This is a genomic window from Escherichia sp. 10290 (assembly GCF_030295155.1).
Classification (GTDB): Bacteria; Pseudomonadota; Gammaproteobacteria; order Enterobacterales; family Enterobacteriaceae; genus Escherichia; species Escherichia coli_F.
The window spans coordinates 4,425,384-4,656,069 of sequence record NZ_AP025741.1 but is presented as its reverse complement, the minus strand read 5'-3'; the positions used below and the strand labels follow the sequence as shown (position 1 = coordinate 4,656,069).

The window sequence follows — 230,686 nt, the reverse complement described above, 5'->3', positions numbered from 1 at the left end:
GCTGAAAAAAACACAATGCGTTCTTTATTTTCTGAAGAACTCAGCTTGGATATTTATAAGCATGATATTCATTTTGATCAGAAGGCTTTTCAATCAGGGATGCTGAAAATACAGTTCCCAAATGATAATGAAAAGCTTAGCGTATATTTAAAAAATAAAATCCCCTTTGAAAATATCACAATCGATTTATCTGCGCTGGAAAAAGAAGCCCTGGCATCTCTAAAATATTGTAACTTTAAAAAAGTGACATTCACTGGTGCTATATCTTACGAAAATCTTAATGGTTCAGTATTTGGAAATTGTTTTTTTGAGGACTGTATTTTTGAGAATGTGTCACTTGTTAGCTCCAGGTATCGAGTAAAACCAAATAATGAAATACCTATTTACGGCGTGTTTAAAGAGTGTTTTCTGTATCGATGTGAAATAAAAAATTTTAACATAGATACATCAAAAATATACTCTGTAAATCAAGATCCCAATGTGGGTAAGCCAGTTGGTGCATATCTGTTTATGCAGTCATTTGTAGATGAGTGTACTCTTCAGGATGGAGTGTGTAAAAATGCAAGTGTTATTGCAAGCAGTTTGTTATGTTGTAAAATAGCAAAGCTTAATGGTGCTGAAATGGATTTCATAGGGACTTCGTTTTATCACAAATATAAATGTGAATTAAAATATGATAATCATTTTTATAATTGTGATTTTAGCTCCTCTGATATGACATACAAGCGAAATGGAATTCGCAAAGATTTACTGGATTTTGATCCCAGAGAGTATTTCAAAAAGGATGGAGGTAAACTTAATCTGGATAAACACATTTCAAACCTTATCTACGTTAATCTTTTCCCTAATATGAGTGGCGGTCGTTATATAAATGATAAATACGTTGCTGATGATATAGATAAATATTTAAAACTTAGTAATTGCAATTTACTTAAAACTTGTTTGGGCGAGTCAATCAATGGAATTAAATTGGATGATTGTGCTATTGATCATTTAACCACTTGGTTAAGTGGTAATCTTGCTGCGAATAGCCAAATTAGAATTCCTGTTTATATGGACATGAAAGGAGCTATAGCTGAAAATGGCATTTCAGATTTCATGAAAAATTTAATGGAAATTAATTCATGGGTAGAAGAATTTAATAATTATGGCAAGGATGCGGAAAGTCATTACCAAAAGGAACTATTATATTTACAATCTTTGTTGGTCAAGCTGGGGCGCTTCAATCTTGATGATGAAGGAAAAAAATATCAACTTAATGGTGAAGCTATCCAGTATATTATATTAAAAGTTTTGTACAATATAGAAAAAGATATAGCCAATGAAATAGATATTGATAAAGTGAATTTCATGCATAAGCTCTATACTGGATTCTTTTGGCAAAGACCTTACGATCAACGTAACTATTTAAAAATAAATCGTTCTGCTATTTCAAACAGCAAAACATTTCACTTCCACTTTGATTTTAATGATTTGCGAAATATTTACAAAGAATATAATAAAAATCATAAAGATGATAGTTTTGATAAAATGCAAAAGATTTTTTTAGCATTGAATGAATTTAAGGAAAGAACGAAAATAAATTATAGGGATTATAGAAAAGTATCAAAATATGTAGATGATAAAGTCGATTTATTCTCTGGCATTGAGCAATACTTACGGTGGGTAATTGAGAAAAATAATGACTATAATAAGGAAAATTATGGCGATATAAAAGACAAATATGCCAAACTTATTGTCGAAAGAAATGATTTAGTCGATACTAAGGATCAATTGATTAAAGAGGATTTTTACTTAAATAATAAAGACAATAAAGATAAAAAAGATGCGGAAAGAATTAATGAGATTAAGGGGATAATAAAGGTGATAGATGGAAAAATACCAAATATAAGTAAAGAGATTCTACATCTTAAGGATGAAACAGAGAGATTGGAGAAAGAGTATCAACAAGAAAATACACTTAATGATGTAGTTCAAAATATCAGGAGTTGGCTAAAAGAAAATGAAAATATGGTGAAAGCTATTAAGAAAATTGATACTGAATAACATGGCGAATAAATAAACGGATCAAGTCGTTCCTGTGACAATGAGGTTATACGAAAAGACGCTTACTCATCAGAAATTTGGTATGCTTTAATTAAACCAGTGTCGCTGATGTGTAAGCGTTGACGTTGGGAGGCGATTAAATGGTTATACCACTCCTACGCCTTTTCCAGACGGCGTATAAGAGTGCAACATGTTGAGTTTTCCGAGCGAATGGTGCATTTTACTAACCGAGCCATTTGAAACAACCAACGCAATAAAAAAGACTGGAATAATAAGCCTGTATTTATTATTCATCGCAATCGCACTCTACGGTTTTATCCTGCAGAAATGAGACTACTTCCAGCGGTTGTGGATTATCCCTGGGCGATAGTCATAGTCTGGTGTCAGGATTCACAAATGACCTGTTACCTGACATGGATATAAACACAACATAGAGTGCGGTAGTTAATCTGAATCATCTATTTTTCGGCTACACAGCACAAAACAACATTATTGATTCTTTATAAGAGAGAATCTCTCCATTATTTTTATATAAATCATTATTAAGAAAATCCAGAAGCTCTTGCCTTACACTATAAATATTGACTTTTTGGTCAACCAACGACAGTAATATATCCTTGATACCTTTTAATTTCATATTTCTATCAGATATTGTATTAAAAGTGAAGATGATATTACGTTTATTACAACTGGAGAACCAATATTTTAGAGTATTATTCGTCCACTTTGTTGGTGTCTTAATTAGTTGCGCTGTTGTTGTTTTTACATTGTTAAATGTAGAACCGCTAAAATTTGTCCCGACGCACGAAATGAAATTCATCTCTGAATTGTCAAAATTGCAATTCTTTATCTCACACATATCAAGGTTAACATCATGAAATGTCGAATATTTCATGTTTGCATGTGAAAATAAACATGCAATAAACGTTATATATTGCAACCTGGCATTACAAAAAGATTTATTTTTAAAATCAAAACAAAAGGTTTTTTTTATTTTGAAATTGTTATTATATATGCAATGTAAAGAAATCATGTTTTTTATTAACTGATAACACCATTGTGATGATTCTGGTAATTCATAGGGATGTAAATGGATGTTTTCATCGAATATAACCTGTGAGTTATGGTTGTTTATTGAAGATATATGGAAGCTATCATTTGTTAAAGCTATGGTTGTGCTAAAATTATGGTGGTGATCAGCGCTCATGAAATCAAATGTAACAATGTCGTTGTTTTCTTTCTTTTCTTTGTGATATGCGTTTAAAAAAGAAATATTTTCGATCTGTTCATCAGTTAATGTCAATGGCATTTCGTCATCAAAGAAAGCGTAATCGGCATTTGGGACTGGAATATTTTCAATTGAGCATAGTTTTAATAAAAAAATATGAAAACAATGGAACTTATTTTTGTCAATAAGAGAACTTAATCTCTGTTGTATCTTCTGTAGTTGTCCTTTGGGAAGTAAATGCTGTAAATTTGAAAAAGAGCCATCTAAAACATATTTGTATGTAAAAAGGTCCTCTCTCTGACCAGTTATCAAAAAATCGTCAGGTATTTTAGAAAAACGATTGATATGACATAAATATTCCATTTGCTCCATGTCTATATACTTATGGGGAACTGCATAGTTTGGTGGAGTGCCAATAAGATTTTCCATAAATCACCTTGGTAACATATTATAAAATCTATTTATTCTAACATTGACAATATAACCAGCTATAAAAAATCGCTCATTTTCAGATATTGCGGTTTACCTGAGGGATGATTCGTTATGCCTAAAAATTGGGAATCCAGGGTAAACACCCTGGATTAAATCGGGGGAAATGAGCTATTTTTTATAGTCTTCACTAGTAATATAAGTAACACTTGTTGCTAACCTGGCTAGCGGTAGTGTTAATTAACAATCTAGATGTCGTTATTTTTAAACACCCTAATATTGCACACCGGAGGATTTATGGTTGCTAAATTAAGATCAGATGTTCTTATAAATGCTAATCCCTTTTCAGAGGTGAAAAATGAGAAGCATAAGCATAACGGATATTCTGACAAGGTTACTTTAGATATTAATAATAAGAAATACGATGTAAATTTTAAGGATATTGAAAATATTCTGGATGGTAATGGGGCATTATTTAAAAAACGTACACTGTGGGAGTTTATTCTCGATCTTTTTCCCGGATCGCATATTAAACAAGTTAAAAGCTTAATTTACGAATTTGTGACAAAAAATGATAATAAAGCGGAGATGTTCAAGAATATTAAATCTCTGGCCAAAGTAGAAGAACAATGGCGATTTAGTACTACTACAGATTTTACCACAAATGAAAATAATGAAGTGGTTGTGTGTAGATCTTTTAATCTCTACACGGGGGAGAGTGTAAATGAGGCCGATAAGCATCAAGTTTTTTCTGAAAGATTCACTCTTGATAACTATCTTGATGATTTACATTTTGATAATTCTCCCATGAAGAGATTAAAGTTTTCTGATAATGCTGTAAAACTTACGACGCTTATTAAAAATAAAATTCCTGTTTTTGATACAACTATCAATTTAACTTCGTTGCCTAAAGATGTATTAAATTCATTAAAATATTGTAGTTTTAAAAATGTAACTTTTTCAGGAAATATAGAAACTCCGACCCTTGAAGGCCCAGTTTTTGAAAATTGTTATTTCGAAGATTGTAAGTTCAACAACATACATTTTTATGATCCTAATGAAAAAACTGCAGAGTCAGGAAATGAAAAATCAATAATAGGTATGTTTAAAGGTTGTTTTATTTCTAAATGCGAAATAAATCATTATAGTTGTGAGACGTCTCAAGTCTACACTGTTAAACAACCCGTCAATATCCAAGAAAAATTAGGGGCTTATCTCTTTATGCAGTCTTTTGTTCAAGACTGTACAATTCAGGGAGGTAGTTGTCCTGGATCGAGTATACTTCTGAGTCATTTTTATAACTGTGATATCACAGGACTTGAAGCTCCTGGAATGAAATTTTTGGCAAACTCATTCAACAAGTCTAATAATAATTACATCAGGGGGAGGGATCATGGGCTAGTATTTAATAATTGTACTTTGAACTATATTAAAATAAACAGTGGTCTTGGTGAAGCTGGTTCAGGTAAATATATGTTTAACCCCATTGAGTATTTTTCTGAATGCATTGAAAGAAGATCGAGAACTCTTAAGTTAGATGATAATTTTATTAAATGTGCAGACAATATTAATAAAGGTATTAACTCTTCATATAGCAATGAAAATACAGAGAATAATAACGTTTTCTTTAAAAATAGTCGTTTGCGCGGGGCGGAACTGGGCTATTGTTACAGAGAGGACAGACTCGAAGGCTGTTCTATCGATTCTGCTACAATTTATTCACAAGGTAGTCTTACCGATAAAAAATACATTTATATGAATATAGACGGAGCTATAAGTAAAGAACAAATACCAAATTTCATAAGTCAGGCAGATGCTCTATATAAAGACATAGTGGAACTTAGAAAATCCTTGCCAAATACTCGGCTAATATATGAAAAAGCATTTGCAGAATTACAGTCGTTTTTGTCCGCACTCTATAATGAAAAAGGATCGTTTAAAGAGGAATTTTCTTTTGATATTGAAAAAGTTAATTTTTTTATTTTCAAAGATATGCATGGTAGGGCACAACATATCATTAACAATATGATAGGAAGTGACAGAATTAACTTTGTTGAATCTGTCATAAAAGAAATAATTTCGCAGTCAAATGCACAAGAAGATCCTAAATATTCAGAAGGATTTATCCGAAAAGAAAGGCAAGAGTCTCATAACCAATTTGATAGAAATTTAAATTTTAAATTTAAAGATCTTGTCCCCCTATTTGACGATGTTGATATAGACAACATTAAAGCGCTAAAAAATCAACTAGAAAAAATAAAATCTTTTAAAGAATTTTACGACTCAGCACTCAATAATTTTGCTTTCGATTTTCAAAATCTAGCAGGTATATTTAAAATTAACAAGGAAAGTTTAATCCAATATTATCAGGTAGTAAAAGAGTCCAATGAGGGTTACGAGGACATATTGCAAAAAATTAACGAATTAACAAATGATCATAATAAAATTGTGAAAGAGAAAGCACAACTAGTTAGTGAAAACAAAGATAATTTGACGCGTAATGATATACAAAGAAAATTAAATAACTTTAAGATTGATATTGATAAAATAGATGATGAAATACGAACTTACCAGGATATTGTTCAAAATTATAGTCGGGAGAAAAAATATAAAAAGTATAAAAAACTCAGTGAAATAATCTTGAATATTATTACATGGTTCGATAAATATCCCGATATTGTGAAAAATATAACCCAGGCTTAGCTAAGCAGAGAGTGATTGACTGGACGAATAACGACATAAATTTTTGAAAGGGAAACATACGCTTACTCATCAGACACTTGGTAGTCTTTATCTCAAACCAGCGTGACTGATGTGTAAGCGTTAAAGTTCGGAGCAATTAACGCGCTATATCCCAGCCGCGAGCCTTCCAGAGCGCAGGCAGTTGCGCCAGCTCGGTAAAGGTGGTGACTTTCGGGTGAACGATCGGCTTATTGTGCGGGTCAGCGCAGAAGTAAAACACTTCCATACCGGCATCTATCCCTGACTGCGCACCGGCGCTGGAGTCATCGACCAGAATGCAGTTTTCAACGTTCACATTCATCGCTTTTGCCGCATGGAACATTAATGCCGGATCGGGCTTCCAACGCTGGATATCGTAGCCGCTGAACAGTTTTTCCGGGAAGTAGTGCAGCATATTGAGCTTACCAAGCGAATGCTGCATTTTGCTCACCGGGCCATTAGAAACCACGCACATCGGCACGTTAACGCTCGCCAGCAATTCGTTCGCTCCCGCGATGACCTCTAGTTCGCTATCAAACAGGCGGGTGACTTCTGCGCGGTAAACGTGCTCTGCATCGGCCTGGACCATCGTCACGTCCTGCTCTTTACTGATGATATCGATGATTTCATAGAGTTTTACGCCTTTAAAACGGGTAAAAATCTCTTCCAGGTCTACGTTAATGCCAAATTCCCTGAACATCGTGACATAGGCGCGAGAGCAAATGACCTCGCTATCGACCAGCGTACCATCGCAGTCGAAAAATACCGCTTCTATCTGGGACATGTCTTTCCTTTATCATTAGTTTAACGTTTTCGTCATGCAAATTTGCACAACGCAATCGTTGCCGTATAAGCAAATACAATGAAAAAAAGTTAACTTCAGCCGTCCATATTGTCTCATTTTGGTATACGATAGCGACGGATTTTCCCTCCTTAGTTCGGAAATAGATAATGAGTCAACAACACACAACCCAGGCTTCTGGTCAGGGGATGCTGGAACGCGTGTTTAAACTGCGCGAACATGGCACGACGGCTCGGACCGAAGTGATCGCCGGTTTTACCACCTTCCTGACGATGGTTTACATCGTTTTTGTTAACCCGCAAATTCTTGGCGTTGCTGGCATGGACACCAGCGCCGTCTTCGTCACCACTTGTCTGATTGCTGCATTTGGCAGCATTCTGATGGGACTGTTTGCTAATCTGCCAGTTGCACTGGCACCAGCAATGGGCCTGAACGCATTCTTCGCTTTTGTGGTTGTACAGGCGATGGGCTTGCCGTGGCAGGTCGGGATGGGCGCAATCTTCTGGGGCGCGATGGGTCTATTGTTACTGACAGTTTTCCGCATTCGCTACTGGATGATTGCTAATATTCCGGTAAGTCTGCGTGTGGGCATCACCAGCGGTATCGGCCTGTTCATTGGCATGATGGGGCTGAAAAACGCGGGCGTGATTGTCGCGAATCCCGAAACGCTGGTGAGCATCGGTAACCTGACTTCTCACAGCGTGCTGCTGGGTATCCTCGGCTTCTTCATCATCGCTATTCTGGCCTCGCGCAATATTCACGCGGCGGTGCTGGTTTCTATTGTGGTGACGACGCTGCTGGGCTGGATGCTGGGTGATGTGCACTACAACGGCATCGTGTCTGCGCCACCGAGCGTAATGACAGTAGTGGGTCATGTCGATTTAGCCGGTTCGTTTAATCTCGGTTTGGCAGGGGTGATTTTCTCTTTCATGCTGGTCAACCTGTTTGACTCCTCCGGTACGCTGATTGGCGTGACCGATAAAGCAGGGCTGGCGGATGAGAAAGGTAAATTCCCGCGCATGAAGCAGGCGCTGTATGTCGACAGTATCTCTTCCGTGACAGGTTCGTTTATCGGTACTTCTTCTGTTACAGCGTATATTGAGTCCTCTTCCGGCGTTTCTGTTGGTGGTCGCACCGGTCTGACGGCAGTTGTTGTCGGCTTGCTGTTCCTGCTGGTTATCTTCCTGTCGCCGCTGGCGGGGATGGTGCCTGGCTACGCTGCAGCTGGTGCGTTGATCTACGTTGGTGTGCTGATGACCTCAAGTCTTGCTCGCGTGAATTGGCAGGATCTTACCGAATCCGTTCCAGCGTTTATTACCGCCGTGATGATGCCGTTCAGCTTCTCGATTACCGAAGGTATCGCACTGGGCTTTATCTCCTACTGCGTGATGAAAATCGGCACCGGACGTCTGCGCGATCTTAGCCCGTGTGTGGTTGTGGTGGCGCTGCTGTTTATCCTGAAGATTGTGTTTATCGACGCTCACTAAAATCGATAGCGCGTTAAAAACCCGCCATGCATGATTGCTGGCGGGTTTTTTATTTAGATCTTAACTCGCTGAATAAACTCACCAAATGCGGTTAATTGCCCGGTCAGGTGGTCAAGCGTACCCTGATCAATCACTTCTCCGGTTTGCGGATCAACTTTGTTCTGAATCACGCCGCCCATAAATTCAGGCTTGTTCATCACCATTGCATCGAGAAAAACCAGAATCTGGCGCAGATGATACTGACAGCGCGCGCCGCCAATCACGCCCATTGAGCTGGTCTGAATCAACACCGGTTTACCAGCCAGAGGTTGATCCGGCAGGCGGGAAAGCCAGTCGATGGCATTTTTCAGCCCGCCCGGTACCGAGTAGTTATATTCCGGCGTGACGATCACCACACCGTCAGCCTGACGGATCTGCTCCGCCATAGCTTCTACCGTTGCGGGAAAACCTTCTTCCTGCTGTACATCAGCGTCATACAGGGGAATGTCGGCAATGGAAGGTAATGCATTGATTTCCATGCTAGCAGGAGCAATTTTCGGCAGGGTACGTGCAACCATGCCATTAAATGAGCCTTTGCGCAGGCTTCCCAGTAACGTAACCACCTTCAATTTTTCAGACATGATGACTCCTGTGGTTGTCTATCAATTTGGCGAAAAAGACTTCATGGTAGAGAGTTGGGCAAAACGCATCATCCTGCTGGTAGGATTGTTGGCGCGGCTGTGAATATCCGGCAGGCTTTTCCAGCCGCGTTTGCCATCTAACTCCCAGACACTGAGCTTTTCAATTGTGGGCGTGACCGCCACGGACCACACCAGCACGTCCTCCGCGTCGCATAACGCTTCTACATGATTTACATGAGCACATTTCAGGCGTCCGGCAATGGGCAGCAGCTGCAGATCGCGCGGATCGTCATTCAAAACATCACCGGTTAGTTTTAGCACGCTTCGGCGCAACGTGATGAGTTGCGCCCGCGCTTCGTTAGGATCGTTTTGTTTACTGATCCATAGCGATTCATTGCTGGAAAAGGTGTGGTTATCGAGCGCGTGTGGGCTATGAAACCCGCGCGTCGCACGCTGCAGTTCCATATCGAGGCCACATTCACCTTCGGTTGTTAGCGCCACGCCAACCATATTCCCGGCATAGGAAATAGAAAACGAGGGCAAATTTTTATCACTGAAAACCGGTTTTCCTTTCGGCAGGGTGACGATTTCCGGTAATTCGCCGATGCCATACAGCATGAACATCAGTTCTGCGAGTAAACCTCTGGACGCCAGGAAACGGCTTTGACGATGAGGGGGAATATTTCGGGCTTCTTGATGACACTGGGAGGAGAGACGAACAGAAATCAGATGTCCTTCCGTTAAAATCCCTCGGGCAAAGTGAGTCGCCATTTTTCGCTCCATGCTTAATGGTCCATTATGAATACAAGAGTAATCATTTACTGGAATGATGGACAGACTAAAGCAGCTAAAAGTTCGATTCAGACAATCTTATTACAACTATTTTACATTTTATTGTGAAATAGGGTTGCGTTTCATACGATTCGGTTATGCCATCGACGCGTAAAGATTTTTAATGGTTTCCCGTAACCAGACGATCTTCGGATTATGGCTGTTCCGTTTATGCCACAGTAGGGTAAAAGGGACTTCCAACTTTTTTTGCTGGCTTTCGTCAAACGGGAGAGGTAGAGCAACTAACGGCAGTTGGTGGAGTTGATTGTAGTACTGACAGTAGCGTGGTGCGGTCGCCAGTAGCAGATTGTCGGGCTGCGCTGCCATAAACAGTGACTGCTCGAATTCCGGCAAACTCATAGCAATCGTGCGTTCGCGCCCCAGCTCCTGTAACACATTGTCCAGCGCCCAGGTATCGCTCTGTTCCCAGCAAATGCTGATATGTGGGTAACGTAAAAAGGTATCCAGATCCCACGCTTCATGCAGTGCTGGATGATCTTTGCGCAACCAGACGCAGGGCACATCACTAAACAGTACTTCATAATCAATGGCTAATGGCAGCGAACTTAGCAGCTCCCGCGAACGGGGATGGCTTTCGCGACCGGAAAAACCAATATCCACTTCGCCACGGGTAATCGCATCCAGTGAATCATAATCCCAGTTGCGCAATTTGATCGTCGCCTGGGGGTAACGCTGGTAGATCTGCTTAGTCAGCGTATTGAACATGATCATCATCAGCGGCGATTCCGCCGCCAGTTCAAACTTAAGACCGCGCGGCGTTTGGTGGTGCGGTTTATCCAGCAGCAGGTTGCTCATTTGCATCCATTCCGCCAGATTTTGCTCCATGCTGACCATTAGCGGTGTGGGCGACAGGCCCAGCGGTGAGTTCATAAAGAGCGGGTCGTCAAACCACGCTCTTAACTTTGCCAGAGACTTACTCACCGCTGAAGGCGTCACGTTCATCCGCTTAGCCGCTTTGGTCACGCTGCGTTCCTGCATCAGCAGTTGCAGGCAGAGCAGTAAATTGAGATCAAGCGTGGTGATGGATTTCTTCATGAGCGGCAACGGGGCGTCCAGGCGCGACGAACATAATCAGCAACAGGCTCACTATGCTACAGGCAATCAGAATCCCGATCAGCATATTCCATGCGCCGATACCAACCACCGCTGCCAGCCAAATCCACAGTGACGAACCGCAAACTTGCGCAATACCTAAGGTCGAGCTGGCAACACCCGCGCGTAATGAAAACGGCCCTAACGCCTGACTCATCGCTACGCCAAAACCTACCGAGAAACCGGCGCAAATCAGCGTGATACCAAACAGAGAAACCGCATGGGAAGGTGAAACGGCAAGAGTGATACCTGCCGCCAGAAATAACACCTGTGAGGTAATCATCAACGTACGTGGCTTAAAGATCCCCAGTGCAAATGGCGTGGAGAATGAAACGGTCATGCTGACCCCTGCGGTCAACGCCATTATGGTGGCGTATTCTCCGCGCTCAAAACCCATGATTTCCATCAGCAATACCGGCGACGTATTCACGAAGGTGAGGATCACCGAAACGCTGAGGGTGGTGATAACAACACGGCTGAGGAAAAACCGGTTAAGCAGCGACTCGCTATTTTCTCGTGGTTTGTCAGAAGCTGCGGGGGCGGCAGGGCGCGTTTCTTTTAAAATAAACAAAGACAACATCAGTACTGCGATGCCCATCGTTGCCATCGTCCAGAACAGACTCTGCCACGGGAATTTAAGCATAATCAGGTGTCCGAGCACTGGCGCTAACACCGGAATGATGCAGGTAATACCGTTGAGTAACGACAGCACTTTTGCCCGACGTCGATCGTCCAGTGTGTCACGTAAAATGGCGAACGCCACCACGTAACAACAGCCTGCGCCCAGCCCCTGTAGAAATCGTCCTGCAAGAAATAACGTGCTGGTTTCAGCCAGTGAACAAAACACCGAGGCAATAATAAATAGCGCCGCGCCGGGTATGGCGACAGGCTTTCTCCCTGAACGATCGGCCACTTTACCGGCAAATAACATCGCTGCTGCCATACCTGCCAGATAAACGGAGAACGCAATATGCAACTGCGCTTCGCTGGCATTGAGATCGGCGGCGATGCGCGGTAAACCAACGAGGTACATATCAATCCCTGCGGGATAAAGTAAAACCAGGGCAAAACTACAAATCAAAAAGCGGGACATGGGCTAAAGCGTCCTGATAGTAAGGTGACGCAAAGCATACGTGGTGAAGGAGAATCAGGCGAGTTGCCATTTGGACATAAGTGATTTCCTGACAGGCAAGAAGCCAGCTATTTCGCTGGCTTCTTAAACGGATTAGCCAAATTTAGGTAACACATTAAAGACGTTACCGAACCAGCATAAAATTACGGTTATACCAAAGAGAATGACAATCGCCGGAATAAGATTGCCGCCCCAGACCGTGAACATCTGATTGGGAAATTTCTTGCGAGCTTTGATTGCCAGCACCGCGGGGATAATGACTGCCCAGATGGTGGCGCATAGTCCGGCACCGCCGATCCCGTAAATAAAGCCGTTTGGGAAGACGAGATATAACAAAGCAGGTGGCAGGAAGGTTAACAGCACGGTTTTGAAACGCCCGCCGTGGGAGTTATCAATCTTAAACAGATCCGCCAGATAATCGAACAACCCCAGTGTGACACCAAAGAACGAACTGGCGACAGCTAAGTTAGAGAACACCAGCAGGCAAAACTCGATAATGCCGTGCTGTTTGGTGCCGAGGAACGATTTCACCAGCGAATCAACGTTGCCGCCTGAGGAGATAATCGCCTTAAAGCTTTCTCGCGGAATATTCCCCATCGTGCAATAGAGCCAGAAGAGATAAATCACCAGCGCCAGCAGCGAACCAAAAACCACACTTTTGATTAGCTTATCTTTGCGTTTGCCATAGCAAATAATCAGGCTGGGAATATTGCCGTGGAAACCAAATGACGCCAGACACACCGGCAAAGCCATAAAGATATACGGGAAATAAGACGTTCCCGCAGTGGTGCTGGTGGCATCGCGCAGAATGGAGTAATCGACCTGGAAGAAGAAAGAACCAAACACGATCACAAAGGAGATAATCTTCAACCCGAGGAACAACGAGGTAATACGGCTGGCGGCTAACGAGCTTATCCACAATACGCTGGCAACGAAAATGGCTGTGCAGATCCCGACAATACGTGGATTAGCGTGATAACCCAAATTCATTGATATCGTTTCACTAATGATCGCACCATTAGCAGAGATATAGGCATAAGTGAGGATATAGAGAACGAAGGCAACGGTAATACCGCTGATAATGTTCCAGGTGTTACCGATTAAATCTTTGGTGATGGTGTTAAAACTGGAGCCGACGGGATAATTTAAATTTGCTTCTAATAATAATAACCCGGAATGAAGCATTGAAAACCAGGCAATGATAAGGATAAAGGCACCCCAGAAAAACCAGGCACCGGCAAGATCAACAGGTAAAGCAAACATACCTCCACCGATTACTGTACCTGCTATAACCATAACACCCCAAAATGCAGAGTGCTTTTTTTCAGCTTGATCAGTCATGATGCCACCTTTAGAGGAAGGCTATTTTTGTTATTGAAGATGTAGGGAGTTAGAGTGGCTAACATCCTTATAGCCACTCTGAATGTATTAATTAAACTTCTTTCAGTTTTGCGGTGAAGTGACGCAATACTTTTGGCTCATAGGTAAAGGTTAAACCTTTAATATTCGCCGCGTTCTCTTTCACATGTTTGAAGGCTTCAATAATGAAGTCCATATGTGTTTGAGTATATGTTGCGCGCGGAATGGTTAAACGCAGCAGTTCAGCCGGGCATGGCAGTTGTTTACCGGTTTTCGGATCGCGGCCTAACAGGAAAGAGCCAATTTCTACCGCACGGATACCGGCGACTTTATACAGCTCGCAGGCCAGCGCCTGTGCCGGGAACTGATCTGCCGGGATATGCGGCAACAGTTTACCTGCATCAACGAATGCCGCGTGACCGCCCGCCTGCTGGCAGACAACGCCAATCTCTTCCAGACCATCAACCAGATACTGTACCTGCGCGATACGATAAGCCAGCCAGTCCAGATTCATGCCGTCATACAGACCTACCGCCAGACGCTCCATCGCACCGCCTTCCAGGCCGCCATATGTCGGGAAGCCTTCCTGTACCACGCAAAGGGTTCTGCATTCGGTATACACATCAAAGAAGCTGTCGTCTTTCATGCACAGCAAGCCGCCCATCGGCACCATTGCATCTTTCTTGGCGGACATCGCCAGCATATCGGCATATTTGTAGGTTTCGCGGGTGATCTGCTCGATGGTCCAGTCTTTGTATTCTGCTTCACGCTGCTTGATGAAATAGGCGTTTTCGGCAAAGCGTGCGGAGTCCATGACCACCGGAATATCGTATTTCTTCGCGATGCTGTACATCGCTTTTAAGTTTGCCAGTGAAACCGGCTGACCACCTGCGGAGTTACTGGTGATGGTTGCAACGATATACGGCACGTTATTCGGGCCAACTTCTTCAATACCGCGTTCTAATCCCTCAAGGTCAAAGTTGCCTTTAAAGTCGTAACGCACGCCCGTATCGAAGGCTTCTTTGATATAGACGTTACGCACGGTACAGCCGTTGATCTGGCTATGGCCCTGCGTGGTATCAAAGAAATAGTTAGAGAACGCCACCATTTTGCTGCGATCCAGGCCCTTTTCCTGCTCGCGTTTTTTAATCAGAACAGGAATATAGATTTGCTCTGCACCACGGCCCTGGTGAGTCGGAATAGTGTATTGATAACCAAAGATATTTTTCACTGACTCGGCTAACGCATAGTAGCTGCGGCTGCCGCTGTAAGCTTCATCGCCGCGCATCATCGCGGCCTGCATACTCTGCGTCACCGCCCCGGTGCCGCTGTCGGTCAGTAAATCGATAAACACATCTTCGCTATCCAGCAGGAACGGGTTCATACCGGATTTAATAATTGCCTCTTCACGGTAAGCGCGAGTCGTACGTTTTACTGGCTCAATAACACGAATGCGGAATGGTTCAGGGAGATGTTTAAAGTTTTCCATTACATAATCCTTCATTTATTTTAATTACAGTGATCCCTGTGAATATGATATTTGCAATATCTATTAATTCGCCAGTTATATATGCCAAGACCATCATTTACTAAAACAAGTAAATAAATGAGAGACAGCCTTTGCAAAAGGCAAAATTAAGATATAGCAAACAAATAGATCACATTGAATCTAATCGGTTTGGCTCTGGTGATGGCTACAGAAGGGCAAATCAAGGGCGGTGATCGACAATTTTATTGTCGATATTAAACCATTTTGAGGTCACACATATATGTAAGATATTCATAATGCACTTATCCTCGAAAGACACGCCGCTACATTATTACACTCAGAATTTTTGTCTATTCTGAAATTGTTTAAATGTGAATCGAATCACAATCGTTCGGAAAGCAATATTAAATGCTTTTTTAAAGATTATAAATTACGTAAGAATTTTAATGTTTAAAAAAGGCTTGAGGAATAACAGGAATACTAACAATAAAGCGAAGCCGCGTCTGACAGTCAGAATGCGGCTTCGATACAGAAGCTGGAAAATCGAGCTAACTCGTTAATCTATCAGCGATACGTTGCCTTGAAAACATGGCTATGGGCACATTCAAGGACACAAAAACCATTTTGTTCACAATGGCTGGTGGAACCACGGTTAAAACCATCACTCTATGAGGGCTTAGGGAAGTTCAGCTTTTATTGCAGATGTTCCCATAATGGCAATAGCTTTTGTCAATGAATCGAGCCTCCTGAATAACTGAGCGGGCGATTTTATGCAGCGCGCATAGCTCCTTGATATGAGGCGATAAGCATAGTTTTTGCGTACTGACTTGCGCTATAGTCCCCACGTTGCGGCAAAACCGCAACCGGAATTGGCGTTCCGAATTATCACGAGTGTCGGTAGCGATGTTTGCAGTGCTACTGGCGCGGCCTGCGCTCGCCCCTTCAATGGTGGCTCAGGCAGGGGCTTCGAAAGAAGCGCCGGGTCGTGATAACCGGTACGCCAACCCTGTCTGGGTCACCACCAGTGAGCCAGGCATCTCCGGTGGTGGCGTTAACCTGCTTATCACGAAGCGGAGCGTTGCGTATGTGTCCTGTCCCTGAATTTCCCATTGCACCAGCCTCCGCCGGAGGTATCTATGAAAATCACCGTAGAACAACCCTCAGCCAGAGAACTAGTCGATCGCTCGCGAGTCCTGGTGCATGTGATGCTCGAGCATCCTGACGATATCGGCCCGAATTATGCGTTGCTTCTCATCCTCGCCGACCAGCTACAACTATTAAGGGATGCTTTTGAAGAGGATGAGGTCAGACGGCTTAGAGATGAGAAATTACCTCAGTAATTCTTACTGCGACCACAGCATCAGGGACAGATGTTGTGGTTGATTCCCCCACCTGCTTTTCCCTGGCTGGCTCCCCCATATTCTCTGAGGTGAATTCCATGAGCACAGCAATGGCGCGGGTTGAAAGGGCATCCCCCATCTTTCGCTGTTAAAGGTGAATAATGTGGGGGGAGTCGAGTACCTGTCAGTGTATCCCCCACATATTCCGGGTTCCACCATCATTCCCCCGTATCCGGGAGCCGGATCTGTTCTCCATCGAGCACAATCAGTTGCTCGCGCAGCAGCTTCTCCAGCCAGCGCGAAAATTTCTTCTCGACGTTAATTCCCTTTGCGCGTAGATCGTCGCGCAAGAGCGCGCGGGTACAAGGCTTATTCTGGCTGATGCGTTGGTTAATACAGCGCCATAACGCCGTATGGTTGCGGGTGATATGAGGAACGTCGGGTGGTATGCCACTACTCAGTAAGTCATCGTCAGGTTGCCTAGGCTCGTCATTCAGCACCATTGAGGTCACTGGTTCGCCATCGCTATCGGTATAGATAACGACTTCCTCAAGATCGTAGGCGGTGACCTCCGGCATCTCCGCATCTTTCATCTTTGTACAACTCAGGGTGATAGCGTTGCGACGTCCCTCGCGCCTGACGTTAAACTCGGCATCCAGCGCAGCCTGAAAAGCACTTGAACCGCGTGCGCCCCGTTCCTGATCCTTACCCGAATGATGAACGATCATCATCGCTGCGCGCGTATGATACCGAATGGCGTCGCAACCCTAGATAAATGCGCCCATATCCCGCGCGGTGTTTTCATCTGAATTACCAAAACAGCGGGCCAGCGTATCGAGGATGATCAGCCGTACCGGCATTCCGGTCATGTTCTGAATGTCCTTTGCCGCCAGGATCACCTGCTCGATGCTTCCTGGAGCGGCTGGAAAGATCGGGCAGTCGACGCGAAACAGGTTATCGAGCGCCATCTCGTCATTAACGCTGAGTTCCCAGGCGCGGATCCGCCGCGATACACCGGTTCCTCCTTCTCCGGCGATAAACAGCACTGCTCCTTGATTGACTCGCCTTCCACCCCATGACGTACCGCTTGCAATATGGCACGCCAGCGATACTGCCAGAAAGGATTTAAAACAGCCGCCGGGGCCGTAAATACTGCACAGCGTCCCGGCGGGAATAAGTCCTTTCACCAGATAATCCTGACTGGTGTTAAACCCTTCCGAGCCCCGGCGCAGCGGAAGGGTGGTGGTGAGAGTACGGTCTGATGCTGTCATAGCTTACGACCTGAGATTTGCAGGAAGCTGCTGGTTGAACACAATCCGGGAAATGGATTCACCGTAGTGACGGTAAAATTCATCCCAGTCGCTCAATGTGGTGTCTGCAGGGAGAACCACACAGCCCTTCACTACCTCGGCAGCGGCGGTTGCATTCAGCAACCCGGTATTTTTCTCCTGACTGCAATCATTATCGCCAGCCAGGATAAGGTGGCATTCAGGCCACTGCGCCCGGAAAGCGATGGCCACATTTTTCAGGTTGTGCGCCGACAGGGCTGCAACGACTGGAAAATGATGAAGGCATGAGACCGCAAGCGCGGTTGGACACAGTGTGCTGTGCTGAACGATACCGGTGCGCCGGAGAATGCGCGGATGAGGTATGACGGGGTACGGTGATGCACGAATGCAGCCGCCTGCTCAGGCAGGTATATCCCCACAGGTAAAATGACCTGTCCTCCGGTATCGGTTCGGTAGTGCTGGTTTCTCCTCCTGGTAAGTGAATTACTGACATCTGTTTGAGTGTCAGCCTGTTTGTTGCAGTGGATTTGCAGGCAGTAGCTGGGTTGAAGCTGATCTGCGCGCTGGCGTCACTTTCACTCGCTTACGCTCTTAAAAGTGACGCCGCGTTTTGCACGTTCAGCAGGAAGTACGGACGCAAAGCCTTCGGCAATGCCGTCCGACTTCTCTACAGCGTTCTGTCTGTCGCTACGTTTGCAACAGGGTAGCGATATAGGGTGTGGTCACCTGTATCGAGACAGGAGGTCAGTTTCAGACCACGCTTCGTTCCCTGGTTGACCGGGGGGCTGACCGCCAAAGGCGCTTCTTACAGGTCACAGTTCGTCTTAGAACAGGAAGCTTTTAGGGGTACAGCTATGAGTTGGGGATAGGGTAGATCTGGGGAAGGGGGGAAAGCTGTGAGAAATTGTTTTTAGGATTTGAAAAATTAATTTTTCTGGAAAACCCATGATTAATTTAGGCCAAGCGTATAATGTAATACGCTTAGAAAAACTTATTCCAAGTTGTTCTGGGCATACTCAACAAAAATTCTGGTGCATATAGAAGTGCAGCAGAAATTATTTGTCTTTTTGTTTTTGTAATTTATGGATATTATCAGGCCCATATTTAATAACCATGCTTTTATAAAACGATGGCTCTATGTTTTTAGCGAATGCAAGTAGCCCAACTAATTTATTGTATTCGTCAGCAGGTAACTTTCCATTTATAAAATGATGGATCATGGCAGAGATTTTTCTTTTCCTTTCTCTACCTATAGATAATTTATTATCGTTTGTTAGAGTTATACCAGTAACGTGACGGTTATGCCCTTTTGAAGAAAATACTGTTTTCTCATGATTGATTCTAATCTTACCTAAAGAATATTTTGGTAGTATGTTTTCAAGCATGTCAGGTATATCAAACAAAACATCTTTATTATTTGTTGAAAAGGTTAAGTCATCAGCATAACGAGTATAGTTAACGCCAATTTTAGAGCATATTTTTTGAACCTCAATATCCCAAAAGTACATCACAAAATTTGATATTAAAGGTGAACTTGGTGCTCCAATGCTTAATCTTAAATTACTATTTCTCTTGGATTTGAAGAATAATATATTCTCAAGTATTACTTTATCATCTGCAGTTAAATCAATATTTGCAAGTCGTAACTTTGAGAAAAATAGACGTGGTGTTATGCTAGGGAAAAAATTCTCAAAATCCATCTTCAACAAGTATTTAGTATGAAGATGAATTTGAGCATTGGTCTTAATGCTACTACCCTTTTTATATGCAAATGCGCATTCATGAACGGGTAATTTATCGGATAAATACTCAGTAATTGCACGTTGTATAAATTTTAGCTCTTTCGATGGATGTGCAATAGTTCTCTTCTTGTCTGAGTTTCTTTTTGCGATTCTATATATTTTATAGCGATAAGGTGCCGTCAATGAAAAAGAAATGATTTCACTTTTCTTGGTTAATAGTAAGTCTGAAATATGCTGTAATATGTCCATTATTTTATCTCCTCAGCCATTTCTTTTTTTGCTATTATTTGACGTAGCGCTGTAATTCTTCGTTTTGATAATGGATCGGTTAATGTTACAAAAGATTGTCTAAACTTCATTGTCAATTGTGGATTATCTATGAGTTTATTTTCTTTAGTTTTACCAAATTTTACCCATTTGCGTTCTTTTAATGGAAAGTAATATTTGTTTGAGCTATATGATAAAACGTCTATAAAACCAACTTTCTGAAGTAAATAAATTGATCTGTTAATAATTTTTGTCGAGATATTAATCCCTGATGAATTTAGGGCTAGTTCTATTTCACTAAGTTGTATTGGGAAGCAAAGAGATATAATTTCAGTAATTAGAAGTGCTATATGCCCAGAATTATCCTTACTGAATTGTTCTGTTTTTGGGATTGATGAAAGTTTTTCTTTTATATTTACACATAAATCATCAAGAAAATCATCATCGTATTTTAAAACTTCAGGATCTGGCCAAGGATAGATTACAACAGAGGATGAAACTTTCTTCTTAATATACTCAAGTGGGCCTAAATAAATGAATGAGTCCTCACCGGATACTTCTTCCTCTGAAGCAACAATCAGTATTTTTTAAATAGTTCTGATTTGTTGCAAAATATACCTAGCTCAACTAATGATCCTGGACTTTCTAAAAAAATGATAATAAGAGATGAAATACTGGCTATATCATCTTCAAACACTAGAAGGTCCGGATAGGCATTCTCTTTAAAATAATCCTTGAATGTCTCAGCTAGAATGAAATGTTCGTGAAGTTCAGGGGCATGTTTTGCTGTGTAAGTAAGTAGTCTATCCCTAAAACTGGGTGGAATTGGTGCACGTACATCGACTTTGCCACCACATACGAAAAGGAGACGATGAGATATATCAACATTGAAGTTACTTATGTCTAACAATTCAAATTGTTTTTTAATAGTTTCTTCAAACATTGATTTAAACGTTATGTGTTTTTGATTTGTCTTCCGTTGATGAAAAAAACGAGCAATGTAGCTTTGCTCGTTTTTTACTCTTTACTAGAGGAGGCGCTAGAAAGTACTCAATAAGTTAGTGTCTGGCGAAACGCTCGACAAGGCTATAAATCAAAGCCTAACGCTAAAGAGTGGTGTTATTATGGTTGAGAAGTGCATCTTTTTCAACCGGTTAGATAGTATATTCTAATCAGTAACTACTATTGTTATATTTTTTATATTATTCAGTCGGTTACATTGTAAGCCTTCCCGAATTGTCCAATGATAACCTTCCTTCCAGTCTCAATCTGCGCATCAACAAAATCCGCCCAGGACTGAAGCATCTCCCGGCGCTGATTCAGGTACTCCGCGCGGTTGTAGACACCGCGAACGCCGCCGATCTTATGCGCGAGGCATTTCTCCACCCAGTCGGAGTTGTAGCCTTGCTCATGGAGCAATGTGCTGGCAGTACGTCGGAAGTCATGAATAACAAAATCCCTGACGTTCAGATCCAACGTACGCACCGCACAGTTCAGCGTTGTTTTGGAGATCGGGCGTCGGTGGTCGTTTCGGCTGGGGAAGACGTATGGAGAATCTCCGGCCAGAAATTTTAACTCTTCGAACATCGCCAGCGCCTGCTTTGACAGCGGAACAATATGCGGGTTATCCATCTTCATTCTTTCGCCGGGGATACGCCATTCCAGCGCGTTGAAGTTAACTTCACTCCATGTCGCTTCAATCATCTCCGATTTACGCACCATGCAGATGATCAGCAGGTGCAAAGCCAGCTTGTGGCGTCGGTTCATATTAGAGGTGTAGATCCCCCGTAACAGGATGCCGATCTCTTCTGCTGTTAGCGCCACGTCACGGCTTGTTGCTTGTGCGATATAACGGGCCTCGATAGCGGCTGCCGGGTTGTTGAAGATGATTCCCCTGGAAATCGCATAGGCCAGCATACGTTTAAGCACGTTGCGCGTCAGTAGCGCGACGTGATCCGAACCTCGTTGTTTGATGCGGTCGAGCACGACCTGAATGTGAGCAGTTGTGAGTTCTTCGAGTTCCAGCTTCCCGATGATGGGAATGATGTCCTTCTCGATAATGCGAGTGATGTTGCGCGGATCGCGGTTACTTTTTTCAACGATATCGGTCAGCCAGCGTTGGCGAATGTTTTGACTGTCGTTGGGTCTTTCTGTTTAAGCTTTTCTTCCTGCTTTTTCTGCGCGGGATTGATGCCATGAGCAACCATTGAGCGACACTTTTCACGCCAAAGCCGTGCTTCTGCAAGTGAGAAAGCCGGGTATTCGCCCAGCGTGATCTTTTGCGATTTGTTGTCAAAGCGGTAGCGGAAACGCCAGATTTTTCGTCCGGTGGGAAGAACTTCAATCACCAACCCGTCATGATCGGCAAGTTGCCAGGGGCGGTTTCTGGGAGTAAGTGTGCGTATTTTGGTATCTGAAAGTGCCATATCTCACCTCTACAGTGTGTCCATGAGCATCCTTTCTAATAGATTGTTTAATATTGGATTATTAACGCCTTCTTTTTCACTGTGTCCATGAGAAGGCAGATTTGAGCGTTTTTTATACCTTTTTTTGTGTCCATTTGATGTGATTTTTAGCTCAAAAAATAAACAATAGCACACGGGGGATTTAAAGATGGGCACAATTCAGGACACAAAAATCGCGGATGAACCCGCACGACTATGGACGAGTATGGAAAGTAAAAACCCGCATTAACAGGCAGTTAATGCGGGTTAGTGAACGTTCACGGACGAGGATGGACTAAAACTTACTTACCAATACAGAAGCTGGAGAAAATCCGCCCCAGTAGGTCGTCTGAAGTAAATTCCCCGGTGATCTCGCTTAAGTTCTGCTGCGCCAGGCGCAACTCTTCCGCCAGCAGTTCACCCGCCCAGGCACCTAACAGTTGCGCTTTACCCTGTTGCAGGTGCTCTGCCGCCTGTTCCAGCGCCTGTAAGTGACGACGACGCGCCAGGAAGCCGCCTTCCATATTAGTGTCAAAGCCCATGCTCTGTTTGAGATGGTTACGCAGCACATCCACGCCTTCACCAGTCCTTGCCGAGAGACGAATTAACGCGTGACCGTTCACTTCACTCATCCCCAGCGTTTCGCCGGTGATATCGGCTTTATTGCGCACCACAGTGATCGGCAGTTTCGCTGGCAGACGGGCGATAAATTCCGGCCAGATCTCTGCTGGATCAACAGCGTCTGTCGTAGTGCCATCAACCATAAACAGCACGCGGTCAGCCTGTTCGATTTCCTGCCATGCGCGCTCGATACCAATACGTTCCACTTCGTCGCTGGCTTCGCGTAGCCCGGCGGTATCGATGATATGCAACGGCATTCCGTCAATGTGGATATGCTCACGCAGCACGTCACGCGTGGTTCCGGCGATATCAGTCACGATTGCCGCTTCACGGCCCGCCAGCGCGTTTAACAGGCTCGATTTACCGGCGTTTGGACGCCCGGCAATCACTACTTTCATCCCTTCGCGTAACAAGCTGCCCTGACGAGCCTCGGCGCGTACTGCGTCGAGATCGGCAATCACGTCATTGAGCTGGGCTTCAATTTTGCCGTCGGAGAGGAAATCGATCTCTTCATCGGGGAAATCAATTGCCGCTTCGACGTAAATGCGCAAGTGGGTGAGGGCTTCCACCAGATGGTTAACCCGTGCGGAGAACGCGCCTTGCAGCGAGTTTAGCGCTGAGCGCGCCGCCTGTTCCGAGCTGGCGTCGATAAGGTCTGCAATCGCTTCGGCCTGGGCTAAATCGAGTTTATCGTTCAGAAATGCGCGTTCGGAAAACTCACCAGGACGGGCAATCCGCAGGCCGGGAATAGTCAGAATGCGTTTTAACAGCAGGTCGAGGATCACCGGACCGCCATGACCTTGCAGTTCCAGCACATCTTCGCCGGTGAACGAGTTCGGGCCAGGGAACCATAGCGCAATCCCCTGATCGAGCACGCTGCCATCGGCGTCTTTAAACGGAAGATAATCGGCGTAGCGTGGCTTAGGCAGTTTACCCAGCACGGTTTCGGCAACCTCACGGGCTTTGAGGCCGGAGATGCGCAGGATGCCAACGCCGCCACGTCCCGGAGGCGTGGCCTGGGCTACGATAGTGTCATTATCGCTCATGATGTTCCTGTTGCTTTGTGTGGCGGATGCGCGGTGCTTATCCACCCTACGAAAAGAAAAAAGGCGGTCAACTGACCGCCCTTATTTTAGCGAAAACTCACCGAATCAGGATTTTTTCTTCTCGCGGCTATGCAGGCCACGTTTCTCCAGACCACGGTAAATCAGCTGCTGCTGGATAATGGTAACCAGGTTGCTGACGATATAGTACAGCACCAGACCTGACGGGAACCACAGGAAGAACACGGTGAAGATGACCGGCATAAAGGTCATGATCTTCTGCTGCATCGGGTCGGTCACTGTGGTTGGCGACATCTTCTGAATGAAGAACATCGTTACGCCCATCAGGATCGGCAGGATGTAGTACGGGTCCTGTGCTGACAGGTCGTGGATCCACAGTGCAAACGGTGCCTGACGCAGTTCAACGGAACCCATCAGCATGTAGTACAACGCCAGGAAGATTGGCATCTGGATCAGCAGCGGGAAGCAGCCGCCCAGCGGGTTAACCTTCTCAGCTTTGTACAGCGCCATCATTTCCTGGCTGATACGCTGTTTGTCATCGCCCAGACGCTCACGCATTGCCTGAATCTTCGGCTGCAGCATACGCATCTTCGCCATGGAGGTGTACTGCGCTTTGGTCAGCGGGTACATGATGCCACGAACGATAAAGGTGATGATGATAATGGAGAAGCCCCAGTTACCCACAAAGCTATGGATCCATTTCAGCAGTTTGAACAGCGGCTGAGAGATGAACCACAACCAACCGTAATCAACGGTCAGATCCAGGTGCGGAGCAACTGCTGCCATTTTGTCCTGGATTTCCGGGCCAACCCACAGGGTGCTGTTCATTGCGCCAGCCTGACCAGGCTGAACCAGTACCGGCTGAGATTTATAGCCGATAGCGGCGATGCCGTTACCCAGATTAGCGGTGTAGAAGTTGTTGGTACCGTCGTTATGCGGGATCCACGCAGTCGCGAAATACTGTTGCAGCATCGCCACCCAACCACCTTTCGAAGAGATGTTCAGGTTTTCGTTATCGGCAATGGTATCGAACTTATATTTCTCGTACTTCTCGTCAGGCGTGGAGTACGCCGCGCCACGGAAGGTGTGCAGTGCGAAGTTGCTGCTTCCGGTGTCGAGATGCGGTGGCAGTGTAATGGATTGCTTCAACTGACCAAAGGTGGAGATCTCCAGCGGTTTCTCGCCAGCGTTCTGCACGTTGTAGTTGACGTTGACAGCGTAATCACCACGTTTCAGGACAAACGTTTTGGTAAACGTGTTGCCTGCCGCGTCGGTATACGTCATCGGCACCTGCAGTTCGTTTTGACCTTCAGCCAGCACATAAGCGTCTTTTTCAACGTTATACAGCGGACGCGGGCCGTTAGCCGGGTTATCCGGGCCATCACGACCGGTCAGACCGCTCTGTGCCTGATAAATAAACTGCGGTGAAGTTTCCAGCAGCTGGAACGGCTGGGTAGAGTTCAGCTCTTTCGGGTAAGCAGGCAGCAGAGCTTGCTCAACATCACCACCACGGGTGTTGATGGTCAGATCAAGCACGTCGGTCTTAACCGAGATCAGTTTCCCCTGGCCACTGGCCGGTACGCCCTGGTCGGCGGCGCTACCCGCTGCGGTGGTCGTTGTCTGCGTGGTCTGTTGGGCCTGAGGTTGCGGGTTTGTATCCTGCTCCCAGGCTTGCCAGATCATGAAAGACACGAACAGCAAAGCGATGACTAAAAGATTGCGTTGCGAATCCATCGTTAGTGTTCTCTGGTATCAAATGGTCCGGGCGGGACGGGATCGTCACCACCAGGGTGTAAAGGGTGGCATTTTAATACGCGTTTCACCGTCAACCAACTGCCTTTTATCACTCCAAACCTGCGCAATGCCTCAATTCCGTAGCTTGAACAGGTTGGAGTGAAACGACAATGCGGCCCGAGTAGCGGACTAATCAGGCGTTGATAGACCCGAATGAGGGCTATCAGGACCCGCGAGCCAGGCGACAGTGGCGGCGCCATAATTTTTCCAACGCTTCCGAGAGAGCACGGTTATCGAGGTCGGCAACCCCTTTTTTCGCCACCACCACGAAATCCATAGCCGGGAGTTCATGTTGGCGCAGACGGAAGCTTTCACGCGTCAGACGTTTAATCCGATTGCGTTCATGGGCGCGTCGAACGTTTTTCTTGGCGACTGTAAGACCGATACGGGGATGCCCCAGCGAATTCAGGCGGCCGAGAATGGTAATTTGCGGCGTGCCAGCCCGTTGTGGCTGCTGGAAGACGAATGTGAATTGACTGGGAGTTAACAAGCGTAACTCCCTGGGAAATGCGAGCTTAACCACTCAGGGGTTAGCTTTATTACTTAGAAACGGTCAGACGAGCGCGGCCTTTAGCACGACGACGTGCCAGAACCTGACGACCATTTTTAGTAGCCATACGAGCACGGAAGCCGTGAGAACGGTTGCGCTTCAGTACAGACGGTTGAAAAGTGCGTTTCATGGCGATTTCTACCTAAACTTGAATAAATTCAATGGCTTTATTGGATATCCGCCGAAAAATGAAACGATGGACACCGAAGCCATGGGTGATTAAAGAGGCCGGATTGTAATAATTGTACACTCCGGAGTCAATTCTCTTTCCTTATTTACCGCGCTTTTCCGCACCTTTTCGCAGGGAAAACGTACGGCCTCACACCAGTGAAAACCAGCATGGCGCGCCGGGTGGAGGATTATACGGGCTGACGGGTAAAGCGCAAGGATCGTCCTGGATCTTTATTAGATCGATTAAGCCAATTTTTGTCTATGGTCATTAAATTTTCCAATATGCGGCGTAAATCGTGCCCGCCTCGCGGCAGGATCGTTTACACTTAGCGAGTTCTGGATCATCCTGTGGATAAATCGGGAAAATCTGTGAGAAACAGAAGATCTCTTGCGCAGTTTAGGCTATGATCCGCGGTCCCGATCGTTTAGCAGGATCTTGATCGGGCATATAACCGCAGACAGCGGTTCGTGCGTCACCCTCAAGCAGGGTCTTTTCGACGTACGTCAACAATCATGAATGTTTCAGCCTTAGTCATTATCGACTTTTGTTCGAGTGGAGTCCGCCGTGTCACTTTCGCTTTGGCAGCAGTGTCTTGCCCGATTGCAGGATGAGTTACCAGCCACAGAATTCAGTATGTGGATACGCCCATTGCAGGCGGAACTGAGCGATAACACGCTGGCCCTGTACGCGCCAAACCGTTTTGTCCTCGATTGGGTACGGGACAAGTACCTTAATAATATCAATGGACTGCTAACCAGTTTCTGCGGAGCGGATGCCCCACAGCTGCGTTTTGAAGTCGGCACCAAACCGGTGACACAAACGCCACAAGCGGCAGTGACGAGCAACGTCGCGGCCCCAGCACAGGTGGCGCATGCGCAGCCGCAACGTGTTGCGCCTTCTACGCGTTCCGGTTGGGATAACGTCCCGGCTCCGGCAGAACCGACCTATCGTTCTAACGTAAACGTCAAACACACGTTTGATAACTTCGTTGAAGGTAAATCTAACCAACTGGCGCGCGCGGCGGCTCGTCAGGTGGCTGATAACCCTGGCGGTGCCTATAACCCGTTGTTCCTTTATGGCGGCACGGGTCTGGGTAAAACTCACCTGCTGCATGCGGTGGGTAACGGCATTATGGCGCGTAAGCCGAATGCCAAAGTGGTTTATATGCACTCCGAGCGCTTTGTTCAGGACATGGTTAAAGCCCTGCAAAACAACGCGATCGAAGAGTTTAAACGCTACTACCGTTCCGTAGATGCACTACTGATCGACGATATTCAGTTTTTTGCTAATAAAGAACGATCTCAGGAAGAGTTTTTCCACACCTTCAACGCCCTGCTGGAAGGTAACCAGCAGATCATTCTCACCTCGGATCGCTATCCGAAAGAGATCAACGGCGTTGAGGATCGTCTGAAATCCCGCTTCGGTTGGGGACTGACTGTGGCGATCGAACCGCCAGAGTTAGAAACCCGCGTGGCGATCCTGATGAAAAAGGCCGACGAAAACGACATTCGTTTGCCGGGCGAAGTGGCGTTCTTTATCGCCAAGCGTCTACGCTCTAACGTACGTGAGCTGGAAGGGGCGTTGAACCGCGTCATTGCTAACGCCAACTTTACCGGACGGGCGATCACCATCGACTTCGTGCGTGAGGCGCTGCGCGACTTGCTGGCATTGCAGGAAAAACTGGTCACCATCGACAATATTCAGAAGACGGTGGCAGAGTACTACAAGATCAAAGTTGCGGATCTCCTTTCCAAGCGTCGATCCCGCTCGGTGGCGCGTCCGCGCCAGATGGCGATGGCGCTGGCGAAAGAGTTGACTAACCACAGTCTGCCGGAGATTGGCGATGCGTTTGGTGGTCGTGACCACACAACGGTGCTTCATGCTTGCCGGAAGATCGAGCAGTTGCGTGAAGAGAGCCACGATATCAAAGAAGATTTTTCAAATTTAATCAGAACATTGTCATCGTAAACCTATGAAATTTACCGTAGAACGTGAGCATTTATTAAAACCGCTACAACAGGTGAGCGGTCCGTTAGGTGGTCGTCCTACGCTACCGATTCTCGGTAATCTGCTGTTACAGGTTGCTGACGGTACGTTGTCGCTGACCGGTACCGATCTCGAGATGGAAATGGTGGCACGTGTTGCGCTGGTTCAGCCGCACGAACCAGGGGCGACGACCGTTCCGGCGCGCAAATTCTTTGATATCTGCCGTGGTCTGCCTGAAGGCGCGGAAATTGCCGTGCAACTGGAAGGTGAGCGGATGCTGGTGCGTTCCGGGCGTAGCCGTTTTTCGCTTTCCACCCTGCCAGCAGCAGATTTCCCGAACCTCGATGACTGGCAGAGCGAAGTCGAATTTACCCTGCCGCAGGCGACGATGAAGCGTCTGATTGAAGCGACTCAGTTTTCGATGGCGCATCAGGATGTTCGCTATTACTTAAACGGTATGCTGTTCGAAACCGAAGGTGAAGAACTGCGTACCGTGGCGACCGACGGTCACCGTCTGGCGGTCTGTTCAATGCCAATTGGTCAGTCTTTGCCAAGCCATTCGGTGATCGTGCCGCGTAAAGGTGTGATTGAACTGATGCGTATGCTCGACGGCGGCGACAATCCGCTGCGCGTGCAAATTGGCAGCAACAACATTCGCGCCCACGTCGGCGACTTTATCTTCACTTCCAAACTGGTGGATGGTCGCTTCCCGGATTACCGCCGTGTTCTGCCGAAGAATCCGGACAAACATCTGGAAGCAGGCTGCGATCTGCTCAAGCAAGCGTTTGCCCGTGCGGCTATCCTCTCCAACGAGAAATTCCGCGGCGTGCGTCTGTATGTCAGCGAAAATCAGCTGAAAATCACCGCCAATAACCCGGAACAGGAAGAAGCGGAAGAGATCCTCGACGTTACCTATAGCGGTGCGGAGATGGAAATTGGCTTCAACGTCAGCTATGTACTGGATGTTCTGAACGCGCTGAAATGCGAAAACGTGCGCATGATGCTGACCGATTCGGTTTCCAGTGTGCAGATTGAAGATGCCGCATCACAGTCGGCTGCCTATGTTGTCATGCCAATGAGACTGTAATGTCCCTCACCCGCTTGTTGATCCGCGATTTCCGCAACATTGAAACCGCGGATCTCGCTTTATCTCCCGGCTTTAACTTTCTGGTTGGTGCCAACGGCAGTGGCAAAACCAGCGTGCTGGAAGCCATCTATACGCTCGGCCACGGTCGGGCGTTTCGCAGTTTGCAGATTGGTCGTGTTATTCGCCACGAGCAGGAGGCGTTTATTCTCCATGGGCGTTTACAGGGCGAAGAGCGCGAGACGGCGATTGGCCTAACCAAAGATAAACAGGGCGACAGCAAAGTCCGCATCGATGGTACTGACGGGCATAAGGTCGCCGAGCTGGCGCATCTGATGCCGATGCAACTGATAACGCCAGAAGGGTTTACTTTACTCAACGGCGGCCCCAAATACAGAAGAGCCTTCCTCGACTGGGGATGCTTTCACAACGAACCCGGATTTTTCACCGCCTGGAGCAATCTCAAGCGATTACTCAAGCAGCGCAATGCGGCACTGCGCCAGGTGACTCGTTATGAACAGCTACGCCCGTGGGACAAAGAACTGATCCCGCTGGCAGAACAAATCAGTACCTGGCGCGCCGAGTACAGCGCCGGTATCGCCGCTGATATGGCCGATACCTGTAAGCAATTTCTCCCGGAGTTTACTCTGACTTTCTCTTTTCAGCGCGGCTGGGAGAAAGAGACAGAATATGCTGAGGTGCTGGAACGTAATTTTGAACGCGATCGCCAGTTAACCTACACCGCGCATGGCCCGCATAAGGCGGACTTACGCATTCGCGCCGACGGTGCGCCGGTGGAAGATACCTTATCGCGTGGGCAGCTTAAGCTGTTGATGTGCGCCTTACGTCTGGCGCAAGGAGAGTTCCTCACCCGTGAAAGCGGGCGGCGGTGTCTCTACCTGATAGATGATTTTGCCTCTGAGCTTGATGATGAACGTCGCGGACTGCTTGCCAGCCGCTTAAAAGCGACGCAATCACAGGTCTTTGTCAGCGCGATCAGTGCTGAACACGTAATAGACATGTCGGACGAAAATTCGAAGATGTTTACCGTGGAAAAGGGTAAAATAACGGATTAACCCAAGAATAAATGAGCGAGAAACGTTGATGTCGAATTCTTATGACTCCTCCAGTATCAAAGTCCTGAAAGGGCTGGATGCGGTGCGTAAGCGCCCGGGTATGTATATCGGCGACACGGATGACGGCACCGGTCTGCACCACATGGTATTCGAGGTGGTAGATAACGCTATCGACGAAGCGCTCGCGGGTCACTGTAAAGAAATTATCGTCACCATTCACGCCGATAACTCTGTCTCTGTACAGGATGACGGGCGCGGCATTCCGACCGGTATTCACCCGGAAGAGGGCGTATCGGCGGCGGAAGTGATCATGACCGTCCTGCACGCAGGCGGTAAATTTGACGATAACTCCTATAAAGTGTCCGGCGGTCTGCACGGCGTTGGTGTTTCGGTAGTAAACGCCCTGTCGCAAAAACTGGAGCTGGTTATCCAGCGCGAGGGTAAAATTCACCGTCAGATCTACGAACACGGTGTACCGCAGGCTCCGCTGGCGGTTACCGGCGAGACTGAAAAAACCGGCACCATGGTGCGTTTCTGGCCAAGCCTCGAAACCTTCACCAATGTGACCGAATTCGAATATGACATTCTGGCGAAACGCCTGCGTGAGTTGTCGTTCCTCAACTCTGGCGTTTCCATTCGTCTGCGCGACAAGCGCGACGGCAAAGAAGACCACTTCCACTATGAAGGCGGTATCAAGGCGTTCGTTGAATATCTGAACAAAAACAAAACGCCGATCCACCCGAATATCTTCTACTTCTCCACCGAAAAAGACGGTATCGGCGTTGAAGTTGCATTGCAGTGGAATGATGGCTTCCAGGAAAACATCTACTGCTTTACCAACAACATTCCGCAGCGTGATGGCGGTACTCACCTGGCAGGCTTCCGTGCGGCGATGACCCGTACTCTGAACGCCTACATGGATAAAGAAGGCTACAGCAAAAAAGCCAAAGTCAGCGCCACCGGTGACGATGCGCGTGAAGGCCTGATTGCCGTCGTTTCCGTAAAAGTGCCGGACCCGAAATTCTCCTCTCAGACCAAAGACAAACTGGTTTCTTCTGAGGTGAAATCGGCGGTTGAACAGCAGATGAACGAACTCCTGGCAGAATACCTGCTGGAAAACCCAACCGACGCGAAAATCGTAGTCGGCAAAATTATCGATGCTGCTCGTGCCCGTGAAGCTGCGCGTCGCGCTCGTGAAATGACCCGTCGTAAAGGTGCGCTGGATTTAGCGGGCCTGCCGGGTAAACTGGCGGACTGTCAGGAACGCGACCCGGCGCTCTCTGAACTGTACCTTGTGGAAGGGGACTCCGCGGGCGGCTCTGCGAAGCAGGGGCGTAACCGCAAGAACCAGGCGATTCTGCCGCTGAAGGGTAAAATCCTCAACGTCGAGAAAGCGCGCTTCGATAAGATGCTCTCTTCCCAGGAAGTGGCGACGCTGATCACCGCGCTTGGTTGTGGTATCGGTCGTGACGAGTACAACCCGGACAAACTGCGTTATCACAGCATCATCATCATGACCGATGCGGACGTCGACGGCTCGCACATTCGTACGCTGCTGTTGACCTTCTTCTATCGTCAGATGCCGGAAATCGTTGAACGCGGTCACGTCTACATCGCTCAGCCGCCGCTGTACAAAGTGAAGAAAGGCAAGCAGGAACAGTACATTAAAGACGACGAAGCGATGGATCAGTACCAGATCTCTATCGCGCTGGATGGCGCAACGCTGCACACCAACGCCAGTGCACCGGCATTGGCTGGCGAAGCGTTAGAGAAACTGGTGTCTGAGTACAACGCTACGCAGAAAATGATCAACCGAATGGAGCGTCGTTATCCGAAAGCAATGCTGAAAGAGCTTATCTATCAGCCGACGCTGACGGAAGCCGACCTCTCTGATGAGCAGACCGTTACCCGTTGGGTGAACGCCCTGGTCAGCGAACTGAACGACAAAGAACAGCACGGCAGCCAGTGGAAGTTTGATGTCCACACCAATGCTGATCAAAACCTGTTTGAACCGATTGTTCGCGTGCGTACCCACGGTGTGGATACTGACTATCCGCTGGATCACGAGTTTATCACCGGTGGCGAATATCGTCGTATCTGCACGCTGGGTGAGAAACTGCGTGGCCTTCTGGAAGAAGATGCGTTTATCGAACGTGGCGAGCGTCGTCAGCCGGTAGCCAGCTTCGAGCAGGCGCTGGACTGGCTGGTGAAAGAGTCCCGTCGCGGCCTCTCCATCCAGCGTTATAAAGGTCTGGGCGAGATGAACCCGGAACAGCTGTGGGAAACTACCATGGACCCGGAAAGCCGTCGTATGCTGCGCGTTACCGTTAAAGATGCAATTGCTGCCGATCAGCTGTTCACCACGCTGATGGGCGACGCCGTTGAACCGCGTCGTGCGTTTATCGAAGAGAATGCCCTGAAAGCGGCGAATATCGATATTTAATGGCGTTAACAATGCGAGCGTGCATGATGCGCTACGCTTATCAGGCCTTGTATTATCCCTCCTGTGCAGAGAAAATCGGCCAGTTTTCTCTGCCTGCAGTCCGCATGCCGTATCGGGCCTTAGGTTTTCAACCTGTTGCGTAGATTTATGCAGCGGACTGCCTTTCTCCCAAAGTGATAAACCGGACAGTATCATGGACCGGTTTTCCCGGTAATCCGTATTTGCAAGGTTGGTTTCACGATGGAACATGAACTTCATTATATCGGTATCGACACCGCTAAAGAGAAACTGGATGTCGATGTATTGCGTCCTGATGGTCGTCATCGCACCAAAAAATTCGCTAACACCACTAAAGGGCACGATGAGCTGGTGAGCTGGCTGAAGGGTCACAAGATTGACCATGCGCATATCTGCATCGAAGCGACCGGCACCTATATGGAACCTGTCGCAGAGTGCCTTTACGATGCTGGCTACATAGTGTCAGTCATTAATCCTGCGTTGGGTAAAGCTTTCGCTCAGAGTGAAGGACTGCGTAACAAGACTGATACCGTGGATGCGCGCATGCTGGCAGAGTTCTGTCGTCAGAAGCGCCCTGCAGCCTGGGAAGCGCCTCACCCGCTTGAACGCGCGTTGCGTGCCCTGGTCGTACGCCACCAGGCGCTGACAGATATGCACACGCAGGAACTGAACCGCACTGAAACGGCGCGGGAAGTCCAGAGACCGAGCATTGATGCTCACCTTCTGTGGCTTGAAGCAGAGCTGAAGCGTCTTGAGAAGCAGATAAAAGACCTGACAGACGATGATCCGGATATGAAACACCGCAGGAAACTGCTGGAAAGTATCCCGGGTATCGGAGAGAAAACATCTGCGGTATTACTGGCTTATATAGGTCTGAAGGACCGCTTCGCCCATGCCAGACAGTTCGCCGCTTTTGCGGGTCTGACACCACGGCGTTATGAATCAGGCAGTAGTGTGAGAGGGGCAAGCCGGTTGAGTAAAGCCGGACATGTGTCGCTTCGCAGGGCGTTGTATATGCCTGCAATGGTAGCCACCAGTAAGACTGAGTGGGGACGGGCGTTCCGCGACCGTCTGGCGGCTAATGGCAAGAAAGGAAAGGTGATTCTCGGCGCGATGATGCGCAAGCTGGCACAGGTGGCGTATGGCGTGCTGAAGTCAGGGGTCCCGTTCGATGCGTCACGGCATAATCCGGTAGCTGCGTAAAAATCGCGGAAGGGATGAAAAAAACAGCGCCTGACGGCGCTGTGTCTGGCATGCCTGCAATCTGGGAAACCGGGGTAGAAAAAAACTTGCAGGCCATAACAGTATCTACGAGACTCCTGCAATATTTTGAATTTGCATGATTTTGTAGGCCGGATCAGACGTTAACGCCGCATCCGGCTAGAAGCTATAAGAAAAGGGCGGAGATCATCTCCGCCCTTTTTATTTCTGCAATCCGTAATTATCATTCCGCAGATCTATACTTTTTGAGTCAACACGTAACGCTTTACAGGTGATTATCATGGGGCTTTTTGATGATGTTGTCGGCGCCTTTCTGAAAGGCGATGCGGGGAAATATCAGGCTATTTTGAGTTGGGTTGAGGAGCAGGGTGGCATTCAGGTGCTGTTGGAAAAACTGCAAAGTGGCGGCTTAGGTGCCATTCTCTCAACCTGGTTGAGTAATCAACAGGGCAATCAGCCGGTGAGCGGCGAGCAACTGGAGTCGGCGCTCGGCACAAATGCGGTGTCCGATCTCGGGCAAAAACTGGGTGTAGATACCAGTACGGCTTCCAGCTTGCTGGCAGAGCAACTGCCAAAGATTATTGATGCTCTCTCACCGCAGGGTGAAGTGTCTTCGCAAGCCAATAACGATTTGCTTTCCGCAGGCATGGAACTGCTGAAAGGGAAACTCTTCCGCTAAGCAAAAGGGGAGCATGCAACGCGCGTTGCATCCCCCTTTTCCCTCGGGTGTTGTACTGATTTTTGAGCGGAATCGCGTTAGCATGGGTCAGGAACCAATCTACCTGGGGAACTCATGGCTATCAAACTCATTGCTATCGATATGGATGGCACCCTTCTGCTGCCCGATCACACCATTTCACCCGCTGTTAAAAACGCGATTGCCGCAGCTCGCGCCCGTGGCGTGAATGTCGTGCTAACGACAGGTCGCCCTTATGCAGGCGTTCACAACTACCTGAAAGAGCTGCATATGGAACAGCCGGGCGACTACTGCATTACTTATAACGGCGCGTTGGTACAGAAGGCCGCCGATGGTAGCACCGTGGCGCAAACCGCTCTGAGCTATGAAGACTACCGTTTCCTGGAAAAACTCTCTCGCGAAGTCGGTTCTCATTTCCACGCCCTGGACCGCACCACGCTGTACACCGCCAACCGTGATATCAGCTACTACACGGTGCATGAATCTTTCGTTGCCACTATTCCGCTGGTGTTCTGCGAAGCGGAGAAAATGGACCCCAATACTCAGTTCCTGAAAGTGATGATGATTGATGAACCCGCCATCCTCGACCAGGCCATTGTGCGTATTCCGCAGGAAGTGAAAGAAAAATACACTGTGCTGAAAAGTGCGCCGTACTTCCTCGAAATCCTCGATAAACGCGTTAACAAAGGTACGGGTGTGAAATCACTGGCCGACGTGTTAGGCATTAAGCCGGAAGAAGTCATGGCGATTGGCGATCAGGAAAACGACATCGCAATGATTGAATACGCAGGTGTTGGTGTGGCAATGGATAACGCTATTCCTTCGGTGAAAGAAGTGGCGAACTTTGTCACCAAATCCAACCTGGAAGATGGCGTGGCGTTTGCTATTGAGAAGTATGTGCTGAATTAATCAGTGGGCGGGCAAACTGCATAAATGCGTTTGCCCGCAGCGATTAACAATTTCTGGTCGTGCATAAAATCAGGAACTGGAGTGGTGACGTTACTATATCCAGCGTAAGAGTGACTGGTAGCAGCGCATTAGCGAGGCCGCGCGGAACGCCATCAGTTGCTTTGTACTTATAAAATCCCACCGTAAAGGGTTGATGGAAAACCATCACGTTTGAGTAATCCGCTTTTTTATTTTTCAGGTGGATAGAGCCTTTCAGGCCGTCAAGTACCCAGGTACAACGCTGGGTATTACAAATAAAACCATATTGTGTCGCCAGTGCTTTATCTTCCTCATTATCCCAGTCGTAATAGAGCGTTATTGAACCAGAAAAATTAGTATCACTGCTGCTTAAAATAAATTTCGCGTTATCGGAAACGGTGATTCTTTCGCCATGAATTGCCGGATCGTTCAGCATTTTAACCACCTCGCCGCCGCCCGTGGTCAACAGATAGTCCAACGATTCACCAACAAAAACATAGCCTTTCGTACCGTTACTATCCTCTGCCAGCGATAACCCCTTAATCGAGTCTGACCGCCATTGCTCGGCATGTGGCGGACTTGCGGTATTGAAAAGCAGTCCTGCGGTTAGACAACCGGTCAACGCAAATGCCAAAGAACACAAACCGGTAGCCTTAAAAAATCCCTTAAAATTCAACTTCATGACTAATCCTTTAAACGAGTAGCTAAGCCGTTGAAAGCATACTCTTCTTTCCCTCCTGTTTAGCGCCTGATATCCCTTTTCAGATTTCTGCCCGACGCATGTCATTTTTTATGCATTGTTCTTTTTGTGATCTAAATTGTAGTACAACAATATAACTTTGTACTACATTACGCATACAGCAAACGCGAACGTCATCACGCTGGTACTACAAAATTGCCGCGTTATGCATCGATCGGGGTAAAGTAGAGAAGTACATACAGAGCACAAGGACTCTCCATGACTCTCAATAAAACCGATCGCATCGTCATTACGCTGGGTAAACAGATCGTTCACGGCAAATACGTGCCAGGCTCGCCGCTTCCGGCCGAAGCGGAACTTTGTGAGGAGTTTGCAACCTCGCGCAACATCATCCGTGAGGTGTTTCGTTCGCTGATGGCGAAGCGGCTGATTGAAATGAAACGTTATCGCGGGGCGTTTGTGGCACCGCGTAACCAGTGGAATTACCTCGACACTGACGTACTGCAATGGGTGCTGGAAAACGACTACGACCCACGGCTTATCAGTGCAATGAGCGAAGTGCGAAATCTGGTGGAACCGGCGATTGCCCGTTGGGCGGCAGAGCGCGCGACTTCCAGCGATCTGGCGCAGATTGAATCAGCGCTGAACGAGATGATCGCCAACAATCAGGACCGCGAAGCGTTTAACGAAGCGGATATTCGCTATCACGAGGCGGTACTGCAATCAGTGCATAACCCGGTGTTACAGCAACTTAGCATTGCGATTAGTTCATTACAGCGGGCAGTTTTTGAACGAACCTGGATGGGCGATGAGGCCAACATGCCGCAAACGCTCCAGGAACATAAGGCGCTGTTTGATGCGATACGGCATCAGGACGGCGATGCGGCAGAGCAGGCGGCGCTTACCATGATCGCCAGCTCGACACGAAGGTTAAAGGAAATCACATGACAGCTCGCTACATCGCAATTGACTGGGGATCGACCAACCTGCGCGCCTGGCTTTATCAGGGCGACAACTGCCTGGACAGCAGGCAATCAGAAGCAGGCGTTACGCGTCTGAACGGAAAATCTCCGGCTGCGGTGTTAGCAGAAGTGACGACCGACTGGCGTGAAGAGAATACGCCAGTGGTGATGGCAGGAATGGTTGGCAGCAATGTCGGCTGGAAAGTTGCGCCGTATTTATCTGTTCCTGCCCGTTTTTCGTCTATTGGCGAACAATTAACGTCTGTTGGCGACAATATCTGGATTATTCCCGGATTATGCGTTTCTCATGATGATAACCACAATGTGATGCGCGGCGAAGAAACACAATTGATCGGTGCGCGTGCTCTGGCTCCTTCCTCTCTTTATGTCATGCCCGGTACGCATTGCAAATGGGTGCAGGCCGATAGCCAGCAAATCAACGATTTTCGCACCGTAATGACCGGTGAGTTACATCATTTACTGTTAAATCACTCATTGATTGGCGCAGGTTTACCGCCGCAGGAAAACTCTGCCGATGCCTTCGCGGCTGGCCTTGAGCGCGGCCTTAATGCGCCCGCAATATTGCCGCAGCTTTTTGAAGTTCGTGCCTCGCATGTGCTGGGAACACTTCCCCGTGAACAGGTCAGCGAATTTCTCTCTGGATTGTTGATTGGCGCAGAGGTCGCCAGTATGCGCGACTACGTGGTCCATCAACACGCCATCACCCTTGTCGCCGGAACATCGCTGACTGCACGCTACCAGCAAGCCTTTCAGGCGATGGGTTGCGGCGTGACGGCGGTGGCGGGCGACACGGCATTTCAGGCTGGTATAAGGAGCATCGCTCATGCAGTGGCAAACTAAACTCCCGCTGATCGCCATTTTGCGCGGCATTACGCCCGACGAGGCGCTGGCGCATGTTGGCGCGGTGATTGACGCTGGGTTCGACGCGGTTGAAATCCCTCTGAATTCCCCACAATGGGAACAAAGCATTCCCGCCATCGTTGATGCGTATGGCGACAAGGCGTTGATTGGCGCAGGTACGGTACTGAAACCTGAACAGGTCGATGCGCTCGCCAGGATGGGCTGCCAGCTCATCGTTACGCCCAATATCCATAGTGAAGTGATCCGCCGCGCGGTGGGCTATGGCATGACCGTTTGCCCCGGCTGCGCGACGGCGACAGAAGCCTTTACCGCGATCGACGCGGGCGCGCAGGCGCTGAAAATATTCCCGTCATCGGCTTTTGGGCCGCAATACATCAAAGCGTTAAAAGCGGTATTACCGCAGGACATCCCGGTCTTTGCCGTAGGCGGTGTGACGCCAGAAAACCTGGCGCAGTGGATAGACGCAGGTTGTGCAGGGGCGGGCTTAGGCAGCGATCTCTATCGCGCCGGGCAATCAGTAGAACGCACCGCGCAGCAGGCAGCAGCATTTGTTAAGGCGTATCGAGAGGCAGTGCAATGAAAATCACCAACATTACTACGTATCGTTTACCTCCCCGCTGGATGTTCCTGAAAATTGAAACTGATGAAGGCGTGGTCGGTTGGGGCGAGCCCGTGATCGAAGGCCGCGCCCGCACGGTGGAAGCGGCAGTTCACGAGCTGGGTGACTATTTGATTGGTCAGGATCCATCGCGCATCAATGACTTATGGCAAGTGATGTATCGCGCCGGATTTTATCGTGGCGGTCCGATTCTGATGAGCGCCATCGCCGGGATCGACCAGGCGTTATGGGATATCAAAGGTAAAGTGCTGAATGCGCCGGTCTGGCAATTGATGGGTGGCCTGGTTCGCGACAAAATTAAAGCCTACAGTTGGGTCGGTGGCGATCGTCCGGCGGATGTTATCGACGGCATTAAAACGCTACGCGAAATCGGCTTCGATACCTTCAAACTGAACGGTTGTGAAGAACTGGGATTGATTGATAACTCCCGCGCGGTAGATGCGGCGGTCAACACCGTGGCACAAATTCGTGAAGCTTTTGGCAATCAGATTGAGTTTGGTCTTGATTTCCACGGTCGCGTCAGCGCGCCGATGGCGAAAGTGTTGATTAAAGAACTGGAACCGTATCGCCCGCTGTTTATTGAAGAACCGGTGCTGGCGGAACAAGCCGAATACTACCCGAAACTGGCGGCACAAACGCATATTCCACTGGCGGCGGGTGAGCGCATGTTCTCACGTTTCGATTTTAAACGTGTGCTGGAGGCGGGCGGTATTTCGATTCTGCAACCGGATCTCTCCCACGCAGGCGGTATTACCGAATGCTACAAAATTGCCGGAATGGCGGAAGCCTATGACGTGACCCTTGCGCCGCACTGTCCGCTCGGCCCGATTGCACTGGCGGCTTGCCTGCATATCGACTTTGTTTCCTATAACGCGGTACTTCAGGAACAAAGTATGGGCATTCATTACAACAAAGGCGCGGAGTTACTCGACTTTGTGAAAAATAAAGAAGACTTCAGCATGGTCGGCGGCTTCTTTAAACCATTAACGAAACCGGGCTTAGGCGTGGAAATCGACGAAGCCAAAGTCATTGAGTTCAGTAAAAATGCCCCGGACTGGCGTAATCCGCTCTGGCGTCATGAAGATAACAGCGTAGCAGAGTGGTAATTCCTGCCACGTAAGCCCCTCATCGGGCACTAAAACAGCAATACAAAAATATAACCCTCTGTACATTACAGGGCATGGTGAGCGGCTTCGCTATGCCCAAAATCTGGAGAAAGCTCGCTATGGATATTCCCGTTAATGCAGCAAAACCGGGGCGTCGGCGTTATCTGACGCTGGTGATGATCTTTATTACGGTGGTCATTTGTTATGTTGACCGCGCTAACCTGGCCGTGGCTTCCGCCCATATTCAGGAAGAGTTCGGCATTACCAAAGCGCAAATGGGCTATGTATTTTCGGCCTTCGCCTGGCTTTATACCTTATGTCAGATCCCCGGCGGTTGGTTTTTAGATCGCGTAGGTTCTCGCGTGACTTATTTTATTGCGATATTTGGCTGGTCAGTGGCGACGTTATTCCAGGGCTTTGCCACGGGCTTAATGTCATTAATTGGTCTGCGTGCGATAACCGGTATTTTCGAAGCGCCCGCGTTCCCGACCAATAACCGGATGGTGACCAGCTGGTTCCCGGAACATGAACGCGCTTCTGCCGTGGGTTTTTATACGTCTGGTCAGTTTGTCGGTCTGGCGTTTCTGACTCCGCTGCTGATCTGGATTCAGGAAATGTTGAGCTGGCACTGGGTGTTCATTGTCACCGGCGGTATCGGCATTATCTGGTCGCTGATTTGGTTTAAGGTTTATCAGCCGCCGCGCCTGACCAAAGGCATTAGCAAAGCTGAACTGGATTACATTCGTGACGGCGGCGGTCTGGTGGATGGCGATGCGCCAGTGAAAAAAGAGGCGCGTCAGCCGCTAACCGCCAAAGACTGGAAACTGGTGTTCCATCGTAAACTGATCGGCGTCTATCTTGGGCAATTTGCGGTGGCTTCTACACTGTGGTTCTTCTTAACCTGGTTCCCGAACTATTTAACTCAAGAAAAAGGAATCACGGCGCTGAAAGCGGGCTTTATGACCACGGTGCCATTCCTTGCGGCGTTTGTTGGCGTCCTGCTCTCAGGCTGGGTCGCGGATCTGCTGGTACGTAAGGGCTTTTCACTGGGCTTTGCGCGTAAAACGCCGATTATCTGCGGTTTGCTGATCTCCACCTGCATTATGGGTGCTAACTACACCAACGATCCGATGATGATTATGTGCCTGATGGCGCTGGCATTCTTCGGCAACGGTTTTGCTTCGATTACCTGGTCGTTAGTCTCTTCTCTGGCACCGATGCGGCTGATTGGTTTAACCGGCGGCGTGTTTAACTTCGCCGGTGGTCTGGGCGGCATCACCGTTCCGCTGGTGGTGGGGTACCTGGCGCAGGGTTACGGTTTCGCGCCTGCACTGGTTTATATCTCCGCCGTCGCGTTGATTGGCGCGCTCTCTTACATCCTGCTGGTGGGCGATGTGAAGCGCGTTGGATAATCTTTAAACTGTGGAATATGCGCCACACCACTGCGCATAATCCATTTTCTTAAAGCCGGTGCGGTCAGGCATCGGCTTTTTACTATTTTGCCGAAGAGTTTTAAACGCAGTTTGCGGGTGGCGCGCCAGTAAGCGGTATTGAGCTTCTCTGGCTGCTTGAGTAACACCGAACGCAGAATCTCTGCGCTATCCAGCGCATAGCTAATCCCCTCCAGTGAGCTGGCGCTGATAAATCCCGCCGCTTCACCAATCAGAAAGGCGTTGTCCTTACCGCAAACAAAATCCTGCCAGCGTGAGGGAAACAGCACCGTGCATTTTTCGCTTTTCACCGCCTTACCAAACTGGAACTGAAAGGCGCTCATTTTCTCTTTCAGCGCCGCGAAACGCGCCTGGCCGTCTTTCATTGGATAGGCACCGCCAAAGATAAAATAACCGTCTTTGCTGATACTCCATGAATAACAGTCAGTTATCGCATTATCAAAGATGCAGGAGTAGAACGGCACCGGATGTTTCTCTGCGAACCACTGCTGGATAGCAACATATTTACGAATCTGATGATCCGGGTAGAGATGTCGCCGCACCATCGAGTTTGCACCATCGGCACCGACCAGATAGCGGGCGGTAATGTGTTGCTCCCAGCCGTCTGCGCGAAAAATGACATGCCATTTATCATCCTCATGCCAGATTTTCCGGCACAGGCTGTCGTGGTAAACCTCAACGCTGGTGGGAATGAGCGATTTCATCCATAAGTCGAAAGCATGGCGATTAATATTGATATAGCTTCGCTGGTAGTTACGTGTAAGCGATGCGGCGACGTCGACGGTTTTGACGCTGAAAATCTGCGGATTGGCGATCACATCGACAGGAAGCGTCAGTCCATCGCGAATAAAAGAACGCTGCGCGTCCGGTGCCAGCAGGCCGCCGCAAGGCTTGTTGAAACCTTCAGTACCATGCTGGTGCTTTTTATCCAGCGCGATCACCTGCATTTTGCCTGCTAACTGCCGCGCCAACGCCGATCCTGCCGGGCCGAGGCCAATAATTGCCACGTCGAAATGTTCCATCTTTTCACTCACATTCATTACGATGGCAAAAGACTATTGTCTGAAAGTGAAGTCCTTGTGAAGTATGATGGCGGAAACCGTTTTGTATCAGGACCGCGCCATGAAACAGATAACCTTTGCTCCCCGTAATCACCTGCTCACCAATACCAATACCTGGACGCCCGACAGCCAGTGGCTGGTATTTGACGTGCGTCCTTCTGGGGCGTCGTTTACCGGTGAGACCATTGAGCGCGTGAATATCCATACCGGCGAGGTCGAGGTTATCTACCGTGCGTCACAGGGCGCACACGTCGGCGTGGTGACCGTTCATCCGAAGTCAGAGAAATATGTCTTTATTCACGGCCCGGAAAATCCTGATGAAACATGGCATTACGATTTCCATCATCGACGCGGAGTGATTGCTGAAGGCGGCAAGGTGAGCAATCTCGATGCAATGGATATTACCGCGCCGTATACGCAAGGAGCGCTGCGCGGCGGCAGCCATGTGCATGTCTTTAGCCCGAACGGTGAAAGGGTGAGCTTTACCTATAACGACCATGTAATGCATGAACGCGATCCGGCGCTGGATTTGCGAAACGTCGGTGTTGCCGTACCGTTTGGCCCGGTCAACGTACAAAAGCAGCATCCGCGTGAATACAGCGGCAGCCACTGGTGCGTGTTGGTGAGTAACACCACGCCCACGCCGCAGCCTGGCAGTGATGAAATCAATCGTGCTTATGAAGAAGGATGGGTAGGAAACCACGCGCTGGCGTTTATTGGCGACACATTTTCGCCAAAGGGCGAGAAAGTGCCGGAGCTGTTTATCGTTGAGTTACCGCAAGATGAAGCTGGCTGGAAAGCGGCAGGTGATGCGCCGTTAAGTGGAACGGAAACAACCCTGCCTGCGCCACCGCGTGGCGTCGTGCAGCGACGTTTAACCTTTACCCATCAGCGGGCTTATCCGGGGGTAGTCAACGTTCCGCGCCACTGGGTGCGCTGTAATCCGCAGGGTACGCAAATCGCGTTTTTAATGCGTGATGATAACGGCATTGTGCAATTGTGGCTTATCTCACCACAGGGCGGCGAGCCGCGACAGTTAACTCATAACAAAACGGATATTCAGTCTGCATTTAACTGGCATCCGTCAGGAGAATGGTTGGGCTTTGTGCTGGATAATCGAATTGCTTGCGCCCATGCGCAAAGCGGCGAGGTTGAGTATTTAACCGAAAACCACGCCAATCCCCCTTCTGCGGACGCCGTGGTCTTCTCGCCGGATGGTCAATGGCTGGCGTGGATGGAAGGTGGCCAGCTGTGGATCACCGAAACTGATCGCTAAATCAGTTATCAGGCATTCTGGCCGGTGGAATAACCGCATTGGTGGCTTGCGCGTTGGCTTCGCTTTTTTCAACGCGTGAGCGCACCGAGCTGTCTTTGCGGAATACATCCCACGGCAGTAAAAGCGTATCCATCACAGCGGTAAACGGCATATCGAGAATCGCCAACGACTTAGTGCCCCAGTTGGTTTCATCGTCGCCAATCATGGTGGCGCTGGCGCGGGTGCCGGGATACGTTCCTTCTTTTCCTCCGGTATGGGACATCACGCTGGAGCATCCTCCGAGTAATGCCATTCCGCTGCATATCATGAACGCTAACAACACATTTCTTATCATAATAAATTCATCTGTTGATCGTGGGTGTTGGCCTGATGAGTTATAGCGATCCCTTGCTGAAAATAACATCATCATTACGTCGCACTGTGGCGGCTATCGCACTTTAACGTTTCGTGCTGCCCCCTCAGTCTATGCAATAGACCATAAACTGCAAAAAAAAGTCCGCTGATAAGGCTTGAAAAGTGCATTTCCAGACCCATTTTTACATCGTAGCCGATGAGGACGCGCCTGATGGGTGTTCTGGCTACCTGACCTGTCCATTGTGGAAGGTCTTATATTCTCGCTGATTTCAGGAGCTATTGATTATGCGTAACTTTGATTTATCCCCGCTTTACCGTTCTGCTATTGGATTTGACCGTTTGTTTAACCACTTAGAAAACAACCAGAGCCAGAGTAATGGCGGCTACCCTCCGTATAACGTTGAACTGGTAGACGAAAACCATTACCGCATTGCTATCGCTGTGGCTGGTTTTGCTGAGAGCGAACTGGAAATTACCGCCCAGGATAATCTGCTGGTGGTGAAAGGTGCTCATGCCGACGAACAAAAAGAGCGCACCTATCTGTACCAGGGCATCGCTGAACGCAACTTTGAACGTAAATTCCAGTTAGCTGAGAACATTCATGTTCGTGGCGCTAACCTGGTGAATGGTCTGCTGTATATCGATCTCGAACGTGTGATTCCGGAAGCGAAAAAACCGCGCCGTATCGAAATCAACTGATTCCCTAAGGCCGCCTGGCGCGGCCTGATATCTCCATGCTCGCCGTCAGGGAGCATATGCGAATCTTCGGATTTGCAGGTACTTACTCGCTTCTTAGAAGGAGAAATGACTATGCGTAACTTCGATTTATCCCCACTGATGCGTCAATGGATCGGTTTTGACAAACTGGCCAACGCACTGCAAAACGCCGGTGAAAGCCAGAGCTTCCCGCCGTACAACATTGAGAAAAGCGACGATAACCACTACCGCATTACCCTTGCGCTGGCAGGTTTTCGTCAGGAAGATTTAGATATTCAACTGGAAGGTACGCGCCTGAGCGTAAAAGGCACGCCGGAGCAGCCAAAAGAAGAGAAAAAATGGCTGCATCAAGGGCTTATGAATCAGCCATTTAGCCTGAGCTTTACGCTGGCTGAAAATATGGAAGTCTCTGGTGCAACCTTCGTAAACGGTTTACTGCATATTGATTTAATTCGTAATGAGCCTGAACCCATCGCAGCGCAGCGTATCGCTATCAGCGAACGTCCCGCGTTAAATAGCTAACTAGCTATTCTCTTTGCCCCACCATTCTGGTGGGGCTTTTTTTGTCTTTCTTACTCAACAAAGCGTTAAATTTCGCCTGTTTAAGATATTTCGGCACGTTCTTTCCCGTGATAATGTGCGTTATAAGGCAAATCTGCTTCACCGATTCAGCCATAATCCGTAGCAATTAAAATGTTATCTCAAGAGAAATGGACGATGAGTGATATAGCATTAACGGTCAGTATTCTGGCTTTGGTGGCAGTCGTCGGTTTGTTTATCGGCAACGTCAAATTTCGCGGCATAGGATTAGGTATTGGCGGCGTGCTGTTTGGTGGGATCATCGTCGGCCATTTTGTTTCTCAGGCGGGGATGACATTAAGTAGCGATATGCTGCATGTTATTCAGGAATTTGGCCTGATCCTGTTCGTTTATACCATCGGTATTCAGGTGGGGCCGGGCTTCTTTGCCTCATTGCGCGTCTCCGGATTACGTCTCAACCTGTTTGCTGTTCTGATCGTCATCATCGGTGGTCTGGTTACCGCCATCCTGCATAAACTGTTTGATATTCCACTGCCGGTAGTACTGGGGATTTTCTCCGGTGCGGTAACCAATACGCCAGCACTGGGGGCAGGGCAGCAGATCTTGCGCGACCTGGGTACACCAATGGAAATGGTCGATCAGATGGGGATGAGTTACGCGATGGCGTATCCATTCGGCATTTGCGGGATCTTGTTCACCATGTGGATGTTGCGGGTTATTTTCCGCGTCAATGTCGAGACAGAAGCCCAGCAGCACGAGTCTTCACGCACCAATGGCGGCGCGCTGATCAGGACTATCAATATTCGCGTTGAGAACCCTAACCTGCATGACTTAGCCATTAAAGATGTACCGATTCTCAACGGGGACAAAATTATCTGTTCGCGTCTGAAACGAGAAGAAACCCTAAAAGTACCTTCGCCTGATACCATTATCCAACTGGGCGATTTGCTGCATCTGGTGGGGCAGCCAGCGGATTTACATAATGCGCAACTGGTGATTGGTCAGGAGGTCGATACCTCGCTGTCCACGAAAGGCACTGATTTACGCGTCGAGCGTGTGGTGGTCACCAATGAAAACGTGCTTGGTAAGCGTATTCGCGATCTGCACTTTAAAGAACGCTATGACGTTGTTATCTCGCGTCTGAACCGTGCCGGGGTCGAACTGGTCGCCAGTGGTGATATCAGCCTGCAGTTCGGCGATATCCTCAACCTGGTGGGGCGTCCGTCCGCAATTGATGCCGTTGCCAATGTGCTGGGGAATGCGCAGCAGAAACTGCAACAGGTTCAGATGCTGCCGGTGTTTATTGGTATCGGGCTTGGCGTATTGTTAGGTTCTATTCCCGTCTTTGTGCCGGGATTCCCGGCGGCGTTGAAACTGGGACTGGCGGGCGGCCCGCTGATTATGGCGTTGATCCTCGGGCGTATCGGCAGTATCGGTAAGCTGTACTGGTTTATGCCGCCAAGCGCCAACCTCGCGCTGCGGGAGCTGGGGATCGTACTGTTCCTCTCGGTAGTGGGGCTGAAATCCGGTGGGGATTTTGTAAATACCCTGGTCAATGGCGAAGGGCTAAGCTGGATTGGATATGGTGCCCTGATCACCGCCGTTCCGCTGATTACTGTTGGTATTCTGGCGCGGATGTTAGCCAAAATGAATTACCTGACCATGTGCGGAATGCTGGCTGGCTCCATGACCGATCCTCCGGCGCTGGCATTTGCTAATAATCTTCATCCAACCAGCGGTGCGGCGGCACTCTCTTATGCCACTGTCTATCCGTTGGTGATGTTCCTGCGCATTATCACCCCACAATTACTGGCGGTGCTCTTTTGGAGTATCGGTTAACTCTTTTCCGGGTGGAGTCGCCGTAAATGGTACTCCACCTGGTATTCACTGGCATTTCTGAACATCACTGAATAATTCAAAAACTCACCGCTCTCACTATATGACAACGAGGTGATCCGCAGCAGTGGTGTGTGTTCCGCTACCTTCATTTGCCGCGCCAGCAGTCTATCGGCGAGAACCGGCGTCAGGCTTTCATAATTACCGCCAATAAGAATCCCGCACTCTTGTTCAATATATTCAAACTTCGACCCTTCCAGATGTTGCAGCGAAAGGTTGCGGAACAGTTTTACCGGCATATAGCTATCTTCCAGCATCAGCGGTTTCCCTTCCACAAAACGAACGCGACGGGAGAAGTAGATCTGCTCGTTGATTTGAATCCGTAATTGGCTGGCAATGGCCGGAGGCGCAGGCATGATTTCAAATATTAGCACCTGGCTGGTGACTGTTTTCCCCTGGCGTTTTAACACCTCCACCAGCCCGGTCAGGCTGGCAGTTTGATGCAGTACATCTTTGCGCACCAGATAAGTACCGCTGCCGTGGCGGCGGACCACCAACCCCCACGCCACCAGCAGGTCAATGGCTTTACGGATGGTCATCCGTGATACCGCAAACTCTTCCGCCAGCTTTTTTTCACCGGGAAGAAGACTGTTTAGCGTGAAATCCGCGGAGTTAAGTCGAATTCTTAACCGCTCCGCAATGCTTTTGTAGATCATCTCTAGATCTCTTTTTTGCCTGCAAGCCCGGGTAAAGCGCCCACAAATTTCGATTAATCCGTTGAAAAAGCATCTTTTTTTTAGTGATGTGTTCGATGCTGTGTACCCGTGTTCACAGATGTCTACTTTTTCGCGAAAACGTAGATCTCTACCGCTCAACGAAAAGCATGAAAGCGATCACGAATCCCACTGGGTCGTCATGTTCTGCCGATAGCATCTTCCTATCCTCGCTCCAGGCCTGCCGCATAACCAATCAGGCTTCCTACTTACAGAATTGAGAAAAGAGGATGTGGAAATGCTCAGTCAAATTCAACGCTTTGGCGGCGCGATGTTCACGCCAGTGCTGCTGTTTCCCTTCGCCGGGATTGTGGTGGGTCTTGCCATTTTGCTGCAAAACCCGATGTTTGTCGGGGAATCACTGACCGATCCGAACAGTTTATTCGCGCAAATCGTACACATCATTGAAGAGGGCGGTTGGACGGTATTCCGTAATATGCCGCTGATTTTTGCTGTCGGTTTACCCATTGGCCTTGCTAAGCAAGCGCAGGGGCGTGCTTGTCTGGCGGTGATGGTGAGTTTCCTGACCTGGAACTATTTCATCAACGCGATGGGAATGACCTGGGGAAGCTACTTCGGCGTCGATTTCTCTCAGGACGCAGTGGCAGGTAGCGGGCTGACCATGATGGCCGGAATTAAAACCCTCGATACCAGCATTATCGGCGCGATTATCATTTCTGGCATTGTGACGGCGCTGCATAACCGTCTGTTCGATAAAAAACTGCCGGTTTTTCTCGGCATTTTTCAGGGGACATCTTATGTGGTGATTATCGCCTTCCTGGTGATGATCCCATGCGCGTGGCTGACATTGCTCGGCTGGCCAAAAGTACAAATGGGGATTGAATCTCTGCAAGCGTTCCTGCGTTCGGCGGGTGCGCTTGGGGTCTGGGTTTACACCTTCCTCGAACGCATTCTGATCCCAACCGGTTTACACCACTTCATCTACGGACCGTTTATCTTTGGTCCGGCAGCTGTTGAGGGCGGCATTCAGATGTACTGGGCGCAGCATCTGCAAGAGTTCAGTCTGAGCGCCGAGCCGCTGAAATCGTTGTTCCCGGAAGGCGGTTTTGCCCTGCACGGCAACTCAAAAATCTTTGGTGCCGTGGGCATTTCTTTAGCGATGTACTTCACCGCTGCACCGGAAAATCGGGTAAAAGTGGCGGGCTTGCTGATCCCCGCAACCTTAACCGCCATGCTGGTGGGAATTACCGAACCGCTGGAATTTACCTTCCTGTTCATTTCACCGTTGCTGTTTGCGGTACATGCTGTGCTGGCAGCTTCAATGTCGACTGTGATGTATCTCTTTGGTGTGGTGGGCAACATGGGCGGTGGTCTGATAGACCAGGTTTTACCGCAAAACTGGATCCCGATGTTCAGCAACCACGCGGATATGATGCTGACCCAAATCGCCATTGGGTTGTGCTTTACCCTCTTGTACTTCGTTGTCTTCCGCACCCTGATTCTGCAATTCAACATGTGCACACCGGGGCGTGAAGATGCGGAGGTGAAGCTCTACTCGAAAGCCGAATACAAAGCCTCGCGAGGCCAAACTACCGCTGCAGAGCCCAAAAAAGAGCTGGAGCAGGCTGCCGGCATCCTGCAAGCCCTGGGCGGGGTGGGCAATATCTCCAGCATCAACAATTGCGCGACGCGTCTACGTATTGCACTGCATGACATGTCACAAACACTGGATGACGAAGTCTTTAAAAAGCTGGGAGCGCATGGCGTCTTCCGTAGTGGTGATGCCATTCAGGTGATCATTGGTTTGCATGTTTCCCAGCTGCGTGAACAGCTCGATAGCTTAATTAATTCTCATCAATTAGCAGAAAAAGTTGCCATTACGGAGGCAGTATAATGACCAAATTCTCAGTGGTTGTCGCAGGCGGTGGAAGCACCTTTACGCCAGGCATCGTGTTGATGTTATTGGCGAATCAGGATCGTTTCCCGCTTCGCGCACTGAAATTTTATGATAACGATGGCGCACGGCAGGAAGTGATTGCCGAAGCCTGTAAAGTTATTCTTAAAGAGAAAGCGCCGGAGATTGAGTTTAGCTACACCACCGATCCTGAAGTGGCGTTCAGCGACGTTGATTTTGTCATGGCGCACATTCGTGTCGGCAAATATCCGATGCGCGAACTGGATGAAAAAATACCGCTGCGCCACGGCGTTGTCGGTCAGGAAACTTGCGGACCCGGCGGAATAGCGTACGGCATGCGGTCTATCGGTGGCGTCCTGGAACTGGTGGATTATATGGAAAAATATTCACCAAATGCCTGGATGCTCAACTACTCCAACCCGGCAGCAATTGTGGCAGAAGCCACACGTCGTCTGCGCCCGAACGCGAAAATCCTCAACATCTGTGACATGCCAATCGGTATTGAAAGTCGGATGGCGCAAATTGTTGGGCTGCAAGATCGCAAACAGATGCGCGTGCGCTACTACGGCCTGAACCACTTTGGCTGGTGGACATCAATTGAAGATTTGCAGGGCAACGACCTGATGCCCCAGCTGCGGCAATATGTCTCTAAGCACGGTTATGTTCCACCGCAGCAAGATACACATACTGAAGCGAGCTGGAACGACACCTATGCAAAAGCGCGGGATGTCCAGGCACTGGATCCGGATACATTGCCGAACACCTATCTGAAATATTATCTCTTCCCGGATTATGTCGTTCAGCATTCCAACCCTGAACATACCCGCGCGAATGAGGTGATGGAACATCGCGAGAAACAGGTTTTCGATGCTTGCCGCGCCATTACGGCGGCAGGAAATTCGGCGGCGGGCAAGCTGGAAATTGACGAACATGCGTCATACATCGTCGATCTGGCAGCGGCAATCGCCTTTAACACTCAGGAGCGGATGTTGCTGATTGTGCCTAACAATGGGGCAATTCATAACTTTGATGATGAAGCGATGGTCGAGATCCCGTGTCTGGTCGGGCACAACGGACCAGAACCACTGGTGGTCGGCGATATCCCGCAGTTTCAGAAAGGGTTAATGAGTCAGCAAGTGGCGGTGGAAAAACTGGTCGTGGACGCCTGGGAACAGCGTTCATATCAGCACCTGTGGCAGGCGATTACCCTGTCGAAAACGGTACCGAGCGCCTCGGTCGCCAAAGCTATTCTGGATGAGTTGCTGGAGGCCAACAAAGCGTACTGGCCAGAGTTACGTTAATTGTGTGGACTGGCATCCGTTGGGTGCTGGTCCGTATTCTTCAGCACCGCTGACGGCGCATAACCAAATTTATGTTTAAAGGCTTTGCTGAAATGAAAGGAGTCGAAGAAGTTGAGCGTATCAGCGACTTCGCCAACCGAGTTACCTTGTTGCTTTAATAGCGATAGCGCCAGATCCAGACGTGCATCGAGGTAATATTCTTTCGGCGTCTTGCCGGTATAGCGTAAAAACAGACGACGCAACCAGGCTTCGCTACAGGGGATCGTGGCAGCCATTTCAGCTACGCTCCAGCGTTGTTGCAGACTGGCATGTAAAGTGGCAATTAGTTTTTCAATTTGCCGCCGTTGTGGATCTTTTTTACCGTCTGAGTACATAAGACAAATCCACTGATAAATAATTTTCGTCAGAAAAGCGACTGCCAGATTATTTTTTATTGCTTCTGGTGAAGTAATTAATTCAGCAACTTCGGTGAGTTCCTGATTATAAACTTCGCCATTATAAATAACGCTTTGCTGACCGACGGGAATATCCATCATACTGGTGGGGGTAAATTCCATCCAGTACTGTTCCCAGACTAAACCTTCACAGTGATAAGAGTGAATATCCATTGGCTTTAAAAATATAATACAGTTGCCATGCAGTGTTATTTGTTCCCCATTCTTTAAAATAATTTTCCCACATCCTTGTACGGTATACACCGCTACCCATGAGTTGGCGATAAGCGGTTTCTTCTTGTCCCGCGGCCAGATCACCCGATAATGCTCGTCGGCGTAGGTATGCCAGAGCGAGATCAGAGAAATTCCGCTGGAGATCACATTTTCGTTAATCAATAAGGGAATATTGTACGGAGTTTCGTTTTTTACATCCGAACTTTGCAATTTTCCATTCATTTTAATATCCCTCCGGCGAATTATGCTCACAACCTGAACTTAACAGAAAACAATCCGTTCAGGGATACGACGTTTGTATTTTAAGAATCTGACTGCCTGACCCGACGCATTTTACCTCTCCCTATATTCATGCGTCCGGGACATAAACATAAATAAGGGCTATGAGATGAATTCGTTACAAATCTTGAGTTTTGTCGGTTTTACGCTGCTGGTGGCGGTCATCACCTGGTGGAAGGTCCGCAAAACAGATACCGGATCGCAACAAGGCTATTTTCTTGCCGGACGTTCACTAAAAGCGCCGGTTATTGCCGCTTCGTTAATGTTAACCAACCTTTCCACGGAACAACTGGTTGGACTTTCCGGGCAGGCCTACAAAAGCGGCATGTCGGTGATGGGCTGGGAAGTCACTTCTGCGGTGACGCTGATCTTCCTCGCGCTAATCTTTTTACCGCGCTATCTGAAGCGTGGCATTGCCACCATCCCCGATTTCCTGGAGGAACGTTATGATAAAACGACGCGTATTATCATCGACTTCTGCTTCCTCATTGCCACCGGTGTCTGCTTTCTGCCGATTGTTCTCTACTCCGGCGCGTTGGCGCTCAACAGCCTGTTTCACGTCGGGGAATCGTTACAAATTTCTCACGGTGCGGCTATCTGGCTGCTGGTGATCTTGCTTGGCCTGGCGGGAATTTTGTATGCGGTGATCGGCGGACTGCGCGCGATGGCGGTGGCGGACTCCATTAACGGTATTGGGCTGGTTATCGGCGGCTTGATGGTGCCGGTGTTTGGCCTGATCGCGATGGGCAAGGGCAGCTTTATGCAGGGCATTGAGCAACTCACCACCGTTCACGCCGAGAAATTAAACTCAGTCGGCGGTCCAACCGATCCCTTGCCAATTGGTGCGGCATTTACCGGTTTGATTCTGGTTAACACCTTTTACTGGTGTACAAATCAGGGCATCGTGCAACGCACGCTGGCGTCAAAAAGTTTGGCGGAAGGGCAAAAAGGGGCGCTGTTAACGGCGGTGCTGAAAATGCTCGACCCGCTGGTATTGGTGCTGCCAGGGTTGATAGCGTTTCATCTGTATCAGGATTTACCGAAAGCTGATATGGCTTATCCGACGCTGGTCAATAACGTTCTGCCAGTGCCACTGGTAGGTTTTTTCGGCGCGGTGTTATTTGGTGCGGTGATCAGTACTTTCAACGGCTTTCTGAATAGCGCCAGTACGTTATTCAGTATGGGCATTTACCGACGCATCATTAACCAAAATGCCGAGCCGCAGCAACTGGTTACCGTCGGGCGCAAATTTGGTTTCTTTATCGCCATTGTTTCGGTGCTGGTCGCGCCGTGGATCGCCAACGCGCCGCAGGGGCTGTATAGCTGGATGAAACAGCTCAACGGTATTTACAACGTGCCGCTGGTTACCATCATCATTATGGGCTTTTTCTTCCCCCGCATTCCGGCGCTGGCGGCAAAAGTGGCGATGGGGATTGGCATAATCAGCTACATCACCATCAACTATCTGGTGAAGTTCGACTTCCATTTCCTCTATGTGCTGGCCTGTACGTTCTGTATCAACGTGGTAGTGATGCTGGTGATCGGTTTTATCAAACCGCGCGCCACGCCGTTCACTTTCAAAGATGCGTTTGCGGTGGACATGAAGCCGTGGAAAAACGTCAAGATCGCGTCAATTGGCATCTTGTTCGCGATGATTGGCGTCTATGCCGGGCTGGCTGAATTCGGCGGCTACGGTACGCGCTGGTTGGCGATACTCAGTTATTTCATCGCTGCCGTAGTGATTGTCTACCTGATTTTTGACAGCTGGCGGCATCGTCACGACCCAGCCGTAACCTTTACTCCCGACGCGAAGGATAGCCTATGAAACGCCCCAATTTTCTGTTCATCATGACCGATACCCAGGCCACCAATATGGTCGGTTGCTATAGCGGTAAGCCGCTGAATACGCAAAATATTGATAGTCTGGCGGCGGAAAGTATTCGCTTTAATTCTGCCTATACCTGTTCACCGGTTTGTACACCAGCGCGCGCCGGGCTGTTTACCGGTATCTACGCTAACCAGTCCGGCCCGTGGACCAATAACGTCGCGCCGGGCAAAAACATCTCCACTATGGGACGCTACTTTAAGGATGCGGGCTATCACACCTGTTACATTGGCAAATGGCATCTCGACGGTCATGACTATTTCGGCACTGGCGAGTGTCCGCCGGAGTGGGACGCTGATTACTGGTTCGATGGGGCGAACTACCTTAGCGAACTGACGGAAAAAGAGATCAGCCTGTGGCGCAATGGCCTAAACAGTGTTGAGGATTTACAGGCGAACCAGATCGACGAAACCTTCACCTGGGCGCACCGCATCAGCAATCGGGCGGTAGATTTTCTGCAACAGCCCGCGCGCGCCGAGGAACCCTTCCTGATGGTGGTTTCGTATGATGAGCCGCATCACCCGTTCACCTGTCCGGTGGAGTATTTAGAGAAATACGCTGATTTTTACTACGAACTTGGCGAGAAATCACAGGATGACCTGGCGAACAAACCGGAACATCACCGCTTATGGGCGCAGGCGATGCCATCGCCAGTCGGTGATGACGGGCTTTATCACCATCCGCTCTATTTTGCCTGCAATGACTTTGTTGATGACCAAATCGGACGGGTCATCAACGCATTAACGCCAGAGCAGCGTGAAAGTACGTGGGTCATTTATACCTCCGATCACGGCGAAATGATGGGCGCACATAAGCTGATCAGTAAAGGAGCCGCGATGTATGACGACATCACCCGTATTCCGCTGATCATCCGTTCACCGCAAGGGGAGCGGCGACAGGTCGATACACCTGTCAGCCATATTGACTTACTGCCGACAATGATGGCGCTGGCAGATATTGAAAAACCAGACATCCTGCCAGGGGAAAATATCCTTGCCGTGAAAGAGCCACGCGGCGTAATGGTGGAATTTAACCGCTACGAGATTGAGCATGACAGCTTTGGCGGTTTTATTCCGGTGCGTTGCTGGGTGACGGATGACTTTAAACTGGTGCTAAACCTCTTCACCAGTGATGAACTTTACGATCGCCGTAACGACCCAAATGAAATGCATAACCTGATCGATGATATCCGTTTTGCCGACGTTCGCCGCAAAATGCATGACGCCTTGCTGGATTACATGGACAAAATTCGCGATCCGTTCCGCAGTTACCAATGGAGTCTGCGTCCGTGGCGTAAAGATGCGCAACCGCGCTGGATGGGGGCGTTCCGTCCACGCCCACAGGATGGCTATTCGCCGGTAGTACGCGACTATGACACCGGCCTGCCAACACAAGGGGTGAAGGTGGAAGAGAAAAAACAGAAGTTTTGACGACAATGCCCGTTGGCGATAACCCAGCGGGCAAAATATTCAGGCTGCTTAAATCAGCGAACCGCCGGTCAGGAAGGAAAAGATAAGGAATATCAGCAAAATGCTGCACACGATGCCGATACCAAAAAGCAAGGTATGGAAAGCCAGCGTCCCGCCGCCAAAAACCAGCGCGCCGCGAATGCCCCAGCGATTTTCCTTACGCATACCGCCAACAAATGCGCAAAGTAGCGCAGCAATGGCCAGTGCGATACCGCTTTGATCGAGGATTTTATCGACATCTACATCCTCTTTTTTCTCCACGGTGGTAATTTTTTCGCCTTTTATTCCGGCGAGAAGACCTCTTTTAATTTCAGCCGTTTTGTCCGCCACGATGCTTTCAAGCGTTGGCGGTGGTGCGGAAAAAGGGCCGAATGAAAAGTGGATAATCCCCATCATTAAAGCGATGGCACCGAACAGCATGCCCAATGAACTGATTTTATTTTGCGCTATGATACCCATCTGACCTCCTTGTAGCGGATGGCAAAAGCATATCAGGAAACGGGCGGACGAAATTCTTAAAAAAACCGCTAAAGGTAGAGCGTTAGTGAAATTGCAAAGGAGCAACAATGAAAATTTCCCGCCTCGGAGAAGCGCCCGATTACCGCTTCTCGCTGGCTAATGAGCGTACTTTTTTGGCGTGGATCCGTACTGCACTAGGATTTCTGGCGGCGGGGGTTGGGCTTGATCAACTTGCGCCAGATTTCGCCACGCCCGTCATTCGCGAACTGCTGGCGTTGTTGTTGTGTCTGTTTTCCGGCGGGTTAGCGATGTATGGCTACTTGCGCTGGTTACGCAATGAAAAAGCGATGCGTCTGAAAGAGGACCTGCCCTATACCAACAGCTTATTAATCATCAGCTTAATATTGATGGTCGTGGCGGTGATCGTTATGGGACTGGTGTTGTATGCCGGATAGCCGCAAAGCCAGACGCATTGCCGACCCAGGGCTGCAGCCGGAGCGTACATCACTGGCGTGGTTTCGTACCATGCTGGGCTACGGTGCGTTGATGGCGTTGGCTATCAAACACAACTGGCACCAGGCGGGCATGTTATTCTGGATTTCGATTGGCATCCTCGCCATCGTGGCGCTGATCCTCTGGCACTACACCCGTAATCGCAATTTAATGGATGTCACGAATAGCGATTTTTCCCAATTTCACGTAGTCCGTGACAAATTTTTGATCTCCCTCGCGGTGTTATCTCTCGCAATACTGTTTGCTGTAACGCATATACATCAACTTATCGTATTTATTGAGAGAGTCGCATGACAGGAAGTCAGGTCATTGATGCTGAAGAGGACAGGCATAAACTGGTTGTAGAGTATAAGGATGCTCTGCAACCTGCCGATTTTTATTACAATTTCAAACAGCGGGGCATCCGCTCCGTACAGCTTATTCCCCATCTTGAATTTGATGACCGGGGCGATCTGACGGCCGCTTCGGTGACGGCAGAGCTGTGGGGGAAATTTTTAATTGCCCTGTTCGAGTGTTGGGTACGGGCAGATATCAGTCGTATCTCGATTGAGCTTTTTGACGCCACCCTACAAAAATGGTGTGGCAGCGAAAACCCGCAACCGGGCCGTGGCTGCCAGGCGTGCGACTGGCATCGGCTGTGCCCGCACGCTCGGGAGGAGACGCCAGACAACGTGCTTTGTGCGGGCTATCAGGCGTTTTATTCTTACTCCGCGCCGCATATGCGGGTGATGCGTGATCTGATAAAGCAGCATCGTTCTCCCATGGAGCTGATGACGATGCTGCGGTGACGTGAGCTTAAACGGGCTGCCCCTGATGCGACATCCGCGTCGCCAGCGGTAGCCAGCACAGCACGATCAACAATCCCATTAAGGTCATCAACAACCCCAGGCTGCCCTGACCGGTTTGCGGCAACATCGCAGAGAGCGACGCAAGCACGCCGGAACCAATGTTTTGCAGACCGCCGACCAGCGCGCCCGCGGTGCCCGCCAGGAAGGGGAACGGTTCCATTGCGCCGCTGGTCGCCAGCGGAAACAGCATCCCGGCACCGAAAAAGAACAGCGCGGCAGGAACAAGCAATGTCCAGACATTCATCACGCCAAACCAGTCGGGGATCCACATCAGCAAGCCAGCCAGCAGGCAGCAGATAACCGACTGCCACATCAACGTCGGGAATCGTTTATTAGGACGCCCGGCAAACCATGCTCCAAAAAATGCCGCCGGAATCGGCAGAATAAACAAAATACTGACCGTCATACTGCTCAGCCCTAATACCGCACCCATCAGCACGCCGGAGCAGGCTTCAAAGGCGGCAATCCCGGCCAGACCGCCGATCAGCATCAGCAAATAACAGTTAAAACCGCTGTTACCGAAAAGTGTTTTATAACTGGTAAGCAGGCGCGTGCGCGGTGCATCTACCGGACGCGTTTCCGGCATCCAGCGCGCCATACTGAAGGTCACACCGGCACAAAGTACCAACAGGAAGAGATAACAGGCGCGCCAGTTCCACATCGTATCCAGCAGACCGCCGATTAACGGTGCGAGCAACGGACTGACGAGAATCCCCATATTTAACAGGCTGTTAGCATGACGCAACTGTGTCCGTTCATATAAATCACGCGGCAATGTACGCGCCATCACGCCGCCTACGCCGGTGCCCATCCCCTGCATCGCGCTGGCGGCAATCAACACCGTCAAACTGGAGGTCGTGACCGCGACCAGCGTTGCCAGCATAAAAATGGACATTCCGACGAGGATCACCGGTCGGCGACCCACACGGTCGGATATCGGGCCATAAAACAGCTGCGAGACACCGTAAGTCAGCAGATAAGCGCCCATTACGCTTTGCACCGCCCCTTCACGAACGTTGAGATCGCGCGCTATATCGGCAATAGCTGGAATATAAATAGTTTGCGCCATCTGACCGACGGCCACGAGTAATACCAACATCAATAACAAATTGACGTTTCTATGCCTTTTCATTATCACGGATGCTTTTATAAAAATAATTAGAATAAGTCACTACGCATTCCCATAAATGCGGGAGAGGAATCTATCACATTGATGAATGTTAGCCAGATATACGCCAGGAATGGGGAATTGTTTAGCGGCAGAATATGTAAACAAAAGCGGCAATAAATGTTGCCGGGAGGGATGGTAGGTCGGATAAGATGCGTCAGCATCGCATCCGACACCAACCCACACGCTAAATATAAAAGGGGAGCGGTTACCCGCTCCCCTTTGGTGCGACTTGAATCTGAATTACTTCAGGTATTTCAGAACAGCATCAAGCAGTTGCAGTGCTGCAACAATGAGTTTGAGGATAAGAATGGCGATATCCACCAGGCTCATACGCGTCTCCTGTGGTTCAGGAGCACTGCCAGCTGACGTACCTTTCCGCTGCCTGTTGCCAGCTGTTGTGCACGCGGTATCTCAAGGAGAAACGTTGTGCTTGTTGACATAACACAGTGTGCTCACGCGGGGTTAAGGCGCTGACGGCACCACCCGTTTCAGCCAGGACTTAGTGCGCCGGGTAACGATGCGGCCCCCGCATAACACATTGCGTACAGTGATATTATAGAAGTTTACTGTATAAATAAACAGTAATATTTAGACAAAACGTAAACTGTGATCGATACTCAACTATGTACTAAATACGTCAAAATTCGTGCCGAAATTGCGCGTTCTGCGCGGAACACGTATACTTTCTGTGTTGACATAATACAGTGTGCTTTGCGGTTACCAGCCGTGGGCGGCTGACGAAACCTCGCTCCGGCGGGGTTTTTTATTGCCTGCTTTTCAGTACAAAACGTGATCAACCCCTCAATTTTCCCTTGATGAAAAATTTTCCATTGTCTCCCCTGTAAACCTGTGCTTGTATAAATATTGTTAAACACAAAACCAACAAGGTCCCCAATGACTACTTCCGTGCTCAACGCAAAACTACTACCAACTGCGCCATCCGCCGCAGTGGTCGTCGTGCGTGTGGTGGTGGTCGTCGGCAATGCGCCGTAGGGACTGGAACAACACACGATTCCAAAACCCCGCCGGCGCAAACCGGGCGGGGTTTTTCGTTTAAGCACCTCCCGGAAAGTCGGCCCAGAAGAAAAGGACTGGAGCATGGCAAGTTCGGGCACATCATCGACACGTAAGCGCTTTACCGGCGCAGAATTTATCGTTCATTTCCTGGAACAGCAGGGCATTAAGATTGTGACGGGCATTCCGGGCGGTTCTATCCTGCCTGTTTACGACGCCTTAAGCCAAAGCACGCAAATCCGCCATATTCTGGCTCGCCATGAACAGGGCGCGGGGTTTATCGCTCAGGGAATGGCGCGTACCGACGGCAAACCGGCAGTCTGTATGGCCTGTAGCGGACCGGGTGCGACTAACCTGGTGACCGCCATTGCCGATGCGCGACTGGACTCCATCCCGCTGATTTGCATCACCGGCCAGGTCCCTGCCTCAATGATCGGCACTGACGCCTTCCAGGAAGTGGACACCTACGGCATCTCTATCCCCATCACCAAACACAACTATCTGGTCAGACATATCGAAGAACTCCCGCAGGTCATGAGCGATGCCTTCCGTATTGCGCAATCAGGCCGCCCTGGCCCGGTGTGGATAGACATTCCTAAGGATGTGCAAACGGCAGTTTTTGAGATTGAAGAACAGCCCGGTATGACAGAAAAAGCTGCCGCGCCTGCGTTTAGTGAAGAGAGTATTCGTGACGCAGCTGCAATGATTAACGCCGCCAAACGCCCGGTGCTCTATCTGGGCGGCGGTGTCATTAACGCGCCCGCGCGGGTGCGTGAACTGGCGGAGAAAGCGCAGCTGCCTACCACCATGACCTTAATGGCACTGGGTATGTTACCAAAAGCGCATCCCTTGTCGCTGGGTATGCTGGGGATGCACGGCGTGCGCAGCACCAACTACATTTTGCAGGAGGCGGATCTGCTGATTGTTCTCGGCGCGCGTTTTGATGACCGGGCGATTGGTAAAACCGAGCAGTTCTGCCCGAATGCCAAAATTATTCATGTCGATATCGACCGCGCAGAGCTGGGCAAAATCAAGCAGCCGCACGTAGCGATTCAGGCGGATGTTGATGACGTGCTGGCGCAGTTGATCCCGCTGGTGGAAGCGCAACCGCGTGCAGAGTGGCACCAATTGGTAGCGGATTTGCAGCGCGAATTCCCGTGTCCAATCCCGAAAGCGTGCGATCCGTTAAGCCATTACGGCCTGATCAACGCCGTTGCCGCCTGTGTCGATGACAACGCGATTATCACCACCGACGTGGGTCAGCATCAGATGTGGACTGCACAAGCTTATCCGCTCAATCGTCCACGTCAGTGGCTGACCTCCGGCGGGCTGGGGACGATGGGCTTTGGCCTGCCTGCGGCCATTGGCGCGGCACTGGCGAATCCGGATCGCAAAGTATTGTGTTTCTCTGGCGACGGCAGCCTGATGATGAATATTCAGGAGATGGCGACCGCCAGCGAAAACCAATTGGATGTGAAAATCATTCTGATGAATAACGAAGCGCTGGGGCTGGTGCATCAGCAACAGAGTCTGTTCTACAAGCAGGGCGTTTTTGCCGCCACCTATCCGGGCAAAATCAACTTTATGCAGATTGCCGCCGGATTTGGCCTCGAAACCTGTGATTTAAATAACGAAGCCGACCCGCAGGCCGCGTTGCAGGAAATTATTAATCGTCCTGGTCCGGCGCTGATCCATGTGCGTATTGATGCCGAAGAAAAAGTGTACCCGATGGTGCCGCCAGGTGCGGCGAATACTGAAATGGTGGGGGAATAAGCCATGCAAAACACAACCCATGACAACGTGATTCTGGAACTCACCGTTCGTAACCATCCGGGCGTAATGACCCACGTTTGTGGTCTTTTTGCCCGTCGCGCTTTTAACGTTGAAGGTATTCTCTGCCTGCCAATTCAGGACAGCGACAAAAGCCACATTTGGCTACTGGTCAATGACGACCAGCGTCTGGAGCAGATGATCAGTCAAATCGATAAGCTGGAAGATGTGGTGAAAGTGCAGCGTAATCAGTCCGATCCGACGATGTTTAACAAGATTGCGGTGTTTTTTCAGTAAGGAGCGACATTAAACCGCTCGGGGGAGTTACTGATGAGCGATTTTTGATAGATCCGTTCAGATATATAGGGTGAAATTGTGCCAGAGACCATCTCAGGCACAATTTATTAGCCCAGGACGTTAATTTAAGTCGCTGCACCGATAACCAGGGGGTTGACAGTTAGGGCTAAAAATTTCCAGCGATGGTGTTAAATTCTGATTGCTGTCTATACCAGTGGTCATGACCAGCATTCTATTAATTAATGGTTCATCGTGAGGTATATTATGGCAAGCCCTATAAACAGCGGAACAATGATGTCAAATCCCTGCCCTTCCACCTTTTTGGATAAAAATAGAATTATTGCTGCTGAGCTTAATATCACAAATAACGAGAAAAAATATTCACCTGGCAGTAATTTCGCAAAATGGATGTTACAGGAAATAAAACGCTTAATAGTAAATATCATGTCCGGTTCTCGCAGTGTTAATACCGAAATTCTTAACTATTTTCACCCTATGCCAGGCACTGAAAATAATGGTAATCGTACCTGGATGGCGGCAACTGGAGAGAACGAATACACCGTAATTGAACAAACAGGTGGCAAATCCTTTAATGTTTTTCAGGTTGGTGCAGGTAAAAATAATATAAAAGAAATATTGGGGAATACATCATATTCTGGAGTGGCTGTAGCGACTATTATCAAATCGCTATCTGAAAAAACTGCTGCGTTAGAAACACATTCTGCTGACACGGTTTTGAGGAAAAAATTAGTTAATAGTATTGTTCTGATGAATGCGGATTGTAATTACGAAATGCCTGCAGAAATTTTGAGTAATACATATGATTTATTAAACCTGCGAATTCAAAAAGATGAGGGGCATTTACCTGTTCAGGAAAAAATTGATATTGATGATGATTATTTATACTCTATGACTATGGATGCTCATAGATGTATAAAAGAACAAACTAAACCAAGTGGCGCTGCAAAAATAACTTGCTGTGGTGTTGAGTTAAGTAAAGATATTCTTAAAATATTTGCAAGCAAAATTGAAATAATTGAAAAAGATCTAAGTTATAGTCAAAAGACACCTGAACAATTGGTTGCACAGGTATGCTTTAATGATGATGATTGTGCTCGGGTAAGAGAATTATTAAAACAATCAAACGGTAATATTACGGATGATAAGATTGATGAAATAATCGCTTGCTTAGCCAGTCCTCAGGGGATTACATGTTTTTATTATTCTTCCGCACAAGGCTATCAGACTCGCTTACAACATACATCTCAAGATGTTCGCGAGTTACTCTCAAAGAGTTTGGATGGTGCCACTTCATTAACATTGCATTTAAAAAAATCAGGAAATGCTTTTTTTGGGTCTGGAAAGTATCTTAATGAAATGGATTTTACTATGAATGGGTTTAGTCAGAAGATATATTTGATGGCGGTTAATAAAATTGAAAATGAAGTTAATCTTCAGTGCGCTCGTTATATTACTACCGGTAGTGTCGACGAGAAAAACTCCACCAGCGATAAAGTCTCTTTTACATTTTCTGGTGCCGCAACAACTGCTGATTTATGATTTTTTCTTGATAAAGCGCGTTTATCATTAAGATGAACGCGTATTGTTAACCGTCTGTGTGTAAACAGTCTTTTTGAAAAAATGAGCGATTTTTGATAGTGAATAAGTAGTGTTAGTGATGCAATTGCATTGGGGAAATCGATAATAATTAATGGCACTATAGTCTTATTATTGAAATAAATGAAATATAGCGGTTAGTATTGACATATTTATCATGCTAACCATTGATACTTCTAAAATGTCAAAATATGCAAAGTGTCATATTGCGAGGTTACTATGGTTAGTGTGACGAGTTATACATATCCAACGGAAACAGAGAATGATAATAGCCAGTTTCAGAGTCAAACTCAGAGTCAGGGCCTGAGCCAGAGTCTAAGAGATAGTATCGAGGGTAATATTGCTGCATTTGATGCGATGGAGCAAAGCGGCCTGCTCGATAATTGTAGAACATTATCTAAAGATGCCACTTTTCGTGAAGTTTTCCGAAATATATTATTATACATTTTAGATTCTTTTCATATCTATCGGCATGATATCAGTGGTAAATTGGTTTCTTATTTTCATGTTACGCCTGAATCAGCGAATGCGAATTATAAGACATGGATCGCTACCACAGGCATGGATAGCTATATAAAAATTGAGCAGACCGGCAGTGATAAGTTTAAAGTCACTGATGTGTATCGTGAGTCAAAAGGCAACAGTTTGAAAAAACAGAGTAGAGACAGAGATTTTAGTGGTCGAAATGTGAAAGAGTTTATAGGGTTATTATCAGAGCACGATGTATTGGAAAAGTATCAACTCTCAAAAGTAACAGTTGCTGCAAATGCTCTTAAGCTAGAAGTTGTTAATAATAATTCTGAAAATAAACGCAGTTTTGGAGTTACTGATGCTGAGCGCCAATTAAAAAAAGCGTTAAATGAACAAACTCAATTAACTCCAGATAAATTAATTCCAGATGATTGTAGTTATAAATCAGACATAAAAAAACTAGATGTTCGGGAGGGAGAGTTTAGTTCACTTCTTGCTGATGCATCAAGACACGTTGAAGAGGGCAGCTCAATTATTTCATGTTGTGGAGTTAAAATAAATAGCACAATCCATGAATTTCTGAGGGATAAAACCATGGCTTTGTCTGGTCATGGAGGTGTTAGAAAATATAAAGATTTCGAAAAACTTTTTAGTAAAATTGTATTTACGTCAGATGAATGTAATATTGTGAGAAACTCTCTACAGAACGATGGTGTTGAGAAAAAAACCAGAGAAGATATTATTTCTTGCCTCTCCAGTATTTCAGGAATAGGTAACCTGTATTATGCTTGTTCACAGGCATTTCCTGTCGCGCTTGATAGGGGGGATATTAATGCAATACAGGCAAACGATTCTGTTTCTGCCGGGCTTGATAATAACCCAGGGTTTTGTGCTTTGCTGGGAAAAACAAATTTGCTTGTTGCTGATTTTTCACAGCATACATTCACACAAACTCATTATATTGTAAAGGCCGAAATAAATGAAGTTGGTAACGATTTTAATATAGCTAATTTCATTTATCGAACATACGGTGAGGATTATATTCATAACGACTCAGTGGATGATTCTCTTAATGAGCGTTCCGCTGAAGATTATAGGTTTCTGGATGACTCTTTGTTACCTGAAAACGATTTCCGCAACAGGAGGAGAAATTTTTCAGGCAATATTGCAATTGCAACCTACAAATAATTCGCTTTTTCTCAATAACACGCACCAAACGCTTACCTTTCAGGTAAGCGTTTTGACGATAAGCCCAACATCATTAAGCCAATACATACCCCATATCCAACTTGAACAACATCGCGCTTATCGTTAAGGTATGCGCGTTTTTTATCCGCCAGGACCCAATCATGATCACCATTGCCCTTATAGACGATCACCTTATCGTCCGCTCCGGCTTTGCGCAGCTGCTGGGGCTGGAACCTGATTTGCAGGTAGTTGCCGAGTTTGGTTCGGGGCGCGAGGCACTGGCGGGGCTGCCGGGGCGCGGTGTGCATGTGTGTATTTGCGATATCTCCATGCCCGATATCTCCGGTCTGGAGCTGCTAAGCCAGCTGCCGAAAGGTATGGCGACAATTATGCTCTCCGTTCACGACAGTCCGGCACTGGTTGAGCAGGCACTTAACGCGGGGGCGCGCGGCTTTCTCTCCAAACGCTGTAGCCCGGATGAACTGATTGCTGCGGTGCATACGGTTGCTACGGGGGGATGTTATTTGACACCGGATATTGCCATTAAACTGGCATCCGGTCGCCAGGACCCGCTGACCAAACGTGAACGCCAGGTGGCGGAAAAACTGGCGCAAGGAATGGCGGTGAAAGAGATTGCCGCCGAACTGGGCTTGTCGCCGAAAACGGTACACGTCCATCGCGCCAACCTGATGGAAAAACTGGGCGTCAGTAACGACGTAGAACTGGCGCGCCGCATGTTTGATGGCTGGTGATGAAGACGTTGTTCTCCCGCTTAATTACCGTTATTGCCTGCTTTTTTATCTTCTCTGCCGCATGGTTTTGCCTGTGGAGTATCAGCCTGCACCTGGTTGAGCGCCCTGATATGGCGGTGCTGTTATTTCCGTTTGGTCTGCGTCTGGGGCTAATGCTGCAATGCCCGCGCGGATACTGGCCAGTGCTGCTGGGCGCGGAATGGCTGCTGATTTATTGGTTAATGCAGGCGGTTGGTTTAAGCCATTTCTCCTTATTGATGATCGGTAGTTTGCTGACGTTACTGCCCGTGGCGCTGATCTCACGCTATCGCCATCAACGCGACTGGCGCACTCTGCTGTTACAGGGTGCGGCGCTGACGGCGGCGGCGTTGTTGCAGTCGCTGCCCTGGCTTTGGTACGGCAAAGAGTCGTGGAATGCGCTGCTGTTAACTTTAACTGGCGGCCTGACGCTGGCCCCGATATGTCTGGTGTTCTGGCACTATCTCGCCAATAACACCTGGCTGCCGCTCGGTCCGTCATTGGTTTCTCAACCGATCAACTGGCGCGGGCGGCATCTGGTCTGGTACTTGCTGCTGTTTGTTATCAGTCTCTGGCTCCAGTTGGGATTGCCGGATGAACTGTCGCGCTTCACTCCCTTCTGCCTGGCGCTGCCGATTATCGCGCTGGCATGGCACTATGGCTGGCAAGGGGCGCTGATAGCGACGTTGATGAACGCCATCGCGCTGATCGCCAGTCAAACCTGGCGTGACCATCCGGTTGATTTATTGCTCTCCCTGCTGGTGCAAAGTCTGACTGGGTTGTTGCTTGGCGCTGGCATCCAGCGGTTGCGTGAACTTAACCAGTCGCTGCAAAAGGAACTGGCGCGCAATCAGCATCTGGCTGAACGTTTGTTAGAAACCGAAGAGAGTGTGCGTCGTGATGTGGCGCGTGAATTACACGATGATATCGGTCAGACCATCACCGCCATTCGTACGCAAGCGGGCATTGTCCAGCGGCTCGCAGCGGATAACGCCCGCGTGAAACAGAGCGGGCAGCTCATCGAACAGTTATCCCTGGGCGTTTACGACGCGGTGCGCCGCTTGTTAGGGCGGTTACGTCCGCGCCAGCTGGATGATCTCACTCTGGAGCAGGCCATCCGCTCACTGATGCGGGAAATGGAGCTGGAAGGGCGCGGTATTGTCAGCCATCTCGAATGGCGAATCGATGAATCAGCGTTAAGCGAAAACCAGCGCGTGACGCTGTTTCGCGTCTGCCAGGAAGGGTTGAACAACATTGTGAAACATGCCGATGCCAGTGCGGTTACGTTGCAAGGCTGGCAGCAGGACGAACGGTTGATGCTGGTGATTGAAGACGATGGTAGCGGTTTACCGCCGGGTTCCGGGCAACACGGTTTTGGCCTCACCGGAATGCGCGAGCGAGTAACGGCGCTGGGTGGCACCTTGACCATCTCCTGTTTGCACGGCACGCGTGTCAGTGTTTCTCTACCTCAACGTTATGTCTAAGGCTTGATGATGTTGCCGTTTCTGAAAGCGCCAGCTGACGCGCCGTTGATTAGCGATAAACAAGAAATTGATGCCCGTTACCGTTACTGGCGTCGCCATATTCTGCTGACCATCTGGCTGGGTTACGCGCTGTTTTACTTCACGCGGAAAAGTTTTAACGCCGCCGTACCAGAAATCCTTGCTAATGGCGTGCTCAGCCGTAGCGATATCGGCCTGTTAGCGACCCTGTTTTACATTACCTACGGCGTGTCGAAGTTTGTCTCCGGCATTGTCAGCGACCGCTCAAATGCCCGTTATTTTATGGGGATAGGGCTTATCGCCACGGGCATCATCAACATTCTGTTTGGCTTCTCGACGTCGCTATGGGCGTTTGCCGTGCTCTGGGTGTTGAACGCCTTTTTCCAGGGCTGGGGTTCACCGGTGTGTGCGCGTCTGTTAACGGCCTGGTATTCTCGTACCGAGCGCGGGGGTTGGTGGGCATTATGGAACACGGCGCATAACGTTGGCGGTGCGCTCATTCCCATTGTGATGGCAGCAGCTGCGCTGCATTACGGCTGGCGTGCCGGGATGATGATTGCCGGTTGTATGGCGATAGTCGTGGGGATTATTCTCTGCTGGCGGCTGCGCGATCGCCCGCAGGCGTTAGGTTTACCAGCGGTCGGCGAATGGCGACACGACGCGCTGGAGATTGCTCAACAACAAGAAGGGGCAGGGCTGACACGTAAAGAGATCCTCACCAAATATGTGTTGCTGAATCCGTATATCTGGCTGCTTTCGTTTTGCTATGTGCTGGTCTATGTGGTCCGGGCGGCGATCAACGACTGGGGCAATTTGTATATGTCCGAGACGCTGGGCGTCGATCTGGTCACGGCGAATACGGCAGTGACAATGTTTGAACTGGGCGGATTTATCGGTGCGCTGGTAGCGGGTTGGGGCTCGGACAAACTCTTTAACGGCAACCGCGGGCCGATGAATTTAATTTTCGCCGCCGGGATTTTGCTGTCCGTCGGCTCGCTGTGGCTGATGCCATTTGCCAGCTACGTGATGCAGGCAAGCTGCTTCTTCACCATTGGTTTTTTTGTCTTTGGCCCGCAGATGTTAATCGGCATGGCGGCAGCAGAGTGTTCCCACAAGGAGGCGGCAGGGGCGGCAACGGGGTTTGTCGGCTTGTTTGCTTATCTGGGGGCGTCGCTTGCTGGTTGGCCGCTGGCGAAAGTACTCGATACCTGGCACTGGAGCGGTTTTTTTGTGGTTATCGCCATTGCCGCCGGGATTTCCGCACTGCTGTTACTGCCCTTTTTGAATGCCCAGACACCGCGCGAAGCGTGATGCATCTCACTTTTTCACTTCATATCCGGCAAAACTAAGAAATTTTCCAGGTTTTGCCTGGACGCTATCTCAGGCCTGATTTGCTGCTGATTTTTACAATGCATACCTCACGCAGGTATTCATTTCAGGAGTAACCCATGCTGGCTTTCTTAAACCAGGTTCGCAAGCCGACCCTGGATCTTCCGCTCGAAGTGCGGCGCAAAATGTGGTTCAAACCGTTCATGCAATCCTACCTGGTGGTCTTTATCGGCTACCTGACGATGTACCTGATTCGCAAGAACTTTAACATCGCGCAGAACGACATGATCTCGACCTACGGCTTGAGCATGACGCAGCTGGGGATGATCGGCCTGGGCTTCTCCATCACTTATGGTGTGGGTAAAACACTGGTTTCCTATTACGCCGACGGCAAAAACACCAAACAATTCCTGCCGTTCATGCTGATCTTGTCTGCCATTTGTATGTTGGGCTTCAGTGCCAGTATGGGCAGCGGCTCGGTTAGTCTGTTCCTGATGATTGCCTTCTACGCCTTAAGCGGCTTTTTCCAGAGTACCGGGGGATCGTGCAGTTACTCCACCATCACCAAATGGACGCCGCGTCGTAAGCGCGGGACGTTCCTCGGTTTCTGGAATATTTCTCACAATCTTGGCGGTGCGGGCGCGGCAGGTGTGGCGCTGTTCGGCGCAAATTACCTGTTTGACGGCCATGTAATCGGCATGTTTATTTTCCCGTCCATCATCGCGTTGATTGTCGGTTTTATCGGCCTTCGTTACGGCAGCGACTCCCCGGAATCTTATGGCCTCGGCAAAGCTGAAGAACTGTTCGGCGAAGAGATCAGCGAAGAGGACAAAGAGACAGAATCTACCGATATGACCAAGTGGCAGATCTTTGTTGAGTATGTGCTGAAAAACAAAGTGATCTGGCTGCTGTGCTTCGCCAACATTTTCCTCTATGTGGTGCGTATTGGTATCGACCAGTGGTCAACCGTGTATGCGTTCCAGGAACTGAAACTCTCTAAAGCGGTGGCGATTCAGGGCTTTACGCTGTTTGAAGCTGGTGCGCTGGTGGGTACGCTGTTGTGGGGCTGGCTCTCTGACCTGGCGAACGGTCGCCGTGGCCTGGTGGCCTGCATCGCGCTGGCGCTGATTATCGCCACGCTCGGTGTGTATCAACATGCCAGCAACGAATATATCTACCTGGCTTCTCTCTTTGCGTTGGGTTTCCTGGTCTTTGGCCCGCAATTGTTGATTGGTGTGGCTGCTGTTGGCTTTGTACCTAAAAAAGCCATTGGCGCTGCCGATGGTATTAAAGGCACCTTCGCTTACCTGATTGGCGACAGCTTTGCCAAGTTAGGTCTGGGGATGATTGCCGATGGTACGCCGGTATTCGGCCTTACCGGCTGGGCAGGCACCTTTGCTGCACTGGATATCGCCGCGATTGGTTGTATCTGCCTGATGGCGATAGTGGCGGTGATGGAAGAACGCAAAATCCGCCGCGAGAAAAAGATTCAGCAGTTGACAGTGGCATAAACGTAACTGGTGACTTTTGCCCGGCATGACGCCGGGCTTTTTTTATTATTCCGTGACTTCCAGCGTGGTGAAGGCAAACTTTTCACCATCAAACAGCCCCTGGCTGGTCAGTTTCAGTGCGGGGATAACTGGCAGGGAAAGAAACGCCATCTGAATAAACGGCTCATCCGGTAACGGACCACATTCACGGGCGGCAGCTTTCAATGCGTCAATTTGCTCCGCCAGCGACTGCGCCGTGTCGGTGCTCATCAGCCCGGCAATGGGCAATGGCAGATGGCTCTGTACCTGACCGTTACGTACTACGCATAGTCCGCCGCCATCCTGAATCACCTGATTGACCGCCAGCGCCATCTCTTCAGCACTACGACCGATCACCACAATATTATGGCTGTCATGGCTGACTGTCGCAGCCAGCGCGCCTTCATTCAGGCCAAAGCCGCCGAGCAAACCACAAGCCGGAGCCAGCCGTTGCCCGTAACGCTCAAGTACGGCAATAAAGCACACATCATCGCGATCAAAACCATTTTCGCTGTAGATGCTGGAGCGGGAGTGCGTAATCAATTCGTTATGGATGACGTCAATGACCCGATAGCGTTTTCCGGGTGTGAATTGCAGGGCAAAGTCGCTGGCAGAAACTGGCTGGCGGGCAATGGTATTGCCATACGGCGGAGCGGATTGTGCCAGTCTTGCCGACTCTTCCGCCTGTAAGGTTTGCGCGTCAATCGGTTCGCCTTTCACCAGTACCTGCTGCACCGTGACCTTACGTGCATCGCTCAACAGGACGATATCGGCCTGCTTGCCGGGTGCCAGTAAGCCGAGGTGATTCAGACCAAAATGGCGTGCCGTTGACCAGCTGGCGACGCGATAAGCCACATGCAGCGGTACATTGTGTTGTTCGATCAGGCGGCGAATTAAGGCATCGATATGCCCTTCATGGGCGATCTCCCACGGGTTACGGTCATCGGTGCAGAGCATACATTGCGGGCTGTTAAATTCGTTGAGCAACGGTGCCAGTGCGTTGAGATTGCGGGCAGCGGACCCTTCGCGGATCATCAACGACATGCCGAGTTGTAACTTCCGGCGACCTTCTTCCAGCAGATAACTTTCGTGGCAGTTTTCAATACCCGCAGCAATATAGGCATTAAGTTCTTTACCGCCCAAACCCGGGCAGTGACCGTCCAGCGTCAGGTGGCGAAATGCGTCCAGTTTATCGAGCAGCGCATTCTGTCCGCTAATTACGCCAGGGTAATCCATCATTTCAGCAAGGCCGGTAACCTGCGGATGGTCACGCCAGGCGAGCATCTGTTCAAGTGTAAAACTGGCACCGTTAACATCGCAGCCTTCCAGGGCAGGTACGCAAGAACTGACCTGCAAATACTGGTTTTGCCTTGCCTGTTCGGCACAGCGGGCAAACCAGGCGAATCCGGCTTCGCCCATCACGTTGACGATTTCATGGGGGTCGCAAATAACGGTCGTCAGGCCGCGCGGCAGGGTGGCGGTTTCAAAAGTAACCGGCGTCATCATGCTGGATTCAATATGCAGGTGAGCATCAATAAACCCTGGCACCGCCGTTGCGCCGCGTGCATCAATCCGCTGCAAAGCCGGAGCGTCAGCATATTCTGCGCCAACACCGGCAATGTAACGTCCTTTAATCACAATTGGCCCGGAAATTTCTCCGCCATTGATCAGATCGAGAATAGAGACATTATCAATAATATAATCGGCAACAGCGTCGCCACGGGAAACGGCTAACAATTCCTGGTATTCAACCCGGCTAATGTGATGAAATTTATGGTTAATGGAATTATTCATATTTTTCTCATTTTGATTTTATCAATTTGATTATTATTTATCATAAAGAAACGTCGCAAGATTATTAAAGAATATCCATTAATGTGCAATTGAAATGTGATAATTATCACTGAACCGTTGTTGTCATTTGTTTTACAAAAGCAAGGGATTAAATCTCCTCCAATGGACAAAAAAATGAATAATGACAATACCGATTACGTGAGTAATGAATCAGGGACGCTTTCGCGATTATTTAAACTACCTCAGCATGGGACCACCGTCCGCACAGAATTGATTGCGGGGATGACCACTTTTTTAACCATGGTGTACATCGTTTTTGTGAACCCGCAAATCCTCGGCGCGGCACAAATGGACCCGAAAGTGGTGTTTGTTACCACCTGTTTGATTGCCGGTATCGGCAGTATTGCGATGGGGATATTTGCTAACTTACCCGTGGCGCTGGCTCCGGCAATGGGGCTGAACGCCTTCTTTGCGTTCGTTGTCGTGGGGGCGATGGGCATCTCCTGGCAGACCGGGATGGGCGCAATATTCTGGGGCGCAATTGGGCTATTTTTGCTCACGCTGTTTCGCATCCGGTACTGGATGATCTCCAACATTCCATTAAGTTTACGTATTGGTATCACTAGCGGAATCGGATTATTTATCGCCTTAATGGGGTTAAAAAATACTGGTGTTATTGTCGCCAATAAAGACACCCTGGTGATGATTGGTGATTTAAGTTCTCACGGTGTGTTGTTAGGTATATTAGGGTTTTTTATTATAACCGTGTTGTCATCTCGTCATTTTCATGCCGCGGTGCTGGTCTCTATTGTGGTGACGTCTTGCTGTGGATTATTTTTCGGTGATGTTCATTTTAGCGGCGTCTATTCCATTCCGCCTGATATTAGCGGCGTCATTGGTGAAGTGGATTTGAGTGGCGCATTATCACTTGAACTCGCTGGTATCATTTTCTCCTTTATGCTGATCAACCTATTTGATTCATCAGGAACATTAATCGGTGTGACTGATAAAGCTGGCTTAATAGATAGTAACGGTAAATTCCCTAATATGAATAAGGCGCTGTATGTTGATAGCGTCAGTTCGGTGGCGGGCGCGTTTATCGGCACCTCGTCTGTTACCGCCTATATTGAAAGTACTTCTGGTGTGGCAGTTGGTGGTCGAACGGGGCTGACTGCGGTCGTGGTCGGCATTATGTTTCTGTTGGTTATGTTTTTCTCGCCGCTGGTGGCAATGGTCCCTCCTTACGCCACCGCCGGAGCGTTAATCTTTGTTGGCGTGCTGATGACCTCAAGCCTGGCGCGCGTTAACTGGGATGATTTTACCGAATCAGTACCTGCATTTATTACTACGGTGATGATGCCCTTTACTTTCTCGATCACCGAAGGGATTGCGCTTGGCTTTATGTCGTACTGCATCATGAAGGTGTGCACCGGGCGCTGGCGCGATCTGAACCTGTGTGTGGTGGTGGTTGCAGCTCTGTTTGCTCTGAAGATTATTTTGGTGGATTAGTAACTGGCGAGGGTTTCCAGATATCATGAGTTCTGATTACGCAGGAGAACTCATGATCTGGATAATGCTCGCTACGCTGGCGGTGGTGTTTGTAATTGGTTTTCGGGTGCTGACATCCGGGGCCAGAAAGGCGATTCGCCGTCTCAGCGATCGGCTGAATATTGATGTCGTACCCGTGGAGTCGATGGTCGATCAAATGGGAAAGTCAGCCGGTGAGGAATTTTTACGTTATTTGCATCGCCCGGATGAGTCGCACCTGCAAAACGCCGCGCAGGTGTTGCTCATCTGGCAAATTGTCATTGTCGATGGAAGCGAACAGAACCTGCTGCAATGGCATCGGATTTTACAAAAAGCTCGCCTCGCCGCGCCGATTACCGATGCTCAGGTCAGGCTGGCGCTGGGTTTTCTGCGCGAAACCGAACCTGAAATGCAGGATATTAATGCTTTTCAGATGCGCTATAACGCATTCTTTCAGCCTGCTGAGGGCGTTCACTGGCTGCATTAAAACCGTTTCGTCTTATTAGCCTACAGACCGCGCCTGAGCTGGTGGGTGGATAAGGCGTGCACGCCGCATCCGGCATCGGAACTGACAGTAGGTGAACGCATTATCTACGTTCTATTTACAGCAGCACCTCCAGCCCGTGTTTTTGCACAATGCTGAGCAGTTTTAATGAAATGCCATTGGGGCGTTTAGCGCCACTTTCCCATTTTTGTACAGTTGAAACGCTGGTATTGAGATAGTGAGCGAAGACGGGCTGACTCACTTTTAATTTTTCCCGCAGTGCTTTTATCTCAACAGGTTGTAAGTCTTGCACGCTGGTCAGGCAGGCTTTGTCAAAAGTACGCATCGTTTCGGCAGAAATAGCATCGACGCTGGACAATCCAGCAGCTGCGCTGTGAATAGCCTCAAATGCAGGACTTTTAAATTTAGTTTTTGCAGTCATAGCAGATCTCTGTCAGTTCTTTAGTGTTAATCATTGCTGTTAGTTGGGCTTTCGTCAGGAAGGCATAATGCTTTGCAAGTTCACGAAACCCAGCCAGTTCCTGACTATTGATGTTCGACATATCCTGTTTTGCATATAAAAACGTGTAAAACCAATTGCTTCCCCCTTTTGCCAGAATAATTGCACGCTCACGATTTTGGTGAAGGCGCTTTTTAAAAACGCCACCACCAAGTGCATCAGCTTTACCTTGCTCCGTTTCTAAAATGGCCCGGCACAACTCTTCATCTGTTATTGCATGAGACCTGGCTTCCCTTGCAAACCATTTGGTTTTAAACACGCGCATATCGTTGAGGTCCTGTTATTAAAGTATATCACCAAGTGCAATACTTTATCCCTTATTCCTAACCCAATCGCGAAAATGCATATCAGCTTGCCCTATGATTTTTATTTCTTCGAGCAGCCTCGAACTTTTCCCACAACACCGTAAAAGTTGCAAAAACGTTAAATGTGTCACACATTTCAGTGTTAAAGTGGTCGGCTTTTCCGTTGAAACATGCCACGGGTAACACCATGAGTGAATTTATTGCCGAAAACCGCGGCGCGGATGCCATCATCCGACCGAACTGGTCCGCCGTTTTCTCGGTAGCGTTTTGCGTCGCCTGCCTGATTATCGTTGAGTTTTTGCCCGTCAGTTTGTTGACGCCAATGGCCCAGGATTTAGGTATTTCGGAAGGGGTTGCCGGGCAATCGGTGACCGTGACCGCCTTTGTGGCAATGTTTGCCAGTTTGTTTATTACCCAGACAATTCAGGCCACTGACCGCCGCTACGTTGTTATTTTGTTTGCCGTTTTGCTGACGCTCTCCTGCTTGCTGGTTTCCTTTGCCAACTCATTCAGTTTGCTTTTAATCGGTCGTGCCTGTCTGGGGTTGGCACTCGGCGGGTTCTGGGCGATGTCGGCGTCGCTGACCATGCGTCTGGTACCAGCGCGTACGGTGCCGAAGGCGCTGTCGGTGATTTTCGGCGCGGTTTCTATTGCGCTGGTGATAGCCGCACCGTTGGGTAGCTTTTTAGGTGAGCTTATCGGTTGGCGCAATGTCTTTAATGCGGCGGCGGTGATGGGCGTGCTGTGTATTATCTGGATTATCAAATCATTGCCTTCGCTGCCTAGCGAACCCTCGCATCAGAAGCAAAATACTTTCCGCTTATTACAGCGTCCGGGCGTGATGGCCGGGATGATCGCCATCTTCATGTCTTTCGCCGGGCAGTTTGCTTTCTTCACGTATATTCGTCCAGTGTATATGAATCTCGCAGGATTCGGCGTGGATGGCTTAACGCTGGTGCTGTTGAGTTTTGGTATCGCCAGCTTTATCGGCACGTCGCTTTCGTCGTTCATTCTTAAACATTCGGTAAAACTGGCCTTAGCAGGTGCGCCGTTAATACTGGCTCTGAGTGCGTTGGTGCTGACGTTGTGGGGAAGCGATAAAATCGTGGCGACCGGCGTTGCGATTATCTGGGGGCTGACTTTTGCTTTAATTCCCGTTGGCTGGTCAACGTGGATCACTCGCTCACTGGCCGATCAGGCAGAAAAAGCCGGGTCTATTCAAGTGGCGGTTATTCAGCTTGCTAATACTTGTGGCGCAGCAATCGGCGGTTATGCGTTGGATAATATTGGTCTGACTTCGCCGCTGATGTTGTCCGGCACATTGATGTTGCTTACCGCGCTGTTAGTCACCGCAAAGGTGAAAATGAAGTAACGTATTTACAGGAGGGGTTACTGCTGTGGTGGGAAAGCTCTCCTGTTCTTCCCCCTGATAACCCTTGATCAGGTATTGTTCTTATCTTGTTGTTATTTCCATTATTCCGCCTGTATTCATCATTTACTCATCATGAATCATCATTTTCCCTCATGTTAAAGAAAGGTCATTTAATCTGAACGCATAGCGACAGGGATGACAAATGGCAGGGAAAGCGCATGGGAATGGCGATCGTCGGGGCGATAAAACCATATGTGGATTGGGGGATCGTTTACGTCGTCTGACCGCCGGTATTTGCCTGATAACACAAACTATTTTCCCTGTTATGGCTGCTGCCCCTACGCATGTTAACCCTGCGCATTCGGATACTGCCGCGTCACTGATCCTGTCGAACGTTAAAACTATTCCATACACCTTGGGGGCGTTGGAATCGCCACCAACGGTCGCGGCACGCTTTGGTATTACCGTTGATGAATTACGTCGCCTGAATCAGTTCCGTACCTTTGCGCGGGGCTTTGACAATGTGCGTCAGGGCGATGAGATAGATGTACCACTCATCAACAGTAACAGCCCTGAAGCGCGCACTCTGAAAGCAATGCAGATGGAGCGCGACGGTAAAGATCCACAAATGCAGGTCGCGGAAGTGGCGCAACAAAGTGGGACACTTTTAGCGCGCGATATGGACAGCGAACAGGCTGCGAGTATGGCGCGTGGCTGGGTGGCTTCTTCTGTGTCTGCGCAGGCGACAGACTGGCTCAGCCGCTGGGGAACTGCCCGGGTATCTCTGGGTGTTGATGAAGATTTCAGCCTTAAAAGCTCTTCATTTGAATTTCTCCATCCCTGGTACGAAACGCCAGATAACCTGGTCTTCAGCCAGCACACACTTCACCGTACGGATGATCGCACTCAAACCAACCACGGTATCGGCTGGCGTTATTTCACATCGAGCTGGATGTCTGGCGTCAATATGTTTATCGATCATGACCTGACCCGCTATCACACCCGAACCGGGATGGGCGTTGAATACTGGCGCGATTACCTGAAACTGAGCGGCAACGGTTATCTGCGCCTCAGTAACTGGCGTAGTGCACCGGAACTGGACAATGATTATGAAGCACGCCCGGCGAACGGTTGGGATCTTCGCGCCGAAGGCTGGTTACCGGCCTGGCCGCAGTTGGGTGGTAAGTTAGTCTATGAACAATATTACGGCGATGAAGTGGCGCTATTTGGTAAAGATGAGCGACAAAATGATCCTCACGCGATTACCGCAGGATTGAGTTACACCCCCGTTCCCCTGATCTCCTTTAGTGCCGAGCAACGGCAGGGCAAACAGGGAGAAAACGACACCCGAATTGGTATGGAGTTGACGTTGCAACCCGGTCATTCACTGCAAAAACAGCTCGATCCGGCTGAAGTTGCAGCACGACGCAGCCTTGCGGGCAGTCGCTATGACCTGGTCGATCGTAATAGCAATATTGTCCTCGAATATCGCAAGAAAGAGCTGGTGCGGTTGACGCTGACCGATCCGCTGAAAGGCAAGCCGGGCGAGGTTAAATCGCTGGTTTCTTCCTTACAAACCAAATACGCGCTGAAAGGTTATGACATCTAAGCCGCCGCCCTGCAATCAGCGGGCGGAAAAGTTGCTGTTTCCGGCAAGGATATTCAGGTCACCATTCCTCCCTACCGATTCACGGCAATGCCTGAAACCGACAACACTTACCCGATAGCGGTTACAGCGGAAGATTCGAAAGGAAATTTCTCCCGGCGTGAAGAAAGTATGGTGGTTGTAGAAAAACCCACACTAAGCCTCGCTGATTCAACGCTTTCTGTCGATCTACAAATTCTGCTTGCGGATGGAAAATCAATCTCAACGCTGACCTATACCGCGCGAGATTCCAGCGGCAAGCCTATCCCGGGTATGACATTAAAAACCCATGCGAAAGGTTTGCAAGATTTCGCCCTAAGCGAATGGAAAGACAACGGTAACGGAACCTATACCCAGTTAGTTACCTCCGGGAAGACGTCAGGCGCGTTGTCGCTGATGCCACAATTTAACGGCGACGATGTTGCTAAAACACCAGCGCTGATTGCCATTGTGGCTAATATGGCATCCCGAGCGGACTCCATGATTGAAACAGACCAGAATAATTACGTCGCGGGTAAGCCGATAGGCGTAAAAGTGACCCTGAAAGATGAGAATGGCAACGGGGTTACCGGAAGAAAAGAACTTCTTAAACAGGCTGTTAAAGTAGACAACACGAAGACTGATGCTGTTAGTGCCTGGACGGAAGAAAGTGAGGGAGTTTACAAAGCAAACTATACGGCCCATCTCATTGGCGACAAATTAACGGCCCAGCTGACGATGCCCGGCTGGCAAACCAAGCATTCGGATGCGTTCAGTATTGCGGGTGATAAAGATACCGCCAAAATCGCTGCGATGCAGATCACCGCGAATAACGCAGTCGCCAGACGCGATCACAATACCGTCGCTGTGACGGTCAGGGACGTGCATCAAAATTTACTGCAGGGACAAAATGTTACCTTCACGGTCGTGAATGGTGCGGCGGTTTTTGCCGATCCAAATGGCGGTATTGTGACGACAGATAAAGACGGGATTGCCAGCGTTAACCTTGCCAGTGACCAGGCGGTAAACAGTCTTATCAAGGCCGAGATCAATGGCAGTAGTCAGTCTGTGGAAGTGAGCTTTATCACTGGCGATATCTCGCAGCTAACCTCCACCATCAAGACGGACGATGTGTCATACACCGCGGGTGGCAAGATAAAAGTGTCAGTTACCCTTATGGATGAGCAGAAAAACCTGGTGAAAGGGATGGCTTCGCTGCTGGCGGGTAGCGGTGTGGTCGAGGTGAGCGGTACAGATAAAAATGAAACGGGTAACTGGAGCGAAGAGTCTGATGGCGTTTACACCACCACCCGAACCGCGAAGATTGCTGGCAATAGCCATTACGCCACGCTGAAACTATCGACATGGAGTAGCGCGCAGCAATCCGATGCGTATGTCATCCGCGAAAGCGGAGCTGTGCTGGCTTATTCCTCTATCGTTACCGACAAAACGACCTATACCGCAGGCGGTGCGATTAAAGTTACGGTAACGCTCAAGGATAGCTATGAAAACCTGGTCGGGGGGCAACGAGACGCTATCAGCCAGGTTATCCAGCTGCCAAATACAAAAGCGGAAAGCATTACCTGGAATGAAGATCAAAAAGGCATTTATACCGCAACGTATACCGCTTTACTTCCTGGCACCGGTTTAAAAGCACAGCTACAGATGTCCGGCTGGGCGAGCGCCCTGACTTCAAATGTTTACAGTATTAGTGGCGATGCCGCCAGCGCACAAATCGTCGCGATGCAAGTGACAACGGGTAGCCTGGATGTGCTGGCCAATGGTAGCGATCAACATACGGTGAATGTTCGGGTGGAAGATCAGTTTGGCAATGTGCTGCCAGAGCAGACCGTCACCTTTACGGTGACGAAGGGGGCGGCTGTATTTGCCAATGCAGGGCAGAGTGCAGACATCAGGACGGATGTGCATGGCATGGCGGAGGTTGTGCTGAGTAGTACCGTAGCGGATGCCAGCACTGTTGAGGCTAAGATCAATCAAAGCAGTGATAGTAAAACGGTGAACTTCGTTGCTGATGTCAGCACGGCGCGTATTGCTGATCTGGGGGTAACGCAGGATAACGCGGTGGCAGACGGCGCGACAGAGAACATGCTGTGGGTGAAAGTCACCGACGCGTTTGGTAATGCGCTGGGCGGGCAGACGGTCAGCGTGTTGGCGGACAACGGCGCAACGGTCGCTCCGACGGTGATTACAGAGCCGGACGGCACAGTGGAGATCCCTGTCACCAGCCAGACGGCGGGCACCAGTGCCGTCACTGCAACCATCAACAGCAGCAGCCAGAGCCGGGATGTGACGTTTATCGCCGATGTCAGGACGGCGCAGATCGCGGATCTGGAGGTGACGCAGGATAACGCCGTGGCTGACGGCGCAATGGCGAACACGCTGCGGGTGAGGGTGACGGATGCGTTCGGTAATGTGCTTGCCGGGCAGACGGTCAGCGTGACGGCAGACAACAGCGCAACGGTCACTCCGACTGTCATCACAGGGCAGGACGGGACGGTGGAGATCCCTGTCACCAGCCAGACCGCCGGAATCAGTGCGGTCACTGCCAGCATTAACAGCAGCAGCCAGAGCCGGAACGTCACGTTTGTCGCCGATGTCAGGACGGCGCAGATCGCGAGTCTGGAGGTGACGCAGGATAACGCCGTGGCTGACGGCGCAATGGCGAACACGCTGCGGGTGAGGGTGACGGATGCGTTCGGTAATGTGCTGGCCGGGCAGACGGTCAGCGTGACGGCAGGCAATGGCGCAACGGTCGCTCCGACGGTCACCACGCAACCGGACGGCACGGTGGAGATCAGTGTCACCAGCCAGACGGCCGGAACCAGTGTGATCACCGCCAGCGTCAACAACAGCAGCCAGAGCCGGAACGTGACGTTTATTGCGGATGTCAGCACGGCGCAGATCGCGGATCTGGTCGTTAGCCAGGATAACGCGGTGGCAGACGGCGCGACGGCGAATACGCTGCGGGTGAAGGTCACCGATGCGTTCGGGAATGCACTTGCCGGGCAGACGGTCAGCGTGTTGGCAGGCAACGGCGCCACGACTGCTCCGACGGTCACCACGCAGCCGGATGGCACGGTGGAGATCTCTGTCACCAGCCAGACCGCCGGAATCAGTGCGGTCACTGCCAGCATTAACAGCAGCAGCCAGAGCCGGACCGTGACGTTTATCGCCGATGTCAGGACGGCGCAGATCGCGGATCTGGAGGTGACGCAGGATAACGCCGTGGCTGACGGCGCAATGGCGAACACGCTGCGGGTGAGGGTGACGGATGCGTTCGGTAATGTGCTTGCCGGGCAGACGGTCAGCGTGTTGGCAGGCAACGGCGCCACGACTGCTCCGACGGTCACCACGCAGCCGGATGGCACGGTGGAGATCTCTGTCACCAGCCAGACCGCCGGAATCAGTGCGGTCACTGCCAGCATTAACAGCAGCAGCCAGAGCCGGACCGTGACGTTTATCGCCGATGTCAGGACGGCGCAGATCGCGGATCTGGAGGTGACGCAGGATAACGCCGTGGCTGACGGCGCAATGGCGAACACGCTGCGGGTGAGGGTGACGGATGCGTTCGGTAATGTGCTTGCCGGGCAGACGGTCAGCGTGACGGCAGACAACAGCGCAACGGTCACTCCGACGGTCACCACACAGCCGGACGGCACGGCGGAGATCAGTGTCACCAGCCAGACCGCCGGAACCAGTGTGATCACCGCCAGCGTCAACAACAGCAGCCAGAGCCGGAACGTGACGTTTATTGCGGATGTCAGCACGGCGCAGATCGCGAGTCTGGAGGTGACGCAGGATAACGCCGTGGCTGACGGCGCAATGGCGAACACGCTGCGGGTGAGGGTGACGGATGCGTTCGGTAATGTGCTTGCCGGGCAGACGGTCAGCGTGACGGCAGACAACAGCGCAACGGTCACTCCGACGGTCACCACACAGCCGGACGGCACGGCGGAGATCTTTGTCACCAGCCAGACCGCCGGAATCAGTGCGGTCACTGCCAGCATTAACAGCAGCAGCCAGAGCCGGAATGTCACGTTTATCGCCGATGTCAGGACGGCGCAGATCGCGAGTCTGGAGGTGACGCAGGATAACTCAGTGGCAGACGGCGCAATGGCGAATATGCTGCGGGCGAGGGTCACCGATGCGTTCGGTAATGCGCTTGCCGGGCAGACGGTCAGCGTGTTGGCGGACAACGGCGCAACGACTGCCCCGACGGTAATCACAGAGCCGGACGGCACGGTGGAGATCAGTGTCACCAGCCAGACGGCGGGAGCCAGTACTGTCACTGCCAGCATCAACAGCAGCAGCCTGAGCCGGAACGTGACGTTTGTCGCGGATGTCAGGACGGCGAAGATCGCGGATCTGGTGGTCATTAAGGACGGCTCAGTGGCAGATGGCGCGATGGCGAACACGCTGCGGGTGAAAGTCACCGACGCGTTCGGCAATGCGCTGGCCGGACAGACGGTCAGCGTCTCAGCGGGCAACGGTGCAGCGGTTGCCGCGACGGTTATCACCGGGCCGGACGGCGCGGCAATAATCACCGTCACCAGCCAGACGGCGGGCATCAGTGCCGTCGCCGCCAGCATCAACAACAGCAGTCGGAGCCAGGATGTGACATTTATTCCGGATGTCAGCACCGCGAAGATAGCGGATCTGGTGGTCATCAAGGACGGCTCAGTGGCAGACGGTTCGATGGCGAACACGCTGCGGGTGAAAGTCACCGACGCGTTCGGCAATGCGCTGGCCGGACAGACGGTCAGCGTCTCAGCGGACAACGGGGCAGCGGTTGCCGCGACGGTTATCACCGGGCCGGACGGCGCGGCAATAATCACCGTCACCAGCCAGACCGCCGGAGCCAGTACGGTCACTGCCAGCATCAGCAACAGCACTCTGAACCAGAACGTGACATTTATCCCGGATGTCAGCACCGCGAAGATCGCGGATCTGGTGGTCATTAAGGACGGCTCAGTGGCAGATGGTGCGATGGCGAACACGCTGCGGGTGAAAGTCACCGACGCGTTCGGCAATGCGCTGGCCGGACAGACGGTCAGCGTCTCAGCGGACAACGGGGCAGCGGTTGCCGCGACGGTTATCACCGGGCCGGACGGCACCGTGGAAATCTCCGTCACCAGCCAGACCGCCGGAGCCAGTACGGTCACTGCCAGCATCAACAACAGCATTCTGAACCAGAACGTGACATTTATCCCGGATGTCAGCACCGCGAAGATCGCGGATCTGGTGGTCATTAAGGACGGCTCAGTGGCAGACGGTTCGACGGCGAACACGCTGCGGGTGAAAGTCACCGACGCGTTCGGCAATGCGCTGGCCGGACAGACGGTCAGCGTCTCAGCGGACAACGGTGCAGCGGTTGCCGCGACGGTTATCACCGGGCCGGACGGCACCGTGGAAATCTCCGTCACCAGCCAGACGGCGGGCATCAGTGCCGTCACTGCCAGCATCAACAACAGCAGTCTGAACCAGAACGTGACGTTTATTGCTGATGTCAGCACGGCGAAGATCGCGGATCTGGTGGTCATCAAGGACGGCTCAGTGGCAGACGGTTCGACGGCGAACACGCTGCGGGTGAAAGTCACCGACGCGTTCGGCAATGCGCTGGCCGGACAGACGGTCAGCGTTTCAGCGGGCAACGGGGCAGCGGTTGCCCCGACAGTCACCACGCAGCCGGACGGCACCGTGGAAATCTCCGTCACCAGCCAGACGGCGGGCATCAGTACAGTTACCGCAACCATCAACAACAGCAGTCTGAGCCAGAACGTGACGTTTATTGCTGATATCAGCACGGCGAAGATCGCGGATCTGGTGGTCATTAAGGACGGCTCAGTGGCAGACGGTTCGACGGCGAACACGCTGCGGGTGAAAGTCACCGACGCGTTCGGCAATGCGCTGGCCGGACAGACGGTCAGCGTTTCAGCGGGCAACGGGGCAGCGGTTGCCGCGACGGTTATCACCGGGCCGGACGGCGCGGCAATAATCACCGTCACCAGCCAGACCGCCGGAGCCAGTACGGTCACTGCCAGCATTAACGGTAGCAGCCAGAGTCAGAGCATCACCTTTGTACCGGGTGATGCATCGCAGCTCACTTCAACCGTTGAAACAAATAAGTCGAACTATACGGTTGGAGAGACAATCACCATCACGGTAACGCTCCGGGATGCGTTCGATAATCTGGTAACCGGTGCAGCTTCACAGTTAGCCGCTAATGGTGTGCTTACGGTGGCTGGCACCGACCCGTCAGAAACGGGAAGCTGGATTGAATCAGGTGGCGTGTATACCACAACCCGTATGGCGACGATTGCCAGTACCAATCAGCACGCCAACCTGCAATTGCAGACGTGGAGTGATGGTGTAACGTCAGATCGCTATGACATACAGTCCGGTTCTCCGGCGCAAGCCACATCAACTATCGCTACGGATAAAAACGCCTACACCGCTGGCGACACTATAACCGTCGCCGTGACGCTGAAAGACGCGCACGGTAACCTGGTTGAAGGGGGCGAGTCCTTACTGTCTGGTGATAACGTAATAGTGGAAGGAGCCGTACGTTCAGGAGGATGGTCTGAAACCGCCGGTGTTTATACTGCTACATGGTCGGCGCAGATGGCGGGAGACTCTCACCACGCGACGTTGACTTTGCCTGAGTGGGGCAGCAGTAAACAATCAGAGAGTTATTCCATCCACAGTGGTGCTCCGGTGCAAACAAATTCAGCCATCAGGACAGATAAAACGACATATATCGCCGGGGAGTCATTAACTGTCACAGTAACGTTGCGGGATGAGTTTGGTAACCCGGCTTTAGGGCTGACATCAGGAGTTATCGAATCATATATCGATAATTTTACGGTGGGCGGCGCAGTCCCCGATTCGATGCAATGGGTCGAACAGAATAATGGTGAATATACCATGATCTGGACAGCATGGTTTGCCGAGAAAAATTTGGTTGCCAGTCTGAAATTAAAAACATGGGCAACGGAGATTAATTCCGCGCTATACGGGATACAACCAGGTGCAGCAGCAAAAACTCAGTCCACGATTATCACGGACAAAACGGTATATATCGCTGGGGAGAGCATAACGGTGACTGTTGTACTTAGTGATGCTCAGGGTAACTTTATTACTGATGGTGTCGCTCAGCTTAAAGAGGAAAACGTAAAAGTCAGGAATGCAGATCCTATCCAGGGTAATAATTGGATATACAACGGCAATGGGCAATATCAAAGACAGTATATGGCGCATTTCGCGGAAGTGTATTTGAATGCACAACTGAAGATGGTTGGTTGGAGCGATGCCAATTATTCAAATAATTATACTATTAAACCGGGTGAAGCGAGTCCGCATGGTTCACAGCTTCGTATAAGAGATGATGTTGTGGTTGTTGGGGCGGATTTACCTGTCAGTGTTTTATTAGCTGATGATTTTGGTAACCCGTTGGATAACGGTCTGGATTTGCTGGATAATGCAGTGTACTTACAAAATGTGGAGAAGAAAGAAGGGGCTAAATGGATATATTTGGGTGATGGCATATATGAGCGTACCTATATGGCCTACAAAGAAGGAGAGAACTTAAATTCATTTCTGCAGATTAACGGTTGGCGTGTAAACGGGCAACCTTCCTATACCATCCTTCCTTTTGTAGTAGTCGATTCTCTGAGTGTGAATGGTGCAATATTCAGGGCGACAGATGGTTTTCCTGAAACAGGATTTGATGGGGCTAAATTCACCTTAGTATTAACCCATAATATGAAGAATACAGATTATGATTGGACGGCAGGCATGTATGGTATTAATGTTAACAATAATGGAGAAGTCACAATAAGTCTGCCCCTAAATAGTGAAATCACTATTACCGGGAAACCAAAAGACGGTAAAGGGAATAATGTTGTATTCAAATTCAAGATGAAAAAATGGTTTACTAGTTTAGGTGCTGCCAGTAATAACACTTGGGATATTATAAATGCATCATGCAATAGCTATGGACAAGTGGCGTCATCTTTAGAATTAGCGCAGCGACCAAGTAATGGTGTAGTTCCACGAAAAGTAGGTACGTTGTGGGGAGAATATGGTAATTTGAAAGCTTATGGCAGTACATTTAGCAGCGCGGATTACTGGACAAGTACTGTACTTATAGGGGTTCACGAGAAATTCAATCCTGAAACTGGTATATCAACACCAGGATCAGGAAAGTCTTCTGGTTTGTGTGTGAGATATTTTTAACGAAATAACTACTAAATTGCCCTGCATCAGCAGGGCAATTTCTCTTCGTTCTTACGCAGAAGTACGCATCGCACTGATAGTATTAAATTCATTTTTTACATTGAGCAAACGAGGGTCGTGAAGCAAAACATTTGACCATAAATCATTCTCTTTAATTAATTGTTGCCAGCGCTTTTCATATTCTTTCTTACCATAAACAGTGTAAATTAACGGCAAGATCACACCATTGATTTTGTTAGTGTTAATATTTGCCAGTAACTTCATAATGTCATTTTTTATAGATGCGCCATAGATCAGAAACTTCGTATAAAGCGAGTTAACACAGCTGTAATCAAGATCATGCTCAGGATCAAGTTTAAGCAATAAACTTTTGGCTTTGTCATTATGTCCTTTCAGTGCCATGAACATAGCCAGAGTAGACGTAATAATTGGATTGTTATAGGAGTTTTGACTATTCAGATTTAACGCAAAAGATATCGCGTTATCGAGTGATGATGTGTAATAAAGTATAATTAGTTTAAGAACACTTATACCCATTTTATTGGGCTCAAGAGTAATGCTTTTTTCTATTAAATTAAACGCTCTTGCAAGGTCGCCGTTCAAAAAATATAGCAGCGACTGATAATAATAAACGTCTGGTGAATTAGGTTTGAGTAAATGTGCTTGTTTAAATAGCACATTAGACACTGAATGTTCATCTTTTAGCCCACTGATTAAACCTAGCAATCCTAATGCCTGAGAATTTGAAGGGTTAATTTCCAGAGCCTTTTCTATGGCTGTTACTGCTGTTTTTATAGCTTGTTTTTGTTCACTGAGCCCAAGGAGTGCCAATGATATATGGCATTCCGCCAGACAGCAGTAGGGCAAGGTATTTTGTGGTTGCGTACTCACACAATCTCTAAATATTACTAACGCTCGTTTCAAACTCTCTGGTGTATAACGGTACATTTCCATTCTGCCATTCATATACATAACAGCAGAATCAAGAGATGGCATTTGTTGTGTATTAATAGATTTAAAATTAATGTTAGGGATTTTTTCAATGAGGATATTAATTACTTGTGATAATAATACGGAAAGAGGATTGTCTGGGTTAAAATCAATACTTTGATGATCAATCAACTTATGCGTTCTGGCATGAATTAATTCAATAAATAAACGCCAGTTTTTACCATAGTGAACGACCTGGCCCATAATGTAATATTCTGGGCCTGTTTTATTGATAAACTGGTGGATAGTAGAAAAATCGCTTGCCTCATTCGTTACCGAGGCAGGTAAGATATCTAAACCACAAAAAGCATATTTTGAAAGGCCCTGCACAAGTTCGTAATGCAGTTTTAGAACATTGATTGAACCTTCGGTACGAAATGGAAAAACAGCAAGAGTGGTAGTCGACTTTACCGGTTCATTATCGGTTACAATCACAATGGGTACAGTAAAACGGTATCCACGACCATAGACCGTTTCGATATACTTACACTGTTTATTCTCATGCAAAAGTTTGCGCAATGCATAAATACACCGTGTTAAAGATTCATCACTGGCAACACTTGCGCTCCAGACCTTATCAATAATCTCTTCTTTGCTAACAATTTCACCGTCAGCATTAAGTAATAGAATGATAACCCCAAGTTCTTTGGGGGGAATATGGTATTCTTTATTCTTGAATAATAATATTCCATTGTTTTTTAATACAAACTCACCGAATATATATTGTTGTGTATTATTTTTTCCATGTAGCAGTTGCATAGAATGCTCCTTCCATTTTCTCTATTCATAGTATTAATTTGATTAATCTAAAATAAAGTATTGGCAGAATTGCTCTATCAAAAAGCGCTCATTTTGTGAGATAGTGATGAAGAAATTAATGAAAGGTGATGCTCGGTTATATGAAACACTGGTCCCATTTTACGAGACCAGATAGTGGACTATAATATTTGGTGTTACTTAATCAGAAACGTAAATAATCTTTCGCTGAATCAAATAACGCTGTAATGGTTGACGATAATAATTTTATAATCGTATCGTAGGTGGAGTTGGCTGTGCTGTATTTAGTCGTGATAACCTGCACATCGGTTTTCATGTTTTCTGCTTGCCCATTATAACCCGCTAACCATGCCTGGTATTCAGCTGTGCTTATTTCATAACCGGTGAATTCTTTAGATATATTTTTTTCCTTCCCTTTATTATCCCTGTGCACCATTGAATCTGAAGATTGACTCATACTGTCAATAATCTGAGGGTTGGGAATAATAACATATAAACCGCTACCTTGTGGTTCAACTTCGACAATCGGAGAAGGTGTGCGGTGTTTGGGATCGGGTGGAATTACCGGAAGTCCTAAAGCGGCGCACCATTTTTCTGCTTCTTCTAGTGGTACACCAATTTTGTCAGCAGGTGCCGGAGGGTATAAAACATAGTCTGGATTGTAATGATAGTGGAAATCACCATTAGGATATTTATCGATATAATAAAAATGCATCAAGGCTTTTTGGAATGCATTGACATCAAAAATTATCGCATCGCCTTTTTTATTAGAGTGAGTCCATTTTCCCATATTGCTTTGGATATGTTCACTGAAGTCCTGCCAGTATGCGCTCATTATCTCAACGCTATTCGCATAAATTTCGAGGTAGTCGCTACCGAGCACACTCATCAAATCAGCAATATCACTGCATATATATTTATCACTTTTAAATTCGTTTGAACTACTGGCCGTTAAAGTACTGCTGGTTGCTGAACTTCTCATTTCAGGCGCAGAACTCTCTAAAGAAGCGATAGCGTGATTTAAGGTTCCTTTGGTCGTTGCCATTGCACTTGACCCGGTTGTGTTGTGAGCAACGTTAGCCAGGGTTTTTCTCACAGAGTTATGCAGGGTCAATATTTTAGCGGAATCCTTTAATTTTCCGTCAATAGTATTAACATTTTCTGTAAGCTGCAGAACTTTTTTTATCAGCGAATAACTTTCGTGTAAGAGCGCAGATCCTTTCTCTGATAGGTTCTCAGTTGGGAAATTTCTGAGCATGTTTTTAACGAAGTTGAGTTGTATGTCATGCTGGCATTTCCAGTCTTCATTTCGCGGGCTACGTTCACTGACTAAAGTTGATAGTTTTTCAACATCTTTCTTGAGCATAGCGCCAATATTATTATCCTTACTGGCGCTGTTATACAAATTACCCTCGCTTTTGCTGTTTTCCAGTTGATGAGGCTCCTCACTTTGCGAGGATGCCTCTTTAAGAGGAATGTTTGCATTCTGCTGACGTAAAATATCTATATTTAAATTATTATCTTTATTAATCATGTGTCATTCCTCCTTAAATATAATTAACTATTATTGCAATAATTTATGAGCGAATGCCTTGAACGATAGCACTATCAGTATCAATAATGGTTTGTATTATTTGCTGTAATAAATTGAGTGCCTGATCTCTTCCTTGAACATCACGATTAATTTGATCCAGATAGCTACTCATAACTGAATGCATCACATTTTTAGCTTGCTCAACAATTTCTTTTTCTGCATGAGTAGTACTTTCTAGAATTCTAAGTGATGCTTGAGTTGATTGATTAACAAGCTGTGAAAGTACATCTGCTTTACCTATAGTAAAATATTTATTATATCTTTTGTTATGTTTTATACTAATACGCTCGTTTTTATCTCTAATCTTTTCTTCCGTAGTTTCTTTTTCTTTATCGTAATATTTCAGGGTCTCTTCTTTTTGTTCTTCATCAAGTGTTGTATCTTTCGTTGTTGTTTTTATTTCTTCATCTATTTGCTTGAGATAAGCTTGTTGATCTTGAACTTCCCTTTTTAATCCTCGCTGTGTTTTATCATCAGTTCCACTGATAGTGTGCTTCTGATCAGGTGTAAGGGTTTGCATCTTTTCGGGAGGGCTTCTGAAATTTGCTACAACAGATGCTGCAGCTCCGGCTGCGCCAACTGTTGACCCGGCAAGAACACCAGCCGAACTTGCCATTGTAGCGTGTACGGTTTCTGTTTTCTGATACTGGACAAGTTGTTCAAAAACGTTGCTCATAATAGCCTCAGACATAGCAGAGGCTTTATACATTGATGTGAATACCCTTAAAAATTCCTCCATAACAGCCTGTTGTCGCATGGTCAAATTATCTAGCATATCAAGGATATTATATTTAGATATTTTAATAGAACTCTGTTCTGCAGAACTGCTTGATTGACTGGATGAAATTGTAGCTTGGTCAAGGTCACCCCTCAAATTATCTAGCGTACTCCTTGAGTAATTAAGATTATCCAATAGTTTTACTCTTAGTTCCGGACAGACTTCTCTGTCTGTATTTTTTAATATTATAAACTGAGAGCTTATGTCATGATTAATATCTTTAAGGTTATAGTATTGCACAATTTTATTATCATTTGGTATGTTGTTTTTTTTACTATAATCTCTATCAAAGATTGTTTTATCAAGACTGTTAATATTAGATGTGCTGGACGCATTTTTAATTTCATAGGTGGCCATGTTAAAACCCTCTTATACGATAGAATGGGAAGCAAATTTTAAGGCTTCAGTTCGGTGTTGTAATACTCGTACCATCTGGCTTACCTCTTGTTCGACGGTTTTATCCACCCTTTGCAATACTGAAAGCATTTGTTCACGCGTTTTTGATAGATTACTCATGTCCTGTTGTAAAATTGCCATGTCGGCAGAGTTTCCAGCAACAAAACAATTCATCGTCGATGTTGCTATTGCACAGATGAGTAAGCCTATTTTCTCCAGGCCATTACTTATTTTGGCAATCAACTTCAACACTACGGCTGATGTTTGTAGCACGCTGCATACGCTGTCTAATACCTTTATAATATTTTTTGAAACTGAATTAATAATTGATTCAATGGTTGATTTTATAGTGCTTGTTATTTCTTTGGTGACTTCTTCGGCGGCTGTTTTTGATAATGCAGAAACAACGGCCCCTATTGCTACAGAACATATTACAGCTGCACCAATCATTACTGTCGCCATGACAATAGAAGCGGCTGCACTTGCGTAAATACTTTTAACCAGTTCAATCGTATCTTGATCGACACCAATAACGTCCAGAAGCGCGGTGATTGCGAGCAGAGTGGGATCAACTGTTTTAATCGCAGCCGAAAGACCTTCTACAACTTTCCCTAAAATCCAGCCGGTAGCCGTGGTGCCCAGAGCGATTTGACAAGTGATATCTACACCTAATACTACTGCGCCCGCTATTCCTCCAATAAGTGCCAATGCACCCGCAATACTTGAACCACCACTTGGAACTGCAGCAAGAAGACCAACAACAATTAAGACTGCGCTTACGGCAAAGGTAACTACAGTTACACACTCATTAACTATTTTTAAAACTTTAGTCGTGGTAGTATATTTATGTGCTGTTTCATTGAGTTTATTTTCCCTGACATGGTTGATTTCTTTCATTACCTCAGATTGATTTTTAATAGATTCGCAATTTGTATCGCCAATAACTTCCATTACTGAGGTAATCAAAAGGATAAATGTGGCTGTCGCGTTTCTGTTTTTCTGGTTTTCCTGTGTCAGGCAAATATTGGTGGTGAAGTTATTAATCTGTTCTTGCTGTTGAATTTCGTCAAAAACTTCCATACTTTGGCCGATCGCAGCATCAGCATCCATAATGGCTGTATTTAACGATTTCTCAGCTAACGATTTTTTTTGTAACGACAGCGTGAGTGTTTTTTCAGCCGCATTTTTTTGCGTCAGTACTTTATTGTATTGTGGATCGTCTGGTTGCAGTTGCGACAACTCTTGATCCAATGTGTTGACTTTTTTTTCCAGCGATTGCACTCTTTTATCGACTGCATTGTAATTATTGTTGGCCTGATGCAGATTATCGTTGGCTTTTTGCGCGGAATCTAATGATGAGGTGTAGGCGTCGCTTAATTCACGAAACTTATTATGTGCCATTTCGTGTCGAAGCAGGGTGTTGTCCAGGTTATTATGCAAGCGTGTAGTAATATCCTGATCGGCAATGCCTGATAAATTACCCAAAATCATCGTCAGGCGGGCATCGTTCGTCTTTGCTGTAGTGGCGTTGTCTGAATCTGAAACCTGCATTTCAGGCGGAGCAAGCATAGGTTTGTTTTCAAGACGAGCGCGAATATCGTTATCAAGGGACTTCGGGTTTTTATTAAGCCGCATGGGATCAACTTGCGTTTTGTTGCTGTCCTGCAGTCTTTTTTCCGCATCGCTATACTGTGTGCGCAATGTTTCACTGATTTGTTCAAATGTGATCGTTTGTCCCGTAATCGGTGTCGACATAATTCACCTCCTTTTTAAGCTATCATCGGGTGTAATTAATTTTTTTTATTTAACTCATGGCAGATGTTTATTCCCATCTAAAATGGCATCAACGGGAAAGTAAGTAATGTGTTTATTGTTATTCTTCTCATTTATTTTATCGCCATGGTTATTTTTTAAATCAACCGGGGCTTCCTCATGATATTTCCTGATTAACTCTTCAGGCGTAAAAGAAGAGTTTTTTCCGTTTATGTTCATTTTGCCGACTCACTCTGTTTGAACTTCCTCTTCGGAATTGGCTGTCAAGAGTTCAAGATAAGCATTAGCCATCTCTTTAACTTTTTCATTTTGACTGTAGGTTACTACTGTATTAAATAACTCCGTGGCCATTTTAATGTTTTTTAAGCCCATCTGGCATTGGCCCATATAATAAACCAAAGAGAAATCGTTATCGGGAGATAGCATCAAACAGATATGATACATGTCGAATGCCTTTTGATAATCTTTCTTCAACTGACAGACGGCGGCATATCCCTTTAAATAATTATAATTTTGGAAATCATAAATACAGAGAAATTTAAAAAAGAGTTCAGCTTCGTCAAGTCTTCCTTTTTCATAAAAGTTATAAGCGTAAGCATAAACGCCTTCAAGGGTATCCGGGGTTATGCCATGCAGTTCTGCAAGCGTTGCTCCCATACCTAATGCACGTTCGAACTTACTGGCAATTTCTTTATTTTCTTCTAAATCCAGATTTGCGCTTTCCATCTCTACTCTCTCCTTTCGAACATTCTTTGTTCAGACTTCACCATTTTTTAGAGGGTGGTGATATCAAAATTCGCTCATTTTTATGCCCATCCGTTGGACTTCCTTTTCTGCATTAAAAACAAGTATTGTTTCAATGAGATAAGATTTTCTATGTGATGAAATGAAAATAATGTAGAGGGAATTTTATCCACAATCCTGATGAACGGGTTCAATTCTGATTGGAATTTGAAAAAGCAGGTGATTTACTGATGTGCGAGCGTACGTCAGTGGCTGCTGGCCTGAGCGCGGAGGTGTGCGAAATTCACATATCCGGGCATTCCACCTTACCCAGCGCTTCCCAGTAGTTATTCTGATTATTACGCTCCATCGCCACAATAGCTTCGCGGATATGTTGTTTGTTACTCTCATCAGACAACATTAATTTTTCCCACGCTTCGTCTGATAATGACGCCTGTGGCGTGCAAATTTTACGTAAATCTTGCAATACCGTGGTCTTTTCTTTTGCCGACTGTAGAGAACTGAATGGCGACTCGGCCTGAGAAATGGCTGGGAAAGTCAGGAATACGGTAATCATGAGTAGCATCGTTGGCTTCATAGCTGCAACCTTCTGTAAATGTGCATCGAATGAAGCATAAGTGTAGTTTGCTTTTGCCGCTCTCATCATGCTGTACGAAAGGTGTTTGCGTGGTCAGTAAGAAGTGCCAGTTTTATATACCTTTTTCTTCTATTCGATAGCTTTTCGTTTTTTAAATCGTAGTGATCTTGCCATTATAGTCAGTTAACGATTAAAAAAAGGATAAAAAATGAAACTGACAACACATCATCTACGGGCGGGGGCCGCATTATTACTGGCAGGAATTCTGCTGGCAGGTTGCGACCAGAGCAGCAGCGATGAAAAGCACATTAAAGTGGGCGTTATTAATGGCGCAGAACAAGATGTCGCGGAAGTCGCTAAAAAGGTGGCAAAAGAGAAATATGGCCTCGATGTTGAACTGGTAGGATTTAGCGGTTCGTTGCTACCGAACGATGCGACAAATCATGGCGAGCTTGATGCGAACGTCTTCCAGCATCGACCCTTTCTTGAACAAGATAATCAGGCGCATGGTTATAAACTGGTAGCGGTGGGAAATACATTTGTCTTCCCCATGGCGGGTTATTCCAAAAAAATCAAAACCGTGGCGCAAATAAAAGAAGGCGCGACAGTGGCGATCCCCAACGACCCGACCAACCTTGGTCGCGCGCTTTTACTGTTGCAAAAAGAGAAGCTAATTACTCTGAAAGAGGGAAAAGGGTTACTACCTACCGCGCTGGATATAACCGAGAATCCTCGTCATTTGCAGATTATGGAACTCGAGGGGGCGCAGCTCCCGCGCGTACTGGATGATCCCAAAGTTGATGTGGCGATTATCAGCACCACTTACATTCAGCAGACCGGGCTTTCTCCGGTGCACGACAGCGTATTTATTGAAGATAAGAATTCGCCGTATGTGAATATTCTGGTGGCACGGGAAGATAATAAGAATGCAGAAAACGTGAAGGAATTTCTGCAATCTTATCAATCGCCCGAAGTCGCTAAAGCGGCAGAAACCATCTTTAACGGTGGCGCGGTGCCTGGCTGGTAATTCTCACTCATGCCGCGCCGGACGATTTATTTTTCTGGCGCGGCGACGGGAATCCATTGAAATCAAAATCACCGATGACAGAATCAGCAGTGTGCCCAGCCAGTCCGGCAATGTGAATGTGATCCCCAGCAACAGCAAAGAGAGCAGCGCGCTACTTAATGGTTCTGCACAGCTTAAAATGCTGGCTTTTGGACCGCCAATTAATTGTGCTCCTTTCAGGTACAGACTAAATGTCAGGGACGTACCAATGACCACCAAATAAAAAAACGCCAGAATCAAACTGCCATTAACCACAAAATTTGTCCCTTGTCTGGCATAAAATGGCAGCAGGATCAGACCACCAATGAGCATACTCCAGCCGACGACCGGTAACGTGCCATAGCGGGCAATCAGCGTTGAGGGATAGGTGGTATAGAATGCAGCAGCAAATGCCGAGGCAATGCCCCAGAATAACGCGGCCGGAGAGATCGATAATGACGTCGGATTACCGTGTGTCACCAATAAAAAAGTCCCGATCAGCGATGTCAAAATAGCGCAAAAAACCAGAATGCCCGGGCGGGATTTACGCACCAGTGAGAACCAGGCGACGATAATCGTCGGTGAGAGGAATTGCAGCACCGTTGCCGTGGCTGCGTTCGATTTTTCGATGGTTAGCAAAAAAGTGAGCTGTACGGTTAGCGCGCCAACCACGGAAAAAATCAGTAGGCTAATGGCATCTTTGTGATTGTTAATAATAGAAAAGATTTTATCACCATGAACAAATGATAGCGTCAGCAGAATCAAACCGGCGAATATCAAACGCGTCATAGTCAAAAACTGCGACGACATCTGGCTTTGCTCCATGATGTATTGCGCGCAGACCCCTGAACTTCCCCACAACACGGCGGCAATCAGAACGTTCAGCATCCCCTTTCTGGTGGAACCCATTTTTCCCTCTGCATACTGTTTTGTCGTTTATGTATGCAGGCATGATAGCAAAAATGGCGAGGATGGCTCTGTTTGCGCCACGCCGATTTTTCTTAGCTCAGACTGGTGAGCTAAATATCTTTAATAAACAGCAGGCAAATCATCGCAATACCCAACATCCCTATCGCCAGCCAGAACAACGCGTGGTAGCTCCAGATTTCAACCATAATTCCGTCAACAGAGCCGGCGATAATCCAGCCGACGCGTGAGGTATTTGCATATAACGTTGTCGCAGAGCCTATTTTTTCAGGCATCAGATCCTGAAAATAAAGCATGCCGATACCACAGAGAATACCAAGGAAAATGGCATTTAGAATTTGCAATTCCAGCTCAACTGCCGGAGTCGTCGCCATGAGTACGCTGGCGTAAAAACACATACCACTCACGATAGCAATGAGCATTAATAGTCGCTTGCCAATACGTTTCATGTAATAGCCTGCGATTAACATCATCGGAATTTCCAGACCGGCAGCAATACCAATCATTTCTCCAGCCAGTTTATCGGTTAGATGCAGTTCATCAATAATAAATAGCGGCATATTTATCATGTAGAGATTATTCGCCGCCCACATCATTGAACAGACTACAAAAAGTAGCCGTGTATCCCGCTTTCTATGGATGGAGGGTAAAATTTCTACGGGTTGGGTAACGACAGGAATATTTCTTTGTATTGATGGCAAAAACAACCAGACTATCAGCCCGCAAATAACAAATGCGATGGCAGCGGTGAGATACATCACTTTAAAACTAAATCCCATTGCCAGCTCATAAGCGAGCGGTGGCCCGATAACCCAGGCAAGCGAGATCTGAGCACGTAAAAATGTACTGAACATGACCGTCTCACGGCCTGTTCTGTCGGCGTGTTCACGGGCGAGGGCGAACATTTGCGGGTTTGCAGTGGAAGCAAAACTACTCAGAAGTACGCCCGTAGAGAGGAGAATGAAGTAGTTGCGATTCCACGCAAAAAGAGTGCAGGCCAACACTCCAAATAAGCAACATAGCAGGATCAGTAATTTACGGTCGCCTTGTTTATCGGAGTGCCTTGCCAGAAATTGACTGACCAGAATTCCCATAATAGCGCTACCGGTGAAGAAAAAACCTACCATTATAGGACGGGCTTTCAGTTCATCTGCGAGGAATATACTTAGGGTGGGAGTCTGGAGAGCGCCCGCAATACCAGTCAGAAAGGCGACAAGTAAAAATGCCGCGGCAGTGAGATCAAGTATTTTTGATGGAGTGGTAGCCATTTTTTGCATTCTTCTGAATCACCGGGCGACAAAATATAACTGAGTTACAAATAAGTACCAGTCGAATGAGTATTATATTAAGAATTTTTGAGTATCGCTGATACCACCAGAAAGCAATGCTAGCGCAATATTATAGGGCCAGCAATTGAGATTATTAGCAAAAGCATGTTAAGAATTAATCACCGAATTTATATATTAATTATAGTAAGGCAATGAGCTATTTTTGATAGTAAAAATAAAACAAGTTTATTTGATATATTAAATGAAAAAATTAATCTTGATGGCAGTCTGATTATTGGTGAAGTTTATAGGTCATTTTTTTTCGCCAGCGGTTAAAGGAATAGAATCGTCGTATAAAAAAAGGGTGTTTTGGGGCGTGTAAAACAACATCTTCACCTTAATGGCGATACAGTTGGCTGAGAGTCAGCAGGGGGGCAAATCACCTGCAAATAAACACGGCGCATGCTGGCGCGAATATCGCGGATGCGTTCGAGGACAGAAGAACCGACAGACGGATTCTTCAGTCGCTCATCGTCCATCACAAAACCTTTGATCAGGTATTCCTGAAGCCGATTAAATATTGAGCAGTAGAAAATATCTGGATTGACTGTATTACAAGGGATTGGAAAACGTCAGTAGAGGCAAATTGGCGGAAGATCACAGGAGTCGAACCTGCCCGGGACCGCTGGCGGCCCCAACTGGATTTGAAGTCCAGCCGCCTCACCGGAGACGACGATCTTCCGCGCCTCGATTGCTACATGGAGGCGGGGCGCATTATAGCTACTTCCTTGAGTTTCTACATCCCCCAGATCAGTTTTTTCCGCCTAATACATTCAGCGTATTATCACGAAAACATTATAGTTCATATAAAACCCATACTTTACAATGATATATGAGCGTAATTTACGCTACCACGATCACATAAAACAAGAATCATAAATTAATAACCAGATATCGGAATATTCGCTCTCACAGGGATGGTTTACAAAATGCGTTATCGGTCTCAGCACCCCTATAGCATCAAGGAAAAGCAGATGAAGAGTGAAGTGTTGTCCGTTAAAGAGAAAATTGGTTATGGCATGGGAGACGCCGCCAGCCACATTATTTTCGATAACGTAATGTTATATATGATGTTCTTTTATACCGATATTTTTGGCATTCCTGCCGGATTTGTCGGAACCATGTTTTTGGTCGCTCGTGCACTGGATGCGATTTCCGATCCTTGCATGGGGTTGTTGGCCGATCGAACGCGCTCTCGCTGGGGTAAATTTCGTCCATGGGTACTGTTTGGCGCACTGCCATTCGGGATCGTCTGTGTACTGGCCTATAGCACGCCAGATCTCAGTATGAACGGAAAAATGATTTATGCAGCAATTACTTACACCCTACTTACCTTACTTTATACCGTCGTCAATATCCCTTACTGCGCATTGGGTGGTGTAATCACCAATGACCCGACTCAGCGTATCTCGCTGCAATCCTGGCGTTTTGTGCTGGCGACCGCGGGAGGCATGCTCTCTACTGTGCTGATGATGCCGCTGGTTAATTTAATTGGTGGTGATAATAAACCACTCGGTTTCCAGGGCGGTATCGCGGTCCTTTCCGTGGTGGCATTTATGATGCTGGCATTTTGTTTCTTCACCACTAAAGAACGCGTTGAAGCACCACCTACAACGACGTCTATGCGGGAAGATTTACGTGATATCTGGCAAAACGACCAGTGGCGTATTGTCGGTTTCCTGACCATTTTCAATATTCTGGCGGTGTGCGTACGCGGCGGGGCGATGATGTATTACGTCACATGGATTTTGGGTACGCCGGAAGTGTTTGTCGCTTTTCTTACCACTTATTGCGTGGGTAACCTGATTGGTTCCGCACTGGCGAAACCGCTGACCGACTGGAAATGTAAAGTCACTATCTTCTGGTGGACGAACGCCCTGCTGGCAGTGATTAGCCTGGCGATGTTCTTTGTTCCTATGCAGGCCAGCATCACCATGTTTGTCTTCATCTTCGTGATTGGTGTGTTGCATCAACTGGTGACACCTATCCAGTGGGTAATGATGTCCGATACCGTCGACTACGGCGAGTGGTGCAATGGTAAACGCCTGACCGGGATCAGTTTTGCTGGCACGTTGTTTGTGCTCAAACTGGGGTTGGCCTTCGGCGGCGCTCTTATCGGCTGGATGCTGGCTTATGGCGGATATGATGCGGCAGAAAAAGCGCAGAACAGTGCCACGATTAGCATCATTATCGCGCTATTCACGATTGTTCCGGCGATCTGTTACTTGCTGAGCGCGATTATCGCTAAACGCTACTACTCACTCACGACGCACAATCTGAAAACCGTTATGGAACAGCTGGCCCAGGGCAAACGCCGTTGCCAGCAACAATTCACCTCTCAAGAAGTGCAGAACTAAGGAACGGCAATGAAAATTAGCGACGGAAACTGGTTGATTCAACCTGGCCTCAATTTGATTCACCCGCTTCAGGTGTTCGAGGTTGAACCGCAGGGTAATGAAATGGTGGTCTATGCTGCCCCCCGTGATGTGCGTGAACGTACCTGGCAGCTTGATACGCCTTTATTTACGCTGCGCTTTTTCTCCCCACAGGAAGGTATTGTCGGTGTACGGATTGAGCATTTTCAGGGGGCGCTGAATAACGGTCCTCATTACCCGCTCAATATTTTGCAGGACGTGAAGGTCACAATCGAAAACACAGAACGTTACGCTGAGTTTAAAAGTGGCAACTTAAGTGCGCGTGTCAGCAAAGGTGAGTTCTGGTCACTGGATTTTCTGCGCAACGGCGAACGTATTACCGGTAGTCAGGTGAAAAATAATGGCTACGTGCAGGACACGAATAATCAACGAAATTATATGTTTGAGCGGCTGGATCTTGGCGTTGGCGAAACAGTTTACGGTCTGGGAGAGCGCTTTACTGCCCTGGTGCGCAATGGCCAGACGGTAGAGACCTGGAACCGGGACGGCGGCACAAGTACTGAACAGGCGTATAAAAATATCCCGTTCTATATGACTAACCGTGGTTATGGTGTACTGGTCAATCATCCCCAATGCGTCTCTTTTGAAGTGGGATCGGAGAAAGTCTCCAAAGTGCAGTTCAGCGTTGAGAGTGAATATCTCGAATACTTTGTTATCGACGGCCCGACGCCGAAAGCGGTACTTGATCGTTATACCCGTTTTACTGGTCGTCCGGCGCTGCCGCCCGCGTGGTCCTTCGGCCTGTGGCTAACCACTTCATTTACCACCAACTACGACGAAGCGACGGTAAACAGCTTTATCGATGGTATGGCGGAACGCAATCTGCCACTGCATGTTTTCCACTTTGACTGTTTCTGGATGAAAGCCTTCCAGTGGTGCGATTTTGAGTGGGATCCGCTGACCTTCCCGGACCCGGAAGGGATGATCCGCCGCCTGAAAGCGAAAGGGCTGAAAATCTGCGTCTGGATTAACCCCTATATCGGGCAAAAATCCCCTGTCTTTAAAGAGTTACAAGAGAAAGGTTATTTACTCAAACGCCCGGACGGTTCGCTGTGGCAGTGGGATAAATGGCAGCCAGGTCTGGCGATTTATGACTTTACCAATCCGGATGCCTGCAAATGGTACGCCGACAAACTGAAAGGTCTGGTCGCGATGGGCGTTGATTGCTTTAAGACCGACTTTGGCGAACGTATTCCAACCGATGTTCAATGGTTTGACGGTTCCGATCCGCAGAAAATGCATAACCATTATGCGTACATCTACAACGAACTGGTGTGGAACGTGCTCAAGGAAACCGTCGGCGAGGAAGAAGCCGTCTTGTTTGCCCGCTCGGCCTCCGTCGGTGCGCAGAAATTCCCGGTACATTGGGGTGGCGACTGTTACGCTAACTACGAATCAATGGCGGAAAGCCTGCGCGGTGGTTTGTCTATTGGCCTTTCAGGTTTTGGTTTCTGGAGCCACGATATCGGCGGCTTTGAGAATACCGCTCCGGCGCACGTTTACAAACGCTGGTGCGCGTTTGGTTTGCTCTCCAGCCATAGCCGTTTACACGGCAGCAAATCTTATCGTGTGCCGTGGGCCTATGATGATGAGTCCTGTGATGTGGTGCGCTTCTTCACGCAACTGAAATGCCGCATGATGCCGTATCTGTATCGTGAGGCTGCTCGTGCGAACGCGCGGGGTACGCCGATGATGCGGGCCATGATGATGGAGTTTCCGGACGATCCGGCTTGTGATTACCTTGACCGTCAATACATGTTAGGCGACAACGTGATGGTTGCTCCGGTGTTCACTGAATCGGGCGATGTGCAGTTCTACTTGCCGGAAGGTCGCTGGACACACCTGTGGCACAACGATGAACTCGATGGTAGTCGCTGGCATAAACAGCAGCACGGCTTCCTGAGTCTGCCCGTTTATGTGCGTGATAACACCCTACTGGCGCTGGGCAACAACGAGCAACGTCCCGATTACGCGTGGCACGAAGGCACGGCATTCCAGCTCTTTAATCTGCAAGACGGGCATGAAGCCATCTGTGAAGTGCCCGCTGCCGATGGTTCCGTTCTTTTCACCCTGAAAGCGGCGCGTACTGGCAACACAATTACTGTGAATGGTGCGGGCGTGGTGAAGAACTGGACGCTGTGCTTGCGCAATGTTGTGAAAGTAAATGGTCTGCAAGGCGGTTCGCAGGCTGAAAGTGAGTTGGGGGTAGTGGTGATGCCAGCGGCTAACTTGCTGACAATCACGTTGTAATCTATTGAAGAAATGCCGGGTATGTCTGAGCGTACCCGGCGAAATTGACTTTTACTGCACCGGCTCCGTCGACGTAACTTCACCACTGGAAACTACGCCCGCATTCATGGTTTGAGTCACTTGCTGCTTTGCGGCATTCACGGCATGCAATTGCCCGCTAACCGTAGGTTTCAGCGGGACATTGACCTGAATATCGCCACTGGCGGTAAGCTGAATATTGCCGTCGCCAGTCAACGGTAGTTCAGGCCATCCCCACTGTTGCAAAATATTCACCGGCACACCGCGTCCATTCAGGCTGATATGGGTCTGACGTTGTGGCGTTTGTGAAACACTGGCGGTGGCTTCCAGAATGCCTTTTTCAGTAAATGCACTCAGTTCGCTGATATTCACCGTGCTGCTGTTGGCAGTTAGCGCCAGCGACGGACGACGGACATCAACACGATTAAACGTTGCGGCGGCGGCATTCAGATTCGCCGAGCCACTCCAGACGCCCCATTTATGATCGGTAACCAGCGTCAGATTGGCACCGTAACCATCGAGCGCGGTGAGCTGCCACGGGAAGTCAGGGTCGATATCAATGATCAGATTGCGGCTGGCGCTAAATCTCTTCAGTTGCAGGCTGTTTAACCAACCGGGTGTCGTTTCCATCCATAACTGTTGCCAGTTTTTTGGCAAGGTATATTCCAGTCCGGCAATTGCCGCATCATCAAGGATCAACATTTTCCCGTCACGCAACCAGTTCCCTGACGTTCTGACCATGCCCCCTTCCCAGCGGCTGGTGAACTGGCGCAGTGCTACGCCCTGCGGGGAAAATTCCGCGTTTATAATCGGGTCAAATAAATGCAGCGAACCATAAATGAACTCGCTGGCGTTCATCGACAGTTTGCCTTCCTGTGTCTGCCAGTCATCTTTACTGAAGGTCATGTTGCGCAAGCTGAGATCGAGGTCGGTCACCGCCCAGTCCGGACCTTGCAGACGAGCGTCAATGACTTCCAGGCGACCAATCTGCAACGACGGGACAGAGCGTAATGGCGCAAAGAAGTCGGTTAGCGATTTTTCGCTTTGTAGACGGATATCCGCCAGCCGCAGATTTTCCACTTGCCAGCTGCCGTCGGCGTTACGCTGCGCGTTTCCGGTTAATGTCCCGCGGGCGATGTCGGCACCCAGGTTAGTCAGCGTAACGCGATCGTTATCAATACTGCCTTCAATCAGTACATTGGTGGCAGGAACATCATTGAGCGAAAGCGATCCGGCGCTGAATTGAATTTGCGCCTTCGTACCCAGCACTTTACCGGCTTCTGGTGACCACGGAACCACGCCGCCATTTACCCGTTGCGCGCTCAGTTTCCATTCGCTATTCGGGCTATTAAACGCCATATCACGCAGTTGCAGACGATCGGCTTTGAACGGCAGCGGCGCGGTCTGGTCGGTGAGATTCAGCGTCCCGTTTTCCAGCAGGATGGTATCGACATGGCGTGGTTCGGTCAGTTGCCGACTGCTTAGCGCAATGTCGACACTTTTTGCCACCAGGGTAGCGGGCTGACCATCACGACCAAACGTGACGTTCTCCAGCACGATATGAGATGGCGCGGAAAAACGGTGATCCATCGCCCCGAAGGCCAGATGATAGTCGCTATTATCGGAAACCCATGCGCTGATATGTTCTGCTCCCCAGCGGGTTTGCAGAAGGAAATAGAGGCCAGCGATCGCCACTAACAGAGCGATGAGAATGTAGAGAAGCAGCTTCCCAATAAATTTCATGGTCTTCCATCCCGTGAAATGCACATAAGGGAGTTATGCACGATTTACGCGCAATCCTCAAGGCGGGAATGGTGAAAGAGGTGAGACTACGGCGGTAATTATCTTACCGCCGCCAGTGAATTACTGTTTTTCTGGTGGGAAAATCAGATTCAGCACGATGGCAGTAATACCGCCCGCGGCGATCCCGGAGGAGAGCAGGTTTTTCAGCCATTCAGGGGCAAACTGCAAAATCAGCGGCTGCTGAGACACGCCCAGACCGACCGCCAGCGACAGCGCGATAATCAGAATCGCCCGACGGTTCAGCGGCTCACGAGAAACGATACGCACACCGGAGGCGGCGATGGTGCCAAACATTACAAGCGTTGCACCGCCCAGAACCGGTTCTGGAATGTGTTGTACAAAACCGCTCACTGCCGGGAACAGACCCAGCACGATCAACATCAGCGCGACGACAAAACCGACATAGCGGCTGGCAACACCGGTCAACTGGATCACACCGTTGTTCTGCCCGAAGCAGGAATTCGGGAAAGTGTTAAACACCGCCGAAACAAACGAGTTCAGGCCGTTTGCCAGCACGCCGCCTTTCAGGCGTTTCATGTACAGCGGACCGGATACAGGCTGTTCGGAAACGTCAGACGTCGCCGTGATATCGCCAATAGTTTCCAGCGAAGTGATCATAAAGACCAGCATCAGCGGCAGCAGCAGGCTCCATTCAATGCCAAGACCGTAGTAGAGCGGGGATGGCACCATAATCAGTTCTTGCGTCATCGGTTCGTTGCTTTCTGGCAACATGCCCATAAACCACGCCAGCGCATATCCTGCCGCCATCGCAATCACCAGTGAAGCCACGCGCAAATATGGGTTACGCTGACGGTTAAGCAGGATAATTAAGGCCAAGACCACGCCTGCCAGCAACAGATTTTTCGGTGCGCCGAAGGTGTTATCGCTCATGGCTGCGTAACCGCCGCCAATGGATGTTAGCCCAACCTGAATTAGCGACAGGCCGATAATCATCACCACAACGCCAGAAACCAGCGGCGTAATAATGCGGCGCGCCAGATGCAGAACACGGGAGATCACCATCTCGGTGCAACTTGCCAGCATCAACGTGCCGAACAAAGCCGCCATCATGGTAGGAACATCAGCACCACCGGTCTTCAGCGCTGTGCCGCCCATAATCAGCGGGGCAACAAAGTTGAAGCTGGTGCCCTGAATAGACAACAGCCCGGAGCCAACCGGACCCCAGGCCTTAATTTGAATAATCGACGCCACACCGGAGGCAAACAGCGACATACTAATAATGTGTTGCGTGTCTTGTGCCGGTAAACCCAGCGCCTGGCAGATTAATAGCGCTGGCGTGATCACCGCAACGAACATCGCCAGCAGATGCTGACAGGCGGCAAACAGAGTTTGAGGAAGCGGCGGACGATCTTCAAGACGGTAAATCAGTTCGCTGTTTTGAGTCTGCGCAACCGGTTGCGCATTTTCTGACTCGAGGGTGGAAACAGACATCGAAAACAATCCCGTGGAAGCAAAGCGGGCATTTTAGCTGAGCAAAAGAGAAAAGCAAACGTTTGCTACACCTTCTTCTAAATATTTAAATGAGATAAATGCACTTTTTTATATAACTTTTGGTATTTTTCTGCTTAAAATCCATGCCATTTGTTCATTAACAGCTGAGAATTTGACCCAGGAAAGCATGACTCGATACCCGTCATATTTCATGAAGGTGCCACTGCGCGATGAAGTATGACGAGTATGAAAGAGTGATGCGGATACAAAGGAGTAACTATGTTTCATCTCGATACTTTAGCAACGCTTGTTGCTGCAACGCTGACGTTGCTGCTCGGGCGTAAGTTGGTCCATTCCGTCTCCTTTTTGAAGAAATACACCATACCGGAACCTGTTGCGGGTGGTTTGTTGGTGGCGCTGGCGCTACTGGTACTGAAAAAAAGCATGGGCTGGGAAGTCAACTTTGATATGTCCCTGCGCGATCCGTTAATGCTGGCTTTCTTCGCCACCATTGGCCTGAACGCCAACATTGCCAGTCTGCGCGCTGGTGGGCGTGTGGTTGGTATTTTCCTGATTGTGGTTGTTGGCCTATTGGTGATGCAAAATGCCATTGGCATTGGTATGGCTAGCCTGTTAGGGCTTGATCCACTGATGGGGCTGCTGGCCGGTTCTATTACGCTTTCGGGCGGTCACGGTACGGGTGCTGCCTGGAGTAAATTGTTCATTGAACGTTATGGCTTCACCAATGCGACGGAAGTGGCGATGGCCTGTGCAACGTTCGGTTTGGTGCTGGGCGGCTTGATTGGCGGTCCGGTGGCGCGCTATCTGGTGAAACACTCCACTACACCGAACGGTATTCCGGATGACCAGGAAGTCCCGACGGCGTTCGAAAAGCCGGATGTGGGCCGCATGATCACCTCGCTGGTGCTGATTGAAACTATCGCGTTGATTGCTATCTGTCTGACGGTGGGGAAGATCGTTGCGCAACTTTTGGCTGGCACCGCTTTTGAACTGCCAACCTTCGTTTGTGTGTTGTTTGTTGGCGTGATTCTGAGCAACGGTCTGTCAATGATGGGCTTTTATCGCGTTTTTGAGCGTGCGGTATCCGTTCTGGGTAACGTAAGTCTGTCGTTGTTCCTGGCGATGGCGCTGATGGGGCTGAAACTATGGGAGCTGGCTTCGCTGGCGCTGCCGATGCTGGCGATTCTGGTGGTACAGACCATCTTCATGGCGTTGTATGCCATTTTCGTCACCTGGCGCATGATGGGTAAAAACTACGATGCGGCAGTGCTGGCAGCGGGTCACTGTGGTTTTGGCCTTGGTGCAACGCCAACGGCAATCGCCAACATGCAAGCAATCACCGAACGTTTTGGCCCGTCGCACATGGCGTTCCTGGTCGTGCCGATGGTTGGTGCGTTCTTTATCGATATTGTCAATGCGCTGGTGATTAAGCTGTATTTGATGTTGCCGATTTTTGCGGGTTAACCGATGAAGCGGCGGTAGAAGTGCCGCCGCAACAAAGACAAAAGCCTGATATGCTTCGCTTATCATGCCTGCGCATTGATTCACAATTTATTGAATTTGTAGTTTTTTTTAGGACGGATAAGGCGTTCACGCCGCATCCTACAGGAAGGTAGGGTAACCTGAAATGGCGGTTTTCTCACCGCCGCTTTTTACGCATTCGAGTAACGTTCCGTTTCCGGCATCCAGCGTTCTATCAGGGCTTTTGCCTGCTGTGGGTAACGTTCGTGAATATGGCGTGCCAGGCGCTGAACTTCCGGGATCATCGCCTGATCGCGCAGTAAATCTGCCACTTTAAATTCGGCATTCCCTGTCTGACGCGTACCTAGTAGCTCACCTGGGCCGCGTATCTCCAAATCTTTCTGTGCAATCACAAAACCGTCGTTGCTGTCGCGCAGCACTTGCAGGCGAATTTGCGCCGTTTTAGAAAGCGGTGTTTTGTAGAGCAACACGCAGTGAGAAGCCACCGCGCCACGACCTACACGCCCGCGCAGCTGGTGTAACTGCGCCAGACCCAGACGCTCAGGGTTTTCGATAATCATCAGGCTGGCGTTAGGCACATCAACGCCGACTTCAATAACGGTCGTGGCAACCAGCAGGTGTAACTCGCCTTGTTTAAATGATGCCATGACGGCCTGCTTCTCGGCTGGTTTCATCCGTCCGTGTACCAGACCAACATTCAACTCTGGTAGCGCCAGTTTCAACTCTTCCCAGGTAGCTTCCGCCGCCTGTGCTTCCAGTAATTCTGATTCTTCAATGAGTGTGCACACCCAGTACGCCTGACGCCCTTCAGTCATACAGGCGTGGCGCACGCGGTCGATAATGTCGTTGCGGCGGGTATCCGGGATTGCCACTGTCGTCACTGGCGTGCGGCCTGGCGGCAGCTCATCTATCACCGAGGTATCGAGATCGGCATATGCAGTCATTGCCAGCGTGCGGGGGATCGGCGTGGCGGTCATGATCAACTGATGCGGATGGAAGCCCTGCTGCTGGCCTTTCTCCCATAACGCCAGACGCTGATGCACGCCAAAACGATGCTGTTCGTCGATAATCACCAGCGCCAGGCCGTTAAACTGCACCTGTTCCTGGAAGATGGCGTGTGTACCGACAATCATCTGCACCTGACCGCTGGCGATGGCTTCCTGCTGTGCCAGTCGTGCTTTACCTTTCTGTTTACCGGCGAGCCAGCCCACTTCGATACCGAGCGGAGCAAACCAGTTACGGAAGTTATTGGCGTGCTGCTCGGCGAGTAATTCGGTTGGTGCCATCAATGCCACCTGTTTGCCGTGCGCAATCGCACGCAACGCGGCGAGGGCGGCGACCAGCGTTTTACCGGAACCTACATCGCCCTGCACCAGGCGCATCATCGGCACATCCAGCGCCATATCGCGCTCGATCTCCGCCACCACGCGTGCCTGTGCGCCCGTTGGCTTGAACGGTAAGGCTGCGAGGAGTTTATTTTTCAGCGCGTCATTGGCGCTCAGCGGCTGGGCATGAAAACGCTGTGCTCCGGCACGTAAGGCTAACATGCTGAGGTTGTGCGCCAGCAACTCTTCCAGAATCAGTCGGCGTTGTGCCGGATGCTGCCCGGTTTCGAGATCGCTAAGCTGTAGCGTCGGCGGCGGGCGGTGCAAAGTGCGCAACGCTTCCGGTAGCGTCATCATTCCTTGTGACAGTTCCGGCGGCAGGAGTTCTTCAATGGCGCAGGTGTCGAGCAGATCCAGCGCCTGGTCGGTTAATTTACGCAGCGTGGCCTGCTTTACGCCTTCCGTAGTTGGGTAAACCGGCGTGAGCGTCTCCTGCAACTCTGGCATACTGAGATCGCCCTGCACGCGGTATTCCGGGTGGATCATCTCCGCACCATATTTACCGCGCTTTGCTTCGCCATAGGCCAGCACGCGGCGGCCAGTCGCCAGGCTATTTTTCATTGCCGCGTTGAAGTTGAAAAAGCGCATGGTGAGAATGCCGGAACCGTCGCTGATCTGGCAGGTCATCATCCGCCGACCGCCGAAGGAGATATTGCAATTCAGCACTTCGCCTTCCACCGTGGCGTAAACGCCCGGCAGTAGTTCACCGATGGGGTAGAGATGGGTGCGATCTTCGTAGCGCAGAGGAAGGTGTAAGAGTAAATCCTGCACGGTATGCAGATTGATTTTCGCCAGCTTATTACTTTGCGCCGCGCCAACGCCCGTTAGCGAACTGAGCGGAACAGCATCTAACAGGCGACCTTTCATGGCGCTTACCCTGCTGCCTGCATAGTGGCCCACCAGTCGGCATCAGCTTCAATTTCGCCTTGCTGATTAACGTGGGGGTAGGGCAGGCCTTTGCGTTTTGCGACTTTCGCCAGCACCGGATAGCCGCCTTCAAACAGCAGGCGTTGTTGCTCTGCTTCCGGCAACATGCTGTTTTCACGCAGATACATACCTGCGTTTTGCCGCTGGCGCTGGGCTTCGTAAAGAATGAGGGCTGAGGCAACGGAAACATTCAGCGACTGCACCATACCGATCATCGGTATAATGATGTCCCGATCCGCCAGGGCTAACGCTTCCTGAGTGATGCCCGTTTTCTCCTGACCCATCAAAATACAGGTCGGGCGGGTGTAATCAATTTCGCGGAAATCGACAGCGTTATCAGAAAGATGGGTTGCCAGAATCTGCATGCCCTGGCCTTTCAGATGAGCAACGGCATCGCCAATGGTGCGGTGTGTTTTCACCTGCACCCAACTGTTGCTGCCAGCCGCAGCCGAAGCCATGGTGCGCATCCGACTGCCAGGCCAGACAGCATGAACTTCATGTACGCCAACGGCATCTGCAGTACGAATAATCGCAGAAACGTTATGAGGTTTGTGGACCTGCTCCATGCAGACGGTCAGATCAGGCTGCCGCCTGGCGAGCATTTCGCAGATGCGTGCATAACGTGTTGAGTTCATAAAACATTAATTTCGGTTTCGGGTGACTTTAATCACGTCTGGCATCACGCGGATTTTGCGCATGATATTCGCCAGATGCACACGGTCACGGGCGGTCAGACGAATAAAGGCGCTGTAGACGCGACCATCCTTTTCTTCTGTATTCAAACTTTGAATATTGGAGTTGGTCGTATTGATCGCTGCCGTCAGGTTAGCTAATGCCCCCTGATGATTGAACATCTCCACTTTGATCTCGGTGATGAACTCCTGTGCCGTCTCTTTATCCCATTCTACAGCCATAAATTTCTCTGGCTCTTTCTGGTAGCCACGGATGTTACGGCAGGATTCATGGTGGATCACCAGACCTTTACCGGGGCTGACGTGAGCGATAATCGGATCGCCAGGAATGGGGCGGCAGCATTTCGCAAAGGTGATCAACACGCCATCAGCACCTTTAATCGGCAGATGCCCGTGGCTTTGAGTCGCCGGCGGAATGGAGGCGTCCCCATGTTGCAGATTTTTCGCGACCACCACGCTCATTGCGTTACCAAGGCCGATTTCAGCCAGCAGATCGTCAAGCGTTGCCAGCTTCATGCGGTCCAGCTCGCGCTGAATATTTTCCGGCGGGATTTCATTGAGCTTACGGCTGCCACCTAACGCATGATTGAGCAGACGACGGCCCAGGCTTACAGAATCATCACGCTTGAGGTTTTTCAGCAACTGACGAATTTTGGCGCGCGCTTTCGAGCTAACGACAAAGTTCAGCCATGCGGCATTCGGGCGAGCGCCCGGTGCGGTAATGATTTCAACGGTTTGGCCACTGGAGAGCGGCTGCGACAGCGGGTAAGGCTGACGGTCGACGCGAGCGCCCACGCAGGCATGACCGATATCGGTATGCACCGCATAAGCGAAGTCGACGGGCGTTGCACCGGCAGGCAGCTCTACAATGCGCCCTTCCGGTGTGAAAACGTAAATCTCATCCGGGAAGAGATCGGATTTAACGCTCTCGATAAATTCAAATGAGCTACCGGCACTCTGTTGCAGCTCCAGCAGGCTTTGCATCCAGCGCTGGGCGCGAATTTGTGCGGTAGTACTGGTTTCGCCGTGCTCTTTATAAGCCCAGTGCGCAGCAACACCCATCTCTGCCATCTGATCCATATCTTCGGTACGGATCTGGACCTCAACCGGCACGCCGTGCGGGCCAATCATCGAGGTGTGCAAAGACTGATAGCCGTTCGCTTTTGGAATAGCGATGTAGTCTTTCACGCGACCCGGACGCGGCTTGTACAGGCTATGCATTTGCCCGAGCACGCGATAACAGGTGTCGGAATCATTGACGATCACGCGGAAGGCGTAGATGTCCATGATCGAGTGAAAACGCTGCTCTTTGAGCACCATTTTGCAGTAGATCGAATAAAGATGCTTCTCGCGACCACTGACGCGGCACGGTATTCCCGCTTCCTGCAAACGCCCTTCGATTTCCGAGAGGATTTTTTGGATCATCTCTTTACGGTTGCCGCGCGCGGCTTTCACCACTTCTTTAATTACGCGGTAACGGTTGGGATACAGCGCCTCAAAACCCAGCTCTTCGAGTTCGGTTTTAATGTGGTGGATACCTAAACGGTGCGCCAGCGGGCTGTAAATTTCGAGCGTTTCACGGGCGATGCGGCGACGTTTGTCCGGGCGAAGTGAGCCCAGCGTGCGCATGTTGTGGGTACGGTCGGCAAGTTTGATGAGAATGACGCGGATATCCTGCACCATCGCCATAATCATCTTGCGAAAGTTTTCGGCCTGCGCCTCTTTCTTATCGCGGAACTTGAGTTTATCAAGTTTCGACACCCCCTCTACCAGCTCGGCGACGCTTTTACCAAAAAGCTGTTCCATGTCCTGGTAGGTGGCGGGTGTATCTTCAATCACGTCATGCAGCAGCGCCGCCATTAGCGTTTCATAGTCGAGTTTCATCTCGGCCAGAATGCAGGCAACCGCTACCGGGTGCGTGATATAGGGTTCACCGCTTGAACGTGTTTGCCCCTCGTGAGCATCACGTGCAACGAGATACGCCTGCCGCAGACGCTTGATTTGGTCTTCCGGCAGGTAGGTTTGAATCAGTTGATTCAGGCTTTCAAACAGATACAAGGGCGACCCGCTTTGTGATTAACGACGACCTTCAGCAATAGCGGTAACGGCTTGTAATTCAGCGGCTTCCTGCTCTTGCTGTTCCTGGCGTTCGCGAACGTCGAGGATCTGGTTGTTGATCAGACCTTCTTCGATTTCGCGCAGCGCGATTACTGTGGTTTTATCGTTTTCTTCCGGTACCAGCGGATCCTTTCCGCCTACCTGCATCTGACGAGCGCGACGCGCGGCGACCAGTACCAGGTCAAAACGGTTACCAATTTTCTCTACAGCGTCCTGAACAGTTACGCGTGCCATACTTAAAAAGCTCCACAGGTGAAGAAATGACTGGGCATGATACTGAAATCAGGTTCAGTCTGCCAACAATTTGCTGATTAAAGCGTCATGACGCTGCTTTTGGCGGCTCATGCGCAGACGTTCGGCGCGAATAATGGTCTTCAAATCGGTCAACGCGGTATCGAAGTCATCATTCACAATCAGGTAATCATATTCGGCGTAATGGCTCATTTCTGCAACAGCTTGCGCCATACGCTTTGCAATGACCTCTTCGCTGTCCTGACCGCGACCGCGAAGACGGCGGTCCAGTTCAATTTTGGACGGCGGTAAAATAAAGATACTCCGCGCGTGCGGCATCTTCTGGCGAATTTGCTGCGCGCCCTGCCAGTCGATATCGAGAAAAACATCGACACCGGTCGCCAGTACTTGCTCAATGGCCTCACGCGAAGTGCCATAGTAATTACCAAAAACTTCTGCGTGTTCGAGGAACGCATCTCTGCTAATCATTTCTTTAAATTCATCATGATTAACAAAGAAATAATGTTCACCGTGAACTTCACCAGGACGCGGTTGGCGCGTGGTGTGTGAAACAGAAACCTGGGTGTCATACAACGGTTGGGTTTTTAATAAAGCCTGAATCAGGCTGGATTTACCCGCGCCACTGGGGGCAGAAACAATATAAAGCGTGCCTTGAGCCATGAGTATCTTTCGTATGTGATTAGCGAAATAAAGCCTACATACGAGCTTATTATACACGGCGCGGCCATGTGACGTAGCCCTTGCTCACACTTTTTGCGCAAAGTTGTTGCGTTTTGCGTAGCTGCTTCCGCATTTGCCTGTGATTCACTGCAATAAAGACGATTCTCAGGAAGCGTCCTCGCAGACTCCGTTTTTGCCACTCGGCTTTGCTTTCATCACGTTGTATATCTGCCTGACTATCTACAGCGGAGGTGATGATGAAAGTATGGATGGCGATATTAATAAGTATCTTGTGCTGGCAATCATCGGCGTGGGCGGTCTGTCCGGCCTGGTCGCCAGCCAGAGCACAGGAAGAAATTTCCCGCCTGCAACAGCAAATAAAACAGTGGGACGATGACTACTGGAAGGAAGGGGAAAGTGAGATTGAAGACGGTGTTTACGATCAGTTAAGCGCCCGTCTCACGCAGTGGCAACGCTGTTTTGGGAACGAGTCCCGCGACGCGATGATGCCACCTTTGGCAGGCACAGTTATGCATCCAGTTGCGCATACAGGCGTGCGTAAATTAGCGGATAAAAATGCACTACGTCTTTGGATGCGTGAACACAACGATCTTTGGGTGCAACCGAAAGTCGATGGCGTTGCGGTAACCCTGGTTTATCGGGACGGGAAACTGAACAAAGCAATCAGTCGCGGCAATGGCCTGAAAGGGGAGGACTGGACGCAGAAAGTTAGCTTAATTCCCTCTGTGCCGCAAACCGTTAGCGGGCCTTTAGTCAATAGTACACTTCAGGGGGAAATATTTCTCAAGCGCGAGGGGCATATCCAACAACAAATGGGGGGAATAAATGCCCGCTCAAAAGTTGCTGGTCTCCTGATGCGCCAGGGGAATAGCGACACGCTGAATTCACTGGGCGTTTTTGTCTGGGCATGGCCGGATGGAACGCAGTTAATGACCGATCGTTTACAGCAGCTGACTACCGCAGGTTTTACTCTAACGCAGACGTATACCCGTGCGGTTAACAATGCTGATGAGGTTGAGCGCATACGCAATGAGTGGTGGAAAGCGAAATTACCCTTCGTCACCGATGGCGTGGTTGTACGAGCGGCTAAGGAACCCGAATCTCGCCATTGGCTGCCGGGCCAGGCAGAGTGGCTGGTGGCCTGGAAATATCAACCTGTAGCTCAGGTTGCCGAAGTGAAGGCGATTCAGTTTGCGGTGGGCAAGAGTGGTAAAATCTCGGTGGTTGCGTCACTTGTGCCTGTCATGTTGGATGATAAAAAAGTTCAGCGGGTAAATATCGGTTCTGTCAGACGTTGGCAGGAGTGGGATATTGCGCCTGGTGATCAGATCCTCGTCAGCCTTGCCGGGCAGGGTATTCCTCGCATTGATAATGTGGTCTGGCGCGGTACAGAACGTACAAAACCGACACCACCAGAAAACCGCTTTAACTCGTTGACCTGCTACTTTGCTTCTGATGTTTGTCAGGAACAGTTCATTTCACGCTTAGTCTGGCTGGGGTCAAAACAAGTTCTGGGGCTTGATGGCATTGGTGAGGCCGGCTGGCGCGCCCTGCATCAAACTCATCGCTTTGAGCATATCTTTTCCTGGCTTTTATTAACGCCAGAGCAATTACAGAACACGCCGGGGATCGCGAAAAGTAAAAGCGCACAGTTATGGCATCAGTTTAATCTGGCTCGTAAGCAGCCTTTTACTCGCTGGGTGATGGCAATGGGAATACCACTAACCCGGGCGGCGCTTAACGCCAGTGATGAACGGTCCTGGTCGCAACTTTTATTTAGCACAGAACAGTTCTGGCAGCAGTTGCCGGGGACTGGATCGGGGCGCGCCAGACAGGTTATTGAATGGAAGGAAAATGCGCAAATCAAGAAGCTGGGCAGTTGGCTGGCTGCCCAGCAGATCACAGGTTTTGAACCTTAGTGACCTTCGTGGCTGTAGTAAAAGACCGGTAATCCCAGCTTAAGACGTAGCGCCAGTAAACGGGCAAAGAAACCGAAGACCAGGGTGGAGATAATCACCACATCATGGTTAGAAACATAGTGTTGCAGCGCGATGTACAGCACGGCGGAGGCAAATGAGACACCGGCATACAACTCTTTCTGGAATACCAGTGGGATGCGTTTACAGAACATATCGCGCAGTACACCACCAAACACACCAGTGGTTACCGCCGCGACAACGGCAATAATTGGGCCGTGTCCCATATCCAGTGCAACCTGTGCGCCAATGATAGAAAAGACTACCAGTCCGAGCGCATCGAGCACCAGAAACACTTTGCGCAGGTAAGGCATTACAGGAGCAACAATAGTGGTGAGTACTGCGGCGGTAGCGACGATAATCACATATTCCGGGTGTTTGACCCAGCCGAGCGGATAGTGGCCCAGCAGAATATCGCGCACTGACCCTCCGCCAATTGCCGTGGCGGTCGCAATAATAATTACGCCAAATGTATCCATGCGCCGTCGTCCGGCCGCCAGCGCCCCCGTCATGGCTTCGGCAGTAATGCCAACCAAATACAAAATGTGTAACAGCATGGTTCTCTCCCTAAAAATCTGTCTGGCAGGGTAGCGATTTGTGCACATTGTCACGATTGAGATTTTTTAAGGTGAGAGGGAATTGATAATTTGTAGTTATGTGAAATCGTTGTTTTCTGTAGCGTAGATGCATTCTTCTGACTTCTTGTCTGAGAAAATGCATAAGAAAAAGTAGGTTAAAACTGAGGGGTGGAAAAGAAAGGTGCAATGTTAGCCATTGTGTTCACTGCACCTGGACCTTGGCTTACGCATCGGGTGTCTCAATCAACAAAAAGAGTTTTTAGTTTCTGCTATTTTTTCTCTGTAATTTTTACACTGTTTTCCAACTGCTTGATGCTAACCTGCGGGGTCGGCAACTCCTCAGGCATGGTTCCGCCAAGTTCCTGAATGGTTTGCCTCACCTTGCGACCCACGTCAAAGTGTGTGGTGTTAGCTTGCTGTTTTGAATTCACGCCATCCCGCTTGAGTTTTTCTTCTGTTTGGGTAGCTCGAAAGAGATTAGCCGCCAGTTCTGTTGAACCCATATGATCCAGGATCTTCTGACTCTTTTTCAGCCCCTTCCGCTGATGGATGGCTTTCTGATCTAATCCACCATACAGTCCCCGGTAACCATGATTCTGAAATATGGCGAAATCGATAGCTGTCGCTACCCCAGCTTGCTGCGCTGCCTCAACTAATTGTTTGTTATGTTCTTTCAACTCATTTCTCAGAAAAAGACGCTTTTCGTCTTCACGAAGTTGCCTGAAAGCTTCATCGTCAGCCAGCTCCTGCCGTCGGGTCTGGATAGCAAAATAAGTTTGCCCTGCCGCAATAACCGGTTTCGCAGGGTCGCCGTTTTGTACTACCAGGTAACAGGCATAGCGGGAGAGATGAACATCTTCAAGTTCTCGTTGAGCCCCTGAACCTAATACAACCATTTTGGTGGTTTCAACGAAATGGTCAGATGCAGCTTGATTGCTGGCTTCGCACGCTTGAGTCGCGCGGGCCAGTACCTTTTGAAAATTGCGCCAGTCCCGATAATCCAGTAACGGTGCCAATTCTCTCGCTGACCAAAATTCTTGCCCTTCAGTGCCATAATGCCGTATTTCTTCAAAAGGTTGATGATGTTCGTTCATTGCCCACTCCATGTGATATCGATTGCAAAGAAAGTAAATCTGTAACTGTATTTGTATACAGTTGTGAGTATCTCACGTTCTCAGTGTGCTGGGCAAAAAAACATCGCAAAATCTGGAGCAGGCACGCAAAACAGAATTGAAGTTGCGGGGAAGAAAAATGCCGCTCTGTTTGAGTGGGCGGCATTTGTGAAGGCTGAAAAGTAAGAATTGGCGTTACGAGTTATTCAATGTTCTGAATCTGCTCGCGCATCTGCTCAATCAACACTTTCAGCTCGATGGCAGAGTTTGTCACTTCGGCATTGATAGACTTCGAGGCCAGGGTGTTTGACTCGCGGTTGAACTCCTGCATCATAAAGTCCAGACGACGACCAACGGCTTCTTTTTTCTTCAGAATGTTGTAGGTCTCTTTAACATGCGCTTCGAGGCGGTCCAACTCTTCGGCAACGTCAATTCGTTGTGCCAGCAGAACCAACTCCTGCTCCAGACGGTTGTTCTCCAACTGAACCTGAGCATCTTCCAGCTTAGCCACCAGACGCTCACGCTGCCATTGCAGGATTTCCGGCATATGGGCGCGGACTTTGACCACTTCGGCGGTAACGCCTTCCAGACGCTGCTCGATCAATGCTTTCAGCGCCTGACCTTCGGTTTCGCGCGCGACGATAAAGTCATCCAGCGTACCATCCAGCGCCGCGAGAATTTCAGCGGCAATCGCGTCGAGATCCTGTTCCTGGGCCGCCATCACGCCTGGCCAGCGGAGAATATCAACCGGGTTGATTTCCCCTTCGTCACTCTGCATTTTTACCCAGTTCGCGGCAGTTACCAGCTGTTTAGCCAGTTTTTCGTTGAGGATCAGCTCACCTTGCGCGCTGACATCGGGCTCATAGCGCAGGGTACATTCCACTTTACCGCGCGTCAGGCGAGAACGAATACGCTCACGAACGACAGGTTCAAGGCTACGGAACTGCTCCGGCAGACGAAAGTAAGTTTCCAGATAACGCTGGTTTACCGAGCGCATTTCCCAGGTTGCGCTCCCCCATTCACCCTTGATTTCACGCCGGGCGTAGGCGGTCATACTGCGGATCATAGACGTTCCTGTTTATAAAAGGAGAGGTGGAAGGATTATAGCCATCGATGCCTTGTCAGGATAGGAATAACCGCCGGAAGTCCGTATAATGCGCAGCCACATTTGTTTCAAGCCGGAGATTTCAATATGCGTCCAGCAGGCCGTAGCAATAATCAGGTGCGTCCCGTTACCCTGACTCGTAACTATACAAAACATGCAGAAGGCTCGGTGCTGGTCGAATTTGGCGATACCAAAGTGTTGTGTACCGCCTCTATTGAAGAAGGCGTGCCGCGCTTCCTGAAAGGTCAGGGCCAGGGCTGGATCACCGCAGAATACGGTATGCTGCCGCGTTCTACTCATACCCGTAATGCCCGTGAAGCGGCGAAAGGTAAGCAGGGGGGACGCACAATGGAAATCCAGCGTCTGATCGCCCGTGCTCTTCGCGCGGCAGTAGATTTGAAAGCGCTGGGTGAGTTCACCATTACGCTGGACTGCGACGTGCTTCAGGCTGATGGTGGCACGCGTACCGCTTCTATCACCGGTGCTTGTGTTGCACTAGCCGATGCCCTGAATAAACTGGTTGAAAATGGCAAGCTGAAAACCAACCCGATGAAAGGGATGGTAGCCGCGGTTTCTGTCGGGATTGTGAACGGCGAAGCGGTTTGCGATCTGGAATACGTTGAAGACTCTGCCGCTGAAACGGACATGAACGTGGTGATGACCGAAGACGGGCGCATCATTGAAGTGCAGGGAACGGCAGAAGGCGAGCCGTTTACCCATGAAGAGCTACTCACCTTGTTGGCGCTGGCCCGAGGGGGAATCGAATCCATTGTAGCGACGCAGAAGGCGGCGCTGGCAAACTGATTTTTAAGGCGACTGATGAGTCGCCTTTTTTTTGTCTGTAGAAAAGTAAGATGAGGAGCGAAGGCATGAAACCATATCAGCGCCAGTTTATTGAATTTGCGCTTGGCAAGCAGGTATTAAAGTTTGGCGAGTTTACGCTGAAGTCCGGGCGCAAAAGCCCCTATTTCTTCAACGCCGGGCTGTTTAATACCGGGCGCGATCTGGCACTGTTAGGCCGTTTTTACGCTGAAGCGTTAGTGGATTCCGGCATTGAGTTCGATCTGCTGTTTGGCCCTGCTTACAAAGGGATCCCAATTGCCACTACTACCGCTGTAGCGCTGGCGGAGCATCATGACCTGGACCTGCCGTACTGCTTTAACCGCAAAGAAGCAAAAGATCACGGTGAAGGCGGCAATCTGGTCGGTAGCGCATTACAAGGACGCGTAATGCTGGTGGATGATGTGATTACCGCCGGAACGGCGATTCGCGAGTCGATGGAAATTATTCAGGCCAATGGCGCGACGCTTGCTGGTGTGTTAATTTCGCTCGATCGTCAGGAGCGCGGGCGCGGCGAGATTTCGGCGATTCAGGAAGTTGAGCGTGATTACAACTGCAAAGTGATCTCTATCATCACCCTGAAAGACCTGATTGCTTACCTTGAAGAGAAGCCGGAAATGGCGGAACATCTGGCGGCGGTTAAGGCCTATCGCGAAGAGTTCGGCGTTTAAAGAAACTCGCCGGATGAAAAGTCATCCGGCGTCATATTACTGCAACTGTGCAGCAATTAGCGGCCAGCGGGCGTCAAAGTCATCCGTCGGGCGGTATTTAAACTCGCTGCGGACAAAGCGTGACAGCATACCTTCACAGAAGGCCAGGATCTGGCTTGCCAGCAGGGTTTCATCCGTCGCGTAGCCTTCGCCCTCACGCATTCTCTTTTCACGCAATACCTGACGCAACTGCGCTTCAATACGCTCGAATAGCTGGTTGATGCGCCCTTGCAGGCGATCCTGTTCAAACATTAGTGCATGACCAGTGAGGATGCGGGTCAGGCCAGGATTACGCTCACCAAAACCGAGAAGCAGCAACACAATCAGACGCAGGCGCGCTGTGGTGTCTTTCTCATCTTTCAGAATCAGATTGATGCGAGTAATCAGGCTATCTTCGATAAACTCAATCAGGCTATCGAACATGCGGGTCTTACTGGGGAAGTGGCGATACAGTGCCGCTTCGGAAACGCCGACAGAGGCGGCCAGTTTTGCCGTCGTGATACGTTGGCTTCCATCGCTGGATTCCAGCATCAGCGCCAGAGACTGAAGTATTTCTTCGCGACGGTTCCTTTTCGCAGTTTGTTTTTCTGCCATGTTACAAAATACCCCTGAAAATAAGCACTTGCCAGGCGGCACCCACGCTATGACCGCAAACGAAATGTTTGCGGCTATGTTATGACGTTATTCGGATGCGTATGTGTTATTGACGACCAGAGTGACCAAAGCCGCCTTCACCGCGGTCGGTGGCGTCGAAATCTTCCACCAGATTAAATTCAGCCTGTACTACCGGAACAAAAATCATTTGGGCGATACGTTCGCCAGGTTGAATGGTGAAGCTGTCCTGACCACGGTTCCACACAGAGATCATCAACTGGCCCTGATAGTCAGAATCGATCAATCCTACCAGGTTACCGAGCACGATACCGTGCTTATGTCCCAATCCGGAACGCGGCAGCATCATGGCTGCCAGTGAAGGATCGGCAATATGAATCGCCAGCCCGGTTGGAACCAGAGTAGTGGCACCCGGTGCCAGTTCTACGGCGTCGTCGAGACAGGCGCGCAGGTCAAGTCCGGCAGAGCCAGAGGTGGCATAAGTCGGGAGTGGAAATTCCTTCCCAACGCGCGGGTCCAGAATCTTAACGTCGATTTTTTTCATCATAACGGGTCACGATCTCGTCGAGTAATAATTGGCCAAGGAGCTCTTTGCGCTCAAGCGGTAAGACTTTATCTCCGTCCTGCCAGAAAAGGTGTAATGCGTTGTTGTCGCTGTTAAATCCTTGAGTTGGCTGGGAAACATCGTTCGCGCAGATCAGATCAAGGTTTTTACGGATACGTTTTTGCCGGGCGTATTCTTCCACATTATTTGTTTCGGCGGCAAATCCAACGACGTAGGGTCGATGGTCTTTTAGTGTGGCAACGCCTGCGACGATATCGGGGTTTTTAACCATTTTTATTGTTAATTCATCACCCTGCGTGGCCTGCTTTTTGATTTTCTCTGGGGCCACGGTAGCTGCGCGATAATCCGCCACGGCGGCGCAACCGATAAAAATATTTTGCTGCTGTACAGAAGCATTCACGGCGGCTTCCATTTCCAGCGCAGTCATTACATCAACACGTTTAACAAACGGTGGCGTCGGTAGTGAAACCGGACCTGATACCAGCGTGACGTTCGCGCCACGACGGGCAGCAGCGGCGGCGATAGCAAAACCCATCTTGCCGGAGCTGTGATTAGAGATATAACGCACCGGATCGAGCGGTTCACGCGTCGGGCCGGCGGTAATCATAATGTTCAGATGTTTCAGGTCGTTGACGGGCGAAAAATGCGCTACCGCCATATCAACAATGGTTAACGGATCGAGCATTCGCCCAGGGCCGATATCACCACAAGCCTGACTGCCACTGTCTGGCCCCCAGATGAGCAAACCACGGGAAGCAAGCACCTCTAAATTATGCTGCGTGGCAGCGGCACGGTACATCTGCTGGTTCATGGCGGGGAGCACGGCTACAGGCGCAGGTGTAGCCAGGCAAATCGTCGATACCAGGTCATTCGCCATTCCGGCAGCAACACGGGCAATCAAATCTGCCGTGGCAGGGGCGAGAATCACTAAATCAGCCCATTTACCCAGCTCAATATGGCCCATAGCGGCTTCGGCTGCCGGGTCAAGCAGACTGTCGGAAACGGGATACCCCGAAACTGCCTGCAAGCTAAGTGGGGTAATAAAGGCTTTTGCCGCTTCGGTCATGGCTACGCGGACGTCGGCCCCGCGATCGCGCAAACGACGCACCAGTTCAGGGGTTTTATAGGCAGCAATGCCGCCGCTAACGCCGAGAACGATTTTTTTACCGGCCAGGCTCATGATGATTTTTCCTGTTGGGTGACACCAGAAGTTGGCGATTTTATCACAATACTTTTGTTGTCGTGCCTTCACCTGAGAATCACTTTGCGAGGCGCTTTCCAGGATTGAAAACTGGCCGTCGATTTAACGGAACGGCTATGACAGGATGCGAGCACCACAAAGGAGGTGAAGGTGAAAAACAATGCACAGCTGTTGATGCCGCGCGAAAAAATGCTGAAGTTTGGTATTAGCGCCTTAACGGATGTCGAGCTGCTGGCGCTATTTCTGCGTACCGGAACGCGCGGTAAAGATGTATTAACCCTGGCAAAAGAGATGCTGGAGAATTTCGGCTCTCTTTATGGCTTGTTAACCTCTGAATATGAACAGTTTAGTGGCGTTCATGGAATTGGCGTGGCGAAATTTGCCCAGTTAAAGGGGATTGCTGAACTGGCGCGGCGTTACTACAACGTGCGGATGCGTGAAGAAAGCCCTTTACTCAGCCCGGAGATGACGAGGGAATTTTTACAAAGCCAGCTCACGGGCGAGGAGCGGGAGATCTTTATGGTGATCTTTCTCGACTCCCAACACAGGGTTATAACGCATAGCCGTCTTTTTTCCGGCACGCTAAACCATGTTGAAGTCCATCCTCGGGAAATTATCCGCGAAGCGATAAAAATAAACGCCTCGGCGCTGATCCTTGCACATAATCACCCTTCGGGTTGTGCTGAACCCAGTAAAGCGGATAAACTCATTACCGAACGGATAATAAAAAGTTGTCAGTTCATGGATTTACGCGTGCTCGACCATATCGTGATTGGGCGTGGAGAGTATGTTTCTTTTGCCGAACGCGGCTGGATTTAACCCGCTATGCGCGATCCTTCGGGATCTTTGTCTGTTCGGGACTTGAGCACATCGCTGAGTCAGCGTATACTACGCCACCTTTGAGAATCTCGGGTTTGGCATTTGGGCCTGGCAATCGAGAGTTCACATAGAACTGCGATGACCGGGCTGTAAAGCCTGACGAGGCGCCAATACCCCATACGAAGCTCGAGCTAATTTGATTTTTGGAGAATAGACATGTCCCGAGTCTGCCAAGTTACTGGCAAGCGTCCGGTGACCGGTAACAACCGTTCCCACGCACTGAACGCGACTAAACGCCGTTTCCTGCCGAACCTGCACTCTCACCGTTTCTGGGTTGAGAGCGAGAAGCGTTTTGTCACCCTGCGCGTATCTGCTAAAGGTATGCGTGTAATCGATAAAAAAGGCATCGATACAGTTCTGGCTGAACTGCGTGCCCGTGGCGAAAAGTACTAAGTACTTAGAGGAAATAAATCATGGCTAAAGGTATTCGTGAGAAAATCAAGCTGGTTTCTTCTGCTGGTACTGGTCACTTCTATACCACTACGAAGAACAAACGTACTAAGCCGGAAAAACTGGAACTGAAAAAATTCGATCCAGTTGTTCGCCAGCACGTGATCTACAAAGAAGCGAAAATCAAATAATTCTCGCTTTGATGTAACGAAAAACCTCGCTCCGGCGGGGTTTTTTGTTATCTGCTTGCCCCCATATTGACTGCATCTGTTCATTCCCGGAGATGCTATGCCTGAATTACCCGAAGTTGAAACCAGCCGACGCGGCATCGAACCGCATCTCGTTGGTGCAACCATTCTTCATGCGGTGGTGCGCAACGGTCGCTTGCGCTGGCCGGTTTCAGAAGAGATCTACTGTTTAAGCGACCAACCAGTGCTTAGCGTGCAGCGCCGGGCTAAATATCTGCTGCTGGAGCTGCCTGAGGGCTGGATTATTATTCATCTGGGGATGTCTGGCAGCCTGCGCATCCTTTCAGAAGAACTTCCTCCCGAAAAGCATGACCATGTTGATTTGGTGATGAGCAACGGCAAAGTACTGCGCTATACCGATCCGCGCCGTTTTGGTGCCTGGCTGTGGACCAAAGAGCTGGAAGGGCATAATGTGCTGGCCCACCTTGGACCGGAGCCGCTTAGCGACGATTTCAACGGTGAGTACCTGCATCAGAAGTGCGCGAAGAAAAAAACGGCGATTAAACCGTGGCTGATGGATAACAAGCTGGTGGTAGGCGTAGGGAATATCTATGCCAGCGAATCTCTGTTTGCGGCGGGGATCCATCCGGATCGGCTGGCGTCATCACTGTCGCTGGCAGAGTGTGAATTGTTAGCTCGGGTGATTAAAGCGGTGTTGCTGCGTTCGATTGAGCAGGGCGGTACAACGCTGAAAGATTTTCTGCAAAGTGATGGTAAACCGGGCTATTTCGCTCAGGAATTGCAGGTTTACGGGCGAAAAGGTGAGCCGTGTCGGGTGTGCGGTACGCCGATTGTGGCGACGAAACATGCACAACGGGCAACGTTTTATTGTCGGCAGTGCCAGAAGTAATTGATGCGCGCCGGATGGCATACCATCCGGCATAAACGCTACGCTAATTTTGCCATCAATGCCTGATGGACATTCTCCGGCAGGAAATGGGTAACATCGCCCTGATGGCGCGCCACCTCTTTCACCAACGATGAAGAGATAAACGACCACTCTTTCGAAGGCATCAGAAACACACTTTCCAGTTCCGGCATTAAGTGGCGATTCATATGCGCCAGCTGCATTTCATATTCAAAATCCGCCACCGCACGCAGGCCACGAATCAGCACCGTAGCGTGTTGATTACGGGCGAAGTTAGCCATCAAATCACTAAATCCGACCACTTCCACGTTTCCCAGATGCGCAGTTGCGTGCTGTGCCAGCGCCACACGCTCTTCCAGAGTAAACATCGGTTTTTTACTGGGGCTGGCGGCAATCGCCAGAATAACGTGATCGAACATTTGCGTGGCACGCGTCACGATATCGATATGACCATTGGTAATGGGATCGAAAGTACCCGGATAAATCGCCCGTTTTTGCATAACAACCTCAATGCGTTTTCGGTGGCAGGTAAGGTTCCAGCAGTTGAAGCAGACGCTGTAGCGCGCCCTGGTTTTGATACAGCACTTCAACGGCATGACGGCCATAGAAACTACGGTAATCGGCGTCGGTGAGTAAAGAGGAAACCTCTTTTGCAAGCGTAGTGGCATCGGTGACGGTAATCAGCCCGCTTGCCTGCTCCAGCCGTGCGCAAATATCTTTAAAGTTAAAGGTATGCGGTCCCATCAATACCGGAATAGCGTGTGCGGCGGCTTCCAGTGGATTATGCCCACCACGTTCAACCAGTGAACCACCAACAAAGGCGAGATCGGCAATACCGTACAGCAACATCAACTCGCCCATCGTATCGCCAACCACAACCTGCGTGCTAGTGGAAGGGACTTCCCCTGAAGAGCGTGTGATATAGCTTAGCCCAGCCTGGCGGACAAGGTTAATCGCATCCGGGAAGCGTTCCGGGTGACGTGGTACCAGGATGAGCAATAAGTTCGGGAATTGCTGTAACAATGCCTGATGTGCGGCAATGACCACACTCTCTTCGCCTTCGTGAGTGCTGGTGGCAATCCATACCGGGCGATGAGGTGCCCACTGGCGGCGCAGCGTTACTGCTTTGGCAGCCAACTGCGGCGTGACAGAGATATCGAATTTCAGGCTACCAGTGATGGTCACCTGATTATTTTTTGCACCCAGCGCCACAAAACGTGCACCATCTTCTTCATTTTGGGCGGCAATCAGCGTAATTCGACGTAGCAAGCGACGGACGAATTTGCCCAGTTTGGCATAACCTGCGGCAGAGCGTGCAGAGAGTCGCGCGTTAGCGATCACCAACGGAATTTTACGTTTATGTAGCGCCGCAATCAGGTTAGGCCATAGCTCGGTTTCCATAATCAACACCAGTTTGGGGTCGACTTTATTCAGGAAACGATTAAGCGCATCGGGTAGATCGTAAGGCAGATAAACGTGCTGAACATCCTTACCGAAAGCAGATTGTACGCGTTCCGAACCGGTTGGCGTCATGGTGGTGACGGTAATCGGTAAATCAGGATAACGATGACGCAGCGCGCGCACCAATGGGATCGCCGCCAGCGTTTCACCAACGGAGACGGAGTGCAGCATAATGCCGCCTGGTTTTAGCGGATGGCGGTAAAAACCGTAACGTTCACCCCAGCGTTTTCGATAGGCCGGAGCCTTACGTCCGCGCACCCAGAGCCGTATCCAGATCAGCGGCTGAATAAGGTAGAGAAGGGCGGTGTAAAGCAATTCGAGCATAGTAAATAGCTGACTTATGGATGTGCTGGGGATTCTATGTATTTAGCGGTGGCTTTACCATTACTTTTCCCGTTTTTGACTTAAATAGCTTCAGTTTGGTCTGATCTGCCGCTACATCTTCATTTTTTTTGTATTTTTATGCGATTCATTGAAACTCAGCCCCATTTTCAACTCTACATAAGCCATACCGACCTTATCGGTATGATATTTTTTATCTATTTGAATTTTATAATTAAAAAATATTTTGTGTATAAAAATCATTCGGGTCGGATTGCTGCGAAAGAAATGATACACTAGCACGTCAAAGTAAGTGCGTTATCAGTATTCAGGTAGCTGTTGAGCCTGGGGCGGTAGCGTGCTTTTTTTCTGCTTAACTAACCAGACAATCACACAAAAGAGTCGCTAGTGGAAAAGCCATTTCGAAAAATCCTGGTCATAAAGATGCGATATCATGGAGATATGTTATTAACTACTCCTGTCATCAGTACGCTCAAGCAGAATTATCCTGATGCAAAAATCGATATGCTGCTTTATCAGGACACCATCCCTATTTTGTCTGAAAACCCGGAAATTAATGCGCTCTACGGGATAAGCAATAAAGGTGCGGGAACATTCGATAAAATTAAAAATGTGCTTTCGTTGATAAAAACTCTGCGCGGAAATAATTATGACCTGGTCATTAATCTTACGGATCAGTGGATGGTGGCGCTGCTGGTACGTTGTTTACCTGCACGGATGAAAATATCGCAACTTTATGGTCATCGGCAGCATGGCATTTGGAAAAAAAGCTTCACTCACTTAGCGCCAATACACGGTACACATATTGTTGAGCGGAATTTATCGGTCCTTGAGCCATTAGGTATTACCGATTTCTACACTGACACAACAATGAGTTACGCCGAAGATTGCTGGAAGAAGATGCGCCAGGAATTAGATGCCCTGGGCGTAAAAGATCATTATGTTGTCATCCAACCGACAGCGCGTCAGATATTTAAGTGTTGGGATAACGATAAATTTTCTAAGGTTATTGATGCGCTGCAACAGCGAGGATATCAGGTTGTGCTGACCTGTGGGCCTTCGGCAGACGATCTCTCTTGTGTAGATGAGATTGCGCAAGGTTGCAAAACGAAACCCATTACTGGCCTTGCAGGTAAAACACGTTTTCCTGAACTGGGTGCGTTAATTGATCATGCAGTGCTTTTTATTGGCGTAGATTCTGCGCCGGGACATATTGCAGCGGCAGTGAAAACGCCAGTCATTAGTCTATTTGGTGCAACGGACCACGTATTCTGGCGCCCCTGGACCGAGAATATTATTCAATTCTGGGCGGGGAATTATCAGAAAATGCCGACCCGGCATGAACTTGACCGCAACAAAAAATATCTTTCTGTTATCCCAGCGGAAGATGTGATCGCCGCTACGGAAAAGCTGTTGCCAGAAGATGCCCCTTCAGCTGACAGGAATGCACAATTATGATCGTGGCGTTTTGTTTATATAAATATTTTCCATTTGGTGGGCTTCAACGTGACTTTATGCGTATTGCATCAACAGTTGCCGCTCGGGGCCACCATGTTCGGGTCTATACGCAGTCGTGGGAAGGTGATTGCCCAAAAGCATTTGAGCTTATTCAGGTGCCAGTTAAGTCCCATACCAACCATGGACGCAATGCAGAGTATTATGCCTGGGTACAAAATCATCTCAAAGAGCATCCCGCAGATCGCGTTGTTGGGTTTAATAAGATGCCAGGTCTGGATGTTTATTTTGCTGCTGATGTTTGTTACGCCGAGAAAGTTGCGCAAGAAAAAGGTTTTTTATATCGTTTAACATCACGATATCGCCATTATGCCGCATTTGAGCGGGCGACTTTCGAGCAGGGTAAATCGACGAAACTTATGATGCTGACCGATAAGCAAATCGCCGATTTCCAGAAGCATTATCAAACCGAACCTGAACGTTTTCAAATTCTTCCTCCCGGTATTTATCCGGACAGAAAATACAGCGAGCAAATCCCAAACAGTCGTGAAATTTATCGCCAGAAAAATGGCATAAAAGAGCAACAAAACTTATTACTGCAGGTTGGATCAGATTTTGGCCGTAAAGGTGTGGATCGCTCAATTGAAGCTTTGGCATCGTTATCGGAATCATTACGTCACAATACGCTTTTATTTGTTGTTGGCCAGGATAAGCCGCGAAAATTTGAAGCGCTGGCAGAAAAGCTCGGCGTGCGGAGCAATGTGCATTTCTTCTCCGGTCGCAATGATGTGTCAGAATTAATGGCAGCCGCTGATTTATTACTGCATCCCGCTTATCAGGAAGCCGCGGGTATCGTTCTTCTTGAAGCAATCACTGCTGGATTACCTGTTTTAACAACTGCGGTATGTGGGTACGCGCATTATATTGCGGATGCCAATTGTGGAACGGTTATCGCTGAACCATTCTCCCAGGAACAGTTAAATGAAGTTTTACGTAAAGCGTTAACTCAGTCTCCATTACGAATGGCCTGGGCGGAGAATGCTCGCCATTATGCCGATACTCAGGATTTGTATAGCCTGCCAGAGAAAGCCGCAGATATCATTACAGGTGGTTTAGATGGTTGAATTAAAAGAGCCGCTTGCCACACTTTGGCGTGGTAAAGATGCTTTTGAAGAAGTCAAAAAACTGAATGGCGAGGTCTTTCGTGAACTCGAGACGCGTCGCACATTACGCTTTGAACTGGCCGGGAAAAGCTATTTTCTTAAATGGCACAAAGGGACGACATTAAAAGAGATTGTAAAAAATCTACTCTCATTACGGATGCCCGTTTTGGGCGCAGACAGAGAGTGGCACGCTATTCATCGCCTGAGTGATGTTGGCGTTGATACAATGAAGGGCATTGGGTTTGGTGAAAAAGGGTTAAATCCATTAACTCGCACATCATTTATTATTACCGAAGATCTCACTCCCACGATTAGCCTTGAAGATTATTGTGCTGATTGGGCAGTCAACCCGCCTGATATACGTGTAAAGCGTATGCTGATTACACGAGTGGCAACCATGGTGCGTAAAATGCACGCCGCAGGGATAAATCACCGCGACTGCTACATTTGCCACTTTTTGCTTCATTTACCATTTACTGGCCGGGAAGATGAATTAAAAATTTCGGTTATCGATCTGCATCGGGCACAGATACGTGCAAAAGTACCGCGCCGTTGGCGCGATAAAGACCTGATTGGTTTATATTTCTCATCAATGAATATTGGCCTGACGCAAAGAGACATATGGCGATTTATGAAGGTTTATTTTGGGATGCCTTTGCGAAAAATATTGTCTCTTGAACAGAACTTATTGAACATGACAAGCGTTAAGGCCGAGCGTATTAAAGAGCGAACACAACGTAAAGGATTATAAAAATATTTATCAGTATGTACTGGAACTAACTTCATTATGACTATTTATTTTATAAACTGGGTTGCAGATTATGAATTAAAAATGATCCAGTACCTGAAAAAAAAGTACAAGATAAAAAACATAACGACACCAAAAAAATACAACTGGATTAATAAGAAAATCTCAAAAATAGGGATGGATAATGCATGGCTGGGGCGATTATTCATCAAACATTACCTAAATGATATTAAAAAAGATGACATAATTATCTTTAATGACAGTGTTATTAATAAAGGTATCAATAAACAAATATTAAAAAACATTAACTGTCATAAAGTTTTGCTTCTAAGAAATACTGTTAGCGAAGATTTTATTTTTGATAACGCCAATTATTTCGATGTTATATATGATTTTGAACATAGATTTATAGGGAATGAAAAGACCAAAGCAATAGAACAATTTTTTCCTATAGGGATGGAGGAGATTACGAATTATAACTTATCTGACAAAAATAACAGTCAGCCAATATGTTTCTTTCTTGGTCGAGATAAAGGGCGTCTTCAAATAATTAATGAGTTAGCCGATAGACTAGCAACACTAGGATGTAAGTTAGATTTTAATGTTGTCAAAGATAAGACATCATCACCGACTTCAAAGTATTTGATTGAAAAACAAATGCCTTATGAAGAGAATATTAGAAGAACATTAAATGCTAATATAATTGTTGATATAACTAAAGAAAACCAATCTGGTTGGACTCTTCGTATACTTGAGGCGCTATTTTTCAATAAGAAATTAATCACCAATAATATAAATATACTTACTTCAGAAATCTATAGTGAGTCTCGCTTTTTTATAATAGGTCATGATGATTGGGATAAGTTAGAGTATTTTATTAACTCATCTGTTAAACCAATGGATTATGATAGTTTATATAAATTCAGTCCAGATAAAATGATGTCAACGATTGTTTCTGATTTTATAGATAAATAAAACCGTTAAAACAGTGAGTTTTACTCAATTAATGAGATCTTCTATGAAAATAGCGTTTATCGGCGAAGCCGTTTCTGGATTTGGCGGCATGGAAACAGTCATCCGTGATGTCATTAGCAACTTCAGGCAACAACATATCCAAAGTGAAATGTTTTTCTTTTGTCGTAATGACAAAATGGATAAGGGATGGCTAGAGGGTATACAGTACTCGTGTTCATTTTCCAATATTCGTTTAGGCTTTTTACGTCGGGCGAAACATATTTATGCTTTAAGCAAATGGCTGCGGGATTATCAACCGGATATCGTTATTTGTATTGATGTGATCTCCTGCCTGTTTGCCGCAAAAGCACGTAAAAAATCAGGAATTGATGTGCCAGTATTTTCATGGCCACATTTTTCTTTAGATCACAAAAAACATGCTGAATATATCACCTGTGCCGACTATCATTTAGCAATCAGCTCTGGCATTAAACAGCAAATGATTAATCGGGGTGTAGCAGAATCGACGATAAATGTTATTTTTAATCCCGTCGAAGCCAAAGATTCAGTCATTCCCGCGCCCGAGGAAGCCGAAACGGCAACGTTCATTTATGTTGGGCGTATGAAATTTGAAGGCCAGAAGAGAGTTAAAGACCTGCTTGATGGCTTATCACAAGCGCAAGGTAACTGGAAACTCCATGTATTGGGTGATGGTTCCGATTTTGAAAAATGCCAGGCTTATAGTAGAGAACTAAATATTGATGATCGAATTGTCTGGTATGGTTGGCAACAACATCCCTGGGAATTGGTCCAGCAAGATATTAAAAAAGTGAGTGCATTATTGCTCACGTCATCTTTTGAAGGTTTCCCAATGACCCTACTTGAAGCCTTGTCATGGGGGATTCCTTGTATCAGTGCCGATTGTGTCTCCGGGCCTGCTGACATTATTCAACCTGATGTCAATGGTCATCTGTATCAACCGGGAGATATTGCTGGTTTTGTAACTCTTCTAAATAAATATATAGCAGGTGAAATTCATATCGAACATGAAAAAATTCCTGCGTCGATCGATAAGTTTTACCAATCGAAGTATTACGATAGATTACATAAGATAATTATTTCTGCTATTTCCCGGAGGAAATAATGCAGCAGGTGTTTTTCCAGGAAACTGAGTTTCTTAATTCAGTTATTGATTATAATCATAAAGTAGAAACAGAAAATCTTTGTCTGGACATCGCTTATGGAACTGACAAAAATTTTCTATTTGGTTGCGGAATTTCGATTGCTTCAATATTAAAGTATAATGAAGGAAGTCGATTGTGTTTCCATATTTTTACTGATTATTTTGGTGATGATGATCGTAAGTATTTTGATGCCCTGGCGTTGCAGTATGAAACCAGAATTAAAATATATCTGATTAATGGTGATCGACTGCGCTCATTGCCTAGCACAAAGAATTGGACTCATGCAATATATTTTCGTTTTGTTATTGCAGATTACTTTATTAATAAGGCGTCTAAAGTCCTTTATCTGGATGCAGATATCATTTGTCAGGGGAATATTGAGCCACTAATTAATTTCTCATTTCCTGGCGATAAAGTCGCAATGGTTGTTACAGAAGGGCAAGCTGACTGGTGGGAAAAACGCGCCCATTCGTTAGGTGTTGTGGGAATTGCTAAAGGTTACTTTAACTCGGGTTTTTTATTGATTAATACTGCCCAATGGGCGGCTCAGCAGGTTTCTGCCCGAGCCATTGTAATGCTAAATGAGCCAGAAATAATCAAAAAGATAACACATCCTGATCAGGATGTATTAAATATGTTGCTGGCAGATAAACTTATTTTTGCTGATATTAAATATAACACCCAGTTTAGCTTAAATTATCAACTTAAAGAAAGCTTTATAAACCCAGTAACCAACGATACTATTTTTATCCATTATATCGGACCAACCAAGCCCTGGCATGATTGGGCCTGGGATTATCCTGTATCACAAGCCTTTATGGAGGCAAAAAATGCTTCGCCATGGAAGAATACGGCGTTGCTGAAACCGAACAATAGCAATCAATTAAGATATAGCGCAAAACATATGCTTAAAAAGCATAGATATCTAAAAGGATTTAGCAACTATCTTTTTTATTTTATTGAAAAGATAAAGCATTAAAACTGGGAAACTATAAAGTAATGATATAAGGGTAGCATTGTGGACTCATTTCCTGCCATAGAGATAGATAAAGTTAAAGCCTGGGATTTTCGGCTTGCTAATATAAATACTTCTGAATGTTTAAATGTTGCCTATGGTGTCGATGCTAATTATCTTGATGGTGTAGGTATTTCCATCACATCAATTGTCCTAAATAATCGACATATTAATCTTGATTTTTATATTATTGCTGATGTTTATAATGATGGTTTTTTTCAAAAAGTTGCAAAGCTTGCAGAGCAATACCAATTAAGAATCACGTTATATAGAATTAACACTGATAAGCTCCAGTGCTTGCCTTGTACACAGGTCTGGTCAAGAGCAATGTACTTCCGTTTATTTGCATTTCAATTATTGGGTTTAACGCTTGATCGTTTGCTTTATCTTGATGCAGATGTTGTTTGTAAAGGCGATATTAGCCAACTATTGCATCTGGATTTAAACGGAGCGGTTGCTGCTGTTGTTAAAGATGTTGAGCCAATGCAGGAAAAGGCGGTATCCAGGTTGTCTGATCCTGAATTACTTGGGCAGTACTTTAATTCTGGTGTCGTTTATTTAGATTTAAAAAAATGGGCTGACGCAAAACTAACAGAAAAAGCGTTGTCTATTCTTATGAGTAAAGATAATGTTTATAAATACCCTGATCAGGATGTTATGAATGTCTTACTGAAAGGGATGACAATATTTTTGCCTCGTGAGTACAATACAATTTATACAATTAAAAGTGAATTAAAAGATAAAACACATCAAAACTATAAAAAGCTGATTACAGAAAGTACTCTTCTTATTCATTATACAGGTGCAACTAAACCGTGGCACAAATGGGCAATTTATCCATCGGTAAAATACTATAAAATAGCTTTAGAAAATTCGCCATGGAAAGATGACTCGCCACGAGATGCAAAATCAATTATTGAATTTAAAAAAAGATATAAACATCTTTTAGTGCAGCGTCACTATATCTCAGGAATTATAGCAGGAGTCTGTTATCTTTGCCGAAAATATTACCGTAAATAACATTTAACTGGTTTATTATGATTCAGAAGAGCAAGATCAAAGACTTGGTTGTTTTTACCGATGAAAACAATTCAAAGTATCTCAATGTATTAAATGACTTTCTTTCTTATGATATTAATATCATCAAAGTTTTTCGTTCTATAGATGATACAAAAGTCATGCTTATTGATACCGATTACGGTAAATTGATACTTAAAGTTTTTTCTCCTAAAGTTAAACGCAACGAACGTTTCTTTAAATCTCTTTTAAAGGGAGATTATTATGAACGCCTTTTTGAGCAAACTCAAAAAGTGCGTAACGAGGGGCTACATTCTCTCAATGACTTCTATTTGTTAGCAGAACGGAAAACATTACGTTTTGTCCATACTTACATCATGCTTATCGAATATATCGATGGCGTTGAGTTGTGTGATATCCCCGATATTGATGAAACGTTAAAAAATAAAATTCAACAATCAATCCGTTCATTGCACGAACATGGTATGGTATCTGGTGATCCTCACCGTGGTAATTTTATTATTGAAAATGGTGAAGTACGCATTATTGATCTTTCAGGAAAACGGGCATCTTCACAACGTAAAGCGAAAGATCGTATTGATCTAGAACGACATTATGGTATTAAGAATGAGATTAAAGATCTCGGTTATTATCTTTTAGTTTATCGTAAAAAAATACGTAATCTTATGCGCCGCTTGAAAGGAAAGCCAGCACGATAAAGTAAAAGTCTTACATTTAAACGTCTTCGTCAGAACATTTCTATGCGGAGTTATTATTTCACAGGTTTATCATGAAGAATATTAGATACATTGACAAAAAAGATGTTGAAAACCTGATAGAAAGTAAAACGTCTGATGATGTTATTATTTTTCTTTCCGGCCCCACATCGCAAAAAACACCATTGTCAGTTCTGCAGACAAGGGATGTTATTGCTGTCAATGGTTCCGCGCAATATCTACTAAGTCATAATATTATTCCCTATATTTATGTACTTACTGATGTTCGCTTCTTGCATCAGCGTCGTGATGATTTTTATAAATTTAGCCAGAGAAGTCGTTATACCATAGTAAACGTCGACGTTTATGAACACGCTTCCAAAGAAGATAAACTTTATATCCTCCAAAACTGCCTCGTATTACGGTCCTTTTACCGCCGAGAAAAAGGCGGTTTGATAAAGAAGATAAAATTTAATATATTAAGTCAGATTCATAAAGAACTGCTGATCTCTGTACCGTTGTCTAAAAAAGGTCGTCTGGTCGGATTTAGCAAGGACATCAGTCTTGGTTATTGCTCATGCCATACTATTGCCTTTGCTGCAATTCAAATAGCATATACACTTAAGTATGCGCGGATTATTTGTTCTGGTCTTGATTTAACTGGTAGTTGTTCTCGTTTCTATGACGAAAGTAACAATCCTATGCCCTCGGAATTGAGTAGGGATTTGTATAAAATCTTGCCATTTTTCCGTTTTATGCGTGATAATGTAGAAGATATTAATATTTATAATTTGTCAGATGATACGGCTATTTCTTACGATGTAATTCCATTTATTAAACCTCTCGATATCAGTACAGAAGAGTCAAAGGATAAGATAAGAAAAAAAATGGAATATAAAGCTTCAACTGATTCTTATGCTAATTAATCATCCTGAAACTAAAATTATATGGTATAAAAATGCGTTTAGGAACTTTTCACAAAAAGAAAAGATTTTATATAAACAAAATCAAGATTAATTTTCTTTCTTTTTTATTTCGTAAAAAAATCAATAACCAAGTTACAGATCTCGCACAAGTTAAATCATGCCTTATCATTCATGATAATAATAAACTCGGTGATTTAATTGTATTAAGTTCGATTTATCGTGAGCTTTATAGTAAAGGAGTTAAAATAACCATTCTCACAAATAGAAAGGGAGGGGAGTTTCTCTCTAACAATAAAAATATATTTGGATTCTGTATTAAAGAATCAACAGGTTTCCTTAAAATGCTTACTCTATGTAAGCATTTGCGGGATTTACAGTTCGATATTGTATTAGACCCCTTTGAAACTATGCCCTCATTTAAGCATAGCTTAATATTATCAAGTTTAAAAGATTCTTACATTCTGGGTTTTGATCAATGGTATAAGCGTTACTATTCATTTTACCATCCCCATGATGAATGTTTAAAAGAACATATGAGTACACGAGCAATAGAAATACTGAAGCATATTTATGGTGAGGGTGAATTTTCCACCGACTACGACTTGCATTTGCCTGTAGATGTTGAAAATAAAATAATAGATTTTATTGGGAATACAAGGATAGTCATCATTAACCCATTAGGTGCAAAAAAAATATGCCGACTTACGTTTGAGCAAATAAAAGTTATATATCAAGAAGTGAAAGTACAATTTGAGAATTATCGAGTGATATTTACTGGGTTGCCGCAAGATTTATTGACAATACCAATACCTGAAATCGAAACACTACCATTTGATGAGTTTATTTATACCGTTGCGTTGACCAGGTATAGTGATTTTGTCATTTCTGTTGATACAGCTCTTGTTCATATCGCTGCGGCTTATCATAAACCAACGCTTGCATTTTATCCTAATTCACGCACTCCGGAATATCCCTCACATTTAATTTGGTCCCCAAATAATCATCGGTCTATACAAATAGTATCCCCAACATTTACGGTAAAAGATATCGATCCTGAAACTTTAACTGATTCAGTAAAGAGATTAAGTTGTATAGATAAGAAGTGAGTTTTAACTCACTTCTTAAACTTGTCTATTCTTGATTAATAGTATTGTTGCGATTATTAATAACGAGTAAGAGGACTATAGCTGATATAACGATAATTGGAATGCTGCGTGCCCATATGATTACATCACTGAGTCCAATCCCCACTATGCCAAGCGTTAATATCAACAAACCCAATGCGCGTTTTTTATATGCTGTATAAAATAGTGAATAATAGAGGAAAAGGGTAGAAAAAATCCCCATCAGACCTTTTAGTGACGCTGCTTCAATTATCTCATTATGTAGGTGTACGTTAGAAAACTCCAATGCCCCTCTTAGCCTGTTGTGTTCTGCAACTAACAAATTCATACTTTCAGCGCGCGACTCTGCAGATCTAAATGAAAAAGGTGACTTTTTGAATATATCCAAACCAATTTCGTACATTGCCAGCCTTGCACCTAAGGAAGTCACGCTATTAGCATTGGTATAACTGTTTAAATCATTTAATGCTTCATTATAGCGATTCTGTATTGGTTTATTAAATATAATTACAATACTCGCCAATATAGCAATTAGAAGAACAATAGCGGAAGTAAATTTCTTAGGTGATTTATTATAATAAGCTATTAATGTAACAGCACAAATTCCAGGAAACAGGAGTAGTGTTGCTCTGGTTTGTGTTAGTGCCAGAACATAAAGTACCGCGCAACTATTTAATAAAAATAAAAAAGGATGGTTCTTCTTAGTATAAAGAATCGCAACACCACTAACTATCCCTATTAGCATTGTTGAATATGCCGCTCCTGTTGCCGTTCCTACACCAAAAGAAATACGGTCATATTCATGAATGCTATTAATATACATTGCATATCCAGCAATTATAAATGACAGAGAATATAAAATGTATAATACACTCTCTTTTTTATTTTTTAGCTGACTAGTTAGTGCTAAAAAAACAATAAAAGAACCAAATATAAATATTTTGGCAGTATTTAAATAACTATGGTAAGTAGCACGAAATGGCGAGTTATCTACTTTAAATATAGAATACCAAATTAAATCAAGCAAGCCTATAAAAAATATAGAAAGGGGCAGAATAATATTTTTTATATTGTAATTTCCTTGTCTGCCACGTAAAATTAGTGATAATAGGCAAACTATAGCAGTGATATTATATATCTTTATGCTGAAAGTGTTATCGACGAATGCAATTATCAATGAAAGAAAACATAATATATAAGTTATTACCTCTAAAATCATAGATGATTTCAGAGTGTAAGGTTTCCATGAATGAAGTTTAATGAAGGTTGGCATGTTTTACCTTTATAATGATGATAGTTTTTCCAAAACTGCTTGACCGTTGAGATTAATTAAACTTTTTCCCGGTGCCATGCAAACTACCTGATTCTTCCCATACCCACCAATTAATCCCGGATCGGTAGGTCCATAAACCGTGATATTGGGTCTATCCAGTGCCGCCGTTAAATGGCTTAACCCCGTATCCACCGACACCACAAATTTAGCGCCCGCCAGCACACGAGCAACGCCTTCCAGACTCATCTTCGGCAATACTTCAACATAAGCAAATCCTTCCGCCAGTCGTTTCGCCCGTTCTTCCTCATGCGGCGCGCCCCACGGAAGTTTAATCCGTATTCCTGAATCAGCCAGTAAACCAATCAATTCTCGCCAGTGTTCTTCCGGCCAGTGTTTATCATCACGGGTCGTCGCATGAAGAAATACGGCATATTCGCCAGCATCTGTAGGCAGGTTCGTCAGGAAATGCTGTGCGATAGCATAATCGCCCTGGGTTTGCGGTTTGCTATAGCCCAGACTTTTGGCAAACAGTTCGCGGGTGCGTTCTACGGCGTGCTGCTGTTTTGCAATATGATGCTTACGATTGTAAAACAGGCTGGCTAAGGGTTCGCGAGCGGTTTGCCAGTCCATTCCATGCTTTACGCCATGCGCCAGACGCGTCACCAGCGCCGCGCTTTTTACCAGCCCCTGAGCGTCGATAACTGCGTCATAGTTCTCTGCTTGTAGCGCTTCACGAAACGCTTTGCGTTCAGCTTTTATGGGGGCCGAGAACCAGGCTTTACGCCAGCGACGTATTGCCACAGGAATAACTCGCTCAACGGCAGCGTGCCAGGAAGGAATCTGTGCGAACCCTTCTTCCACCACCCAGTCAAACTTAATCCCTGGGATTGCCTGCTGGGCATCAGTGAGTGCGGGCAGCGTATGGAGAACATCGCCCATCGACGATGTTTTAACGATCAGAACCCGCATCCGTCAGGTTTCCTCTTGTAACAATAGCGCGTTGAGTTCTTCCAGTACGCGCTGGGGAGTAATGTCGATCAAGCTCTGGTGATAACCCTCCGCAGCGTCACCTTTACGCACTTTGTGATAGCCGGTAATCAGGCGGATCACGCGCGCTTTATGGGATAGTGGCGGTGTGAAGTCCGGGCTACTCGGACCATACAGGGCAACCAAAGGACGATTGAGCGCCGCCGCAACGTGCATCAGGCCAGAATCGTTAGTGACAATGGCTTTACAGGCTGCAATCAGGATAACTGCTTGATCAAGCTGTGTTTCCCCCGCCAGGTTCCGGCACCATGCCTGCTGCTCGGTATTCAAAGCGGCAAGAATCTCATTGCCCGCTTCATGATCTTTCGCCGAGCCAAACAGAACCACCTGATAACCTTCATCAATCAGCTGCTTTGCCAGCTCCGCATAGTGGTAGTGTGGCCAGCGTTTTGCCGGACCAAACTCCGCTCCGGGGCAAAAGCCAATCATCGGACGTTCTGATGAAAGCGAAAATTGATTACAGGTATATGATTTTTCACCTTCGCTCACCTGCAACTGCGGCCATAACAATGGCTGCGGCAGATCTTGTGCGGTACGCATAATGCCTTTGTCATAGGCCAGCGCGACATAGCGTTCCACCATTAGCGGCCAGGCTTCTTTATCGAGCACGCGTACATCGTTAAGTAAACCGTAGCGCATCTCGCCGCGCCAGCCGGTGCGATGAGGAATACCCGCGAAGAAAGGCACTAATGCGGACTTGAAGGAGTTGGGTAAGACGTAGGCGCGGTCGTAGCGCTTTTCACGCAGACTATGACCCAGTTTGCGGCGTTCGCCGATTTCCAGCGCTCCGTGACCGAGAGGCATAGGGATAGCTTCGTTAACTTCCGGCATCCGCGATAATAACGGACGGCACCATGCCGGTGCCATCACGTCGATTATCGCCTGGGGATAGCGCGCCTGGAGCGTGCGATAGAGACTTTGCGACATCATCATGTCGCCAACCCAAGACGGGCCGATCACCAGTATTTTCATGCAGAGCTCTTATGCGTCGCGATTCAGCCAGGCCATGTATTCCGTTACACCTTCAGCAACGGTTTTGAACGGTTTGTCGTAACCCGCCGCGCGCAGATTCGTCAGATCTGCCTGAGTGAACGCCTGATAGCGGCCTTTCAGTTTATCCGGGAACGGAATGTATTCGATCTGGCCTTTCTTGTGATAAGCAAGCGTAGCATCTGCTACTGCCTGGAAGGATTCTGCACGACCGGTGCCGAGGTTGAAGATGCCGGAAACGCCATTTTCCAGGAACCACAGATTCACATCAGCCACGTCGCCCACATAGACGAAGTCACGTTTGAAGTTCTCGCTACCTTCGAACAGCTTCGGTGATTCACCGTTGTTAAGCTGAGTGTTGAGATGGAAAGCGACGCTCGCCATGCTGCCTTTATGGCCTTCACGCGGTCCATAAACGTTGAAATAGCGGAAGCCAACAATCTGCGAGTTCGCTTCTGGCAGGATTTGGCGAACATATTCATCAAACAGGAATTTTGAGTAACCGTAGACGTTCAACGGTTTTTCGTACTCGCGGGATTCAATAAAGTCGGAGGTGCGACCGCCGTAAGTGGCCGCGGAAGAGGCATACAGGAACGGGATTTCGCGTTCCAGACAGTAGTGCAGCAGCTCTTTGGAGTATTGATAGTTGTTATCCATCATATACTTGCCATCCCACTCGGTGGTGGAAGAGCACGCGCCTTCGTGGAAAATCGCTTCGACATCGCCGAACTCTTCGCCAGCCATAATCTGGATCAGGAAGTCTTCCTTATCCATATAGTCCGCGATATCCAGATCGACCAGGTTCACAAACTTGGTGCCGTCTTTCAGGTTGTCCACCACCAGAATATCGGTGATGCCTTTATCATTCAGGGCCTTAACGATATTGCTGCCGATAAAGCCCGCGCCGCCGGTAACGATGATCATAACTGTAACCTTCGAATTATGGAGTCAGAGACAATCTCAGACACGAATGCTTCTATCATATCACTACACGGCGTTCGCTTCAGCCATTCGCCAAAAGTGAGATTGATGGACGTTATTTATCCTGAATTTTGCAGAAGTGTTAACGCGTCATCTCGTCGCAACCTATAAGTTTGGGTAATATGTGCTGGAATTTGCCCTGTCTGGAGAATCGCAATGCGTGGAGAATTTTATCAGCAGTTAACCAACGATCTGGAAACCGCAAGGGTGGAAGGGTTGTTTAAAGAAGAGCGCATTATTACGTCTGCGCAACAAGCAGACATCACGGTGGCTGATGGAAGCCACGTCATTAACTTTTGTGCCAATAACTATCTCGGACTGGCGAATCATCCGGATCTGATTGCGGCGGCAAAGGCGGGAATGGATTCTCACGGTTTCGGCATGGCTTCGGTGCGTTTTATTTGCGGCACTCAGGACAGCCATAAAGAGCTTGAACAAAAACTGGCGGCCTTCCTGGGGATGGAAGATGCGATTCTCTACTCTTCCTGCTTTGATGCTAACGGTGGCCTGTTCGAAACGCTGTTGGGCGCGGAAGACGCCATTATCTCCGACGCACTGAACCACGCGTCTATTATTGATGGTGTGCGTCTGTGCAAAGCTAAACGCTATCGTTATGCCAACAACGATATGCAGGAGCTGGAAGCACGTCTGAAAGAAGCGCGTGAAGCCGGTGCGCGTCATGTGCTGATTGCCACCGATGGTGTGTTCTCGATGGACGGCGTGATTGCCAACCTGAAAGGTGTTTGCGATCTGGCAGATAAATACGATGCCCTGGTGATGGTAGACGACTCCCACGCCGTTGGTTTTGTCGGTGAAAATGGTCGTGGTTCCCATGAATACTGCGATGTGATGGGCCGGGTCGATATTATCACCGGCACGCTCGGTAAAGCGCTGGGCGGGGCTTCTGGTGGTTATACCGCGGCGCGCAAAGAAGTGGTTGAGTGGCTGCGCCAGCGTTCTCGTCCGTACCTGTTCTCCAACTCGTTGGCACCGGCCATTGTTGCCGCTTCCATCAAAGTGCTGGAGATGGTTGAAGCGGGTAGCGAGTTGCGTGACCGTCTGTGGGCGAACGCGCGTCAGTTCCGTGAGCAAATGTCGGCGGCGGGCTTTACCCTGGCGGGTGCCGATCACGCCATTATTCCGGTCATGCTTGGCGATGCTGTAGTGGCGCAAAAATTTGCACGTGAACTGCAAAAAGAGGGCATTTACGTCACCGGTTTCTTCTATCCGGTCGTTCCGAAAGGTCAGGCGCGTATTCGTACCCAGATGTCTGCGGCGCATACCCCTGAGCAAATTACGCGTGCGGTAGAAGCGTTCACGCGTATTGGTAAACAACTGGGCGTAATCGCCTGAGTGAGGATGTGAGATGAAAGCGTTATCCAAACTGAAAGCGGAAGAGGGCATCTGGATGACCGACGTTCCTGAACCGGAACTCGGACATAACGATCTGCTGATTAAAATCCGTAAAACAGCCATCTGCGGGACTGACGTTCACATCTATAACTGGGATGAGTGGTCGCAAAAAACCATCCCAGTACCGATGGTTGTAGGCCATGAATATGTCGGTGAGGTGGTTGGCATCGGTCAGGAAGTGAAAGGCTTCAAGATCGGCGATCGCGTTTCTGGCGAAGGCCATATCACTTGTGGTCATTGCCGCAACTGTCGTGGCGGTCGTACACATCTGTGCCGCAACACGATCGGCGTCGGCGTTAACCGTCCGGGCTGCTTCGCCGAGTATCTGGTGATTCCGGCGTTCAACGCTTTCAAAATCCCCGACAATATCTCCGATGATCTGGCTTCCATTTTTGATCCCTTCGGTAACGCCGTGCATACCGCGCTGTCGTTTGATCTGGTGGGCGAGGATGTGCTGGTCTCTGGTGCAGGCCCGATAGGTATTATGGCTGCGGCGGTGGCGAAACACGTCGGTGCACGCAACGTGGTGATCACGGATGTTAATGAATACCGCCTTGAGCTGGCGCGTAAAATGGGTATCACCCGTGCGGTTAACGTCGCCAAAGAAAATCTCAATGACGTGATGGCGGAGTTAGGCATGACCGAAGGCTTTGATGTCGGTCTGGAAATGTCCGGTGCGCCGCCAGCGTTTCGTACCATGCTCGACACCATGAACCACGGCGGTCGCATTGCGATGCTGGGTATTCCGCCGTCTGATATGTCTATCGACTGGACCAAAGTGATCTTTAAAGGCTTGTTCATTAAAGGTATTTACGGTCGTGAGATGTTTGAAACCTGGTACAAGATGGCGGCGCTGATTCAGTCTGGCCTCGATCTCTCGCCGATCATTACCCATCGTTTCTCTATCGATGATTTCCAGAAGGGCTTTGACGCTATGCGTTCGGGCCAGTCCGGGAAAGTTATTCTGAGCTGGGATTAACACGAACAAGGGCTGGTATTCCAGCCCTTTTTCCTGAGGATAATCCGTTAAATATGTAAAATCCTGTCAGTGTAATAAAGATATCGTAATTGCGCTGATCTCTTATATAGCTGCTCTCATTATCTCTCTACCCTGAAGTGACTCTCTCACCTGTAAAAATAATATCTCACAGGCTTAATGGTTTCTTAATACAAAGCCTGTAAAACATCAGGATAACTTCAGAGGTCGTCGGTATTTATGATGAACAGCACCAATAAACTCAGTGTTATTATCCCGTTATATAATGCGGGAGATGATTTCCGTACTTGCATGGAATCTTTAATCGCGCAAACCTGGACTGCTCTGGAAATCATTATTATTAACGATGGTTCAACGGATAATTCTGTTGAAATAGCAAAGCATTACGCGGAAAACTATCCGCACGTTCGTTTGCTGCATCAGGCGAATGCCGGCGCATCGGTGGCGCGTAATCGTGGGATCGAGGCGGCGACGGGTAAATATGTCGCTTTTGTCGATGCTGACGATGAGGTCTATCCCACTATGTACGAAACGCTGATGACCATGGCGTTAGAGGACGACCTCGACGTGGCGCAGTGCAACGCTGACTGGTGTTTTCGTGAAACGGGAGAAACCTGGCAATCCATCCCCAGCGATCGCCTTCGCTCAACCGGCGTATTAACCGGCCCTGATTGGTTGCGGATGGGGCTTTCTTCCCGCCGTTGGACTCATGTTGTCTGGATGGGCATTTATCGTCGTGATGTCATTGTTAAAAATAACATTAAATTTATTGCCGGATTACATCATCAGGATATTGTCTGGACAACAGAATTTATGTTTAACGCGCAACGCGTGCGATATACCGAGCAATCGTTATATAAATATTATTTGCATAATACGTCAGTGAGCCGATTGAATAGACAGGGAAATAAAAACCTTAATTATCAACGCCACTATATTAAGATTACCCGACTGTTGGAAAAGTTAAATCGCGATTACGCAGACAGAATAGTGATTTACCCGGAATTTCATCAACAAATAACTTACGAAGCATTACGTGTTTGCCATGCGGTACGTAAAGAGCCAGATATTATTACCCGCCAACGGATGATTGCTGAGATATTTACTTCCGGTATGTATAAGCGCCTGATTTCCAATGTACGCAGCATAAAGGTGGGTTATCAGGCGTTACTGTGGTCTTTCCGCTTATGGCAATGGCGCGACAAAACACGGTCGCACCATCGCATTACGCGTAGCGCCTTTAATTTGCGCTAGCGTTAAGTTTTGCCGCTTCGGGCTGCTTGCCCCAGCCTTGCCACTGATGCTGGAAGTAAACGATCAGCGTGCTCTGGCTGATGCTTTCGCTTAATACTTCAAAGAAGCGATTAGCATAAACCGGTTCCAGCGGTTTCTTCGGTTTACACAGTTTCACGCCACGGAACGGATTATGCGGTGCATCAGGCACAGCGTTTATCGGCGGTGTAGAAGTATCAACCTGCGGTTCATTCAGCAAGCTGCTGGCTTTCACCAGTGTAATGTCTGGCGGCAGGTTATAAACCATCTGTTGCAACACGCGTACCGTTGAAGGGTGAGGATGCCCAATGGCAATGGTTGAACCGTTGCGACGCGCCAGGTCAATTGCACGATTAAACTGCACACGGATGTCTGCTTCGTTCTGTGAATCGTCGAGGAACACCTTCCGTTTAATAACCTTCACGCCAGTGCCTTGCGCGGCGCGCATCGCCTGGGTATTACCGATGGTTACGCTGTCGAGGAAGTAAAGATTGTAACGCTCCAGTGCCTGCATCACTTTCTGCATACCAAACAGGTTAGAGGTCATCTTGCTGCCCATGTGGTTGTTGATCCCCACGGCATAGGGCACGTTATTGACCGCACTACGAATAATGCGCTCAATTTCGTCGCTGCTCATCTCCGGGCGCAGCGTATTTTTCTCCAGCGGCTGTTTACTCAACGGTGCCATCGGCAGATGAATCAACACTTCGTGACCGCTGTTATGCGCTTTGGTCGCCATCTCTCTGGCGTGCGGTGAATCGGGTAATACAGCGACGGAGATAGCGGAAGGCATCGCCAGCACCTGGTTTTCGTTGTGTGGGCGATACCCAAAATCATCAATGACGATGGCAAGTTTGCCAGCAAGTACAGGGGAGGAGAGCGCCAACAGAGCGGCAAATGCAAGAACGTTACGACGAAATGGAAACAAAACTTATCTTCCCAACCACGGCTGTGGATTGACCGCCTGACCCTGGCGGCGAATTTCGAAATAGAGTGAAGGCCGACCCTGACCGCCACTGCTGCCCACCAGTGCAATTGGCTGGCCCGCGCGAACCTGCGAACCAACGCTCACCAGTGCGCTCTGATTATAGCCGTAAAGACTCATGTCGCCTTTACCATGCTCAACCACCACCACCAGACCGTAGCCTTGCAGCCAGTCAGCCAGAATCACCCGACCGTCGGCAATCGCTTTAACTTCAGTACCTTCAGAAGCACCAATCACCATCCCTTTCCAGCGCAGCTCACCCTGTAGCTGCTCGCCATAACGATGCAGCGTCGGCCCGCGAACCGGCCAGAATGCCTGACCACGCGGCGCTCCCAGGCCACCAGTTCGGGACATCAGCGATTTTTCGCTTTCGGTCGGTTTGTAGGTGGTGCCTTTGCGCGTCGCTTCTTTCTGACGGTCGCGAACCGCCTGGGCTTCGCGCGCCTCACGTTCAGCACGCGCTTTCGCCGCCGCTTCCGCACGGGCAATGCTGTTACGTAGACGAGATTCGTTGGCGCGCAGCTCGCTCAACTGTTGTTGACCTTGCTGGATGGAAGACTCTAGCCCAGCCAGCGTCTTTTTACGATCGTTCAGCGCCTGGGTCAGCTTCGCCTGTTGGGCTCGCTGCTCATATAACAGTGTTTGTTGCTCGCTCTGTTTCTCTTCCAGCTCGGCGCGTTGCATAGCGACTTCTTCACGCGTTTGTTTCAACTGAGCAATGGTTTCTTGTCGCGCCTGGTTGAGATAGCCGAAATAAGCCTGTAAACGCTGTCCACGCTGGCTTTCTTCACCGCTGAGAATCAGCTGAATACCGGTATGCTCGCCCTGACGGAATGCGGCATCCAGTTGTGCGGCGAGGCTGCGCTCCTGGGCGGCTTTTTGCTGCTCCAGTTTGGCAATCGACGCGTTCATCTCATCAATCTGTTTATTCAGTTGATTGAGCGTGTTTTGCGTTTCGCGCAGCTTACGGGTGGCTTCCGAGATCGCTTCTTCCTGCTTTTTCAACTGAGCAAGCAGGCTGGAGCGTTGTTGTTGTTTTTGGCGTACCGCGCGCTCTTTCGCGGCGATATCGGCCTGAATGGATTTGAGTTGGTCGCGATCATCCGCGTGGGCGGAAAAGGCGCACAACAATACGCCAGCGCTAAGAACGCTGGCGTAGATGATGGGCCTGATTGCAAACCTGCGCGGTTTCACGGCCCGTGTCATGGTATTAATCGCCTTTCCCCTCATGGGGAGGGATTATTCCACGATGAACAGCGGCTTACCAGTCATCTCTTGCGGGATTTCCATACCCATCAGCGACAACATGGTCGGCGCGATGTCAGAAAGTTTGCCGCCTTCAACCGCTTTCACGTTCTTATCACCAACGTAAATCAGCGGAACTGGCAGGTTGGTGTGTGCCGTGTGTGCCTGACCCGTTGCCGGATCGCGCATCTGTTCAGCGTTACCGTGGTCAGCGGTGATCAGCAGTTGTCCACCTACAGACTCAACCGCTTTCGCAACTTCATCCACGCAGTGATCCAGCGCTTCAACGGCTTTAACCGCTGCTTCCATCACCCCGGTGTGACCTACCATGTCGCCGTTAGGATAGTTACAGATGATAGTGTCGTATTTGCCGCTCTTGATGGCCGCAACCAGTTTTTCGGTCAGCTCTGCGGAACTCATTTCTGGCTGCAGGTCGTAAGTTGCCACTTTCGGCGAGTTGATCAGAATGCGGTCTTCGCCTTTGAACGACTCTTCTACACCACCGTTAAAGAAGAAAGTGACGTGAGCATATTTTTCGGTTTCGGAAATACGCAGTTGAGTTTTGTCGTTTTTCGCCATCCACTCGCCGAAGGTGTTAACCAGAGAAGCTGGCGGGTAAGCAACCGCAGTTTTGATATCAGCGGCGTATTCGGTCAGCATCACGAAATCGATCTTAACCACTTTCTTACGCGCGAAGCCGTCGAAATCAGCGTTCACGAAAGCACGAGTGATTTCACGCGCGCGGTCAGCACGGAAGTTCATGAAAATCAGCGCATCGCCGTCTTCCATTGCCGCGTCTGGCTGGCCTTCAGCACGGATAACGGTCGCTTTCACGAATTCGTCGTTTTCGTCGCGAGCATAAGCAGCCTGCAAACCGGCAACAGCGGTGTCGGCCTGGAATTCGCCCTGCGCCAGCGTCAGCAGGTCATACGCTTTTTCAACGCGATCCCAACGATTGTCGCGGTCCATTGCGTAGTAACGACCAATGATGGACGCTACGCGGCCTTTGCCCAGCGCGGCAAATTTCTCTTCGAATTTTTTCAGCGAGGATTCAGCACTGCGCGGCGGGGTGTCGCGACCGTCAAGGAATGCGTGCAGGTAGATTTTTTCTGCGCCGCGTTCCGCTGCCAGTTCTACCATCGCCATGATGTGAACTTCGTGGCTGTGTACACCACCTGCGGAGAGCAGACCCATAATGTGTACTGCTTTGCCTGCGTTTTTCGCTTTATCTACCGCACCAGTCAGCACCGGATTAGCGAAGAAAGCGCGATCTTTGATTTCAACGTCCAGACGAGTCAGGTCCTGATACACGATGCGGCCGGCACCCAGGTTAACGTGGCCTACTTCGGAGTTACCCATTTGACGGTCAGGCAGACCGACTTCCAGACCGGAAGCGTCGATCAGGGTATGCGGACGATTGGCCCACAGTGCATCCATTACCGGGGTTTTAGCACTAAAAATGGCGTTATCCTGCTGTTCTTCGCGATAGCCATAGCCATCCAGAATCACCAGTACCATAGGTTTTTTAGAAACCGACATTGCGACAACCTCATACTCAAGAGTCAAAATTTGCGTAATTTTACTACAGCTGAATCGATAAAATAGCCTCTGAAGATCAAAATATACGACCGCTCGCGGCAAGCCGATGCCAGATTTACGCTTTTTTTTCGTAGCGCCCCGCAAAATTGCATTCCAGTTAACGCGCTGGCTGTATTTGCCGCACCGCGCAGGTATACTCCTTTCCTGGTTTTTTTAATCACTACGTCGGGAGTTGTTACCCCCCATGCAAGAAATTATGCAATTTGTTGGCCGTCATCCCATACTGAGTATCGCCTGGATCGCGTTACTGGTGGCGGTTCTTGTGACTACGTTTAAGAGCCTGACCTCGAAAGTGAAGGTGATTACTCGTGGTGAAGCTACACGTCTGATCAACAAAGAAGACGCTGTGGTTGTGGATTTACGTCAGCGTGATGACTTCCGTAAAGGCCATATCGCAGGTTCTATCAATCTGTTGCCGAGCGAAATCAAAGCCAATAATGTTGGTGAGCTTGAGAAGCACAAAGACAAGCCGGTTATCGTGGTAGACGGTTCTGGCATGCAGTGCCAGGAGCCTGCAAACGCGCTGACGAAAGCAGGTTTTGCGCAAGTATTCGTGCTGAAAGAGGGCGTCGCTGGCTGGGCTGGTGAAAACTTGCCTCTGGTGCGCGGCAAATAATTTACCTGTCGTCTTTCATGATGCAGGCCGTTAGCTGCAATTAGGCCCCCTGAGACTTATTGTTATAAGCTTCTGGGGACACTCCATTTTGCTGCCGCCCTGCAACATGAAATTTCAGGGTAAAAAAACAGGAGCTAATTTATGGCCAATGTTGAAATCTATACCAAAGAAACCTGCCCGTATTGCCATCGTGCGAAAGCACTGCTGAGCAGCAAGGGTGTGAGTTTTCAGGAGTTGCCGATCGATGGCAACGCCGCTAAGCGTGAAGAGATGATCAAACGCAGCGGTCGCACCACGGTTCCCCAGATTTTTATTGACGCACAGCACATTGGCGGCTGTGATGACTTGTATGCATTGGATGCACGTGGTGGACTGGATCCCCTGCTGAAATAACGTGTGAACGTTGGCATTACATTGTGCAGTATTGAAGGACAACACTTAAGGGTTTTCTACACATGTCAGAACAAAACAACACTGAAATGACTTTCCAGATCCAACGTATTTATACCAAGGATATCTCTTTCGAAGCGCCAAACGCGCCGCACGTTTTCCAGAAAGATTGGCAGCCAGAAGTTAAACTTGATCTTGATACGGCATCTTCTCAACTGGCAGATGACGTTTACGAAGTGGTACTGCGTGTTACCGTAACGGCATCCCTGGGCGAAGAAACTGCGTTCCTGTGCGAAGTTCAGCAGGGCGGTATTTTCTCCATCGCGGGTATCGAAGGCACCCAGATGGCACATTGCCTGGGCGCGTACTGCCCGAACATTCTGTTCCCGTATGCTCGTGAGTGCATCACCAGCATGGTATCCCGCGGTACATTCCCGCAACTGAACCTTGCGCCGGTTAACTTCGATGCGCTGTTCATGAACTATTTGCAGCAGCAGGCTGGCGAAGGTACTGAAGAACATCAGGATGCCTGATGAACCAACGTAATGCTTCAATGACTGTGATCGGTGCCGGCTCGTACGGCACTGCTCTTGCCATCACCCTGGCAAGAAATGGCCACGAGGTTGTTCTCTGGGGCCATGACCCTGAACATATCGCGACGCTTGAACGCGACCGCTGTAACGCCGCGTTTCTCCCCGATGTGCCTTTTCCCGATACGCTCCATCTTGAAAGCGATCTCGCTACCGCACTGGCAGCCAGCCGTAATATTCTTGCCGTCGTGCCAAGCCATGTCTTTGGTGAAGTGCTGCGCCAGATTAAACCGCTGATGCGCCCTGATGCGCGTCTGGTGTGGGCGACCAAAGGTCTGGAAGCGGAAACCGGACGTCTGTTACAGGACGTGGCGCGTGAGGCCTTAGGCGATCAAATTCCGCTGGCAGTTATCTCTGGCCCAACGTTTGCGAAAGAACTGGCGGCAGGTTTACCGACGGCCATTTCGCTGGCCTCTACCGACCAGACCTTTGCTGATGATCTCCAGCAACTGCTGCACTGCGGCAAAAGTTTCCGCGTTTACAGCAATCCGGATTTCATCGGTGTGCAGCTTGGCGGCGCGGTGAAAAACGTCATTGCCATTGGCGCGGGAATGTCCGACGGTATCGGTTTTGGTGCGAATGCGCGTACGGCGCTGATCACTCGTGGGCTGGCTGAGATGTCGCGTCTTGGCGCGGCGCTGGGGGCCGATCCTGCCACCTTTATGGGCATGGCGGGGCTGGGTGATCTGGTACTTACCTGTACCGACAACCAGTCGCGTAACCGCCGTTTTGGCATGATGCTCGGTCAGGGCATGGATGTACAAAGCGCGCAGGAGAAAATTGGTCAGGTGGTGGAAGGCTACCGCAATACGAAAGAAGTCCGCGAACTGGCGCATCGCTTCGGCGTTGAAATGCCAATAACCGAGGAAATTTATCAAGTATTATATTGCGGAAAAAACGCGCGCGAGGCAGCATTGACTTTACTAGGTCGTGCACGCAAGGACGAGCGCAGCAGCCACTAAACCCAGGGAACCTTTGTTACCGCTATGACCCGGCCCGCGCAGAACGGGCCGGTCATTATCTCATCGTGTGGAGTAAGCAATGTCGTGTGAAGAACTGGAAATTGTCTGGAACAATATTAAAGCTGAAGCCAGAACGCTGGCGGACTGTGAGCCAATGCTGGCCAGTTTTTACCACGCGACGCTACTCAAGCACGAAAACCTGGGCAGTGCACTGAGCTACATGCTGGCGAACAAGCTGTCATCGCCAATTATGCCTGCCATTGCTATCCGCGAAGTGGTGGAAGAAGCCTACGCCGCCGACCCGGAAATGATTGCTTCTGCGGCCTGTGATATTCAGGCAGTGCGTACCCGCGACCCTGCAGTCGATAAATACTCAACCCCATTGTTATATCTGAAAGGTTTTCACGCCTTGCAGGCGTATCGCATCGGTCACTGGCTGTGGAATCAGGGCCGTCGCGCGCTGGCTATTTTTCTGCAAAACCAGGTATCTGTGACGTTCCAGGTGGATATTCATCCGGCGGCAAAAATTGGTCGCGGTATCATGCTCGACCACGCGACGGGCATTGTGGTGGGTGAAACTGCGGTGATTGAAAATGACGTGTCGATTCTGCAATCCGTTACCCTTGGCGGTACGGGAAAATCTGGCGGCGACCGTCACCCGAAAATTCGTGAAGGCGTGATGATTGGCGCAGGTGCGAAAATTCTCGGTAATATTGAAGTTGGTCGCGGTGCGAAGATTGGCGCAGGTTCCGTGGTGCTGCAACCGGTACCGCCACATACCACCGCCGCTGGCGTTCCGGCACGCATTGTCGGTAAACCAGACAGCGATAAGCCATCAATGGATATGGATCAGCATTTCAACGGCATTAACCATACGTTTGAATATGGGGATGGGATCTGACGTCCTGTGATTGTGCCGGATGCGATGTAATCATCTATCCGGCATACAGTAACTAATCTCTCAACACCGCTCCCGGATACCCCAGCTGCCGCCAGGCTTCATACACCACGACCGACACCGCATTGGACAGGTTCATGCTGCGGCTGTCCGGCACCATTGGAATGCGAATTTTTTGTTCAGCGGGCAGGGCATCGAGAATGCTCGCGGGCAGGCCGCGTGTTTCCGGGCCAAACATCAGATAGTCGCCATCCTGATAACTTACGGCGCTGTGAGCAGGCGTACCTTTCGTGGTGAGGGCAAACAGACGCTGCGGGTTTTCAGCCTCAAGAAACGCGGCATAGTTATGATGGCGCGTAACGGCGGTAAATTCGTGGTAGTCCAGCCCCGCACGGCGCAGGCGCTTATCGTCCCAGGCAAATCCCATCGGTTCGATGATATGCAGGCGAAAGCCGGTGTTGGCGCAAAGACGGATGATGTTGCCAGTATTTGGCGGAATTTCTGGTTCGTAAAGTACGATGTTTAGCATACTGCCCCCTTAGTGCGGGGGCAGGATAGCAGAAAATTGAGAAGTGGTGCGGCCTTTTCCCCTCACCCCGGCCCTCTCCCCGGAGGGGCGAGGGGGAAACGACTATGCGGCATTCCCTTTCGCCATCGGAGCCAGCGCCGCAGGCAACTCTTTACCCAGCCCTTGCACCAGCGAATCTTGCGTAATTTCGCTAATCGATTTCGCGCCAGTGAGCGTCATCGCCACTTTCATCTCTTTCTCTATCAGATTAAGCAGATTTGCCACGCCCGCCTGGCCCGCCGTTGCCAGCGCATACAGGAAAGCACGACCCAGCAGTACAGTATCGGCACCGAGTGCAATCATACGCACGACATCAAGCCCGTTACGAATGCCGCTATCTGCCAGAATGGCGATATCACCTTTCACCGCATCTGCAATAGCAGGCAACGCACGGGCAGAAGAGAGTACACCGTCCAGCTGGCGGCCACCGTGGTTAGAAACCACAATGCCATCTGCGCCAAAACGTACCGCATCACGCGCATCTTCTGGGTCGAGGATCCCTTTGATCACCATCGGGCCATCCCAGAAATCGCGGATCCACTCAAGGTCTTTCCATGAGATAGAAGGATCGAAGTTATTCCCTAGCCAGCCGATGTAATCTTCCAGTCCGGTCGGTTTGCCGAGATAAGCCGAGATATTACCGAGATCATGCGGACGACCATTCAGGCCCACATCCCACGCCCATTGCGGATGCGTTACCGCCTGCAAGTAGCGGCGCATTGCCGCGTTCGGGCCGCTCATTCCAGAGTGCGCATCACGGTAACGCGCACCAGGCGTTGGCATATCCACAGTGAAGACCAGAGTTGAACAGCCTGCCGCTTTTGCACGCTCCAGCGCGTTACGCATAAAGCCGCGATCGCGCAGCACATATAACTGGAACCACATCGGACGCTTGATGGCGGGGGCGACTTCTTCAATTGGGCAAACAGAAACGGTCGAGAGAGTAAACGGAATGCCATGTGCATCCGCCGCTTTTGCGGCCTGAACTTCGCCGCGTCGCGCATACATGCCACACAAACCTACCGGACCTAGCGCCACCGGCATCGACAATTTCTCATTAAACAGCGTCGTTTCCAGGCTTAAGTCGGACATGTTTTTCAGAATTCGCTGGCGCAGCGCCACCTCTGACAAATCTTCCACGTTGCGGCGCAGGGTGTATTCAGAATATGCCCCCCCATCCATATAGTGGAACAGGAATGGCGGCAGAATGCGTTGTGCTGCGGCGCGATAATCGCTGGCTGCGGAAATAATCATGCGTTTTTCTCCCTCGAATTCTCATTATGGTCACCAGGCAGGCGGGTAATGCGTGCATGGCGAGCCTGATCTTCATCGAATCGTTTCATGGTGGTGTGAACAAAGCTAAGGTGCGCCATCATTGCTTTACGCGCCCCGTCAGCATCACCGGCAAAAATGGCGTCAATGACAGCCTGATGTTGTTCGGTCAGTTGTGAAAAAACCGGGGGCACCAGATACATCCGCTGACGGCTATGCTTCACTGAGGATTGCAGGACATCGAAGAAACCACGCATGGTTTGCAGCAACACAATGTTATGTGAGGCTTCGGCAATCGCCAGATGAAAACGAACGTCCGCTTGTGAGGCGAGATCCGGGTCTTCGCTGAGTGTTGCTTCAAAGCAAAGCTGAATTTTCTCTTTTTCGCCAGGCGTGGCGCGCATTGCTGCATGCCACGCGGTGCTGGCTTCTATGGCGTAGCGGGCTTCCAGAATATCGAAACTGTAATCCGGATCATCGGCCATCAGCGTTTTCAACGGCTGGACGATGTTTTGCTCCGACCATGTGTCATGACGCCAGCGAATAAACGTCCCGCCGCCGCGTCGACTGAGCAACACACCTTCGCTCACCAGTTTCGCCAGCGCCTCGCGCAGTGAATTTCGCGATACACCGAGTTGCATTGCCAGTTGACGTTCAGCGGGCAATTTCATGCCCGCCTCCAGGTTTTTTTCATCAATCAGCGCCCGCACACGATCGGCAACCTCGTCTGACAGGCGTCTGGGTAAAACAATCATTAAGGAATCATCCACGTTAAGACATAGGCCTGAAGCGTGGTGATCACGCCCACCATACAGGTGAAGATCAGGCTGTGTTTGACAGTAAAGCGGAACAAATCAGACTCTTTGCCCACCAGTCCTACCGCCGCACAGGCGATAGCGATAGATTGCGGAGAGATCATTTTGCCGGTGACACCACCGGTGGTGTTGGCAGCAACCAGCAACAGATCAGAAACGCCAATTTGTTGTGCGGCGGTAGCCTGCAAAGCGGCAAACAAAGCATTAGATGACGTATCCGACCCGGTCAGGAATACCCCAAGCCAGCCGAGGAACGGCGAGAAGAAGGTGAATGCATGACCGGTGTGCGCCAGTGCAAGCGCCAGTGTTGATGACAGTCCGGAATAGTTCGAAATAAAGGCGAATGCCAGCACCATACCGATGGAGTAGATAGGCAGAGCCAGTTCTTTTAGTGTGCTGCCGAAGGTGCTGATAGCGTCAGATGGTTTCATCTTCAGCCAGACAATCGAGAGCAGGGCAGCAAACAGAATGGCGGTACCGGTAGCAGAGAACCAGTCGAACTTAAACACGGCGGCATACGCTGTCGCTTCGCTGACCACTGGCGGCATACGGGCAACCAGTTTATCGAGGTACGGCACCGGAATATTGATCACCCACTCATACAGCGCGCCACCCGATGCGAACAGGGCTTTAAACGGCGGGATACTCCACAGTGTTACGGTAGCGGTCAGGAACAGGAACGGTGTCCAGGCACGTAATACCTGACCCGCGGTGTAACCGGTGTGGGCCAGCGTCATATCAACCTGTGACGCCCCCAAATCACCAAAACGGAATACGCGCACCGGCTGCCAGCGTTTGAGGAACAGTGTCAGGCAGAGCAGCGATACCAGCGAAGAGATAATGTCTGGCAGTTCCGGCCCAATGAAGTTAGAGCTGAGGTATTGAGCGATGGCAAACGAACCGCCCGCAACCACGACCGCAGGCCAGGTTTCTTTGATACCGCGCCAGCCGTCCATAATCGCCATAATCCAGAACAGCACGATAATGGTCATAAACGGTAGCTGACGCCCCACCATCTGGCCAATCTCAAAGCTGTCGATGCCTGTTACCTGCCCGGCGACCAGAATCGGAATACCCATCGCACCAAATGCCACTGGCGCGGTGTTAACAATCAGGCACAGCCCGGCGGCGTACAGCGGTTTAAAGCCCAGACCGACCAGCAATGCGGCGGTAATTGCTACCGGTGCGCCAAATCCTGCGGCCCCTTCGAGGAACGCGCCGAAACAGAAACCGACGATCAGCATTTGCAGGCGCTGGTCAGGGGTTATCGAAAGAATAGACGAGCGGATGATGTCAAACTGCCCGGTTTTCACCGATATCTTATAGACGAACACCGCTGCAATAATGATCCACGCGATGGGCCACAAACCGTAGAAGAAACCATAAATCACCGAGGCTAGCGCGTTAGCGACCGGCATTTTATAGAACAGCAAAGCCACGGCAAGGGCGATTGCCACCGTCCACGAGGCGGCGACGTATCCTTTCAGTTTGAGCTTAATCAGCGCAAAGAAGAAAAACAGGATGGGAAGCGATGCTATCAGGCTGGAAAGCCAGATATTCCCGGCGGGATCATAGTTTTGTTGCCAGAGATTCATTGCAGGTCTCCTGCAGTCCACACACGCCGCGTGATGAGTCTGTTGCTCATCTCCGTGTCACACGTTGTGTAAAAGTGGCACTGCCAATTATGTTGTGTAGGGATAATGACAATGAATAGTTAACTAAATGTTATGCATTGGCAACATTGATGTGAGTTTTAATTGGGGAACTGTGAACCAGAGGTCAGATAAGCGAAGAATTGGTAGGGCCAATTTGGAGTGAGGTAGATGTCTGTAAAGAAAAGGGCAATTCCCATCAGAGAATTGCCCTCAGATTGTTGATCTGGTACGCCTTATCTTGCCGGATGCGGCGTGAACGCCTTATCCGTCCTACAGGAATGTGCTGAATCATCCCGTAGGTCTGATAAGCGTAGCGCATCACGCAATTTGGCGTTTACCCATTCTTTAATGGATCATTACCACTGAATACCGGCACCGAGTGCGGCGGAGTATTCACCCTGGCTATTGGTACTACCTTGTAATTTGTAGACCCAACGACCATTGGCGCTCACCATCGACACACCTAAAGCAACAGCCGATTCGCCGTTGTAAGTACCACCACCAATAGAGGCCATGCTGGCTCCCGGCGTGTAAGCCTGCGGCAGACCGGTCATTGCCATTGCGGAAGCGATACCACCGCTCAGCTTGCTTTCGGTTTTGGACAGTTTGTTATCCATCTCAACCATGCGCTGATCGGTGTATTGCTTCGTTTCCTGCACACTTTGCTTCAACTGTGCATAGTTCACTGCGTCGTTGTTGTTCACGCCCGCAGAAACGTTGCTGATGCGAGTCGTACCGCCATTGCCGCCACCGAGAGTAATGTTGCTGTAGTCGATAGAGCCATCAGCTTTGGTGTCGTAGCGAACGCCACCTGCTTCGGAAGACTTCAGTTGCGAAACGTTAACCGCATCGGTGGCATTAACACCGGCAGCAACGTTGGTGATACGGCGCTGGTTGGTAGAAGAACCCACAGAGATTGTGTTTTCTTCGTTGGCCACGGAGCCTGTACCCAGAGCGACGCTGTTGTCAGCGGCAGCAATGGATCCAGAACCAATCGCCACACTGTCTTTACCCTGGGCGTTAGCATCTACGCCATCGGTGTTGGTCTTGAAGTACTTGGTGCTACCTGTGGTTACGATATCGCCAATACCGTTCTCGATATTGGTCACGCGAGTATCCAGATTCGTCACCTGATTGTTCAGGCTAGTAATGCTCTGGGTATTCTGGGAAACCTGCGCATCCGTTACTTTCAATTGACCCACGTTGACCGCATCGGTATCCGCCGAACCAGCCGCGACGTTGGTGATCTGACGTTGACCGTCTTCGCTACCTACGGAGAATTCACCCACAGAGTTCTGCGGTGTATCCATGTTGTAGGCGGTGTAGCCAGTTTGTGCGCCACGGGTAGTTTGAGAACCATTACCCATTGCAATGCTGTTTGCATGGTTTGCACGCGCGTTGCTACCGATAGCAATACCGTTAATCGCATCTGCCAGAACTAAAGTGTTCAGGCCGATACCAATACCTGCATTACCATTAACGATGGTTTTTGCGCCCATTGCCAGCGAGTCTTCACCGACTGCCAGTGAGTCTTCAGCCGTTGAGTTGGCGTGATAGTATTTGGTCGGCGTGGTGGCTACTGCACCAATCGCATTCTGCAACTGGCGAACCGTAACGGCATCATGGGCTTCAGAACCATCGGCAACATTGATGATTTGACGATATTTACCATCGTCACCGATCGACAATGCGCCAAGCAGTTCACCGTCAGTTGTGTCATAACCAATCACAACACCTTCTTCCGATACGCTGGTGTCACGAGAACCTTTAACTATTACACGGCTGGAAACGGAACTGCTACCCAGGGCGATACCCGTCTCAACTTCGCTGCGGCTGTCCTGACCAATGGCTACGCTGCTGGCTTTGGAAGCAACAGAGTTATAACCCACAGCGGTAGAGCCAATGCCTGCTGCGCTGGCATCGGTGAAGGTTAAACCGGTGTCATTGGTACGCACATAGTTAATACCTGCACCATTTTCTTCGATGTAGGTTTCACTGGTGTTACCGGCAAGCTGATTGATGACTTCGCTGTTCTGCTGGATCAGCATATTGGTGTTAAACAGCTGAGAACCGTTGATAGCATCGGTGCTACCTTCACCAATGTTACCATCAGCAACGTTTGTGATAATGCTGGCCTTGCCGTCATGACTGGCGTTGTAAGCCCCTTCGCCGTTATTGGCGGTCGCATCCCACAGCAGCGCGTTCTCATCAAGCGCATCCAGAGCGTCACCGACATTGTTGTACTCGGCATTTGCAATGGTGTAAGTCGGCGCAGTGATAGCACCGTCAGCGTTAACTTCTGCATCACCGCCCAGAGCATCAGCGATATATTTGTTAGTGGTATAGAGTTGTGAGCCGTTAATCGCGTCGCTGCTGGTGGCAGAGATTGCACCATTTGCGACGTTAGTAATCTTACTGGCAGTGTTATCTACCCCACGACCGGCGCTGAATGCACCAGCACCGTCATTGGCTGTTGCATCCCAGAGCAGGGCGTCATCCAGCGTGGTATCGATCGCTTCCAGTGCGTCACCAACGTTGCTGTAACTGCCGCCAGCGATGGCATAAGTCGGTGCGGTGATACTGCCATCCGCATTCACCACAGCGTTCCCGCCCAGAGCATCGGCAATGTAGTCACTAACGCCATAAAGCTGTGAACCGTTAATAGCGTCGCTACTGGTGGACGAGACTGCACCGTTTGCAATATCAGTGATTACACTGGGATCATTATTAATGCCGTGTTTGGCGCTGAATTTGCCTGCGGTTGTATCCCAGAGCAGAGCATCACCGAGAGAATCACTAAATGAAGTGTTAATCGCAGCCAGAGCATCCCCGACGTTAGTATAGTCAGTGCCGCCAATACTATAGGTTGGCCCGGTTAATACACCTGTATCGCTAATATCAGCACCACCACCCAGATAGGACGTGAATGAATCAGCCAAACCGTAAAGTTGTGAGCCATTTATGGCGTCAGTGCTGTCAGAGGAGACTATGCCAGCTTGTACGTTGCTGATTTTGTTGGTGGCGTTAGTGCCGTGTGCAGCGGTGAATGCGCCTGCGGCATCGTCCCATTTCAGGGCGTCTTCACCGAGGTTAGTCACCGTATCAGTCAGGTTAGTGATATTGGTGGTGTTAGTCGCCACGTTATCGTTAGTGGTTTTCAGCTGAGAACCGTTAACGGCGTCGGTGCTGGTGTCAGAGAGCTCGCCAGCGGTGACATTAGTGATTTTGCTGGTGACATCGGTGCCGTGTGCGGCGCTGAACGCGGTGCCATTCCACAGCAGGGCATCATCATTGAGACCGTCTATGGCATTGGTCAGGTTAGTGATATTGCTGGTGTTGGTGGCGATGTTGGTGGTGTTGGTAGCGATATTGGTGGTGTTTGCCGCCACATCGTCCTTGGTCGCTTTCAGCTGAGAACCGTTAACGGCGTCGGTGCTGGTGTCAGAGAGCTCGCCAGCGGTGACGTTAGTGATTCTGTTGGTGGCGTTAGTACCGTGTGCAGCGGTGAATGCGCCTGTGGCGTCGTCCCATTTCAGGGCGTCTTCACCGAGGTTAGTCACCGTATCAGTCAGGTTAGTGATACTGGTGGTGTTGCCAGCCACTTCGCTCGTCAGGTTAGTGATGTTGGTGGTGTTAGCCGCCACATCGTCCTTGGTCGCTTTCAGCTGAGAACCGTTGACGGCGTCGGTGCTGGTGTCAGAGAGTTCGCCAGCGGTGACATTGGTGATTTTGCTGGTGACGTCGGTGCCGTGAGCGGCGCTGAACGCGGTGCCATTCCACAGCAGGGCATCATCATTGAGACTATCTACGGCATCGGTCAGGTTAGTGATATTGGTGGTGTTGCCAGCCACTTCGCTCGTCAGGTTAGTGATGTTGGTGGTGTTAGCCGCCACATCGTCCTTGGTCGCTTTCAGCTGAGAACCGTTGACGGCGTCGGTGCTGGTGGCTGAAAGGTCGCCAGCGGTAACGTTAGTGATTTTGCTGGTGGCATCTGTACCATGTGCCGCACTATATCCCCTTTTAAGGTTGTCCCATTGTATCGTATTCGTGTTTAGATCCGCTAAGGCGTCGCCAACATTGCCATAAATACCATTTTTCAGTCTGTAATTCGGGGAAGTCACCACGCCCTGCGAATTGACGGTCGCTCCTCCACCAAGATTATCCGCTACTGACTTACTAATAGCATAAAGCTGTGATCCATTGATGGCATCAGTACTGTCAGTGTCGATATCACCTTTTGCCATATTGACAATTTTTCGCTGAGCTGTTGTGTTACCCACGGAGACAGTATCCGCTTCAGTCGCGACAGAATCAGCACCCAGAGCAATTGAATTTTTACCTTGAGCAGTGGCCTGAGCACCAATTGCAATGCCATTTTCTAAACCGGCATAACTGCCTTGTCCAAGAGCAATGGCATTTGCCCCACCGGTAATACTCCCATTTCCCAGTGCGATTGCATTTACGCCGTCAGCTTTATTCCCCTGACCGATGGCAATGGCACCCGCAGCGATTGCCTGGCTTTGATTACCCAGAGCAATCGTATTATCGGTATTTGCAATACTCCCGTAGCCCAACGCGATACTGTTAAGCCCATTTGCCTCAGCTTTAGTACCCACTGCCGTTGCATTTTCAGCGGCTTCGGTCTCAGCGCCAACCGCAACCGCGTTTGCGGCGCTGGCAATGGACAGTCTACCTAATGCAAGGCTGTCTTCACCACTAGCAGCACTCTCTCTACCTGCGGCAATGGAATTAGTTCCTGACGCCTTTGCCAGTCTCCCGAATGCAAGAGCATCCATAGCACTTGCTACTGTATCCTTGCCCAACGCTATGGTGCCTTCAGCTGTAGCTTGTGCAGAATTCCCCAGTGCAAGGGTATAATCGCTGGTCGCTTTAGCCGCACTGCCGATGGCGATTGAACGGCTACCCGTGGAAACCGTTGATTGCCCTAAGGCGACCGATCTTTCTCCTGACGAATTACTTGAGAAGCCAATTGCGGTACTTCCCACCCCGGCATTAGCTCTTGCACCGACAGCAACACTCCCGCTACCCGTTGTGCCTGTACCCATTGTATCTGATGAGGCGACGGCCTCTTTACCAATAGCAATCCAGTTATCACTCAGTGGCGTTTCGCCTGCAATTTCTTCTGCGCTTTTACCACCGTCAAGTGAAACCGAAGCATAGGCTCCAACTGATGAGAGTAACCCACCCGCAACCAGGGCAGAAATTAACAGCTTACTGCGCCCGCTCTTTTTGCCACGGCTCTTCGCCGTTTCGCTGGCAACGCTATAGCTGCCCGTCGCCGGATTCCAGATAACTTTAAATATTTTGTTCATTATTGATGCTCTCTATTCCTTGATATAAGCGCAGAAGCTGCATTTATTTTTTGTTTTTTCGCTGCCGATTTTCAGCAGGTTGAACAGTATCGAACTGAATATTGTCCATATTGATGGACAATTTCAGATACTTCAGGTTATTAGGTGAAACGCCTTTCAATGTCAGATTAATGTCTTGCCATTGACCAGGCATTAATTGCAGGGTGGAGTTCATGGTGGTGTTGAACAGTAATTGCTGCCATTTTGCCAGCGCTTTTTTATCGGTGGGTCTTTCATTGCCCCATGTAGCTTGAAAGCCAATATTTGATACGGGAACGCTTAATAGGTTGACCAGCGAAATACGAATAACGCTGCCATTTTCAACCGCATCAATAGCCAGCACCCGGCCAGCCAAACCAACCGAGCCATTGTTTAAAATGAAGTATTTTGTTTGTGCTGGGTTAAATTCGGTGAAGACAAATTCGTCCTGTTTGTCTTTAACCGCCTTTACTACACCTGCCAGCACTTTAGTGGTGTTTGCAATATTAATCTGTTGATTTTCAACAAACTCTATCTTTCTTTTATATTGTTCTTGTTGTTTTTCAAGAATCTCTATTTTACTTTTTTGCAATTCTTGCTGTTTGGCAAGATCGTCGATCAGATTCGCTTTCTCAATATAGTCACACCCAGTCAATACCCAGAGTGGCAATGTTATCAACATGCTTAATAGTGCTTTTTTGATGCTCATAGGGTGAATTCCTTTTCATGATCCCGATACGTTAACTGTTACGGCGTAATCATCCTTTTTATGAATGATTCGAGTGGAAAATATACGCAATATAAATTTATAAGAGACTTTTTCTATTAATTGTTGTATTAATTGGTAGTGCGAATATGACATTAAATGTCAGACAATTTCAGATTGTAGCCAATAATATTAATCGCGCGGATTTTAATTATCGATGTCAATCAATGTCAAATGTTTCACCGGATGAAAACACCGACCAGGAGAAATATTAATATTCAGCATGGTGATGTTTTCTTGGGAAGTGTGTGATGCTGAGCGATTAATATAAATAATTAATGGCTGTTACAGGCATTAATATGTATTAATTCATTGTTATCGCTTATATATCACTTTCTTATTCCATACCATAATTTCAGAATTTAGCCTGTAATATGCGCTTCAAAGAGCCGGTGAGATGGAAGCAATAGTGATAAGAATGTTAAAGACATTCGTATCTGGTAGCAGGCTCCTGCATGTGCCAGCAGGAGCGAGTAAATCGTAAGAGGCTGTGATTACAGCGGTGAGACAGGTACTTAAAATGCGGTCTTAGAGAATCCGGTCATCTCTTGCAGGCCCATTTCACGGCCCAGCGCGGTCATCGGATGCACAACTACCAGTCCGCGAACACTTTTCTTCAGCTTGCCCATATCAGCCTGCTCTTTTTTGGTAATCGCGCGCTGGAAGGGCATTTTCATCAGTTTTTGCGCTTCTTTACTGAGTTTCTGGCTGTGAACTTCACGCAGGCGAGCAATTTCGGCTTCCAGCGTGGCTTTTTCTTTTTCCAGTTCGGCATATTTATCTGCGGCTTCAACCAGTGACAGGTCAGCCTGCTGATGGCGGATAGCGTCCAGGCGATCGCTGAGACGTTTGATTTCGTTTTTTTCGACTTCTTTCATGTGATGACTTCTGATAGAGATAAATTTATAGCCTCTAGTATGCGCGACCAGGTGCTTTGTTCACAACAGATGGCATTGTAATAGTTCCAGATTGTAACCATTAATGTGTTTGAAAATCACCCAATCTATTGATTAATTAGGAAATTTAAAGAAAAAAGATAGACAACAGAAGAGGATCATTATTGAGGATTGAGCACGTTTTCCTTAATGTCATTTATACCGGGATCTAAACTAAAATTGGCGGCCGCGCATTCCCGGCGCGGGGTAATACGGAGATATCATCATGGGTAAATTAGGTGAAAACGTTCCGCTTCTTATCGATAAAGCTGTAGATTTCATGGCATCGAGCCAGGCGTTCCGGGAGTATCTGAAAAAACTTCCTCCCCGCAATGCGATTCCGTCCGGAATACCTGATGAAAGCGTGCCGTTATATCTACAACGTCTGGAGTATTATCGTCGGCTTTATCGGCCGAAACAGGTAGAGGAGAAGTAAGCGAAAGTACTTACTTTTGAAAGGCTTTTTTTAAGCTGATTTTGGAAATCAGCTCTGTCAGTGAAAGGACCATTGTTGATCGCACAGCCTGTTGGTAACGCTGAATTTGCATTGCATACAAACTGGAGTCTGCGGGTTCAAACTGTGGCGGCGGTGGTAACGCCGCCACACAGTGCAGCTCACCAAAGGGGCCAAGAATTTCGTCGTCGGTAAAGGCGTACTCATTGCCGTCGTGATTTAGTTCTTCACGCAATGCCATCAGCAGTTCCGCATCTTCATATTCATGGCGGTTAATGACACCCAACCCGTAAATGAGTTTTAAACGCACAGAAAGATCGCCCAGCGGGCCATCGCCGTCGAGTAACGGTTCTACAGCATACTTCACCGCGTAATCGTCTTTGCGGAATACCTGAAGCACCAGAAGATTTACCGCCTCGGTCAAAAGCTCGACGGCGGTAATCAGAAAGCTTCGCACGGTTTTGCCAGCATTCAGACGCTCAAGCACACGGTTTTCAAAGGCCTGGGTTTGTTCCATTGTTGCCTGCATATCTGACAATCTGTTATTCGGGCGCAGGGAGTCCTGCGCCTGGTCCACCATTATTGCATTGCTTTATAAGCGGTTACCGCCTCGGATACAACCTCGCTGTTAGCATCAAGGCCAGAAATCTGCGCCAGTGCGGCTTGCGGGCCTTTGTCGGCAATCAGTGCTGCCAGTTCCTGAGCCTGCGGATCATCTTCACTGCGGAAGTGCATTGCAGCGGCAATACCTTCAATCAGGTTTTTATGTGGCAGACCATATTCCAGCGTTCCGAGCAGTGGCTTGATCAGGCGGTCGCCAGCACTCAGTTTACGCAGCGGCTGACGGCCTACGCGCTCTACATCGTCTTTCAGATACGGGTTTTCAAAACGACCAAGGATTTTCTGGATGTATGCCGCATGTTTGTCAGCATCAAAGCCGTAGCGCTTGATCAGTACTGCGCCACTTTCTTCCATCGCCCCTTTTACTACCGCGCGGATTTTCGCGTCGAGAATTGCGTCACGAATGGTCTGATGACCTGCCAGTTTTCCGAGGTACGCGGTTATAGCATGACCTGTATTCAGGGTGAAGAGTTTACGCTCAACAAATGCCATCAGGTTGTCGGTTAACTCCATGCCTGGGATGTTCGGCAGTACACCTTTGAACTGGGTTTTATCGACAATCCATTCGCTGAAGGTTTCGACTGTCACTTCCAGCGGATCGTTCGTTGCCGAAGCGGAAGGCGGTACGATGCGGTCAACGGCGGAATCCACAAAGCCAACGTGTTCTTCTACCCACGCTTTGGCGTCTTCTGGCAGGGCGTTCATCACATGGCCTTTCAGTTGCGTGGTGCCGCGTACCATGTTTTCACAGGCGATAATGTTCAGTGGGGATTCATTACCTTGTTCTTTACGTTTCACCAGCCCTTTGGCGATTGCCGGAGCAATACGTTCCAGCACAACCGGGCCCACGGCGGTAGTGACTAAATCAACCTGAGCAATCAGATCAACGACATCATCACCAATGCTGCTGACAGCATTGACGCCAGAAACGGTATCTACCTGCTCGGTTTCACCGACTACATGAACCTGATAGCTATGACGGGCATTCAGGGCATCAAGTACCACCTGATTGACATCGGCAAACGTCAGTTGGATACCTGCGTCTGCCAGCAGTTTACCGATAAAGCCACGACCGATATTACCTGCGCCAAAATGTAATGCTTTCATAGTATTAACCTTCATCAATGTTTTTACCCGAGAGGGCTGGGGTGAGGCTTTTCCCTCACCCAAACCCTCTCCGTGAGGAGAGGGGCCGCGCCGGATGCGGCGCAAACGCCTTATCCGGCCTACAAGAACGTGCAAATTCAACAAATTGTGCTTTTTTTTGTAGGCCTGATAAGCGTAGCGCATCAGGCAATCAGCCCATCTTCTCCATGTGGAGAGGGGCCGCGCCGGTTGCGGCGTAAACGCCTTATCCGGCCTACAAGAACGTGCAAATTCAACAAATTGTGCTTTGTTTTTGTAGGCCTGATAAGCGTAGCGCATCAGGCAATTAGCCCCACCGTCTCCATGTGGAGAGAGTGGGGTTGGATTACTTACGACCTGCCAGCAGTTCCAGCACTTCATCCACGCTGGTGGTGTGCGCCAGACGCTCGATGACAGACTCATCATCCAGTGCGTTGGTCAGGCTGGTGATAACCTGAATGTGCTCGTTGTTACGGGCAGCAATACCAATCACCAGACGGGCAATGTCATCTTCTTCTTCACCGAAGCGCACGCCTTCCGGGTACTGGCAGAACACCACGCCCGTTTTCAGTACGCGATCTTTCGCTTCAACCGTACCGTGCGGTACCGCGATGGACTCACCCAGATAAGTCGGGGTCAGTTTTTCACGATCCAGCATCGCCTGAACGTATTCCGGCTCAACGTAACCGCCTTTCACCAGCTGCTCGCCAGCAAAACGAATCGCTTCTTCTTTGGTGGCCGCTTTGCGACCGAGGAAGATGTTCTCCGCGCCTAGCTTGAACAGGTTAGCACTGGAATCGTCAAAGCTGTCTTTCAGACTGTCTTTCACTTTTACTTCGTTTTCAGTATGGCGCTGGGCAGCAACCAGACGTTCGGTCAGGCTGGTGTACAGGCCGCTGTCGAGGAAGTTGGTCAGCGAAATATGCTGTGCCTGCGGAACCTGGCGCATAGCGCGTTCGGTCAGATCACGGTGAGTGATGACGAGGTCCACATCTGGTGGCAGGTTGTTGATCGCGCTGTTAGTAACAGAAATCTGCGACAGACCAGCATCCTGAATTTTCTTACGCAGCACGCCTGCACCCATCGCACTGGAACCCATACCGGCGTCACAGGCAACGATGATTTTACGTACGTGGCTCAGGTCGTTAGTCACATCGCCCGCAGACAGCGGAGACGCACCTTTAGATTCAGCTTTCATGTCCTGCATACGACGCGTTGCTGCTTCAATGTCATCTTCTTCTTTCACTTTGCTGGTTTTCAGCAGAATGGCAGAGACAACGAAGGAGACTGCCATAGCCGCACACACACCCGCGATGTTAGCGAAGTAAGCACCTTTTGGCGTCATCGCCAGTACAGCAAGGATAGAACCCGGAGATGCCGGAGAAACCAGACCACCGCCCAGGATAGTCAGCGTGAACACGCCAGTCATACCGCCGAGGATAACGGCCAGAATCAGACGCGGATTCATCAGCACATACGGGAAGTAGATTTCGTGGATACCCCCCAGGAAGTGAATGATTGCCGCACCGCCCGCAGACTGTTTAGCGCTACCACGGCCAAAGAACATGTACGCCAGCAGAACACCCATACCCGGACCTGGGTTAGCTTCAATCAGGAAGAAGATGGATTTACCCAGTTCATGGGACTGCTGAATACCCAGCGGCGAGAAGATACCGTGGTTAATGGCGTTGTTGAGGAACAGGATTTTCGCCGGTTCAACAAAGATAGACGCCAGCGGCAGCATGTCATGGACAACCATGAAGTTAACGCCCGCAGCCAGCATTTTGGACAGGGCTTCAACAATTGGACCAATGCCGAGGAACGCCAGAATAGCGAGGATCATCCCGATGATGCCTGCGGAGAAGTTATTCACCAGCATCTCAAAACCGGATTTGATCTTACCGTCTACCCAGCGGTCGAAGTGCTTAATGCACCAGCCGCCCAGCGGACCTGCAATCATAGAACCGAGGAACATCGGCATATCTGCGCCGACGATAACGCCCATTGTAGTGATGGCACCGACTACGCCGCCACGTTCGCCGCCTACCAGCTTACCACCGGTATAACCGATCAGCAGTGGCAGGAGATAAGTGATCATCGGCCCGACCAGCTTCGCCAGCGTTTCGTTCGGTAACCACCCTGTTGGAATAAATAACGCGGTGATGATACCCCACGCGATAAACGCGCCGATATTTGGCATCACCATGTTGCTGAGGAAACGACCAAAGCTTTGCACTTTGATCTTAATATCGGATGACATAAAAACACCCCTTCTTATGTTTGCTGTCGCGCAGGCTGGAAGCCCGAGGTTTTTTGTTAATGTGGCGGCAGAGGTAGCCGGACCTTGTTGATAGTGCGAAATCTGGCACTGAATCGGTTAACTGTCCAGTCGACGGCTTTTTGTGTGATATCGGTCACATAAATATAGGGGGGTAGAGAGGTAATTGACGTGATGTGCATCACAAAATACTTGTGTAAAAAAGCAACAAGACGGCGATTTTCGCTAAAAATGGTATTTAAATGTGAGTAATGTCACGTTTTTGTTTTGTTAGTTTGTTGAATCTTTGTGATCTGAATCACAAGATATTTTCTTACGGCGTTCACCTGATGTGATCTGCAGCATGTTCTGCCTTCGTCATAAAATCGTTATGTAACTAAGCAACTCATCACCTCTAAAAATTATTCTTTGGTGTTATGGCGAGAATCGCGAACCCGAATTATTGTCAAAATATCAGCCTGACTCCCTTCTGGCTGCCAGCCAAAAAACAACACCGATAAACGTGAATCCGAGGCAGATATGTTTCTAAACTATTTCGCGTTGGGAGTGCTGATCTTCGTCTTTCTGGTGATTTTTTATGGAATCATCGCGATACATGACATCCCTTATCTGATTGCCAAAAAGCGCAATCACCCCCATGCCGACGCTATTCATACGGCGGGCTGGGTGAGCCTGTTTACTCTGCATGTTATCTGGCCGTTCCTGTGGATCTGGGCGACGCTCTATCAACCGGAGCGTGGCTGGGGTATGCAGTCACATGTTGCGTCGCAGGAGAAAGCGACTGACCCGGAAATCGCCGCACTTTCTGACCGAATTTCCCGGCTGGAGCATCAACTCGCCGCCGAGAAAAACGCTGACTATTCCACGTTCCCGGAGATCTAATTATGGATCTGTTGATTGTTTTAACTTACGTGGCGCTGGCATGGGCGGTCTTTAAAATCTTCCGTATTCCGGTGAATCAGTGGACGCTGGCGACGGCGGCGCTGGGAGGCGTTTTTCTGGTAAGCGGTTTGATTTTGTTGATGAACTACAACCACCCTTACACTTTTACCGCACAGAAAGCGGTGATTGCTATTCCCATCACGCCACAGGTGACGGGGATCGTGACTGAAGTCACTGACAAGAATAATCAGCTTATTCAGAAGGGCGAGGTGCTTTTTAAGCTCGACCCGGTACGTTATCAGGCGCGAGTCGACAGACTTCAGGCTGACCTGATGACGGCGACGCATAATATAAAGACGCTGCGCGCGCAGCTCACTGAAGCGCAAGCCAATACCACCCAGGTTTCAGCGGAGCGTGACCGCTTGTTTAAAAATTATCAACGTTACCTGAAAGGCAGCCAGGCGGCGGTAAATCCGTTCTCAGAACGTGATATCGACGATGCGCGGCAGAATTTTCTCGCGCAGGATGCGCTGGTGAAAGGTTCGGTGGCGGAACAGGCGCAAATCCAGAGCCAGCTCGACTGTCAGCGCCAATGATATAAGACAGTAATTCACCATTTGGATTGTCCGCTCCACCCAACATGTTGTTTCCTTAAGGTTCCTACACCACAAAGGGAACACTCATGCTGAGCAGAGAGGACTTTTACATGATAAAGCAAATGCGCCAGCAAGGTGCGTATATTGTTGATATTGCCACTCAGGTTGGTTGCTCTGAGCGGACTGTCAGACGGTACCTGAAATACCCGGAACCTCCGGCCAGAAAAACACGCCACAAAATGGCCAAACTCAAGCCGTTCATGGACTATATCGACATGCGTCTGGCTGAGAATGTCTGGAACGGCGAGGTCATCCTGGCGGAAATCAAAGCGATGGGTTATACCGGTGGCCGTTCCATGTTGCGTTACTACATCCAGCCCAAACGTAAGATGCGGCCATCGAAGAAAACGGTTCGCTTCGAAACTCAGCCCGGTTACCAGCTACAGCATGACTGGGGAGAAGTTGAGGCTGAGGTTGCCGGGCAACGATGCAGGGTTAACTTCGCGGTTAATACGCTGGGGTTCTCACGTCGCTTCCATGTCTTCGCGGCACCAAAGCAGGATGCTGAACATACCTATGAGTCACTGGTCCGCGCCTTTCGCTACTTCGGCGGCAGCGTGAAAACCGTGCTGGTCGATAACCAGAAAGCCGCAGTGCTGAAAAATAACAACGGGAAGGTGGTGTTCAACTCCGGGTTCCTGCTGCTGGCCGATCACTATGGCTTCCTGCCACGGGCCTGCCGTCCACGAAGGGCCAGAACCAAAGGTAAGGTGGAACGGATGGTGAAATACCTCAAGGAAAACTTCTTCGTCCGGTACCGCCGGTTCGACAGCTTCGCCCATGTTAATCAGCTACTGGAGCAGTGGATGGCTGACGTTGCCGACAGGCGGGAACTTCGCCAGTTCAGGCAGACACCGGAACAGCGCTTCACGCAGGAACAGGTGCATCTGCAGGCGCTGCCAGGTACGGACTTCGATACCAGCTACTTCGATATCCGTCATGTCTCCTGGGATGGCTATATCGAGGTTGGCGGGAACCGTTACAGCGTGCCGGAAAGCCTGTGTGGCCAGCCGGTATCAATACGGATCTCGCTGGATGATGAACTGCGGATCTACAGTAATGAGCAACAGGTAGCATCGCACCGTCTCTGTTCGGCTGTATACGGCTGGCAGACCGTGCCGGAGCATCACGCCCCACTCTGGCAGCAGGTCAGTCAGGTGGAACACAGGCCGTTGAGTGCCTATGAGGAGCTGTTGTGATGCATGAACTGGAGACACTGCTGGGTCGTCTTAAAATGGAACATCTGGGCTACCACGTTGAAAGCCTGCTGGAGCAGGCGGCCAAAAAAGAACTGAACTACCGCGAGTTCCTGTGCATGGCGTTGCAGCAGGAATGGAACGGGAGGCATCAGCGCAGTATGGAGTCCCGGCTGAAACAGGCCCGCTTCCCGTGGGTCAAAACGCTGGAGCAGTTCGACTTCGGCTTCCAGCCAGGTATCGATCGTAAGGTCGTCCGTGAGCTGGCCGGGCTGGCGTTCGTGGAGCGTAGCGAGAACGTGATCCTGCTGGGTCCGCCTGGTGTGGGTAAAACGCACCTGGCAGTCGCTCTCGGGGTAAAAGCGGCGGACGCTGGTCATCGGGTGCTGTTCATGCCACTGGATAAGCTGATCGCCACACTCATGAAGGCAAAACAGGAAAACCGGCTGGAAAAACAGCTACAGCAGCTTGGTTATGCCCGGGTACTGATACTGGATGAGATAGGCTATCTGCCGATGACCCGCGAGGAAGCCAGTCTGTTCTTCCGGTTGCTGAACCGTCGATATGAAAAAGCGAGCATCGTGCTGACGTCAAATAAAGGGTTCGCCGACTGGGGAGAGATGTTCGGCGATAACGTGCTGGCAACGGCAATCCTGGATCGACTGCTACACCACTCAACCACACTGAACATCAAAGGAGAAAGCTACCGGTTAAAGGAAAAACGCAAAGCGGGAGTGCTGGCAAAAAACGCCACGCCAATCAGTGATGATGAAATGGCGGCAAGCGGACAACATTAATGACCAATAGCGGACATTAAAAATGGCGAAAAACGGCCAATAATCTTGGCGTTGACACGACAGTATGGTTAACGGTGAGCAGTCGCAGATTGTCAGCTTAAGGGCGCAGCTTACCGAAGCGAAATATAACCTTGAGCAGACCGTCATTCGCGCGCCGAGCAATGGCTACGTTACTCAGGTACTGATCCGCCCAGGTACATACGCAGCTGCCTTGCCGCTACGTCCGGTGATGGTTTTCATCCCCGAGCAAAAACGGCAAATTGTCGCCCAATTTCGGCAGAACTCGCTGTTACGTCTGAAACCCGGCGATGATGCGGAAGTAGTGTTTAACGCGCTACCTGGGCAGGTGTTCCACGGCAAACTGACTAGTATTTTACCTGTCGTGCCAGGTGGTTCGTATCAGGCGCAGGGGGTACTGCAATCATTAACCGTCGTACCCGGCACGGACGGTGTGCTGGGAACCATCGAACTGGACCCTAACGCTGATATCGATGCTTTACCCGACGGCATCTACGCCCAGGTGGCAGTTTACTCCGACCATTTCAGCCATGTTTCGGTGATGCGGAAGGTGCTGCTAAGAATGACCAGTTGGATGCATTATCTTTATTTGGATCATTGAGGGGGGCGGGGGAGATTATGGAACTTTGCTCCTTGTAAGGACTAATTATTTTTGCATATTACTTCATTGGCTGCGATGATTTTTCTTTAATATTCATTAGGTTGAGAAGTTCTTGATGAGTGTGCTCTCATTGGATTTTTTATCCGTCTTGTTCTGCCGCAGGATCAGACTATACATCGTCGAGATCGCAATGATTATGAATTGTTCCTCTGCGACGATGCTAATCAAAAAAGTGCTGGAGTGCTTTTCCATCTATTGCGATGATGGTTTTATTATCTGAAGAATGACAGTCACACATCCAGCTAATAAAGAACTCGTGAAATTTTCCAGGACTGATACAGGACACAACTCTGGTAATGATATCGTGAATAGGAATACCATATTAAAAATCACCATATTGCTTCAACAAATCGAGATGAGTCTCACCAGAATCCTCTATATCTTCCCATCCTTCAGCTCCGGAAATGATGGCGAAAATAATCAGCACTAGGATATCTGATAATTTATACTCTACTTTCCAGACTTGTCTGTAATCGGGACAGTAGAAATATGCTCCATTAATTTTTTAAGTTCCATTTTTTCTCCTTGTTTATGTAAGGAGTGTCTGAATATATATAAGCTATGAAAACACTTATTAAATAATAAGGGATATCTTGATTATTGGACATTTAGTGCTAATTGTTTAGTGCAAAAAATCGGCGTTATATGGTCTTTACCTTTATTACCCTTGCTGTTTTCCTCCAGCCTATGAAAAGCCAGCTTCAGTAAATCGTACCGCCCGAACATTGTAAGATACAATTTACTGACAACTTAGTACATTATTAATATCACATTTAAGCTTTTTTTTCAGATTATAAAGCCTGTCCACTTTATAATCTTTGCAATTATAAACGTATTCTTTTTTTGTTTTCATATCAATGACACTAACCCCTCGCATGTTACTACCGTTGTCGTAATTGCTAAACACGGAGTACTTATATCCACTTTGAATAAAACTAACGCTAAAGTAATCCGTTTGAAATCTGGAGTAATGATTATAAAAAATCCTGAATACATTGGTCCATCTGAAATGAATTGAAATTTATCCCATGCTGACTATTCATTTCATAAATCAACGTTTCACCAAAACTTGTTAATGACAAAGTTCCTTTGGATGTATTACATAAAAAATAATTATTTCCTGCGTTTAGAGTCCAGGGAATTCCAGATAAAAAAATAAAAATTAATGCTCTATCTATATTGCTCATAATTAGCCCTTATTCTGTCATCATATCCTCGCTGACTTTGCCCATTATAACATAGAGCAAAGTTAAGCCAATCTTTATCTCTAATAGCACGCAATAATACAGGATTAGATTTTATGAAGTTAATGAATGCCGCCAGATGGTTTTTCTCTGACTCTGAAATCGATATTATAAACTCTTCGGGCGAAGAGTACCCGGCAGCTTGGTAATTTGAAGCCAATATCTGAAATTTACCCCACGATGCCGATTTAAGCGCAGCTTGCTTATCTAAAACATATGCACGAAGTAATTTTTGATATTGCTCCGATCGTGTTCCATAACCGCCAGAACGGCTGTTGGAAATATCAGGTTGAGAATCATACACACCATTCGTATATCGATGGAAATGATGTCTTTCAAAAAGAATTGAGGGGACGTAATCATCTTCTTGTTCAAATTTAAAATAGCTACCGGAACTACCAGTTTCAGTTTTTGCAACAGCTTTAATTGCAGCCACTTCGCATTGTAGTGTCCTTGCAGCATTTTCATAGTCTGCATCATCAATGGTATCTCCGTTATAAAATCGTAAAAATTCCAATGGAATAAGTTCATTATTTACAGGAGTTTTTGGGTAATTGCTATTATTAATAGCATTCAAAAACACAACCGGATGAAAATGCCACACAGCATCATCACTATTAAACGGAGACACCCCGCTCATCCACTCCAGATCCAGCTGCCACTTTTCACAGTATGCCACTTCCTCGGGTCCAGATCTTTATAAAACCCTTCCCAGCGTCCCGTCGAGCGACCGCCGTACCACTCGCTGTGGTGTCTGACTGTCAGACGATTCACCACATTTCTCACCAGTGGTTCACGCACGGTCAGCGCCTGTCTGATCTCTTCCTCCGTCACTTTTCCATCACCGTCCTGATCCATACCCGCCATCAGCTCACGATAAAAGGGCGGTACCTGCTCATACAGCCACTCATCTCCCTGTTCTGCGGCACGGCTTATTGAGTCAAACGCTTCCGGCACCCATCCTTCGTACGGGCTGTACGTCATGTCACCGCTGCTGTTCTCCTCCAGCGGCTGAAAACCCAGCTTCAGTAAATCATACTGTCCGGCCTCTTCAACATCCTTCTGTGGCAGCCAGCCGGTTCCGGTGATATTAAGCCGCCTCTGGTTTCCTTTTAATAAAGCACTCGTGAAATTTTGCAGGACTGATACAGGATACAACTCTGGCAATGGTATCGTGAACAGGAATACCATTATCAAAATCACCATATTGCTTCAAAAAATCGAGATGTGTTTCCCCAAAATCCTCTATATCTTCCCAGCCTTCTGCACCCGAAATAACGGCACAAATAGTCAACAGTAGAATATCCGATAATTTATGTTGCACTTTCCAGGCTTGTCTGTAATCGGGGATAATAGAAATATGTCCCATCAATTTTTTAAGTTCCATTTTGTTCTCCTTAATTATGTAAGGAGTATTTGATCATGTATAAGCAATAAAAAACAGCTTTAGGTAATGAGGAATATCTCAATTTTCAAACATAAAATGCGAATTGTCTAGTACAAAAAAGCAGCGTTAAGTGAGTAGGCCACCGGAACCTCCCCGACAGCCTCTCGCAGAACCGTACGTGAAACTCTCGCTTCATACGGCTCCCGTCAGGCAAACGCGCTTCCTGGTCCTGCTTTCCAGTGGGCAAACAACTCCGGCTTCTCTTTTGACAGCCTTTCCATTAGCTGACACGCCTTCGTCTTTCTATACCGCAGGGTTTTATATTTCTTTCTCGCCCACGCAATCAGCGTCAGATTAATATATCTGCATACTTTCTTCATCGCTGATTTGTGGTATCTCGCGTAATAATTCAGCCACCCCGATATTATCGGATTCAGCCACTTCGCAATATCTTCGAGACTCATCTCCACCCTGCGTCTGATCCACAGTTTCCTGAGTTTTCCAATCATGCCTTTCTGCGCACGGTTACTCGCCGCCGGGCTGAAACTCGTAAAGAGGTTTCCCCGCCGGTGGTTACGTGCTCTTCGCGCTCTGAACGTATACCCCAGAAAATCAAACTGCACTGTTTCATGGTTCGCCTGTCGTTCGCTGTCTTTGCAGTAAACTATTTTCGTTTTCTCCGGATGTAATTCCAGTCCACATTCCTGAAAACGTTTTGCCAGCTTATTCAGTAATTCCTCTGCCTGTTGTTTACTGCCACAATGAATTAATCCATCATCTGCATAACGGCACCAGGGAATTTCCGGATAATGTAACGTCAGCCATTTATCAAACACATAGTGCAGAAATAAATTCGCCAGTACCGGGCTGATGACTCCACCCTGTGGCGTACCTTTATTTCTTTCCTTCAGTGTTCCATCCGGCATCTGCACCGGCGCTGTCAGCCACCGGCGAATAGACAGTCTTACCCATTTATCCGCACAATGTTTATCTACTGCCCTGAGTAATAAATCGTGGGAGATATTATCGAATAACCCTTTAATATCAAACTCAAGACACCAGTCGTATTGCCAGCAACGTTTTCTGGTGACTGCTATTGCATCCAGCGCTGATTTTCCATGCCGGTATCCGTATGAATCATTCAGGAAATAACGCTCCACTAATGGTTCAAACGTTACCAGCACCGTCATCTGCGCTATTCGATCGCTTACTGTCGGTATTCCTAAAAGTCTTTTGCTGCCATCCTTCTTCGGAATTTCCACCGCACGCACTGGCGGCGGCATCCAGCTTCCCGACGATAACCTGTTCCAGATTTTGTACAGATTTCCTTTCAGATCCCGCTCAAAATCTTTCAGCGTCTGGTTATCTACTCCGGCAGCTCCGGCATTCGCCTTTATCCGCCGGTACGCTTCCACCACATGCAATTTACTGACCTGAAACGGTTTTGTCTGTTCACACACAGCCTCCTCCTGCCTACAGTTGGGCTGTGATGCAGACTGCCCGACGCTGTCCCTTCGCTCCACGTTCATTACAAACGCTTCCTCACTACTACGAACAGCTCTGCCCCGGTTTCGCACATCGATACTCTCATACTCATAATTTCGGTTATTTGTATTTCTCTCTTGACATTGCGACGACCGGTTCCCGTAGTTCCTGCAAAGAGCCTGATACAGCGTCATGCCTGCTATACACCGGACACCATTCACGCAGCATTCGGAATTCACCCGTAAATTAATCCCGGCGGTATCACGAAACCTCCGGTTTTGATGTCACTTAGGACTAACGACGTTTCAACACAGGTTCGGGTTTACTCATCTCACTGTATCTCACATAGGATCAGATCTCGTCTGATCGTTCCCCCTGCGCTCACTACCATGGCTCTTTACCACAGCAGCCGGGGTTGTTTGGGACCGACTTCCGACAGCAGATCCCGGTGGGCCTGCCACCATCTCTTCACAAGCTTATGCTTATTACATGCAAAACGTCCCGTTTTGCATCTTTGTGCCTACGGCACACCGTGATCTTTCCCTGCCTGCCTGTACGATATCCCTCAAAAATAATTTTCCAGTCAGTTATTCATGTCTAACTTAAAATCATAAAACATTTAAATTAATAATAAACAAATTCAACCTAGTCGCATTATTATTTTAATAACACAGCATCGATTTCATAAAAAACTGCACAATGGTCATCCAGTCCATTTGCAATCAGTACCATCATCATTATATGCCTCAATATTTTCTTCAAACTCAGTTGTTTTCCCACTTATTGATTTATAATGAAACAAATTAAATCTTGCACCTTGTGTGGAAACAACATACAACCCATTAATTTTTCCATTTACAACCTCGCTCCATGCATAAGAAAATTCAGAAGGCCTGTCATCGAAAGTCACTTCTAATTTATTTATAAACGCAAGAGGTATAAATTTTGAGGATTTCTCATAAATCACATAACCTAAAAAAATATCGCCAGACGATATTTCAACAAACTTTAAATTTGTTTTCCCAGCGCTAAAACAGCCTACCGTTGTTTGTTGTTTAGCCAATAAACAACAAGGCACCAAACAAAACAGTAAAACCAATAAGTTAACTTTCATATCAATTACTCCAGTTCAGTTATTCGTCTCTCTACAAATGTGGATATATTCCTTTTTTCTATTCCATATACTTTTCTATCACCCTCACGCCCTTCCTGAGGAAACGGATGCAGGTCAATTAATTCTTTCGCCCTTCTATAACCTTTTAATGCTTCTTCGTTACTCTTGATCGTCCCTCTTCGGGAGCTATCAGGATCATGCCATATCCCCCATCCCAAAGCATATACTTTATTATCATATACGTCACTATCATCAAACAAGAAATCGTCGTTCATTGCTTTCTGATTTAAATGCTCGGCAGCAAGTGAGGTAACCAATTTATTAAATATCGACAACCGTTCATCATAATGATTATACCCTCCATTAATCACTGCTGTAATTTTATTAAAATCATCATTTTTAGCATCTTCATTTATTCTTTTGAATATATTGAAATACCAAAACGCAGATAATACGCAATGTGGGGAGGATATAAGTTTATCTCTTGCGGAATCTGAAGATGTTACGTCCTCATTGATATATTCCCCATAGGCGGTGTAATTACTTTCCCCTGTAACTTGTATTAAGCCTCGGCCATACCACGGACTATATGAAGCTGATTCACCATTAATTTCTTTGGTATATCTAAAATAACCGCTCTCGTGAATAATTTGAGCAAGAAAATGGGCTTTTTCTCTACAAGTGGTCATACCAAACCGAATAAACCCTGCATTTATATCGTAGAGGTACCTTTTGAGAAGACCTTCACTTACTGCAGGAGCAACTTTTTTTAATTCATCTAATGTTATATCTCTGTTGCAAGCACACACAGATTTGGAATTAATAGCGTCCAAAAACACAACCGGATGAAAATGCCACACAGCATCATCACTATTAAACGGAGATACCCCGCTCATCCACTCCAGATCCAGCTGCCACTTCTCACAGTATGCCACTTCCTCTGTGTCCAGATCTTTATAAAATCCTTCCCACCGCCCTGTCGAGCGCCCTCCGTACCATTCGCTGTGGTGTTTAACTATCAGATGATTCACCACATTTCTCACCAGTGGTTCACGCACGGTCAGCGCCTGTCTGATCTCTTCCTCCGTCACTTTTCCATCACCGTCCTGATCCATACCCGCCATCAGCTCACGATAAAAGGGCGGTACCTGCTCATACAGCCACTCATCTCCCTGTTCTGCGGCACGGCTTATTGAGTCAAACGCTTCCGGCACCCATCCTTCGTACGGGCTGTACGTCATGTCACCGCTGCTGTTCTCCTCCAGCGGTTGAAAACCCAGCTTCAGTAAATCATACTGTCCGGCCTCTTCAACATCCTTTTGTGGCAGCCAGCCGGTTCCGGTGATATTAAACCACCACTGCTGCGATTCATCCGTGATCGGTGTCGTGGCTTCCCGCGGAAGAACGCGCTGAGCACCCAGTGTGGCTGCGGTTGCGGTAAATACCTCCTGTCCCGGAACGGCCTGCCGGGTGTATAAAATTATCCCTTTTGGTGCCAGAACAGTCCGTTTTTCTCCCTTAACGCCTGCCGGGTTGGATAAGAACTTTGGCATATTCGGGTCTGTACTCAGAACCTCCAGATGGACGAACCACTCGCGCTCAATCTCACCGCTTCCCTCGCCAGGATAATCCTCGCATCCCATAAATCCGACCGGTGTTCCGGCACTGACTTTCCACTCTTCCGTTTCGTCGACCGTCTGTACCGAGTCAAAAATGCCTTTTGCCTTCGCCTTCTGCATCCACTCAGGCATCAGCATCTGTATTTCGCCATCTGACTCCATCAGATCCGGATCCAGGGTCACCCAGTACTGCTCATTCCCCGGTTTATTGCCTTCCAGCAGGCGAACCAGTCCGAATGTCGTCAGGACCGGCTGGCCGTTATTGGTCACGTAAAAACGTCCGGTCCGGGATGACACAAACCGATCTCCCGCATTAAGTGTCCTGTTTCCGCTGATTTTCGGGGGTATCCAGTACGTGGCATGATCTCCGCTTTCCTGCCCCTCGGGAAGGCCGTTCTTTCCCGGGATGTATCGGTGCAGCAATATGCCACCATGCCCGGTTTTAACTTTATAGCAGGGGGAGCCGGGATAATCGTTCACCGGGGCCAGATGCATATAGAGACAGTAAAATTCCAGCCAGCTTTCTTTTTTTTGCGGGTCTGGCTGGCACTGCGATTTCACCAGAACAAATGTGCTGCTGTAACGGAGTTGCTGCCCTTTGTAGGTGCCTTTCAGGTAATCATTATTTATCCGGTACGCCGCAATGGTGCCATCGGCCATAAACTGAAGAGGAACCGGTTCTCCGGTAGCGGCGGTATCCGGTTTCAGGGCTGATAACGGATTAGACACGTCACTGATATGTATCCCGCCGTGCCACAGCCCGTTTCCACCCAGCAGCCAGGTTCCGTGCGCTTCTTTGTCAATAAGCCGCATTATCTCATCCAGCGAGCGAAACTCTTTGCCTTCTTTATCCCTGATGGGATGGCTGATTTTCATGTTCAGTCCTTATCGTGAGAATCTTCCCGGCCGTTGTGGCGGTACCTTATCCTGCTGGGGAGGATCAAAGGCTTCCTGTACATTTTTCCGTGGTGGCTCCGCCCCTTCAGTTCCAGGTCCGCCATTGTCATAATCTGCCAGCGCTTTCAAAACCGCCGGTCGTAGTGTCGGCACCGGCGTTCCCGGACTACCGCCGCTATTGAGATTGATTTTCGGCCCGACGATGTCCACGCCCCCTGAATGGATGACCACAAACGAACCACCCACCTTCAGGGTGATTTTACCGCCACTCTCCAGTACGATTTCATCCCGGACCTTCATTCCCAGCGCACCGGTAATCTTCCTCGCCAGGTCGCCCTTCACCTCCAGACTGTGCGTTCCCTCCACCAGACTGATATGGTTCCCCGTCGTCTTATGCTCCTGCTTCCCTTCCACCGTCACTTTACGGTCGTTTCTGACATACAGGCCGTCATCGTGACTCACGCTCACCGTCCGGTCATTCGTCACCTTCAGCGTCTGGTCATTACGTACCGTTATGCGCCGGTCGTTCGCCACCGTGATACTCTGGTCGTGGCCCCCTTCTTTTCTGGTGCCGACCTCAACCGTCTGCCCCTTCACCACCCTTATCTTCTGGTCGTTACCGATGGTCTCCGTATGGTCATGCTTCACGTCCGTCGTCCGGTCGTTAAGCACCTCCGTGTCCATGTTCTTCTGCGCGTGGATATACACCTGCTCACTGTCCGTCGCATCCTCGAAACGCAGTTCATTAAAGCCGCTTCCTTTATAGGTCTTCGAGCGGATGGTCATCTGCGTCCGCGTGCCCGGTAAATCCCCCGGTGAACGGTTATCTTCATGGTAGGTCCGCCCCGTCACAATGGGCTGGTCCGGGTCGCCGTTCAGAAAGTCCACTATCACTTCCTGACCCACACGCGGTATCGCCAGATTGCCGAACCCCGGTCCCGCCCATGCCTGCGACACCCGTATCCAGCATGAACTCTCCTCCGTCATCCCGTGATAACGGTCCCAGTGAAACTTCACCCGTACCCGGCCATGCTCGTCGCAGAATATCTCCTCGCCCTTCGGCCCGGTCACGATGGCACTCTGCGGGCCGTCCACCTTCGGCTTCGGCAGGGGCTGTGAGCGCCAGGTCCGGTCTGCCGGGATGACCGTGATATGGTTACTCAGTGTCGTTCCCCTCCCCTGGCTCCCGTGCAGCGCCTGCGGCTGGCTCCCCGTCAGCGTGCTGCTCACCACCTGCCACTCACGGTTCGGGTTCGCTCCCTGTACCGGATGCCCCGTCAGGGTGAACCGCCGTCCCGGCCACAGCGCCGGGGAGTTACTGATACCTGTGGCGGTTTCAGCACTGTTACGCAGCCCTTCCAGCCGGTAGCGGGTAAAGTCCTGACCATGCTGCTCGTCCTTGTAGCGCCCCGGCCAGTCCAGGATTTTGTACTGCTTCAGTTGCTCGTTGAGGTTTTCAGCATCCTCAATGTAAATACCCGGCCAGTCCGGCACCTTAAACGTGTGGTCTTTTGAACGCACCTGCGAGGGCCGCACCTGCGCCTGGTAGCGGAACAGGCTGATGCACGCCGTCGTCACCTCACGGGTGTTCGGGTTAAACGGTATCTCCCCGTACACCGGCAGGCCCGCCACATCATCGCACAGCGTGAGCGTCTGCTCCGGGCTGTCGTCAGCGTATCTGTCATAAAAGAAGATGCCTTCCTCCGCCCACAGCCGGGTCAGAAACGCCAGGTCGCTTTCACCGTACTGGACGCAGAACTCCCGTGCCGGGTGGCTCTCATAAAAGCGCGGCGTCCACTGCGTCACTCCGTCCTCGTTTAACAGCGTGGCGGAGATGGCCTGAATGTCCTGCTGCTGGAAGATTCGGTAGTTCTGCCGCAGCCCGCTGCGCCACAGGGGCGGGCGTATCTGAAGGTGGTACTGCATCTGCCAGCCGTTGTGCTCCTTCATGCCTAACCCCGACACCACACCGCTCACATAACGCAGCGCCGTGCCACCCTGCCAGATGGTCAGCACGGCCCCCTTCTCCAGCAGCTTCTCCGCCGTCTGGCGGAACGAGTCGCTGGCAACGTCCACATCCAGGACGAACGGCGATGAGTATGCCTGCGTGAGGCGGAAATCCACCACCGCGAACGTCTCCGGCACCAGTCCGTCCACCGTCAGCGTAAAACGCAGCCCTTTTAATGACATGATGACCTCCCTGGTATTGCTACAGGAAAAAGTAATTAACCGATATTGACCGTACCTTCTGATATTCTCTCACTGATTCATTATCTGTATTTCCCATGAACATTCTCATTTCAACAGGAAAACCAACGAATTGTAGCCATGACAATAAGTTAACATTAATAATTCCTCAACGAATAAGGAGGAGATGCCCTGTCCCCATCAATAGTAACCACGACCTGATTTGATCTTATTTTGAATATATTATCATTACCGCCATGATAGCCAAATCGTGCTAAAAAATCCTGAAATAGACCAGGTCCTCTATAAGGTCCACAGATTCTCCAAACCCGCCACTCCTCTATGCCATACGTTATTTTATCTATAGGATTAGTACACTCTCTTTCTGCCCGCCAGTTCATAATAGAAAGAAAATACTCATATATATATTGTTCTGCAAACCACTCTTGATTAACTATTGTAAATTCTACCGTCCCTATATTATAACGATGAATGCCCGGTAAAAAGGCATAATAATCGTTCAATGTGACATCAAAGGATAGCTCTTTCCCTGGTAATATCTCGCGCCAAACAGATTTACTTTTCCATTCACCAAAGCTACATTTTGTTTTTTTTAAAAAATCCAACTGAATGTTATCCATTATCGGTATAAACACACCACTACACAAGGAAGAGTAAGGCCCGCCGTTAACGTCAAGAGGAAGAGTTAGTCGATGAACAAAATAAGATCCCTGGCTTTTATTCGATAAAACCACTGCAGCTGCTACAATATTTTCTTTCTGATGCACGGAAAGATGAAGATATATTTTATTTTTATCCTGATTATACTGACTCTCATTTTTACTGATAGTATAATATTGAAAAACAGCATAGGCTGAAAGATCATCATAATAATCATAATAATTAAGCCTTGTCGGTTCTACACGAGGATAGACACCAAGTTTTTCCATTACTCCATTCCAATGTAACTTCCCATATCTGTAATGAACCGCATAATCGCCAGAGATATCATAAGCAAATATTGGATGCACCCAAGAAAAAAAAGCAATAAAAACAATCCATCTAGCAAGCATATACTCCCCCGTCAAATAAAAGCATCAATATGGTACAGGAATCTCGAAATAACGTTCGATATTATATGCATTCTGAAACAGTTCTGATTTTTTATCATTTTTTAATTTAGTGGCATGAGCAATATATTCGTCACCTGTACTATACTCTATATCTACCGGCATATCTTCCGTCCACATGCCTCCAAACTTAAGTGAATCCCCGTACCTTATAAAGTGAGATAGTTCATGGCAGAGTGTCGATGCCTTAGAGTTTTCCCCAGTGAATGGCCTATCTATAAATCTTTGTCCTATAGTTATACTTACCAAACTTTTAAAGCTTCCAGATTTTACACCCAAAATCTGATCGTAAGTTACATTGGCAGCATAAGCGTCATTATCTGTACAATTCACAAAGTTACCAATTTTGGGCCTGATTACGTCTTTGTCAACATATTCATTACCCCCTTTGTCATTAAGAACAAGATTACAATTGGCATCACGTTTGAGGAAATGGTCATGAACGGTAACGTCTACACAATCACCTTCCACAGATAATTCCCCACATATCTCATACAGGCGAGTAACGCCATTTCTCATATAATCCCTTGCCTTTATATTCTCTGTAAACAGAGTATTACGCCCCCCGAAAGGGAACTTTAATTTAATATAAGTATTTCCATCAATGCCAAATATATTTATAAATTCCTGATTTTGTTCCGCCCCCCATTTATCACCAAGATCTTCTACTCTTTTTTTCAATACAGCCATCTGCGCCTTCAGAGCCTCTCTCATCATTATTTTAAAATCATTAGTAATTTTCCCCTCCTTTAAAACTACACACTGTTCACCACTCTGGCTTTTTCCGCTCGTACTACCCTTTTCATCTCCCATATAAATCCTCCTTGGTATATATTTTCACTACAAACCCTGTTCCATTTATGCAAAAACACGCCAATTACAGGCGGTCACTCTCTATTCATTAATCCCTCCCCATATCATATCGATATTCAAATGCAACAATCTGACGTCTATTGTCTGCTCGCTGTCAGTGGTGAATATTTCCGTATACCCATCCTTATCCGTTTCTCCGCGGGTCTGCGTGCCGTCCTCAAAGAAGGCAATGTAGCGTGTCTCTGAATACGGTATCCCGTCATCGTCTGTAAAATGGAACTGGAGAGTATATTTTTCAGGGTTCTCATCATCATTCTCATCCTCCAGCGCCTCCAGTACAACCGGTTGCAGCGTCGATACTGGCGTCCCCGGACCTCCCCCACCATTCAGGTTTATCTTCGGCCCCACTATATCCACGCCGCCAGAGTGTATCACCACGAACGAACCGCCCGCTTTCAGGCTTATCTGGCTGCTGCTCTCCAGCACGATATCCCCGTCCACCTTTATCCCCAGCGCGCCACTCACCTTCTCCGCCAGGTCACCCTTCACCTCCAGGCTGTGTTTCCCCTCCACCAGGCTGATATGGTTTCCCGTCGTCTTATGCTCCTGCTTCCCTTCCACCGTCACTTTACGGTCGTTTCTGACATACAGGCCGTCATCGTGACTCACGCTCACCGTCCGGTCATTCGTCACCTTCAGCGTCTGGTCATTACGTACCGTTATGCGCCGGTCGTTCGCCACCGTGATACTCTGGTCGTGACCCCCTTCTTTTCTGGTGCCGACCTCAACCGTCTGCCCCTTCACCACCCTTATCTTCTGGTCGTTACCGATGGTCTCCGTATGGTCATGCTTCACGTCCGTCGTCCGGTCGTTAAGCACCTCCGTGTCCATGTTCTTCTGCGCGTGGATATACACCTGCTCACTGTCCGTCGCATCCTCGAAACGCAGTTCATTAAAGCCGCTTCCTTTATAGGTCTTCGAGCGGATGGTCATCTGCGTCCGCGTGCCCGGTAAATCCCCCGGTGAACGGTTATCTTCATGGTAGGTCCGCCCCGTCACAATGGGCTGGTCCGGGTCGCCGTTCAGAAAGTCCACTATCACTTCCTGACCCACACGCGGTATCGCCAGATTGCCGAACCCCGGTCCCGCCCATGCCTGCGACACCCGTATCCAGCATGAACTCTCCTCCGTCATCCCGTGATAACGGTCCCAGTGAAACTTCACCCGTACCCGGCCATGCTCGTCGCAGAATATCTCCTCACCCTTCGGCCCGGTCACGATGGCACTCTGCGGGCCGTCCACCTTCGGCTTCGGCAGCGGCGCGTGACGCCACGTCCTGTCTGCCGGTATCACCTCAAACTGATTGCTCAGTGTCGTCCCTTCACCGTGACTCCCGTGCAGCGCCTGCGGCTGTTCTCCCCGCAGTGTGCTTCCCACAACCTGCCATTCCCGGTTCAGCGTCGCTGACGGATGGCCCGTCAGCCGGAACCGCGTTCCCGGCCACAGCCGCGCCGTGTTACACACCCCGCTCGCCGTCTCCGCCCCGTTCCGCCACCCTTCCGTCTGGTAACGCGCAAAATCCTGGCCATGCTGCTCATCCTTGAAACGCCCCGGATAATCAAATATCTCGTACTGCGTTCCCTGTCCGTTCAGGCTCTCCCCGTCATGGCTGTAGTACCCCGGCCACCCCGGCGTTTTGAACGTATAATCCTGCGTCTCCACCGACGCCACGCTTATCTGCGCACGGTAACGGAAGTCGCGGATGTACTCTGTCGTGCCTCCGGTCGTGGTATTCGGGTTAAACGCCAGCGCCCCCATTCCCGTCAGCCCCGCCACGTCATCACACACCGCCAGCTTCTGTTCCGGCCCGTCCTGACTGCAGCGTTCATAAAAGAAGATACCTTCCTCCGCCCACAGCCGGGTCAGGAATGTCAGGTCGCTCTCCCCGTACTGCACGCAGAACTCCCGCGCCGGGTGCGCCTCATAGAACAGCGGCATCCACGCCGTCACCCCGTTCTCTTCAAGAAGCTGCGCTGATATCGTCTGAATGTCCTGCTGCTGGAAGATACGGAAGTTCTGCCGTAACCCTGCCCGCCACAGCGGCGGGCTGATGCTCAGGGAATAACGCATCTGCCAGTCGTTGTTCTCACCGAGCTGCACCTCTGTCACGATACCGCTGACGTAACGCTGTGCAGTGTCGCCCTGCCAGACCGTCAGCACCGCGCTTTTCTCCAGAAAATCTTCTGCCGTCAGGTCAGACAGTCCGCTGGCGATATCCACATCCAGGATGAACGGTGTGCAGTGGTGCTGGTACAGACGGAAGCTCACCACCGCCGTCGCCATCTCCACAATACCGTCCACCGACAGCGTGAAACGTAATCCTTCTGCTGCCATATAAACCCCATAGCTACCGCACTCATAGTGCAAACCATACGGGCTTATAAGAAAGGCTTAAGTGAGATATCTGCCAGATAGCAACTATTAGGAAAATATTTATATCACCATGATAAATATGTGATTTATTGGGAGATAACAAACCATCAACATTTTCTGCCCTTTTTCCCATCACCAGGCCATACTGATATTTTTCCTCGCACAAAGGACTCGGCATGAAACTCGTCGGTAGCTACACCAGCCCGTTTGTACGCAAACTTTCTATTCTGTTGTTAGAAAAGGGCATAACTTTCGAATTTATTAATGAACTGCCCTATAACGCGGACAACGGCGTGGCGCAATTTAACCCGTTAGGGAAAGTGCCGGTGCTGGTGACCGAAGAGGGCGAATGTTGGTTTGATTCGCCGATCATCGCTGAATATATTGAATTAATGAATGTCGCTCCGGCGATGTTGCCGCGCGATCCGCTGGAGTCGTTGCGAGTGCGCAAAATTGAGGCGCTGGCGGATGGCATTATGGATGCCGGGCTGGTATCGGTGCGTGAACAGGCGCGTCCGGCGGCGCAGCAGTCTGAAGATGAATTGTTACGCCAGCGGGAGAAAATCAACCGCAGTCTGGATGTGCTGGAAGGATATCTGGTCGATGGCACGCTCAAAACCGATACGGTCAATCTGGCGACTATCGCCATTGCCTGTGCCGTCGGATATCTCAATTTCCGCCGCGTTGCGCCAGGCTGGTGTGTCGACCGCCCACACTTAGTCAAACTGGTCGAAAACCTGTTTAGCCGCGAAAGTTTTGCCCGCACCGAACCGCCAAAGGCTTGATGCGCGATATGTCCTCCTGACCCATCTCACGTTACAATCCGTGGTTATGTTAAACGCCCTTCTCCGTGTGAGAGGGCCTTGATCAACCAGGTTTCCTATGACAACCGAAACGCGTTCCCTCTATAGTCAACTTCCGGCTATTGATCGCTTATTGCGCGATAGCTCTTTCCTTTCTTTGCGTGATACCTATGGTCACACCCGCGTGGTGGAGTTGCTGCGTCAGATGCTTGACGAAGCGCGAGAAGTGATTCGTGACAGCCAGACGCTACCCGCGTGGTGTGAAAACTGGGCGCAAGAAGTTGATGCCCGGTTGACGAAAGAGGCGCAAAGCGCGCTGCGTCCGGTGATCAACCTGACGGGAACCGTGCTGCATACCAACCTTGGGCGAGCTTTACAGGCGGAAGCCGCGGTGGAGGCTGTTGCGCAGGCTATGCGTTCGCCAGTAACCCTCGAATACGATCTGGACGACGCCGGACGCGGACATCGCGATCGGGCGCTGGCGCAGCTGCTGTGCCGTATTACGGGGGCGGAAGATGCCTGTATCGTTAATAACAATGCGGCGGCGGTCTTGTTGATGTTGGCGGCCATTGCCAGCGGGAAAGAGGTTGTGGTTTCTCGCGGTGAACTGGTGGAGATTGGCGGTGCGTTTCGTATTCCCGATGTTATGCGCCAGGCAGGCTGCACACTACACGAAGTGGGGACCACCAACCGCACGCACACTAATGATTATCGTCAGGCGGTGAATGAAAATACCGCTCTGTTGATGAAAGTACATACCAGTAACTACAGCATTCAGGGGTTCACCAAAGCGATAGATGAAGCTGAACTGGTGGCGCTCGGCAAAGAGCTGGATGTTCCCGTAGTGACTGACTTAGGCAGCGGCTCGCTGGTCGATCTTAGCCAGTACGGTTTGCCGAAAGAGCCAATGCCGCAGGAGTTGATTGCGGCGGGCGTCAGTCTGGTGAGCTTCTCCGGCGACAAGCTGTTAGGCGGGCCGCAGGCAGGAATTATTGTTGGTAAAAAAGAGATGATCGCCCGCCTGCAAAGCCATCCACTGAAGCGTGCATTACGCGCGGATAAAATGACCCTCGCGGCGCTGGAAGCCACGTTGCGTCTTTATTTACACCCTGAGGCGCTGAGTGAAAAATTACCGACCCTGCGTCTGCTTACCCGCAGCGCAGAGGTCATTCAAATCCAGGCACAACGTTTACAGGCCCCCCTTGCCGCACATTACGGCGCGGAGTTTGCGGTACAGGTTATGCCATGTCTTTCGCAGATTGGCAGTGGTTCGCTGCCGGTTGATCGCCTGCCGAGCGCGGCATTAACGTTTACACCCCATGATGGACGCGGTAGCCACCTTGAGTCATTAGCCGCCCGCTGGCGTGAATTGCCAGTGCCGGTGATTGGTCGTATTTATGACGGACGATTGTGGCTGGATTTACGCTGCCTTGAAGATGAGCAACGGTTTTTGGAGATGTTGTTGAAATGATTATTGCGACTGCCGGACACGTTGACCACGGCAAAACAACCTTATTGCAGGCGATTACTGGCGTAAATGCCGACCGTCTGCCGGAAGAAAAAAAGCGCGGCATGACCATCGATCTCGGCTATGCCTACTGGCCGCAGCCGGATGGTCGTGTTCCGGGTTTTATCGACGTTCCCGGTCATGAAAAGTTTCTTTCCAACATGCTGGCGGGCGTCGGGGGTATCGATCACGCGCTGTTGGTGGTGGCGTGCGATGACGGCGTGATGGCACAGACCCGTGAGCATCTGGCGATTTTACAGCTGACCGGTAACCCGATGCTGACCGTGGCGCTGACCAAAGCCGATCGCGTGGACGAAGCGCGTGTTGATGAGGTTGAACGCCAGGTAAAGGAGGTACTGCGGGAATACGGTTTTGCTGAGGCAAAACTGTTTATCACCGCAGCAACCGAAGGCCGGGGAATTGATGCCCTGCGCGAGCATCTGCTTCAGTTACCAGAGCGTGAACACGCCAGCCAACATAGCTTCCGCCTCGCTATCGACCGTGCTTTTACCGTAAAAGGTGCCGGGCTGGTCGTCACCGGTACGGCGTTAAGTGGGGAAGTGAAGGTAGGCGATTCACTCTGGCTGACTGGTGTAAATAAACCGATGCGCGTGCGTGCGCTGCATGCGCAAAATCAGCCAACAAATGCAGCTCATGCCGGGCAGCGTATTGCGCTTAACATCGCGGGTGATGCGGAAAAAGAGCAGATTAACCGTGGCGACTGGCTGCTTGCCGATGCGCCGCCGGAGCCGTTCACACGGGTGATTGTCGAGCTTCAAACCCATACACCGCTGACCCAGTGGCAGCCGCTGCATATTCACCACGCCGCCAGCCACGTCACGGGACGCGTTTCGCTGCTGGAAGATAACCTTGCCGAGCTGGTGCTCGACACCCCGTTATGGCTGGCAGATAACGATCGCCTGGTGCTGCGCGATATCTCGGCCCGCAACACGCTGGCGGGGGCGCGCGTGGTGATGCTTAACCCGCCGCGTCGCGGTAAGCGTAAGCCGGAATATCTGCAATGGCTGGCGTCTCTTGCACGGGCGCAGAGCGATGCCGATGCGTTAGCTATTCATCTGGAACGCGGAGCGGTTAACCTTGCTGATTTCGCCTGGGCGCGCCAGCTCAACGGCGAAGGGATGCGTGAACTGCTGCAGCAACCGGGCTATATTCAGGCCGGTTACAGCTTGCTGAATGCACCGGTTGCCGCTCGTTGGCAGCGGAAAATTCTCGATACCCTGGCGACTTATCATGAGCAGCATCGCGATGAACCAGGTCCTGGGCGCGAGCGTCTGCGGCGCATGGCGTTGCCAATGGAAGATGAAGCGCTGGTGCTGTTGCTGATTGAAAAGATGCGCGAAAGCGGCGACATCCTCAGTCATCACGGTTGGCTGCATCTGCCGGATCATAAAGCGGGATTCAGCGAAGAGCAGCAGGCTATCTGGCAAAAAGCGGAGCCGCTGTTTGGTGACGAGCCGTGGTGGGTGCGTGACCTGGCAAAAGAGACGGGAACCGACGAGCAGGCAATGCGTTTGACGCTACGCCAGGCGGCCCAACAGGGGATAATCACTGCGATCGTCAAAGATCGTTATTACCGTAACGATCGGATTGTCGAATTTGCCAATATGATCCGCGATCTCGATCAGGAATGTGGTTCAACCTGCGCGGCGGATTTCCGCGATCGCTTAGGTGTAGGCCGAAAGCTGGCAATTCAAATTCTGGAATATTTTGACCGTATTGGCTTTACGCGTCGCCGTGGAAATGATCATTTATTGCGCGACGCATTATTATTTCCCGAAAAATAAGGGAATGATTAATTCATAATAAATATGAATTAATACAAAGTTCTTATTAATGTTAAGGAAGCACGTTATTTGATGAATGTAACGTGCTTTTTATTAAAAATATTTTAATAAACGGTAATGTTGATCATATTTTCAAATGAAAATCCTCAGTAAGCTGCCCGCCCTTTTTTACACTTTCAGGAGTGTGTTATGGCAGCTTCAACCTTTTTTATTCCTTCCGTGAATGTTATCGGCGCTGATTCATTGAATGATGCAATGAATATGATGGCAGATTATGGATTTACCCGTACCTTAATTGTCACTGACAATATGTTAACGAAATTGGGTATGGCGGGCGATGTGCAAAAAGCACTGGAAGAGCGCAATATTTTTAGCGTTATTTATGATGGCACCCAGCCTAACCCAACCACGGAAAACGTCGCCGCAGGTTTGAAATTACTTAAAGAAAATAATTGCGATAGCGTAATATCCCTGGGCGGTGGTTCTCCGCACGACTGTGCAAAAGGTATTGCGCTGGTTGCAGCCAACGGCGGTGACATCCGCGATTATGAAGGCGTTGACCGCTCTGCAAAACCGCAGTTGCCGATGATCGCCATCAACACCACTGCGGGTACTGCATCAGAAATGACTCGTTTCTGCATCATCACCGACGAAGCTCGTCACATCAAAATGGCGATTGTTGATAAGCACGTGACTCCGCTGCTTTCTGTCAATGACTCCTCGCTGATGATCGGTATGCCGAAGTCACTGACCGCTGCAACGGGTATGGATGCCTTAACGCACGCTATCGAAGCGTATGTGTCTATTGCCGCCACGCCGATCACCGACGCTTGCGCACTGAAAGCGGTGACCATGATTGCCGAAAACCTGCCGTTAGCCGTTGAAGATGGCAGCAATGCTAAAGCGCGTGAAGCAATGGCTTACGCTCAGTTCCTCGCGGGTATGGCGTTCAACAACGCATCTCTGGGTTATGTTCATGCGATGGCGCACCAGCTGGGCGGTTTCTACAACCTGCCGCACGGTGTATGTAACGCCGTTCTGCTGCCGCATGTTCAGGTATTCAACAGCAAAGTCGCTGCTGCGCGTCTGCGTGACTGCGCTGCTGCGATGGGTGTTAACGTGACAGGTAAAAATGACGCAGAAGGTGCAGAAGCCTGCATCAATGCCATCCGTGAACTGGCGAAGAAAGTGAATATCCCGGCAGGCTTGCGTGACCTGAACGTGAAAGAAGAAGATTTCGCGGTACTGGCGACCAATGCCCTGAAAGATGCCTGCGGCTTTACTAACCCGATTCAGGCAACTCACGAAGAAATTGTGGCGATTTATCGCGCGGCGATGTAATCATCATTCCCACAATGGCTGGCTAATTGTCAGCCATTTTTTCAACTCTCTCAAAATTTGCGATTTTTGAGAGAGTTTTAGTTATCTCTGTAATCCTTGCCCGTAAATTCGTGATAGCCGTCGTAAAGCTATCACCAGCTGGCGAAGATTTCGCCAGTCACGTCTACCCTTGTTATACCTCACACCGCAAGGAGACGATCATGACCAATAATCCCCCTTCAGCACAGATTAAGCCCGGCGAGTATGGTTTCCCCCTCAAGTTAAAAGCCCGCTACGACAACTTTATTGGCGGCGAATGGGTAGCCCCTGCCGACGGCGAGTATTACCAGAACCTGACGCCGGTGACCGGGCAGCTACTGTGCGAAGTGGCGTCTTCGGGCAAACGAGACATCGATCTGGCGCTGGATGCTGCGCATAAAGTGAAAGATAAATGGGCGCATACTTCGGTGCAGGATCGCGCGGCGATTCTGTTTAAGATTGCCGATCGAATGGAGCAGAACCTCGAACTTTTAGCGACGGCTGAAACCTGGGATAACGGCAAACCCATTCGCGAAACCAGTGCTGCTGATGTACCGCTGGCGATTGACCACTTCCGCTATTTCGCCTCGTGTATTCGGGCGCAGGAAGGCGGTATTAGCGAAGTGGATAGCGAAACCGTGGCTTATCACTTCCACGAACCGTTAGGCGTGGTGGGGCAGATTATCCCGTGGAACTTCCCGCTGTTGATGGCGAGCTGGAAAATGGCTCCCGCGCTGGCGGCGGGCAACTGTGTGGTGCTGAAACCCGCACGTCTTACCCCGCTTTCTGTACTGCTGCTAATGGAAATCGTTGGTGATTTACTGCCGCCGGGCGTGGTGAACGTGGTTAACGGCGCTGGTGGGGAAATTGGCGAATATCTGGCGACCTCGAAACGCATCGCCAAAGTGGCGTTTACCGGCTCAACGGAAGTGGGCCAACAAATTATGCAGTACGCCACGCAAAATATTATTCCGGTAACCCTGGAACTGGGCGGCAAGTCGCCAAATATCTTCTTTGCTGATGTGATGGATGAAGAAGATGCCTTTTTCGATAAAGCGCTGGAAGGCTTTGCACTGTTTGCTTTTAACCAGGGCGAAGTTTGCACCTGTCCAAGTCGTGCCTTAGTGCAGGAGTCAATCTACGAACGCTTTATGGAGCGCGCCATCCGCCGTGTCGAAAGCATTCGCAGCGGTAACCCGCTCGATAGCGTGACGCAAATGGGGGCGCAGGTTTCTCACGGGCAACTGGAAACCATCCTCAATTACATTGATATCGGTAAAAAAGAGGGTGCTGACGTGCTCACCGGTGGGCGGCGCAAGCTGCTGGAAGGCGAACTGAAAGACGGCTACTACCTCGAACCGACGATTCTGTTTGGTCAGAATAATATGCGCGTGTTCCAGGAAGAAATTTTTGGTCCGGTGCTGGCGGTAACCACCTTCAAAACGATGGATGAGGCGCTGGAGCTGGCGAACGACACGCAATATGGCCTGGGGGCTGGTGTCTGGAGCCGCAACGGTAATCTGGCCTATAAGATGGGGCGCGGTATTCAGGCAGGGCGCGTGTGGACCAACTGTTATCACGCTTACCCGGCACATGCGGCGTTTGGCGGCTACAAACAATCAGGTATCGGCCGTGAAACCCACAAGATGATGCTGGAGCATTACCAGCAAACCAAGTGCCTGCTGGTGAGCTACTCAGATAAACCGTTGGGGCTGTTCTGATGTAAGAAGCTGGTCGCATCGGGTATTCATTGCCTGATGCGACGCTTTCGCGTTTTACCAATTCAAATGTCTACGTCTTGAATGACTGAATATTGATTGAACTTAATTACGAGTCTCCTCGCATCTTTTCAACAAGTTACTGCACACCGTTATTCTTCTTCCGAACGGCATTCCTGAGTCAACTTTATCTCCCTGACGGCCCATATAAATCGCGCTATCGTGATTGTTATTGCTAAGTGTGTGTGTATCGTGTGTATAATCATGGAAGGGCAGGGATGTGAAAAGTGCAGACGTGATCGCCATCCTGAAGCAGCATGGCTGGGAACATATTCGAACCCGTGGTAGTCATCATCAGTTCCGCCACCCTGTCCATCCGGGTCTGGTGACGGTTCCGCACCCTAAAAAAGATATTAAGCCCGGTACGCTGGCGCAAATTGGGCGTCAGGCTGGTTTAACATTTTAAAATTTCAGGAGGCAATATGTTTTATCCCGCCTATATCCACAGTGATCCTGACGGCAGCGCCAGCGGTTTTTTCCCTGATGTTCCAGGCTGTTATTTTGCTGGTGATACGCTGGACAACGCTTTCCAGGATGCGCGAAGTGCACTGGTCGCGCACTTCGAAACCTTATGCGAGATGAATGAAGAGTTGCCGCTTCCAGGCTCTGTGGAAACACATCTGGTCCAGCGTGCGCAGGACTTTATTGGCGGGCAATGGTTGCTGGTGGATATCAATATGAATCAGTTCGAAGGTCGGGCTGAACGTATCAATATTACGATGCCGAAAAGATTACTGAACAAGATTGATACCTACGTGCGCAATAACCCAGACTACGCCAACAGAAGTGCGTTTCTGGCGGAAGCTGCCCGGCGTGTATTGCCGGGCGTTTAATCTCGCGTTTCGATGGTGAGCGGGCGGACCAGGCTGTACAGCCACAGACCAAAACAAGCGATGGTGCCAATCACCACGGTGAGGAACACACTGACTGACAGGCCTGCAAGCAATCCCGCAGGCAGGGCCAGCAGGCCGTGGATCACGGTGTCGTTCCATCTCACCTGATCGTAGCCAAACATGCCTAAAACGCCGCAAACCAGACCGTAAATCACCATTGGTGTTCCGAGGCCAATCAGCAATAAACGGTAGATAATTGAAGGTTTAATACGCTTTATCTGTACTGTGGATGTTTTACTGGGGTTATTCATTAGTTTGGTCAATAGTTCCATTATTTCAATATGATAAACCTCGACCTGTTGAAAAGCCAGGTAGCACACTTCAGAAAGTATATAAAAAACAATATGTCGTTATATAAATAAGGAAATTGCACTGCATCATGGCATTTCATAATATGCGTTAATTGTTCTTTTTTATATTCTCTGAGGGAAATATGTTCCTGGACTATTTTGCACTGGGAGTGCTTATTTTTGTATTTCTGGTGATATTCTATGGGATTATTATTTTACATGATATTCCCTACCTGATTGCTAAAAAACGTAATCATCCTCATGCCGACGCCATTCATGTTGCTGGTTGGGTGAGTCTTTTTACGCTGCATGTTATCTGGCCATTTTTGTGGATTTGGGCCACGCTTTACCACCCGGAGCGGGGATGGGGAATGCAAAACCATGACTCCTCCGTTGTGCAACTACAACAGCGTATTGCCGGGCTGGAGAAACAGCTCGCCGACATCAAATCCTCTTCTGCCGAGTAATACTTATGGATTTACTGATTATTTTGACCTATGTGGCTTTCGCATGGGCAATGTTTAAGATCTTCAAAATTCCTGTAAATAAATGGACCATTCCCACCGCGGCCCTGGGTGGCATATTTATTGTCAGCGGTCTAATTCTGTTAATGAACTATAACCATCCGTATACCTTTAAAGCGCAAAAAGCGGTTATTTCTATTCCTGTTGTCCCGCAGGTGACAGGCGTGGTGATCGAAGTGACGGACAAGAAAAATACGCTGATTAAAAAAGGTGAGGTGCTATTTCGACTGGACCCGACGCGTTATCAGGCGCGGGTGGATCGGCTGATGGCGGATATCGTTACCGCAGAACATAAACAGCGGGCGTTGGGCGCAGAGTTAGATGAGATGGCGGCGAATACTCAGCAGGCAAAGGCCACGCGGGATAAATTCGCTAAAGAGTACCAGCGTTACGCACGCGGCAGCCAGGCGAAAGTAAACCCGTTTTCAGAACGCGATATTGATGTGGCGCGGCAAAATTATCTGGCGCAGGAAGCCTCCGTAAAGTCATCGGCGGCGGAACAAAAACAGATCCAGAGCCAGCTGGATAGCCTGGTGTTGGGTGAACATTCTCAAATCGCCAGCCTGAAAGCGCAGCTCGCGGAAGCAAAATATAACCTTGAGCAGACGATAGTGCGTGCGCCGAGCGATGGTTATGTGACCCAAGTGCTGATTCGTCCGGGTACCTATGCCGCATCGCTGCCGCTACGTCCTGTGATGGTGTTTATACCCGATCAGAAACGACAAATTGTGGCGCAGTTCCGTCAGAACTCCTTGCTGCGACTGGCTCCCGGCGATGATGCGGAAGTGGTGTTTAATGCTCTGCCAGGTAAGGTATTCAGCGGTAAGCTGGCATCCATTAGTCCAGCTGTTCCCGGCGGAGCTTATCAGTCGACCGGCACCTTACAGACGTTAAACACAGCACCGGGTTCAGATGGCGTTATCGCGACCATTGAACTGGATGAGCACACTGAGTTGAGCGCTTTACCAGACGGTATTTACGCCCAGGTGGCGGTTTACTCTGATCATTTCAGCCATGTCTCGGTGATGCGCAAAGTGCTGTTACGCATGACCAGTTGGGTGCATTACCTTTATCTCGATCATTAATCTTCGCTTTCCGCCGCTTGTTCAGGCCGCAGTTGCTGCGACTGAGCAAGCTGGTGGCGAATTTCACGCAGCATTTCATCCAGCACATACTGGACCCGCCAGGGCTGGTATTCCCGTTTACGGAAGATAGCCACCAGATCCAGCCACCATTCATACGGTTGCTGAAAGCAGGGCACCAGCGTGCCGTCTTGCAGGTCGCTCTGCACACTTTTGTCTGGCGCAAACACAATCCCCAGGTGATTTCGTGCCAGCTCCAGCGCCGATTGCGTGTTGTCGCAAACGTAATTTCCCTTCACGCGATAATCCCGCACCTCTTTACTCCCGGCGACGTTGAAGCGCCAGATATTCGCGTCGTCGATCATCATCGAGTCGATCAAAATACAGGAGTGATGTTCGAGTTCGTCAGGACGGCTAATGGGATGTTTCTCAAGATAGCGCTGACTGGCATAAGCGGTTACGGCATATTGCGTAATAAAACTGGCAACCAGCGATTCATCTTTTGGTGGAGCATAGCTGATTAAAACATCACAATCATCGGGAAATTCGACACCTTCATAAAAGGCATTACGCTCAAGATTGCAGGTTTTTAGCGATAAGGTGATATCACCGATATCTTTAATTTTATCGATAACATGTTTGGATAAATAGGTAATTATGCCGGTTGGGGCGTAGATGGTGACCCGACCACGTTTCTCATGCTTATAATCTGCAATAAAATTATTAAGTTGCTCGTTTCTGTCCAGCATGTCGTTGATGTACGGTAACAGCGCGGTACCAAAAGGTGTGAGCATCAGCTGCCGGGTGGTTCGGTCAAAGACTTTTAAACCTACTTTTGATTCAAAATCAGCAAGATATTTGCTGACGTTGGCCTGTGCGAATCCAAGTACAGTCGCGGCATGGCTGATATTTTCACTGGCAGCGATTACCGAGATAATTTTTAACTCCCGGTACTTAAGTTGTAATTTTGTCATCGCAACAGCCCAATTATATATAATTTTATATATTACTATATAAATATGAATCTTGCACCGGAGAAATTGTAAGCATTATTATGCCGACTCTTTTTTATCTTATTTTAAAATGGAATACCGGACATGTTAATTAACCGCAATATTGTGGCGTTATTTACGTTGCCTTTTATGGCAAGCGCTACTGCTTCTGAATTATCCATTGGTGCTGGTGCAGCTTATAATGAATCGCCTTATCGTGGTTATAATGAAAATACAAAGGCAATTCCGCTGATTAGTTATGAAGGTGATTCTTTTTATGTTCGTCAGACCACGTTAGGTTTTATTCTGTCGCAAAGTGAAAAAAATGAACTTAGCCTGACCGCATCCTGGATGCCGCTGGAATTTGACCCTGCAGATAATGACGATCATGCCATGCAACAGCTTGATAAGCGTGATAGTACGGCTATGGCGGGGGTTGCCTGGTATCACCACGAGCGTTGGGGAACCGTGAAAGCCTCTGCGGCTGCGGACGTTCTGGATAACAGCAACGGCTGGGTGGGGGAGCTATCGGTATTTCACAAAATGCAGATAGGTCGCCTGTCGCTGACACCTGCACTGGGCGTTCTCTATTATGACGAGAATTTCAGTGACTATTACTATGGCATTTCAGAGAGTGAGTCCCGTCGTAGCGGTCTGGCAAGTTATTCCGCGCAGGATGCCTGGGTGCCCTATGTCAGCCTGACGGCAAAATACCCGATAGGAGAGCACATCGTATTGATGGCGAGTGCCGGATACAGCGAGCTGCCGGAAGAGATTACCGACAGCCCGATGATTGATCGTAATGAGAGTTTTACCTTTGTCACCGGCGTGAGCTGGCGTTTTTAATTTACCGGTGGATGTCGGTGCGGCTGGCCTACGCTCTCGCACTGACCTTCAGGCTTGATAAGACGCGTTAAGCGTCGCATCAGGCAATGTGCACCCTACGTTGGATGCGGCGCGAGCGCCTTATCCAACCTACGGATGGCAATGCTTTTCCTCATTCACCCAGATCCGCATTTCGCCTTCACCCCGGTTAGCCCAGCTAAACCACGGGATAAATGTCAGAGTTTGCGGCTGGCGTTTGGCTGGCGCGCTGTCGTAATGCCACAGCGGTTGCTGCTCTGGATTGCTCTGTTCATACCGGTAACCCGGTGCCTGGATTAAGATCTTATGGCGGAACAATCCATTACCTTCAAATGTCGTAAATGGCGCATCGGCGGGCAGCCACAGGTTATGCAGTGACTCGCCGTTGTCGGCCTGTTCCAGGCAATACACCAGCGGGCCGCGCTGAATCGCCACTTTTCCGGCGACGTGACGCACCAGCGGGTTACCGTAAACGCGACGTACCGGCATTGGCAAAGTCAGATTCAGCGTGTCGCCCTCCTGCCATTCGCGGGTAATGTGCAAATACCCTTTACGAATATCCTGCTCGACCTCTTCCCCATTCAATGTAATCTGCGGCTGTGTGCACCAGTCCGGCAGACGTAAAGCCAGCGTATGACGCACCGGCTGGGGCGATTCAACCGCAATTGTCACCTGTTCCTGCCACGGATAGTTTCCGCTAACCCGCAGACGCAGCGTGCCATTTTCTACCGGCACTTCCATGCTGTTTCCTGCGTAGATGTTGATATACAACGCATCTTCACGCGGCGTGTAGAGATAATGACCAATCGAGGTTAGCACGCGGGCGATATTTGGCGGACAACAAGCGCAACCAAACCAACGCTGGCGGATCGGCTTAACGTGATCGTAGATATGGTTGAATTTCAGCGATTTTGGATGTACTTCCAGCGGATTCACATAGAAGAAATGTTTGCCATCCAGCGCCATGCCGCCGAGCACGGTGTTGTACAGTGCGCGCTCCATCACATCGGCATATTGACTGTCGCCTTCCATTTCCAGCATTCGCCGGGCGAACATCATCAGGCCGATGGAAGCACAGCTTTCGGCGTATACCGTGTCATTCGGCAGATCGTAATCGCTGCTGAACGCTTCGCCGCTGCTTTGTGAGCCAATGCCGCCGGTAATATATAACTGACGCTGGGCCATATTGTTCCACAGCCGCAGGCAGTCCTGACGCTTGCTTTCATCGTGACTTAAACGCGCGAGATGCGCGACGCCGGTCATCAGGTAGACAAAACGTACCGCGTGACCAATGGCAGTTTGCTGCTGTGCGATGGGCAAATGTGCCTGGCTGTAGGCTTTGTCTTTCACCATCCACGCCGGGCCGTAGGTGTGCCAGTGCGAGGTCTGCCCGCGCTTTTCATATTCCTGGTCGTAATAGTGCGGTTGCGCACCACGCTGTTCGACAAAATAGTTCGTCAGCGCCAGGTAGCGCGGCTCTTCGGTCACTTCATATAGGCGCATTAGTGCCAGTTCAATTTCCGGGTGACCAGGATAACCGTGTAACTTACTTTCACCTGGACCAAATACGCTGTCGATATGATCGGCCAGACGGCAAACCACTTCCAGCAAGCGCCGCTTGCCCGTGGCCTGGAAGAAGGCGACTCCGGCTTCAATCAGATGACCGGCGCAGTAAAGTTCATGACACTCCGCCAGATTGCTCCAGCGTTCTTCGGGCGCTTTTACCGTAAAGTAAGTATTGAGATAGCCATCTTCGCACTGGGCGGAAGCGACCAGTTCGATTACCTCGTCAGCAGTTTTTTCCAGTTCGGCATCCGGCTTCTGGCACAGCGACCAGGCTACCGCTTCCAGCCATTTGGCGACGTCGCTGTCCTGAAACACCATCCCGTAAAATTCACCGTCTTGCAGTCCTGCGGCAATGCGAAAGTTTTCAATCGCATGGCTGGGTTCCGCTTCTGGGATACGATCGTTCAAGGCATCCCACTGATAAGGAATCACCACGTCGCGGACCAGTTGTTGGTACTGACCGAGGAACGGATCGCTGACCGTCAGTTTATGCAGATCGACTTCCGAAATGTTCATCTTGTGCTCCTTAAGGCTGTACATGACGCTGACGCAGGTCGCTAGCAATGCGTGACATCATAGGGTTATTGAGTTTGCAAAAGCGGATCGCCATCGCCAGCAGCAGGTGGAACAGCGCAGGCAGCAATGTTTCCATCGCTGCGATCCCGCCAAGCGAACTGGCGGTCTGGTTTTCCACGCCTGGCTGGTAGGCGACAAAAATAAACAGCAGGCTGATGATCCCGGCGCTGGAGGCCCAGGCCAGCTTGATGAAAAACAGATTGAAGGCGAAGTTCATGCCGGAAGAACGTACGCGGGTTTTCCACTCGCCGTAGTCATCGGCAAAGGCCATCAATGAGAAGTGCAATGGCAATGTGAAGCCAAGAATCACGCCATTACCAAGGATCACCGCCAGCCACAGCGTTTGATAAGCCGGGCCAGAAGGCAGGAACCACATCAACACCGCCAGCGCGGCGAGGAGCAGGTTGGTGTAGTAGTAAATTTTGACGGTATCGAAACGTCGCGTTAACGGGCTGACAATCACCGAGCCGATAATGGAGGCGAAGGTGACCATAGTGAAGAACAGCGACGTGTAGCCCGTACTGCCTTGTAAGACGTAGGTAATGAAGTACATATACCCACCGCCGCGAATATTAAAGACGTTAATCAGCAGGAAAGACATGACCAGCATCAGCAGCAGTTGGTCGTTGTTTCGCAGCCCGGCAAGATGTTCGCGCAGGGTAAATTTCCCCATTGTGGAGAGTGGCACCCGTTCACGAACCCAGAAGAAACAGCACAGGAACATCACCACAGCGATGGCGCACAGCACGCCGACGCCCAGTTGATAGCCGCGCGCGGCATTACCCTGACCGAAGAGATCCACCATCCACGGCAGGCCAACCGAAACCAGAAATCCCGCTACGCCGCAGAGAACGAATCGCCAGGACTGGCAGGAGATCACTTCATTGTGGCGGGTGGTCATGGTGTTGATCAGCGCGCAGTACGGCACGTTGATGGCGGTATAACCGACTGAAAGGAGCAGGTAAGTGCCGAACGCCCAGGCGATTTTTACTCCCATGCTGGCATCTGGCACGGTGAACGTCAGGATGCCGATAATGCCGATGGGAATGGCAATCCACAACTGCCACGGACGAAAGCGCCCCCAGCGACTTTGCGTCCGGTCGGCAATGACGCCCATCACCGGGTCGGAGATGGCATCAAACACGCGCAGTGCAATAAACAGCGTGCCGACCAGCGCCGGAGTTAAGCCAAAAACGTCGGTGTAGAAAAAGGTGAGAAAGTTCATGATCAGGCAAGTTATGACGGTGCCGCCAGCGTCACCCAGGCCGTAGCCTATTTTTTCCCGTACAGATAACGCGTCGTCAATTTTACCTTTAGCGATATCAGCGGTGGTAATCGGTGTAGAGGTCATAGATATTCCTCGCAAATAGAGAGCATTTTTTTGTTTTATTGCAATGACCTGATTAATTTCGCCGTTATCTGGAATATCAACAAGGCGAGAAAAGAGTAAAAAAAGGTGACGATTCCGACCTGAATTTAAAAGTGTGAATTGGATCAGGTGAAATTAATGTTTTTGATTAATAATCAAAAGGTAATGTGTTTAATCATTAATGAATAAGCGGGAAATTACATATCAATGCTCGAATTATCCATGACGTTACCGATTAAAGTGCAAAATGGTGGATTATTTATTTCCCGTGGCGTAGGGAGGCATCCGGCAAGGCGGCTGGAGTCATGGGAAATTATCTTTGTCGAAAAAGGTCGATTAGCGATTCAGGAAGAAGAGCGGATATTTCTGGTCGATGCGGGAGAGAGTTTATTACTCTGGCCGAACCGACAGCATGTTGGGGTAGAGGATTTTCCCGCCGATCTCAAATTTTACTGGCTGCATTTTGAGGTTAAAGCGCCGGATAGCGACCCGCGCTGGCTCACTCATCTTAGTGTGCCGCAACAAACGAAGGTTGCCGATCCGCAGGCGCTGGTGGCCCTGTTTCGCCAGTTCTTAAGCGAACAGGAAAAGCATCAACGCACTCCGGCGCTGGAGTTTATTGTGCTGCTGATTTTGCAGCAACTCACCCGTGACGCGCGTCTTGATGAACAGGCCGATGCCGCAGGTACCACGCTTGCCTGGAAAGCGCAGAAACTGATCCGCACGCAATATCATCGCCCGCTTTCCACTGCGCTTTTAGCCCGCGAGCTGTACTGCAATGCCGATTATCTTGGGCGCGTCTATCGGCGGGTGTTTCATCTGACGTTAACAGAAGCAATCCACCGCCAGCGGGTGCGCGAAGCCGAAAAGCTGTTAATTAGCGAAGCGCGATCGCTCACGGAAGTGGCGGCGTTGTGCGGGTTTAATGACGTTGGCTATTTCCGGCAGATTTTTCGCAAACACACCGGTTTAACGCCAGCTGCGTGGAAGCGACGTTACAGCAAGGAACATATCAATTCGTAGTGCCGGGGCAATGAAGCCCCGGCGTGAGAGATTACTGCCCGTAATAGGCATTGGCCCCATGTTTACGCAGGTAGTGCTTATCCAGCAGTTCGTTTTGCATCGCAGGGAGCTGCGGCGCAAGCTGGCGCGAGAACAGGCCCATATAGGCGCACTCTTCCAGCACTACGGCATTATGCACCGCATCGGCGGCGTTTTTTCCCCAGGCGAACGGGCCGTGAGAATGCACCAGTACCGCCGGGATTTGTGCCGGACTCCTGCCGCGTTCTTCGAAAGTTTCAATGATCACTTCGCCGGTCTGATATTCATATTCGCCGTTAATCTCCTCTACGGTCATCTGTCGCGTGCAGGGGATGGCACCATAGAAATAATCGGCGTGCGTGGTGCCCCAGGCGGGGAGATCCAGCCCGGCCTGTGACCAGATGGTGGCGTGGCGCGAGTGGGTATGCACAATGCCACCGATTTCGGCATAGCGACGGTAAAGCGCCAGATGCGTTGGCGTATCGGACGAGGGCTTTTTGCTACCTTCCACCACCTTGCCGCTGGCTATCTCAACCACCACCATATCGTCGGCGGTCATCACGTCGTACTCGACGCCGGAAGGCTTAATTACCATCCATTGCCGCGTCTCGTCTACCGCACTGACATTGCCCCAGGTAAACGTCACCAGATGGTGAGCGGGAAGCGCCAGATTTGCCGCCAGTACGTCGGCTTTCAGTTGTTCTAACATATAAATCCAGCCTCCTGCATACGCGCTTCAATCCAGCGCCGTGCCTGAATAATCTCCAGCACCGGCTCTTTGGCTTTTTCGGTCCACATCTCAATCAGAAATGATCCGCGATAGTTCAGTTCATGCAGCGTTTTGAAGATACCAACGAAATCGACGCAGCCTTCGCCAAACGGCACGTCGCGGAACTGTCCGGGGCTATGCTCGGTCACTGGCTGGGTATCTTTCAGGTGGATGGCGGCGATACGGTCAATGCCCAGTTTCAGTTCAGCGGGAACATCATTGCCCCAGGCGCTAAGGTTGCCGACGTCCGGGTAGACGGTGAACCACGGCGAGGCGAGCATCTCGTCCCACTTTTTCCATTTGCTGATGGAGTTCATAAACGAGGTATCCATAATCTCCACCGCCAGCATTACTTGTGATGCCGCCGCCTGTTCGACAGCCCACGTCAGCCCTTCAGCAAAACGTTGCCGGGTACCTTCGTCATGGTCTTCGTAATAGACGTCGTAGCCCGCCAGTTGAATGGTGCGAATACCGAGATCGCGCGCCAGGCGAATCGCTTTGCTCATGATCTCCCGCGCCCGTTCGCGCACCGCCTCGTCCCGGCTGCCAAAAGGAAAACGGCGATGGGCAGACAGACACATTGACGGAATGGTAACACCCGTTTCGATCATCGCGGTGACCAGCGAGGCACGTTGCGCGGCGCTCCAGTCAAGGCGTGACAGCCGTTCATCGGTTTCATCCACCGACATTTCGACAAAATCAAAGCCACAGCTTTTCGCCAGCACCAGCCGCTCGGGCCAGGAGAGATCTTTCGCCAGTGCTTTTTCATAAATCCCTAACGGATGATTACGCACGCGCGCCTCCCCAGATAGCGTCGATTTGCGCATGGAAGTCGGCAGCTACCTGTGCCGGATTTGCTGCGCCTGCCAGCGCCCGCCCGGCAATAAACGCTTTCACGCGGATATCTTTAAACAGCGGCAGGTCAGCAGGCGTAATCCCGCCGGTAATGGAAAGCTCAAGGCCGATATCGGAAAGCGCCTTCATGCGTGCCAGATCGGCTTCGCCCCACTGTTGCCCGCTGGCTTGCGCGTCACGGCCACGATGATAAATGGCCTGCCGCACGCCAATACGATGCCAGTCGCGGGCGTCGTCCAGCGTCCAGTTACCAAAAAGCTCTATCTGGATTTCACCACCGCAGCGTTGCGCCATTGCGTGGCCTTTTTCTACCGTCGCGAGCGGTGCAGCGCAGATGATGGTCATCCAGTTAGCGCCTGCGCCAAACGCCTGTTGCGCGAGCGTTTCACCAGCATCGGCGACCTTCCAGTCAGCAACGATGATTTTGTCCGGGCACTGTTCGCGCAAGGCTTTCACCGCGCCAAGCCCTTCGTTTAAACAGAGAATGGTGCCCGCTTCGACGATATCGACGCTGTCTTTTAACAGCGCAACGTCGCGCTGTGCGGCTTCAAGTGATGAGTGGTCGAGGGCCAGTTGCAGAAGTGGTCTGCTCATAATGTGTTCTCCTTAACGCGGGCATGAAAGCCCTGTAGTGCGGCAATGAGGTGCTGATAGCGTTGGTATTTTTGTTGGTAAAGCTGATGGGCGGTCATATCCGGTAACAGGGTGCGCACCGGGTGCTGTTGATCGCGCTGGGCTTCGCTGAAATCGCGATAAACACCGGTGCCGACGCGGGCTGCAAGCGCCGCGCCAAAACAGCCCGTTTCTTGCACCTGCGGCAGTTCGATACGCAGTCCGCTAACGTCCGCCAGCATTTGCATCCAGACATCGGAGTGCGCCGGGCCGCCAGTGACGCGCAGGGTGTGCACATCAGTAAAACGTTCGCGCATCCGGTTGAGGTGGGTCATATGGCTGAACACCACGCCTTCATAAATGGCCTGCAACAGGTGTGCGCGGGTGTGAATGGCCTGCATCCCGTAGAAACCGCTGGTCATCTCGAGTCCGGCGTTGCTGCCGTACAGGAACGGCAGGAAAAAGAGATCGCCACCGGCTTTCGGTAAGCTGGCAACAGCCTGGTTGATCTCTGCAAACGAGATTTCTCCCCACTGCGCGGTAAACCATTCGAGATTGCCGGAAGAGGTAGGGCTGGCTTCGTGAACGATAAATTCACCGTCGTTAACGTAGCGGCCATAGACATACGGATGCGCTTCACCGCCACCTAAACCGCTGGTTATGCCGCTGGTCACCGCCCAGGTCCCCATCACCGCATTGAGGGTAAATTCGTCTTCGATTCCGGCGCAGAGTGCGGTAGAAACCACATCAAACAGGCCGCCGACAACGGGCGTACCCGCTTTCAGACCGGTCAGTGCGGCTGTCTGAGCGGTGATTTCCCCGCAGATTTCGGCAGATCCAACAACAGGCGGCAGGGCGTGATTGATTTCACTGATCCCCAGCCAGTTGGTGAGGCACGGGTCATATTCCCCGCGACTCATGTTGTAGAGATTGGATTCGGAAATATTGCTCTCTTCGCAGCCTTTGACACCGGTTAAACACCAGCGCAGGTAGTCGTGCGTCATCATCACGCAGCCAATTTGCGCGTAGCGTTCTGGTTCGTGTTCTTTCAGCCAGCGTAACAGCGACACCGGATGCCCGGTCCACAAGGTTTGTCGGGTCAGCGGGTAGAGTTTTTCCGGGATGTTATCTTCCTGCCAGCGACGAACGATTTCCATCGCCCGGCGATCCGAGGACAAAATGGCGTTACCGAGCGGCTTGTCGTTTTTATCCAGCAAAAACAAGCCCTTTCCCTGTGCGGAGATACCGATGCCGACAATTTGCTCTCCGCTAACGCTGGAATGGGTAAGCAGGGCGCGAATGACAGCCATGCAGCATTGCCACAGTTCTTCTATATCGCGCTCTGCCCAGCCTGGCTGCGGGCTTAATGCGCACAGCGGCAGGCGCTGCACGCCTGCCTCCCAGCCTTCGCGGTCATACAGTCCGGCTTTTAGCCAGCTTCCGCCACAATCTAACCCCAGCCAGTATTGCGTCATGGCTTATTGCACCTCATCCACGGCTTTCAGCAGTTCATCGCCCTGCGGAACATCTTTTACAAACATGTCGCGGACCTGAGTACCCAGTACGTCGCTAAAGGCTTTGCGATCAAGTTCGGTGATGACTTCCACGCCAGCGTCTTTCATGCCGTCGATGATTTTTTGCTGATTTTCGGCGACCAATTTGCGCTGGTAATTACCCGCTTCTTGCGCAGATGAAATTAGCGCTTGCTGGAACTCCGGGCTTAAGCCATCAAACTTCGCTTTGTTGATCACCACCAGAAGTGGGGAATAGGCATGGTGCGTCAGAGAAAGGTACTTCTGCACTTCATAAAATTTGGCTGACCAGACGACGTTGATCGGGTGTTCCTAAGCGTCGATAGTGCGCGTTTCCAGCCCGGTATAGACTTCGGCAAATGGCATCGGAATCGGGTTAGCGCCAAAGACTTTGAATGCGGCGATATTCATCGGGCTATTGTTGGTGCGTATTTTCAGCCCTTTCAGGTCGGCAGGTGTTTTAACTGGCTGGCGTGAGTTGGTGACATCGCGCCAGCCGTTTTCCCAGTAGGCCAGTACTTTCAGTCCCTTACCTTCAAGGGAGGCCTTCAGTTCATCGCCGACTTTGCCGTCGAGTGTTTTATGCGCGTGGGCGGTATCGCGGAACAGGAAAGGAACATCAAGCAGGTTCATCACAGGTGATAATCCGGCAAAGTTATTCGAGCCAGACATCTCCATATCAATAGTGCCGCCACGCACGCCGCTGATCATCGCTTGTGCGTTGCCGAGAGTACTGTCCGGGAACAGTTTTAATTTCAGCTCGCCTTTGGTTCTCTCCTGTAATAATTCATTAAATTTTTTCGCTGCAATATGTTGTGAGTCGGTTTGTGAGGTTTCATAACCGAAACGTAATGATTGTGCCGCCAGCGAAGACGTACTGAATGCAGCGAGGCCAGCAATGAATAATGCGTAGGTTACAGAGCGTAATTTCATTATATTTTCCTTTTAATTAATCCATTTCAACGGGAGGATGATGAGATCGGGAATAAAAACAAATAAGGCTAATAAGGAATATAAAACCAGGACGTAAGGGAAAACGCCTCTGACTGCATCATCGAATTTGAGTTTAGCCACCCCTGAAATAACGTTAAGCACATTACCGATAGGCGGTGTAATTAAGCCGATTGAGCAGTTGATGATAAACATGACTCCGAAGTAAATCGGATCGATTCCTGCCTCTTTAACTAAAGGCATTAATACCGGGGTAAGAATTAACACCGTCGGCGTTAAATCCATTACCATACCGACTATCAAAATCGCCACCATAATGACGATAAACAGCAGACGCGGTGAATCGACCAACGGTTGCAGTAAATCAGAAACCATCATCGGCAATTCAGCAATGGTAATCAGCCAGGCAGAAACTTGTGCCGAGGCCACCAGAAACATCACCACTGAGGTGGTTTTCGCCGCGCCAATGAGTACATGCCAAAGTGTAGCGAAGGTCATTTCACGGTAAATAACTGTGGCGACAAACAACGCATAGAAAGCAGCAACGGCCCCGGCTTCGGTAGGGGTAAACAGACCGGAGCGAAAGCCGCCAATAATAATGACCGGAAGAAATAGCGCCCAGATACCGGAAACAAAAGATTGCCAGATTTCTCGTTTCGTTGCTTTTTGCTGACGGGGTAAATTAAGACGACTGGCCTGCCACCACCAGGTGAGCATCAGCGTTGCGCCCATCATAATGCCTGGGGCAATACCCGCCATAAACAACTTACTGATGGATAATCCGCTGGAAACACCGAAGATAATAAACGGAATGGAAGGGGGAATAATTGGCGCGATAATGCCGCCAGAGGCAATCAGCCCCGCAGCCCGGTTGACCGGGTAGTTAGCGCTGCGCATCATCGGCACTAATAGCGCGGCAACGGCGGCGGTATCCGCAACAGCAGAACCGGAAAGGCTCGCCATAATCATTGCCGCCAGCACGCCGACGTAGCCCAGCCCGCCTGGTTTATGCCCCACCAGTTTCATCGGCAGGTCAACAATGCGTTTTGATAAGCCGCCCGCATTCATGATTTCACCCGCCAGTACAAAGAACGGAATCGCCAGCAGGGAGAAGCTGTCAGCACCGTTTACCAGCGTTTGCGCCATGATCTGGACATCAAACATATCCAGCCAGAACATAAGCGCCGCCCCGCACAACAGTAGCGACCAGGCAATAGGCAAACCGATGGCAATGCCACCCAACAGGCAGCCCAGAAAAATCAGCACAGCCATGATTAAGCTCCTTGCGGTGGCGGCGTTAGAGAATTGCTACGCGTGATGAGTTGATATAAAAGGCGCAGCTCAAAGAATGCGATAACGAGGCTGGTGGGCAGACAAGCGGCATACATCAGGCCGATGGGCAAGCCGAGGATCGGTGAATAATCGCTCCAGTCCTGAATTGTTTTTAGCGTTGCGCCCCAGGCCAGTGCGCCACAAATAAATAAGATTAAGGAGTGGGTAACCAGAGCGACTCGTCGCTGCCACGCGGGGGAGAGTTTCTCCACCAGAAAGGTAACCTGAACGTGGGCGTTATCCATAAAAGCCACAATCGCGCCAATAAAGGTTAACCAGACAAATAAATAGCGCGACAATTCATCTACAGATAAAATACTTGTCTGAAAACCATATCTTAAAATAATGTTTATAAACACAATACAGGAAAGTACGGCGAGATTAATCGCCAGTATTGCTTCAAGTATTTTTTTCATAGCTATTCCTTGAGGCTATGTTTGTCATAATTCAAGTTGCATGTGCAGCAACCTGAATTATTAATATAGTTAGAGCAATAACATTACCCAGGCGTTCTGGTGTTCGATTAATTCAGCGCCGTTAATGAGACTTTAACCACAACTTTTCGTATCTCAGAGGCTGTTTGCAGAATACAGCCTGGTCGATGAACATCCTGAGGAAAGAAAATAGCGTAGCTACCCGGTATCATTTCTATAAATGATTCATGTTCACTATCGTGATAAAAAATAATATCGCGCTGCTCTAATAGTGATTCGCTGACTTTATTATTTCCTGTATCAATAGCAATGCCGATTTTCTCTTTGCCCCACGCCAGAAACTGAATATCAATATAGCGACGATGTACTTCCGGGCGATTTTCCTCCGCCGGACGTGTCGTTAAATCGATAATTTGCGCGTAAATATTTTTGCCGTCGATTTCGACAACGCCCGACTCCAGGACGTTGAAATCAGTGGCGCGCAGAAAATCGAGCGCCTTTTCAATAGCAGCGGGCAAACGGCACGGGTTAGGCTGCGCGATATGTCCAAAAATCATGGCTTATCTCCTTATAACGCCTGGATTTTTGCCCATACGCTGTCATCAACGGTAATACCGTTACGGCGGTTTTCTGCCAGCAGGGTGGTAAATTCGTGGCCGGGTAAGCGAATGGCCTGGTTTTCATCGGCGCGTTCAGCGGTAGTAACATAATCCATGATGCGTTGCAGCTTGGCATCGCGGGTGGGGCCGTCGATCAATTTATCCACTTCGATGGCGATAAAGATTTGCGAAACACCGTATTCGTCGCTGTTATCCTGGGTGACTTCAGCAACTGACGCGCCGTCAGAAAGAAGAGTAGCGATCATATCCAATACGATCGACATACCGGAACCTTTCCAGTAACCCATTGGCAAAATACGGCGATTTTTCTCGATTACACCAGGTTCTTTGGTGAGGTTGCCTTCATCGTCAAAGCCGCCATCGACCGGTAACTGACGGCCCGCCAGGCGGTTAACTTCTAACATGCCATAAGAGAACATCGACATCGACATATCGACCATAGTGATCGGCGTGGAAGGAATCGCGACGATCAGCGGGTTAGTGCCGATGCGACACTCTTTTGCGCCCCACGGCGGCATTACGGCGATGGAGTTGGTCCAGCAAATGCCAATATAGCCTTTTTCCGCCGCCTGCCAGCCGTAGCTGCCGCCGCGCATCCAGTGGTTGGCATTACGCAACGCCACCAGACCAATACCGTGATCGGCAGCCAGTTCAATGGCGCGATCCATCATCTTTTTCGCCGTCAGATTGCCGATTGAACGCTGGGCGTCCCACTGTTCAATTGCGCCGAGGCTGGTTATACGTTTGGGTTGGGCATCAGGAATGATATCGCCGTTTTCCAGTTGTTGAATGAAACGAGGGAAACGGTTGACGCCGTGAGAATAAACGCCGGATTCGGTGGTGCGGGCGAACATTTCGGCACAGGCATCAGCCGTTTCGCTGTCAACGCCGCGTGAAATTAAGACTCGATTAAAGGCTGCTTTTAACTGCTCAAATGTCACTTTCAACCCTGGCTTCCTTGTTTTTTTGATCGCTTTTTTGGTTTAAAATTTCAATATGCGAAATCTGATTTCAAATATATCGATCGCTTTTTAACAAAGCAATCTGATTGATGAATTTCAAAAAACTTAAAAATCAAGCGGTTATAAATTATCTGTCGAGATCGTGAACTACGACACACTTTGCGCTACCATCAGGACGCGACAAAATGGGGAAAGAAGTGATGGGAAAAAAAGAGAACGAGATGGCGCAGGAAAAAGAGCGTCCAGCCGGAAGCCAGAGTCTGTTTCGCGGGTTGATGCTGATTGAGATTTTGAGCAACTATCCAAATGGTTGCCCGCTGGCGCATCTCTCGGAGCTGGCAGGTTTAAATAAGAGTACCGTCCATCGCTTATTGCAGGGATTACAGTCCTGCGGCTATGTGACCACCGCGCCCGCCGCAGGGAGTTACCGCCTGACTACCAAATTTATTGCCGTCGGGCAGAAGGCGCTGTCTTCGCTGAATATCATTCATATCGCCGCTCCGCATCTTGAGGCACTGAACATCGCCACTGGTGAAACCATTAACTTCTCCAGCCGCGAAGACGATCACGCTATTTTGATTTATAAGCTGGAACCCACGACCGGGATGCTGCGAACCCGAGCTTATATAGGCCAGCATATGCCGCTCTACTGTTCCGCAATGGGCAAGATCTATATGGCGTTTGGTCACCCGGACTACGTGAAGTCATACTGGGAAAGCCATCAGCATGAGATCCAGCCGTTAACCCGCAATACCATTACCGAGCTGCCCGCGATGTTCGACGAACTGGCGCACATTCGTGAAAGCGGAGCGGCGATGGACAGAGAAGAAAACGAACTCGGCGTCTCCTGTATTGCTGTTCCGGTGTTTGATATTCATGGGCGGGTGCCGTACGCCGTGTCGATTTCTCTTTCGACATCACGTCTGAAACAGGTGGGGGAGAAAAATCTCCTGAAACCACTGCGTGAAACCGCGCAGGCTATTTCTAATGAACTGGGATTTACTGTCAGGGACGACCAGGGCGCGATCACATAACGCTCTGGACAAGTGCCAAAACTTTAACATTTCCTTCGTTGGATCAAAGCAGTAGAGACGCGCTCTCTGGCACTCTGCTGTTTTAGTGCAAAGGAGTGATCATGAACCGGTTTATTATTGTGGATGCGACGAAATGTATCGGTTGCCGTACCTGTGAAGTGGCTTGCGCAGTGTCGCATCAGGAGAATCAGGATTGCGCTGCGTTGTCACCCGGTGAGTTTATTTCGCGTATTCGTGTCATTAAAGATCATACTTACACCACGGCAGTAGCCTGTCATCAGTGTGAAGATGCACCGTGCGCAAATGTGTGCCCTGTTGACGCGATAAGTCGCGAACATGGGCATATTTTCGTTGAACAATCACGTTGTATTGGCTGTAAAAGCTGTATGCTGGCTTGCCCGTTTGGTGCGATGGAGGTCGTTTCTTCACGCACAAAGGCGAGGGCGATTAAGTGCGATCTGTGCTGGCATCGGGCGACGGGACCGGCCTGTGTTGAAGCTTGCCCAACACAAGCGTTGCAATGCATGGATGTCGAGAAAGTGCAGCGGCATCGGCTACGGCAGCAGTCTGTTTGAAACGTTTTTCCGGCGTTTTTTAACGCAGGAATAGTGCGCTTTGTTTATGCCGGATGCGGCTTAAACGCCTTATCCGGCCTACAAATTATTCCAAATTCAATATATTGCAGAAATGATGTAGATACTGTTATGGCCTGCAAGTTTTTTTCTACCCTGGTTTCCCAGATTGCAGGCATGCCAGACACAGCGCCGTCAGGCGCTGTTTTTTTCATCCCTTCCGCGATTTTTACGCAGCTACCGGATTATGCCGTGACGCATCGAACGGCACGCCTGACTTCAGCACTCCATACGCCACCTGTGCCAGCTTGCGCATCATCGCGCCAAGAATCACCTTTCCTTTCTTGCCATTAGCCGTCAGACGGTCACGGAACATCCGTCCCCACTCAGTCTTACTGGTGGCTACCATTGCAGGCATATACAACGCCCTGCGAAGCGACACATGTCCGGCTTTACTCAACCGGCTTGCCCCTCTCACACTACTGCCTGATTCATAACGCCGTGGTGTCAGACCCGCAAAAGCGGCGAACTGTCTGGCATGGGCGAAGCGGTCCTTCAGACCTATATAAGCCAGTAATACCGCAGATGTTTTCTCTCCGATACCCGGGATACTTTCCAGCAGTTTCCTGCGGTGTTTCATATCCGGATCATCGTCTGTCAGGTCTTTTATCTGCTTCTCAAGACGCTTCAGCTCTGCTTCAAGCCACAGAAGGTGAGCATCAATGCTCGGTCTCTGGACTTCCCGCGCCGTTTCAGTGCGGTTCAGTTCCTGCGTGTGCATATCTGTCAGCGCCTGGTGGCGTACTACCAGGGCACGCAACGCGCGTTCAAGCGGGTGAGGCGCTTCCCAGGCTGCAGGGCGCTTCTGACGACAGAACTCTGCCAGCATGCGCGCATCCACGGTATCAGTCTTGTTACGCAGTCCTTCACTCTGAGCGAAAGCTTTACCCAACGCAGGATTAATGACTGACACTATGTAACCTGCATCGTAAAGGCACTCTGCGACAGGTTCCATATAGGTGCCGGTCGCTTCGATGCAGATATGCGCATGGTCAATCTTGTGACCCTTCAGCCATCTCACCAGCTCATCGTGCCCTTTAGTGGTGTTAGCGAATTTTTTGGTGCGATGACGACCATCAGGACGCAACACATCGACATCCAGTTTCTCTTTAGCGGTGTCGATACCGATATAATGAAGTTCATGTTCCATCGTGAAACCAACCTTGCAAATACGGATTACCGGGAAAACCGGTCCATGATACTGTCCGGTTTATCACTTTGGGAGAAAGGCAGTCCGCTGCATAAATCTACGCAACAGGTTGAAAACCTAAGGCCCGATACGGCATGCGGACTGCAGGCAGAGAAAACTGGCCGATTTTCTCTGCACAGGAGGGATAATACAAGGCCTGATAAGCGTAGTGCATCAGGCAATTTTTAATGACTTTCAGCCCAGGCGCGTTCAATCTCTTCCGCCAGAATCTTCACCCCCGCTTCAATTTTATCCGGCTCCGGCACGTAGTTCATACGCATACATTGATGTGTATGTGGCCACGGTTTATCCAGCCCTGGGAAGAAGTTGTGCCCCGGCACCATCAGCACGCCCCGTGCTTTCAGGCGCTGGTAGAGCTGCTCGGTCGTAATTGGCAAATCCTTAAACCATAGCCAGAGGAAAATGGCTCCTTCCGGTTTATGAATCAGGCAGCGATCTTCCGGTAAATAGCGGCGAATGATAGCGATAGTTTCCTGAACACGTTGGTAGTAAAACGGTTTGATGACTGTTTCAGACAGGCGCAGCAGATCGTTACGCTTAATCATTTCACACATCATCGCTGGACCAATACCGCCAGGTGCCAGGCTGATAATGCCGTTCATATTGGTGATGGCGGTGATGATTTTTTCATTGGCGATGATAATGCCGCAGCGGGAGCCTGGTAGACCCAGCTTGGAAAGACTCATGCACAGTACGATATTCGGATTCCACAGCGGGCGCGCTTCGCTGAAGATGATCCCCGGGAACGGGACGCCATAAGCGTTATCAATCACCAGCGGAATGCCGTGCTGATTCGCCAGTGCGTCCAGTTTCAATAATTCTTCGTCAGTAATCACATTGCCTGTTGGATTCGTCGGTCGGGAGACGCAAATCATCCCGGTTTCTTCGCCAATATGCAGATGCTCAAAATCGACGTGGTATTTAAACTGGCCTTCCGGCAGCAGTTCAATATTCGGACGCGCAGAGACAAACAGATCTTCTTCCAGTCCGGCGTCAGCGTAGCCAATGTATTCCGGTGCCAGCGGGAACAGCACTTTTTTGACCCGACCATCGGCACGGCGTCCGGCGAACAGATTAAATAAGTAGAAAAACGCGCTCTGGCTGCCGTTTGTTAGTGCAATATTCTGTGGTTCGATATCCCAACCCAACTTCTCGCGTAGCATTCCGGCAAGCAGTGTGAGTAGCTCCGTTTTCCCCTGTGGACCGTCGTAATTGCACAGTGCATCAGTCGCTTTGCCACTTTCCAGCATGTCGGTCAGTAGCGTCTGGAAGTAGTCCTGCATTTCCGGGATCTGCGCTGGATTACCGCCGCCGAGCATAATCGCGCCAGGCGTGCGTAAACCGTCGTTCAGATCTTCCATCAGCAGCGTAATGCCGGAGTGGCGGGTAAATTTGTCACCAAAAAGGGAGAATGTCATAGCGGGATATCTGTCGAACTCTGTAGCAAGGAAGGTAACAATAACGCTACATTTGCTGGGGTGCAAATCGGTCTGTTGAAGTGGGAGCGGTGCTTTATCCTGCAACGCTGATTAGGGCTGACATTTTATCCTGGTTGGCGGCTTCCCGATGTACTCACGAACGGGAAGCCGGAAACGTTACTGTTGCCCCGCCCAGACGACCAGCACTTTATCGTCGTCATGCTCACGAACAAAGCCGTAGCCCTGCTTCAGCGAAAGTGTCGTTTGTTTGCCCGCGCCAATTGCGGGATGGCGGGCGCGGAACTGGCTGATTTTCTGCCAGTGCGCGACGCTAGCGGCAGATTTACCGCTAACATCCTGCCAGTTCATATCCGAACGCGTGCCTTGCAGCGGATCAGAACCGGTAGGACCGAACGGACGAGAGGATTCATCACCATAAAAGATTTGTACTGCACCTGGCGCTAATAACAATAACTCTGCTGCTTTGTCGCCCCCTTCACGAAACAAACGAGTATCATGCGACGAAAGATAGCTCAACACGTTGAAATCCTGCAATTTCTCTGCCATTTGCTGCCAGGTCGTATCCATCTGCGCCAGACAATCGACTGCTTTAGCCGCCTGCTCCTGATAATCGAAATTGATCATCGCATCGAAGCCGTGGCGATAGTAGTCACTTTGCATCACGCCGTGGCCCCAGGCTTCACCGGTCATCCAGAACGGTTTGTCATCTAACGCTTTATCGGGATTCGCTTTTTTCCATTCGACAAGCGCGGCGCTGGCTTCGGTTTTCAGTTGCTGCCAGGCGGGCAACTCAACATGCTTGGCGGTATCGACCCGAAAACCATCAATTCCGTAGTCACGGACCCACTGGCTTAACCAATGGGTTAAGTAATCTCGAGGGGTAAAGCCGTCAATGGCTTTAGCGTGGGTATCCGTTTTGTTGTTATAGAACACTGGCAGGCCAGAAGCGGTAGTTGATTCGGTTTTGATATCCGGTAAAAAGGCCAGCGACATGGTGAGATCGTCAAATCCAGGATTGTCGTAGTCGCCGATATCCGTTCTGATCCAGTTTTTTCCCCACCATTTATCCCAGCCTGTTTTGTCGCTGAAATTAATGTAATCGTTAAAGCTATGCCAGGTTTGTCCGGCGGCGGGCTTCCAGTCGCTCCAACGGTCACCTAACGTTTTTTTCACTTCGTCACCAGAAAGATATAACGCGCCAAACTGATACTCCTGCATATCCGCCAGTGTGGCATAGCCGGTGTGGTTCATCACGACATCAAAGAGAATACGAATACCGCGCTGATGCGCGCTATCAACCAGCGTCCGTAGATCGGCTTCGCTGCCCATATTGGCATCAAGATTCGTCCAGTCCTGGGTGTAATAACCGTGGTAGGCATAATGCGGGAAATCGCCTTTTGTACCGCCACCGACCCAGCCGTGAATTTGCTCAAATGGGGCACTTATCCATAAAGCATTGACGCCCAGCTGCTGGAGGTAATCCAGTTTGTTGGTCAGGCCGCGTAAATCGCCGCCGTGAAAAGTGCCAATTTCTGCCATACCGTCTTTATGACGTCCGTAACTCTGGTCATTACTGGGATCGCCGTTTTCGAAACGATCTGTCAGCACGAAGTAAACCGTGGCGTTATGCCAGTCGAAAGGGGCGGATGTGTCAGTTTCTGCCCGTTCCAGCAGGAGTAAACCGTTGCTGGTGGCAGCGGGTTGTAACGTTATTTGACCGTTCTTCACTATCGCAATTTGCTGGCTGTAATAATCCCGGACTGCGGCTCCCTCCGGAAAAGTGGCGCTGACATCCAGTGTGAGCGGTAATCCATCCCATTTCGGGCATTCACGGACCAGGCTTGCTACCGGTTCGACGGTGTTCTGGATGGAAATCATCAATGTTGGTGTACCGGAGCGGGTGTCTAGTTGCAGCGTATATTCGCCGTCCCTGAACAATCGCCATTGAGGTGGCGTGTTGCTACAAGGTTGCAGGGAAAGCATCTGATTGAGTTTTATCGCATCCGCAGGCTGCCAGCACTGTTGGTCAAAATTTAGCGTTAGTGGACGCGTACCTTTGGGCAACTGCGCGTGGCTGACAAATGTTCCCGTTCCCTGTTCGCTAAAGGCAGGGAACCCCGGAGAAGTCCAGCTGGCGGCAACGGCGAAGCCAGGAAGGAGTGTCAGAAAACAGGCGGCGAGTTTCATGGCGGATGAGTCCTTATTGCTGCGATTTCAGACAGTTTGCCAGCGATAAGCCAGACAAAACTCATCCCTGAGCGGTAAGTCCACAGGATGAGAAGCAAGGGTGAGCGATCGCGCGCAAAAAACGGCCGAATTTTGCGATAAACCCCACATTTTCTGCGATTTAGCGCCAATCTGAATCGTTAACACGTGACATAGTTTCAGATTTGGACTATTCCTTGGGGTGCTCTTGACGGCTATTTTTGATATGATTTGAGATTCAACTCTCAAATTTGTGAAAAATATAAGGTGTTGGAATGATTAAATCCGACCAGGAGACCTGATGATTTTGACTCCCATACGACGATATGGGGCGATGATTCTTATGTTACTCACTCTGGTGTTTTCGAGTGAGGTGTTAGCGAAGACGCACACAACAACAGCGAGTCAAAAGTCCCACTTAACTAAAGCTAGTAATAAACAGGTAAGCAGTAAACAAGAGTATTCTCGCAATAGTGCAAAGAGTAGTTCACTTCCTGATTTGCGAAAATACCCTTCCGGAACACCAAGGAAAAAAGCGTTTCTCCGGACCGTAATGCCTTACATTACCAGCCAAAATGCGGCCATTACTGCGGAACGTAACTGGCTCATTTCAAAACAGTATCAGGGCCAATGGTCACCTGCTGAGCGTGCGCGTCTGAAAGACATCGCCAAACGCTACAAGGTGAAGTGGTCCGGTAATACGCGAAAAATCCCGTGGAATACCTTGCTTGAACGCGTAGACATTATTCCTACCAGTATGGTGGCGACGATGGCTGCAGCAGAAAGCGGTTGGGGAACGTCGAAGCTGGCGCGTAGCAACAACAACCTATTCGGCATGAAGTGCATGAAAGGACGTTGTACCAATGCGCCGGGTAAAGTGAAGGGGTACTCACAGTTCAGTTCTGTCAAAGAATCGGTGAGCGCCTATGTCACTAACCTGAATACTCACCCGGCTTACTCTTCGTTCCGTAAATCGCGTGCACAGCTGCGTAAAGCGGATCAGGAAGTGACTGCCACAGCGATGATTCACAAGCTGAAGGGCTACTCGACCAAAGGGAAGAGTTATAACAACTACCTGTTCGCAATGTACCAGGATAACCAACGGTTAATCGCGGCGCATATGTAATTGCATTTCCTCGAGCCTTATCCGACTTGTCAGTCGGATAAGGCTTTTGCTCGCATCAGGTGGTTGTGCTGAGTTACCTGATGCGACGCCGACAATTCTCATCATCGCTACAACATGACCTCGCTATTTACATCGCGATACTCTTTTGGTGTCGTGTCATATGCTTTTTTAAAAACAGAGTAGAAATATTGCAGCGATGGATAACCGCACATTTGCGATATCTCATTGATCGACAAGGTGGTTGAAATCAGCAGACTGCGCGCTTTCTCCAACTTCTCGGCATGAATCATGGCATGGATGGTTTCACCCACCTCTTCTTTAAAACGCTTCTCAAGATTGGAGCGCGAGATCCCGACCGCATCGAGTACCTGATCCACTTTAATCTCTTTACAGGCGTGATTACGAATGTAATGCATGGCCTGAATAACGGCGGGATCGGTCAGCGAGCGGTAATCTGTTGAGCGCCGTTCAATGACGCGAACTGGTGGGACCAAAATCCGCTGTAGCGGCATTTCTTCTTTATCTAATAATCGATGCAACAGTTTTGCCGCCTGATATCCCATTTGCCGTGCGCCCTGAGCGACCGAAGAAAGGGCGACACGCGATAGATAGCGGGTCAGTTCTTCGTTATCGATGCCAATCACACATAATTTTTCCGGCACAGGAATATGCAGATGTTCGCATACTTGCAAAATGTGCCGCGCCCGGGCGTCGGTAACGGCAATGATCCCGGTTTGCGGCGGCAGCGTTTGTAGCCAGTCTGCCAGCCGATTTTGTGCGTGTTGCCAGTTCTCTGGCGCTGTTTCTAACCCCTGATAAACCACTCCGCGATACTTTTCTTCGGCGACAAGCTGACGGAAAGCATATTCGCGTTCAGTGGCCCAACGTTTGCCGCTTGATTCCGGAAGACCATAAAAAGCAAAGCGGTTAACGCCTTTCTCTTTTAAATGCAAAAATGCGCTTTCAACCAGCGCATAGTTATCGGTGGCAATGTAATGAACGGGTGGGTAACTTTCGGCAAGGTGATACGAGCCACCAACCCCAACAATGGGGACGTCGACGTTAGCCAGCGCTTGCTCGATTTGTTTGTCGTCGAAGTCGGCAATGACGCCATCTCCTAACCAGTCCTTGATTTTATCAATGCGGGCGCGGAAATCTTCTTCAATGAAAATATCCCATTCCGATTGTGACGCCTGTAAATATTCCCCTACGCCTTCTACTACCTGCCGGTCATAGGCTTTATTGGCATTGAACAGTAATGTGATGCGGTGACGTTTAGTAAACATGGTTCTTTTCCTGCTGAATCATGCAAAAACTCAAAACCGGTAATACGTTACCGGCTTTGAGAAAATTTTTATCAAAATCAAGAACGGCGTTTGGTTGCGGAGTCCATCCATACTGCCAGCAACAGAATCGCACCTTTAACGATATACTGCCAGAAGGTCGGTACATCCATCATACTCATGCCGTTATCCAGTGAAGCCATGATGAATGCCCCCATTACTGCTCCGGCCACGCTCCCGACTCCGCCTGCCAGGCTGGTTCCGCCAATCACGCAGGCGGCAATTGCGTCCAGCTCAGCGATATTCCCCGCAGAAGGTGAACCTGCGCCAAGGCGTGAACTAAGGATTAACCCAGCGATAGCGACCATTAATCCGTTAATAGCGAATACGGCAAGTTTGGTGCGTTCAACGTTAATCCCGGAGAGACGTGCCGCTTCCAGATTGCCGCCGATGGCATAAATGCGTCTTCCAAATGCCGTCCGCGTTGCCATAAACATTCCGCCGAGTAACAGCAACGTCAGCAGCAGTACAGGAGTGGGAACGCCACGGTAATCATTCAAAAGCCAGATTGCGCCTAAGACGATAATCGCCGTTAATGCCTGGCGGCCGACAACTGCGGTAGAGGCCGGAGACTGCAAACCCAAAGCCTGACGGCGCATTCTTCCGCGCCATTGCCAGCCAACAAAAGCCATTAAGCCAAGCGCGCCAATGATGAAGCCGGTGCTGGCAGGTAGATAGCTTTGCCCAATTTGTGACATCGCGGCACTGGTGGGGGAAACCGTCGTGCCGTTGGTGATGCCAATGAGTATGCCGCGAAATGCCAACATGCCCGCAAGGGTGACAATAAATGAAGGGACTTTGCGGTATGCAACCCACCATCCGTTCCAGGCTCCGAGAAGCAGTCCCAGAACCAACGTCACAATGATGGTGAGCGGCAAAGGCCAACCTAACCAGACGTCACAAATAGCCGCGACGCCACCTAATAGCCCCATCATTGAGCCGACGGAAAGGTCGATTTCAGCAGAAATTATGACGAACACCATTCCTACCGCGAGGATGCCGGTAATCGCGGTCTGGCGTAACAGGTTGGAGACGTTACGGGCGCTTAAGTAGGCACCATCGGTGGTCCAGGTAAAGAACAGCATGATTGCGATGATAGCTGCAATCATCACGAAGACCTGCAAATTCAGTGACTTCAGCCCGGAAAAGCCACCGGATGTCGGTACGGCCAATTTCACTTCAGACGGATTGCTTTTCGACATGATGTTCGCTCCTCAATGCGGCTTCCATCACCTGCTCCTGAGTCAGGTTATGATTTATCAGGTTGGCTTTTAGTTTCCCTTCATGCATCACCAGTACACGATCGCTAAGGCCGAGCACTTCAGGTAATTCGGAAGAGATGACAATAACGGCAATACCCTGCTGGACGAGTTGGTTAATTAATTTGTAGATCTCGTATTTCGCGCCAATATCGATACCCCTGGTAGGTTCATCAAGAATGAGAATGCGCGGGTTGAGTAACAGACAGCGAGCGAGGATCGCTTTTTGCTGATTGCCGCCGCTCAAACGTCCAATAGCAAGGTCGGGGGACGACGTTTTAACTTTGAGTTGCTGGATTGATTCCAGAATACATTTTTGCTCTGCCGCGTCATCAAGCTGGCTAATACCGCCGGTAAATTTATTGAGTGCGGCGAGGGTAATATTTTTACCAACCGCCATTACCGGAACGATGCCGTCGCGCTTTCTGTCTTCGGGTACCATCGCAATCCCCTGGGCGATGGCTTGCTGACAGTTACGAATATCTACCTGTTTGCCATCAATATAAATTTTTCCTTCCCATTGTCCGGGCCACACGCCAAACAGGCACTGAATGGTCTCGGTACGTCCGGCACCAACGAGTCCGGCAATACCCAGTATTTCGCCACGTTTCAGGGAAAACGAGACATCATTAACTCGTTTAATATGACGATTAACCGGATGCCATGCCGTCAGATGTTCAATACGTAATATTTCATCTCCGGTGGTATGTGGTTCATTAGGGTAAAGCGCGGTTAACTCTCGCCCGACCATCATGGTGATAATATCGTCTTCACTCATTCCGGCAGCATCACGCGTACCAATGTGCTGACCGTCGCGAATAACGCAAATCGTATCGGAAATCGCTTTGACTTCGTTGAGTTTGTGCGAAATATAAATACAGGCGATACCGTGCTGTTGTAGATCGCGAATAATATCCAGTAAAACCGACGTTTCCTGCTCAGTTAATGAGGCTGTCGGTTCATCGAGAATTAACAAGCGCACCTGTTTATTAAGTGCCTTAGCAATTTCAACCAGTTGTTGTTGCCCTAGCCCTAAATCGCCAACGCGGGTATCTGGTGAAATAAGTAAACTGACCTGTGCGAGCAGCTTCTGACAGCGTAGCGTCATCAGATCATAATCCATAATGCCATTATGGGTTATTTCGTTACCCAGGAAGATATTTTCCAGCACGGTTAATTCTTTCACCAGCGCCAATTCCTGGTGAATGATGGCGATACCTTTGCGTTCGGTATCGCGGATGTGACTCGCCTGAATCTCTTCTCCCGCAAAAATAATGTCGCCTTCGTAGGAGCCATGGGGATAAATACCACACAGCACTTTCATCAGCGTTGATTTACCAGACCCATTTTCCCCGCAGAGTGAGACGATTTCGCCAGCATTCAACCGCAAGCTAACGTTATCAATTGCCTTCACACTGCCGAAGGTTTTGGTAATGTTTTTCATTTCAAGTAGATAAGGCATAACGACTCCACCTAAGCCAATTAATTTACACGGCATGGAGAGAAATCACGCCCCCGCTCCTCGCCGGGGCGTAACGCTTACAGCTCGCTCTCTTTGTGGAATCCGTCTTTAACTACCGTATCTTTGATGTTGTTTTTATTCACATCGATCGGTGTCAGCAGGCGGGAGGGAACATCTTTCAGACCATTATTCAGTGTGGTATCTGCTTTTGGTTCCTGACCATTGCCCAACTCAACGGCAATTTCTGCGGCAGTATTTGCCAACAATGTAATAGGTTTATACACCGTCATAGTTTGCGTACCGGCAGCAATACGTTTAATACCTGCGAGATCGGCATCCTGGCCGGAAATTGCTACTTTCCCTGATAAACCTTGCGCGCTTAATGCCTGAATTGCCCCGCCGGCGGTGGCATCGTTTGAGGCAACCACGGCATCAATTTTGTTATTATTGGCGGTCAGCGCGTTTTCCATAATTTTCAGTGCGTTTTCCGGTAACCAGCCATCAACCCATTGGTCACCAACGACTTTAATTTTTCCGGAATCAACGTAAGGTTTTAACACTTTCATTTGTCCGGCGCGGAACAGCTTAGCGTTGTTATCTACCGGCGAACCGCCCATCAGGAAGTAATTACCTTGCGGAACAATATCGACCAGGGCTTTTGCCTGCAGTTCACCGACTTTTTCATTATCAAAAGAAATATAAAAATCGATATCTGCATCGTTAATCATACGGTCATAAGCTAATACTTTAATACCTTCTTGTTTGGCTTCTTTTACAACGTTACTTAATACCTGACCGTTATACGGAATAATGACAAGAACATCGACACCCCGGTTAATCATGTTTTCAATCTGCGACATTTGTGTTTCTTCATTGCCATTTGCAGACTGTACAAATACTTTCGCGCCGAGAGACTCTGCTTTTTTCACAAAAATATCTCGATCTTTTTGCCAGCGTTCAAGACGGAGATCATCAATCGCCATACCTATTTTGACTTCTTTGGCGTGCGCCGCAACGTTGGTAAGCAGAAGTGAGGTGCAAAGGGTGAGTAGAATGTTCTTTATTTTCATGTTGTAGGGCCTTCTGTAGTTAGAGGACAGCTTTAATAAGTAACAATCACCGCGATAAACGTAACCAATTTTTAGCAACTAAACAGGGGAAAACAATTACAGATTTTTATCTTTCGATTACGATTTTTGGTTTATTTCTTGATTTATGACAGAGATCTTACTTTTGTTGCGCAATTGTACTTATTGCATTTTTCTCTTCGAGGAATTACCCAGTTTCATCATTCCATTTTATTTTGCGAGCGAGCGCACACTTGTGAATTATCTCAATAGCAGTGTGAAATAACATAATTGAGCAACTGAAAGGGAGTGCCCAATATTACGACATCATCCATCACCCGCGGCATTACCTGATTATGGAGTTCAATATGCAAGCCTATTTTGACCAGCTCGATCGCGTTCGTTATGAAGGCTCAAAATCCTCTAACCCGTTAGCATTCCATCACTATAATCCCGACGAACTGGTGTTGGGCAAGCGTATGGAAGAGCACTTGCGTTTTGCCGCCTGCTACTGGCACACCTTCTGCTGGAACGGGGCGGACATGTTTGGTGTGGGGGCGTTTAATCGTCCGTGGCAGCAGCCTGGTGAGGCACTGGCGTTGGCGAAGCGTAAAGCAGATGTCGCATTTGAGTTTTTCCACAAGTTACATGTGCCATTTTATTGCTTCCACGACGTGGATGTTTCCCCTGAGGGCGCGTCGTTAAAAGAGTACATCAATAATTTTGCGCAAATGGTTGATGTCCTGGCAGGCAAGCAAGAAGAGAGCGGCGTGAAGCTGCTGTGGGGAACCGCTAACTGCTTTACAAACCCTCGCTACGGTGCGGGTGCGGCGACGAACCCAGATCCAGAAGTCTTTAGTTGGGCGGCGACGCAAGTTGTTACAGCTATGGAAGCAACCCATAAATTGGGCGGTGAAAACTATGTTCTGTGGGGCGGTCGTGAAGGTTACGAAACGCTGTTAAATACCGACTTGCGTCAGGAGCGTGAACAACTGGGCCGCTTTATGCAGATGGTGGTTGAGCATAAACATAAAATCGGTTTCCAGGGTACGTTGCTTATCGAACCGAAACCGCAAGAACCGACTAAACATCAATATGATTACGATGCCGCGACGGTGTATGGCTTCCTGAAACAGTTTGGTCTGGAAAAAGAGATTAAACTGAACATTGAAGCTAACCACGCGACGCTGGCAGGTCACTCTTTCCATCATGAAATAGCCACCGCCATTGCGCTTGGCCTGTTCGGTTCTGTCGACGCCAACCGTGGCGATGCACAACTGGGCTGGGACACCGACCAGTTCCCGAACAGTGTGGAAGAGAATGCGCTGGTGATGTATGAAATTCTCAAAGCAGGCGGTTTCACCACCGGCGGTCTGAACTTCGATGCCAAAGTCCGTCGTCAAAGTACTGATAAATATGATCTGTTTTACGGTCATATCGGCGCGATGGATACGATGGCGTTGGCGCTGAAAATTGCAGCACGCATGATTGAAGATGGCGAGCTGGATAAACGCATCGCGCAGCGTTATTCCGGCTGGAATAGCGAATTAGGCCAGCAAATCCTGAAAGGCCAAATGTCACTGGCAGATTTAGCCAAATATGCTCAGGAACATAATTTGTCTCCGGTGCATCAGAGTGGTCGCCAGGAGCAACTGGAAAATCTGGTAAACCATTATCTGTTCGACAAATAACGGCTAACTGTGCAGTCCGTTGGCCCGGTTATCGGTAGCGATACCGGGCATTTTTTTAAGGAACGATCGATATGTATATCGGGATAGATCTTGGCACCTCGGGCGTAAAAGTTATTTTGCTCAACGAGCAGGGTGAGGTGGTTGCTTCGCAAACGGAAAAGCTGACCGTTTCGCGCCCGCATCCACTCTGGTCGGAACAAGACCCGGAACAGTGGTGGCAGGCAACTGATCGCGCAATGAAAGCTCTGGGCGATCAGCATTCTCTGCAGGACGTTAAAGCATTGGGTATTGCCGGCCAGATGCACGGTGCAACCTTACTGGATGCCCAGCAACGGGTATTACGCCCTGCCATTTTGTGGAACGACGGGCGCTGTGCGCAAGAGTGCACTTTGCTGGAAGCGCGAGTTCCGCAATCACGGGTGATTACCGGTAACCTGATGATGCCCGGATTTACTGCGCCTAAATTGCTATGGGTTCAGCGGCATGAGCCGGAGATATTCCGTCAAATCGACAAAGTATTATTACCGAAAGATTACTTGCGTCTGCGTATGACGGGGGAGTTTGCCAGCGATATGTCTGACGCAGCTGGCACCATGTGGCTGGATGTCGCAAAGCGTGACTGGAGTGACGTCATGCTGCAGGCTTGCCACTTATCTCGTGACCAGATGCCCGCATTATACGAAGGCAGCGAAATTACTGGTGCTTTGCTACCTGAAGTTGCGAAAGCGTGGGGTATGGCGGCAGTGCCAGTTGTCGCAGGCGGTGGTGATAATGCAGCTGGTGCGGTTGGTGTAGGAATGGTTGATGCTAATCAGGCAATGTTATCGCTGGGGACGTCGGGGGTCTATTTTGCTGTCAGCGAAGGGTTCTTAAGCAAGCCAGAAAGCGCCGTACACAGCTTTTGCCATGCGCTACCGCAGCGTTGGCATTTAATGTCTGTGATGCTGAGTGCAGCGTCGTGTCTGGATTGGGCCGCGAAATTAACGGGCCTGAACAATGTCCCAGCTTTAATCGCGGCTGCTCAACAGGCTGATGAAAGTGCCGAGCCAGTTTGGTTTCTGCCTTATCTTTCCGGTGAACGTACGCCACACAACAATCCCCAGGCGAAGGGGGTTTTCTTTGGTTTGACCCATCAACATGGTGCTAATGAACTGGCGCGAGCAGTGCTGGAAGGCGTGGGTTATGCGCTGGCAGATGGCATGGATGTCGTGCATGCCTGCGGCATTAAACCGCAAAGTGTTACGTTGATTGGTGGCGGGGCGCGTAGTGAGTACTGGCGTCAGATGCTGGCGGATATCAGCGGTCAGCAACTCGATTACCGCACGGGGGGGGATGTGGGGCCAGCACTGGGCGCAGCAAGGCTGGCGCAGATTGCGGCGAATCCAGAGAAATCGCTCATTGAGTTGTTGCCACAACTGCCGTTAGAACAGTCGCATTTACCAGATGCGCAGCGTTATGCCACTTATCAGCCACGACGTGAAACGTTCCGTCGCCTCTATCAGCAACTTCTGCCATTAATGGCGTAAACGTTATCCCCTGCCTGACCGGGTGGGGGATAATCCACATCTATATATATCAGTAATTAATTAATATTTAGTATGAATTTATTCTGAAATCATTTGTTAATGGCATTTTTCAGTTTTGTCTTTCGTTGGTTACTCGTAATGTATCGCTGGTAGATATGGAGATCATTATGAAAACCTCAAAGACTGTGGCAAAACTATTATTTGTTGTCGGGGCGCTGGTTTATCTGCTTGGGCTATGGATCTCATGCCCATTGTTAAGTGGAAAAGGCTATTTTCTTGGCGTGTTAATGACGGCAACTTTTGGCAACTATGCATATCTTCGTGCTGAAAGACTCGGGCAACTGGATGATTTTTTTATCCGTGTCTGCCAGTTGGTAGCGTTAATCACAATCGGTCTCTTGTTTATCGGTGTTTTAAATGCGCCTATCAATGCTTATGAAATGGTGATTTATGCCATCGCCTTTTTTGTTTGCTTGTTTGGTCAAATGCGTTTGTTTCGCTCGGCATGAGCAACATAAAGCTCTTACACATTCAGGAATGAAAGGAATACTGTGATGGACAACAAAATATCAACCTATTCTCCGGCATTTAGTATTGTGTCATGGATAGCTCTTGTTGGTGGTTGGATTTGCCCCTATATTTCCAGACATCTGTTATCACTTAACCCATTACAAGCCCGCTGCCGCAGATATTCCCGTGGCGAGCGATAACCCAGCGCACTATGCGGATGCCATTCGTTATAATGCTCGAACGCCTCTGCAAGGTTCTTTGCTGCCGTTAACCCGTCTGGTTTGGGCATGATACTGATGTAGTCACGCTTTATCGTTTTCACGAAGCTCTCTGCTATTCCGTTACTCTCCGGACTCCGCACCGCCGTGTTCTTCGGTTCAAGTCCCAACATCCGGGCGAACTGGCGTGTTTCATTAGCCCGGTAGCATGAACCATTATCCGTCAGCCACTCCACTGGAGACGACGGAAGATCGTTGCCGAAGCGGCGTTCCACCGCTCCCAGCATGACGTCCTGTACTGTTTCACTGTTGAAGCCGCCAGTAGTCACCGCCCAGTGCAGTGCCTCACGATCACAGCAGTCCAGCGCGAACGTGACACGCAGTCTCTCTCCGTTATCACAGCAGAACTCGAACCCGTCAGAGCACCATCGCTGATTGCTTTCTTTCACGGCCACTCTGCCTGTATGTGCCCGTTTCGATGGCGGTACAGCAGGTTTTCGCTCAAGCAACAGCGCATTCTGGCGCATGATCCGGTAAACACGTTTGGCATTGATCGCAGGCATACCATCAAGTTCTGCCTGTCTGCGAAGCAGCGCCCATACCCGACGATAACCATACGTGGGCAGCTCTCCGATAACATGGTGTATACGGAGAAGCACATCCGTATCATCAGTGTGACGACTGCGGCGGCCATCCATCCAGTCATCGGTTCGTCTGAGAATGACGTGCAACTGCGCACGCGACACCCGGAGACAACGGCTGACTAAGCTTACTCCCCATCCCCGGGCAATAAGGGCGCGTGCGCTATCCACTTTTTTGCCCGTCCATATTCAACGGCTTCTTTGAGGAGTTCATTTTCCATCGTTTTCTTGCCGAGCAGGCGCTGGAGTTCTTTAATCTGCTTCATGGCGGCAGCAAGTTCAGAGGCAGGAACAACCTGTTCTCCGGCGGCGACAGCAGTAAGACTTCCTTCCTGGTATTGCTTACGCCAGAGAAATAACTGGCTGGCTGCTACACCATGTTGCCGGGCAACGAGGGAGACCGTCATCCCCGGTTCAAAGCTCTGCTGAACAATTGCGATCTTTTCCTGTGTGGTACGCCGTCTGCGTTTCTCCGGCCCTAAGACATCAATCATCTGTTCTCCAATGACTAGTCTAAAAACTAGTATTAAGACTATCACTTATTTAAGTGATACTGGTTGTCTGGAGATTCAGGGGGCCAGTCTAGTGGTATCGTTACCTATCTATTAGGGCTATGGAATGCAGAGATGCAGTTAAATGAAAAAGGATATTATTTTGCCGTGCTGGTGCTAGGACTGTTTTCTGCGGCATCTTATCAAAAGACCGTTCGTGACAAGTATGAAGGCATACCGACCACCTCCATTTATTATATGACCTGCCTGACTGTCTTTATTATCTCTGTTGCGTTATTGATGGTAGGTCTGTGGAATGCGACGTTATTACTCAGCGAAAAAGGTTTTTATGGGCTGGCTTTCTTCTTAAGCTTGTTTGGTGCAGTAGCGGTGCAGAAGAATATTCGTGATGCCGGAATAAACCCACCAAAAGAAACACAGGTTACCCAGGAAGAATACAGCGAATAATTCACGTAAGCCCGGTCAGTCCAATGTAACCGGGCTTTTACTTAACTCACTAGTCTGTTTCTGTCGATTCGTTGAAGCAGCACAGAAAGTAACAAACTCGCTGCCAACGTCGCGCAAAAGATCCAAATAATATCCAGTATTGGCCAGTTTTTAAGCTCAATCCCCTGGGTACGCAGCGCATGGATAATCAATGCGTGGAACCCGTATATACCTAAAGAATGGCGTGATATCAGCCCAAGCCCGGGAACAGTATGTGTATCCAGCGTGTTTTTAACCAGAGTCAATAGTGCGATTGCGCAGATAAAAACCATCGGCCCACAGTAAAGATACCAGGTATCGGCAAAATTTCCGCGCCACTGCAATTCATATAATGTCCCGCGAGAGATAATAAATACCCCCGCAACAAACAGTGTGGCGCTCACCCACGACAGTGCCTTATGCTGTGTGTCCATCATGCCAATGGCGCGCCCCAACATGCCATACAGGATGTAGTAAAAAGTATCGCCATTGATATATAAGTTAATTGGCAGCCATTCAAAACCGTCGATTTTCTGCGGCACAGTATTTGGATTAGCGATGATGCCAATCACCACCATTAGCACCAGCAACATTTTACCGCCGACGTTCTTCACCTGAATCAGCGGTGAAACCAGATAAATCACCGCAATCGCGAAGAAAAACCATAAGTGGTAAAAAACAGGCTTTTGCAGCAGGTTTTTTAGCGCCATCTCTACATTGATGGAGGTAAATAGCGCAATGTAGAGCAGCGCAACAGTGCTATAAAACAGCAGGCATAAGCCGATGCGTAAGAAATGGCGCGGCTGGGCGCTGCGTTCGCCAAAAAAGAGATAGCCGGAAATCATGAAAAATAGCGGCACGCTGACACGAGAGGCAGAATTCAGAACATTGGCGATATCCCAGGTAGCGGGGCTAACACTATGAGCATTGGTCACATACCAGGTTGTGGTGTGAATCATTACCACCATTAAGCAAGCTATCCCTCGCAGGTTATCAATCCAGTAAATTTTGGGCTGCATCTGTGTCTCTGTATCTGGTTAAAAAAAGTCTGACCGATAAATCATTCGGTTGGCACACTGGAATAATCTGAGTTTTATCACTACAGCTTATAGAGGCTTGAGGAAATTCGTAAGATATCAGCCACTATACCGATATAAATAATAAGACTCACCTGCAAACCAGACGGTAATTTAATGATGATGAACTCTTTCTTTCCGGCAATGGCGCTTGTAGTGTTAGTGGGATGCTCGACACCGCCACCCGTGCAGAAAGCACAACGGGTAAAAGTTGATCCGCTGCGTTCGTTGAATATGGAAGCGTTATGCAAGGATCAGGCGGCAAAACGTTATAACACCGGCGAGCAAAAAATCGACGTCACCGCCTTCGAACAGTTCCAGGGAAGCTACGAAATGCGTGGTTATACCTTCCGGAAAGAGCAGTTTGTCTGTTCTTTTGACGCGGATGGCCATTTTTTGCATCTTTCCATGCGTTAAGCCCTGCTTTTTCCCGTTTCGTACTGTATATCTTCCATCCAGCGGGTATACTGATCCCTTCCTTTAAATCCACACGTATCCAGCACGAAATAATATGCAAAAGTTTGATACCAGGACCTTCCAGGGCTTGATCCTGACCTTACAGGATTACTGGGCTCGCCAGGGCTGCACCATTGTTCAACCATTGGACATGGAAGTCGGCGCGGGAACCTCTCACCCAATGACCTGTCTGCGCGCGCTGGGGCCAGAACCGATGGCGGCTGCTTATGTTCAGCCTTCTCGTCGCCCGACCGATGGTCGCTACGGCGAAAACCCCAACCGCTTACAGCACTACTATCAGTTCCAGGTGGTCATTAAGCCATCGCCGGACAATATTCAGGAGCTGTACCTCGGTTCCCTGAAAGAGCTGGGCATGGATCCGACTATCCACGATATCCGTTTCGTGGAAGATAACTGGGAAAACCCGACTTTGGGTGCCTGGGGGCTGGGCTGGGAAGTGTGGCTGAACGGCATGGAAGTGACGCAGTTCACTTACTTCCAGCAGGTTGGTGGTCTGGAGTGTAAACCGGTTACCGGCGAGATCACCTACGGTCTGGAACGTCTGGCCATGTACATTCAGGGCGTAGACAGCGTTTACGACCTGGTCTGGAGCGACGGTCCGCTGGGTAAAACCACCTACGGCGACGTGTTCCATCAGAACGAAGTGGAGCAGTCCACTTACAACTTCGAATACGCGGATGTGGACTTCCTGTTCACCTGCTTCGAGCAATACGAGAAAGAAGCGCAGCAGCTGCTGGCGCTGGAAAATCCGCTGCCGTTGCCAGCCTACGAGCGTATTCTGAAAGCCGCCCACAGCTTCAACCTGCTGGATGCGCGTAAAGCCATCTCCGTCACTGAGCGTCAGCGCTATATTCTGCGCATTCGCACCCTGACCAAAGCAGTGGCAGAAGCATACTACGCTTCCCGTGAAGCCCTCGGC

195 protein-coding genes, 1 tRNA gene, 10 pseudogenes and 1 other annotated feature (2 of these 207 only partly in view) are annotated in these 230,686 nt (G+C 49.2%); of the genes and pseudogenes, 99 read left to right on the top strand and 107 right to left on the bottom strand.

The features are described 5' to 3' along the window. Window positions 1–2,046, top strand: partial view of a type III effector protein gene (locus QUE74_RS23345; protein WP_136801669.1) — the 3' portion only. The gene continues 339 nt to the left of window position 1, outside the view; only the last 2,046 of its 2,385 coding nucleotides appear in the window; the start codon falls outside the window, past its left edge; the stop codon is at window positions 2,044–2,046. Window positions 2,047–2,515: 469 nt separating this feature from the next. Here the strand turns inward: QUE74_RS23345 and QUE74_RS23335 are convergent, their stop codons facing one another. Further along, on the bottom strand, window positions 2,516–3,703 hold the full coding sequence (locus tag QUE74_RS23335) for a pentapeptide repeat-containing protein (RefSeq protein ID WP_000429225.1): 1,188 nt from the start codon (window positions 3,701–3,703) through the stop codon (window positions 2,516–2,518). A gap of 297 nt (window positions 3,704–4,000) precedes the next feature. Here QUE74_RS23335 and QUE74_RS23330 point away from each other — a divergent pair, with 297 nt between their 5' ends. Beyond that, window positions 4,001–6,406 carry a hypothetical protein gene (locus QUE74_RS23330; protein WP_000225968.1) on the top strand — a complete coding sequence of 802 codons (2,406 nt, stop codon included), beginning with the start codon at window positions 4,001–4,003 and terminating at the stop codon, window positions 6,404–6,406. 136 nt (window positions 6,407–6,542) lie between these two features. Here the strand turns inward: QUE74_RS23330 and yieH are convergent, their stop codons facing one another. Next, complete coding sequence (gene yieH, locus QUE74_RS23325; protein WP_000078069.1) at window positions 6,543–7,208, bottom strand: 6-phosphogluconate phosphatase; 666 nt, start codon at window positions 7,206–7,208, stop codon at window positions 6,543–6,545. A 167-nt stretch (window positions 7,209–7,375) separates the two neighbouring features. Here yieH and adeP point away from each other — a divergent pair, with 167 nt between their 5' ends. Further along, entirely contained in the window at window positions 7,376–8,713 is a 1,338-nt protein-coding gene (gene adeP, locus QUE74_RS23320) for an adenine permease AdeP (protein ID WP_001355069.1), read from the top strand. Window positions 8,714–8,766: 53 nt separating this feature from the next. Here adeP and yieF read toward each other — a convergent pair whose 3' ends face one another. The 7 genes from yieF to tnaC form a co-directional block, all read right to left on the bottom strand. After that, a complete protein-coding gene (gene yieF, locus QUE74_RS23315) occupies window positions 8,767–9,333 on the bottom strand; it encodes a class I chromate reductase YieF (RefSeq protein ID WP_001291118.1) in 567 nt (188 codons plus the stop codon). 21 nt (window positions 9,334–9,354) lie between these two features. Continuing rightward, entirely contained in the window at window positions 9,355–10,104 is a 750-nt protein-coding gene (locus QUE74_RS23310) for a 4'-phosphopantetheinyl transferase family protein (RefSeq protein ID WP_001355068.1), read from the bottom strand. Window positions 10,105–10,260: 156 nt separating this feature from the next. Next, window positions 10,261–11,220: an HTH-type transcriptional regulator YidZ gene (yidZ, locus tag QUE74_RS23305; protein WP_001355067.1), complete on the bottom strand. Its 960-nt coding sequence runs from the start codon at window positions 11,218–11,220 to the stop codon at window positions 10,261–10,263. Continuing rightward, window positions 11,195–12,370, bottom strand: a complete 1,176-nt coding sequence (gene mdtL, locus QUE74_RS23300; RefSeq protein WP_000086006.1) for a multidrug efflux MFS transporter MdtL — start codon at window positions 12,368–12,370, stop codon at window positions 11,195–11,197. Before mdtL ends, yidZ begins: the two co-directional genes overlap by 26 nt. 132 nt (window positions 12,371–12,502) lie before the next feature. Beyond that, window positions 12,503–13,750 carry a low affinity tryptophan permease TnaB gene (tnaB, locus tag QUE74_RS23295; RefSeq protein WP_000131914.1) on the bottom strand — a complete coding sequence of 416 codons (1,248 nt, stop codon included), beginning with the start codon at window positions 13,748–13,750 and terminating at the stop codon, window positions 12,503–12,505. Window positions 13,751–13,841: 91 nt separating this feature from the next. Beyond that, the gene (gene tnaA, locus QUE74_RS23290; protein WP_001295247.1) at window positions 13,842–15,257 is read right to left on the bottom strand and encodes a tryptophanase; all 1,416 of its coding nucleotides are present in this window, start codon (window positions 15,255–15,257) and stop codon (window positions 13,842–13,844) included. Window positions 15,258–15,477: 220 nt separating this feature from the next. Then, a complete protein-coding gene (gene tnaC, locus QUE74_RS23285) occupies window positions 15,478–15,552 on the bottom strand; it encodes a tryptophanase leader peptide (protein ID WP_001364348.1) in 75 nt (24 codons plus the stop codon). A gap of 608 nt (window positions 15,553–16,160) precedes the next feature. Between tnaC and QUE74_RS29640 the strand changes: the two genes are divergently transcribed. Together QUE74_RS29640 and QUE74_RS23275 are read left to right on the top strand one after the other, a co-directional pair. Next, a complete protein-coding gene (locus QUE74_RS29640; protein ID WP_286331873.1) occupies window positions 16,161–16,358 on the top strand; it encodes an ash family protein in 198 nt (65 codons plus the stop codon). Window positions 16,359–16,393: 35 nt separating this feature from the next. Further along, window positions 16,394–16,597, top strand: coding sequence for a hypothetical protein (locus QUE74_RS23275; RefSeq protein ID WP_000705806.1), 204 nt, complete (start codon window positions 16,394–16,396; stop codon window positions 16,595–16,597). 218 nt (window positions 16,598–16,815) lie between these two features. Here QUE74_RS23275 and QUE74_RS23270 read toward each other — a convergent pair. From QUE74_RS23270 to QUE74_RS23220, 11 genes and pseudogenes are all read right to left on the bottom strand, one after another. Further along, window positions 16,816–17,868 (bottom strand): annotated as a pseudogene (locus tag QUE74_RS23270) (helicase RepA family protein). A gap of 3 nt (window positions 17,869–17,871) precedes the next feature. Continuing rightward, on the bottom strand, window positions 17,872–18,198 hold the full coding sequence (locus QUE74_RS23265; protein ID WP_071533209.1) for a toprim domain-containing protein: 327 nt from the start codon (window positions 18,196–18,198) through the stop codon (window positions 17,872–17,874). 743 nt (window positions 18,199–18,941) lie between these two features. Further along, on the bottom strand, window positions 18,942–19,877 hold the full coding sequence (locus QUE74_RS23260) for a retron St85 family RNA-directed DNA polymerase (RefSeq protein ID WP_000353756.1): 936 nt from the start codon (window positions 19,875–19,877) through the stop codon (window positions 18,942–18,944). Then, window positions 19,877–20,838 (bottom strand): annotated as a pseudogene (locus QUE74_RS23255) (retron St85 family effector protein). Before QUE74_RS23255 ends, QUE74_RS23260 begins: the two are co-directional and overlap by 1 nt. Before the next feature lie 263 nt (window positions 20,839–21,101). Continuing rightward, window positions 21,102–22,321 (bottom strand): annotated as a pseudogene (locus QUE74_RS23250) (tyrosine-type recombinase/integrase). Between the two features lie 320 nt (window positions 22,322–22,641). Continuing rightward, complete coding sequence (mnmE, locus tag QUE74_RS23245) at window positions 22,642–24,006, bottom strand: tRNA uridine-5-carboxymethylaminomethyl(34) synthesis GTPase MnmE (RefSeq protein WP_001282361.1); 1,365 nt, start codon at window positions 24,004–24,006, stop codon at window positions 22,642–22,644. A 105-nt stretch (window positions 24,007–24,111) separates the two neighbouring features. After that, window positions 24,112–25,758: a membrane protein insertase YidC gene (gene yidC / locus QUE74_RS23240; RefSeq protein ID WP_000378290.1), complete on the bottom strand. Its 1,647-nt coding sequence runs from the start codon at window positions 25,756–25,758 to the stop codon at window positions 24,112–24,114. Between the two features lie 2 nt (window positions 25,759–25,760). Further along, window positions 25,761–26,018: a membrane protein insertion efficiency factor YidD gene (yidD, locus tag QUE74_RS23235; RefSeq protein WP_001307474.1), complete on the bottom strand. Its 258-nt coding sequence runs from the start codon at window positions 26,016–26,018 to the stop codon at window positions 25,761–25,763. Continuing rightward, window positions 25,982–26,341, bottom strand: coding sequence for a ribonuclease P protein component (gene rnpA, locus QUE74_RS23230; RefSeq protein WP_000239730.1), 360 nt, complete (start codon window positions 26,339–26,341; stop codon window positions 25,982–25,984). Before rnpA ends, yidD begins: the two co-directional genes overlap by 37 nt. A gap of 16 nt (window positions 26,342–26,357) precedes the next feature. Beyond that, window positions 26,358–26,498, bottom strand: coding sequence for a 50S ribosomal protein L34 (gene rpmH / locus QUE74_RS23225; RefSeq protein WP_000831330.1), 141 nt, complete (start codon window positions 26,496–26,498; stop codon window positions 26,358–26,360). Window positions 26,499–26,727: 229 nt separating this feature from the next. Continuing rightward, complete coding sequence (locus QUE74_RS23220; RefSeq protein WP_122134670.1) at window positions 26,728–26,808, bottom strand: hypothetical protein; 81 nt, start codon at window positions 26,806–26,808, stop codon at window positions 26,728–26,730. Between the two features lie 296 nt (window positions 26,809–27,104). Here QUE74_RS23220 and dnaA point away from each other — a divergent pair, with 296 nt between their 5' ends. The 7 genes from dnaA to yidA all read left to right on the top strand — a co-directional run bounded on the left by dnaA (window position 27,105) and on the right by yidA (window position 35,974). Continuing rightward, a complete protein-coding gene (gene dnaA, locus QUE74_RS23215) occupies window positions 27,105–28,508 on the top strand; it encodes a chromosomal replication initiator protein DnaA (protein ID WP_000059102.1) in 1,404 nt (467 codons plus the stop codon). 4 nt (window positions 28,509–28,512) lie between these two features. Beyond that, a complete protein-coding gene (gene dnaN / locus QUE74_RS23210) occupies window positions 28,513–29,613 on the top strand; it encodes a DNA polymerase III subunit beta (protein ID WP_000673464.1) in 1,101 nt (366 codons plus the stop codon). Beyond that, complete coding sequence (gene recF / locus QUE74_RS23205) at window positions 29,613–30,686, top strand: DNA replication/repair protein RecF (protein WP_000060098.1); 1,074 nt, start codon at window positions 29,613–29,615, stop codon at window positions 30,684–30,686. Before dnaN ends, recF begins: the two co-directional genes overlap by 1 nt. A 28-nt stretch (window positions 30,687–30,714) precedes the next feature. Next, entirely contained in the window at window positions 30,715–33,129 is a 2,415-nt protein-coding gene (gene gyrB, locus QUE74_RS23200; protein WP_001353554.1) for a DNA topoisomerase (ATP-hydrolyzing) subunit B, read from the top strand. Between the two features lie 240 nt (window positions 33,130–33,369). Then, window positions 33,370–34,350, top strand: coding sequence for an IS110-like element IS621 family transposase (locus QUE74_RS23195; RefSeq protein ID WP_000399629.1), 981 nt, complete (start codon window positions 33,370–33,372; stop codon window positions 34,348–34,350). A gap of 298 nt (window positions 34,351–34,648) precedes the next feature. Further along, window positions 34,649–35,047 (top strand): YidB family protein, encoded by a 399-nt coding sequence (locus QUE74_RS23190; protein ID WP_001355061.1) that lies wholly within the window; start codon window positions 34,649–34,651, stop codon window positions 35,045–35,047. Window positions 35,048–35,161: 114 nt separating this feature from the next. Beyond that, window positions 35,162–35,974, top strand: coding sequence for a sugar-phosphatase (yidA, locus tag QUE74_RS23185; RefSeq protein WP_000985561.1), 813 nt, complete (start codon window positions 35,162–35,164; stop codon window positions 35,972–35,974). A gap of 43 nt (window positions 35,975–36,017) precedes the next feature. On the opposite strand, the gene QUE74_RS23180 is transcribed toward yidA, so the two are convergent. Then, on the bottom strand, window positions 36,018–36,674 hold the full coding sequence (locus tag QUE74_RS23180; RefSeq protein WP_000772957.1) for a YidX family protein: 657 nt from the start codon (window positions 36,672–36,674) through the stop codon (window positions 36,018–36,020). A 276-nt stretch (window positions 36,675–36,950) separates the two neighbouring features. Here QUE74_RS23180 and dgoR point away from each other — a divergent pair, with 276 nt between their 5' ends. From dgoR to QUE74_RS23155, 5 genes are all read left to right on the top strand, one after another. Continuing rightward, the gene (dgoR, locus tag QUE74_RS23175; protein WP_000174305.1) at window positions 36,951–37,640 is read left to right on the top strand and encodes a D-galactonate utilization transcriptional regulator DgoR; all 690 of its coding nucleotides are present in this window, start codon (window positions 36,951–36,953) and stop codon (window positions 37,638–37,640) included. Then, complete coding sequence (gene dgoK / locus QUE74_RS23170) at window positions 37,637–38,515, top strand: 2-dehydro-3-deoxygalactonokinase (RefSeq protein WP_000127135.1); 879 nt, start codon at window positions 37,637–37,639, stop codon at window positions 38,513–38,515. The genes dgoR and dgoK overlap by 4 nt, the downstream gene beginning before the upstream one ends. After that, a complete protein-coding gene (dgoA, locus tag QUE74_RS23165) occupies window positions 38,499–39,116 on the top strand; it encodes a 2-dehydro-3-deoxy-6-phosphogalactonate aldolase (RefSeq protein WP_001198710.1) in 618 nt (205 codons plus the stop codon). Before dgoK ends, dgoA begins: the two co-directional genes overlap by 17 nt. Beyond that, on the top strand, window positions 39,113–40,261 hold the full coding sequence (gene dgoD / locus QUE74_RS23160; protein ID WP_000705257.1) for a galactonate dehydratase: 1,149 nt from the start codon (window positions 39,113–39,115) through the stop codon (window positions 40,259–40,261). The genes dgoA and dgoD overlap by 4 nt, the downstream gene beginning before the upstream one ends. Window positions 40,262–40,335: 74 nt before the next feature. Further along, the gene (locus QUE74_RS23155; protein ID WP_000253471.1) at window positions 40,336–41,673 is read left to right on the top strand and encodes an MFS transporter; all 1,338 of its coding nucleotides are present in this window, start codon (window positions 40,336–40,338) and stop codon (window positions 41,671–41,673) included. Here the strand turns inward: QUE74_RS23155 and cbrA are convergent. Next, window positions 41,634–42,734, bottom strand: coding sequence for a colicin M resistance lipid reductase CbrA (gene cbrA / locus QUE74_RS23150; protein ID WP_001355060.1), 1,101 nt, complete (start codon window positions 42,732–42,734; stop codon window positions 41,634–41,636). The two genes, QUE74_RS23155 and cbrA, sit on opposite strands and share 40 nt — an antisense overlap. 100 nt (window positions 42,735–42,834) lie before the next feature. Between cbrA and QUE74_RS23145 the strand changes: the two genes are divergently transcribed. Then, on the top strand, window positions 42,835–44,049 hold the full coding sequence (locus QUE74_RS23145) for a YidR family protein (RefSeq protein WP_001361070.1): 1,215 nt from the start codon (window positions 42,835–42,837) through the stop codon (window positions 44,047–44,049). 1 nt (window position 44,050) lies between these two features. Here the strand turns inward: QUE74_RS23145 and QUE74_RS23140 are convergent, their stop codons facing one another. Then, window positions 44,051–44,383: a YceK/YidQ family lipoprotein gene (locus tag QUE74_RS23140; RefSeq protein ID WP_001313407.1), complete on the bottom strand. Its 333-nt coding sequence runs from the start codon at window positions 44,381–44,383 to the stop codon at window positions 44,051–44,053. A gap of 239 nt (window positions 44,384–44,622) precedes the next feature. Then, window positions 44,623–44,695 (top strand) — a sequence feature (ROSE (Repression Of Heat Shock gene Expression) occurs in the 5'-region of heat shock genes and acts as an RNA thermometer to modulate expression.). Between QUE74_RS23140 and ibpA the strand changes: the two genes are divergently transcribed. The 3 genes from ibpA to QUE74_RS23125 all read left to right on the top strand — a co-directional run bounded on the left by ibpA (window position 44,689) and on the right by QUE74_RS23125 (window position 47,499). Beyond that, window positions 44,689–45,102: a small heat shock chaperone IbpA gene (ibpA, locus tag QUE74_RS23135; protein ID WP_001243437.1), complete on the top strand. Its 414-nt coding sequence runs from the start codon at window positions 44,689–44,691 to the stop codon at window positions 45,100–45,102. It overlaps the preceding feature by 7 nt. 111 nt (window positions 45,103–45,213) lie before the next feature. After that, window positions 45,214–45,642 carry a small heat shock chaperone IbpB gene (ibpB, locus tag QUE74_RS23130; RefSeq protein WP_001243426.1) on the top strand — a complete coding sequence of 143 codons (429 nt, stop codon included), beginning with the start codon at window positions 45,214–45,216 and terminating at the stop codon, window positions 45,640–45,642. A 195-nt stretch (window positions 45,643–45,837) separates the two neighbouring features. After that, the gene (locus tag QUE74_RS23125; protein ID WP_001279763.1) at window positions 45,838–47,499 is read left to right on the top strand and encodes a putative transporter; all 1,662 of its coding nucleotides are present in this window, start codon (window positions 45,838–45,840) and stop codon (window positions 47,497–47,499) included. Here QUE74_RS23125 and QUE74_RS23120 read toward each other — a convergent pair. After that, on the bottom strand, window positions 47,496–48,212 hold the full coding sequence (locus tag QUE74_RS23120) for a GntR family transcriptional regulator (RefSeq protein ID WP_001300779.1): 717 nt from the start codon (window positions 48,210–48,212) through the stop codon (window positions 47,496–47,498). The genes QUE74_RS23125 and QUE74_RS23120 overlap by 4 nt on opposite strands. 295 nt (window positions 48,213–48,507) lie before the next feature. Here QUE74_RS23120 and QUE74_RS23115 point away from each other — a divergent pair, with 295 nt between their 5' ends. Beyond that, window positions 48,508–50,124, top strand: a complete 1,617-nt coding sequence (locus QUE74_RS23115; protein ID WP_000951108.1) for a PTS sugar transporter subunit IIB — start codon at window positions 48,508–48,510, stop codon at window positions 50,122–50,124. Then, window positions 50,124–51,446 carry a 6-phospho-alpha-glucosidase gene (locus tag QUE74_RS23110; protein ID WP_000160120.1) on the top strand — a complete coding sequence of 441 codons (1,323 nt, stop codon included), beginning with the start codon at window positions 50,124–50,126 and terminating at the stop codon, window positions 51,444–51,446. The genes QUE74_RS23115 and QUE74_RS23110 overlap by 1 nt, the downstream gene beginning before the upstream one ends. Here the strand turns inward: QUE74_RS23110 and QUE74_RS23105 are convergent. Beyond that, the gene (locus QUE74_RS23105; protein ID WP_001355059.1) at window positions 51,443–52,336 is read right to left on the bottom strand and encodes a helix-turn-helix transcriptional regulator; all 894 of its coding nucleotides are present in this window, start codon (window positions 52,334–52,336) and stop codon (window positions 51,443–51,445) included. The genes QUE74_RS23110 and QUE74_RS23105 overlap by 4 nt on opposite strands. 166 nt (window positions 52,337–52,502) lie before the next feature. On the opposite strand from QUE74_RS23105, the gene QUE74_RS23100 reads away from it, so the two are divergent. Together QUE74_RS23100 and QUE74_RS23095 are read left to right on the top strand one after the other, a co-directional pair. Beyond that, window positions 52,503–54,218, top strand: coding sequence for a solute:sodium symporter family transporter (locus tag QUE74_RS23100; RefSeq protein ID WP_001087155.1), 1,716 nt, complete (start codon window positions 52,503–52,505; stop codon window positions 54,216–54,218). After that, window positions 54,215–55,708, top strand: coding sequence for a sulfatase-like hydrolase/transferase (locus tag QUE74_RS23095; RefSeq protein WP_000828522.1), 1,494 nt, complete (start codon window positions 54,215–54,217; stop codon window positions 55,706–55,708). Before QUE74_RS23100 ends, QUE74_RS23095 begins: the two co-directional genes overlap by 4 nt. Window positions 55,709–55,756: 48 nt before the next feature. On the opposite strand, the gene yidI is transcribed toward QUE74_RS23095, so the two are convergent. Beyond that, on the bottom strand, window positions 55,757–56,206 hold the full coding sequence (yidI, locus tag QUE74_RS23090; protein WP_000511296.1) for an inner membrane protein YidI: 450 nt from the start codon (window positions 56,204–56,206) through the stop codon (window positions 55,757–55,759). A gap of 107 nt (window positions 56,207–56,313) precedes the next feature. On the opposite strand from yidI, the gene QUE74_RS23085 reads away from it, so the two are divergent. From QUE74_RS23085 to QUE74_RS23075, 3 genes are read left to right on the top strand one after another with little or no spacing between them, the layout of a single operon-like run. Continuing rightward, window positions 56,314–56,661 carry a YidH family protein gene (locus tag QUE74_RS23085; RefSeq protein WP_000703959.1) on the top strand — a complete coding sequence of 116 codons (348 nt, stop codon included), beginning with the start codon at window positions 56,314–56,316 and terminating at the stop codon, window positions 56,659–56,661. Further along, window positions 56,651–57,013, top strand: coding sequence for a DUF202 domain-containing protein (locus QUE74_RS23080; protein ID WP_001113432.1), 363 nt, complete (start codon window positions 56,651–56,653; stop codon window positions 57,011–57,013). The genes QUE74_RS23085 and QUE74_RS23080 overlap by 11 nt, the downstream gene beginning before the upstream one ends. Then, window positions 57,010–57,507 (top strand): radical SAM protein, encoded by a 498-nt coding sequence (locus QUE74_RS23075; RefSeq protein ID WP_000148071.1) that lies wholly within the window; start codon window positions 57,010–57,012, stop codon window positions 57,505–57,507. Before QUE74_RS23080 ends, QUE74_RS23075 begins: the two co-directional genes overlap by 4 nt. 7 nt (window positions 57,508–57,514) lie before the next feature. Here the strand turns inward: QUE74_RS23075 and emrD are convergent, their stop codons facing one another. Further along, a complete protein-coding gene (gene emrD / locus QUE74_RS23070) occupies window positions 57,515–58,699 on the bottom strand; it encodes a multidrug efflux MFS transporter EmrD (protein WP_286331872.1) in 1,185 nt (394 codons plus the stop codon). An 81-nt stretch (window positions 58,700–58,780) separates the two neighbouring features. On the opposite strand from emrD, the gene ysdE reads away from it, so the two are divergent. After that, complete coding sequence (gene ysdE, locus QUE74_RS23065) at window positions 58,781–58,855, top strand: protein YsdE (RefSeq protein WP_211180519.1); 75 nt, start codon at window positions 58,781–58,783, stop codon at window positions 58,853–58,855. 123 nt (window positions 58,856–58,978) lie between these two features. Here ysdE and tisB read toward each other — a convergent pair whose 3' ends face one another. Next, entirely contained in the window at window positions 58,979–59,068 is a 90-nt protein-coding gene (gene tisB / locus QUE74_RS23060) for a type I toxin-antitoxin system toxin TisB (RefSeq protein WP_000060506.1), read from the bottom strand. Window positions 59,069–59,632: 564 nt separating this feature from the next. Here tisB and ivbL point away from each other — a divergent pair. From ivbL to uhpT, 9 genes are all read left to right on the top strand, one after another. Next, the gene (gene ivbL / locus QUE74_RS23055) at window positions 59,633–59,731 is read left to right on the top strand and encodes an ilvB operon leader peptide IvbL (protein WP_001364335.1); all 99 of its coding nucleotides are present in this window, start codon (window positions 59,633–59,635) and stop codon (window positions 59,729–59,731) included. 105 nt (window positions 59,732–59,836) lie between these two features. After that, window positions 59,837–61,525 carry an acetolactate synthase large subunit gene (ilvB, locus tag QUE74_RS23050; protein ID WP_000168426.1) on the top strand — a complete coding sequence of 563 codons (1,689 nt, stop codon included), beginning with the start codon at window positions 59,837–59,839 and terminating at the stop codon, window positions 61,523–61,525. Between the two features lie 3 nt (window positions 61,526–61,528). Then, window positions 61,529–61,819, top strand: a complete 291-nt coding sequence (gene ilvN, locus QUE74_RS23045; protein ID WP_001181706.1) for an acetolactate synthase small subunit — start codon at window positions 61,529–61,531, stop codon at window positions 61,817–61,819. 1,077 nt (window positions 61,820–62,896) lie between these two features. After that, window positions 62,897–63,379, top strand: a complete 483-nt coding sequence (locus QUE74_RS23040; RefSeq protein ID WP_032304088.1) for a hypothetical protein — start codon at window positions 62,897–62,899, stop codon at window positions 63,377–63,379. 276 nt (window positions 63,380–63,655) lie between these two features. Continuing rightward, window positions 63,656–65,095: a hypothetical protein gene (locus QUE74_RS23035; protein WP_001355058.1), complete on the top strand. Its 1,440-nt coding sequence runs from the start codon at window positions 63,656–63,658 to the stop codon at window positions 65,093–65,095. Window positions 65,096–65,256: 161 nt separating this feature from the next. Then, window positions 65,257–65,847: a response regulator transcription factor UhpA gene (gene uhpA, locus QUE74_RS23030; RefSeq protein WP_000628120.1), complete on the top strand. Its 591-nt coding sequence runs from the start codon at window positions 65,257–65,259 to the stop codon at window positions 65,845–65,847. Next, complete coding sequence (uhpB, locus tag QUE74_RS23025) at window positions 65,847–67,349, top strand: signal transduction histidine-protein kinase/phosphatase UhpB (protein ID WP_001355057.1); 1,503 nt, start codon at window positions 65,847–65,849, stop codon at window positions 67,347–67,349. The genes uhpA and uhpB overlap by 1 nt, the downstream gene beginning before the upstream one ends. A gap of 9 nt (window positions 67,350–67,358) precedes the next feature. Then, the gene (gene uhpC / locus QUE74_RS23020) at window positions 67,359–68,678 is read left to right on the top strand and encodes an MFS transporter family glucose-6-phosphate receptor UhpC (RefSeq protein ID WP_001355056.1); all 1,320 of its coding nucleotides are present in this window, start codon (window positions 67,359–67,361) and stop codon (window positions 68,676–68,678) included. 137 nt (window positions 68,679–68,815) lie between these two features. Beyond that, window positions 68,816–70,207 carry a hexose-6-phosphate:phosphate antiporter UhpT gene (uhpT, locus tag QUE74_RS23015; RefSeq protein WP_000879194.1) on the top strand — a complete coding sequence of 464 codons (1,392 nt, stop codon included), beginning with the start codon at window positions 68,816–68,818 and terminating at the stop codon, window positions 70,205–70,207. A gap of 45 nt (window positions 70,208–70,252) precedes the next feature. Here uhpT and adeD read toward each other — a convergent pair whose 3' ends face one another. Next, entirely contained in the window at window positions 70,253–72,019 is a 1,767-nt protein-coding gene (adeD, locus tag QUE74_RS23010; protein ID WP_001065736.1) for an adenine deaminase, read from the bottom strand. Window positions 72,020–72,193: 174 nt separating this feature from the next. Between adeD and adeQ the strand changes: the two genes are divergently transcribed. After that, the gene (adeQ, locus tag QUE74_RS23005; protein ID WP_024166224.1) at window positions 72,194–73,528 is read left to right on the top strand and encodes an adenine permease AdeQ; all 1,335 of its coding nucleotides are present in this window, start codon (window positions 72,194–72,196) and stop codon (window positions 73,526–73,528) included. A 52-nt stretch (window positions 73,529–73,580) separates the two neighbouring features. After that, entirely contained in the window at window positions 73,581–74,033 is a 453-nt protein-coding gene (locus tag QUE74_RS23000; RefSeq protein ID WP_001353562.1) for a DUF1198 domain-containing protein, read from the top strand. A 115-nt stretch (window positions 74,034–74,148) separates the two neighbouring features. Here the strand turns inward: QUE74_RS23000 and QUE74_RS22995 are convergent, their stop codons facing one another. Together QUE74_RS22995 and QUE74_RS22990 are read right to left on the bottom strand one after the other, a co-directional pair. Next, window positions 74,149–74,472, bottom strand: a complete 324-nt coding sequence (locus tag QUE74_RS22995) for a helix-turn-helix domain-containing protein (protein ID WP_000125643.1) — start codon at window positions 74,470–74,472, stop codon at window positions 74,149–74,151. Next, window positions 74,456–74,809: a type II toxin-antitoxin system RelE/ParE family toxin gene (locus QUE74_RS22990; protein ID WP_001521686.1), complete on the bottom strand. Its 354-nt coding sequence runs from the start codon at window positions 74,807–74,809 to the stop codon at window positions 74,456–74,458. The genes QUE74_RS22995 and QUE74_RS22990 overlap by 17 nt, the downstream gene beginning before the upstream one ends. A gap of 233 nt (window positions 74,810–75,042) precedes the next feature. Between QUE74_RS22990 and nepI the strand changes: the two genes are divergently transcribed. The 3 genes from nepI to QUE74_RS22980 all read left to right on the top strand — a co-directional run bounded on the left by nepI (window position 75,043) and on the right by QUE74_RS22980 (window position 86,107). Beyond that, window positions 75,043–76,227 carry a purine ribonucleoside efflux pump NepI gene (gene nepI / locus QUE74_RS22985; protein ID WP_001288541.1) on the top strand — a complete coding sequence of 395 codons (1,185 nt, stop codon included), beginning with the start codon at window positions 75,043–75,045 and terminating at the stop codon, window positions 76,225–76,227. Between the two features lie 202 nt (window positions 76,228–76,429). Continuing rightward, entirely contained in the window at window positions 76,430–77,836 is a 1,407-nt protein-coding gene (locus tag QUE74_RS29635; RefSeq protein WP_502876665.1) for an inverse autotransporter beta domain-containing protein, read from the top strand. Between the two features lie 9 nt (window positions 77,837–77,845). After that, window positions 77,846–86,107: an Ig-like domain-containing protein gene (locus QUE74_RS22980; RefSeq protein ID WP_502877070.1), complete on the top strand. Its 8,262-nt coding sequence runs from the start codon at window positions 77,846–77,848 to the stop codon at window positions 86,105–86,107. A gap of 51 nt (window positions 86,108–86,158) precedes the next feature. On the opposite strand, the gene eilA is transcribed toward QUE74_RS22980, so the two are convergent. The 7 genes from eilA to yicS form a co-directional block, all read right to left on the bottom strand. Next, entirely contained in the window at window positions 86,159–87,856 is a 1,698-nt protein-coding gene (gene eilA, locus QUE74_RS22975) for a HilA family transcriptional regulator EilA (RefSeq protein WP_001176356.1), read from the bottom strand. A 202-nt stretch (window positions 87,857–88,058) separates the two neighbouring features. After that, a complete protein-coding gene (locus QUE74_RS22970; protein WP_000608449.1) occupies window positions 88,059–89,408 on the bottom strand; it encodes an IpaD/SipD/SspD family type III secretion system needle tip protein in 1,350 nt (449 codons plus the stop codon). Between the two features lie 43 nt (window positions 89,409–89,451). Then, window positions 89,452–90,603: a hypothetical protein gene (locus QUE74_RS22965; RefSeq protein ID WP_000257044.1), complete on the bottom strand. Its 1,152-nt coding sequence runs from the start codon at window positions 90,601–90,603 to the stop codon at window positions 89,452–89,454. A gap of 12 nt (window positions 90,604–90,615) precedes the next feature. Continuing rightward, the gene (locus tag QUE74_RS22960; RefSeq protein ID WP_000106736.1) at window positions 90,616–92,397 is read right to left on the bottom strand and encodes a YopB/SseC family type III secretion system translocon subunit; all 1,782 of its coding nucleotides are present in this window, start codon (window positions 92,395–92,397) and stop codon (window positions 90,616–90,618) included. 54 nt (window positions 92,398–92,451) lie between these two features. Then, a complete protein-coding gene (locus QUE74_RS22955; RefSeq protein ID WP_001024524.1) occupies window positions 92,452–92,634 on the bottom strand; it encodes a hypothetical protein in 183 nt (60 codons plus the stop codon). A gap of 9 nt (window positions 92,635–92,643) precedes the next feature. After that, on the bottom strand, window positions 92,644–93,141 hold the full coding sequence (locus QUE74_RS22950) for a SycD/LcrH family type III secretion system chaperone (protein WP_000443167.1): 498 nt from the start codon (window positions 93,139–93,141) through the stop codon (window positions 92,644–92,646). Between the two features lie 301 nt (window positions 93,142–93,442). Then, window positions 93,443–93,736 (bottom strand): protein YicS, encoded by a 294-nt coding sequence (gene yicS, locus QUE74_RS22945; RefSeq protein ID WP_001306625.1) that lies wholly within the window; start codon window positions 93,734–93,736, stop codon window positions 93,443–93,445. 208 nt (window positions 93,737–93,944) lie between these two features. On the opposite strand from yicS, the gene nlpA reads away from it, so the two are divergent. After that, window positions 93,945–94,763 carry a lipoprotein NlpA gene (gene nlpA / locus QUE74_RS22940; protein WP_000779407.1) on the top strand — a complete coding sequence of 273 codons (819 nt, stop codon included), beginning with the start codon at window positions 93,945–93,947 and terminating at the stop codon, window positions 94,761–94,763. Window positions 94,764–94,766: 3 nt separating this feature from the next. Here the strand turns inward: nlpA and QUE74_RS22935 are convergent, their stop codons facing one another. From QUE74_RS22935 to QUE74_RS22920, 4 genes and pseudogenes are all read right to left on the bottom strand, one after another. Then, entirely contained in the window at window positions 94,767–95,690 is a 924-nt protein-coding gene (locus tag QUE74_RS22935; RefSeq protein WP_000535950.1) for a carboxylate/amino acid/amine transporter, read from the bottom strand. Between the two features lie 110 nt (window positions 95,691–95,800). Next, window positions 95,801–96,985 carry a sugar efflux transporter gene (locus QUE74_RS22930; protein ID WP_001355051.1) on the bottom strand — a complete coding sequence of 395 codons (1,185 nt, stop codon included), beginning with the start codon at window positions 96,983–96,985 and terminating at the stop codon, window positions 95,801–95,803. Window positions 96,986–97,383: 398 nt separating this feature from the next. Then, window positions 97,384–97,545: pseudogene (gene rhuM, locus QUE74_RS22925) on the bottom strand (RhuM family protein); the annotation flags it as partial. 78 nt (window positions 97,546–97,623) lie between these two features. After that, window positions 97,624–97,718, bottom strand: a tRNA-Sec gene (locus tag QUE74_RS22920). 292 nt (window positions 97,719–98,010) lie between these two features. On the opposite strand from QUE74_RS22920, the gene QUE74_RS22915 reads away from it, so the two are divergent. Both QUE74_RS22915 and yicI read left to right on the top strand, forming a co-directional pair. Then, entirely contained in the window at window positions 98,011–99,393 is a 1,383-nt protein-coding gene (locus QUE74_RS22915) for a glycoside-pentoside-hexuronide family transporter (protein WP_000834430.1), read from the top strand. A 9-nt stretch (window positions 99,394–99,402) separates the two neighbouring features. Beyond that, on the top strand, window positions 99,403–101,721 hold the full coding sequence (gene yicI / locus QUE74_RS22910) for an alpha-xylosidase (RefSeq protein ID WP_000702875.1): 2,319 nt from the start codon (window positions 99,403–99,405) through the stop codon (window positions 101,719–101,721). 51 nt (window positions 101,722–101,772) lie between these two features. On the opposite strand, the gene QUE74_RS22905 is transcribed toward yicI, so the two are convergent. Both QUE74_RS22905 and xanP read right to left on the bottom strand, forming a co-directional pair. Further along, the gene (locus tag QUE74_RS22905; RefSeq protein ID WP_001355050.1) at window positions 101,773–103,482 is read right to left on the bottom strand and encodes an AsmA family protein; all 1,710 of its coding nucleotides are present in this window, start codon (window positions 103,480–103,482) and stop codon (window positions 101,773–101,775) included. Between the two features lie 120 nt (window positions 103,483–103,602). Beyond that, complete coding sequence (gene xanP, locus QUE74_RS22900) at window positions 103,603–104,994, bottom strand: xanthine/proton symporter XanP (protein ID WP_001355049.1); 1,392 nt, start codon at window positions 104,992–104,994, stop codon at window positions 103,603–103,605. Window positions 104,995–105,273: 279 nt separating this feature from the next. On the opposite strand from xanP, the gene gltS reads away from it, so the two are divergent. Beyond that, entirely contained in the window at window positions 105,274–106,479 is a 1,206-nt protein-coding gene (gene gltS, locus QUE74_RS22895) for a sodium/glutamate symporter (RefSeq protein ID WP_000468836.1), read from the top strand. 188 nt (window positions 106,480–106,667) lie between these two features. Here gltS and recG read toward each other — a convergent pair whose 3' ends face one another. From recG to gmk, 5 genes are read right to left on the bottom strand one after another with little or no spacing between them, the layout of a single operon-like run. Then, window positions 106,668–108,749, bottom strand: a complete 2,082-nt coding sequence (gene recG, locus QUE74_RS22890; protein WP_000678469.1) for an ATP-dependent DNA helicase RecG — start codon at window positions 108,747–108,749, stop codon at window positions 106,668–106,670. A 5-nt stretch (window positions 108,750–108,754) separates the two neighbouring features. After that, window positions 108,755–109,444: a tRNA (guanosine(18)-2'-O)-methyltransferase TrmH gene (trmH, locus tag QUE74_RS22885; RefSeq protein WP_001089421.1), complete on the bottom strand. Its 690-nt coding sequence runs from the start codon at window positions 109,442–109,444 to the stop codon at window positions 108,755–108,757. A gap of 6 nt (window positions 109,445–109,450) precedes the next feature. Next, window positions 109,451–111,559: a bifunctional GTP diphosphokinase/guanosine-3',5'-bis pyrophosphate 3'-pyrophosphohydrolase gene (spoT, locus tag QUE74_RS22880; protein WP_000280482.1), complete on the bottom strand. Its 2,109-nt coding sequence runs from the start codon at window positions 111,557–111,559 to the stop codon at window positions 109,451–109,453. A gap of 18 nt (window positions 111,560–111,577) precedes the next feature. Next, window positions 111,578–111,853, bottom strand: a complete 276-nt coding sequence (gene rpoZ / locus QUE74_RS22875) for a DNA-directed RNA polymerase subunit omega (protein WP_000135058.1) — start codon at window positions 111,851–111,853, stop codon at window positions 111,578–111,580. Window positions 111,854–111,907: 54 nt separating this feature from the next. Next, on the bottom strand, window positions 111,908–112,531 hold the full coding sequence (gene gmk / locus QUE74_RS22870; RefSeq protein WP_001295237.1) for a guanylate kinase: 624 nt from the start codon (window positions 112,529–112,531) through the stop codon (window positions 111,908–111,910). Between the two features lie 257 nt (window positions 112,532–112,788). Here gmk and ligB point away from each other — a divergent pair, with 257 nt between their 5' ends. After that, the gene (ligB, locus tag QUE74_RS22865; RefSeq protein WP_024166223.1) at window positions 112,789–114,471 is read left to right on the top strand and encodes an NAD-dependent DNA ligase LigB; all 1,683 of its coding nucleotides are present in this window, start codon (window positions 112,789–112,791) and stop codon (window positions 114,469–114,471) included. On the opposite strand, the gene QUE74_RS22860 is transcribed toward ligB, so the two are convergent. From QUE74_RS22860 to QUE74_RS22850, 3 genes are all read right to left on the bottom strand, one after another. Then, window positions 114,468–115,085 carry a trimeric intracellular cation channel family protein gene (locus tag QUE74_RS22860; protein ID WP_000924289.1) on the bottom strand — a complete coding sequence of 206 codons (618 nt, stop codon included), beginning with the start codon at window positions 115,083–115,085 and terminating at the stop codon, window positions 114,468–114,470. The two genes, ligB and QUE74_RS22860, sit on opposite strands and share 4 nt — an antisense overlap. A gap of 290 nt (window positions 115,086–115,375) precedes the next feature. Then, window positions 115,376–116,200 carry a DNA damage-inducible protein D gene (gene dinD, locus QUE74_RS22855; RefSeq protein WP_001297973.1) on the bottom strand — a complete coding sequence of 275 codons (825 nt, stop codon included), beginning with the start codon at window positions 116,198–116,200 and terminating at the stop codon, window positions 115,376–115,378. Window positions 116,201–116,420: 220 nt separating this feature from the next. Beyond that, window positions 116,421–117,284 (bottom strand): YicC/YloC family endoribonuclease, encoded by an 864-nt coding sequence (locus tag QUE74_RS22850; protein ID WP_000621336.1) that lies wholly within the window; start codon window positions 117,282–117,284, stop codon window positions 116,421–116,423. Window positions 117,285–117,410: 126 nt separating this feature from the next. Here QUE74_RS22850 and rph point away from each other — a divergent pair, with 126 nt between their 5' ends. Both rph and pyrE read left to right on the top strand, forming a co-directional pair. Continuing rightward, window positions 117,411–118,127 carry a ribonuclease PH gene (gene rph, locus QUE74_RS22845; protein WP_001247087.1) on the top strand — a complete coding sequence of 239 codons (717 nt, stop codon included), beginning with the start codon at window positions 117,411–117,413 and terminating at the stop codon, window positions 118,125–118,127. Between the two features lie 65 nt (window positions 118,128–118,192). Then, the gene (gene pyrE, locus QUE74_RS22840) at window positions 118,193–118,834 is read left to right on the top strand and encodes an orotate phosphoribosyltransferase (protein WP_000806154.1); all 642 of its coding nucleotides are present in this window, start codon (window positions 118,193–118,195) and stop codon (window positions 118,832–118,834) included. 36 nt (window positions 118,835–118,870) lie between these two features. On the opposite strand, the gene slmA is transcribed toward pyrE, so the two are convergent. The 3 genes from slmA to coaBC form a co-directional block, all read right to left on the bottom strand. Continuing rightward, window positions 118,871–119,467, bottom strand: a complete 597-nt coding sequence (gene slmA / locus QUE74_RS22835) for a nucleoid occlusion factor SlmA (protein WP_000818598.1) — start codon at window positions 119,465–119,467, stop codon at window positions 118,871–118,873. Between the two features lie 106 nt (window positions 119,468–119,573). Further along, entirely contained in the window at window positions 119,574–120,032 is a 459-nt protein-coding gene (gene dut / locus QUE74_RS22830; protein ID WP_000976064.1) for a dUTP diphosphatase, read from the bottom strand. Next, window positions 120,010–121,230, bottom strand: a complete 1,221-nt coding sequence (gene coaBC / locus QUE74_RS22825) for a bifunctional phosphopantothenoylcysteine decarboxylase/phosphopantothenate--cysteine ligase CoaBC (RefSeq protein ID WP_000050143.1) — start codon at window positions 121,228–121,230, stop codon at window positions 120,010–120,012. The genes dut and coaBC overlap by 23 nt, the downstream gene beginning before the upstream one ends. 171 nt (window positions 121,231–121,401) lie before the next feature. Between coaBC and radC the strand changes: the two genes are divergently transcribed. From radC to mutM, 4 genes are all read left to right on the top strand, one after another. Beyond that, complete coding sequence (gene radC, locus QUE74_RS22820) at window positions 121,402–122,070, top strand: RadC family protein (protein WP_001297375.1); 669 nt, start codon at window positions 121,402–121,404, stop codon at window positions 122,068–122,070. Window positions 122,071–122,286: 216 nt separating this feature from the next. Continuing rightward, window positions 122,287–122,523 (top strand): 50S ribosomal protein L28, encoded by a 237-nt coding sequence (rpmB, locus tag QUE74_RS22815; RefSeq protein ID WP_000091955.1) that lies wholly within the window; start codon window positions 122,287–122,289, stop codon window positions 122,521–122,523. A gap of 20 nt (window positions 122,524–122,543) precedes the next feature. Then, entirely contained in the window at window positions 122,544–122,711 is a 168-nt protein-coding gene (rpmG, locus tag QUE74_RS22810; RefSeq protein ID WP_001051798.1) for a 50S ribosomal protein L33, read from the top strand. A gap of 97 nt (window positions 122,712–122,808) precedes the next feature. Beyond that, window positions 122,809–123,618 (top strand): bifunctional DNA-formamidopyrimidine glycosylase/DNA-(apurinic or apyrimidinic site) lyase, encoded by an 810-nt coding sequence (mutM, locus tag QUE74_RS22805; protein WP_001114524.1) that lies wholly within the window; start codon window positions 122,809–122,811, stop codon window positions 123,616–123,618. 38 nt (window positions 123,619–123,656) lie between these two features. Here mutM and coaD read toward each other — a convergent pair whose 3' ends face one another. Together coaD and waaA are read right to left on the bottom strand one after the other, a co-directional pair. Continuing rightward, on the bottom strand, window positions 123,657–124,136 hold the full coding sequence (coaD, locus tag QUE74_RS22800; RefSeq protein WP_001171862.1) for a pantetheine-phosphate adenylyltransferase: 480 nt from the start codon (window positions 124,134–124,136) through the stop codon (window positions 123,657–123,659). A 7-nt stretch (window positions 124,137–124,143) separates the two neighbouring features. Further along, complete coding sequence (waaA, locus tag QUE74_RS22795; protein ID WP_000891553.1) at window positions 124,144–125,421, bottom strand: lipid IV(A) 3-deoxy-D-manno-octulosonic acid transferase; 1,278 nt, start codon at window positions 125,419–125,421, stop codon at window positions 124,144–124,146. 405 nt (window positions 125,422–125,826) lie between these two features. Between waaA and rfaQ the strand changes: the two genes are divergently transcribed. The 10 genes from rfaQ (at window position 125,827) to QUE74_RS22745 (ending at window position 135,723) form a co-directional block, all read left to right on the top strand. Beyond that, a complete protein-coding gene (rfaQ, locus tag QUE74_RS22790; RefSeq protein ID WP_024166222.1) occupies window positions 125,827–126,897 on the top strand; it encodes a lipopolysaccharide core heptosyltransferase RfaQ in 1,071 nt (356 codons plus the stop codon). Further along, window positions 126,894–128,018, top strand: a complete 1,125-nt coding sequence (gene rfaG, locus QUE74_RS22785; RefSeq protein ID WP_000634284.1) for a lipopolysaccharide glucosyltransferase I — start codon at window positions 126,894–126,896, stop codon at window positions 128,016–128,018. Before rfaQ ends, rfaG begins: the two co-directional genes overlap by 4 nt. Then, a complete protein-coding gene (rfaP, locus tag QUE74_RS22780; protein WP_000229842.1) occupies window positions 128,011–128,808 on the top strand; it encodes a lipopolysaccharide core heptose(I) kinase RfaP in 798 nt (265 codons plus the stop codon). Before rfaG ends, rfaP begins: the two co-directional genes overlap by 8 nt. A gap of 36 nt (window positions 128,809–128,844) precedes the next feature. Beyond that, window positions 128,845–129,780 carry an LPS core biosynthesis protein WaaS gene (waaS, locus tag QUE74_RS22775; RefSeq protein ID WP_000158224.1) on the top strand — a complete coding sequence of 312 codons (936 nt, stop codon included), beginning with the start codon at window positions 128,845–128,847 and terminating at the stop codon, window positions 129,778–129,780. 43 nt (window positions 129,781–129,823) lie between these two features. Next, the gene (gene waaB / locus QUE74_RS22770; RefSeq protein WP_000683957.1) at window positions 129,824–130,903 is read left to right on the top strand and encodes a lipopolysaccharide 1,6-galactosyltransferase; all 1,080 of its coding nucleotides are present in this window, start codon (window positions 129,824–129,826) and stop codon (window positions 130,901–130,903) included. Further along, entirely contained in the window at window positions 130,903–131,922 is a 1,020-nt protein-coding gene (waaO, locus tag QUE74_RS22765) for a lipopolysaccharide 3-alpha-galactosyltransferase (protein WP_286331871.1), read from the top strand. The genes waaB and waaO overlap by 1 nt, the downstream gene beginning before the upstream one ends. A 39-nt stretch (window positions 131,923–131,961) precedes the next feature. After that, window positions 131,962–132,978, top strand: coding sequence for a lipopolysaccharide 1,2-glucosyltransferase RfaJ (gene rfaJ / locus QUE74_RS22760; protein WP_000376838.1), 1,017 nt, complete (start codon window positions 131,962–131,964; stop codon window positions 132,976–132,978). Between the two features lie 17 nt (window positions 132,979–132,995). Then, window positions 132,996–133,694: a lipopolysaccharide core heptose(II) kinase RfaY gene (gene rfaY / locus QUE74_RS22755; RefSeq protein ID WP_000615252.1), complete on the top strand. Its 699-nt coding sequence runs from the start codon at window positions 132,996–132,998 to the stop codon at window positions 133,692–133,694. Between the two features lie 71 nt (window positions 133,695–133,765). Continuing rightward, window positions 133,766–134,617, top strand: a complete 852-nt coding sequence (gene waaZ / locus QUE74_RS22750; RefSeq protein WP_000790307.1) for a 3-deoxy-D-manno-oct-2-ulosonate III transferase WaaZ — start codon at window positions 133,766–133,768, stop codon at window positions 134,615–134,617. Between the two features lie 32 nt (window positions 134,618–134,649). Then, entirely contained in the window at window positions 134,650–135,723 is a 1,074-nt protein-coding gene (locus QUE74_RS22745) for a glycosyltransferase family 9 protein (RefSeq protein WP_001236431.1), read from the top strand. 25 nt (window positions 135,724–135,748) lie between these two features. Here QUE74_RS22745 and QUE74_RS22740 read toward each other — a convergent pair whose 3' ends face one another. The 4 genes from QUE74_RS22740 to rfaD are packed head-to-tail and all read right to left on the bottom strand — an operon-like array spanning window position 135,749 to window position 139,975. After that, a complete protein-coding gene (locus QUE74_RS22740; RefSeq protein WP_001355046.1) occupies window positions 135,749–137,014 on the bottom strand; it encodes an O-antigen ligase family protein in 1,266 nt (421 codons plus the stop codon). Window positions 137,015–137,023: 9 nt separating this feature from the next. Further along, window positions 137,024–137,983, bottom strand: coding sequence for a lipopolysaccharide heptosyltransferase RfaC (gene rfaC, locus QUE74_RS22735; RefSeq protein ID WP_001264587.1), 960 nt, complete (start codon window positions 137,981–137,983; stop codon window positions 137,024–137,026). Window positions 137,984–137,986: 3 nt separating this feature from the next. Beyond that, the gene (gene rfaF / locus QUE74_RS22730) at window positions 137,987–139,033 is read right to left on the bottom strand and encodes an ADP-heptose--LPS heptosyltransferase RfaF (RefSeq protein WP_000699229.1); all 1,047 of its coding nucleotides are present in this window, start codon (window positions 139,031–139,033) and stop codon (window positions 137,987–137,989) included. A 9-nt stretch (window positions 139,034–139,042) separates the two neighbouring features. Further along, complete coding sequence (gene rfaD, locus QUE74_RS22725; protein ID WP_000587750.1) at window positions 139,043–139,975, bottom strand: ADP-glyceromanno-heptose 6-epimerase; 933 nt, start codon at window positions 139,973–139,975, stop codon at window positions 139,043–139,045. 213 nt (window positions 139,976–140,188) lie between these two features. Between rfaD and kbl the strand changes: the two genes are divergently transcribed. The 3 genes from kbl (at window position 140,189) to waaH (ending at window position 143,696) form a co-directional block, all read left to right on the top strand. Continuing rightward, complete coding sequence (gene kbl, locus QUE74_RS22720; RefSeq protein WP_001213859.1) at window positions 140,189–141,385, top strand: glycine C-acetyltransferase; 1,197 nt, start codon at window positions 140,189–140,191, stop codon at window positions 141,383–141,385. A 13-nt stretch (window positions 141,386–141,398) separates the two neighbouring features. Then, a complete protein-coding gene (gene tdh, locus QUE74_RS22715) occupies window positions 141,399–142,424 on the top strand; it encodes an L-threonine 3-dehydrogenase (RefSeq protein ID WP_000645982.1) in 1,026 nt (341 codons plus the stop codon). Window positions 142,425–142,661: 237 nt separating this feature from the next. Beyond that, window positions 142,662–143,696, top strand: coding sequence for a UDP-glucuronate:LPS(HepIII) glycosyltransferase (waaH, locus tag QUE74_RS22710; RefSeq protein WP_000982072.1), 1,035 nt, complete (start codon window positions 142,662–142,664; stop codon window positions 143,694–143,696). Here waaH and QUE74_RS22705 read toward each other — a convergent pair. The 3 genes from QUE74_RS22705 to gpmM are packed head-to-tail and all read right to left on the bottom strand — an operon-like array spanning window position 143,683 to window position 147,483. Beyond that, complete coding sequence (locus tag QUE74_RS22705) at window positions 143,683–144,642, bottom strand: divergent polysaccharide deacetylase family protein (RefSeq protein WP_000483852.1); 960 nt, start codon at window positions 144,640–144,642, stop codon at window positions 143,683–143,685. The two genes, waaH and QUE74_RS22705, sit on opposite strands and share 14 nt — an antisense overlap. Window positions 144,643–144,645: 3 nt before the next feature. After that, window positions 144,646–145,905: a murein hydrolase activator EnvC gene (gene envC / locus QUE74_RS22700; RefSeq protein ID WP_000196246.1), complete on the bottom strand. Its 1,260-nt coding sequence runs from the start codon at window positions 145,903–145,905 to the stop codon at window positions 144,646–144,648. A 33-nt stretch (window positions 145,906–145,938) separates the two neighbouring features. Then, complete coding sequence (gene gpmM / locus QUE74_RS22695; RefSeq protein ID WP_001355045.1) at window positions 145,939–147,483, bottom strand: 2,3-bisphosphoglycerate-independent phosphoglycerate mutase; 1,545 nt, start codon at window positions 147,481–147,483, stop codon at window positions 145,939–145,941. A 244-nt stretch (window positions 147,484–147,727) separates the two neighbouring features. Here gpmM and QUE74_RS22690 point away from each other — a divergent pair, with 244 nt between their 5' ends. The 5 genes from QUE74_RS22690 (at window position 147,728) to cysE (ending at window position 151,002) form a co-directional block, all read left to right on the top strand. Next, window positions 147,728–148,159: a rhodanese-like domain-containing protein gene (locus QUE74_RS22690; RefSeq protein WP_001156181.1), complete on the top strand. Its 432-nt coding sequence runs from the start codon at window positions 147,728–147,730 to the stop codon at window positions 148,157–148,159. Window positions 148,160–148,300: 141 nt separating this feature from the next. After that, window positions 148,301–148,552 carry a glutaredoxin 3 gene (gene grxC / locus QUE74_RS22685; protein ID WP_000024392.1) on the top strand — a complete coding sequence of 84 codons (252 nt, stop codon included), beginning with the start codon at window positions 148,301–148,303 and terminating at the stop codon, window positions 148,550–148,552. A gap of 62 nt (window positions 148,553–148,614) precedes the next feature. Next, window positions 148,615–149,082: a protein-export chaperone SecB gene (secB, locus tag QUE74_RS22680; protein WP_000003377.1), complete on the top strand. Its 468-nt coding sequence runs from the start codon at window positions 148,615–148,617 to the stop codon at window positions 149,080–149,082. Beyond that, entirely contained in the window at window positions 149,082–150,101 is a 1,020-nt protein-coding gene (gene gpsA, locus QUE74_RS22675; RefSeq protein WP_001076185.1) for an NAD(P)H-dependent glycerol-3-phosphate dehydrogenase, read from the top strand. The genes secB and gpsA overlap by 1 nt, the downstream gene beginning before the upstream one ends. A gap of 79 nt (window positions 150,102–150,180) precedes the next feature. After that, on the top strand, window positions 150,181–151,002 hold the full coding sequence (cysE, locus tag QUE74_RS22670) for a serine O-acetyltransferase (RefSeq protein ID WP_001277561.1): 822 nt from the start codon (window positions 150,181–150,183) through the stop codon (window positions 151,000–151,002). Between the two features lie 52 nt (window positions 151,003–151,054). On the opposite strand, the gene trmL is transcribed toward cysE, so the two are convergent. The 7 genes from trmL to QUE74_RS22635 form a co-directional block, all read right to left on the bottom strand. Continuing rightward, a complete protein-coding gene (trmL, locus tag QUE74_RS22665; protein ID WP_000932361.1) occupies window positions 151,055–151,528 on the bottom strand; it encodes a tRNA (uridine(34)/cytosine(34)/5-carboxymethylaminomethyluridine(34)-2'-O)-methyltransferase TrmL in 474 nt (157 codons plus the stop codon). A gap of 102 nt (window positions 151,529–151,630) precedes the next feature. After that, window positions 151,631–152,821: a quinone-dependent L-lactate dehydrogenase gene (gene lldD / locus QUE74_RS22660; RefSeq protein WP_000586976.1), complete on the bottom strand. Its 1,191-nt coding sequence runs from the start codon at window positions 152,819–152,821 to the stop codon at window positions 151,631–151,633. After that, complete coding sequence (lldR, locus tag QUE74_RS22655; RefSeq protein ID WP_001353574.1) at window positions 152,818–153,594, bottom strand: transcriptional regulator LldR; 777 nt, start codon at window positions 153,592–153,594, stop codon at window positions 152,818–152,820. The genes lldD and lldR overlap by 4 nt, the downstream gene beginning before the upstream one ends. Further along, window positions 153,594–155,249, bottom strand: coding sequence for an L-lactate permease (gene lldP / locus QUE74_RS22650; protein WP_001306611.1), 1,656 nt, complete (start codon window positions 155,247–155,249; stop codon window positions 153,594–153,596). The genes lldR and lldP overlap by 1 nt, the downstream gene beginning before the upstream one ends. 416 nt (window positions 155,250–155,665) lie before the next feature. Beyond that, window positions 155,666–160,642, bottom strand: a complete 4,977-nt coding sequence (locus QUE74_RS22645) for a YadA-like family protein (RefSeq protein WP_001033275.1) — start codon at window positions 160,640–160,642, stop codon at window positions 155,666–155,668. Between the two features lie 43 nt (window positions 160,643–160,685). Then, a complete protein-coding gene (locus tag QUE74_RS22640; RefSeq protein ID WP_000023346.1) occupies window positions 160,686–161,369 on the bottom strand; it encodes a SadB/YajI family lipoprotein in 684 nt (227 codons plus the stop codon). A gap of 572 nt (window positions 161,370–161,941) precedes the next feature. After that, window positions 161,942–162,304: a YibL family ribosome-associated protein gene (locus QUE74_RS22635; protein WP_000665680.1), complete on the bottom strand. Its 363-nt coding sequence runs from the start codon at window positions 162,302–162,304 to the stop codon at window positions 161,942–161,944. 283 nt (window positions 162,305–162,587) lie between these two features. Here QUE74_RS22635 and yibT point away from each other — a divergent pair, with 283 nt between their 5' ends. After that, window positions 162,588–162,797 (top strand): protein YibT, encoded by a 210-nt coding sequence (gene yibT, locus QUE74_RS22630; protein ID WP_000517099.1) that lies wholly within the window; start codon window positions 162,588–162,590, stop codon window positions 162,795–162,797. A gap of 10 nt (window positions 162,798–162,807) precedes the next feature. On the opposite strand, the gene mtlR is transcribed toward yibT, so the two are convergent. The 3 genes from mtlR to mtlA all read right to left on the bottom strand — a co-directional run bounded on the left by mtlR (window position 162,808) and on the right by mtlA (window position 166,821). Beyond that, window positions 162,808–163,395: a mannitol operon repressor MtlR gene (gene mtlR / locus QUE74_RS22625; protein WP_000228261.1), complete on the bottom strand. Its 588-nt coding sequence runs from the start codon at window positions 163,393–163,395 to the stop codon at window positions 162,808–162,810. Next, window positions 163,395–164,543 (bottom strand): mannitol-1-phosphate 5-dehydrogenase, encoded by a 1,149-nt coding sequence (gene mtlD, locus QUE74_RS22620; protein WP_000645431.1) that lies wholly within the window; start codon window positions 164,541–164,543, stop codon window positions 163,395–163,397. Before mtlD ends, mtlR begins: the two co-directional genes overlap by 1 nt. Window positions 164,544–164,907: 364 nt before the next feature. After that, complete coding sequence (gene mtlA, locus QUE74_RS22615) at window positions 164,908–166,821, bottom strand: PTS mannitol transporter subunit IICBA (RefSeq protein ID WP_000093252.1); 1,914 nt, start codon at window positions 166,819–166,821, stop codon at window positions 164,908–164,910. Between the two features lie 537 nt (window positions 166,822–167,358). Here mtlA and QUE74_RS22610 point away from each other — a divergent pair. From QUE74_RS22610 to QUE74_RS22590, 5 genes and pseudogenes are all read left to right on the top strand, one after another. Further along, complete coding sequence (locus tag QUE74_RS22610; protein WP_000479625.1) at window positions 167,359–167,721, top strand: DUF3302 domain-containing protein; 363 nt, start codon at window positions 167,359–167,361, stop codon at window positions 167,719–167,721. Window positions 167,722–167,723: 2 nt separating this feature from the next. Beyond that, a pseudogene (locus tag QUE74_RS22605) lies at window positions 167,724–168,302 on the top strand (HlyD family secretion protein); the annotation flags it as partial. A 101-nt stretch (window positions 168,303–168,403) separates the two neighbouring features. Next, window positions 168,404–169,576 carry an IS21-like element ISEc62 family transposase gene (gene istA / locus QUE74_RS22600; protein WP_000952431.1) on the top strand — a complete coding sequence of 391 codons (1,173 nt, stop codon included), beginning with the start codon at window positions 168,404–168,406 and terminating at the stop codon, window positions 169,574–169,576. Next, the gene (gene istB / locus QUE74_RS22595) at window positions 169,576–170,370 is read left to right on the top strand and encodes an IS21-like element helper ATPase IstB (RefSeq protein WP_000544800.1); all 795 of its coding nucleotides are present in this window, start codon (window positions 169,576–169,578) and stop codon (window positions 170,368–170,370) included. Before istA ends, istB begins: the two co-directional genes overlap by 1 nt. Window positions 170,371–170,428: 58 nt before the next feature. Further along, a pseudogene (locus QUE74_RS22590) lies at window positions 170,429–170,989 on the top strand (HlyD family secretion protein); the annotation flags it as partial. 79 nt (window positions 170,990–171,068) lie between these two features. Here the strand turns inward: QUE74_RS22590 and QUE74_RS22585 are convergent. The 11 genes and pseudogenes from QUE74_RS22585 to tssI (QUE74_RS22535) form a co-directional block, all read right to left on the bottom strand. Then, window positions 171,069–171,565, bottom strand: a pseudogene (locus tag QUE74_RS22585) (ISAs1 family transposase); the annotation flags it as partial. Between the two features lie 654 nt (window positions 171,566–172,219). Beyond that, complete coding sequence (locus tag QUE74_RS22580) at window positions 172,220–172,972, bottom strand: N-acetylmuramidase family protein (RefSeq protein ID WP_241957727.1); 753 nt, start codon at window positions 172,970–172,972, stop codon at window positions 172,220–172,222. Then, entirely contained in the window at window positions 172,930–173,277 is a 348-nt protein-coding gene (locus QUE74_RS22575) for an EF-hand domain-containing protein (RefSeq protein WP_001361050.1), read from the bottom strand. Before QUE74_RS22575 ends, QUE74_RS22580 begins: the two co-directional genes overlap by 43 nt. A gap of 130 nt (window positions 173,278–173,407) precedes the next feature. Continuing rightward, a pseudogene (locus QUE74_RS22570) lies at window positions 173,408–173,680 on the bottom strand (ISAs1 family transposase); the annotation flags it as partial. A 206-nt stretch (window positions 173,681–173,886) separates the two neighbouring features. Next, a complete protein-coding gene (gene ltrA / locus QUE74_RS22565) occupies window positions 173,887–175,209 on the bottom strand; it encodes a group II intron reverse transcriptase/maturase (protein ID WP_001100278.1) in 1,323 nt (440 codons plus the stop codon). A 659-nt stretch (window positions 175,210–175,868) separates the two neighbouring features. Next, the gene (locus tag QUE74_RS22560; protein WP_000867650.1) at window positions 175,869–176,279 is read right to left on the bottom strand and encodes a hypothetical protein; all 411 of its coding nucleotides are present in this window, start codon (window positions 176,277–176,279) and stop codon (window positions 175,869–175,871) included. 5 nt (window positions 176,280–176,284) lie between these two features. Further along, window positions 176,285–178,774 carry a hypothetical protein gene (locus QUE74_RS22555; protein ID WP_000703217.1) on the bottom strand — a complete coding sequence of 830 codons (2,490 nt, stop codon included), beginning with the start codon at window positions 178,772–178,774 and terminating at the stop codon, window positions 176,285–176,287. 9 nt (window positions 178,775–178,783) lie between these two features. Further along, window positions 178,784–180,985, bottom strand: coding sequence for a type VI secretion system tip protein TssI/VgrG (tssI, locus tag QUE74_RS22550; protein WP_286331870.1), 2,202 nt, complete (start codon window positions 180,983–180,985; stop codon window positions 178,784–178,786). A gap of 155 nt (window positions 180,986–181,140) precedes the next feature. After that, window positions 181,141–182,055: a hypothetical protein gene (locus QUE74_RS22545; RefSeq protein ID WP_000881111.1), complete on the bottom strand. Its 915-nt coding sequence runs from the start codon at window positions 182,053–182,055 to the stop codon at window positions 181,141–181,143. A 24-nt stretch (window positions 182,056–182,079) separates the two neighbouring features. Further along, window positions 182,080–182,925, bottom strand: a complete 846-nt coding sequence (locus QUE74_RS22540; RefSeq protein WP_000502104.1) for a M35 family metalloendopeptidase — start codon at window positions 182,923–182,925, stop codon at window positions 182,080–182,082. An 81-nt stretch (window positions 182,926–183,006) separates the two neighbouring features. Next, the gene (tssI, locus tag QUE74_RS22535; protein ID WP_000718590.1) at window positions 183,007–185,319 is read right to left on the bottom strand and encodes a type VI secretion system tip protein TssI/VgrG; all 2,313 of its coding nucleotides are present in this window, start codon (window positions 185,317–185,319) and stop codon (window positions 183,007–183,009) included. Between the two features lie 215 nt (window positions 185,320–185,534). Here tssI (QUE74_RS22535) and QUE74_RS22530 point away from each other — a divergent pair, with 215 nt between their 5' ends. The 7 genes from QUE74_RS22530 to QUE74_RS22500 all read left to right on the top strand — a co-directional run bounded on the left by QUE74_RS22530 (window position 185,535) and on the right by QUE74_RS22500 (window position 193,443). Then, window positions 185,535–186,143 carry a glutathione S-transferase gene (locus QUE74_RS22530; RefSeq protein ID WP_000779792.1) on the top strand — a complete coding sequence of 203 codons (609 nt, stop codon included), beginning with the start codon at window positions 185,535–185,537 and terminating at the stop codon, window positions 186,141–186,143. A gap of 97 nt (window positions 186,144–186,240) precedes the next feature. Continuing rightward, window positions 186,241–187,632 carry an L-seryl-tRNA(Sec) selenium transferase gene (gene selA, locus QUE74_RS22525; RefSeq protein WP_000206238.1) on the top strand — a complete coding sequence of 464 codons (1,392 nt, stop codon included), beginning with the start codon at window positions 186,241–186,243 and terminating at the stop codon, window positions 187,630–187,632. After that, complete coding sequence (selB, locus tag QUE74_RS22520; RefSeq protein ID WP_000582461.1) at window positions 187,629–189,473, top strand: selenocysteine-specific translation elongation factor; 1,845 nt, start codon at window positions 187,629–187,631, stop codon at window positions 189,471–189,473. The genes selA and selB overlap by 4 nt, the downstream gene beginning before the upstream one ends. Window positions 189,474–189,662: 189 nt before the next feature. Then, window positions 189,663–190,814, top strand: coding sequence for an L-threonine dehydrogenase (yiaY, locus tag QUE74_RS22515; RefSeq protein ID WP_000741501.1), 1,152 nt, complete (start codon window positions 189,663–189,665; stop codon window positions 190,812–190,814). Window positions 190,815–191,014: 200 nt separating this feature from the next. Beyond that, a complete protein-coding gene (aldB, locus tag QUE74_RS22510; protein WP_000183976.1) occupies window positions 191,015–192,553 on the top strand; it encodes an aldehyde dehydrogenase AldB in 1,539 nt (512 codons plus the stop codon). Between the two features lie 277 nt (window positions 192,554–192,830). Further along, window positions 192,831–193,016, top strand: coding sequence for a type II toxin-antitoxin system HicA family toxin (locus tag QUE74_RS22505; protein ID WP_000833473.1), 186 nt, complete (start codon window positions 192,831–192,833; stop codon window positions 193,014–193,016). Window positions 193,017–193,032: 16 nt separating this feature from the next. After that, a complete protein-coding gene (locus QUE74_RS22500) occupies window positions 193,033–193,443 on the top strand; it encodes a type II toxin-antitoxin system HicB family antitoxin (RefSeq protein ID WP_000499744.1) in 411 nt (136 codons plus the stop codon). Here the strand turns inward: QUE74_RS22500 and QUE74_RS22495 are convergent. Further along, window positions 193,440–193,754, bottom strand: a complete 315-nt coding sequence (locus tag QUE74_RS22495; RefSeq protein ID WP_001064341.1) for a hypothetical protein — start codon at window positions 193,752–193,754, stop codon at window positions 193,440–193,442. The genes QUE74_RS22500 and QUE74_RS22495 overlap by 4 nt on opposite strands. 182 nt (window positions 193,755–193,936) lie before the next feature. On the opposite strand from QUE74_RS22495, the gene QUE74_RS22490 reads away from it, so the two are divergent. Continuing rightward, window positions 193,937–194,260 (top strand): DUF3302 domain-containing protein, encoded by a 324-nt coding sequence (locus QUE74_RS22490; RefSeq protein WP_000478187.1) that lies wholly within the window; start codon window positions 193,937–193,939, stop codon window positions 194,258–194,260. Between the two features lie 5 nt (window positions 194,261–194,265). Then, entirely contained in the window at window positions 194,266–195,402 is a 1,137-nt protein-coding gene (locus QUE74_RS22485; protein WP_000364886.1) for an HlyD family secretion protein, read from the top strand. On the opposite strand, the gene QUE74_RS22480 is transcribed toward QUE74_RS22485, so the two are convergent. Then, the gene (locus tag QUE74_RS22480; RefSeq protein WP_000164020.1) at window positions 195,399–196,373 is read right to left on the bottom strand and encodes a LysR family transcriptional regulator; all 975 of its coding nucleotides are present in this window, start codon (window positions 196,371–196,373) and stop codon (window positions 195,399–195,401) included. The two genes, QUE74_RS22485 and QUE74_RS22480, sit on opposite strands and share 4 nt — an antisense overlap. Window positions 196,374–196,496: 123 nt before the next feature. Here QUE74_RS22480 and QUE74_RS22475 point away from each other — a divergent pair, with 123 nt between their 5' ends. Then, on the top strand, window positions 196,497–197,237 hold the full coding sequence (locus QUE74_RS22475; RefSeq protein WP_000906829.1) for a MipA/OmpV family protein: 741 nt from the start codon (window positions 196,497–196,499) through the stop codon (window positions 197,235–197,237). A gap of 129 nt (window positions 197,238–197,366) precedes the next feature. Here QUE74_RS22475 and QUE74_RS22470 read toward each other — a convergent pair whose 3' ends face one another. Both QUE74_RS22470 and QUE74_RS22465 read right to left on the bottom strand, forming a co-directional pair. Continuing rightward, a complete protein-coding gene (locus QUE74_RS22470; RefSeq protein WP_001026872.1) occupies window positions 197,367–199,337 on the bottom strand; it encodes a glycoside hydrolase family 127 protein in 1,971 nt (656 codons plus the stop codon). 10 nt (window positions 199,338–199,347) lie between these two features. After that, complete coding sequence (locus QUE74_RS22465; RefSeq protein ID WP_000204811.1) at window positions 199,348–200,748, bottom strand: MFS transporter; 1,401 nt, start codon at window positions 200,746–200,748, stop codon at window positions 199,348–199,350. Between the two features lie 225 nt (window positions 200,749–200,973). Here QUE74_RS22465 and QUE74_RS22460 point away from each other — a divergent pair, with 225 nt between their 5' ends. Next, window positions 200,974–201,789: an AraC family transcriptional regulator gene (locus QUE74_RS22460; RefSeq protein ID WP_000891823.1), complete on the top strand. Its 816-nt coding sequence runs from the start codon at window positions 200,974–200,976 to the stop codon at window positions 201,787–201,789. Window positions 201,790–201,820: 31 nt separating this feature from the next. Here QUE74_RS22460 and araD read toward each other — a convergent pair whose 3' ends face one another. The 9 genes and pseudogenes from araD to yiaK form a co-directional block, all read right to left on the bottom strand. After that, entirely contained in the window at window positions 201,821–202,516 is a 696-nt protein-coding gene (gene araD, locus QUE74_RS22455) for an L-ribulose-5-phosphate 4-epimerase (protein ID WP_000893147.1), read from the bottom strand. After that, complete coding sequence (locus tag QUE74_RS22450) at window positions 202,510–203,370, bottom strand: L-ribulose-5-phosphate 3-epimerase (protein WP_001355030.1); 861 nt, start codon at window positions 203,368–203,370, stop codon at window positions 202,510–202,512. Before QUE74_RS22450 ends, araD begins: the two co-directional genes overlap by 7 nt. Next, window positions 203,363–204,025 carry a 3-keto-L-gulonate-6-phosphate decarboxylase UlaD gene (ulaD, locus tag QUE74_RS22445; RefSeq protein ID WP_000089465.1) on the bottom strand — a complete coding sequence of 221 codons (663 nt, stop codon included), beginning with the start codon at window positions 204,023–204,025 and terminating at the stop codon, window positions 203,363–203,365. Before ulaD ends, QUE74_RS22450 begins: the two co-directional genes overlap by 8 nt. Next, the gene (lyxK, locus tag QUE74_RS22440; protein WP_000196123.1) at window positions 204,022–205,518 is read right to left on the bottom strand and encodes an L-xylulokinase; all 1,497 of its coding nucleotides are present in this window, start codon (window positions 205,516–205,518) and stop codon (window positions 204,022–204,024) included. Before lyxK ends, ulaD begins: the two co-directional genes overlap by 4 nt. A 3-nt stretch (window positions 205,519–205,521) precedes the next feature. After that, window positions 205,522–206,508: pseudogene (gene yiaO / locus QUE74_RS22435) on the bottom strand (2,3-diketo-L-gulonate TRAP transporter substrate-binding protein YiaO). 12 nt (window positions 206,509–206,520) lie between these two features. After that, window positions 206,521–207,798, bottom strand: a complete 1,278-nt coding sequence (gene yiaN / locus QUE74_RS22430; RefSeq protein WP_000279617.1) for a 2,3-diketo-L-gulonate TRAP transporter large permease YiaN — start codon at window positions 207,796–207,798, stop codon at window positions 206,521–206,523. Window positions 207,799–207,800: 2 nt separating this feature from the next. After that, window positions 207,801–208,274, bottom strand: a complete 474-nt coding sequence (yiaM, locus tag QUE74_RS22425) for a 2,3-diketo-L-gulonate TRAP transporter small permease YiaM (protein WP_000721665.1) — start codon at window positions 208,272–208,274, stop codon at window positions 207,801–207,803. Between the two features lie 107 nt (window positions 208,275–208,381). Next, on the bottom strand, window positions 208,382–208,849 hold the full coding sequence (locus QUE74_RS22420) for a NanQ anomerase/TabA/YiaL family protein (RefSeq protein WP_000576082.1): 468 nt from the start codon (window positions 208,847–208,849) through the stop codon (window positions 208,382–208,384). An 11-nt stretch (window positions 208,850–208,860) separates the two neighbouring features. Next, window positions 208,861–209,859, bottom strand: coding sequence for a 3-dehydro-L-gulonate 2-dehydrogenase (yiaK, locus tag QUE74_RS22415; protein ID WP_000869042.1), 999 nt, complete (start codon window positions 209,857–209,859; stop codon window positions 208,861–208,863). 200 nt (window positions 209,860–210,059) lie between these two features. On the opposite strand from yiaK, the gene yiaJ reads away from it, so the two are divergent. Together yiaJ and QUE74_RS22405 are read left to right on the top strand one after the other, a co-directional pair. Continuing rightward, complete coding sequence (gene yiaJ / locus QUE74_RS22410) at window positions 210,060–210,908, top strand: IclR family transcriptional regulator YiaJ (RefSeq protein ID WP_000514241.1); 849 nt, start codon at window positions 210,060–210,062, stop codon at window positions 210,906–210,908. A gap of 101 nt (window positions 210,909–211,009) precedes the next feature. After that, window positions 211,010–211,483, top strand: a complete 474-nt coding sequence (locus QUE74_RS22405) for a 4Fe-4S binding protein (protein ID WP_001355028.1) — start codon at window positions 211,010–211,012, stop codon at window positions 211,481–211,483. A gap of 226 nt (window positions 211,484–211,709) precedes the next feature. On the opposite strand, the gene QUE74_RS22400 is transcribed toward QUE74_RS22405, so the two are convergent. From QUE74_RS22400 to malS, 3 genes are all read right to left on the bottom strand, one after another. After that, window positions 211,710–212,690, bottom strand: a complete 981-nt coding sequence (locus QUE74_RS22400) for an IS110-like element IS621 family transposase (protein WP_000399529.1) — start codon at window positions 212,688–212,690, stop codon at window positions 211,710–211,712. 224 nt (window positions 212,691–212,914) lie between these two features. After that, complete coding sequence (avtA, locus tag QUE74_RS22395) at window positions 212,915–214,168, bottom strand: valine--pyruvate transaminase (protein ID WP_000144358.1); 1,254 nt, start codon at window positions 214,166–214,168, stop codon at window positions 212,915–212,917. A 177-nt stretch (window positions 214,169–214,345) separates the two neighbouring features. Further along, a complete protein-coding gene (gene malS / locus QUE74_RS22390; RefSeq protein ID WP_000761247.1) occupies window positions 214,346–216,376 on the bottom strand; it encodes an alpha-amylase in 2,031 nt (676 codons plus the stop codon). A 319-nt stretch (window positions 216,377–216,695) separates the two neighbouring features. Here malS and QUE74_RS22385 point away from each other — a divergent pair, with 319 nt between their 5' ends. After that, complete coding sequence (locus QUE74_RS22385; RefSeq protein ID WP_001364291.1) at window positions 216,696–217,520, top strand: protein bax; 825 nt, start codon at window positions 216,696–216,698, stop codon at window positions 217,518–217,520. A gap of 107 nt (window positions 217,521–217,627) precedes the next feature. Here the strand turns inward: QUE74_RS22385 and xylR are convergent, their stop codons facing one another. From xylR to xylF, 4 genes are all read right to left on the bottom strand, one after another. Next, window positions 217,628–218,806, bottom strand: a complete 1,179-nt coding sequence (gene xylR, locus QUE74_RS22380; protein ID WP_000494494.1) for a D-xylose utilization transcriptional activator XylR — start codon at window positions 218,804–218,806, stop codon at window positions 217,628–217,630. Between the two features lie 77 nt (window positions 218,807–218,883). After that, entirely contained in the window at window positions 218,884–220,065 is a 1,182-nt protein-coding gene (gene xylH / locus QUE74_RS22375; protein ID WP_000045978.1) for a xylose ABC transporter permease XylH, read from the bottom strand. Continuing rightward, window positions 220,043–221,584, bottom strand: coding sequence for a D-xylose ABC transporter ATP-binding protein (gene xylG / locus QUE74_RS22370; protein WP_001146488.1), 1,542 nt, complete (start codon window positions 221,582–221,584; stop codon window positions 220,043–220,045). The genes xylH and xylG overlap by 23 nt, the downstream gene beginning before the upstream one ends. A 77-nt stretch (window positions 221,585–221,661) precedes the next feature. After that, entirely contained in the window at window positions 221,662–222,654 is a 993-nt protein-coding gene (gene xylF / locus QUE74_RS22365; RefSeq protein ID WP_001296518.1) for a D-xylose ABC transporter substrate-binding protein, read from the bottom strand. A gap of 365 nt (window positions 222,655–223,019) precedes the next feature. Here xylF and xylA point away from each other — a divergent pair, with 365 nt between their 5' ends. The 4 genes and pseudogenes from xylA to QUE74_RS22345 form a co-directional block, all read left to right on the top strand. Then, window positions 223,020–224,342: a xylose isomerase gene (xylA, locus tag QUE74_RS22360; protein WP_001149573.1), complete on the top strand. Its 1,323-nt coding sequence runs from the start codon at window positions 223,020–223,022 to the stop codon at window positions 224,340–224,342. Between the two features lie 71 nt (window positions 224,343–224,413). Continuing rightward, window positions 224,414–225,868 carry a xylulokinase gene (gene xylB / locus QUE74_RS22355; RefSeq protein ID WP_000275397.1) on the top strand — a complete coding sequence of 485 codons (1,455 nt, stop codon included), beginning with the start codon at window positions 224,414–224,416 and terminating at the stop codon, window positions 225,866–225,868. Window positions 225,869–226,035: 167 nt separating this feature from the next. After that, the gene (gene yiaB, locus QUE74_RS22350; RefSeq protein WP_001355025.1) at window positions 226,036–226,377 is read left to right on the top strand and encodes an inner membrane protein YiaB; all 342 of its coding nucleotides are present in this window, start codon (window positions 226,036–226,038) and stop codon (window positions 226,375–226,377) included. A 45-nt stretch (window positions 226,378–226,422) separates the two neighbouring features. Further along, window positions 226,423–226,491 (top strand): annotated as a pseudogene (locus tag QUE74_RS22345) (inner membrane protein YiaA); the annotation flags it as partial. 11 nt (window positions 226,492–226,502) lie between these two features. On the opposite strand, the gene QUE74_RS22340 reads toward QUE74_RS22345, so the two are convergent. Continuing rightward, window positions 226,503–227,731, bottom strand: a protein-coding gene (locus QUE74_RS22340) for an IS3-like element IS2 family transposase (protein WP_088895425.1) whose coding sequence is annotated in 2 segments (ribosomal slippage) — window positions 226,503–227,416 and window positions 227,416–227,731 — 1,230 coding nt in all. Because the reading frame shifts where the segments join, the coding sequence is not laid out codon by codon here. Between the two features lie 63 nt (window positions 227,732–227,794). Between QUE74_RS22340 and yiaA the strand changes: the two genes are divergently transcribed. Next, window positions 227,795–228,196 carry an inner membrane protein YiaA gene (yiaA, locus tag QUE74_RS22335; RefSeq protein ID WP_000012216.1) on the top strand — a complete coding sequence of 134 codons (402 nt, stop codon included), beginning with the start codon at window positions 227,795–227,797 and terminating at the stop codon, window positions 228,194–228,196. A gap of 41 nt (window positions 228,197–228,237) precedes the next feature. On the opposite strand, the gene wecH is transcribed toward yiaA, so the two are convergent. Further along, entirely contained in the window at window positions 228,238–229,233 is a 996-nt protein-coding gene (gene wecH / locus QUE74_RS22330) for an O-acetyltransferase WecH (RefSeq protein WP_001182630.1), read from the bottom strand. A 174-nt stretch (window positions 229,234–229,407) separates the two neighbouring features. On the opposite strand from wecH, the gene QUE74_RS22325 reads away from it, so the two are divergent. Together QUE74_RS22325 and glyQ are read left to right on the top strand one after the other, a co-directional pair. After that, complete coding sequence (locus QUE74_RS22325; protein ID WP_000980161.1) at window positions 229,408–229,707, top strand: YsaB family lipoprotein; 300 nt, start codon at window positions 229,408–229,410, stop codon at window positions 229,705–229,707. A 94-nt stretch (window positions 229,708–229,801) separates the two neighbouring features. After that, on the top strand, window positions 229,802–230,686 hold the 5' portion of the coding sequence (glyQ, locus tag QUE74_RS22320; RefSeq protein WP_001168544.1) for a glycine--tRNA ligase subunit alpha. It continues 27 nt past the right edge of the window; only the first 885 of its 912 coding nucleotides appear in the window; the start codon lies at window positions 229,802–229,804; its stop codon lies off the right edge, out of view.

Excerpts from the sequence above, each read along its gene's own strand:
- QUE74_RS23335 (WP_000429225.1), bottom strand. The coding sequence starts at position 3,703 with ATGGAAAATCTTATTGGCACTCCACCAAACTATGCAGTTCCCCATAAG.
- QUE74_RS23330 (WP_000225968.1), top strand. The coding sequence starts at position 4,001 with ATGGTTGCTAAATTAAGATCAGATGTTCTTATAAATGCTAATCCCTTT.
- yieH (WP_000078069.1), bottom strand. The coding sequence starts at position 7,208 with ATGTCCCAGATAGAAGCGGTATTTTTCGACTGCGATGGTACGCTGGTC.
- adeP (WP_001355069.1), top strand. The coding sequence starts at position 7,376 with ATGAGTCAACAACACACAACCCAGGCTTCTGGTCAGGGGATGCTGGAA.
- yieF (WP_001291118.1), bottom strand. The coding sequence starts at position 9,333 with ATGTCTGAAAAATTGAAGGTGGTTACGTTACTGGGAAGCCTGCGCAAA.
- QUE74_RS23310 (WP_001355068.1), bottom strand. The coding sequence starts at position 10,104 with ATGGCGACTCACTTTGCCCGAGGGATTTTAACGGAAGGACATCTGATT.
- yidZ (WP_001355067.1), bottom strand. The coding sequence starts at position 11,220 with ATGAAGAAATCCATCACCACGCTTGATCTCAATTTACTGCTCTGCCTG.
- mdtL (WP_000086006.1), bottom strand. The coding sequence starts at position 12,370 with ATGTCCCGCTTTTTGATTTGTAGTTTTGCCCTGGTTTTACTTTATCCC.
- tnaB (WP_000131914.1), bottom strand. The coding sequence starts at position 13,750 with ATGACTGATCAAGCTGAAAAAAAGCACTCTGCATTTTGGGGTGTTATG.
- tnaA (WP_001295247.1), bottom strand. The coding sequence starts at position 15,257 with ATGGAAAACTTTAAACATCTCCCTGAACCATTCCGCATTCGTGTTATT.
- QUE74_RS29640 (WP_286331873.1), top strand. The coding sequence starts at position 16,161 with ATGTTTGCAGTGCTACTGGCGCGGCCTGCGCTCGCCCCTTCAATGGTG.
- QUE74_RS23275 (WP_000705806.1), top strand. The coding sequence starts at position 16,394 with ATGAAAATCACCGTAGAACAACCCTCAGCCAGAGAACTAGTCGATCGC.
- QUE74_RS23260 (WP_000353756.1), bottom strand. The coding sequence starts at position 19,877 with ATGGACATATTACAGCATATTTCAGACTTACTATTAACCAAGAAAAGT.
- mnmE (WP_001282361.1), bottom strand. The coding sequence starts at position 24,006 with ATGAGCGATAATGACACTATCGTAGCCCAGGCCACGCCTCCGGGACGT.
- yidC (WP_000378290.1), bottom strand. The coding sequence starts at position 25,758 with ATGGATTCGCAACGCAATCTTTTAGTCATCGCTTTGCTGTTCGTGTCT.
- yidD (WP_001307474.1), bottom strand. The coding sequence starts at position 26,018 with ATGGCGCCGCCACTGTCGCCTGGCTCGCGGGTCCTGATAGCCCTCATT.
- rpmH (WP_000831330.1), bottom strand. The coding sequence starts at position 26,498 with ATGAAACGCACTTTTCAACCGTCTGTACTGAAGCGCAACCGTTCTCAC.
- QUE74_RS23220 (WP_122134670.1), bottom strand. The coding sequence starts at position 26,808 with ATGACCATAGACAAAAATTGGCTTAATCGATCTAATAAAGATCCAGGA.
- dnaN (WP_000673464.1), top strand. The coding sequence starts at position 28,513 with ATGAAATTTACCGTAGAACGTGAGCATTTATTAAAACCGCTACAACAG.
- recF (WP_000060098.1), top strand. The coding sequence starts at position 29,613 with ATGTCCCTCACCCGCTTGTTGATCCGCGATTTCCGCAACATTGAAACC.
- gyrB (WP_001353554.1), top strand. The coding sequence starts at position 30,715 with ATGTCGAATTCTTATGACTCCTCCAGTATCAAAGTCCTGAAAGGGCTG.
- QUE74_RS23195 (WP_000399629.1), top strand. The coding sequence starts at position 33,370 with ATGGAACATGAACTTCATTATATCGGTATCGACACCGCTAAAGAGAAA.
- QUE74_RS23190 (WP_001355061.1), top strand. The coding sequence starts at position 34,649 with ATGGGGCTTTTTGATGATGTTGTCGGCGCCTTTCTGAAAGGCGATGCG.
- yidA (WP_000985561.1), top strand. The coding sequence starts at position 35,162 with ATGGCTATCAAACTCATTGCTATCGATATGGATGGCACCCTTCTGCTG.
- QUE74_RS23180 (WP_000772957.1), bottom strand. The coding sequence starts at position 36,674 with ATGAAGTTGAATTTTAAGGGATTTTTTAAGGCTACCGGTTTGTGTTCT.
- dgoR (WP_000174305.1), top strand. The coding sequence starts at position 36,951 with ATGACTCTCAATAAAACCGATCGCATCGTCATTACGCTGGGTAAACAG.
- dgoK (WP_000127135.1), top strand. The coding sequence starts at position 37,637 with ATGACAGCTCGCTACATCGCAATTGACTGGGGATCGACCAACCTGCGC.
- dgoA (WP_001198710.1), top strand. The coding sequence starts at position 38,499 with ATGCAGTGGCAAACTAAACTCCCGCTGATCGCCATTTTGCGCGGCATT.
- dgoD (WP_000705257.1), top strand. The coding sequence starts at position 39,113 with ATGAAAATCACCAACATTACTACGTATCGTTTACCTCCCCGCTGGATG.
- QUE74_RS23155 (WP_000253471.1), top strand. The coding sequence starts at position 40,336 with ATGGTGAGCGGCTTCGCTATGCCCAAAATCTGGAGAAAGCTCGCTATG.
- cbrA (WP_001355060.1), bottom strand. The coding sequence starts at position 42,734 with ATGGAACATTTCGACGTGGCAATTATTGGCCTCGGCCCGGCAGGATCG.
- QUE74_RS23145 (WP_001361070.1), top strand. The coding sequence starts at position 42,835 with ATGAAACAGATAACCTTTGCTCCCCGTAATCACCTGCTCACCAATACC.
- QUE74_RS23140 (WP_001313407.1), bottom strand. The coding sequence starts at position 44,383 with ATGATAAGAAATGTGTTGTTAGCGTTCATGATATGCAGCGGAATGGCA.
- ibpA (WP_001243437.1), top strand. The coding sequence starts at position 44,689 with ATGCGTAACTTTGATTTATCCCCGCTTTACCGTTCTGCTATTGGATTT.
- ibpB (WP_001243426.1), top strand. The coding sequence starts at position 45,214 with ATGCGTAACTTCGATTTATCCCCACTGATGCGTCAATGGATCGGTTTT.
- QUE74_RS23125 (WP_001279763.1), top strand. The coding sequence starts at position 45,838 with ATGAGTGATATAGCATTAACGGTCAGTATTCTGGCTTTGGTGGCAGTC.
- QUE74_RS23120 (WP_001300779.1), bottom strand. The coding sequence starts at position 48,212 with ATGATCTACAAAAGCATTGCGGAGCGGTTAAGAATTCGACTTAACTCC.
- QUE74_RS23115 (WP_000951108.1), top strand. The coding sequence starts at position 48,508 with ATGCTCAGTCAAATTCAACGCTTTGGCGGCGCGATGTTCACGCCAGTG.
- QUE74_RS23110 (WP_000160120.1), top strand. The coding sequence starts at position 50,124 with ATGACCAAATTCTCAGTGGTTGTCGCAGGCGGTGGAAGCACCTTTACG.
- QUE74_RS23105 (WP_001355059.1), bottom strand. The coding sequence starts at position 52,336 with ATGAATGGAAAATTGCAAAGTTCGGATGTAAAAAACGAAACTCCGTAC.
- QUE74_RS23100 (WP_001087155.1), top strand. The coding sequence starts at position 52,503 with ATGAATTCGTTACAAATCTTGAGTTTTGTCGGTTTTACGCTGCTGGTG.
- QUE74_RS23095 (WP_000828522.1), top strand. The coding sequence starts at position 54,215 with ATGAAACGCCCCAATTTTCTGTTCATCATGACCGATACCCAGGCCACC.
- yidI (WP_000511296.1), bottom strand. The coding sequence starts at position 56,206 with ATGGGTATCATAGCGCAAAATAAAATCAGTTCATTGGGCATGCTGTTC.
- QUE74_RS23085 (WP_000703959.1), top strand. The coding sequence starts at position 56,314 with ATGAAAATTTCCCGCCTCGGAGAAGCGCCCGATTACCGCTTCTCGCTG.
- QUE74_RS23080 (WP_001113432.1), top strand. The coding sequence starts at position 56,651 with ATGCCGGATAGCCGCAAAGCCAGACGCATTGCCGACCCAGGGCTGCAG.
- QUE74_RS23075 (WP_000148071.1), top strand. The coding sequence starts at position 57,010 with ATGACAGGAAGTCAGGTCATTGATGCTGAAGAGGACAGGCATAAACTG.
- emrD (WP_286331872.1), bottom strand. The coding sequence starts at position 58,699 with ATGAAAAGGCATAGAAACGTCAATTTGTTATTGATGTTGGTATTACTC.
- tisB (WP_000060506.1), bottom strand. The coding sequence starts at position 59,068 with ATGAGCCTGGTGGATATCGCCATTCTTATCCTCAAACTCATTGTTGCA.
- ivbL (WP_001364335.1), top strand. The coding sequence starts at position 59,633 with ATGACTACTTCCGTGCTCAACGCAAAACTACTACCAACTGCGCCATCC.
- ilvB (WP_000168426.1), top strand. The coding sequence starts at position 59,837 with ATGGCAAGTTCGGGCACATCATCGACACGTAAGCGCTTTACCGGCGCA.
- ilvN (WP_001181706.1), top strand. The coding sequence starts at position 61,529 with ATGCAAAACACAACCCATGACAACGTGATTCTGGAACTCACCGTTCGT.
- QUE74_RS23035 (WP_001355058.1), top strand. The coding sequence starts at position 63,656 with ATGGTTAGTGTGACGAGTTATACATATCCAACGGAAACAGAGAATGAT.
- uhpA (WP_000628120.1), top strand. The coding sequence starts at position 65,257 with ATGATCACCATTGCCCTTATAGACGATCACCTTATCGTCCGCTCCGGC.
- uhpB (WP_001355057.1), top strand. The coding sequence starts at position 65,847 with ATGAAGACGTTGTTCTCCCGCTTAATTACCGTTATTGCCTGCTTTTTT.
- uhpC (WP_001355056.1), top strand. The coding sequence starts at position 67,359 with ATGTTGCCGTTTCTGAAAGCGCCAGCTGACGCGCCGTTGATTAGCGAT.
- uhpT (WP_000879194.1), top strand. The coding sequence starts at position 68,816 with ATGCTGGCTTTCTTAAACCAGGTTCGCAAGCCGACCCTGGATCTTCCG.
- adeD (WP_001065736.1), bottom strand. The coding sequence starts at position 72,019 with ATGAATAATTCCATTAACCATAAATTTCATCACATTAGCCGGGTTGAA.
- adeQ (WP_024166224.1), top strand. The coding sequence starts at position 72,194 with ATGAATAATGACAATACCGATTACGTGAGTAATGAATCAGGGACGCTT.
- QUE74_RS23000 (WP_001353562.1), top strand. The coding sequence starts at position 73,581 with ATGATCTGGATAATGCTCGCTACGCTGGCGGTGGTGTTTGTAATTGGT.
- QUE74_RS22995 (WP_000125643.1), bottom strand. The coding sequence starts at position 74,472 with ATGACTGCAAAAACTAAATTTAAAAGTCCTGCATTTGAGGCTATTCAC.
- nepI (WP_001288541.1), top strand. The coding sequence starts at position 75,043 with ATGAGTGAATTTATTGCCGAAAACCGCGGCGCGGATGCCATCATCCGA.
- QUE74_RS29635 (WP_502876665.1), top strand. The coding sequence starts at position 76,430 with ATGGCAGGGAAAGCGCATGGGAATGGCGATCGTCGGGGCGATAAAACC.
- eilA (WP_001176356.1), bottom strand. The coding sequence starts at position 87,856 with ATGCAACTGCTACATGGAAAAAATAATACACAACAATATATATTCGGT.
- QUE74_RS22970 (WP_000608449.1), bottom strand. The coding sequence starts at position 89,408 with ATGATTAATAAAGATAATAATTTAAATATAGATATTTTACGTCAGCAG.
- QUE74_RS22965 (WP_000257044.1), bottom strand. The coding sequence starts at position 90,603 with ATGGCCACCTATGAAATTAAAAATGCGTCCAGCACATCTAATATTAAC.
- QUE74_RS22960 (WP_000106736.1), bottom strand. The coding sequence starts at position 92,397 with ATGTCGACACCGATTACGGGACAAACGATCACATTTGAACAAATCAGT.
- QUE74_RS22955 (WP_001024524.1), bottom strand. The coding sequence starts at position 92,634 with ATGAACATAAACGGAAAAAACTCTTCTTTTACGCCTGAAGAGTTAATC.
- QUE74_RS22950 (WP_000443167.1), bottom strand. The coding sequence starts at position 93,141 with ATGGAAAGCGCAAATCTGGATTTAGAAGAAAATAAAGAAATTGCCAGT.
- yicS (WP_001306625.1), bottom strand. The coding sequence starts at position 93,736 with ATGAAGCCAACGATGCTACTCATGATTACCGTATTCCTGACTTTCCCA.
- nlpA (WP_000779407.1), top strand. The coding sequence starts at position 93,945 with ATGAAACTGACAACACATCATCTACGGGCGGGGGCCGCATTATTACTG.
- QUE74_RS22935 (WP_000535950.1), bottom strand. The coding sequence starts at position 95,690 with ATGGGTTCCACCAGAAAGGGGATGCTGAACGTTCTGATTGCCGCCGTG.
- QUE74_RS22930 (WP_001355051.1), bottom strand. The coding sequence starts at position 96,985 with ATGCAAAAAATGGCTACCACTCCATCAAAAATACTTGATCTCACTGCC.
- QUE74_RS22915 (WP_000834430.1), top strand. The coding sequence starts at position 98,011 with ATGAAGAGTGAAGTGTTGTCCGTTAAAGAGAAAATTGGTTATGGCATG.
- yicI (WP_000702875.1), top strand. The coding sequence starts at position 99,403 with ATGAAAATTAGCGACGGAAACTGGTTGATTCAACCTGGCCTCAATTTG.
- QUE74_RS22905 (WP_001355050.1), bottom strand. The coding sequence starts at position 103,482 with ATGAAATTTATTGGGAAGCTGCTTCTCTACATTCTCATCGCTCTGTTA.
- xanP (WP_001355049.1), bottom strand. The coding sequence starts at position 104,994 with ATGTCTGTTTCCACCCTCGAGTCAGAAAATGCGCAACCGGTTGCGCAG.
- gltS (WP_000468836.1), top strand. The coding sequence starts at position 105,274 with ATGTTTCATCTCGATACTTTAGCAACGCTTGTTGCTGCAACGCTGACG.
- recG (WP_000678469.1), bottom strand. The coding sequence starts at position 108,749 with ATGAAAGGTCGCCTGTTAGATGCTGTTCCGCTCAGTTCGCTAACGGGC.
- trmH (WP_001089421.1), bottom strand. The coding sequence starts at position 109,444 with ATGAACTCAACACGTTATGCACGCATCTGCGAAATGCTCGCCAGGCGG.
- rpoZ (WP_000135058.1), bottom strand. The coding sequence starts at position 111,853 with ATGGCACGCGTAACTGTTCAGGACGCTGTAGAGAAAATTGGTAACCGT.
- gmk (WP_001295237.1), bottom strand. The coding sequence starts at position 112,531 with ATGGCTCAAGGCACGCTTTATATTGTTTCTGCCCCCAGTGGCGCGGGT.
- ligB (WP_024166223.1), top strand. The coding sequence starts at position 112,789 with ATGAAAGTATGGATGGCGATATTAATAAGTATCTTGTGCTGGCAATCA.
- QUE74_RS22860 (WP_000924289.1), bottom strand. The coding sequence starts at position 115,085 with ATGCTGTTACACATTTTGTATTTGGTTGGCATTACTGCCGAAGCCATG.
- dinD (WP_001297973.1), bottom strand. The coding sequence starts at position 116,200 with ATGAACGAACATCATCAACCTTTTGAAGAAATACGGCATTATGGCACT.
- QUE74_RS22850 (WP_000621336.1), bottom strand. The coding sequence starts at position 117,284 with ATGATCCGCAGTATGACCGCCTACGCCCGGCGTGAAATCAAGGGTGAA.
- rph (WP_001247087.1), top strand. The coding sequence starts at position 117,411 with ATGCGTCCAGCAGGCCGTAGCAATAATCAGGTGCGTCCCGTTACCCTG.
- pyrE (WP_000806154.1), top strand. The coding sequence starts at position 118,193 with ATGAAACCATATCAGCGCCAGTTTATTGAATTTGCGCTTGGCAAGCAG.
- slmA (WP_000818598.1), bottom strand. The coding sequence starts at position 119,467 with ATGGCAGAAAAACAAACTGCGAAAAGGAACCGTCGCGAAGAAATACTT.
- dut (WP_000976064.1), bottom strand. The coding sequence starts at position 120,032 with ATGATGAAAAAAATCGACGTTAAGATTCTGGACCCGCGCGTTGGGAAG.
- coaBC (WP_000050143.1), bottom strand. The coding sequence starts at position 121,230 with ATGAGCCTGGCCGGTAAAAAAATCGTTCTCGGCGTTAGCGGCGGCATT.
- rpmB (WP_000091955.1), top strand. The coding sequence starts at position 122,287 with ATGTCCCGAGTCTGCCAAGTTACTGGCAAGCGTCCGGTGACCGGTAAC.
- rpmG (WP_001051798.1), top strand. The coding sequence starts at position 122,544 with ATGGCTAAAGGTATTCGTGAGAAAATCAAGCTGGTTTCTTCTGCTGGT.
- mutM (WP_001114524.1), top strand. The coding sequence starts at position 122,809 with ATGCCTGAATTACCCGAAGTTGAAACCAGCCGACGCGGCATCGAACCG.
- coaD (WP_001171862.1), bottom strand. The coding sequence starts at position 124,136 with ATGCAAAAACGGGCGATTTATCCGGGTACTTTCGATCCCATTACCAAT.
- waaA (WP_000891553.1), bottom strand. The coding sequence starts at position 125,421 with ATGCTCGAATTGCTTTACACCGCCCTTCTCTACCTTATTCAGCCGCTG.
- rfaG (WP_000634284.1), top strand. The coding sequence starts at position 126,894 with ATGATCGTGGCGTTTTGTTTATATAAATATTTTCCATTTGGTGGGCTT.
- rfaP (WP_000229842.1), top strand. The coding sequence starts at position 128,011 with ATGGTTGAATTAAAAGAGCCGCTTGCCACACTTTGGCGTGGTAAAGAT.
- waaS (WP_000158224.1), top strand. The coding sequence starts at position 128,845 with ATGACTATTTATTTTATAAACTGGGTTGCAGATTATGAATTAAAAATG.
- waaB (WP_000683957.1), top strand. The coding sequence starts at position 129,824 with ATGAAAATAGCGTTTATCGGCGAAGCCGTTTCTGGATTTGGCGGCATG.
- waaO (WP_286331871.1), top strand. The coding sequence starts at position 130,903 with ATGCAGCAGGTGTTTTTCCAGGAAACTGAGTTTCTTAATTCAGTTATT.
- rfaY (WP_000615252.1), top strand. The coding sequence starts at position 132,996 with ATGATTCAGAAGAGCAAGATCAAAGACTTGGTTGTTTTTACCGATGAA.
- waaZ (WP_000790307.1), top strand. The coding sequence starts at position 133,766 with ATGAAGAATATTAGATACATTGACAAAAAAGATGTTGAAAACCTGATA.
- QUE74_RS22745 (WP_001236431.1), top strand. The coding sequence starts at position 134,650 with ATGCGTTTAGGAACTTTTCACAAAAAGAAAAGATTTTATATAAACAAA.
- QUE74_RS22740 (WP_001355046.1), bottom strand. The coding sequence starts at position 137,014 with ATGCCAACCTTCATTAAACTTCATTCATGGAAACCTTACACTCTGAAA.
- rfaC (WP_001264587.1), bottom strand. The coding sequence starts at position 137,983 with ATGCGGGTTCTGATCGTTAAAACATCGTCGATGGGCGATGTTCTCCAT.
- rfaF (WP_000699229.1), bottom strand. The coding sequence starts at position 139,033 with ATGAAAATACTGGTGATCGGCCCGTCTTGGGTTGGCGACATGATGATG.
- rfaD (WP_000587750.1), bottom strand. The coding sequence starts at position 139,975 with ATGATCATCGTTACCGGCGGCGCGGGCTTTATCGGCAGCAATATCGTT.
- kbl (WP_001213859.1), top strand. The coding sequence starts at position 140,189 with ATGCGTGGAGAATTTTATCAGCAGTTAACCAACGATCTGGAAACCGCA.
- tdh (WP_000645982.1), top strand. The coding sequence starts at position 141,399 with ATGAAAGCGTTATCCAAACTGAAAGCGGAAGAGGGCATCTGGATGACC.
- waaH (WP_000982072.1), top strand. The coding sequence starts at position 142,662 with ATGATGAACAGCACCAATAAACTCAGTGTTATTATCCCGTTATATAAT.
- envC (WP_000196246.1), bottom strand. The coding sequence starts at position 145,905 with ATGACACGGGCCGTGAAACCGCGCAGGTTTGCAATCAGGCCCATCATC.
- gpmM (WP_001355045.1), bottom strand. The coding sequence starts at position 147,483 with ATGTCGGTTTCTAAAAAACCTATGGTACTGGTGATTCTGGATGGCTAT.
- QUE74_RS22690 (WP_001156181.1), top strand. The coding sequence starts at position 147,728 with ATGCAAGAAATTATGCAATTTGTTGGCCGTCATCCCATACTGAGTATC.
- grxC (WP_000024392.1), top strand. The coding sequence starts at position 148,301 with ATGGCCAATGTTGAAATCTATACCAAAGAAACCTGCCCGTATTGCCAT.
- secB (WP_000003377.1), top strand. The coding sequence starts at position 148,615 with ATGTCAGAACAAAACAACACTGAAATGACTTTCCAGATCCAACGTATT.
- gpsA (WP_001076185.1), top strand. The coding sequence starts at position 149,082 with ATGAACCAACGTAATGCTTCAATGACTGTGATCGGTGCCGGCTCGTAC.
- cysE (WP_001277561.1), top strand. The coding sequence starts at position 150,181 with ATGTCGTGTGAAGAACTGGAAATTGTCTGGAACAATATTAAAGCTGAA.
- trmL (WP_000932361.1), bottom strand. The coding sequence starts at position 151,528 with ATGCTAAACATCGTACTTTACGAACCAGAAATTCCGCCAAATACTGGC.
- lldD (WP_000586976.1), bottom strand. The coding sequence starts at position 152,821 with ATGATTATTTCCGCAGCCAGCGATTATCGCGCCGCAGCACAACGCATT.
- lldR (WP_001353574.1), bottom strand. The coding sequence starts at position 153,594 with ATGATTGTTTTACCCAGACGCCTGTCAGACGAGGTTGCCGATCGTGTG.
- lldP (WP_001306611.1), bottom strand. The coding sequence starts at position 155,249 with ATGAATCTCTGGCAACAAAACTATGATCCCGCCGGGAATATCTGGCTT.
- QUE74_RS22645 (WP_001033275.1), bottom strand. The coding sequence starts at position 160,642 with ATGAACAAAATATTTAAAGTTATCTGGAATCCGGCGACGGGCAGCTAT.
- QUE74_RS22640 (WP_000023346.1), bottom strand. The coding sequence starts at position 161,369 with ATGAGCATCAAAAAAGCACTATTAAGCATGTTGATAACATTGCCACTC.
- QUE74_RS22635 (WP_000665680.1), bottom strand. The coding sequence starts at position 162,304 with ATGAAAGAAGTCGAAAAAAACGAAATCAAACGTCTCAGCGATCGCCTG.
- yibT (WP_000517099.1), top strand. The coding sequence starts at position 162,588 with ATGGGTAAATTAGGTGAAAACGTTCCGCTTCTTATCGATAAAGCTGTA.
- mtlR (WP_000228261.1), bottom strand. The coding sequence starts at position 163,395 with ATGGTGGACCAGGCGCAGGACTCCCTGCGCCCGAATAACAGATTGTCA.
- mtlD (WP_000645431.1), bottom strand. The coding sequence starts at position 164,543 with ATGAAAGCATTACATTTTGGCGCAGGTAATATCGGTCGTGGCTTTATC.
- mtlA (WP_000093252.1), bottom strand. The coding sequence starts at position 166,821 with ATGTCATCCGATATTAAGATCAAAGTGCAAAGCTTTGGTCGTTTCCTC.
- QUE74_RS22610 (WP_000479625.1), top strand. The coding sequence starts at position 167,359 with ATGTTTCTAAACTATTTCGCGTTGGGAGTGCTGATCTTCGTCTTTCTG.
- istA (WP_000952431.1), top strand. The coding sequence starts at position 168,404 with ATGCTGAGCAGAGAGGACTTTTACATGATAAAGCAAATGCGCCAGCAA.
- istB (WP_000544800.1), top strand. The coding sequence starts at position 169,576 with ATGCATGAACTGGAGACACTGCTGGGTCGTCTTAAAATGGAACATCTG.
- QUE74_RS22575 (WP_001361050.1), bottom strand. The coding sequence starts at position 173,277 with ATGACGTACAGCCCGTACGAAGGATGGGTGCCGGAAGCGTTTGACTCA.
- ltrA (WP_001100278.1), bottom strand. The coding sequence starts at position 175,209 with ATGAACGTGGAGCGAAGGGACAGCGTCGGGCAGTCTGCATCACAGCCC.
- QUE74_RS22560 (WP_000867650.1), bottom strand. The coding sequence starts at position 176,279 with ATGAAAGTTAACTTATTGGTTTTACTGTTTTGTTTGGTGCCTTGTTGT.
- QUE74_RS22555 (WP_000703217.1), bottom strand. The coding sequence starts at position 178,774 with ATGAAAATCAGCCATCCCATCAGGGATAAAGAAGGCAAAGAGTTTCGC.
- tssI (WP_286331870.1), bottom strand. The coding sequence starts at position 180,985 with ATGTCATTAAAAGGGCTGCGTTTTACGCTGACGGTGGACGGACTGGTG.
- QUE74_RS22545 (WP_000881111.1), bottom strand. The coding sequence starts at position 182,055 with ATGCTTGCTAGATGGATTGTTTTTATTGCTTTTTTTTCTTGGGTGCAT.
- QUE74_RS22540 (WP_000502104.1), bottom strand. The coding sequence starts at position 182,925 with ATGGGAGATGAAAAGGGTAGTACGAGCGGAAAAAGCCAGAGTGGTGAA.
- tssI (WP_000718590.1), bottom strand. The coding sequence starts at position 185,319 with ATGGCAGCAGAAGGATTACGTTTCACGCTGTCGGTGGACGGTATTGTG.
- QUE74_RS22530 (WP_000779792.1), top strand. The coding sequence starts at position 185,535 with ATGAAACTCGTCGGTAGCTACACCAGCCCGTTTGTACGCAAACTTTCT.
- selA (WP_000206238.1), top strand. The coding sequence starts at position 186,241 with ATGACAACCGAAACGCGTTCCCTCTATAGTCAACTTCCGGCTATTGAT.
- selB (WP_000582461.1), top strand. The coding sequence starts at position 187,629 with ATGATTATTGCGACTGCCGGACACGTTGACCACGGCAAAACAACCTTA.
- yiaY (WP_000741501.1), top strand. The coding sequence starts at position 189,663 with ATGGCAGCTTCAACCTTTTTTATTCCTTCCGTGAATGTTATCGGCGCT.
- aldB (WP_000183976.1), top strand. The coding sequence starts at position 191,015 with ATGACCAATAATCCCCCTTCAGCACAGATTAAGCCCGGCGAGTATGGT.
- QUE74_RS22500 (WP_000499744.1), top strand. The coding sequence starts at position 193,033 with ATGTTTTATCCCGCCTATATCCACAGTGATCCTGACGGCAGCGCCAGC.
- QUE74_RS22495 (WP_001064341.1), bottom strand. The coding sequence starts at position 193,754 with ATGAATAACCCCAGTAAAACATCCACAGTACAGATAAAGCGTATTAAA.
- QUE74_RS22490 (WP_000478187.1), top strand. The coding sequence starts at position 193,937 with ATGTTCCTGGACTATTTTGCACTGGGAGTGCTTATTTTTGTATTTCTG.
- QUE74_RS22485 (WP_000364886.1), top strand. The coding sequence starts at position 194,266 with ATGGATTTACTGATTATTTTGACCTATGTGGCTTTCGCATGGGCAATG.
- QUE74_RS22480 (WP_000164020.1), bottom strand. The coding sequence starts at position 196,373 with ATGACAAAATTACAACTTAAGTACCGGGAGTTAAAAATTATCTCGGTA.
- QUE74_RS22475 (WP_000906829.1), top strand. The coding sequence starts at position 196,497 with ATGTTAATTAACCGCAATATTGTGGCGTTATTTACGTTGCCTTTTATG.
- QUE74_RS22470 (WP_001026872.1), bottom strand. The coding sequence starts at position 199,337 with ATGAACATTTCGGAAGTCGATCTGCATAAACTGACGGTCAGCGATCCG.
- QUE74_RS22465 (WP_000204811.1), bottom strand. The coding sequence starts at position 200,748 with ATGACCTCTACACCGATTACCACCGCTGATATCGCTAAAGGTAAAATT.
- QUE74_RS22460 (WP_000891823.1), top strand. The coding sequence starts at position 200,974 with ATGCTCGAATTATCCATGACGTTACCGATTAAAGTGCAAAATGGTGGA.
- araD (WP_000893147.1), bottom strand. The coding sequence starts at position 202,516 with ATGTTAGAACAACTGAAAGCCGACGTACTGGCGGCAAATCTGGCGCTT.
- ulaD (WP_000089465.1), bottom strand. The coding sequence starts at position 204,025 with ATGAGCAGACCACTTCTGCAACTGGCCCTCGACCACTCATCACTTGAA.
- lyxK (WP_000196123.1), bottom strand. The coding sequence starts at position 205,518 with ATGACGCAATACTGGCTGGGGTTAGATTGTGGCGGAAGCTGGCTAAAA.
- yiaN (WP_000279617.1), bottom strand. The coding sequence starts at position 207,798 with ATGGCTGTGCTGATTTTTCTGGGCTGCCTGTTGGGTGGCATTGCCATC.
- yiaM (WP_000721665.1), bottom strand. The coding sequence starts at position 208,274 with ATGAAAAAAATACTTGAAGCAATACTGGCGATTAATCTCGCCGTACTT.
- QUE74_RS22420 (WP_000576082.1), bottom strand. The coding sequence starts at position 208,849 with ATGATTTTTGGACATATCGCGCAGCCTAACCCGTGCCGTTTGCCCGCT.
- yiaJ (WP_000514241.1), top strand. The coding sequence starts at position 210,060 with ATGGGGAAAGAAGTGATGGGAAAAAAAGAGAACGAGATGGCGCAGGAA.
- QUE74_RS22405 (WP_001355028.1), top strand. The coding sequence starts at position 211,010 with ATGAACCGGTTTATTATTGTGGATGCGACGAAATGTATCGGTTGCCGT.
- QUE74_RS22400 (WP_000399529.1), bottom strand. The coding sequence starts at position 212,690 with ATGGAACATGAACTTCATTATATCGGTATCGACACCGCTAAAGAGAAA.
- avtA (WP_000144358.1), bottom strand. The coding sequence starts at position 214,168 with ATGACATTCTCCCTTTTTGGTGACAAATTTACCCGCCACTCCGGCATT.
- malS (WP_000761247.1), bottom strand. The coding sequence starts at position 216,376 with ATGAAACTCGCCGCCTGTTTTCTGACACTCCTTCCTGGCTTCGCCGTT.
- QUE74_RS22385 (WP_001364291.1), top strand. The coding sequence starts at position 216,696 with ATGATTTTGACTCCCATACGACGATATGGGGCGATGATTCTTATGTTA.
- xylR (WP_000494494.1), bottom strand. The coding sequence starts at position 218,806 with ATGTTTACTAAACGTCACCGCATCACATTACTGTTCAATGCCAATAAA.
- xylH (WP_000045978.1), bottom strand. The coding sequence starts at position 220,065 with ATGTCGAAAAGCAATCCGTCTGAAGTGAAATTGGCCGTACCGACATCC.
- xylG (WP_001146488.1), bottom strand. The coding sequence starts at position 221,584 with ATGCCTTATCTACTTGAAATGAAAAACATTACCAAAACCTTCGGCAGT.
- xylF (WP_001296518.1), bottom strand. The coding sequence starts at position 222,654 with ATGAAAATAAAGAACATTCTACTCACCCTTTGCACCTCACTTCTGCTT.
- xylA (WP_001149573.1), top strand. The coding sequence starts at position 223,020 with ATGCAAGCCTATTTTGACCAGCTCGATCGCGTTCGTTATGAAGGCTCA.
- xylB (WP_000275397.1), top strand. The coding sequence starts at position 224,414 with ATGTATATCGGGATAGATCTTGGCACCTCGGGCGTAAAAGTTATTTTG.
- yiaB (WP_001355025.1), top strand. The coding sequence starts at position 226,036 with ATGAAAACCTCAAAGACTGTGGCAAAACTATTATTTGTTGTCGGGGCG.
- wecH (WP_001182630.1), bottom strand. The coding sequence starts at position 229,233 with ATGCAGCCCAAAATTTACTGGATTGATAACCTGCGAGGGATAGCTTGC.
- QUE74_RS22325 (WP_000980161.1), top strand. The coding sequence starts at position 229,408 with ATGATGATGAACTCTTTCTTTCCGGCAATGGCGCTTGTAGTGTTAGTG.